Origin of the sequence: Kitasatospora aureofaciens (assembly GCF_019192735.1) — a bacterium.
GTDB lineage: Bacteria > Actinomycetota > Actinomycetes > Streptomycetales > Streptomycetaceae > Kitasatospora > Kitasatospora aureofaciens_A.
On the sequence record NZ_JAHTKP010000011.1, the window covers coordinates 1 to 207788 of the forward strand.

General features: G+C 72.5%; 197 protein-coding genes, 7 tRNA genes, 6 pseudogenes and 1 riboswitch. Of the genes and pseudogenes, 64 read left to right on the forward strand and 146 right to left on the reverse strand.

Translation table 11 applies throughout. The features are described from left to right. Positions 1 to 159: 159 nt before the first annotated feature. Both KV557_RS13740 and rpe read right to left on the reverse strand, forming a co-directional pair. The gene (locus tag KV557_RS13740) at positions 160 to 1119 is read right to left on the reverse strand and encodes a pirin family protein (protein ID WP_218200182.1); all 960 of its coding nucleotides are present in this window, start codon (positions 1117 to 1119) and stop codon (positions 160 to 162) included. Positions 1120 to 1221: 102 nt separating this feature from the next. After that, entirely contained in the window at positions 1222 to 1905 is a 684-nt protein-coding gene (rpe, locus tag KV557_RS13745) for a ribulose-phosphate 3-epimerase (protein WP_218200183.1), read from the reverse strand. A gap of 203 nt (positions 1906 to 2108) precedes the next feature. Between rpe and KV557_RS13750 the strand changes: the two genes are divergently transcribed. Then, on the forward strand, positions 2109 to 2963 hold the full coding sequence (locus KV557_RS13750) for an SCO6745 family protein (RefSeq protein WP_218200184.1): 855 nt from the start codon (positions 2109 to 2111) through the stop codon (positions 2961 to 2963). Here the strand turns inward: KV557_RS13750 and KV557_RS13755 are convergent. Further along, positions 2953 to 3600 carry a C39 family peptidase gene (locus tag KV557_RS13755; protein WP_218200185.1) on the reverse strand — a complete coding sequence of 216 codons (648 nt, stop codon included), beginning with the start codon at positions 3598 to 3600 and terminating at the stop codon, positions 2953 to 2955. The genes KV557_RS13750 and KV557_RS13755 overlap by 11 nt on opposite strands. A 131-nt stretch (positions 3601 to 3731) precedes the next feature. Here KV557_RS13755 and KV557_RS42575 point away from each other — a divergent pair, with 131 nt between their 5' ends. Then, the gene (locus KV557_RS42575) at positions 3732 to 3866 is read left to right on the forward strand and encodes a hypothetical protein (RefSeq protein ID WP_256177378.1); all 135 of its coding nucleotides are present in this window, start codon (positions 3732 to 3734) and stop codon (positions 3864 to 3866) included. Between the two features lie 17 nt (positions 3867 to 3883). Here KV557_RS42575 and KV557_RS13760 read toward each other — a convergent pair whose 3' ends face one another. From KV557_RS13760 to KV557_RS13775, 4 genes are all read right to left on the reverse strand, one after another. Next, a complete protein-coding gene (locus KV557_RS13760) occupies positions 3884 to 5512 on the reverse strand; it encodes an IS200/IS605 family accessory protein TnpB-related protein (RefSeq protein WP_218200186.1) in 1629 nt (542 codons plus the stop codon). 211 nt (positions 5513 to 5723) lie between these two features. Continuing rightward, positions 5724 to 6710 carry an aldo/keto reductase gene (locus tag KV557_RS13765; RefSeq protein WP_218200187.1) on the reverse strand — a complete coding sequence of 329 codons (987 nt, stop codon included), beginning with the start codon at positions 6708 to 6710 and terminating at the stop codon, positions 5724 to 5726. An 80-nt stretch (positions 6711 to 6790) separates the two neighbouring features. Beyond that, positions 6791 to 7540 carry an ABC transporter permease gene (locus tag KV557_RS13770; protein WP_256177379.1) on the reverse strand — a complete coding sequence of 250 codons (750 nt, stop codon included), beginning with the start codon at positions 7538 to 7540 and terminating at the stop codon, positions 6791 to 6793. Positions 7541 to 7608: 68 nt separating this feature from the next. Continuing rightward, positions 7609 to 8619 (reverse strand): ATP-binding cassette domain-containing protein, encoded by a 1011-nt coding sequence (locus KV557_RS13775; protein WP_374106625.1) that lies wholly within the window; start codon positions 8617 to 8619, stop codon positions 7609 to 7611. Positions 8620 to 8725: 106 nt separating this feature from the next. On the opposite strand from KV557_RS13775, the gene KV557_RS13780 reads away from it, so the two are divergent. Continuing rightward, positions 8726 to 9457 (forward strand): TetR/AcrR family transcriptional regulator, encoded by a 732-nt coding sequence (locus KV557_RS13780; RefSeq protein ID WP_218200189.1) that lies wholly within the window; start codon positions 8726 to 8728, stop codon positions 9455 to 9457. Positions 9458 to 9462: 5 nt separating this feature from the next. Here the strand turns inward: KV557_RS13780 and KV557_RS13785 are convergent, their stop codons facing one another. The 5 genes from KV557_RS13785 to KV557_RS13805 form a co-directional block, all read right to left on the reverse strand. Continuing rightward, positions 9463 to 10854, reverse strand: a complete 1392-nt coding sequence (locus KV557_RS13785; protein ID WP_218200190.1) for a pyridoxal-phosphate dependent enzyme — start codon at positions 10852 to 10854, stop codon at positions 9463 to 9465. Between the two features lie 81 nt (positions 10855 to 10935). After that, positions 10936 to 11367 carry an SRPBCC family protein gene (locus tag KV557_RS13790; RefSeq protein WP_218200191.1) on the reverse strand — a complete coding sequence of 144 codons (432 nt, stop codon included), beginning with the start codon at positions 11365 to 11367 and terminating at the stop codon, positions 10936 to 10938. 292 nt (positions 11368 to 11659) lie between these two features. Then, positions 11660 to 12391 (reverse strand): hypothetical protein, encoded by a 732-nt coding sequence (locus KV557_RS13795; protein ID WP_218200192.1) that lies wholly within the window; start codon positions 12389 to 12391, stop codon positions 11660 to 11662. 11 nt (positions 12392 to 12402) lie between these two features. Then, positions 12403 to 12585 carry a hypothetical protein gene (locus KV557_RS13800; protein ID WP_218200193.1) on the reverse strand — a complete coding sequence of 61 codons (183 nt, stop codon included), beginning with the start codon at positions 12583 to 12585 and terminating at the stop codon, positions 12403 to 12405. After that, positions 12582 to 13025 carry an ATP-binding protein gene (locus tag KV557_RS13805; RefSeq protein WP_218200194.1) on the reverse strand — a complete coding sequence of 148 codons (444 nt, stop codon included), beginning with the start codon at positions 13023 to 13025 and terminating at the stop codon, positions 12582 to 12584. The genes KV557_RS13800 and KV557_RS13805 overlap by 4 nt, the downstream gene beginning before the upstream one ends. A gap of 169 nt (positions 13026 to 13194) precedes the next feature. Between KV557_RS13805 and KV557_RS13810 the strand changes: the two genes are divergently transcribed. The 5 genes from KV557_RS13810 (at position 13195) to KV557_RS13830 (ending at position 17817) form a co-directional block, all read left to right on the forward strand. Further along, complete coding sequence (locus KV557_RS13810) at positions 13195 to 14055, forward strand: helix-turn-helix domain-containing protein (protein ID WP_218200195.1); 861 nt, start codon at positions 13195 to 13197, stop codon at positions 14053 to 14055. Continuing rightward, positions 14052 to 14285: a DUF397 domain-containing protein gene (locus tag KV557_RS13815; RefSeq protein ID WP_218200196.1), complete on the forward strand. Its 234-nt coding sequence runs from the start codon at positions 14052 to 14054 to the stop codon at positions 14283 to 14285. The genes KV557_RS13810 and KV557_RS13815 overlap by 4 nt, the downstream gene beginning before the upstream one ends. Positions 14286 to 14463: 178 nt before the next feature. Continuing rightward, complete coding sequence (locus KV557_RS13820; RefSeq protein WP_218200197.1) at positions 14464 to 15960, forward strand: glycosyl hydrolase family 18 protein; 1497 nt, start codon at positions 14464 to 14466, stop codon at positions 15958 to 15960. A gap of 166 nt (positions 15961 to 16126) precedes the next feature. Next, positions 16127 to 17272 (forward strand): serine hydrolase domain-containing protein, encoded by a 1146-nt coding sequence (locus tag KV557_RS13825; RefSeq protein WP_218200198.1) that lies wholly within the window; start codon positions 16127 to 16129, stop codon positions 17270 to 17272. Beyond that, positions 17269 to 17817 (forward strand): hypothetical protein, encoded by a 549-nt coding sequence (locus KV557_RS13830; RefSeq protein ID WP_218200199.1) that lies wholly within the window; start codon positions 17269 to 17271, stop codon positions 17815 to 17817. Before KV557_RS13825 ends, KV557_RS13830 begins: the two co-directional genes overlap by 4 nt. A 59-nt stretch (positions 17818 to 17876) precedes the next feature. Here KV557_RS13830 and KV557_RS13835 read toward each other — a convergent pair whose 3' ends face one another. After that, the gene (locus KV557_RS13835) at positions 17877 to 19262 is read right to left on the reverse strand and encodes an alpha/beta fold hydrolase (RefSeq protein WP_218200200.1); all 1386 of its coding nucleotides are present in this window, start codon (positions 19260 to 19262) and stop codon (positions 17877 to 17879) included. Positions 19263 to 19451: 189 nt separating this feature from the next. Here KV557_RS13835 and KV557_RS44440 point away from each other — a divergent pair, with 189 nt between their 5' ends. Beyond that, positions 19452 to 20441, forward strand: a complete 990-nt coding sequence (locus KV557_RS44440; protein WP_218200201.1) for an ArsR/SmtB family transcription factor — start codon at positions 19452 to 19454, stop codon at positions 20439 to 20441. A 41-nt stretch (positions 20442 to 20482) separates the two neighbouring features. Here the strand turns inward: KV557_RS44440 and KV557_RS13845 are convergent, their stop codons facing one another. Both KV557_RS13845 and KV557_RS13850 read right to left on the reverse strand, forming a co-directional pair. After that, the gene (locus KV557_RS13845; protein ID WP_218200202.1) at positions 20483 to 21292 is read right to left on the reverse strand and encodes an alpha/beta fold hydrolase; all 810 of its coding nucleotides are present in this window, start codon (positions 21290 to 21292) and stop codon (positions 20483 to 20485) included. 206 nt (positions 21293 to 21498) lie between these two features. Next, positions 21499 to 22104 (reverse strand): DUF2867 domain-containing protein, encoded by a 606-nt coding sequence (locus KV557_RS13850; RefSeq protein WP_218200203.1) that lies wholly within the window; start codon positions 22102 to 22104, stop codon positions 21499 to 21501. A 106-nt stretch (positions 22105 to 22210) separates the two neighbouring features. Here KV557_RS13850 and KV557_RS13855 point away from each other — a divergent pair, with 106 nt between their 5' ends. Then, a complete protein-coding gene (locus KV557_RS13855) occupies positions 22211 to 22768 on the forward strand; it encodes a TetR/AcrR family transcriptional regulator (protein WP_218200204.1) in 558 nt (185 codons plus the stop codon). Between the two features lie 21 nt (positions 22769 to 22789). Here the strand turns inward: KV557_RS13855 and KV557_RS13860 are convergent, their stop codons facing one another. Next, the gene (locus tag KV557_RS13860; RefSeq protein ID WP_218200205.1) at positions 22790 to 23485 is read right to left on the reverse strand and encodes a DUF6215 domain-containing protein; all 696 of its coding nucleotides are present in this window, start codon (positions 23483 to 23485) and stop codon (positions 22790 to 22792) included. Between the two features lie 152 nt (positions 23486 to 23637). On the opposite strand from KV557_RS13860, the gene KV557_RS13865 reads away from it, so the two are divergent. The 6 genes from KV557_RS13865 to KV557_RS13890 all read left to right on the forward strand — a co-directional run bounded on the left by KV557_RS13865 (position 23638) and on the right by KV557_RS13890 (position 28221). Next, positions 23638 to 24546, forward strand: a complete 909-nt coding sequence (locus KV557_RS13865; RefSeq protein ID WP_218200206.1) for a hypothetical protein — start codon at positions 23638 to 23640, stop codon at positions 24544 to 24546. A 103-nt stretch (positions 24547 to 24649) separates the two neighbouring features. Continuing rightward, entirely contained in the window at positions 24650 to 25003 is a 354-nt protein-coding gene (locus tag KV557_RS44445) for a hypothetical protein (RefSeq protein WP_218200207.1), read from the forward strand. 197 nt (positions 25004 to 25200) lie between these two features. Continuing rightward, positions 25201 to 26094, forward strand: a complete 894-nt coding sequence (locus tag KV557_RS13875) for an aminoglycoside phosphotransferase family protein (protein WP_218200355.1) — start codon at positions 25201 to 25203, stop codon at positions 26092 to 26094. 446 nt (positions 26095 to 26540) lie between these two features. Then, positions 26541 to 26732, forward strand: a complete 192-nt coding sequence (locus KV557_RS13880) for a hypothetical protein (protein ID WP_218200208.1) — start codon at positions 26541 to 26543, stop codon at positions 26730 to 26732. A 32-nt stretch (positions 26733 to 26764) separates the two neighbouring features. Further along, on the forward strand, positions 26765 to 27454 hold the full coding sequence (locus KV557_RS13885; protein ID WP_218200209.1) for an alpha/beta hydrolase: 690 nt from the start codon (positions 26765 to 26767) through the stop codon (positions 27452 to 27454). 161 nt (positions 27455 to 27615) lie between these two features. Next, entirely contained in the window at positions 27616 to 28221 is a 606-nt protein-coding gene (locus KV557_RS13890) for a hypothetical protein (RefSeq protein ID WP_256177381.1), read from the forward strand. A gap of 58 nt (positions 28222 to 28279) precedes the next feature. On the opposite strand, the gene KV557_RS13895 is transcribed toward KV557_RS13890, so the two are convergent. Further along, positions 28280 to 28624, reverse strand: coding sequence for a cupin domain-containing protein (locus tag KV557_RS13895; RefSeq protein WP_218200210.1), 345 nt, complete (start codon positions 28622 to 28624; stop codon positions 28280 to 28282). Positions 28625 to 28717: 93 nt separating this feature from the next. Here KV557_RS13895 and KV557_RS13900 point away from each other — a divergent pair, with 93 nt between their 5' ends. Both KV557_RS13900 and KV557_RS13905 read left to right on the forward strand, forming a co-directional pair. Then, a complete protein-coding gene (locus KV557_RS13900) occupies positions 28718 to 29071 on the forward strand; it encodes a DUF6204 family protein (RefSeq protein ID WP_218200211.1) in 354 nt (117 codons plus the stop codon). Between the two features lie 70 nt (positions 29072 to 29141). After that, positions 29142 to 29651: a MarR family winged helix-turn-helix transcriptional regulator gene (locus KV557_RS13905; protein WP_218200212.1), complete on the forward strand. Its 510-nt coding sequence runs from the start codon at positions 29142 to 29144 to the stop codon at positions 29649 to 29651. Between the two features lie 57 nt (positions 29652 to 29708). Here KV557_RS13905 and KV557_RS13910 read toward each other — a convergent pair whose 3' ends face one another. Beyond that, positions 29709 to 30689, reverse strand: a complete 981-nt coding sequence (locus KV557_RS13910) for a DUF5937 family protein (RefSeq protein ID WP_218200213.1) — start codon at positions 30687 to 30689, stop codon at positions 29709 to 29711. A 108-nt stretch (positions 30690 to 30797) separates the two neighbouring features. On the opposite strand from KV557_RS13910, the gene KV557_RS13915 reads away from it, so the two are divergent. The 4 genes from KV557_RS13915 (at position 30798) to KV557_RS13930 (ending at position 35750) form a co-directional block, all read left to right on the forward strand. Then, positions 30798 to 32138: an MFS transporter gene (locus KV557_RS13915; RefSeq protein WP_218200214.1), complete on the forward strand. Its 1341-nt coding sequence runs from the start codon at positions 30798 to 30800 to the stop codon at positions 32136 to 32138. Between the two features lie 81 nt (positions 32139 to 32219). Then, positions 32220 to 34466 carry a hypothetical protein gene (locus KV557_RS13920; RefSeq protein ID WP_218200215.1) on the forward strand — a complete coding sequence of 749 codons (2247 nt, stop codon included), beginning with the start codon at positions 32220 to 32222 and terminating at the stop codon, positions 34464 to 34466. 253 nt (positions 34467 to 34719) lie between these two features. After that, the gene (locus KV557_RS13925; protein ID WP_218200216.1) at positions 34720 to 35394 is read left to right on the forward strand and encodes a class I SAM-dependent methyltransferase; all 675 of its coding nucleotides are present in this window, start codon (positions 34720 to 34722) and stop codon (positions 35392 to 35394) included. Between the two features lie 47 nt (positions 35395 to 35441). Further along, the gene (locus KV557_RS13930) at positions 35442 to 35750 is read left to right on the forward strand and encodes a sulfurtransferase TusA family protein (protein WP_218200217.1); all 309 of its coding nucleotides are present in this window, start codon (positions 35442 to 35444) and stop codon (positions 35748 to 35750) included. A 505-nt stretch (positions 35751 to 36255) separates the two neighbouring features. Here the strand turns inward: KV557_RS13930 and KV557_RS13935 are convergent. The 4 genes from KV557_RS13935 to def form a co-directional block, all read right to left on the reverse strand. After that, entirely contained in the window at positions 36256 to 37242 is a 987-nt protein-coding gene (locus KV557_RS13935) for a MerR family transcriptional regulator (protein WP_218200218.1), read from the reverse strand. Between the two features lie 64 nt (positions 37243 to 37306). Next, a complete protein-coding gene (locus tag KV557_RS13940; protein WP_218200219.1) occupies positions 37307 to 38743 on the reverse strand; it encodes an RsmB/NOP family class I SAM-dependent RNA methyltransferase in 1437 nt (478 codons plus the stop codon). Between the two features lie 107 nt (positions 38744 to 38850). Next, positions 38851 to 39789: a methionyl-tRNA formyltransferase gene (fmt, locus tag KV557_RS13945; RefSeq protein ID WP_218200220.1), complete on the reverse strand. Its 939-nt coding sequence runs from the start codon at positions 39787 to 39789 to the stop codon at positions 38851 to 38853. A gap of 37 nt (positions 39790 to 39826) precedes the next feature. Further along, the gene (gene def / locus KV557_RS13950; RefSeq protein ID WP_218200221.1) at positions 39827 to 40372 is read right to left on the reverse strand and encodes a peptide deformylase; all 546 of its coding nucleotides are present in this window, start codon (positions 40370 to 40372) and stop codon (positions 39827 to 39829) included. Between the two features lie 297 nt (positions 40373 to 40669). Here def and KV557_RS42590 point away from each other — a divergent pair, with 297 nt between their 5' ends. Continuing rightward, complete coding sequence (locus tag KV557_RS42590) at positions 40670 to 41284, forward strand: hypothetical protein (protein ID WP_256177383.1); 615 nt, start codon at positions 40670 to 40672, stop codon at positions 41282 to 41284. Between the two features lie 140 nt (positions 41285 to 41424). On the opposite strand, the gene KV557_RS13960 is transcribed toward KV557_RS42590, so the two are convergent. From KV557_RS13960 to pyrR, 14 genes are all read right to left on the reverse strand, one after another. After that, the gene (locus tag KV557_RS13960) at positions 41425 to 43506 is read right to left on the reverse strand and encodes a primosomal protein N' (RefSeq protein ID WP_218200222.1); all 2082 of its coding nucleotides are present in this window, start codon (positions 43504 to 43506) and stop codon (positions 41425 to 41427) included. 108 nt (positions 43507 to 43614) lie between these two features. After that, positions 43615 to 44838 (reverse strand): methionine adenosyltransferase, encoded by a 1224-nt coding sequence (metK, locus tag KV557_RS13965; RefSeq protein ID WP_218200223.1) that lies wholly within the window; start codon positions 44836 to 44838, stop codon positions 43615 to 43617. Between the two features lie 162 nt (positions 44839 to 45000). After that, positions 45001 to 46245, reverse strand: coding sequence for a bifunctional phosphopantothenoylcysteine decarboxylase/phosphopantothenate--cysteine ligase CoaBC (gene coaBC / locus KV557_RS13970; protein WP_218200224.1), 1245 nt, complete (start codon positions 46243 to 46245; stop codon positions 45001 to 45003). Between the two features lie 207 nt (positions 46246 to 46452). Continuing rightward, positions 46453 to 46719 carry a DNA-directed RNA polymerase subunit omega gene (gene rpoZ / locus KV557_RS13975; protein WP_030240625.1) on the reverse strand — a complete coding sequence of 89 codons (267 nt, stop codon included), beginning with the start codon at positions 46717 to 46719 and terminating at the stop codon, positions 46453 to 46455. A 37-nt stretch (positions 46720 to 46756) separates the two neighbouring features. Continuing rightward, the gene (gene gmk / locus KV557_RS13980; RefSeq protein ID WP_218200225.1) at positions 46757 to 47314 is read right to left on the reverse strand and encodes a guanylate kinase; all 558 of its coding nucleotides are present in this window, start codon (positions 47312 to 47314) and stop codon (positions 46757 to 46759) included. Between the two features lie 49 nt (positions 47315 to 47363). Then, entirely contained in the window at positions 47364 to 47690 is a 327-nt protein-coding gene (mihF, locus tag KV557_RS13985; protein ID WP_030056187.1) for an integration host factor, actinobacterial type, read from the reverse strand. 365 nt (positions 47691 to 48055) lie between these two features. Then, the gene (gene pyrF, locus KV557_RS13990) at positions 48056 to 48889 is read right to left on the reverse strand and encodes an orotidine-5'-phosphate decarboxylase (RefSeq protein WP_218200226.1); all 834 of its coding nucleotides are present in this window, start codon (positions 48887 to 48889) and stop codon (positions 48056 to 48058) included. A gap of 96 nt (positions 48890 to 48985) precedes the next feature. After that, positions 48986 to 50089: a quinone-dependent dihydroorotate dehydrogenase gene (locus KV557_RS13995; RefSeq protein ID WP_218200227.1), complete on the reverse strand. Its 1104-nt coding sequence runs from the start codon at positions 50087 to 50089 to the stop codon at positions 48986 to 48988. Positions 50090 to 50189: 100 nt separating this feature from the next. Continuing rightward, positions 50190 to 53498: a carbamoyl-phosphate synthase large subunit gene (gene carB, locus KV557_RS14000; protein ID WP_218200228.1), complete on the reverse strand. Its 3309-nt coding sequence runs from the start codon at positions 53496 to 53498 to the stop codon at positions 50190 to 50192. Then, positions 53491 to 54648, reverse strand: coding sequence for a glutamine-hydrolyzing carbamoyl-phosphate synthase small subunit (gene carA, locus KV557_RS14005; RefSeq protein WP_218200229.1), 1158 nt, complete (start codon positions 54646 to 54648; stop codon positions 53491 to 53493). Before carA ends, carB begins: the two co-directional genes overlap by 8 nt. Beyond that, on the reverse strand, positions 54645 to 55208 hold the full coding sequence (locus KV557_RS14010) for a PH-like domain-containing protein (protein WP_218200230.1): 564 nt from the start codon (positions 55206 to 55208) through the stop codon (positions 54645 to 54647). The genes carA and KV557_RS14010 overlap by 4 nt, the downstream gene beginning before the upstream one ends. Beyond that, complete coding sequence (locus tag KV557_RS14015) at positions 55208 to 56512, reverse strand: dihydroorotase (RefSeq protein WP_218200231.1); 1305 nt, start codon at positions 56510 to 56512, stop codon at positions 55208 to 55210. Before KV557_RS14015 ends, KV557_RS14010 begins: the two co-directional genes overlap by 1 nt. Then, positions 56509 to 57513, reverse strand: a complete 1005-nt coding sequence (locus tag KV557_RS14020) for an aspartate carbamoyltransferase catalytic subunit (RefSeq protein WP_218200232.1) — start codon at positions 57511 to 57513, stop codon at positions 56509 to 56511. Before KV557_RS14020 ends, KV557_RS14015 begins: the two co-directional genes overlap by 4 nt. A 5-nt stretch (positions 57514 to 57518) precedes the next feature. Continuing rightward, positions 57519 to 58142, reverse strand: coding sequence for a bifunctional pyr operon transcriptional regulator/uracil phosphoribosyltransferase PyrR (gene pyrR / locus KV557_RS14025; RefSeq protein WP_218200233.1), 624 nt, complete (start codon positions 58140 to 58142; stop codon positions 57519 to 57521). A 331-nt stretch (positions 58143 to 58473) separates the two neighbouring features. Between pyrR and bldD the strand changes: the two genes are divergently transcribed. Continuing rightward, positions 58474 to 58977 (forward strand): transcriptional regulator BldD, encoded by a 504-nt coding sequence (gene bldD, locus KV557_RS14030; RefSeq protein WP_031072501.1) that lies wholly within the window; start codon positions 58474 to 58476, stop codon positions 58975 to 58977. A gap of 133 nt (positions 58978 to 59110) precedes the next feature. Here the strand turns inward: bldD and KV557_RS14035 are convergent, their stop codons facing one another. The 10 genes from KV557_RS14035 to rpmB form a co-directional block, all read right to left on the reverse strand. Then, positions 59111 to 60040 (reverse strand): hypothetical protein, encoded by a 930-nt coding sequence (locus KV557_RS14035; protein WP_218200234.1) that lies wholly within the window; start codon positions 60038 to 60040, stop codon positions 59111 to 59113. 223 nt (positions 60041 to 60263) lie between these two features. Next, entirely contained in the window at positions 60264 to 61091 is an 828-nt protein-coding gene (locus KV557_RS14040; protein ID WP_218200235.1) for a thioesterase family protein, read from the reverse strand. A gap of 169 nt (positions 61092 to 61260) precedes the next feature. Then, positions 61261 to 61698 (reverse strand): transcription antitermination factor NusB, encoded by a 438-nt coding sequence (nusB, locus tag KV557_RS14045; protein WP_218200236.1) that lies wholly within the window; start codon positions 61696 to 61698, stop codon positions 61261 to 61263. Between the two features lie 4 nt (positions 61699 to 61702). After that, entirely contained in the window at positions 61703 to 62266 is a 564-nt protein-coding gene (efp, locus tag KV557_RS14050) for an elongation factor P (RefSeq protein ID WP_218200237.1), read from the reverse strand. Positions 62267 to 62346: 80 nt separating this feature from the next. Beyond that, entirely contained in the window at positions 62347 to 63453 is a 1107-nt protein-coding gene (locus tag KV557_RS14055; RefSeq protein WP_218200238.1) for a M24 family metallopeptidase, read from the reverse strand. Positions 63454 to 63582: 129 nt separating this feature from the next. Further along, the gene (rpmF, locus tag KV557_RS14060; RefSeq protein ID WP_218200239.1) at positions 63583 to 63756 is read right to left on the reverse strand and encodes a 50S ribosomal protein L32; all 174 of its coding nucleotides are present in this window, start codon (positions 63754 to 63756) and stop codon (positions 63583 to 63585) included. 9 nt (positions 63757 to 63765) lie between these two features. Then, complete coding sequence (gene rpsR / locus KV557_RS14065) at positions 63766 to 64002, reverse strand: 30S ribosomal protein S18 (protein ID WP_218200240.1); 237 nt, start codon at positions 64000 to 64002, stop codon at positions 63766 to 63768. Positions 64003 to 64024: 22 nt separating this feature from the next. Further along, positions 64025 to 65200, reverse strand: coding sequence for a CobW family GTP-binding protein (locus KV557_RS14070; protein WP_218200241.1), 1176 nt, complete (start codon positions 65198 to 65200; stop codon positions 64025 to 64027). Then, positions 65197 to 65502 (reverse strand): 30S ribosomal protein S14, encoded by a 306-nt coding sequence (rpsN, locus tag KV557_RS14075; RefSeq protein ID WP_218200242.1) that lies wholly within the window; start codon positions 65500 to 65502, stop codon positions 65197 to 65199. The genes KV557_RS14070 and rpsN overlap by 4 nt, the downstream gene beginning before the upstream one ends. Then, positions 65502 to 65738 carry a 50S ribosomal protein L28 gene (gene rpmB, locus KV557_RS14080; RefSeq protein WP_218200243.1) on the reverse strand — a complete coding sequence of 79 codons (237 nt, stop codon included), beginning with the start codon at positions 65736 to 65738 and terminating at the stop codon, positions 65502 to 65504. The genes rpsN and rpmB overlap by 1 nt, the downstream gene beginning before the upstream one ends. A gap of 130 nt (positions 65739 to 65868) precedes the next feature. On the opposite strand from rpmB, the gene rpmG reads away from it, so the two are divergent. Both rpmG and KV557_RS14090 read left to right on the forward strand, forming a co-directional pair. Then, positions 65869 to 66033, forward strand: coding sequence for a 50S ribosomal protein L33 (gene rpmG / locus KV557_RS14085; protein WP_218200244.1), 165 nt, complete (start codon positions 65869 to 65871; stop codon positions 66031 to 66033). 48 nt (positions 66034 to 66081) lie between these two features. After that, positions 66082 to 66333 (forward strand): type B 50S ribosomal protein L31, encoded by a 252-nt coding sequence (locus KV557_RS14090; protein ID WP_218200245.1) that lies wholly within the window; start codon positions 66082 to 66084, stop codon positions 66331 to 66333. 65 nt (positions 66334 to 66398) lie between these two features. On the opposite strand, the gene KV557_RS14095 is transcribed toward KV557_RS14090, so the two are convergent. Beyond that, positions 66399 to 66575 carry a cupin domain-containing protein gene (locus KV557_RS14095; RefSeq protein ID WP_308129887.1) on the reverse strand — a complete coding sequence of 59 codons (177 nt, stop codon included), beginning with the start codon at positions 66573 to 66575 and terminating at the stop codon, positions 66399 to 66401. A gap of 17 nt (positions 66576 to 66592) precedes the next feature. Here KV557_RS14095 and KV557_RS14100 point away from each other — a divergent pair. Next, positions 66593 to 67003 (forward strand): annotated as a pseudogene (locus KV557_RS14100) (EamA family transporter); the annotation flags it as partial. Between the two features lie 13 nt (positions 67004 to 67016). On the opposite strand, the gene KV557_RS14105 reads toward KV557_RS14100, so the two are convergent. Beyond that, complete coding sequence (locus KV557_RS14105) at positions 67017 to 68126, reverse strand: HoxN/HupN/NixA family nickel/cobalt transporter (RefSeq protein WP_218200247.1); 1110 nt, start codon at positions 68124 to 68126, stop codon at positions 67017 to 67019. Positions 68127 to 68158: 32 nt separating this feature from the next. Further along, positions 68159 to 68351, reverse strand: a riboswitch (cobalamin riboswitch). An 81-nt stretch (positions 68352 to 68432) separates the two neighbouring features. Here KV557_RS14105 and KV557_RS14110 point away from each other — a divergent pair. After that, the gene (locus KV557_RS14110; protein WP_218200248.1) at positions 68433 to 68816 is read left to right on the forward strand and encodes an ArsR/SmtB family transcription factor; all 384 of its coding nucleotides are present in this window, start codon (positions 68433 to 68435) and stop codon (positions 68814 to 68816) included. A gap of 85 nt (positions 68817 to 68901) precedes the next feature. Beyond that, on the forward strand, positions 68902 to 70596 hold the full coding sequence (locus KV557_RS14115) for a hypothetical protein (protein WP_218200249.1): 1695 nt from the start codon (positions 68902 to 68904) through the stop codon (positions 70594 to 70596). A gap of 4 nt (positions 70597 to 70600) precedes the next feature. Here the strand turns inward: KV557_RS14115 and KV557_RS14120 are convergent, their stop codons facing one another. The 14 genes from KV557_RS14120 to KV557_RS14185 form a co-directional block, all read right to left on the reverse strand. After that, positions 70601 to 72568: a tetratricopeptide repeat protein gene (locus tag KV557_RS14120; RefSeq protein WP_218200250.1), complete on the reverse strand. Its 1968-nt coding sequence runs from the start codon at positions 72566 to 72568 to the stop codon at positions 70601 to 70603. A gap of 110 nt (positions 72569 to 72678) precedes the next feature. Then, positions 72679 to 73488 carry an Fpg/Nei family DNA glycosylase gene (locus KV557_RS14125; RefSeq protein ID WP_218200251.1) on the reverse strand — a complete coding sequence of 270 codons (810 nt, stop codon included), beginning with the start codon at positions 73486 to 73488 and terminating at the stop codon, positions 72679 to 72681. A gap of 93 nt (positions 73489 to 73581) precedes the next feature. Then, positions 73582 to 74475, reverse strand: coding sequence for an AAA family ATPase (locus tag KV557_RS14130; protein ID WP_374106627.1), 894 nt, complete (start codon positions 74473 to 74475; stop codon positions 73582 to 73584). A gap of 85 nt (positions 74476 to 74560) precedes the next feature. Then, positions 74561 to 74989, reverse strand: a complete 429-nt coding sequence (gene aroQ, locus KV557_RS14135; protein ID WP_218200358.1) for a type II 3-dehydroquinate dehydratase — start codon at positions 74987 to 74989, stop codon at positions 74561 to 74563. 8 nt (positions 74990 to 74997) lie between these two features. Continuing rightward, on the reverse strand, positions 74998 to 76104 hold the full coding sequence (aroB, locus tag KV557_RS14140; protein WP_218200253.1) for a 3-dehydroquinate synthase: 1107 nt from the start codon (positions 76102 to 76104) through the stop codon (positions 74998 to 75000). Beyond that, positions 76097 to 76618, reverse strand: a complete 522-nt coding sequence (locus KV557_RS14145; protein WP_218200254.1) for a shikimate kinase — start codon at positions 76616 to 76618, stop codon at positions 76097 to 76099. The genes aroB and KV557_RS14145 overlap by 8 nt, the downstream gene beginning before the upstream one ends. Positions 76619 to 76691: 73 nt before the next feature. Next, positions 76692 to 77876, reverse strand: coding sequence for a chorismate synthase (gene aroC, locus KV557_RS14150; protein ID WP_218200255.1), 1185 nt, complete (start codon positions 77874 to 77876; stop codon positions 76692 to 76694). Positions 77877 to 78035: 159 nt separating this feature from the next. Then, entirely contained in the window at positions 78036 to 78866 is an 831-nt protein-coding gene (locus KV557_RS14155) for a shikimate dehydrogenase (protein WP_218200256.1), read from the reverse strand. A 34-nt stretch (positions 78867 to 78900) separates the two neighbouring features. Continuing rightward, on the reverse strand, positions 78901 to 80718 hold the full coding sequence (mltG, locus tag KV557_RS14160; protein ID WP_218200257.1) for an endolytic transglycosylase MltG: 1818 nt from the start codon (positions 80716 to 80718) through the stop codon (positions 78901 to 78903). Between the two features lie 150 nt (positions 80719 to 80868). Beyond that, a complete protein-coding gene (gene mltG / locus KV557_RS14165) occupies positions 80869 to 82119 on the reverse strand; it encodes an endolytic transglycosylase MltG (protein WP_218200258.1) in 1251 nt (416 codons plus the stop codon). Positions 82120 to 82207: 88 nt separating this feature from the next. Further along, a complete protein-coding gene (gene ruvX, locus KV557_RS14170) occupies positions 82208 to 82678 on the reverse strand; it encodes a Holliday junction resolvase RuvX (protein ID WP_256177385.1) in 471 nt (156 codons plus the stop codon). Between the two features lie 31 nt (positions 82679 to 82709). Continuing rightward, a complete protein-coding gene (gene alaS / locus KV557_RS14175) occupies positions 82710 to 85379 on the reverse strand; it encodes an alanine--tRNA ligase (protein WP_218200260.1) in 2670 nt (889 codons plus the stop codon). Then, positions 85379 to 85819, reverse strand: coding sequence for a DUF6167 family protein (locus tag KV557_RS14180; RefSeq protein WP_218200261.1), 441 nt, complete (start codon positions 85817 to 85819; stop codon positions 85379 to 85381). Before KV557_RS14180 ends, alaS begins: the two co-directional genes overlap by 1 nt. A gap of 4 nt (positions 85820 to 85823) precedes the next feature. After that, positions 85824 to 86303 (reverse strand): DUF948 domain-containing protein, encoded by a 480-nt coding sequence (locus KV557_RS14185; protein WP_218200262.1) that lies wholly within the window; start codon positions 86301 to 86303, stop codon positions 85824 to 85826. Positions 86304 to 86532: 229 nt separating this feature from the next. Here KV557_RS14185 and KV557_RS14190 point away from each other — a divergent pair, with 229 nt between their 5' ends. Both KV557_RS14190 and KV557_RS14195 read left to right on the forward strand, forming a co-directional pair. Then, entirely contained in the window at positions 86533 to 88743 is a 2211-nt protein-coding gene (locus KV557_RS14190) for an ATP-binding protein (RefSeq protein ID WP_256177387.1), read from the forward strand. Between the two features lie 49 nt (positions 88744 to 88792). Beyond that, on the forward strand, positions 88793 to 89119 hold the full coding sequence (locus KV557_RS14195; RefSeq protein ID WP_218200263.1) for a tetratricopeptide repeat protein: 327 nt from the start codon (positions 88793 to 88795) through the stop codon (positions 89117 to 89119). 79 nt (positions 89120 to 89198) lie between these two features. Here KV557_RS14195 and rpsD read toward each other — a convergent pair whose 3' ends face one another. From rpsD to ppk2, 4 genes are all read right to left on the reverse strand, one after another. Continuing rightward, the gene (gene rpsD / locus KV557_RS14200) at positions 89199 to 89813 is read right to left on the reverse strand and encodes a 30S ribosomal protein S4 (protein WP_218200264.1); all 615 of its coding nucleotides are present in this window, start codon (positions 89811 to 89813) and stop codon (positions 89199 to 89201) included. Between the two features lie 379 nt (positions 89814 to 90192). Beyond that, entirely contained in the window at positions 90193 to 91542 is a 1350-nt protein-coding gene (locus KV557_RS14205; RefSeq protein WP_218200265.1) for a replication-associated recombination protein A, read from the reverse strand. 43 nt (positions 91543 to 91585) lie between these two features. After that, the gene (locus KV557_RS14210; RefSeq protein ID WP_218200266.1) at positions 91586 to 92197 is read right to left on the reverse strand and encodes an antibiotic biosynthesis monooxygenase; all 612 of its coding nucleotides are present in this window, start codon (positions 92195 to 92197) and stop codon (positions 91586 to 91588) included. A 74-nt stretch (positions 92198 to 92271) separates the two neighbouring features. Beyond that, positions 92272 to 93090 carry a polyphosphate kinase 2 gene (ppk2, locus tag KV557_RS14215; protein ID WP_308129889.1) on the reverse strand — a complete coding sequence of 273 codons (819 nt, stop codon included), beginning with the start codon at positions 93088 to 93090 and terminating at the stop codon, positions 92272 to 92274. Positions 93091 to 93299: 209 nt separating this feature from the next. Between ppk2 and KV557_RS14220 the strand changes: the two genes are divergently transcribed. After that, on the forward strand, positions 93300 to 94241 hold the full coding sequence (locus KV557_RS14220) for a LysR family transcriptional regulator (protein WP_218200267.1): 942 nt from the start codon (positions 93300 to 93302) through the stop codon (positions 94239 to 94241). On the opposite strand, the gene KV557_RS14225 is transcribed toward KV557_RS14220, so the two are convergent. From KV557_RS14225 to KV557_RS14240, 4 genes are all read right to left on the reverse strand, one after another. Continuing rightward, entirely contained in the window at positions 94238 to 94747 is a 510-nt protein-coding gene (locus KV557_RS14225; protein WP_218200268.1) for a GNAT family N-acetyltransferase, read from the reverse strand. The two genes, KV557_RS14220 and KV557_RS14225, sit on opposite strands and share 4 nt — an antisense overlap. A gap of 96 nt (positions 94748 to 94843) precedes the next feature. Next, entirely contained in the window at positions 94844 to 96634 is a 1791-nt protein-coding gene (gene aspS, locus KV557_RS14230) for an aspartate--tRNA ligase (protein ID WP_218200269.1), read from the reverse strand. After that, the gene (gene hisS / locus KV557_RS14235) at positions 96631 to 97893 is read right to left on the reverse strand and encodes a histidine--tRNA ligase (protein ID WP_218200270.1); all 1263 of its coding nucleotides are present in this window, start codon (positions 97891 to 97893) and stop codon (positions 96631 to 96633) included. Before hisS ends, aspS begins: the two co-directional genes overlap by 4 nt. Positions 97894 to 97904: 11 nt before the next feature. Beyond that, a complete protein-coding gene (locus tag KV557_RS14240) occupies positions 97905 to 98612 on the reverse strand; it encodes an MBL fold metallo-hydrolase (RefSeq protein WP_218200271.1) in 708 nt (235 codons plus the stop codon). A 289-nt stretch (positions 98613 to 98901) separates the two neighbouring features. Here KV557_RS14240 and KV557_RS14245 point away from each other — a divergent pair, with 289 nt between their 5' ends. Both KV557_RS14245 and KV557_RS14250 read left to right on the forward strand, forming a co-directional pair. Further along, positions 98902 to 99747, forward strand: coding sequence for a peptidylprolyl isomerase (locus tag KV557_RS14245; protein WP_218200272.1), 846 nt, complete (start codon positions 98902 to 98904; stop codon positions 99745 to 99747). Between the two features lie 266 nt (positions 99748 to 100013). Next, on the forward strand, positions 100014 to 101243 hold the full coding sequence (locus tag KV557_RS14250; protein ID WP_218200273.1) for a DUF349 domain-containing protein: 1230 nt from the start codon (positions 100014 to 100016) through the stop codon (positions 101241 to 101243). Positions 101244 to 101307: 64 nt separating this feature from the next. Here KV557_RS14250 and KV557_RS14255 read toward each other — a convergent pair whose 3' ends face one another. From KV557_RS14255 to pgsA, 16 genes are all read right to left on the reverse strand, one after another. Further along, the gene (locus KV557_RS14255; RefSeq protein WP_218200274.1) at positions 101308 to 103740 is read right to left on the reverse strand and encodes a RelA/SpoT family protein; all 2433 of its coding nucleotides are present in this window, start codon (positions 103738 to 103740) and stop codon (positions 101308 to 101310) included. 188 nt (positions 103741 to 103928) lie between these two features. Continuing rightward, complete coding sequence (locus KV557_RS14260) at positions 103929 to 104480, reverse strand: adenine phosphoribosyltransferase (protein WP_218200275.1); 552 nt, start codon at positions 104478 to 104480, stop codon at positions 103929 to 103931. A gap of 27 nt (positions 104481 to 104507) precedes the next feature. Further along, positions 104508 to 105608, reverse strand: coding sequence for a protein translocase subunit SecF (gene secF / locus KV557_RS14265; RefSeq protein ID WP_218200276.1), 1101 nt, complete (start codon positions 105606 to 105608; stop codon positions 104508 to 104510). Positions 105609 to 105612: 4 nt separating this feature from the next. Continuing rightward, the gene (secD, locus tag KV557_RS14270; RefSeq protein ID WP_374106626.1) at positions 105613 to 107451 is read right to left on the reverse strand and encodes a protein translocase subunit SecD; all 1839 of its coding nucleotides are present in this window, start codon (positions 107449 to 107451) and stop codon (positions 105613 to 105615) included. Positions 107452 to 107598: 147 nt separating this feature from the next. Next, positions 107599 to 108000 (reverse strand): preprotein translocase subunit YajC, encoded by a 402-nt coding sequence (gene yajC / locus KV557_RS14275; RefSeq protein WP_218200277.1) that lies wholly within the window; start codon positions 107998 to 108000, stop codon positions 107599 to 107601. 246 nt (positions 108001 to 108246) lie between these two features. Beyond that, positions 108247 to 109323: a Holliday junction branch migration DNA helicase RuvB gene (gene ruvB / locus KV557_RS14280; RefSeq protein WP_218200278.1), complete on the reverse strand. Its 1077-nt coding sequence runs from the start codon at positions 109321 to 109323 to the stop codon at positions 108247 to 108249. A 58-nt stretch (positions 109324 to 109381) separates the two neighbouring features. Further along, complete coding sequence (ruvA, locus tag KV557_RS14285; RefSeq protein ID WP_218200279.1) at positions 109382 to 109993, reverse strand: Holliday junction branch migration protein RuvA; 612 nt, start codon at positions 109991 to 109993, stop codon at positions 109382 to 109384. Next, complete coding sequence (gene ruvC, locus KV557_RS14290) at positions 109990 to 110529, reverse strand: crossover junction endodeoxyribonuclease RuvC (protein WP_218200280.1); 540 nt, start codon at positions 110527 to 110529, stop codon at positions 109990 to 109992. Before ruvC ends, ruvA begins: the two co-directional genes overlap by 4 nt. A 139-nt stretch (positions 110530 to 110668) precedes the next feature. Next, entirely contained in the window at positions 110669 to 111427 is a 759-nt protein-coding gene (locus tag KV557_RS14295) for a YebC/PmpR family DNA-binding transcriptional regulator (RefSeq protein ID WP_218200281.1), read from the reverse strand. A 220-nt stretch (positions 111428 to 111647) separates the two neighbouring features. After that, a complete protein-coding gene (gene pdxT / locus KV557_RS14300) occupies positions 111648 to 112262 on the reverse strand; it encodes a pyridoxal 5'-phosphate synthase glutaminase subunit PdxT (protein WP_218200282.1) in 615 nt (204 codons plus the stop codon). A gap of 94 nt (positions 112263 to 112356) precedes the next feature. Then, entirely contained in the window at positions 112357 to 113268 is a 912-nt protein-coding gene (gene pdxS / locus KV557_RS14305) for a pyridoxal 5'-phosphate synthase lyase subunit PdxS (protein WP_218200283.1), read from the reverse strand. A gap of 142 nt (positions 113269 to 113410) precedes the next feature. Then, positions 113411 to 113911 (reverse strand): hypothetical protein, encoded by a 501-nt coding sequence (locus KV557_RS14310; RefSeq protein ID WP_218200362.1) that lies wholly within the window; start codon positions 113909 to 113911, stop codon positions 113411 to 113413. A 104-nt stretch (positions 113912 to 114015) separates the two neighbouring features. After that, positions 114016 to 114381, reverse strand: a complete 366-nt coding sequence (locus KV557_RS14315; RefSeq protein ID WP_218200284.1) for a 5-carboxymethyl-2-hydroxymuconate Delta-isomerase — start codon at positions 114379 to 114381, stop codon at positions 114016 to 114018. Positions 114382 to 114465: 84 nt separating this feature from the next. Then, positions 114466 to 115650: a glycosyltransferase family 4 protein gene (locus KV557_RS14320; RefSeq protein WP_218200285.1), complete on the reverse strand. Its 1185-nt coding sequence runs from the start codon at positions 115648 to 115650 to the stop codon at positions 114466 to 114468. Positions 115651 to 115715: 65 nt separating this feature from the next. Then, positions 115716 to 116747, reverse strand: a complete 1032-nt coding sequence (locus KV557_RS14325) for a phosphatidylinositol mannoside acyltransferase (protein ID WP_308129890.1) — start codon at positions 116745 to 116747, stop codon at positions 115716 to 115718. A gap of 16 nt (positions 116748 to 116763) precedes the next feature. Continuing rightward, positions 116764 to 117411, reverse strand: a complete 648-nt coding sequence (gene pgsA, locus KV557_RS14330; protein ID WP_218200286.1) for a phosphatidylinositol phosphate synthase — start codon at positions 117409 to 117411, stop codon at positions 116764 to 116766. Between the two features lie 256 nt (positions 117412 to 117667). On the opposite strand from pgsA, the gene KV557_RS14335 reads away from it, so the two are divergent. Continuing rightward, on the forward strand, positions 117668 to 119716 hold the full coding sequence (locus KV557_RS14335; RefSeq protein WP_218200287.1) for an elongation factor G-like protein EF-G2: 2049 nt from the start codon (positions 117668 to 117670) through the stop codon (positions 119714 to 119716). A gap of 19 nt (positions 119717 to 119735) precedes the next feature. On the opposite strand, the gene KV557_RS14340 is transcribed toward KV557_RS14335, so the two are convergent. Next, positions 119736 to 120185, reverse strand: a complete 450-nt coding sequence (locus tag KV557_RS14340) for a thiol-disulfide oxidoreductase DCC family protein (protein WP_308129891.1) — start codon at positions 120183 to 120185, stop codon at positions 119736 to 119738. A 181-nt stretch (positions 120186 to 120366) separates the two neighbouring features. On the opposite strand from KV557_RS14340, the gene KV557_RS14345 reads away from it, so the two are divergent. Beyond that, the gene (locus KV557_RS14345; RefSeq protein ID WP_218200289.1) at positions 120367 to 122016 is read left to right on the forward strand and encodes a hypothetical protein; all 1650 of its coding nucleotides are present in this window, start codon (positions 120367 to 120369) and stop codon (positions 122014 to 122016) included. Between the two features lie 66 nt (positions 122017 to 122082). Here KV557_RS14345 and KV557_RS14350 read toward each other — a convergent pair whose 3' ends face one another. From KV557_RS14350 to KV557_RS14365, 4 genes are all read right to left on the reverse strand, one after another. After that, on the reverse strand, positions 122083 to 122643 hold the full coding sequence (locus tag KV557_RS14350) for an HIT family protein (RefSeq protein ID WP_218200290.1): 561 nt from the start codon (positions 122641 to 122643) through the stop codon (positions 122083 to 122085). 81 nt (positions 122644 to 122724) lie between these two features. Further along, positions 122725 to 124704 carry a threonine--tRNA ligase gene (gene thrS / locus KV557_RS14355; protein WP_218200291.1) on the reverse strand — a complete coding sequence of 660 codons (1980 nt, stop codon included), beginning with the start codon at positions 124702 to 124704 and terminating at the stop codon, positions 122725 to 122727. 95 nt (positions 124705 to 124799) lie between these two features. Beyond that, on the reverse strand, positions 124800 to 125951 hold the full coding sequence (locus tag KV557_RS14360) for a hypothetical protein (protein WP_218200292.1): 1152 nt from the start codon (positions 125949 to 125951) through the stop codon (positions 124800 to 124802). A 32-nt stretch (positions 125952 to 125983) separates the two neighbouring features. Further along, complete coding sequence (locus KV557_RS14365; RefSeq protein WP_218200293.1) at positions 125984 to 126538, reverse strand: DUF4365 domain-containing protein; 555 nt, start codon at positions 126536 to 126538, stop codon at positions 125984 to 125986. Between the two features lie 166 nt (positions 126539 to 126704). On the opposite strand from KV557_RS14365, the gene KV557_RS14370 reads away from it, so the two are divergent. Continuing rightward, positions 126705 to 127472, forward strand: coding sequence for an exonuclease domain-containing protein (locus KV557_RS14370; RefSeq protein ID WP_218200294.1), 768 nt, complete (start codon positions 126705 to 126707; stop codon positions 127470 to 127472). A gap of 77 nt (positions 127473 to 127549) precedes the next feature. On the opposite strand, the gene KV557_RS14375 is transcribed toward KV557_RS14370, so the two are convergent. The 3 genes and pseudogenes from KV557_RS14375 to KV557_RS14385 form a co-directional block, all read right to left on the reverse strand. Continuing rightward, positions 127550 to 127621, reverse strand: a tRNA-Val gene (locus KV557_RS14375). A gap of 225 nt (positions 127622 to 127846) precedes the next feature. After that, positions 127847 to 127918: transfer RNA gene (locus KV557_RS14380), tRNA-Val, on the reverse strand. Positions 127919 to 127996: 78 nt separating this feature from the next. Continuing rightward, positions 127997 to 128468: pseudogene (locus KV557_RS14385) on the reverse strand (TIGR02611 family protein). A 195-nt stretch (positions 128469 to 128663) separates the two neighbouring features. Between KV557_RS14385 and KV557_RS14390 the strand changes: the two are divergent. Both KV557_RS14390 and KV557_RS14395 read left to right on the forward strand, forming a co-directional pair. Then, positions 128664 to 129077, forward strand: coding sequence for an SsgA family sporulation/cell division regulator (locus tag KV557_RS14390; protein ID WP_030056266.1), 414 nt, complete (start codon positions 128664 to 128666; stop codon positions 129075 to 129077). 411 nt (positions 129078 to 129488) lie between these two features. Beyond that, positions 129489 to 130058 carry a CGNR zinc finger domain-containing protein gene (locus tag KV557_RS14395; RefSeq protein WP_218200295.1) on the forward strand — a complete coding sequence of 190 codons (570 nt, stop codon included), beginning with the start codon at positions 129489 to 129491 and terminating at the stop codon, positions 130056 to 130058. Positions 130059 to 130074: 16 nt separating this feature from the next. On the opposite strand, the gene KV557_RS14400 is transcribed toward KV557_RS14395, so the two are convergent. Then, positions 130075 to 130530: a hypothetical protein gene (locus KV557_RS14400; RefSeq protein WP_218200296.1), complete on the reverse strand. Its 456-nt coding sequence runs from the start codon at positions 130528 to 130530 to the stop codon at positions 130075 to 130077. Positions 130531 to 130639: 109 nt separating this feature from the next. Between KV557_RS14400 and KV557_RS14405 the strand changes: the two genes are divergently transcribed. Beyond that, complete coding sequence (locus tag KV557_RS14405) at positions 130640 to 131140, forward strand: DsbA family protein (RefSeq protein WP_218200297.1); 501 nt, start codon at positions 130640 to 130642, stop codon at positions 131138 to 131140. A gap of 12 nt (positions 131141 to 131152) precedes the next feature. Here the strand turns inward: KV557_RS14405 and KV557_RS14410 are convergent, their stop codons facing one another. The 3 genes from KV557_RS14410 to KV557_RS14420 are packed head-to-tail and all read right to left on the reverse strand — an operon-like array spanning position 131153 to position 133951. Continuing rightward, positions 131153 to 131995, reverse strand: a complete 843-nt coding sequence (locus KV557_RS14410) for a GNAT family N-acetyltransferase (protein WP_218200298.1) — start codon at positions 131993 to 131995, stop codon at positions 131153 to 131155. Between the two features lie 47 nt (positions 131996 to 132042). Continuing rightward, positions 132043 to 132873 carry an aminotransferase class IV gene (locus KV557_RS14415; RefSeq protein WP_218200299.1) on the reverse strand — a complete coding sequence of 277 codons (831 nt, stop codon included), beginning with the start codon at positions 132871 to 132873 and terminating at the stop codon, positions 132043 to 132045. A gap of 28 nt (positions 132874 to 132901) precedes the next feature. Beyond that, a complete protein-coding gene (locus KV557_RS14420; RefSeq protein WP_218200300.1) occupies positions 132902 to 133951 on the reverse strand; it encodes a chorismate-binding protein in 1050 nt (349 codons plus the stop codon). Between the two features lie 218 nt (positions 133952 to 134169). On the opposite strand from KV557_RS14420, the gene KV557_RS14425 reads away from it, so the two are divergent. The 5 genes from KV557_RS14425 (at position 134170) to KV557_RS14445 (ending at position 134689) form a co-directional block, all read left to right on the forward strand. After that, a tRNA-Gly gene (locus KV557_RS14425) sits at positions 134170 to 134242 on the forward strand. Between the two features lie 40 nt (positions 134243 to 134282). Further along, a tRNA-Cys gene (locus KV557_RS14430) sits at positions 134283 to 134356 on the forward strand. 34 nt (positions 134357 to 134390) lie between these two features. Next, positions 134391 to 134462: transfer RNA gene (locus KV557_RS14435), tRNA-Val, on the forward strand. Between the two features lie 41 nt (positions 134463 to 134503). After that, positions 134504 to 134575, forward strand: a tRNA-Val gene (locus tag KV557_RS14440). A 42-nt stretch (positions 134576 to 134617) separates the two neighbouring features. After that, positions 134618 to 134689, forward strand: a tRNA-Val gene (locus KV557_RS14445). A gap of 326 nt (positions 134690 to 135015) precedes the next feature. Here the strand turns inward: KV557_RS14445 and KV557_RS14450 are convergent. Continuing rightward, a complete protein-coding gene (locus KV557_RS14450) occupies positions 135016 to 135213 on the reverse strand; it encodes a hypothetical protein (RefSeq protein ID WP_218200301.1) in 198 nt (65 codons plus the stop codon). Positions 135214 to 135648: 435 nt separating this feature from the next. Between KV557_RS14450 and KV557_RS14455 the strand changes: the two are divergent. Continuing rightward, a pseudogene (locus KV557_RS14455) lies at positions 135649 to 136899 on the forward strand (protein kinase domain-containing protein); the annotation flags it as partial. 1167 nt (positions 136900 to 138066) lie between these two features. On the opposite strand, the gene KV557_RS14460 reads toward KV557_RS14455, so the two are convergent. Beyond that, positions 138067 to 138873, reverse strand: a complete 807-nt coding sequence (locus KV557_RS14460; RefSeq protein WP_218200302.1) for a TrmH family RNA methyltransferase — start codon at positions 138871 to 138873, stop codon at positions 138067 to 138069. 110 nt (positions 138874 to 138983) lie between these two features. On the opposite strand from KV557_RS14460, the gene KV557_RS14465 reads away from it, so the two are divergent. After that, positions 138984 to 141725, forward strand: a complete 2742-nt coding sequence (locus KV557_RS14465) for a SpoIIE family protein phosphatase (RefSeq protein WP_218200303.1) — start codon at positions 138984 to 138986, stop codon at positions 141723 to 141725. Positions 141726 to 141806: 81 nt separating this feature from the next. Here the strand turns inward: KV557_RS14465 and cobA are convergent, their stop codons facing one another. The 16 genes from cobA to argC all read right to left on the reverse strand — a co-directional run bounded on the left by cobA (position 141807) and on the right by argC (position 161961). Continuing rightward, positions 141807 to 143054, reverse strand: a complete 1248-nt coding sequence (cobA, locus tag KV557_RS14470; protein WP_218200304.1) for a uroporphyrinogen-III C-methyltransferase — start codon at positions 143052 to 143054, stop codon at positions 141807 to 141809. A 105-nt stretch (positions 143055 to 143159) separates the two neighbouring features. Next, the gene (gene cobT / locus KV557_RS14475) at positions 143160 to 146870 is read right to left on the reverse strand and encodes a nicotinate-nucleotide--dimethylbenzimidazole phosphoribosyltransferase (protein WP_218200305.1); all 3711 of its coding nucleotides are present in this window, start codon (positions 146868 to 146870) and stop codon (positions 143160 to 143162) included. A 544-nt stretch (positions 146871 to 147414) separates the two neighbouring features. After that, complete coding sequence (gene cbiE, locus KV557_RS14480; RefSeq protein ID WP_218200306.1) at positions 147415 to 148674, reverse strand: precorrin-6y C5,15-methyltransferase (decarboxylating) subunit CbiE; 1260 nt, start codon at positions 148672 to 148674, stop codon at positions 147415 to 147417. A gap of 188 nt (positions 148675 to 148862) precedes the next feature. Next, complete coding sequence (locus KV557_RS14485) at positions 148863 to 149498, reverse strand: GNAT family N-acetyltransferase (RefSeq protein WP_218200307.1); 636 nt, start codon at positions 149496 to 149498, stop codon at positions 148863 to 148865. Between the two features lie 199 nt (positions 149499 to 149697). After that, positions 149698 to 150525 carry a MetQ/NlpA family ABC transporter substrate-binding protein gene (locus KV557_RS14490; protein ID WP_218200308.1) on the reverse strand — a complete coding sequence of 276 codons (828 nt, stop codon included), beginning with the start codon at positions 150523 to 150525 and terminating at the stop codon, positions 149698 to 149700. A gap of 57 nt (positions 150526 to 150582) precedes the next feature. After that, entirely contained in the window at positions 150583 to 151320 is a 738-nt protein-coding gene (locus KV557_RS14495) for a methionine ABC transporter permease (RefSeq protein WP_218200309.1), read from the reverse strand. Further along, positions 151317 to 152342 carry a methionine ABC transporter ATP-binding protein gene (locus KV557_RS14500; RefSeq protein ID WP_218200310.1) on the reverse strand — a complete coding sequence of 342 codons (1026 nt, stop codon included), beginning with the start codon at positions 152340 to 152342 and terminating at the stop codon, positions 151317 to 151319. Before KV557_RS14500 ends, KV557_RS14495 begins: the two co-directional genes overlap by 4 nt. A gap of 578 nt (positions 152343 to 152920) precedes the next feature. Further along, on the reverse strand, positions 152921 to 153424 hold the full coding sequence (locus tag KV557_RS14505) for a GNAT family N-acetyltransferase (RefSeq protein ID WP_218200311.1): 504 nt from the start codon (positions 153422 to 153424) through the stop codon (positions 152921 to 152923). 420 nt (positions 153425 to 153844) lie between these two features. Continuing rightward, entirely contained in the window at positions 153845 to 154102 is a 258-nt protein-coding gene (locus KV557_RS14510) for a hypothetical protein (RefSeq protein WP_218200312.1), read from the reverse strand. A gap of 108 nt (positions 154103 to 154210) precedes the next feature. Further along, positions 154211 to 155635 carry an argininosuccinate lyase gene (gene argH, locus KV557_RS14515; protein ID WP_218200313.1) on the reverse strand — a complete coding sequence of 475 codons (1425 nt, stop codon included), beginning with the start codon at positions 155633 to 155635 and terminating at the stop codon, positions 154211 to 154213. 51 nt (positions 155636 to 155686) lie between these two features. Then, positions 155687 to 156880, reverse strand: a complete 1194-nt coding sequence (locus KV557_RS14520) for an argininosuccinate synthase (RefSeq protein ID WP_218200314.1) — start codon at positions 156878 to 156880, stop codon at positions 155687 to 155689. 151 nt (positions 156881 to 157031) lie between these two features. Continuing rightward, the gene (locus KV557_RS14525; protein ID WP_218200315.1) at positions 157032 to 157580 is read right to left on the reverse strand and encodes an arginine repressor; all 549 of its coding nucleotides are present in this window, start codon (positions 157578 to 157580) and stop codon (positions 157032 to 157034) included. Positions 157581 to 157603: 23 nt separating this feature from the next. Then, positions 157604 to 158809 (reverse strand): acetylornithine transaminase, encoded by a 1206-nt coding sequence (locus KV557_RS14530; protein WP_218200316.1) that lies wholly within the window; start codon positions 158807 to 158809, stop codon positions 157604 to 157606. Continuing rightward, positions 158806 to 159681, reverse strand: coding sequence for an acetylglutamate kinase (gene argB, locus KV557_RS14535; RefSeq protein WP_218200364.1), 876 nt, complete (start codon positions 159679 to 159681; stop codon positions 158806 to 158808). Before argB ends, KV557_RS14530 begins: the two co-directional genes overlap by 4 nt. A gap of 82 nt (positions 159682 to 159763) precedes the next feature. Beyond that, positions 159764 to 160918: a bifunctional glutamate N-acetyltransferase/amino-acid acetyltransferase ArgJ gene (gene argJ / locus KV557_RS14540; protein WP_218200365.1), complete on the reverse strand. Its 1155-nt coding sequence runs from the start codon at positions 160916 to 160918 to the stop codon at positions 159764 to 159766. Between the two features lie 14 nt (positions 160919 to 160932). Next, positions 160933 to 161961: an N-acetyl-gamma-glutamyl-phosphate reductase gene (gene argC, locus KV557_RS14545; protein ID WP_218200317.1), complete on the reverse strand. Its 1029-nt coding sequence runs from the start codon at positions 161959 to 161961 to the stop codon at positions 160933 to 160935. Between the two features lie 473 nt (positions 161962 to 162434). On the opposite strand from argC, the gene KV557_RS14550 reads away from it, so the two are divergent. After that, positions 162435 to 163853, forward strand: a complete 1419-nt coding sequence (locus KV557_RS14550; RefSeq protein WP_218200318.1) for a hypothetical protein — start codon at positions 162435 to 162437, stop codon at positions 163851 to 163853. Next, positions 163850 to 165139 (forward strand): ABC transporter substrate-binding protein, encoded by a 1290-nt coding sequence (locus KV557_RS14555; protein WP_218200319.1) that lies wholly within the window; start codon positions 163850 to 163852, stop codon positions 165137 to 165139. Before KV557_RS14550 ends, KV557_RS14555 begins: the two co-directional genes overlap by 4 nt. Here KV557_RS14555 and KV557_RS14560 read toward each other — a convergent pair. Continuing rightward, the gene (locus KV557_RS14560) at positions 165130 to 165882 is read right to left on the reverse strand and encodes a TnsA-like heteromeric transposase endonuclease subunit (RefSeq protein ID WP_308129892.1); all 753 of its coding nucleotides are present in this window, start codon (positions 165880 to 165882) and stop codon (positions 165130 to 165132) included. The genes KV557_RS14555 and KV557_RS14560 overlap by 10 nt on opposite strands. 188 nt (positions 165883 to 166070) lie before the next feature. On the opposite strand from KV557_RS14560, the gene KV557_RS14565 reads away from it, so the two are divergent. Then, on the forward strand, positions 166071 to 166493 hold the full coding sequence (locus tag KV557_RS14565; RefSeq protein WP_218200321.1) for a hypothetical protein: 423 nt from the start codon (positions 166071 to 166073) through the stop codon (positions 166491 to 166493). A gap of 117 nt (positions 166494 to 166610) precedes the next feature. On the opposite strand, the gene KV557_RS14570 is transcribed toward KV557_RS14565, so the two are convergent. Then, entirely contained in the window at positions 166611 to 167813 is a 1203-nt protein-coding gene (locus KV557_RS14570; protein WP_218200322.1) for a methyltransferase, read from the reverse strand. A gap of 79 nt (positions 167814 to 167892) precedes the next feature. Here KV557_RS14570 and KV557_RS14575 point away from each other — a divergent pair, with 79 nt between their 5' ends. Both KV557_RS14575 and KV557_RS14580 read left to right on the forward strand, forming a co-directional pair. Beyond that, complete coding sequence (locus KV557_RS14575) at positions 167893 to 168297, forward strand: VOC family protein (protein WP_218200323.1); 405 nt, start codon at positions 167893 to 167895, stop codon at positions 168295 to 168297. 22 nt (positions 168298 to 168319) lie between these two features. Beyond that, positions 168320 to 168694: an RNA-binding S4 domain-containing protein gene (locus KV557_RS14580; protein WP_218200324.1), complete on the forward strand. Its 375-nt coding sequence runs from the start codon at positions 168320 to 168322 to the stop codon at positions 168692 to 168694. A 162-nt stretch (positions 168695 to 168856) separates the two neighbouring features. On the opposite strand, the gene KV557_RS14585 is transcribed toward KV557_RS14580, so the two are convergent. After that, positions 168857 to 169744, reverse strand: coding sequence for an SAM-dependent methyltransferase (locus KV557_RS14585; protein ID WP_218200325.1), 888 nt, complete (start codon positions 169742 to 169744; stop codon positions 168857 to 168859). 222 nt (positions 169745 to 169966) lie between these two features. On the opposite strand from KV557_RS14585, the gene KV557_RS14590 reads away from it, so the two are divergent. After that, a complete protein-coding gene (locus tag KV557_RS14590) occupies positions 169967 to 170863 on the forward strand; it encodes a polysaccharide deacetylase family protein (RefSeq protein ID WP_218200326.1) in 897 nt (298 codons plus the stop codon). 79 nt (positions 170864 to 170942) lie between these two features. Here the strand turns inward: KV557_RS14590 and KV557_RS14595 are convergent, their stop codons facing one another. After that, on the reverse strand, positions 170943 to 171755 hold the full coding sequence (locus KV557_RS14595) for an SDR family NAD(P)-dependent oxidoreductase (protein WP_256177391.1): 813 nt from the start codon (positions 171753 to 171755) through the stop codon (positions 170943 to 170945). 297 nt (positions 171756 to 172052) lie between these two features. On the opposite strand from KV557_RS14595, the gene KV557_RS14600 reads away from it, so the two are divergent. Next, on the forward strand, positions 172053 to 172922 hold the full coding sequence (locus KV557_RS14600) for a 3-hydroxybutyryl-CoA dehydrogenase (RefSeq protein ID WP_218200328.1): 870 nt from the start codon (positions 172053 to 172055) through the stop codon (positions 172920 to 172922). 75 nt (positions 172923 to 172997) lie between these two features. Here the strand turns inward: KV557_RS14600 and KV557_RS14605 are convergent, their stop codons facing one another. The 12 genes from KV557_RS14605 to infC all read right to left on the reverse strand — a co-directional run bounded on the left by KV557_RS14605 (position 172998) and on the right by infC (position 185426). Further along, positions 172998 to 174077, reverse strand: a complete 1080-nt coding sequence (locus KV557_RS14605; protein WP_256177392.1) for a sugar ABC transporter substrate-binding protein — start codon at positions 174075 to 174077, stop codon at positions 172998 to 173000. A gap of 257 nt (positions 174078 to 174334) precedes the next feature. Beyond that, complete coding sequence (locus KV557_RS14610; protein ID WP_218200330.1) at positions 174335 to 175177, reverse strand: chitosanase; 843 nt, start codon at positions 175175 to 175177, stop codon at positions 174335 to 174337. A gap of 118 nt (positions 175178 to 175295) precedes the next feature. After that, positions 175296 to 176261, reverse strand: coding sequence for an ABC transporter permease subunit (locus KV557_RS14615; protein WP_218200331.1), 966 nt, complete (start codon positions 176259 to 176261; stop codon positions 175296 to 175298). Next, positions 176258 to 177181: an ATP-binding cassette domain-containing protein gene (locus KV557_RS14620; protein ID WP_218200332.1), complete on the reverse strand. Its 924-nt coding sequence runs from the start codon at positions 177179 to 177181 to the stop codon at positions 176258 to 176260. Before KV557_RS14620 ends, KV557_RS14615 begins: the two co-directional genes overlap by 4 nt. Beyond that, a complete protein-coding gene (locus KV557_RS14625) occupies positions 177181 to 177618 on the reverse strand; it encodes a GntR family transcriptional regulator (protein WP_218200333.1) in 438 nt (145 codons plus the stop codon). The genes KV557_RS14620 and KV557_RS14625 overlap by 1 nt, the downstream gene beginning before the upstream one ends. Before the next feature lie 107 nt (positions 177619 to 177725). Next, positions 177726 to 180245 (reverse strand): phenylalanine--tRNA ligase subunit beta, encoded by a 2520-nt coding sequence (gene pheT, locus KV557_RS14630; RefSeq protein WP_218200334.1) that lies wholly within the window; start codon positions 180243 to 180245, stop codon positions 177726 to 177728. Further along, positions 180245 to 181366: a phenylalanine--tRNA ligase subunit alpha gene (gene pheS, locus KV557_RS14635; protein WP_218200335.1), complete on the reverse strand. Its 1122-nt coding sequence runs from the start codon at positions 181364 to 181366 to the stop codon at positions 180245 to 180247. Before pheS ends, pheT begins: the two co-directional genes overlap by 1 nt. 254 nt (positions 181367 to 181620) lie before the next feature. Beyond that, a complete protein-coding gene (locus tag KV557_RS14640) occupies positions 181621 to 182724 on the reverse strand; it encodes a sensor histidine kinase (protein WP_218200336.1) in 1104 nt (367 codons plus the stop codon). A gap of 106 nt (positions 182725 to 182830) precedes the next feature. Then, entirely contained in the window at positions 182831 to 183697 is an 867-nt protein-coding gene (locus tag KV557_RS14645; RefSeq protein WP_218200337.1) for a TrmH family RNA methyltransferase, read from the reverse strand. 146 nt (positions 183698 to 183843) lie between these two features. Continuing rightward, positions 183844 to 184239 (reverse strand): 50S ribosomal protein L20, encoded by a 396-nt coding sequence (rplT, locus tag KV557_RS14650; RefSeq protein WP_030055649.1) that lies wholly within the window; start codon positions 184237 to 184239, stop codon positions 183844 to 183846. Between the two features lie 109 nt (positions 184240 to 184348). Continuing rightward, positions 184349 to 184543 carry a 50S ribosomal protein L35 gene (gene rpmI / locus KV557_RS14655; RefSeq protein WP_030055648.1) on the reverse strand — a complete coding sequence of 65 codons (195 nt, stop codon included), beginning with the start codon at positions 184541 to 184543 and terminating at the stop codon, positions 184349 to 184351. A gap of 136 nt (positions 184544 to 184679) precedes the next feature. Beyond that, positions 184680 to 185426 carry a translation initiation factor IF-3 gene (infC, locus tag KV557_RS14660; protein ID WP_218200366.1) on the reverse strand — a complete coding sequence of 249 codons (747 nt, stop codon included), beginning with the start codon at positions 185424 to 185426 and terminating at the stop codon, positions 184680 to 184682. 475 nt (positions 185427 to 185901) lie between these two features. On the opposite strand from infC, the gene KV557_RS14665 reads away from it, so the two are divergent. Continuing rightward, entirely contained in the window at positions 185902 to 186279 is a 378-nt protein-coding gene (locus KV557_RS14665) for a DUF1844 domain-containing protein (RefSeq protein ID WP_218200338.1), read from the forward strand. Positions 186280 to 186325: 46 nt separating this feature from the next. On the opposite strand, the gene KV557_RS14670 is transcribed toward KV557_RS14665, so the two are convergent. Further along, on the reverse strand, positions 186326 to 187069 hold the full coding sequence (locus tag KV557_RS14670; protein WP_218200339.1) for an SseB family protein: 744 nt from the start codon (positions 187067 to 187069) through the stop codon (positions 186326 to 186328). A 91-nt stretch (positions 187070 to 187160) separates the two neighbouring features. Between KV557_RS14670 and KV557_RS14675 the strand changes: the two genes are divergently transcribed. From KV557_RS14675 to KV557_RS14685, 3 genes are all read left to right on the forward strand, one after another. Then, positions 187161 to 188381 carry an alanine racemase gene (locus KV557_RS14675; RefSeq protein WP_256177393.1) on the forward strand — a complete coding sequence of 407 codons (1221 nt, stop codon included), beginning with the start codon at positions 187161 to 187163 and terminating at the stop codon, positions 188379 to 188381. Between the two features lie 59 nt (positions 188382 to 188440). After that, positions 188441 to 188845 carry a hypothetical protein gene (locus KV557_RS14680; protein ID WP_218200340.1) on the forward strand — a complete coding sequence of 135 codons (405 nt, stop codon included), beginning with the start codon at positions 188441 to 188443 and terminating at the stop codon, positions 188843 to 188845. 254 nt (positions 188846 to 189099) lie between these two features. Then, positions 189100 to 190023 (forward strand): lytic polysaccharide monooxygenase auxiliary activity family 9 protein, encoded by a 924-nt coding sequence (locus tag KV557_RS14685; RefSeq protein WP_218200341.1) that lies wholly within the window; start codon positions 189100 to 189102, stop codon positions 190021 to 190023. A gap of 143 nt (positions 190024 to 190166) precedes the next feature. Here the strand turns inward: KV557_RS14685 and KV557_RS42595 are convergent, their stop codons facing one another. The 4 genes and pseudogenes from KV557_RS42595 to KV557_RS14705 form a co-directional block, all read right to left on the reverse strand. Further along, positions 190167 to 191357, reverse strand: a complete 1191-nt coding sequence (locus KV557_RS42595) for a DUF2510 domain-containing protein (protein WP_308129893.1) — start codon at positions 191355 to 191357, stop codon at positions 190167 to 190169. Positions 191358 to 191485: 128 nt separating this feature from the next. Continuing rightward, on the reverse strand, positions 191486 to 192310 hold the full coding sequence (locus KV557_RS14695; protein ID WP_218200342.1) for a 3-oxoacyl-ACP reductase: 825 nt from the start codon (positions 192308 to 192310) through the stop codon (positions 191486 to 191488). A gap of 6 nt (positions 192311 to 192316) precedes the next feature. Continuing rightward, positions 192317 to 192547, reverse strand: a pseudogene (locus KV557_RS14700) (aldehyde dehydrogenase family protein); the annotation flags it as partial. 38 nt (positions 192548 to 192585) lie between these two features. Further along, positions 192586 to 193971, reverse strand: a complete 1386-nt coding sequence (locus KV557_RS14705) for a glutamine synthetase family protein (RefSeq protein WP_218200343.1) — start codon at positions 193969 to 193971, stop codon at positions 192586 to 192588. Between the two features lie 153 nt (positions 193972 to 194124). Between KV557_RS14705 and KV557_RS14710 the strand changes: the two genes are divergently transcribed. Beyond that, positions 194125 to 194853 carry a gamma-glutamyl-gamma-aminobutyrate hydrolase family protein gene (locus KV557_RS14710; RefSeq protein ID WP_218200344.1) on the forward strand — a complete coding sequence of 243 codons (729 nt, stop codon included), beginning with the start codon at positions 194125 to 194127 and terminating at the stop codon, positions 194851 to 194853. An 80-nt stretch (positions 194854 to 194933) separates the two neighbouring features. Here the strand turns inward: KV557_RS14710 and KV557_RS14715 are convergent, their stop codons facing one another. The 7 genes and pseudogenes from KV557_RS14715 to KV557_RS14745 form a co-directional block, all read right to left on the reverse strand. Next, positions 194934 to 195674 carry an SGNH/GDSL hydrolase family protein gene (locus KV557_RS14715; protein WP_308129894.1) on the reverse strand — a complete coding sequence of 247 codons (741 nt, stop codon included), beginning with the start codon at positions 195672 to 195674 and terminating at the stop codon, positions 194934 to 194936. A gap of 35 nt (positions 195675 to 195709) precedes the next feature. Continuing rightward, positions 195710 to 196897: pseudogene (locus KV557_RS14720) on the reverse strand (beta-ketoacyl-[acyl-carrier-protein] synthase family protein); the annotation flags it as partial. Positions 196898 to 196908: 11 nt separating this feature from the next. Further along, positions 196909 to 197151 (reverse strand): acyl carrier protein, encoded by a 243-nt coding sequence (locus KV557_RS14725; RefSeq protein WP_218200346.1) that lies wholly within the window; start codon positions 197149 to 197151, stop codon positions 196909 to 196911. A gap of 31 nt (positions 197152 to 197182) precedes the next feature. After that, positions 197183 to 198604, reverse strand: coding sequence for an MFS transporter (locus tag KV557_RS14730; RefSeq protein WP_218200347.1), 1422 nt, complete (start codon positions 198602 to 198604; stop codon positions 197183 to 197185). 8 nt (positions 198605 to 198612) lie between these two features. After that, positions 198613 to 199518 carry a class I SAM-dependent methyltransferase gene (locus KV557_RS14735; protein ID WP_218200348.1) on the reverse strand — a complete coding sequence of 302 codons (906 nt, stop codon included), beginning with the start codon at positions 199516 to 199518 and terminating at the stop codon, positions 198613 to 198615. 90 nt (positions 199519 to 199608) lie between these two features. Next, positions 199609 to 200556 carry an acyl-ACP desaturase gene (locus KV557_RS14740; protein WP_308129895.1) on the reverse strand — a complete coding sequence of 316 codons (948 nt, stop codon included), beginning with the start codon at positions 200554 to 200556 and terminating at the stop codon, positions 199609 to 199611. Continuing rightward, positions 200553 to 200705 carry a hypothetical protein gene (locus tag KV557_RS14745; protein ID WP_218200349.1) on the reverse strand — a complete coding sequence of 51 codons (153 nt, stop codon included), beginning with the start codon at positions 200703 to 200705 and terminating at the stop codon, positions 200553 to 200555. The genes KV557_RS14740 and KV557_RS14745 overlap by 4 nt, the downstream gene beginning before the upstream one ends. A gap of 99 nt (positions 200706 to 200804) precedes the next feature. On the opposite strand from KV557_RS14745, the gene KV557_RS14750 reads away from it, so the two are divergent. Continuing rightward, positions 200805 to 201872 (forward strand): cation diffusion facilitator family transporter, encoded by a 1068-nt coding sequence (locus tag KV557_RS14750; RefSeq protein ID WP_218200350.1) that lies wholly within the window; start codon positions 200805 to 200807, stop codon positions 201870 to 201872. A gap of 74 nt (positions 201873 to 201946) precedes the next feature. Next, positions 201947 to 202849, forward strand: coding sequence for a 5'-3' exonuclease (locus KV557_RS14755; protein ID WP_218200369.1), 903 nt, complete (start codon positions 201947 to 201949; stop codon positions 202847 to 202849). 61 nt (positions 202850 to 202910) lie between these two features. On the opposite strand, the gene KV557_RS14760 is transcribed toward KV557_RS14755, so the two are convergent. Next, positions 202911 to 204266 carry a tetratricopeptide repeat protein gene (locus KV557_RS14760; RefSeq protein ID WP_218200370.1) on the reverse strand — a complete coding sequence of 452 codons (1356 nt, stop codon included), beginning with the start codon at positions 204264 to 204266 and terminating at the stop codon, positions 202911 to 202913. 125 nt (positions 204267 to 204391) lie between these two features. Between KV557_RS14760 and KV557_RS14765 the strand changes: the two genes are divergently transcribed. From KV557_RS14765 to KV557_RS14775, 3 genes are read left to right on the forward strand one after another with little or no spacing between them, the layout of a single operon-like run. Continuing rightward, positions 204392 to 205438, forward strand: a complete 1047-nt coding sequence (locus KV557_RS14765; protein WP_218200351.1) for an NAD-dependent epimerase/dehydratase family protein — start codon at positions 204392 to 204394, stop codon at positions 205436 to 205438. A gap of 18 nt (positions 205439 to 205456) precedes the next feature. After that, on the forward strand, positions 205457 to 206512 hold the full coding sequence (locus KV557_RS14770; RefSeq protein ID WP_218200352.1) for an NAD-dependent epimerase/dehydratase family protein: 1056 nt from the start codon (positions 205457 to 205459) through the stop codon (positions 206510 to 206512). Further along, complete coding sequence (locus KV557_RS14775; RefSeq protein WP_308129896.1) at positions 206509 to 207648, forward strand: DegT/DnrJ/EryC1/StrS family aminotransferase; 1140 nt, start codon at positions 206509 to 206511, stop codon at positions 207646 to 207648. The genes KV557_RS14770 and KV557_RS14775 overlap by 4 nt, the downstream gene beginning before the upstream one ends. A 23-nt stretch (positions 207649 to 207671) precedes the next feature. Here KV557_RS14775 and KV557_RS42600 read toward each other — a convergent pair. Then, positions 207672 to 207788, reverse strand: a pseudogene (locus KV557_RS42600) (glycosyltransferase family 2 protein); the annotation flags it as partial.

Genomic DNA, 207788 nt, shown 5'->3' on the forward strand with positions numbered 1-207788 from the left:
CGCCCTCAACCTCATCCGCCTCCACTCCTGGTGGAACGGCCACCCCCTCGACCGAGTCAGCCACAGCCACCTCGCCAGACTCCAACTATCCCTAGCTGCATAGCAGTTGGAATTAGCCACCAAGATCCTCATTCGAGCCGACAACCACAAATGGCCAGGTCAGCGCACGCGCCCCCGCGCCTTCAGCGGGGTGGCGGGCAGCTCGGGAGCGGCCAGCCGGGCGCCGTCGTAGCCGTGGACCTCGCCGAAGCGGGCGGTGCCCATCCAGTCGGCGCAGGCCTGCGCGATGTCCCCGCCCGACCGCCCGATGAAGTTCCACCACATGACGATCTTCTCGTCGAACGGTTCGCCGCCCAGGAGGAGGACGGCGGCGTCGGTGCGGGCGAGGAGTGGGAGTTCGGGGCGGCCGCAGCCGAGGTAGAGCATGGAGCCGGGTTCGACGCGGACGCCGTCGACGTCGATGCTGCCGGACATGGAGAGAACGGCGTACTCGAAGTCGGGGACGAGCGGGAGCCTGAGGTCCGCGCCCGCGGTGAGGGCGAGGTCGGCGCCGACGAGAGGGGTGTAAGTGCTGCCCGGCGAGGTGGCGGTGTCGAGCGAGCCGAGGATGACGGTGGCACGCAGCCCGGGGGCGGTAACGACCGGCAGGTCGGGGTGGTGCTCGAAGGCGGGGGCCGTGTGCCGATGGGCGTCGGGAAGGGCGACCCACAGCTGCGCGCCGTGCAGGTAGCGGGCGTGCGGGCGGGGGGATTCCTCGGAGTGGGAGATCGCCCGGCCGGAGGTCATCAGCCCGAGTTCGTACGGGCGGACGGTCTGCAGGCTGCCGAGGCTGTCGCGGTGCAGGACCTCGCCCTGGTGGAGCCAGCTGACGGTCTGCAGGCCCATGTGGGGGTGGGGCGGGACCTGCATGCCGGGTTCGTCGGCGATGTCGTCGGGGCCGTAGTGGTCGACGAAGCACCAGGCCCCGACCATGCGCCGGCCCAGGTTGGGGAGCAGTCGGCGCACCACGGTGCTTTCGCCGAGCGGGACTTGGCGGCCGGTGAGGAGTTCCTGCACCGGGCCGCTGCTGGCCTCGCGACCGCAGGAGGTCGGGGAGGGCTTGAGATCGAGGTTGCTCATGTCGCGGATCCACCACCGTACGGAGAGGGGCCGAGGTCGTCCGTCAATGATCGTCCATCACCCCGGCGGAATCCCGCATCCGCGACAGCTGCGCCCCCGGGCTCAGTGCTCGCAGGCCCACCAGGCGTCCGCCGTGGCCTTGTCCGCCAGCTCCCGCAGGTTGCGGACGGCCTCGGCCGGGTCCGTCGCCCCGTACACCGCCGACCCGGCGACGAAGACGTCCGCGCCGGCCTCGGCGCAGCGCTCGATGGTGCTCGCGGAGACGCCGCCGTCGACCTGGAGCCACAGTTCGAGGCCGTGCTTGGCGATCAGCTCCCGGGTTCGGCGGATCTTCGGCAGCATGATGTCGAGGAACGCCTGGCCGCCGAAGCCGGGCTCGACGGTCATGATCAGCAGCATGTCGAGCTCGGGCAGCAGGTCCTCGTAGGGCTCGATCGGGGTGCCGGGCTTGAGGGCCATGGAGGCGCGGGCGCCCTTGGCGCGGATCTCGCGGGCGAGCCGGACGGGGGCGGCGGCGGCCTCGACGTGGAAGGTGACGGAGCCGGCGCCGGCCTCGACGAACTGGGGGCCCCAGCGGTCGGGGTCCTCGATCATGAGGTGGCAGTCGAGCGGGGTGTCGGTGGCGCGGGCGAGGGACTCGACGATCGGGACGCCCAGGGTGAGGTTGGGCACGAAGTGGTTGTCCATGACGTCGACGTGCAGCCAGTCGGAACCCCGGACGGCCTCGGCCTCCTCGGCGAGCCGGGCGAAGTCCGCGGACAGGATGCTGGGGTTGATCTGCGCCATTACCAATACCTTCACACGAGGGTCGGGGGACCCGGAGCGGGCACCTCGTCCCATCATCTCGCGGGGCGGCACCGGCCGACGCACACCGTGACGTGCGCGTGACCGTCATCACACCCTTCACGGGGTTACCGCGGCCGCCGCCGCGGCCATCAGCACTAGAGCAACCGCTCAGGTCCAATCCCCCCACCGAGGAAGGTCCTCCGATGGCCGATCTCGTCCACCCCGCCCGCTCCCTGTGGTGGCTCTTCGAGCCGGTGCACTCCGTCACCTACTTCTCGCCCGAGGGCAGCGACGCCTTCGAGGCGGCCGGGCTGCACGGCGGATGGCGCGGCTACTTCGCCAGCCGCGCGGCTCCGCTGGGCGCGGTGGACGCGCCGCCGGTGATCGCCGCGTTCTTCAGCTTCTCCCCGACGGTGGTCGAGCGCGCCCTGCCGGAGGTGTGGACGCACGCGAGCCCGGAGCGGACGCTGGCCGCCCGCGTCGAGGGCTCGTCGGCGGCGCTGGCCCGGCTGCTGGAGCACGTCGAGCCGGACCAGGTCGAGCTGGCGGCCACCGCGCTGGAGCAGGCAGCAGCGCGGCTGGACTGCGCCGGCCGGGTACTGGCCGCCGCCAACGCCGCGCTCCCCCGGCCCACCGACCTGTACGGGCGCCTGTGGCAGGCCGCCACCGTGATGCGCGAGCACCGCGGGGACGGCCACGTGGCCGCGCTGGTCGCGGCCGGGCTGGACGGCTGCGAGGCGGTGGTGATCCGCTGCGCCATGGACGTCCGGCGTGAGGTGCTGCAGCCCCGGCGCGGGTGGACGGACGAGGAGTGGGAGGCCGCGGCGGCGCGGCTGGTCGAGCGGGGCTGGCTGACGGCGGAGGGCGCGGTCACCGAGCTCGGACGGATCCGGCACCAGTCGCTGGAGGCCGCCACCGACCTGGCCGCCGCCCGGGTGTGGGAGAACTACCCCCGCAGCGAACTCGACGGCCTGGCGGCGGCGTTGAAGCCGATCTCGGCGCTGTGTCGCAACGAACTGCCGGTCAACATGCTCGGCCTGCCGGGCGTCAAACCGTGACGCGCTCTCCCGTACCGGGCGGCCCGAGGACGATCCCCCGCCCCGCGTAGAAGGGCCCGAACGACCGCCACGGCACGTGCGCGAAGGCCTGCGACCCGCCCGGGAACCCGGACGGGTTGTGGATCACCAGCGCCGTGCTCGTGGCGCCCACCGCCAGCACCAGGTGCCCGCCCCGCCGGACGGGCTCCGGGCCCTCCGGATCCCGGATCGAGGGGTGGACGGACACCATGGCCAGCCGCCCGCCGGCCACCTCCGCCGCCAGCTCCTCCGGCGTCAACTCCCGTGCCTGCGCGGCCAGTCCCCACCGCTGCCGGACGTACGCGGCGAACGGCGTGTGGATCAGCCCGCGCAGGCTGTCGCCGTCCCGGACGTACGCGCCCGCCGCCACACACTCCTCGGCGAGCGCGAGCGCGGTGGGGGCCAGGCCCCACCAGTAGTCCAGCGCCATCCGCAGGCAGGCCACCCCGCACAGCCGCCACGACCACCACGCGTACTCCTCCGGCGTGGCCGCCCCCGACTGCCCCCACCGCGGGTCCTCGGCGGCGTTCAGCTCCCCGTCAATGATCGCCCGCACGAGCTCGGCCGACTCCCACTGCGAGTAGTACGGCACCTCGTGCACCACAGCCTCATCCACCATCCCCGAACGCTCTCACGCCGCCCGTCCGGGTACGCCGCCGACACACTTTTGAGTACGGATACTCAGGCCCCCCACGGACCCCGTTTCTAGGCTGGTCCCGTTGTGATCATCACGGAATCGACGGAGACGAAATGTCCTACAAGAACGTGCTCAAGGGCTTGCTGTGGACCGTCGGCGGCATCGCGGGCAGCGTTCTCGCGCTGTACCTCGTGTTGTTCGTCTGGTCGGTGATCGTCTGGGGAATGGTGGGTCCCGACTCCCCGTGACCGTTCCTGAACAGTGATCAGGAGTGACCGTGAAGATCGACTCTGTCACTGCGCGCATCCCGAACGGTTTTGGATGCGCTGGTCGCCCGCGTTCTCTGGTTCCCTGTCCGGGCGTGCGGCTCTTGGCTGCGGTCCGTGACGGGGCGGCGGGTTTCCTCACGTCCTCGGTTACCTGGTCCGGCCTGGGCGGTCCGATGCCCGTGCACATCGCTCTGGTGTGCGCGGGGCGGTGTCGTCCGTCGCCGGATCGGGTGTCCGAGGGCGCGTCGTCCGATGGCCACCGCTGCCGCCTGGTGGCGGGTGGTGGCGCGGGTCTTCGTGGTGAGGGGCTTCTTCCAGTGCTGGTCCCCCCACAGGCTGGTGTAGGCGGGATCGACGGCGATCACCGACAGTCCGTACTCGGCACACATGGCGAGGAGGCGGGAGCGGAGTCGGCCGGTGGGGATGCCGGAGATCAGCTGCCGCAAGCGCTTCTTGCGGCCGTGCTTCTCGCGGGTCTTGGAGTCGGTGAAGTCCAGATCCTCAACCGCGATGGCCTGTACGCCCGTGCCGGCGGCCCAGTGCAACAGGCGGGTGAGGGCGTGGCGCAGCTGCGCGTCCCGGTGGTTCGCGTAGCCGGTCAGGTCGTAGTTGAAACGGCGGGGTTCGCCGACCGGGTTGCCGTGGGCGTCGAGGTGCCACGCGGCCAGGTGGTCGGCGTTCATGTCCACGCCCACGACCCCACCGGATCGGAGCGTGTCCAGGAGAACGACGGGCAGGTCTTTGCGGGTCCACGACGCGTCGAGGTACCAGCGGCCGCGTTCCACGTCCAGGTGGATGCGGTAGGCCACGGCCCGGTTCGCCGAGATGCGATCTCGCCATTCGTCGCCCCGGTGAGGGAAGCTCACGCGGGCGGCCAGCGTGTACCGGCCGTGCCTGCTGTTGGCCAACTCCGCCAGCGGAGCGGGTAGCTTGACCGACACTTCCCCGTCGGGGGAGACCCGGATCGTCTCGTTGCCGTAGCGCTTGCCGGACTCCCCGGCAGCGGACAGGAACCAGCGCGCCGCCTCCCAGCGATCACGCCACTGCGCCTCGGTCAGCCCGGCGGCGGTGAGGTTGTACCGGGTGTTGGCCAACTTCCTTCCGCCCCGCACCACATGTACCCGTCCGGCTTCCCGGTCGGCCCGTACCCACTCCAGCCGGTCCTCCAACGCCGCCAGTCGACGCGACTTGACGAACCACTCGTGCGCCGAACGGTAGCCGCCCGGGGCCTTCCTGGCGCCCCTCTCGCCGACCGGCAGGGACAGCCGATGCCGGATGATCATGGTCCCGGCTTCCAGGCCCTGAATATGGGCGAACTGCGCCCGGCGGGACAGTCCCCACTGCGCATGCGTCGCCCCGGTCACCGACCCCGCCCACCGGGACGACGATTCGGCCGTCAGCTCCCGCTTCCGCGCCGCCCACGTGTCCATGGAATGCTCCAGACCGTCGGCGCAGCGCGCCTTGAGATCGCGTGAGGCCAGCGAGCCCATGTGCTCGCCGACCATCCGCAGAACCTTCTCGTCCTCCGGCGTGAGGCCCTTCAGCCGGTCCCGTATGCACACACCGTTTGCAGGATCGACCACGAACGGCCGGGCGATCTGCCGCAACGTCTTCTTCTCGGACACGGCAAACCACCTCCCCGACGCCCGATCCGGATCAAGACACGAGCACCCTATACACACCATCAGAACGCCACAAAATCAGTCAAATAGCCACATGTTCGGCACATCCGACAAGCTCACTAAACAGACCTTATGAACACTCGGTGGCACTCAACCGCCAGCAGTTCACCACCCCGCCCCGGCCGAAGCACCGGGGCGGGGTCCCACAGCTCACCTACCAGGCGTAGTCCTCCGGGGCCGGCTGGTGGCCGGGGAAGATCTCGTCCAGGCGGTCCAGCGTCTTCTGGTCGAGCTCGATCTCCACGGCCGCGACCGCCGCGTCGAGGTGGGCCATCGTGCGCGGGCCCACGATGGGCGCGGTGACGGCGGGGCGGCTGAGGAGCCAGGCGAGGGCGAGGTCGGCGGGGTCGGTGCCGAGTTCGTCGGCGAAGTCCTCGTACGCCTGGATGCGGTCGCGGTGCAGCGCGAGGATCTCGCTCGCGTGGGCCTGCGCGCCCCGCACGCGGGTGCCCTCGCGCTCCTTGCGCAGCACGCCGCCGAGCAGGCCGCCCCGCAGCGGGGACCAGGGGATCAGGCCGAGCCCGTAGTGCTGGAGGGCGGGGACGACCTCCAGCTCGATCGTCCGGTCGAGCAGGTTGTAGAGCGACTGCTCGCTGACCAGGCCGAGGAAGTGCCGGGCGCGGGCGGCCTCCTGGGCCTGGGCGATGTGCCAGCCGGCGAAGTTGCTGGAGCCGACATAGATGATCTTGCCCTGGGTGACCAGGACCTCCATCGCCTGCCAGATCTCCTCCCAGGGCGTGTCCCGGTCGATGTGGTGCATCTGGTAGAGGTCGATGTGGTCGGTGTTGAGGCGGCGCAGGCTGGCCTCGACGGCCCGGCGGATGTTGAGCGCGGAGAGCCGGCCCTCGTTGGGCCAGTCGCCCATGGGGGCGTAGGCCTTGGTGGCGAGGACGGTGCGTTCGCGGCGGCCGCCGCCCTGGGCGAACCAGCGGCCGATGATCTCCTCGGTGCGGCCCTTGAGCCTGCCCTCGCTGTCGCGGCCGTAGGAGTTGGCGGTGTCGAAGAAGTTGATGCCCCGGTCGTGGGCGGTGTCCATGATGCGGTGGGCGTCGGACTCCTCGGTGTGGGGGCCGAAGTTCATGGTGCCCAGACAGAGTCGGGAGACGGTGAGGCCGGTGCGGCCGAGATGGGTGAACTTCATGGCGTCCACCTTCGGCCGCACCGGCACCGCTGTCCAGCACATTCGACCAGACGAGGCCGGACGAGCCGGACGAACCGGGCTCACCGCCCGTGCGTGGCGAACTTCCGTACGGCGAGCGGCATGCAGAGCGCCAGCAGCACCGCGCTCCACAGCAGCGAGGCGAGCACCGCGTGTTGCATCGGCCAGGCGTCACCGGGTGCGGACGGGTTGCCGAAGAGTCCGCGACAGGCCTCGACGACGGAGCTGACCGGGTTCCAGTCGGCGACGACCCGCAGCCAGCCGGGCATCCCGCCGGTCGGCACGTACGCGTTGGTCACCATCGCCAACGGGAAGACTGCGACGGAGAGTTGGCCGGCCGCCTCCTCCTTGCCCACCGCCAGCCCGAGGCACGTCCCGACCCAGGTCATCACGAAGCGGAAGAGCAGCAGCAGCCCGAACGCGCCCGCCGCGTCGGCGAGTCCCTCCCGGACGCGCCAGCCGGCGGCGAGTCCGACGAGGGCGAGCAGGGCCAGGACGACGACGCTGACGAGCAGGTCCGCCAGGGTCTGGCCGAGCAGGAGGCCGGTGCGCGACACCGGCATCGAGCGCAGCCGGTCGGTGACTCCACGCCCGACGTCCCGGGCGGCGCCGACCATGGTGGGCATGATGCCGTTGGTGGCGACCATGGCGAACAGGCCGGGCATCAGGAACTCCCGGTAGTCGCCCCCGCCGGGCACCTGCATGGCGCTGCCGAAGACGTACCCGAAGACCACCACCATGACCACCGGCACGCCCAGGGACGCGGCCAACAGGCCCGGCGAGTGACGGTAGTTGAGGAGGATGCGCAGCATCGACGTCACGGTGTCGGAGACGAGCCGACTGGGACCAGCAAGATTCGGAGCGGCGTACACGGCGGCCATCAGGCGACCCTCCTCAGGGTGGTGGCGGTGGATTCCCGGGTGAGCGCGAGGAAGACGTCGTCCAGCGAGGGCGCCCGCACCGCGACGTCCTGCGCGACGACCCCCGCCGCGTCCAACTCCCTTACGAGCGCCGGAAGCAGGACCTCGACACCCGGCGGCGTCACCACCGTGACCAGCCGCTCGGCCACGTCCACCTGCGCGTCCCCGCCGGAGAGCGCGGACAACACGACGGCGGCGGCGCCGAGTTGGCCCACGTCGGCGAGGGTGACGGACACCTCGCTGCCGATCGCCGCCTTGAGCCGGGCCGGCGGGCCGGTGGCGATCGCGGCGCCGTGGTCGACGACGACGATGTCGTCGGCGAGCCGGTCGGCCTCCTCCAGGTACTGGGTGGTGAGCAGCACGGTGGTGCCGTCATTCGCCAACTCCTTGACGGTGTCCCAGATCTCCTGCCGGCTGCGCGGGTCGAGCCCGGTGGTGGGCTCGTCGAGGAAGAGCACCGGCGGGCTGGTGACGAGGCTGGCGATCAGGTCGAGGCGCCGCCGCATGCCGCCGGAGTAGGTGCGGACGAGCCGGCCGCCGGCCTCGGCGAGGCCGAAGCGTTCGAGCAGTTCGTCGGCGCGCGCCCGGGCCCGGCGGCCGCCGAGGTGGTGCAGCCGGCCGAACAGGTGCAGGTTGTCCCGCCCGGTGATGCCCTCGTCGACGGCGGCGTGCTGCCCGGCCAGACCGATGGCGCGCCGGACGGCCTCGGCCTCGCGGGCGACGTCGTACCCGGCGACCCGGGCGGTGCCCCGGTCGGGGGCGACGAGGGTGGCGAGGACGCGGACGGCGGTGGTCTTGCCGGCGCCGTTGGGGCCGAGCAGGCCGCAGACGGTGCCGGCCGGGACGGTGAGGTCGAGGCCGCGCAGGGCCTCGGTGGCGCCGAAGCGTTTCTCCACGCCCGCCATCTCGATGGCGGGCCCGGTGGGCCGGGCAGTTCGGGTGGTTCGGGTGGTTCGGGTGGCGTCGGACATGACTGACTCTGCCCCTCTCTAGGTACAGCGTACGTAGAAGCGCGCGCGAGCACATCGTACTACGTACGCCGTACGTATCTAAGATGGGAGACCGAGGTGATCTTCAGTGCCGTCCAGCAAGCCCCCGAGCAGCCCGAACCCCGGGCAGCCCACGCCCCCCGAGGCGCCCGAACTGATCTGGCTGCGCCCCGAGCGCACCGGCCGCGGCCCCAAACCGGCCCACAGCCGGACCTCCATCGCGGCCGCCGCGGTCCGGATCGCCGACGCCGAAGGCCTGGACGCCGTCTCGATGCGTCGGGTCGCGGCGGCACTCGGCGCGGGCACGATGTCGCTCTACAACTACGTGCCGAAGAAGGAGCACCTGCTCGACCTGATGCTCGACGAGGCCGTCGCCGAGTACGAGTTCACCGCCCCCACCGGCGACTGCCGCGCCGACCTCGTCCGGCTCGGGCACCAGCAGCTCGACCTCTGCCGCCGCCACCCCTGGCTGCCCGCCCTGGTCATCGCCCGCCCGGGCATCGGCCCGAACGCCCTGCGCTACACCGACCACTACCTGGCCGTCACCGCCCCCAGCGGCCTCAGCGGCGGCGCGCGCATGGAGGCCATGGCGCTGTTCAACGGCTTCATCTGCCAGTACGCCCAGTACGAGCAGACGGCGGTGGCGGGCGCCAAGTGGCAGGCGGAGCTGGTGGGTTACCTCACCCAGGCGGCGATGAGCGGGGACTACCCGAACCTCGCCGCCGCCTTCGCCACCCCCGGCCCGCCCGCCGACCCGACCACCGCCTTCGACCGCACCCTGGACCGGGTGATCACGGCGATGCTGACGCCCACCCCGTAAGACGCCTACGCGCCCAGCAGCGCCCGGGGCAGCACCGCGACCGCCCGCCCGTCGACCAGCACCACCACGGCCTCGTGCGCGTCCCCCAGCACCGCCCGCGCCTCCGCCGGCGACTGCCCGACGCCCACCGTCGGCAGCGCCGGCCCGAGCAGCCCGCGCACCGGGTCGCCCGGCTTGGCGCTCCCGTCCGCGAGCGCCGCCGCCAGCACCGCCCGCGACACCGAGCCGACCACCTCCGTCGCAGCCACCCCGTACGGCCGGGCCGGCCGCGGCAGAACGGCCGGCGCGACGCCGCCCGCCACCACATGCAACGTCTCCAACGCCTCGCCGACGGTCACGTCAGCGTCGACCGTCACCAGCGGCGCCGGCGCGTCCAGCAGTTCCCGGAGCGTGGCGCCGTCCTCCAGGCGTCCGTCCTCCAGGAAGCCCCACTGCCGCATCCAGTCGTCGCTGTGCACCCTGGACAGGTACGACCGCCCGGAGTCCGGCAGCAGCACCACGACCAGATCGTCCGGCCCGAGCCTCCGCGCCACCCGGAGCGCCGCCGCCACCGCCGCACCCGAGGACGGTCCGGCCAGCAGGCCCTCCTCCCGGGCGAGGCGACGCGCCGTCAGCAGCGACTCCCGGTCGGGGATCCGCTCGAAGGCGTCGACCACGTCCTGCCGGTAGGCCTGCGGCCAGCGGTCCTCGACGGTGTCGGGGTGCAGGAAGTGCCCGATGCTCTCGGCGAAGTAGGGGCTGCCGTCCCCGCCCCCGTACAGCGAGGACAGCGGATCCGCCCCGATCACGGTCACGGCGCCGCCGGACAGTTGCTTCAGATAGCTCCCCGTGCCGCTGATGGTGCCGCCGGTGCCGATGCCCGCCACGAAGTGGGTCACCCGGCCGCCGGTCTGCTCCCAGATCTCGGGGCCGGTGGTCCGCACGTGGGCGTCGGGGTTGGCGAGGTTGTCGTACTGGTTGGCGAGCCAGGCGCCGGGGATCTCCTCGGCGAACCGCTTGACGACGTTGAACAGATGCGCCGGATCCTCCTGCGGCACGGAGGTCGGGGCGGTCACCACCTCGGCGCCGTACGCCCGCAGGATGTCCGACTTCTCGGCCGCGGAGCGGTCGGACACCCCGGCGATCACCCGGTAGCCGCGCTGCCGGCCCACGATGGCCAGGCCGATGCCGGTGTTGCCGGACGTCGCCTCGACGATCGTCCCGCCGGGGCGCAGCAGCCCGCCCGCCTCCGCGGCGAGCACCATGGAGAGGGCGGCCCGGTCCTTGACGCTGCCGCCGATGTTGAGGAACTCCGCCTTGGCGTAGATCGGCGCGGCGAGCCCGGCCCCCAGACGGGCGAGGCGGAACAGGGGCGTCCCGCCGATCGCGTCGAGTACGGATTCGTGAACTGCGGCCATGGGCGGCCCCCTTCGGTCAGTGTCCGGTCAAGCCTGCCCAGACACCGGGCCCGGTAGCCGCCCGCAGCGCCGTGACGGTTCTTACCTGTTCTCCACCATCTCCTTGAACTGCTCCAGATCCGTCCGCACCGCCGTCTCGACGGCCCGCACCTGGGCAAACCCCTTCGGGCCGCCGAACGCCTCCCGAATCTCGTCCCCGTCGTACTCCAGCCGCGCCTGCAGCTCGCAGTGCTTGCTGTCCAGCTCCCGCACGGCGAACGTGCCCTTCAGCTCCGGACTGCCGCCGCGCGTCTGCCACTCCAGTACCTGCTCACCGCCCCGGTCGGTGAGCTCGGTGTCGAACCCGCGTGGCTCGGCCCCGAGGCTGATGTCGAAGTGCGCTCTGCTGTCACCCTCGGCGAACGCGCTGCGCACGCCGTCCACGAACTGCGGGTACTCGTCGAACCGGTGCAGCTGCGCCCAGACCTGCTCGGCCGGGGCGTCGATCTCGATCTGTTCTTCCAGCCTGCTCATCGGAAGCCTCACTTCCCGTACGGGGCGGCCCGACCCGGCGCGGCCGGGCCATGAAACCCCTTCCAGCCTGCGCCGCTCTGCGCCCACCCGCACCTCCGTACGGGATGCCCGGCGCTTTGCGTGACCGATCCACTACGGTGCGCTGGCGAAGGCCGCTTGTCGTCCGTACAGCGCGAACCGGGGCGCGCAACGGCCCGTACGCGCCCTCTAGGTTGGTCGCACTCCAAGTTGCGCAACGGCACCGCCCGCGCCCGCCCCTTCGGCGGCGCCGTGTGCAGAGAGTGACCGGCGTTCAGAGCAGCGGGCCGAAGAGGCCGCGCTCCCAGTGGCCGAGCCAGGAGGCGGTGACGGAGTTCAACTCCTGGCCCTCCGTGGACTCGTCGTACGGAAGGACGGCCGTCGGGGCGAGCCAGCCCTCGCCCGGGTCGATGCGGATCCGCAGGAGCTTCAGCGGACGGCGCAGGGTGACGAACATCCGGAGGTCGTCGGTGCTCGGGTGGTGGGTCTCGTAACGGTCGTGGACCGTGCGGCAGATGGACTTGATGTCGGTGTCGGAGAGGAGGACGTGGCGGCTGCCGGGACCGAGGTTGACGCAGAGTCTGCGGCGGGCGGTGTCGCGGGCGGCGTACGGCAGGTTCTGGTGGTTGTCGACGTGCAGGCCGGGGCGCAGACCGGTCTCGGGCGTGCGGTGGGTGACCGGCTCGCCGGGCGGGTCGTCGGTCTCGCCGAGGAAGACGGGCGCCGGGTCGCCGAGTTCGCCGACGAGCGCGGCGAGGACGTGGCGGTCGGTGACGGTCTCGGGGAGCTTGAAGAACTCGATCAGGCCGCTGTCCTGCGTGAAGATGCTCGGCGCGAACCGCTCGGGGTAGCTCTCCGGAAGGGGCTGCCACGTGGCATCAGGGAGCACGGCGCAGGATTCGTAGCCGGGCCGGAGGTGGAGGCGGCGGAAGCCGCCGAGCTCGCTACGGGCGCGGAGGGCCTCCGGGTCGCGGAAGGCGATGGCGGCGGGGTGCATGGTGGTCACGTGTCCTCGGTTCAGTCGTCGTCGTCGTTGTGACGGTTGATGCCGGCCACCAGGGCTGCGGAGAGGGTGGTCCACCAGACGACGTCGGCGGTGGCCGACGGCTCGCGCGGCGGGACCAGGTCCGCGGCGAAGAAGGCGAGGGCAAGGCTGGCCGCGAGGATCGCGGCCAGGACGGCGGGCTTGATGGCGCTCAACTCCCGGGTGACGGCTGGCGATTGTCCTCGGCGAGCCGAACGCGCGCCCACACGCGCTTGCCCGCGTCGCGCCGTATGACCACACCGAAGTCGAACGCCAGTTGACGGACGAGCTCGATGCCCCGGCCGCCCTCGTTGAAGCGGCGCGGACGCGGCTCGCGGAGCGGGAGGTCGCTCCGGGGGTCCCAGACTTCGAGGCGGCAGTCGCCGCCGAACTCCTGGAGGTAGAGCCGGACTTCGCCGCAGCCGTGGCAGGCGTGGACGACGGCGTTGGTGACGAGCTCGGAAGCGATGAGGACGAGGTCGTCGACCGGCTCGCCGGCCCAGCCCCAGGCGGTCAGCTGCTCGCGGATCAGGCGGCGGGCGGTACGGACCGAGGTCGAGTGCTCGGTGAGGGTGGTCTCCCAGGTTTGGAGGACCGGGTTACGCAAGGTGGACATGAGTCACCCCACACCTTCTGGCGTGTTCGTGCGGTCACGCTGAGTGTGACTGACATCAATTCGAACCCGCAACCCGAACGCAATGACAAATCCATTGATCTTGAACTGGGTTGAGCCGCCCCCGCATCATTGACGACACTGGACCCACACTCAGAGGGAGGGGCGCCACTTGAGCAAGGACCTGTCAGCGATCCGGCAGATCCGCCTCGGCGATGAGCTGCGCAACTGGCGGCTGTACAACAACAAGACCCTGACCGACGTCACGGAGGGCCTGAAGGGCTGGAACGCCGCCCGCCTCAGCAGAATCGAGCGCGCCCACCAGCAGATCAGCGCCGCCGACCTGAAGACGCTGCTGGACCACTACGGCGTCACGGGCCAGGAGCGCGAGGACTTCGAGAGCCTGCTCAGCGACGGCCCGACCAAACAGTGGTGGCGCGACCTCGACTACGCCGAGGCCATCACGCCGGCCTTCGCGGAATACCTCGCCCTCGAAGCCGATGCTTCGGAAATGCTCAACTACTTCCCCTCTGGCTTCCCTGGCCTGGTTCAGACCGAGGGCTACGCCAAGGAGATGATCGGCGCCGGTGTGGATGCTCCCAACGAGGAACGGATCGAGGCCGGAGCGGAGGTCCGCCTTCTTCGCCAGCGACGTCTGACCAACCAACCGACGCTCGCGTTGGGGGCGTACTTTGGCGAGGTGGCCCTGCTGGTGGCAGGCGATCAGAAGATCCTCGCCGAGCAGATCCGGCATGCAATCAAGGTTGCCCAGTACCCCACCATCTCCCTGCGAATGGTTCCGCTCAGTGCTGGTCGGCCCGGCATCCTGACGTCCGGGATCACGCTGATGCGGTTCCCTGACGACCCCGAAAATGGCTTCGTATTCGTCGAAGCCATCGGCGGTATGCTCCCCAGGAAGACGGGACGCGATCTGAAGCGAGCCGAGCGGACGTTCGCCAGACTTGAGCGAGTCGCGTTGTCGCCGGAAGACACCATCACTGCCCTTGAACGCAAGTTGGAAGAGCTGACGTGAGCGAGAAGCACGACCCCTACGACCACAACCCCGCCGCCGCCGACTGGGTCAAGTCCCCCTTCTCCGGCGAAGGCAACGGTGACTGCGTGATTGTCGCCCGTTTCGACAACGGTGACGTCTGGGTCGGCGACGACAAGAACCCCGACCGCCCCCACCTCGCCTTCGACCAGGCCGAGTGGACCGCCTTCGTCCAGGCCATCGAAGCCCGCGACCCCCGCTTCACCGCCTGACACCCGCAGGGCCCGGCCGCCATGGCCGGGCCCTGACGATCTGTCAACTCCATGTCAACTCCCTCTCCCGAACGTGCACGCACCGCACGGCCCGCCCACTACGCTGCAACCGCACGGTCACGCCCGGAGCCTTCGACCCGGGCGCATTGCGTCATCGCGACCATAGGGAGTGCGCGCCATGAGCGAGCTGGTGTACCCGTCCGACCCCGGTCTCAACGGCCAGGCCGTCGGCGCCGCCGAGCGGACCTACCAGAGGAACGGCTTCGACCCCGCGACGGAGGACTCGAAGCTTTCCTTCACACCGTGCCGGGCCGCCAAGCCCGTGTTCAACACCTACCAGCGCACCACCGACCAAACTGTGTCCGGCTTCCTGGACACGAAGTGGGCCTACGACAGCCGCCTGATGGAGGGCTCCACCGACCCCAACGGCGGCCCGGGCGCGGACCTGACCCGGCTGGACGACGCGAACGGCGCCTTCGACGAGATCATCCTCGGCCCGGTCGGCATCGTCGGCGACCAGGGCGGCCTGGCGGCCGTCACCGCCCAGGCGGCAGCCGACTTCGGCCTCGCCCCCTCCGACCATGGCGCGGTGACCTTCCTCGACCCCTGGAGTGCAGTGGCCGCCTACCTCGGCTACGGGTTCGCCGGCTGGGTCTCCAACGACTACCCGGCGCTGTTCGACCAGCAGAACGCCCAGGGCCTGCTCGGCGCCGCGAGGCGCCTGAAGGAGGGCAACCCGAACCTCGCCGTGGGCCTGCACGTCGGCGGCTGGGAGCTGAGCCAGGCCCTCCGGGCCGTCGCGCAGGACCCGGCCTTGCGAACGCGCTTCACCCAGTCCGCGGTCCAGGTGTTCCGTGCCTTCCCGATGTTCTCCGCGCTGCACCTGGACTGGCGGTGGCCCGCCTCCGGGAGCGACGCCGCGAACTACGCGCAGCTCATCCGCGAGACCCGGTCCGCGCTGACCACCGCCGGCCTGAACGCGACGCTCGCCGTCGCGGTGCCGGCCTCCGTCGCTCAGCTGAAGGCGATGAACCTCCTCCTCTTCCTGGAAGCCGGCGCCGACCGGCTCGACCTCAGGTCCTTCGACTTCTTCGGCAGCCCCTGGGCGTCCGGGCTCGGCCACCACACCTCCCTGTACCGCGACTCCGGCGGCCGCCAGACGGACTGCATCGACGCCGCCGTCACCCACCTCGTCGACCGGATGGGCGTGGACTCCCGCCGCATCCACCTCGGTTACGCCACGACCACCCGCAACGCCCGCCGGGCCCAGCTCGGCCACGTCTCGCCGCTGAAGGGCACCTACGACGCCGGTTCGGGCGAGACCGTCGGGTCGTTCCAGTCCGGGGTGAGCCACTTCGCCGACGTGCTGCGCAACTACCTCGACCTGGAGAACGGCCGGGGCCGCAACGGCTTCGAGCTGTACACGGACACCACCGCCGACGCCGACTACCTCCACAGCACCGCCAGCGGCGTCCTCCTCTCCCTCGACACCCCGCGCTCCGTCCGCTCCAAGGCCGAGTACGCCCGCGCCCGCAACCTCGGCGGCCTGTTCGCCGAGCACGCCGAGGCCGACCCCGGACTGCTCACCAACGCGGCCCGCGAGGGGCTCGGGCACACCGCCACCTCGACGGTCGTCGAGATGAAGCCCCTCTACGTCACCGGCCGTAGCCGGTAGCGGCTCCGGCCCACCACCCGCATGGAGTGGGAAGTCGGCGGGCCCGACTTCCCACTCCACTGCCATCGGTGACGGTCCCCCCGAAATCGTTCGTGCTCGCCGCCCGGCTCCCGTACCGTGGACCGGTCGACGATCTTGAAACCACGCGAAGAGGACAGGCAGCACCATGCAGCAGTACCAGGGTTGGGCCGACGAACGCTTCGGCGCCGTCGCGGACGTGTTCGCCCGCAACTTCGCCGAGTTCCCCGAGCTCGGCGCCGCCGTCACGGTCTACTCGGGCGGCCGCAAGGTCGTCGAGCTGTGGGGCGGCACCGCCGACGACCGCACCGGCCGGGCCTGGTCGCAGGACACCGTCGTCCCGGTCTTCTCGGTCGCCAAGGGCGCGGTGAGCATCAGCGCCCACCTGCTCGCCCAGCAGGGCCGGCTGGACCTCGACGCCCCGATCGCCCGCTACTGGCCCGAGTTCGCGCGCCACGGCAAGCAGGACATCACCACCCGCATGATCCTCGGCCACCGCGCCGGCCTGCCCGCCCTGGACGCCGTGCTCTCCTTCGAGGAGATCGCCGCCTGGGATCCGGTGATCCGCGCGATCGAGGAGCAGCCGCCGCTCTGGGAGCCCGGGACCACCTACGAGTACCACGGCCACGTCCTCGGCTTCGCGGTCGGCGAGGTGATCCGCCGCATCACCGGCCTGACGCCGGGCGTGTTCCTCCGCAAGGAGATCGCCGAGCCGTTCGGCGGCCTGCCGGTGTGGATCGGCCTGCCGGAGGAGGAACTCCCGCGCCTGGCCCGGCTGGTGGAGGCCGAGGGCCGCCGTCCGATGCCCGGCCCGGAGCACCTGCTCACCCGGATCGTGACGATGAACGGCGCGCTGGTCTTCCCCGGCCTGGACGTGCCGCACGGCTGGAACGACCCGGCCCTGCACGCGATCGAGCTGCCGGGCGCGGGCGCCGTCGCCTCCGCCACCGGCCTGGCGGGCCTGTACGCGGCGGCCGTCACCGGCATCGACGGCGGCGATCGCCTGCTGTCCCACGACACGGTGACCGACGCGGTCACCGAAGTCTCGTCCGGCGCAGGCTTCCTGGGCTTCGACATGGGCGCCCGCTGGGGTTCGGGCGTTCTGCTGGACTCCCCCGCCTTCCGCCCGCTGTTCGGCGCGCGCAGCTTCGGCAACGACGGCGCGGGCGGCCAGTTCGCCTTCGGGGACGACGAGTTCGGCGTCGGCTTCGCGTACGTGGCGAACCGGATGATCGGCCACGGCGACGCGCGCGCCAACCGGCTGATCGAGGCGGTGCGCGGGTGCCTGGGGTGACGGCGTTCGTCACCCACCTCGCCGGCCTCGCCGCCACCGGCGGTCTGGGCGGCCTGCGCTACAACGCCTCCTTGCCCGAACTCGCCGCCCGCTACGGCGATCCGTGGGACGGCGGGCGCGTCCACAAGGAGTCGCGCTGGCCGCACGCCTTCGGCTGGGGCGATGCGCAGACGGTGTTCTGCCGCTGCCGTCGGCTCCGCTCGTTCTCCCTTCCGGTCTGGCACGGTGAGCTCGAACTCCCGGTGCCCGACGGCGGTTTGCGAACGATCGACACGCACGTGACGGAGTCCGCCCTCGTCGCGGCCCTCACCGCCGCCCACTGCACCTGGGACACGGTGACGTACGAGAACCTCCCCGGCCAGCGGACCCTGGAGGTCACGCCGGCCAGGGAGGTCCGGGTGGGCCTCGTCCTCACCGACCGCGAGGCGTACGACGAACCGCCGTTGGAGGACTGGCTGTTGCACAAGGTCGTGCTCTGGGGCTACGACCACACCGACTGCCCCGAGCCGGACCGCACCCTCCCCGACGACGGCTGGGGCGCGTAACGCGCGACACCGGACCGTTCCGCCCCCCGCGCGGAACGGTCCGGTGGCTCGAACTCCCGTTAGCTCAGCAGGAAGTCGTAGACCGCCTGCCGCCCGAGGTCGCTGGCCGCCCGGCTCTGCACCGAGTGCGCCGCCCCGGGGACGATCACGACCTGCGGGTCGTGCGCCATCTCCGCCTCCCGGTACAGCCAGTCCAGCGGGGTGGAGAGGTCCCGGTCGCCGCCGAGCAGCAGCACCGGCACGTTGGGCAGCTTGCGGTGCTCCGGCGGGGCCGACGGCACCTCCTCCTGCGGCCAGTTGAGGCAGCTGAGCAGGGTGCCCGTCCCGGTGGCGGTGGCCGGGTCGAACGGCCAGGTCTCCTCGTCCGTCAGGTCCTGCCGCGCGCGGTCCAGCGCCGCCGCCCGGCCATCGACCGGGGAGTCCGAGGTGCCCCACGGGAACTCCCCGTCCGCGCACAGGGTGCTGGCGTGCAGGCCCTGGCTGAGGAACTCGGCGGGGACGGCGTTGCCCTGGTGGGCGCCGTCGATGAAGCTCTGGAGCCGGCCGGGCCGCCCGGCCGCGGCCTCGTGCAGGGCGTCCGGGATCTTGCCGTAGTTCGGGTCGACGAACTCGAAGCTGGTGATCGCGTCGAGGACGGCCGGCCCGTTGTGGTAGCGCCGGACGGTCTCCGCGAGGTCGGCGGCCGGGTCGGTGGTGCACCCGGTGGCCTTGCAGGCGGCGGTGAGCACCCGCGCGGCGGCCCGCAGCGGGACCGGATCGAGCGGGTCGTAACCCTGTTGCGGCACCACGGAGTCGAGCACCAGCCGGGCGACGTGCGCGGGGTGCGCGAGCGCGTACCGCTCGGCGGTGAAGGTGCCGTACGAGACGCCGTCGAGGGTGAGCCGCTTGTCACCGAGGGCGCGGCGCAGCTGGTCGATGTCGGCGACGGTGTCGGCGGTGCTGTAGTACTGCCGGCCGGGGCCGAGGGCCGCCGCGCAGTCGGTGACGGCCTGTGGGGTGGGCGGGGTGAGGTCGGAGGCGCCCATCTGGTCCTGGAGGGCCGGGCACTGGAGGGCGTTGGCGCCGGTGCCGCGCTGGTCGAACATCACCAGGCGGTAGTCCTTGAGGACGGGCGCGAGCTTGCCGGCAATCTTGTTCAGCAGCGGGACGCCCGGCTGGCCGGGGCCGCCGGTGAGGAACAGCAGGTCTCCCTTGGGTGCGTCGGTGTTGCCGCCGACGGCCACCTGGAGGTTGAGCGTGCCCGGGGTGTCGCCGCCGTGGTCGAGCGGGACGGTGAGGGTGCCGCAGGTGTAGCCGGGGCTGCCCGGACAAGGCGCCTGGCCGGTGAGCCCGCCGCTCCGGTCGTCCCCGGCCGGAGCGGCGACGGCGGGGGTGCCCAGCGTCGTCCCGGCGACCACCGCCACGGCGCCCAGCAGGGCGGCGATACGGCCGCGCGTCTTCGTCATGTTCGTCCTTCCCGTGCCTGTCGGCTCGTGTTGACGCGGTCTGCTGACGCGGTCACGGAAAAGCTTGTGCCCCGGGGGCATCGGCGCGCGATGATTCCTGCGACGATTCGAGCAGGTTCGAAGCGTCGGCCACCTGTTTGGGGGGCGGACTTTCTGACTGTCCGACGGTCCGACGGGGGAAGGACGCCAGTGATCACCCTCACCATCGACTCCGTGGGCCTGGCCCGTTCGCGGTTCGTGGTCTCGCCGCTGCACGAGGCGGTCAACACCCTGATGTCGTCCGGCCTGACGTCCCGCACCGGCCCGTACGCGTGGGTGAGCCGGACGCGGCGCGTGCTGCGGCGGGAGCGGCTGGAGCTGCTCGCCGGGCTGGCCCTGGACAAGTCCGGGGGCTACCTCCCGGACTTCCTCTCCCCGCACCCGGCCGGCCCGGCGCCCGAGGTGGCGGAGCAGCTCGCGGCGGTCCGCGCCACGCCGCCCGACCGCGTGCTCGGCGAGCTGGAGACCGTCCGGCGGGGCCGCCCCGAGGTCGGGCTGATGGGGCGTGTGCTACCGGGCGTCGTGGAGCGGACGTTGGAGCGCGGTCCGCGGTACTTCGCGCAGCGGGCCGCGGACGAGCTGAGCCGCTACTGGGAGCTGGCGATCGCGCCGTACTGGCCGGACGCCCGCGCGGTGCTCGACGCCGAGATCGACCAGCGGGGGCGGTTCCAGGCCCGGCACGGCGCCGGCGCGCTGATCAACTCCCTTGCCCCGCAGCTCTCCTGGGCGGAGGGGCGGATCGAGCTGGAGAGCCGGTTCACGGTGGCGCTGCCGGCCCGGATGGTGCTGCTGATGCCGACGCTGGTGACGCGGTCGATCCACGTGATCCTGGACCCGATCGACGGGGTCCACCGGGCGCCGACCCTGATGTACCCGGTCGCGCACCGGGCGGTGGCGGAGCTGGAGCCCAGCCCGGCGCTGGCGCAGCTGCTCGGGCCGACGCGGGCGGATCTGCTCGCCGCGCTGGTGGGCCCGTCGACGACGGCGGCGCTGGCGGGGCGGCACTACCTCAGCGCGGGCACGGTCTCGTACCACCTGGGCGTGCTGCACCGGTCGGGGCTGGTGAGCCGGGTGCGGAGCGGACGGGAGGTGCTGTACCGGCGGACGCCGCGCGGGGAGGAGCTGGTGGCGACGCAGTAAGGGCGGCGCGCGTTCTCACGTGCGCGCCCTCGGGGTTCGGTTCACTCCAACGCGCGCGGGAGGACCACCTGCACCCACTCCTCCGGCTGCGACAGATGCGGAGCGTGACCGGCGCCCATGTACAGGTGCCGTTCCGCCTTCGGCAGGGTGAGGTCGATGATGTCCAGAACCTCGCCGTACATCGGCTGGCTGTCGTCGCTCTGCGTGAGCAGCGCGGGCTCGCTGAAGCGGGCGAGCGCGGTCAGGTCGAGGTCCAGGGCGTCCGGATCCCGCAGCTCGTCCAGGAAGGTCGGCGCGTTGCGCACGAAGGTGTGCCGCACCGGCGCGGGCAGCTGGGCCCACGCCCCCGGCCCGAACGCCACCGTCTCCACGAACAGCTCCGCCGCCGCAGCCGACTCCGCCTGTTCCAGCAGCTCCCGGACGGCGGCGATCCGCCCGGCGAGCGCGGTGCCGACCGACCGCAGCTCCGGGTCGGCGAGCAGCAGCGACATCCCCGGCGGCTCGTGCACGGAGATCCCCCGCAGCAGGTCGGGCCGGGCAGAAGCGAGCCGCAAGGTGATCAGCGCACCGTACGAGTTCCCGCAGACGTAGGCCGGCGCCAGCCCGAGCCCCTCGATCAGCCCCGCCAGGTCGGCCGCGTCCTCGTACACCGAACCCTGGGTGAGCAGGTCCTCGCTGCGGCTGTGGCCGCGCCGGTCGTACGTGACCACGGTCGTGGACTCGGCCAGGCCGGGCATCACCCGCGCCCAGCTGTCCCCGTCGCTCCACGACCCGTGCACCAGGACGACGCCCGGACCTTCGCCACGGGCCTCGTAGTGCAGCGCCACCCCGTTCACCCTGATCTCGGCCATCACGAGCCTCCCGATCTCGGCGGTGCTCCCCCACCAGCCTGACACAAGCGGCCAATCGGGTCAGATCATCGGGTCGGATCAGCTCACGCAGAGTCGTCGGCCGGGGCGCCGCGGCACCCCCGCTTCACCAGACGGCTGACACACCTGCGCAGGAAGTCGACCCCGCCGACTTCCTGCGCAGCCCGCGCCCCTACCTGCTCGCGCCCCTACCTGCTCCCGCTCCGCTCCCCCGAGTTCTCCTCCCACCGGCGCCCGATCGACCGCAGCAGCGCCGGGTACACGCCCACGTACCGGAACGGCTTGATCGCCGCCATGTACGCCGAGCCGAACAGGCCGTTCGGCTTCACCAGGACGGCCATCTGCCCCCGGTAGCCGCCCTTCCCGTCCGGGACCCAGCCGATGTGCATCACCGCGTGGACCGTCCGGTTGGCCAGCTCGGCCGCCCACTCGTCGGGCAACTGGTAGACGGACCGGAACGGGCCCGACTCCGAGTCCGGCCCGCGCGGCGCCTCGCGCAGGTCGTCCGGCAGCCGGTCGCGCAGCGTACCGACCCGGGCGCCGACGCCGCCGTCGGCCTTGTCCCACCCCAGCAGGCTCCCGAGCTTCCAGCGGATCGCGAAGAGCGCGCGGTACACGGGCGAGGGGCTGGCCGTCCCGGGCGTGGCGCCCTCGGTGAACTGGCGGACCAGGTACGGGAGATCGTCGGGCCCGCCGGGTGTCGGCAGGGCCCACACGTCCTCGACGTGGAAGTCCCGGGTGATCCCGTGGATACGCCACGGGCGGGAGGTGTGGGCGGTGCTGGGGAGTCTCATGCGTCGGCCCCTTATCTATACGATGCCGTATAGAAGTCAGGCTAGACCCTTTTATACGCCACCGTATAGACCGGGGCTGCGCGCAGCGGAGAGAGAGACACCCCCCATGGCCAACCCCCGCACCCCACGCGACAAGTGGATCGAGGAGGGCATGCGGGCACTCGCCGCCGGCGGCCCCGACGCCGTCCGGATCGAGCCCCTCGCCCAGGCGCTCGGCGTCAGCAAGGGCGGCTTCTACGGCTACTTCCGCAACCGCGACGCCCTGCTCACCGAAATCCTCGACACCTGGGAGCGCACCGTCACCGAGAACGTGATCGACGAGGTCGAGAGCGGCGGCGGCGACGCGAGGGCCAAGCTCGTCCGCCTCTACGCGATCGCCTCCGCGGGCGACGACCCGATGACCTCCATCGCCTCCGAACTCGCCGTCCGTGACTGGGCCCGGCGCGACGAAGCCGTCGCCGACCGCCTGCGAGGCATCGACAACCGGCGCATGGAGTACATGCGCACGCTGTTCCGCGCCTTCTGCCCCGACGAGGACGACGTCGAGATGCGCTGCCTGATCACCTACTCCCTCCGCATCGGCAACCACTTCATCGCCGCCGACAACGGCCCGCGCAGCCGCGCGGAGGTGATGGCCCTGACCCGGCAGTGGCTGCTGAGGTAGCCCTCCGCTGCGTTGTGGGCCCTACGCCGCCGGCACCCAGCCCGGGAGCGCCGGCAGCACCGCCTCGGCGACCCGGAGCAGTATCGCGTCGTCCGGCGTCGCGTCGTCCTGGCGCCAGACGGCGATCTCGTACGAACCGCCCTCCGCCTTCGCACCCTTCGCGACCACCAGGTGCCGCGCGATACCGCCGGTGCCCGAGCTGGCCGTCGCGCCCTTGAAGACGATCGACGTCGTGCGGTCCAAGTACGTCACGGACGGGTGGCCGAGCAGCGAACCCGGCACCGGCCGCGGGCGCAGGAAGTCGTCGAAGGACTGCACCGAGAGGTCGCGGTTGTCCGAGACCTGGAGGTAGACGGACCCGAGCTGCACCTGCGCCGAGGCCTCGGTCTCCTTCGTCCCGGCCGCGGACGTCACCTGCCCACCCGAGGAGTACGCGTTCACAACGTGCTCGCTCGGCACACCGACCAGCACCGGCAGATCCGGGCGGTTGAGCGCCGCGCACAGTGCCGGATACTCGGGCGCGTCCGTGGCCTTGGGCGGATTGCACACGGCCGGCTTGTTGTTCTGGGCGGCAGTGTCGTCCAGCCCGCCCACGAACAGCACGGCCGCCACGACGGCCAGCGCCAGCACCAGCGCCGCCGCTACCTGGCCCGCCGCGCTCTTGGCGCCGCCCTTGGCGGGCTCCGTCGGCACGTCGTGTCCATGCTCATCCGTCACCGGCGGACCGTACCCCAACTACGAGCCGGCTCGCAGGGATTTTCGAACCCGCCACCCGCCCAGCCGCCGCACCTCGTGCGACATACCGTCAATTCCGGACGTTGACGATCAATTCCGGCATAGTCCTGTCGCATTGACGACAGGAGACCCCAGTGAGCCAGCCACAACCCGCCGCCTACTCCTACCGCGAGGTCACACCGGACGAACAGTTCCTCTCGGCCTGGACGGTGTCCCCGACGACCGGGCTGCCGACCAGCGCCACCGGCCCCTGCCCGCGCTGTGGCCACAGCTGCCTGATGCCCGTCACGACCAAGATCATCGCCGGGGCCGCCACCGCCCCGGCCACCGAAGCGCCGTCGCCACCCCCGGAACCGCTCACCCTGCAGTTCGTCTGCACCTGCGGCGAAGCCCACGACAGCCGGCCCGCCGGCCCCTACCGCCTGCGCCCCGCCCAGGACCGCCGCCGCGCCGAGGCCGCCATCGCCCTGCGCGCGGCCGCCACCACCCAGGGCGCCGACGTACGCGCCGCGGCCGAGAAGTGGCTCACGGGCATCACCGCGCTGTACGGCCTCTTCGGCCTGGCAGGCGTCGTCGCGGGCCGCACCACCATCGCGTCCCTCGGCACGGCCGGCAAGACGACCGTGGCCGCCGCCGCCCTGCTCGGCATCGCCTCCGCCGGAGGCGCCATCCTTACCGGCTACCGCGCCGCCTACGGCTGGCCGGTCGCCCAGCCGGTCGCCGACGACACCGAACTCGCCCGCTGGAAGGCACGCCACGACGCCTACGCCTTCAGCGCCGCCGCCGACCTCCGCCGGGCCGTCGCCCTGGCCGTCGCGGCCCTGGGCGCACTCGTGCTGACGGTCGGCCTGATCTGGTTCCTCCCGGCGAAGTCCTCGGCAGGTTCCCCGCCGAACCTGGTCGACGCCGGCTCTGCGCGGAGCGGGAAGTCGACCACGCCGACTTCTCACTCCGCGCCCTCCGCCCGCTTCGCGAGCTCTCACCTCTCGACGTCGAGATGGAACGTGTCCTCGCTGTCGGTGTCGTTGATCGTCCTGACGTGAACGAACCCGCTGACCTCCCGGAACACCCCGGTGCCGCCGGTGGTCCCCAGGTCGAACTCGGCCGCCGGGCCGGACGGGCCGAAGGGCACCGGCCCCCTGTGAGGTGATCTGCCCGCCGGCCAGCCTCCCCGACGCCGACCCCGCCGCCCTCACCGCGACCATCGACCGATCGCACCCCGGCTACCGGCCGGCGTCCTGGGAGGGCACCGTCCCGGACGACCTCGCCGACACCTTCGTGCTCTGGCGCCGCGCCATGGACGACATGCCGACGGGCAGCACCGACTTCGGCGCGGTGGTCTGGGACTTGGCGCGCGTCCGCGAGTCCCACGCCCCACCCCGGCGGCGCCGAACTCGCCCAACCCGCGCGCTGGTTCGGCTAGAACTTGCCCTGGGCCGCCCCGGGCACGGGACGGGTGCGCCTGCTCATCGTGTGCACGTCCTGTCTCATCGACGATAGGGGTGCCGCCCAGTCTCGTCCGCCCCGACCGCCCACCGCAGCCCGATCCCCGATCCGGACCGCCCCCGATGCCCGGCAGGCCACCTCCCCGCCACCTCCCGGCAACCGGGCGCCCCCGCAGCACGTCCCCATGGGTGATCATGACGGTCGACACCGGACCGGACCGGCCCGGCCCGACGAAGGAGCGCGGACTGCTCATGGACGGCTACGCCATCGACGAATCGCTGGTGCGCTCTTTGCTGCGGGACCAGCACCCGGACCTCGCCACCCTGCCCATCCGCGAGGTGCCCGGTGGCTGGGACAACCAACTCTGGAGGCTCGGCAACGAGTTGGCCGTACGGATGCCGCGCACGCAGCGGGCGCCGTCGCTGCTGAGGAAGGAGCAGCAGTGGCTCCCCCTCCTCGCCCCGCGCCTGCCGCTGCCCGTGCCCTGCCCGATGCGGGTCGGCGAGCCGTCGGAGCGCTTCCCGTTCCCCTGGACGGTCGTGGCGTGGGTCCCGGGCGAGCCGAGCGACCACGCGCCGATCGACCGCTCGACGCACGCGGCCGAGCGGCTGGCCGGCTTCCTCCGGGCGCTGCACCAGCCCGCGCCCGCCGACGCACCGGCCAACGCGCCCCGCGGAGCGCAACTCATCGCCGTCGACGGCGAATTCGAGAAGCTCTTCCGCGCAGTCGTCCCAACCGGCCACGCCACCGCCGAAGTTCGGGCATCCTGGGAGAATTCCGTCGCAGCGCCGACCTGGGACGGCCCGGCGGTGTGGCTGCACGCCGACCTCCACCCCGCCAACGCCGTCGTCGCGGACGGGACCCTCGCCGGGGTGATCGACTTCGGCGACCTGTGCGCCGGCGACCCGGCCACGGACCTCTCCGCCGCTTGGCTGTTGCTGCCCTCGGCCGGGCTCCCGGCTGTCCTCGACGCCTACGATCCCGCCGACCCGGCGATGATCCGGCGGGCACGGGGCTGGGCCCTCCTCCGCAGCCTCGCCCTGATCGACATCGGCCGCGCCGGGGATCGCGGCCTCCCCGGCGGAAAGCCGACCTGGGGCCCCGCCGGCCGGGCGGCCCTCGCCCGGGTACTCGCGTCCACCTGACCGCCCCGCATCCGCTTTCGCCACCCCGCCCGGACACCATCGAACTGCCGCACCCAGTAAGGAGGTTGCCCCACCTTCCCGGGCCACTGCGACAACGATCAGAGTCAGCGCACTCGCACTCGGGCTGCCCGGGTGGATGTACCCGCCGTACAGGTTCGGCACCTGGAGGGCTGTGACTGCGGGATCGGACCGAGTGAGCGTCGCGGCGGATCAGTGTGCACCCGGAGAGTTTGATCGTTCTGCTGTACATGCCCCCCTTCTCCTCCACACCTCCCCCTCCGCCCGCGCACATCGCGTCGCCGAGGCTCCCGTGGCCCTGATCGGCCGGGCCACGGCGGCCGTCCTCATCTCTGACCATCCTGCTCGTCCCGGCCGCTGTCACCGGCGGTCAGCGGGCGCCCGAGGTCGGGGCCGGGTGGTGGGAGGTCTCCGCGACCGCCGCCAACGTGCGGCTCGGCCACTCGGGCGGCGACACCGTCATCGGCCTCGCCGGGTACGGCCACCGCGTCGAGGTCGTGGACACCTGGACGTCGCCGCTCGGCGCCCGCTGGGCCAAGGTCATGGTCGCCCGGACCCGCGTCACCGGCTGGGTCCTGTGGTCGCTCCTCGCGCACCGCGACCCACCTGCGGAACCGTAGAATCCGCAGGCAGGCACGAGGAGAGGATCGGCGTGTTCCGAGCGCAGCGGGTGCGTACCGCGCAGTTGACGCAGTGGCGGGGTGAGGGCGAGGTCCGCGGGGTCGCGTTGATGCTGCCCGGCGGGTTCGTCCGGGGCCGGGGCGGGCCGGTGAAGGTCGCCGAGCTCGGTCTGCGCGACCTCGCCGCCGAACTCACCGAACGTGGGCGGGCCCACGGCATCGCCGTCCACCTGCTGCGCTACCGCTGCAGCGGCTGGAACGGCCCGGACGCCGACACCGCCGTCGACACCCGCTGGGCGCTGGACGAACTCGCCCGCCGCTACGGCCCGGTGCCGGTGGTCCTGGTCGGCAACTCGCTGGGCGGTCGCGCCGCGTTCTGGTGCGCCGGGCATCCGAACGTCACCGGGGTGGCCGGCATCGCGCCCTGGCTGCCCAGCGGGGACGCGGTCGAGCAACTCGCCGGGCGCCGCGTGCTGATCGTCCACGGCACCGGCGACCACAGCGCGGCGGGCGCGACCCAGTCGCTCGAATACGCGCTGCGGGCCCGGGATGTGGTGCCTGACCTCGCCCGCTACGAGGTCCCGGGCGGCAGCCACTACCTCGTGCGGCAGGCCGCCGACATCAGCGCGCTGACCACGTCGTTCACGCTCGCCACCCTCGGCGCGGAGCCGTCTGCGCTCGCCGCCGGCGCGGTGTGCACGCGGCTGCCCGCCCGGGCCTGAGGCACCCCCACCCTGCCCTGCCCTGCCGATCGGCAGGGGGCATCGCCGCTGGTCGGCGAACGATGTGCCGATCGGCATATGGTCCGTGCGGGGCTGCGGCGACCAGGCTTGGGAGCACCGAAACGGCGGCCACCGGGGCCGCCGGACGAAGGGAGCCCACCGTGTTCCGCACCCGCACCGCGATCGCCGCCGCCGTCGCCGCGCTCGCCCTCGCGACGCTCACCGCCGCAGCCCCCGCCCCGACCCCGACCCCCGCTCGCGCGGACAACCACCGCCCCGCGAGCGTCCACGGCACCGGCCGCATCTCGTACGCCTTCGCCCCGGACGACGAGATCCGGTTCACCGTCGACGCCCAGGCGGCCCCGTTCACCCACCCGTTCCCAGGCGTCCCCAAGCTGGAGCACGGCCTGCCCACCGACGCCCGGGGTACGGTCAGCTGGTCCCATCGCGACGCCGCCACCGGCAAGGTCTACCGTGCCGAGGCCGCGGTGGACTGCCTGGTCACCGGCGGCCCGGTCGCCACCCTGACCGCCGTGGTGACCAGCTCGGACGTCGGCACGGTCGGCGAGCGGATCGGCCTGAGCATCTACGACGGCCACGGCAAGGGCAGCCGCCTCGGCTTCTCCTGGGGCATAGGCAACCTCGACGTGGACGCCACCGGCCAACCCCGCCAGGCGGTGACAGGCACCTGCATGGCGCCGGCTCCGTTCGCCCCGGTCGTCGACGGCGGCTACACCGTCCACCACACCGAGCTGCCGACCCACTGACCGACTCAGCGACTCAGCGACTCAACGACTCAACGACTGCACCTCACCGCGCCGGGGCTCACACCTCCGTCAGGGCGATCTCCGGCTCCTCCCCGTCCGCCAACAGGAAGTAGGCCAGGAATGTCGTCCCCTCTTCGCCGGCGTCGAACCGCACGGGCACCCCCTCGGGCTCGTGGAACACCTCCCCGGCCGTCAGCAGCACCTCGTCCCCGCCCTCGACCTGATAGCGCACCGTCCCGTCCAGCACACTCCCGACCACCGGACAGTTGTGCACGTGCCACCCGGCAGCGAACCCGGGCTGCATGGTGATCCGCCGCACCTCCACCCGGGCCGTCGGCTTCACCGGCAGCACCGGCACATCCAGCAGCACCTCACGCGAGAGAGGAGCCTGATCAATCGTCATATCGCGGTTCTCCATGAGCGATCATTCTGCCCGATCGCCGGGGCTCCCGGAATAGTGTGGCCCCCGCACCCCCGACCTGCCTATCGTCGGAGGATGAGCACTCGAACCTTCCGCATCATGGTGCGCGGCGTCTTCGACGGCCTGACCACCGAACAGCGCGCCGAACTCCAAGCCCACGCCCCCGAACACGACGTCCTGCACGCCACCTTCACCCCCGAGGGCCACCTCACGTACGACCTCACCGCCCGGGCCGCGTTCACCTTCCGCTTCCTGGACTCCGGCGAGGCGGAGGAGGACATCCTGGACGCGACCGAACGCGCCGAGCAGTCCGCCCAAGCCTGGCTGACCGAACGCGGCTACGGCTACAAGAACCTCCGCTCCCAGGCCGACGACCTCTCCCAGGCCCCGCTCGGCAAGCGCCAACGCCGCGCCGCCGCCTCCCGCTAGCCCCCTCCCCCTCCGCCACCTCCTTGAGCCCTCAGCGCGAGGCTATACTTGAGTGCTCAAGGAGGTGGCAATGACTGACCCACAGACCGACCCACAGACCAGCCCACAGACCGACGCACAGGCCGACCCACAGACCGACCCGCCCGGCCCCGACCCGCTGGACACCGCCCTACGCCTCGTCCGCGCCCAGGCCACCCTGGTCAAACGCTTCGACGCGGGCCTCAGCGGCCTGCACGGCGTCAGCCTCTCCGACTTCACCATGCTGCTCCGCCTCAGCGAGGCCCCCGGCGGACGCATGCGCCGCGTCGACCTCGCCGAAGCCCTCGGCCTCACCGCCTCCGGCGTCACCCGCGGCCTCGCCCCACTCGAACGCATCGGCCTGGTCACCCGCGAGGCCGCCCCCCGCGACGCCCGCGTCGCCTACGCCGCCCTCACCCCGACCGGCCGCGAACGCCTCTCCGAAATGCTCACCACCGCCCGCCAGATCGCCACCGACGTCTTCACCCCCACCCAGTGGCCCCCCAATGACCTCACCACCCTCGCCACCCTCCTCACCCCCCTCACCGGCCCCCGCCGCTGACCCCCTCTGAACCCGCCACTGGCCGCGACCACCAAAACCACTGCACGGCAGCCGCCGTCAACCTCCCGCCGCACTCAGCAGGACCTCCGCAGCCTCGGTGCGGGCGTACAGGACATGGCGGCCCGCGCGGTGGGCGGAGAGCAGGCCGGCGGCGCGCAGGGCGGTGAGGTGCTGGGAGACTCCGCCCGGGGTCATGCCGGTGCGGCGGGCGAGTTCGGCTGTGGAGGTCGGTTCGTCCAGCTCGGCCAGCAGCAGTGCCCGTCCTCGGCCCAGCACCGCCGCCAAGGCGTGCGAGGGCTCGCGCTCGCGCCGCTCCCACAGGGTGGCGACGCCGCGCGGTGGGTAACGCAGGGTCGGCTGCCAGAGCGGGGTGCTGACCGAGAACACCCTGGGCCACACGAACACCGACGGCACCAGCAGCAGCCCTCGCCCGCCCAGGCTCCGTCCGCCGCGCGCGAAGTGGTGGCCGACGTACAGGGTGTCCGTGTCCCAGGTGACCTGCGGGTCGAGGTCGTTGAGCAGTTCCTGCACGCCGCCGCGCGCCAGCAGGCGGGCGCGGTGCAGCATGTCGCCCTCCAGCAGGGCCCGTATCCGCGGCCAGTACGGTGCGAGGGTCAACTCCCAGAACGCCTCGACGGTGTCGGCGAGTTCGGCAAGGCCCCGGTCCGGGTCCGCGTGCAGCGCCGCGACCCGCGCGGACTGCGGCGCCCGCGGTCCGCTCAGCGCGGCCCGAACCGTCTCGGGCGGGGTGGCGCGCAGGACGTCCAGTTCGACTCGCAGGTCCGGCACGGTCGTGGTGGGCGGCGGCGCCACGAACACCGGGATGGCCCGGGGCGGCGCCGGCACGAGGTCGGCGAGCAGCCCCCAGTCGAGCCCGGCAGCCGCCAGCCGCTCGCGCGCAGCCTCCGCCCACGGCCGGTGCAGTGGATGCTCGGCGGGCCGGGTGAGCACCCGCACTGCTGCCACCGCCTCCCACAACGGGGAGAGCGCGAACCGGGTGAGCGCCAAGTCCTTGGTGGTGAACTCGAACCGGATCATCCGCCGGCCTCCTTCGGTGAAGCGCCAGGCCGCCACCCGGCCGCCGTCGATTTAGCCCACGCTGAATCCGTGGACCGCCCAGCGTGCCATCCGCCAAGGTCTGACGCCATGACCACCAGCACCCCCACCCCCACCGAAACCGGCGCGACCACCGAGACCACCGCCCCCGCCGAAACCCCCACCACCCCGAACACCCCGAACACCCCCACCACCCCCGACTACCGCCTCCTCCTCACCGCCACCGCCGTCAGCCGCACCGGCACCGCCGTCGGCTCCCTCGCCCTGCCGCTGGCCGCCGTCCTCGCCCTGCACAGCCCCGCCTGGCAGATCGGACTGCTCGCCGCCCTGAGCACCGCCGCCTTCCTCCTGCTCGGCCTGCCCGCCGGAGCCTGGGTCGACCGCCTGCCCAAACGCCCCGTCATGATCACCGCCGACCTCACCCGCGCCGCCCTGCTCGCCACCGTCCCCGCCGCGTGGGCCCTCGGCCACCTGACCTTCCCCCACCTGTGCGCGGTAGCCCTGCTCACCGGGACGGCCACCGTCTTCTCCGACATCGCCGCCCAGAGCCATCTGCCCGCCCTCGTCGGCCGCGACCGCCTCACCAGCGCCAACGCCCACCTGGTGACCGTCGACGCCCTCGCCCAGACCGCCGGCCGCAGCGCCGCCGGCTTCCTCGTCAGCCTCCTCACCGCCCCGATCGCGGTCCTCGTCGACGCCACCAGCTACCTCGCCTCCGCCTGCCTCCTGCGCCGCATACACCGCCCCGAACCCGCCCCGACCGCACCCCCGCGCAAGGACGGCCACCGCGACGGCCACCGCAACACCCACCGCCTGGCCTCCGAGATCCGCGAAGGCCTGCGCTTCGTCCTCGGCCACCCGCTGCTGCGCCCCATCGCCCTGGCCGGCGCCCTCACCAACCTGTCGGTCCAGATCTGCCAAACCCTGCTGCCCGTCCTCTTCGCCCGTACCCTCCACCTGCCCGACGCCGTCACCGGCCTGTTCTTCGCCACCGGCGGCGTCGGCGTCTTCACCGGCTCCCTGCTGGCCCGCCCGCTGGCCCGCCGCGTGGGCGCAGGCCGCGTCCTGTGGATGGTGGGCCTGGGCATCGCCCCGCTCGGCGTCCTCGTCGCCCTCGTCGACCGCGGCCCGGCCCTGTGGTGCGCGGCCGGCGCCTGGCTGCTGACCACCGTCAAGATCGGCATCGACAACGTCATCAAGGTGAGCTTCCGCCAGCACGCGACCCCGGACCACCTCCTGGGCCGGATGAACGCCACCATGCGTGTTCTGCTCACCGGTGCCCTCACCCTCGGCGCCGCCCTCGCCGGCACCCTCGCCTCCCTCACCTCGGTGCGCACCGCCCTGTGGGTCGGCGCGGCGGGCCTGATGCTGGTCTGGATCCCGGTCTTCCGCTCCCCCCTGCGCACCGCCCGCCACCTGCCCGGCATCTGACCACCCACCAACCGTCCACCAACCGGCACTTACGGGAAAACCGGAGTGCATCGCCCCCCACAGCTCTGGGATCATGCCCGAATGTCCGAGCGTCTCGAACCCATGGTCATCCGGCACACCCACCGCATCCCCGCCCCCTCCGGTCTCTCCGACCAGGCCGGCCAAGGAGGCGCCACAGCACGGCAGTTCGACGCCGCGCTGATGTCGGTCGGCTTCAAGCTCTCGGCCGGCCTGCTGGAGCACCTGTCCGGGCTGGCCGAAGAGACGGTCGTCGACACCGCCAGGCACACGCTGGACACCGTCCGCGAGATGGCCGGCGACCACGTCGGGCACAACACCTACTTCATCGACTTCCCCCTCAACGTCCCGGACACGTTCGACTTCTGGATGCAGTGCATCGCCGGGGCCCTCGCCGACGACGCCTCCCGCGAGAGCACGCTCGCCCAGCTGCGCACCGGCGTGGTCGATCTGCTGACCCTCCCCTCCTACGGCAACTACCAGCACACGTACGCCGAGATGCTCGCCGCCCACGACGAGCTGATCGCCGCCGCCGGCGACCGCATGACGGTCCTGCACCTGGGCGGTTCCGTGGCCGACGAAGTCACCGCGCTCTACCTGGCCCTGGCCGGCAGCACCACCCCGCTGAACGAAAACACCCTGCGCGACCTCGGCGTCCTCGCCGGACACTGCGTCAACGGCCCGCAGCCCGAGGCGATCCCGGTCCGGGAGAACCGCGCCGTCGTCAACCTCGCCCGCCTCGACGCCGGCGCCGGCCTCCTCCTCGACACCGTCACCGACGTGCTCCGCCTGGCCTGCGCCCTGTCCGACGGCGACGTCACCCTCACCGAGCGGACCCGCTTCCGCTCCCTCTCCCGACCCGTCCGCCGCGCCCTGCTCGCCGGCCTCGACGCGGTGATCGCCGCCAACCCCGCCAAGCTCGCCGACGTCACCGCCCACCGCGAGGCGTTCAAGCGCCTCGGCGAGCGCCTCCACCCGCACGAGTATCCGCGCTGGCCGCACGCCGCCGAGGTCTTCGCCGTCGCCCGGGGCGAGCGAGAGGCCCGCTCCTTCGACAGCCACGTCAACGAACTCCTCCGCGCCGACGACGTCACCGCAGCGGCGCAGTTGCTCACCGCCGCCCCCGCCAAGCTGTTCCGCTCCCTGGACCGCCTGCTGCGCGCCTGCCGCACCCAGGACGAACGCGACGCCGTCACGGCCGCCGCCGAACAGGCCGCGCCGCAGACCGCCGGCCGCGTCCTGCTGTCGGTCCGCGAACACCTCCACAACCGCACCACCGAACACACCCGCACCACCGACCACAACCGCACCACCGAACACACCCGCACCACCAGCCACAACCGCACCACCGACGCACCGACCGGGCGCCGCGTCTTCGCCAACCGCCTCGGCCGCGCCTGGGTCGCCGCCGACACCCGCCCGCCCCTGCCCGCCCCCGAGCGCAAGCGCCTGATCGACGCCCTCGACGCCGAGATACGCCGCCGCCTCCCGCAGCCGGCCCACCTGCTGATCGACCCCGACGTCCTCGACGTCGCCCTCCCCCTCAGCGGCAAGGCCACCGCCACCGGCCTCGGCGTGCTGCCCCGCGGCTCCCTCTCCCCGGTCGACGGCGAACTGCTCCGCTTCTTCGTCTACTGGAAGCAGACCAGCCGCACCACGGACTTCGACCTCTCCGCCCTGCTCCTGGACGACGCGTACGAGACGGTCTGCTGGCTCTCCTACACCGAACTCACGCAGGTCGAGGGCGAACACTCCGGCGACATCACCGACGCCCCCGACGGCGCCTCGGAGTTCATCAACCTGCGCCTGGGCGCCGTGCGCGGCACGTTCATCGTCCCGCAGGTCAACATCTACTCGGGCGAGGGCTTCGAGGAGGTCGAGGAGTCCTTCTTCGGCTTCATGCTGCGCGAAGCCGAGCAGCAGGGCCGCCCCTTCGAGGCGCGCACCGTCCGCCTGAAGTCGGACCTGCGCGGCCCGGGCCGCGTCGCCCTCCCCCTGGCCTTCCTGCGCGGCCCCGACGGCACCTGGCGCGCCAAGTGGCTGCACCTGTACCTCAAGGGCAACCCGAACTCCAACCGCGTCGAGGGCAACCGGGTCTCGGTCGCCACACTCCTGCGCGGCATCGTCGAACGCGACTACCTCACCGTCCGCCACCTCACCGACCTGATGAACGGCACCACCACCCTCTGGGACGGCAAGACCCTCCCGTCCGGCCCCGTCACCTACATCGGCCTGGCCCGCCCGGACGGCCTGCACCCCGACTCCGTCGTCATCACCCCCGAAAACCTGCGCGACCTGATCCCGGCGTGACTGCTATCGTTTCCCCCGGCGAGGCCATGAACGGACTTCCTTCTCATCCCACTTGAACCTAGTCCCTTCGCTTCCCTCGCCAACCGACATCCCGCCGGGGTGCCCCCAGAGGCACCCCGGCGTCGTCATCTCCGGCCACGCCCGCCCCGCACCCCGCCCGCCGCTCACGGACCGCCCCGGCCGACCCTGCCCACAGCCCGACGACCTAGGCTGGGCACGCACGACCGATCCGGACCATCGCGAGGGCACGACCATGACGCACGACCGCGGCGACGCGCCCGACCTCGCCGGCGCCCAGCGCGCGCACTGGCAGCAGACGTACCACGCCCACCCCGGCATGTACGGCGAGCAGCCCTCCGCCCCCGGCCGGCACGCCGCCCGGGTCTTCGCCGCCGCCGGCGCCCGGGACGTCCTGGAGCTGGGCGCGGGCCACGGCCGGGACGCCCTGTTCCTCGCCCGCGAGGGCTTCACCGTGCTGGCCACCGACTTCAGCCCGACCGGCCTGGAGCAACTGCGCGCCGCAGCCGCCGAGCAGGGCCTCACCGACCGCGTCACCACCGCCGTCCACGACGTCCGCGAGCCGCTGCCGCTCCCCGACGCCTCCGTCGACGCGGTGTTCGCGCACATGCTGCTCTGCATGGCGCTGTCCACGGAGGAGATCCACGCCCTGGTCGCGGAGGTGCGACGCGTCCTGCGCCCGGGCGGCAGCTTCGTCTACACCGTCCGCCACACCGGCGACGCCCACTACGGCGCGGGCACCGGCCATGGGGACGACATCTGGGAGAACGGCGGGTTCGCCGTGCACTTCTTCCCCCGCGCCCTCGTCGACGCCCTCGCCGAGGGCTGGCACCTCACCGAGGTACACCCGTTCGACGAGGGCGAACTACCCCGCCGCCTCTGGCGCATCACCCAGCAGACCCCCCGATGACCACGACCCGAGAGACGCCCGCAGAGACGCCCGCAGGAGACACCCCGATGACCACCGTCCAGCCGCCCGCCCCCGACCTGAGCATCGACGGCACCGGCCTGCTCTGCGTGCAGCTCCTGCTGCGCCTGCGCGGCCAGATCGCCGGCTACCCGGCCGGCACGGTGGTGCACATCCAGACCACGGACCCGGCCGCCCCGCTCGACCTGCCCGCCTGGTGCCACCTGACCGGCCACGACTACCTCGGCCCGGTCCCCCACCCGGCCACCGACCGCGACGTGTACGCCATCCGCCTCACCGCCGCCGCGCTCCCGACCCGCCCCGACCGCCCCTGGCACCCGGCCCCCGCCGCCGACTGACCAGCAGCGCGCCCGGAATGCCGCGCCACGGTCCCGATGTGCCACCATGAGGGAACCGAACGGCCAAGCGCCATAGGGAGGTTGACCACCATGGATCCGATCCTCAGCTGCCACTGGCACGACCCGGACGGCGACTGGGCACTGACCGTCAGCCGCAACGGAACGTCCTGGGAGCTGCTCGCCGCCGCGCCGCTCTGGTCCGAGACGCTCCCCTTCGACGGGCCCGACGACGTCCGCCGGCTCGCCCAGACACTGCTGGACCTGCCCGCCGAGCCCGAACCGTACGAGTTCGAGTGGCAGTTGTCCCGCACCGAGGAGGCGCGGACCGCGGACGAGCGCACCCACTTCGCGACCTTCGCGGTCGGGCTCGACCCGACCGACGGCCACCGCCCCTACCTCGCCTACCAGTCCTACTACCACCGGGGTCAGGCGACCGGCCTCGGCCTGGAGGTGATCTGCGAGAACCCCCCGATCGACCACCTCCGTGCCCAGGCCCACGCCTTCCTCACCAGCCTCCCCTGCCCGCAGCAGAGCGCCCCACAGCGCAGCGCCCGACAGCAGAGCACCCGACAGCAGAGCACCCGGCAGCCTGCCCCAACCACTCCGCCTCCGCCGCCCAACTCTCCGGCGCCGCCCACCCGTTGACGACCGCGAGCAACTCCAGGTACCGCTCCCGCCGCGGATCCCCCAACACCGCCAAGCGCTCGACCAGCCGCGCGCGCACGGAGTCCGAACGGTCGCCGCCCACCAGCCCGGCGTACCGGTCGACCACCGCCTCGACCACATCAGCCGCCGCAGCCGACCCCGGATCGATCCCGGCGGCGACCGCCGGCCCGGCCAGCTCGCGCACGACCGCCGCCAGCCCCGGACGCGGCCACCCCACACCGGCCTCGGCGGCCTCCTCCTCCGCGAGCCGCCGCAGCAGCCCGCGAAAGTCGTCGTCCATCGCGAGTTCGGCCAACTCCACCCAGGCGTCGACCTGTTCGGGCTCCGGGTCGTCCGGCAGCTCCGGCGTCATCGACCGCCGCACACCGGCGAACCGGGCATCAAAACCGGGGCCACCGAAGACCCCGTCCAGGAAGTCCCCGATCAGACGGCTGCGTTCGTCGGTGGAAAGGCGGGCCAGCTGGTGCACGAGAGTCAGCTCCTCGGGAGTCGCCCCGCGCCGCGCCACCGCCCGCAGCACCGCCCGCCGCAGCCGCAGCACCCGGATCTGGACGTCGAGCGCGTCGGCGTGCGCCGCCGCGACGGCGGGCAGCGCCGACTCCCGCTCGACCACCTGCCGGATCACGGGCAGGCCGAGCCCGAGGTCGCGCAGGGTCCGTACCAGGTCCAGGCGGGCGACGGCGTCGACGCCGTACCGCCGGTGGCCGGCCGGGTTGCGGTCGGCCGGCGACACGATCCCCAGATCCGAGTAGTACCGCACGGTCTTGACCGTCAGCCCGGTCCGCCGTGCCAGGTCACCGATCGAGTAGAGCGTGTCGCCGTTCATGGCCACCACCCTGGCGCCTCCCCCTACAGGAGATGCAACCCCGACATAAGAGAGAGCCCCTCGACTACGCCGTCCGCCGCAGCAGCGCCAGGTACATCGCGTCCGTCCCGTGCAGGTGCGGCCAGAGCTGCACGTCCGGCCCGTCCCCGAGCGCGGGCACGCCGGGCAGCAGCGGCCGGGCGTCGATCCACTCGACCCGCCCGCCCTCGGCCCGCAGCACGTCGTCGACGACGGCCCGGGTCTCCGCGAGGTGCGGCGAGCAGGTCGCGTACCCGACCACCCCGCCCACCCGGGTGGCGTCGATGGCCGAGCGCAGCAGGTCCCGCTGGAGCGGCCCGAACGCCGCGACGTCCGCCGGACGCCGCCGCCAGCGCGCCTCGGGGCGGCGGCGCAGCGCGCCCAGCCCGGAGCACGGCACGTCCACCAGCACCCGGTCGAAGCCGCCCGCGCGCCAGGCCGGCCGCGTCCCGTCGGCCGCGATCACGGTGTACGGACCGGGGTTGCCCTCCAGCGCCCGCGCCACCAGGCGCGCCCGGTGCGGCTGCTTCTCGCTGGCGACGAGCGCCGCGCCGCGCTCGGCGGCCAGCGCGCCGAGCAGCGCGGCCTTGCCGCCGGGGCCCGCGCAGCCGTCCAGCCAGAGCCGGTCGGGGCCGTCCAGCGGAGCGCTCGCCAGGGCGAGCGCGACTAGCTGGCTGCCCTCGTCCTGCACGCCCGCCCGGTTCTCCCGCACCGCCGTCAGCGTGCCCGGGTCGCCGCCCTCGGCGAGCCGCAGCGCGAACGGGGACCAGCGGCCCGGCTCGGCCTCGGGCAGCGCCTCGGCCAGCTCGCCGACGGTGACCCGCCCGGGCCGGGCGACCAGCGTGACCTCCGGCCGCTCGTTGTCGGCGCGCAGCAGCTCCTCCATCGCGGCGCGCCCGGAGGCGTCCGGCTGCCAGCGGCCGAGCGAGTCCCAGAGCGCGGAGACGACCCAGCGCGGGTGCGAGTGGACGACGGCGAGGTGGTCCTCGGCGTCCTTGTCGTACGGCGGGGCGACCTGCTCGATCCAGGCGTCCAGGTCGTGCGCGCTGATCCGGCGCAGCACGGCGTTGACGAACTTCGCCTTGCCGTCGCCGAGCACCACCCGGGCGAGCTCGACGGTGGCCGAGACGGCCGCATGGGTGGGGATGCGGGTGGTGAGCAGCTGGTGGGCGCCGAGCGAGAGCACGTCGAGCACCGGCGGGTCGACCTTGCCGAGCGGCCGGTCGATGCAGGCGGCGATGATCGCGTCGTAGGTGCCCTGGAGGCGCAGGGTGCCGTAGACGAGCTCGGTGGCGAGGGCGGCGTCGCGTCGGTCCATGCCCTTCTGCTCGGCCTCGCGGAGCAGCGACGGCAGGATCAGGTTGGCGTACGCGTCGCGCTCGTCGACGGCGCGCAGGGCGCGGAACGCAACGATCCGGGCCGGGTCCTTCTTGGGCCGGCGGTGCGGACGGGGGGCGCGCTTGTCACCGGGGGGCGTGCTCACAATGACCTCAAAGTGCTGCGGTGGTTATCAGGTGGTTATCAAACGAACAGTAACGCTAAACGTGAGGTCCAGCTCCCACCGGACCCCACCCCTACCGGCCCTCGGCCCTAGGCCCCGAACCGCTCCCCGGCCTCCAGCCGCGCCCCGCGCGCCCAGTCCGCCGCCCGCATCTCCTTCTTCCCCTGCGGACGCACCTCGCCGAGCTCGATCTCGTGGCTGCCGGTACCGACCCGCACGCTGTTCTTGCCGACCATCGCCACCTCGCCGGGCGCCAGCCCGGCCGCCTCCGGCAGCAGCCTGACCGGCCCGGTCACCTTCAGCCGCTCGCCGCGGAACTCCGTCCACGCGCCCGGCGCCGGGGCGCAGCCGCGCACGACGCGGTCGATCCGCAGCGCGGGGTGGGTCCACTCGATCCGCGCGTCCTCGACGGTGATCTTCGGCGCGAGCGTGACGCCCTCGGCCGGCTGCGGCACGGCGTGCAGCGAGCCGTCCTCGATGCCGTCCATGGTCGCGGCGAGCAGCCGGGCGCCGGAGAGGGACAGCCGGGTGAGCAGTTCGCCGCTGGTGTCGGTCGGCCGGATCTCCTCGGTGATCACGCCGTAGACCGGGCCGGAGTCCAGGCCCTGCTCGATCAGGAAGGTGGACGCCCCGGTGACCTCGTCGCCCGCCAGCACCGCGTGCTGGACCGGCGCGGCGCCGCGCCAGGCGGGCAGCAGCGAGAAGTGCAGGTTGACCCAGCCGTGCTTGGGGATCTCCAGGGTGCCGGGGCGCAGCAGGGCGCCGTAGGCGACCACCGGGCAGCAGTCGGGGGCAAGTTCGGTGAGCCGGGCGACGAACCCCGGGTCGCTCGGCTTCGCCGGCTTGAGGACCTCGATCCCGGCCTCCTCCGCGCGCTGGGCGACGGGGCTGGCGACCAGCTTGCGGCCCCGCCCGGCGGGCGCGTCGGGGCGGGTGACCACCGCGACGACCTCGTGCCGGTCGGAGGCGAGCAGGGCGTCCAGGGCGGGAACGGCGACCTCGGGGGTGCCGGCGAAGACGAGACGCATCAAGTGCCTTTCTACGAACAGAGACTGAAAAGAGAACTCAGCGCGCCGCGCCGAACGTACTGTGCGGCGACACCTTCACGACCGGCGCGGGCGCGCCGCCCCAGTCCGTCTCCCGGATCGCCTTCAGCGCGGCCTTGCGCTGCTCGCGGTCGAGCCGGTCGATGAAGATGATGCCGTCGAGGTGGTCGGTCTCGTGCTGGATGCAGCGGGCGAGCAGCTGGGTGCCCTCCAGCGTGACCGGATCGCCGTACATGTTGAAGCCCTTGGCGACGACGCCGTACGCGCGCGTGGTGTCGTACCGCAGGCCGGGCAGGGAGAGGCAGCCCTCGGGGCCGTCCTGCTCCTCCTCGCTCAGCGACAGGTCCGGGTTGATCAGATGGCCGGTGACGCCGTCCACGTGGTAGGTGAACACTCGCAGGGAGACGCCGAGTTGGGGCGCGGCAAGGCCGGCGCCGGGGGCGTCGAGCATGGTGTCGGCGAGATCCCGGACCAGGGTGCGCAGCTCCTTGTCGAACGTGGTCACCGGCTGGGCGGTGGCTCGCAGGACGGGGTCTCCGAAGAGACGGATCGGCTGGATCGCCACGGGGTACGGGCTCCTGTCCGTCGAAAGGACGTCGAAAACGTCGAAAGTACGGGCTGCGGGCAACGACTCGTTCGCAGTTGGTTCGCCGTAAGTCTATGCAACGCACCGAGCCCACCCACCACGGCCGGAAGCCCGTCCACTGCCGCCCGCATCGCGTTCTGGCATATCCCTACTCCGATCCGCCGCGTTACCCCGGCCCCCGCTTCGGCGTTGGTCAAGTGAGATTGACCGGGGCCGGGGCGCACGGGACACGGCGCTCCGGCCGAGCCGAACCGTACGGAAGGTGGCACGTAGGCCATGGCCGAGCAGATCAACCACGACGCCCGGGCGCGGGCGAGCCTGCACCTGCTGGTGCGGGACATCGAGCGGGTGAGGCGGCAGGTCGACGCGCTGCGGACGCTCACCGCCCAGCTGGGCAACGTCTACCGGCCGCGCCGGCCCAGTACGTCGGCCGGGTTCGTGGTGTACGGGCGGGCGCCCGCGCCGACCGTGCGCCTGGCGCAGGAGCTGCGGGAGAGCGTGGAGACGCTGGTGGCGGCGGCGGTCGAGTTCGACCGGGCGCTCGGCTTCTCCTGGGACTCGGTGGGCTCGGCGCTCGGCGTCACCAAGCAGGCGGTGCACCGCCGTTACGGGATGCGCCGCCCGACCAGCGAACTGCTCGCCGCCAGCGGCGCCGTCCCGGGCCCGAGCCGCCCGGACCGTTCCGAGGACCTGCCCACCCCGGGCGCGTCCGGCGGCCTCGCCGCCACCGTCCCGGCAGCCCGCCAGGGCGGCCTGGACCGCTCCAGTCTGGAGCGCAACGCCCTCGACCGCAGCGCCATGGACAGAACGGCCATGGACCGCGGCACCCCCGACCGGTCCCCCGTCGACCGCACCCCGATCGACCGCACCGGCATCCCCCTGCGCGGCTGACCCCTCCCCGTCAGAAGGGAGGGCCATCCGGGGCGGGGTGGCCCACTCACCCCGCCCCCGCCGCAACCTCACCCTCCAACGAACCTCATCCACGACCGAACCCCACCCGCTACCGGACCCCACCCGCTACCGAGCCCACCTCACCCGATATCCAACGGATCCATCCGCACCCGCACCGCCTCCGGCGTCCGCAGCGCGATCCGCGCGATCTGCGCCGCCTTGAGCGCCGCCGCCAGCGCCGCCCCCTGTCCGGGCGGCACCCGCAGCAGGGCGCGCTCCTGCTCCTCCCCGCGCAGTGCCGGGACGGGCACCGGCCCGAGCACGTCCGCGCCTTCCGGCAGCCGGATCAGCCCCAGCAGGTCGGCCACCGCCGCCGGGCTCCCCGCCACCGACGCCATCCGCGACACCGGCGGGAAGTGCAGCTGCGCCCGCTCGTCCCGCTCCAGCCCGGCGTGCCCGAGCGGGTCCCACCGCACCAGGGCCTGCACCGGCCGTGCGGACGGCTCCGCGACCACGACGACCGTCCCGCCCTCCTCCACGGGCCGGACCAGGGCCGCAGCAGCCAGCCAGAGCCGCAGCGTCTCCTCACCGGCCCGCAGGTCGGGCCGGCTCAGCAGCGCCCACCCGTCCAGCAGCAGCGCGGCCCCGTACTCGGATCCGCCCTCGACGACGGGCTCCGCCCCGGGCGTGGAGATCACCAGCGAGGGCTCGTCCGGCACGGTGGCCAGCACCGCGTCCCGCCCGGAGGTCCGCACGGGAATGCGCGGGAACGCCTTCCCCAGTTCCTCCGCCGTCCGCCGCGCGCCCACCACCTGCGCCCGCAGCCGGAAGGACCCGCACTCGGCGCAGTGCCAGTCGTTCTCCGACTCCCCGCACCACCCACAACACAGCGCAGCATCGGCGGACGGCGCCTCCAGCGGGCCCTCGCACCGCCTGCAGCGGGCCGGCGTCCGGCAGCGCCCGCAGGCCAGCCGGGGGACGTAGCCGCGCCGGGGCACCTGGATGAGCACCGGGTGCCCGGCCGCGAGCGACTCCCGGGCGGCCTCCCAGGCCACCGACGGCAGCCGGGCGGCCTGCGCGGCGGCGTCCCGGTACTGGTCCTGGTCGGTGACCGTCCGCACCCGGGGCGCGACCTGCCGCACGGTCTCCCGGTCCGCGACCAGCGGACGCGCCCACCCGGTGCTGACCAGCTGCGCGCCCTCCACCGTCACCGCGTGGCCGCCGAGCAGCACGGCGGCGCCCTCCTCGGCGGCGCGCAGCAGCGCGACCTCGCGCACGTGCGGATGCGGCGCGCGCGGATCGCTGTGGCTGCTGTCGCCGTCGGACCAGACCACGACCAGCCCGAGGTCCCGCACCGGCGCGAACATGGTGGCGCGCGTGCCGATGGCGGCGTGCACCGAGCCGCGGCTCACCGCGAGCCAGCGCCGGTAGCGCTCCCGCGGGCCGAGGTCGGCCTCCAGTGCGGCGTGCATGCCCTCGCCGAGCAGCTCGGTCAGGGCTTGGTCCACCCGGGCCACCGACCGCCCGTCCGGCAGGACGACCAGCGCGCCGCGCCCGCCGGCCAGCGTCGCGGCGACGGCCCGCGCGATCTCGTACGGCCAGCCGGGGCCGGGCAGCGCCGCCCAGACGGCGCGCGGCGCGCCGCCCCCGGCCAGCGCGGCGAGGAAGTCGGGCCCGGCCGGGTAACGCTGCCAGCCACCGGAAGAAGGCACCGGCGGGCGCGGGCCGGGCGGCGGGGAAGGCTCGGCCTCGGCCTTGGCGTGCCGGGGCGGAACGGCCAGCTGGAGGACGTCCGCGAGGGTGCCGGCATACCGGTCGGCGACGGTCCGGCACAGGCGCAGCAGCTGCGGGCTGAGCACGGGCTCCGGCGAGAGCACCTGGGCGAGCGGGGCGAGCGGGCCGGGGAAGTCGCTCTTCTCCAGCCGGGCGACGATGAAGCCGTCGTGCAGCTCCCCGCCCTCGCGCTGGCCCTTCACCACACGTGCCCCGAAGCGCACCCGCACCCGGACACCGGGCTGGGCCTCCTCGGCCATCGCGGCCGGCACCTCGTAGTCGAAGAACTTGTCGATGGTCAGCACGCCCTTGTCGACCACGACCCGGGCCACCGGCAGCTGCTCCGCCCGCTTCGCGCCGCGCCACGTCCGGGGCTTGGCCCGGCGGACCGTCTCCCGGATGAACGCCAGCTGCTCCGGCTCCGACCCGTTCTCCCCTGTGCTGCTCATCGCTCCCAAGTACTACCAGGTCACACCGACACAGTGCACAAAAGTGGCGCCCACCCCCGCCCGGGGGTAGGCGCCGCTTTCAAGCAAGCTCAAACGAACTCAGCCGGCTCAGTCCTGCACAGCAGCCTTCAGCTGCTCCACCCGGTCGGTCCGCTCCCAGGTGAAGTCCGGCAGCTCACGGCCGAAGTGGCCGTACGCGGCGGTCTGCGAGTAGATCGGCCGCAGCAGGTCCAGGTCGCGGATGATCGCGGCCGGACGCAGGTCGAACACCTCGCTGACGGCCTTCTGGATCGCCAGCACCGGCACCGACTCGGTACCGAAGGTCTCCACGAACAGACCCACCGGCTCGGCCTTGCCGATCGCGTACGCGACCTGCACCTCGGCCCGGCGCGCCAGACCGGCGGCGACGATGTTCTTCGCCACCCAGCGCATCGCGTACGCGGCCGAACGGTCCACCTTGGACGGGTCCTTGCCCGAGAACGCGCCACCACCGTGGCGGGCCATGCCGCCGTACGTGTCGATGATGATCTTGCGGCCGGTCAGACCCGCGTCACCCATCGGGCCACCGATCTCGAAACGACCGGTCGGGTTCACCAGCAGGCGGTAACCGTCGGTGACGAGCTTGATGCCCTGCTCGGCCAGCGCCTTCAGCTCCGGCTCCACGACGAACTCGCGGATGTCCGGGGTGAGCAGCGACTCCAGGTCGATGTCGGAGGCGTGCTGGGTGGAGACGACGACGGTGTCCAGGCGGACGGCCTTGTCGCCGTCGTACTCGATGGTGACCTGGGTCTTGCCGTCGGGGCGCAGGTAGGGGATGGTCCCGTTCTTGCGCACCTCGGTCAGGCGGCGCGACAGACGGTGCGCCAGCGTGATCGGCAGCGGCATCAGCTCGGGCGTCTCGTCGGACGCGTAGCCGAACATCAGGCCCTGGTCGCCGGCACCCTGCTTGTCCAGGTCATCAGCGTCTTCGCTCTGGGTGGAGCCCCCGACCCGGGCCTCGTACGCGCTGTCCACACCCTGCGCAATGTCGGGCGACTGCGCACCGATGGACACCGAAACGCCGCAGGAGGCGCCGTCGAAGCCCTTCTTGGAGCTGTCGTAGCCGATCTCCAGGATCTTGTCCCGGACGAGCTGGGCGATCGGCGCGTACGCCTTGGTGGTCACCTCGCCGGCCACGTGCACCTGGCCGGTGGTGATGAGCGTCTCCACGGCGACCCGGGACGTCGGGTCCTCCCGGAGGAGAGCGTCAAGGATGGTGTCGCTGATCTGGTCAGCGATCTTGTCGGGGTGTCCCTCGGTCACGGACTCCGAGGTGAACAGGCGGCGAGACACAGCGCTCCCTGGGGTTGCAGCGGCTGCTGACTGAAGGCCCCCGGCGAACCGGGGACATCCGGAAAGACTTGATTCCTGGAGTGTAACGGTCGGGTTCCGCCGAACGTCACCCGCTTCCCAAAAAGCGGGACGGTTCTCCAACCGATCCCCGTCGTCTTTCGATCAGCTTCCGACCGTTTCCAGCCGCTTCGCGACCAGATCCCAGACGACGTCCGCGAGCGCCTCCTTGGGGCCCACCGGGACGGCCGTCTCACTGCCGTCGGAGCCCAGCACCACGGCCTCGTTGACGTCCGTGCCGAAGGCCTTGCCGTTGCCCACCTCGTTGACGACGAGCAGGTCACAGCCCTTGCGGGCGAGCTTGGCGCGGCCGTTCGCGAGCACGTCGTCGGTCTCCGCCGCGAAACCCACGACGAGTTGGCCCGAACGGGGGCGGTGGGCCGACAGCTCGGCCAGGACGTCGGGGTTGCGGACCAGCGCGACCGGCGCCGGCTCGACCCCCTCGACCTTCTTGATCTTGCCGCTGGCGTACTCGGCGGGCCGGAAGTCGGCGACGGCGGCGGCCATGACCACGGCGTCCGCGTCCGCAGCGGCGTTCAGCGCAGCCTCCCGCAGCTCCAGTGCGGTCGAGACGTGCACCACGTCCACCCCGGCCGGATCCGGCAGTTCCGCGTTGGCCGAGACCAAGGTCACCCGCGCCCCGCGCGCCGCCGCCGTCACGGCGAGCGCGTAGCCCTGCTTGCCGGAGGAGCGGTTGCCGAGGAAGCGCACCGGGTCCAGCGGCTCCCGGGTGCCGCCGGCCGAGACGACCACGTGCCGGCCCGCCAGGTCGGTCGGTACGGCACCGCCGCGGCGCAGCACGGCCCGGCAGGCGTCGAAGATCGCGGACGGCTCGGGCAGCCGCCCCTTGCCGGTGTCCTTGCCGGTGAGCCGCCCGACGGCCGGCTCCAGCACGATGACGCCCCGGCGGCGCAGCGTGGCGACGTTGTCCCGGGTGGCCGGGTGCTCCCACATCTCGGTGTGCATGGCGGGCACGACCACGACCGGACAGCGGGCGGTGAGCAGGGTGTTGGTGAGCAGGTCGTCGGCGAGGCCGTGGGCGGCCTTGGCGATCAGGTCCGCGGTGGCGGGGGCGACGACGACCAGGTCGGCCTGCTGGCCGATCCGCACGTGCGGCACCTCGTGCACGCGCTCCCAGGTCTCGGTGGCGGCCGGGCGGCCGGAGAGGGCGGCCCAGGTGGCCTCGCCGACGAAGTGCAGCGCGGCGGCGGTGGGCACCACGGTGACCTGGTGGCCGGACTCGGTGAACCGGCGGAGCAGCTCGCACGCCTTGTAGGCGGCGATGCCGCCGCTGACGCCGAGGACAACGCGCGGGGCGTCCGCGCCGGTCCGGTCCGAAGTCGCGCTCATACTCCCGCTCTCCTCCACAACACCACGCTCCCCCACGTCTGGAACGCACGGAACGTCTGGAACGTGCACACCCTACGACCCCTCAGCGATCACCCGCACTGTGCTCCCCCGCACAACCACCCCGGGTACGCCGAAGGGCCCGGCGGAAACGATTCCGCCAGGCCCTTCCGGAGAACACACGAGAACGCGTCAGAACACGCGACTGCCTCAGGCAGCCTCGATCGCCTCGGCGGTCAGCATGCCCGCGTTGATCTCGCGCAGCGCGATCGACAGCGGCTTCTCGTGCACGTGGGTGTCGACCAGCGGGCCGACATACTCCAGCAGACCCTCACCGAGCTGCGAGTAGTACGCGTTGATCTGGCGCGCACGCTTGGCGGCGTAGATCACGAGGCTGTACTTGGAGTCGGTGGCCTCAAGCAGCTCGTCGATCGGCGGGTTGATGATGCCCTCGGGCGCGGTCATGGAAGAGGACACGCGAAAACCTTCCGAAAGGGTGGGAAAGACAGACAGGTCAGCCTACACCGAGCAAGGCTAGCAGTTCGGCCGCTACCTGCTCGACCGAGGTGTTGACAAGAGTCGTGTCGAACTCCGGCTCGGCCGCGAGCTCGACCTTCGCAGCCTCCAGCCGCTTCTCGATCACGTCCTGCAGCTCGGTGCCCCGGCCGGTCAGCCGGCGGACCAGCTCGTCCCAGCTCGGCGGGGCCAGGAAGACGAGCTGCGCCTCGGGCATCGACTCGCGTACCTGCCGGGCACCCTGCAGGTCGATCTCCAGCAGCACGGGCTCGCCGCGCTCCAGCTTCTCCAGCACCGCCGACCGCGGGGTGCCGTAGCGGTTGCCGGCGAAGACGGCCCACTCCAGCAGCTCGCCGTTGGCGATCAGCTTGTCGAACTCGTCGTTGTCGACGAAGTGGTACTGGACCCCGTTCTGCTCGCCGGGCCTCGGGTGGCGGGTCGTCGCCGACACCGAGAGCCAGACCTCGGGGTGCTGCTTCCTCATATGAGCGACGACCGTGCTCTTGCCGACCCCCGAAGGGCCGGAGAGCACGGTCAGCCGCGGACGCTCACTCATGCACCGATTATCCCGGATCGCGGACGATCCCGGGACCACGGGGGCACGGTCAGGCGGCACCGCCGCCGAACTCCCGCTCCAGGGAGGCGATCTGGTTCGTGCCGAGACCGCGGACGCGCCGGCTCTCGCTGATGCCGAGACGCTCCATGATCTGCTTGGCCCGGACCTTGCCGACGCCCGGAAGCGACTCCAGCAGGGCGGAAACCTTCATCTTGCCGATGACATCGTTGTCGGCCTTGCCGGCCTTGATCACCTCGTGCAGGGAGGCGCCGGAGTGCTTGAGCCGGTTCTTGACCTCGGCGCGCTCCCGGCGAGCCTCGGCGGCCTTGGCGAGCGCGGCGGTGCGCTGTTCAGGGGTAAGGGGCGGAAGAGCCACGCCGTTCACCTCAGGGTGTGGAAGGAAGGGATTGAGCTATGACTGGTTTGGTTCTCCAGGACACCTCCGCAAGTGGAACCCCAGGGCCCTGACCTGCGGGAGCTACGAGAATCGCGGCTCTTCGATGACCTATCGCCGGACACTACCCGGATTGCGGCGCCACGTCAGGAAAAGAACACGAAAAGTCCTGGTCAGCCAAGGCCGACCAGGACTTTCCGGGGCAAAATGACCGCGATTGCGAGACTTTGACACCGCCGATGTGACGGCGCTCACGTCAACTGATCCGGTACCGCCAGGTCCTGCGCACACTGCACAGGGTCACCGGACGGCTACCGAGCCACCCGCGCCCGCCAGTTAACCGCGCCCTACTTCACCGCGACGGCGGCCTCACCCACGAAACGCTCGGCGGCCTCCCGCAGCGCCGGCACCGACGGGCCGTGCTTGAGCACGTCCCGGCTGACGCTCGGTACCACGTTGCGCACCGAGGCGCCGAACACCCGCGGCAGGTCGGCCATGGTCGCCCCCTGGGCGCCGATGCCGGGGGCCAGCAGCGGCCCGTTGATCGCCAGGTCCACGCCCGCGTCCGCGAGCGTCGCGCCGACCACCGCACCGAACGAGCCGAGCGGCTCGGCGCCGGCGTTCTCGGCCGCCAGCTGCCGCAGCACCGAGGCCGCGACCGGCTCGCCGTCCGCGCCGACCGCGCGCTGCACCTCGCCGCCCTCCGGGTTGGAGGTCAGCGCCAGCGCGAACACGCCGCCGCCGTGCTCCCGGGCCAGGTCCAGCGCCGGGCGCAGCGAGCCGAAGCCCAGGTACGGGCTGACCGTGAGGGCGTCCGAGAACAGCGGGCTGCCGGGCGCGAGGAAGGCCTCGGCGTAGGCGGCCATGGTGGAGCCGATGTCGCCGCGCTTGGCGTCCATCAGGACCAGCGCCCCGGCCGCGCGGGCCTCCTCGACGGTCTTCTCCAGCACCGCGACGCCCTTGCTGCCGAAGCGCTCGAAGAAGGCGGCCTGCGGCTTGAGCACGGCGACCCGGTCGGCCAGCGCCTCGACCACGGTGCGGCTGAAGGTCTCCAGGCCGGCGATGTCGTCACCGAGCCCCCAGGCGGCGAGCAGGGAGGCGTGCGGGTCGATGCCGACGCAGAGCTGGCCGCGGGTGTCGAGGGCCTGGCGCAGCCGAGCGCCGAACGGGGCGAGGGTCATGTCGTCCTTCCGATGGTCGTGCAGGGGTTCAACGAGGTCGGGGGTTCACAAGGTGCGGCGGTTCACGAGGAGCAGCCGATCACGAGGAGCGGCCGTTCACGAGGCGCGGACGGCGCTGCCGACCGCCGCCGCCAGGTCGCGGAAGCCCGCGCCTCGGACCCGGGCCGACAGGCCCTTGTGGATGCGGCGGCACCAGAACGGGCCCTCGTAGATGAAGGCGCTGTAGCCCTGCACCAGGTCGGCGCCGTGGATGATCCGCTGCCAGGCGTCCTCGGCGGTCTCCACCCCGCCCACCGAGACCAGCGTCAGCCGCCCCTCGGTGCGGGCGCGCAGCCGCTGGAGCACCTCCAGCGCGCGGGCCTTGAGCGGGGCGCCGGACAGGCCGCCCATGCCGATCTCCTCGACCCGCGCGGCGTCGGCCCGCAGGCCCTCGCGGCCGATCGTGGTGTTGGTGGCGATGATGCCGTCCAGGCCCAGTTCCAGGGCGAGGTCGGCGACCGCGTCGATGTCCTCGTCGGCCAGGTCGGGGGCGATCTTCACCAGCAGCGGCACCTGGTGCGCGGTGGTGCGGTCGGCGGCCTCGCGGACGGCGGAGAGCAGCGGGCGCAGGTGGTCGACGGCCTGGAGGTTGCGCAGCCCGGGGGTGTTCGGCGAGCTGACGTTGACCACCAGGTAGTCGGCGTACTTGGCCAGCCGCTCGGTGGACTTGACGTAGTCGGCGACCGCGTCGGCCTCCTCGACCACCTTGGTCTTGCCGATGTTGACGCCGACCACCGGGGTGGAGCTGGTGTGCGGGCGGGCGGCCAGGCGGGCGGCGACCCGGGCCGAGCCCTGGTTGTTGAAGCCCATCCGGTTGATCAGCGCGCGGTCCTCGACCAGGCGGAACAGCCGCGGCGCCGGGTTGCCGGGCTGGGGCTCACCGGTGATGGTGCCGATCTCGACGTAGTCGAAGCCGAGCATCGCCAGGCCGTCGATCCCGACGCCGTTCTTGTCGAAACCGGCCGCGAGCCCGAAGGGGCCGGGCAGGTCGAGACCGAGGGCGTTGGTGCGCAGCGCCCGGTCGCGCGGGGCGAGCACCAGCCGGACGAGGGTGCGCAGGCCGGGCACCGAGGAGGCGAGCCGGATCCAGAAGAAGGCGAGGTGGTGCGCCTTCTCGGGGTCCATCTTCTTGAGGACGAGGTCGAACAGCAGCTTGTACAAAACCCAACTCCCGGATTGTGGCCCGGACTTGAACGGAGGGTCCGGGCATGGGAGTGGGGGGCCACCGATTGGCTTCGGTGCGCCCCCCACTGCGGTGGTGCTACTTGCGGCCGGCGTTGATCAGCTCGGCGTGCTCCTGGAGCGACATCACCCCGACCTCGTCGCGCAGCAGCGCGTCGATGCCCTGGACGGCCGCGCCCATCGCCTGGACGGTGGTCAGGCAGGGCACGGCGCGGGCGACGGCCGCGGTGCGGATCTCGTAGCCGTCGAGGCGCCCGCCGGTGCCGTACGGCGTGTTGATGATGAGGTCGACCTCGCCGTCGTGGATCAGCTGGACGATCGTCTTCTCGCCGTTCGGGCCCTCGCCCTCGCTGTGCTTGCGCACCAGCGTGGACGGGATGCCGCCGCGCTGCAGCACCTCGGCGGTGCCGGCGGTGGCGAGCACCTCGAAGCCCTGGTCGACCAGCGCGCGGGCCGGGAAGACCAGGTTGCGCTTGTCGCGGTTGGCGACCGAGACGAAGACCTTGCCCTTGGTCGGCAGCGCGCCGTAGGCACCGGCCTGGGCCTTGGCGTAGGCCGTGCCGAAGACCTTGTCGATGCCCATGACCTCGCCGGTCGAGCGCATCTCCGGGCCGAGCACGGTGTCCACCCCGCGGCCGTGGACGTCGCGGAAGCGGCTCCACGGCATCACGGCCTCCTTGACGGAGATCGGGCAGTCGGCGGGCAGCGTGCCGCCGTCGCCCTCGGCCGGGAGCAGGCCCTCGGCGCGCAGCTCGGCGATGGTGGCGCCGAGCGAGATCCGGGCGGCGGCCTTGGCCAGCGGCACCGCGGTGGCCTTGGAGGTGAACGGCACGGTCCGGGAGGCGCGCGGGTTGGCCTCCAGGACGTAGAGGATGTCCCCGGCCAGCGCGAACTGGATGTTGATCAGGCCGCGGACGCCGACGCCGCGCGCGATGGCCTCGGTGGAGGTGCGCAGGCGCTTGATGTCGAAGCCGCCGAGGGTGATCGGGGGCAGCGCGCAGGCGGAGTCGCCGGAGTGGATGCCGGCCTCCTCGATGTGCTCCATGACGCCGCCGAGGTAGAGCTCGGTGCCGTCGTAGAGCGCGTCGACGTCGATCTCCACCGCGTCGTCGAGGAAGCGGTCGATGAGCACCGGGTGCTCGGAGATCAGGCCGGCGTGGCGCTCCAGGTAGGACGCGAGCGAGGGCTCGTCGTAGACGATCTCCATGCCGCGGCCGCCGAGCACGTAGGACGGGCGGGCGAGGACCGGGTAGCCGATCTCGTCCGCGATCGCCTTGGCCTCCTCGAAGGAGAAGGCGGTGCCGTGCTTGGGCGCGGGCAGGCCGGCGTCGCGCAGGACGCGGCCGAAGGCGCCGCGCTCCTCGGCGAGGTCGATCGCCTCGGGCTGGGTGCCGACGATCGGCACGCCGTTGTCCTTGAGCGCCTGGGCCAGGCCCAGCGGGGTCTGGCCGCCGAGCTGGACGATGACGCCGGCCAGCGGGCCGGCCTGCTTCTCGGCGTGGACGATCTCCAGGACGTCCTCCAGGGTGAGCGGCTCGAAGTAGAGCCGGTCGGAGGTGTCGTAGTCGGTGGAGACGGTCTCCGGGTTGCAGTTGACCATCACGGTCTCGTACCCGGCCTCGGCCAGCGCGAAGGAGGCGTGCACGCAGGAGTAGTCGAACTCGATGCCCTGGCCGATGCGGTTCGGGCCGGAGCCGAGGATGATCACGGCGGGCTTGGTACGCGGGGCGACCTCGTTCTCCTCGTCGTAGGACGAGTAGAAGTACGGGGTCTTCGCGGCGAACTCGGCGGCGCAGGTGTCGACGGTCTTGAACACCGGGCGGATGCCGAGCGCGTGCCGGACCTCGCGGACCACGTCGGACCGCAGGCCGCGGATCTCGCCGATCTGCTGGTCGGAGAAGCCGTGCCGCTTGGCGTGGCGCAGCAGCTCGGGGGTGAGCTCGGCGGCGTCGGCCAGCTCGCCCGCGATCTCGTCGAGCAGGAAGAGCTGGTCGACGAACCACGGGTCGATCTTGGTGGCCTCGAACACCTCCTCCGGGGTCGCGCCGGCCCGGATCGCCTCCATGACGGTGTTGATCCGTCCGTCGGTCGGCACGACGGCCTTCTCCAGCAGCGCGGACTTGTCACCCACCGGGCCGGTCCAGGCGAACTGGGAGCCCTTCTTCTCCAGCGAGCGCAGCGCCTTCTGCAGCGCCTCGGGGAAGTTGCGGCCGAGGGCCATGGCCTCGCCGACGGACTTCATGGTGGTGGTCAGCGTCGCGTCGGCGCTCGGGAACTTCTCGAACGCGAACCGCGGCACCTTGACCACGACGTAGTCGAGGCTCGGCTCGAAGGAGGCCGGGGTCTCCTCGGTGATGTCGTTGGGGATCTCGTCCAGCGTGTAGCCGACGGCCAGCTTGGCGGCGATCTTGGCGATCGGGAAGCCGGTGGCCTTGGAGGCGAGCGCCGAGGAGCGGGAGACGCGCGGGTTCATCTCGATGACGATGACCCGGCCGTCGTCGGGGTTGACGGCGAACTGGATGTTGCAGCCACCGGTGTCGACGCCGACCTCACGGATGACGGCGATGCCGATGTCACGCAGGATCTGGTACTCGCGGTCGGTGAGCGTCATCGCCGGGGCGACGGTGATCGAGTCACCGGTGTGCACGCCCATCGGGTCGAAGTTCTCGATGGAGCAGACCACCACGACGTTGTCGTGCTTGTCGCGCATCAGCTCCAGCTCGTACTCCTTCCAGCCGAGGATGGACTCCTCCAGGAGCACCTCGGTGGTCGGCGAGAGGGTCAGGCCCTGCCCGGCGATGCGGCGCAGGTCCTCCTCGTTGTGGGCGAAGCCGGAGCCGGCGCCGCCCATGGTGAAGGAGGGGCGGACGACGACCGGGTAGCCGCCGAGCGTGTCGACGCCGGCCAGCACCTCGTCCATGGTGTGGCAGATGACCGAGCGGGCGGACTCGCCGTGGCCGATCTTGGCGTTGACGGCCTCGACGACGCCCTTGAACAGGTCGCGGTCCTCGCCCTTGTTGATCGCCTCGACGTCGGCGCCGATCAGCTCGACGCCGTACTTGTCGAGCGTGCCGGCCTTGTGCAGGGAGATCGCGGCGTTGAGCGCGGTCTGCCCGCCGAGGGTCGGCAGCAGCGCGTCGGGGCGCTCCTTGGCGATGATCTTCTCGACGAACTCGGGGGTGATCGGCTCGACGTAGGTGGCGTCGGCGATCTCCGGGTCGGTCATGATCGTGGCCGGGTTGGAGTTGACCAGGACGACCCGCAGGCCCTCGGCCTTGAGGACGCGGCAGGCCTGCGTGCCCGAGTAGTCGAACTCGGCGGCCTGGCCGATCACGATCGGGCCGGACCCGATCACCAGGACGGACTTGATGTCAGTGCGCTTAGGCACGCTGGCCCTCCATGAGCTTCACGAAGCGGTCGAACAGGTAGGCGGCGTCGTGCGGGCCGGCGGCCGCTTCGGGGTGGTACTGCACGCTGAAGGCGGGTACGTCGAGCGCCTGGAGGCCCTCGACCACGTCGTCGTTGAGGCAGACGTGGGAGACCTCGACCCGCCCGTAAGGGGTGTCGCTCACCTTGTCCAGCGGTGCGTTCACGGCGAAGCCGTGGTTGTGCGCGGTCACCTCGACCTTGCCGGTGGTGCGGTCCTGCACCGGCTGGTTGATGCCGCGGTGGCCGTACTTGAGCTTGTAGGTACCGAAGCCCAGCGCGCGGCCGAGGATCTGGTTGCCGAAGCAGATCCCGAAGAACGGGGTCTTGCGCTCCAGCACGCCCTGCGCGACGGCGACCTGGTGGTCGGCGGTGGCCGGGTCGCCCGGGCCGTTGGAGAAGAAGACGCCGTCCGGGTTGACCTCGTAGACGTCCTCCAGGGTGGCGTTGGCCGGCAGCACGTGCACCTCGATGCCGCGCTCGGCCATCCGCTGCGGGGTCATCGCCTTGATGCCGAGGTCCAGCGCGGCGACGGTGAACCTCTTCTCACCGATCGCGGGCACGATGTACGGCTCGGTGGTGGCCACCTCGGCGCACAGGTCGGCGCCCTTCATCTCGGGCGACTGCTGCACCCGGGCGAGCAGGGCGGCCGGGTCGGCCAGCGCCTCGCCGGAGAAGATCCCGCAGCGCATCGCGCCGCGCTCGCGCAGGTGCCGGGTGAGCGCCCGGGTGTCGATGCCGCTGATGCCGACGACGCCCTGGCGGACGAGCTCCTCGTCCAGCGAGCGCTTGGCCCGCCAGTTGGACGGCACCCGGGCGGGGTCGCGGACGACGTAGCCGGCCACCCAGATCTGCTTCGACTCGTCGTCCTCGTCGTTCCAGCCGGTGTTGCCGATCTGCGGGGCGGTCATCACGACCACCTGGCGGTGGTACGACGGGTCGGTCAGGGTCTCCTGGTAACCGGACATGCCGGTGTTGAAGACCGCCTCGCCGAAGGTCTCGCCGGTGGCGCCGTACGCCTGGCCGCGGAAGGTCCGGCCGTCCTCCAGGACGAGCACGGCAGGAACCCTCTCCCGCCGTTGGCGCTGCGTGGTGGGGGCAGGTGCGGTCATTGCGCGGCCTCTTCCGTCTTCGTCTTCGTACGTGTTGCGAGTTGAGCGACCGCCTCGACCCAGGCGGCGTGCTCGTCGGGGTGGTCGGCCCGGAACCCCGAGTCCAGCTCGGTGCCGTCGTGCGTCCAGGTGACGACGAGCAGCCCGGCCGGGACGACCTTGCCGGCGATCCCGGAGTCCGTACGGGCACCGGTCAGGTGCCCGGCCGGGATCCAGAGGTCGACGTCGCCGGGGCGCCGCACCAGCAGGCCGTCCTCGCCGAGGGTCAGGTCGGCGCGGCTGCGGTTGCCCAGGCCGTGCGCGACGACCCGGTCGAGCCAGTTCCCGGCGGTGGTGGTGCCGTGGTACCGGCCGCTGGTCTCCAGGATGGTCCGGCCTGCGCCGGCCGGCACGGCGGGCAGCGGCGGGATGCCGGACTGGAGGGTGCGCCGCCAGTTCCAGCCCTGGCGCATCAGCCAGTAGACGAGGGCGATCACGATCAGCAGGCCGACGGCCCAGCCGATGTACCCGGGCCAGTTGGTGACCTTGGCCTGCTCCTGCGCGAGCGGGGCGAAGGACATCACTCCTCGCCGCCCTGCTCGGCCAGCTCGCCGGCCAGCACGGTGGCCCGCCCGCGCAGGAAGGTGGCGTGCACCCGTCCGGGCAGGTCGAGGCCCCGGTAGGGGGTGTTGCGGCTGCGGGTGGCGAAACTCTCCGGGTTCACGGCACCACGGTACGCGGGATCGAACAGCACCAGGTTGGCCGGCTCACCGACCGAGACGGGCCGTCCGTGCCCGGCGAGACGGCCGATCCGGGCCGGCCGACGCGACATCCGGTCGGCGACGCCCTCCCAGTTCAGCAGGCCGGTGTCCACCATGGTCTGCTGCACGACCGACAGCGCGGTCTCCAGGCCGACCATGCCCATCGCGGCGGCGGCCCACTCGCAGTCCTTGTCCTCGGCCGGGTGCGGCGCGTGGTCGGTGGCGACGGCGTCGATGGTGCCGTCGGCGAGCGCCTTGCGCAGCGCCTGGACGTCCTCGGCGGTGCGCAGCGGCGGGTTCACCTTGTACACCGGGTCGTAGGAGCGGACCAGCTCGTCGGTGAGCAGCAGGTGGTGCGGGGTGACCTCGGCGGTGACGTCCCAGCCCTTGGCCTTGGCCCAGCGGATGATCTCGACCGAGCCGGCGGTGGAGACGTGGCAGACGTGCAGCCGGGAGCCGACGTGCGCGGCGAGCAGCACGTCGCGGGCGATGATCGCCTCCTCGGCGACGGCCGGCCAACCGCCGAGCCCGAGCTCGCCGGAGACCTGGCCCTCGTTCATCTGGGCGCCCTCGGTGAGCCGCGGCTCCTGGGCGTGCTGGGCGACGACGCCGTCGAAGGCCTTGACGTACTCCAGCGCGCGGCGCATCAGCACCGCGTCGTCGACGCACTTGCCGTCGTCGGAGAAGACCCGGACGTTCGCGGCGGACTCGTGCATGGCGCCCAGCTCGGCGAGCTTCTTGCCCTCCAGGCCGACGGTGACGGCGCCGACCGGCTGCACGTCGCAGTAGCCGGCCTCCTGGCCGAGCCGCCAGACCTGCTCGACCACGCCGGCGGTGTCGGCCACCGGGGTGGTGTTGGCCATCGCGTGCACGGCGGTGAAGCCGCCCATCGCGGCGGCCTGGGTGCCGGTGAGCACGGTCTCGGCGTCCTCGCGGCCGGGCTCGCGCAGGTGGGTGTGCAGGTCGACCAGGCCGGGCAGCACGATCAGGCCGGTGGCGTCGATCTCGATGTCCGCCTCGACCGCCAGGTCGGTGCCGATCGCCTTGATCACACCGTCGGCGAGGTGGAGGTCCTGCGGGGCGCCGCCGGTGATCTGGGCGTTGCGGATCAGGTAGGTGGTCACTGAGCGGTCTCCACGGAATCGGTGCGGGGGGTGTCGGCGGGGCCGTCGGCGAAGACGGCGCCGCCGAGCAGCAGGTACAGGACGGCCATCCGGATCGAGACGCCGTTGGCGACCTGCTCGACCACGGTGCAGCGCGGCGAGTCGGCGACCTCGGCGGTGATCTCCATGCCGCGGACCATCGGGCCGGGGTGCATGACGATGGCGTGCTCGGGCAGCTGGGCCATCCGGGTGCCGTCCAGGCCGTAGCGGCGGCTGTACTCGCGCTCGGTCGGGAAGAACGCGGCGTTCATCCGCTCGCGCTGGACCCGCAGCATCATCACGGCGTCCGACTTGGGGAGCACGCTCTCCAGGTCGTAGCTGATCTCGCAGGGCCAGTTCTCGATGCCGATCGGCAGCAGCGTCGGCGGGGCGACGAAGGTGACCTGGGCACCGAGGGTGGTCAGCAGGTGGACGTTGGAGCGGGCGACCCGGCTGTGCAGGACGTCGCCGACGATCGTCACCCGGCGCCCGTCCAGCCCTTGCCGAAGGGCATTGCCCGACGCTCCGGGGTTGAGGTGGCGCCGCATGGTGAAGGCGTCGAGCAGCGCCTGGGTGGGGTGCTCGTGGGTGCCGTCACCGGCGTTGATGACGCTGCCGTGCAGCCAGTCGGACTGGGCCAGCCGGGCCGGAGCGCCGGAGGCGTGGTGCCGGATGACGACCGCGTCGGCGCCCATGGCCTGCAGGGTCAGCGCGGTGTCCTTGAGGCTCTCGCCCTTGGAGACGGAGGAGCCCTTGGCGGAGAAGTTGATGACGTCGGCGGAGAGCCGCTTCTCGGCGACCTCGAAGGAGGTCTTGGTGCGGGTCGAGTCCTCGAAGAAGAGGTTGACGACGGTCCGGCCGCGCAGCGTGGGCAGCTTCTTCACGGCCCGTCCGGAGAGCTGGGCAAGCTCCTCGGCGGTGTCCAGGATCAGCAGCGCGTCGTCGCGGGTGAGATCGGCGGCGGAGACGAGGTGGCGCTTCACGCGGGTTACTCCGGGAGGTGCGGTTCGGACGGCTGGGGGGCCAGCGCCTGCGAGCTGCGGGCGGTGTAGTCGCGGTCACCGACCAGGACGGCGTCCACGCCGTCGGTGTCGGCGAGGCGGACCTGTACGGCCTCGCGCAGCGAGGTGGGGAGGTTCTTGCCCACGTAGTCGGCGCGGATCGGCAACTCGCGGTGGCCGCGGTCGACCAGGACGGCGAGCTGGACGGCGCGCGGGCGGCCGATGTCGCTGAGCGCGTCCAGCGCGGCGCGGATGGTGCGGCCGGAGAAGAGCACGTCGTCGACGAGGATCACGAGCTTGCCGTCGATGCCGCCGGCCGGGATCTCGGTGTGCTCCAGGGCGCGGGCGGGCTTGAGCCGCAGGTCGTCCCGGTACATCGTGATGTCCAGGGTGCCGAGCGGGATGTCGCGGCCGGTGATCTGGGCCAGCCGGCCGTGCAGGCGGCGGGCGAGGTGCACGCCGCGGGTGTGGATGCCGAGCAGCACGACGTCCTCGGCGCCCTTGGCGCGCTCGACGATCTCGTGCGCTATCCGGGTGACGACCCGGGCGATGTCCGTGCCGTCCAGCACCTGGTGCGGTGCGCGGGGTGACGGATCCTGGTGTGTGGTCATGCCGAAGCGGACCTCCTTCCCCGCCTCACGGGACGGGCCTTAAAGGATGTCTGGGAGAAGCCCCGCCGGACCGGGCGCGGGCTTCAGGTCATCCTATCAGCGCGCCGACCGGCAAACGGACCTCCACCATTCCGCTTCACCGGGTTAACGCCCCGGACGCGTCACCGATGCGGGCCATTCGCACGACTGCCCCATTCGGCTTGACGCAACTACCTTACTCTACGTAACCTCACAGTGAGTTACGAGACGGACGTCGAACCCACCGGTAACGGCGTCGGCATTCGCCCGTGACCCACCACTGAACGCGAAGCAATCTCGTCCGGGGAGATCAATGTCCAGCGACTACGCGAAGCAACTCGGAGGCAAGCTCCGAGCGATCCGCACTCAGCAGGGTCTCTCCCTGCACGGTGTCGAGGAGAAGTCCCAGGGGCGCTGGAAGGCAGTCGTCGTCGGCTCGTACGAGCGCGGCGACCGTGCGGTCACCGTGCAGCGGCTGGCCGAACTGGCGGAGTTCTACGGCGTCCCGGTGCAGGAGCTGCTGCCCGGCGGAACCCCCGGCGGCGCGGCCGAGCCGCCGCCGCGCCTGGTGCTCGACCTGGAGAGACTGACCCAGGTCCCGTCCGAAAAGGCCGGCCCGCTGCAGCGCTACGCGGCGACCATCCAGAGCCAGCGCGGCGACTACAACGGCAAGGTGCTCTCGATCCGCCAGGACGATCTGCGCACGCTCGCCGTCATCTACGACCAGTCGCCGTCGATCCTGACCGAGCAGCTGATCTCCTGGGGTGTCCTGAACCCCGACGCGCGCCGCGCGGTGCGCGAGGAGGAGGCGAGCTGACGCTCGCCGCACCGGCTCCGGCCAGCGGAAACAAGCAGGTACACGCAGAAACGTCACGGCGCGGCACCCCGGACCCCGGGGGTCGCGCCGTGGCGCATCCCTGCCGTCACACGTCCCTGAGTCACCGGACCGGTCAGCAGACCGTCCCCAGACTGTAGCCCGGCTGCGCCGCCACACCGTCCAGCCGCACCGGCCGGGCCGCCGGCGCCCAGTCCGGCCCGCCGCTCGACCAGGCCCACGCGGCCGGCCGGTACTCCCCGCAGGCCGCCGCCGACCCCTGCGAGCCGTGCAGCACCGCCACCCCCGGCAGTTCCAGGGCCAGGCCGGCGCAGAGCACCGCGCAGACCAGCTCCAGGTCCTCGTCGTTGATCCGCACCACGCCGTCCTCCCACTGGAGGATCCGCGCCGCCGCGCTCAGCCGCCCGCCCGGCGCGTCCAGCCGCAGGCGCAGCTCGTACACCCCGGCGCCCGCGCCGACCAGCATCTGGCGGAACACCTCGGTGCCGCGCTGGTGGGCGGCGCGCACCCAGCGGCCGTGCTCCTCGTCCGCCTCGCCCGCGCCGCCGCCCGCGCCCTCGTACAGCCCGCCGTCGAGCAGCAGGTCGGCGTGGCAGAGCGTCAGCCCGTTCTCCCGGGCGCGGACCAGGCGCGGCACGAAGTCGCCGGCCAGTTCCTCGCCCTGGTAGGCGAGCAGCTGGGTCTGCAGCGGCGGGTTGATCAGGTAGCGGTCGCGGGCGGCCGACTCGGCCGGGTCCAGCCCGTGCAGGACGCAGAACTCGGCGAAGTCCTGCGGGTGGAACATCCGCGCCCGCACGGTGTCGAAGCGGCGCTGCGCCTCGGCGAGCAGCTCGGCGGTGTCGGCCAGGTAGCGCTCGTAGTCGGGGGCGTCGGTCACCCGCCAGGCGCGGGCCCGTTCGAAGTCCGCGGCGCTGGTCAGCACCCCGATGACGAAGGCCTGGTCGGCGCCCTCGGCCCGGTGCCGCTGGTGCGGCGCCCGCGCGTTCGGCCGGAAGCCGCCGGCGGTGCAGTCGGAGATGCGGCGAGGACGGCTGTTGCGGCTCATGCGCCCGCCTCGCTCCGCTCGGCGAGGGCATTCGCCCACGCGCACCTACCGATGGCTCGCTCGCTTCGCTCGCTCACGTGTTCGCTCCTGGCGTCGGCGGGCACCGTCGAAACGGGGTGACGGTCAGCGGCGGGCTTGCCGCTGACCGTTGTCCTCCCCAGCCCCGCGCGCCGCACACGTACGGCGTGTCACAGGAATGTAACCAACGGTAATAGGCCGAATTTCACGCCTGCCGCGGCACCCGGGCCAGCTGGCGGGACTGCGCGACCAGGCGGCCGGCCTCGTCCCAGACCTCGGCGTCCTCCTCGAAGTACCCGCCCGCCAGGTTCCGGGTGGCGTGGGTGACCCGCAGCCAGCCGGGCACCGGCCTGGCCCGCAGGTGGACGGTCAGCTCGACGGTAGGCGCCCAGCCGGGCATCCCCAGGTCGAAGGTGACCGGCGGCAGCGCGTCGGCGACCAGCAGGAGCAGCAGCGGGTCGGGCTCGCGGCCGTCGGCGAGCCGGAACCACCCCTGGATCCGTCCGCTGCCGGACGGCTGCCCGAGCGCCCAGCCGACGGTGGCCGGGTCGAGCCGCAGGTCGAAGCGCTCCAGCAGGGCGGCCTGGTCGATCAGCGCCTTGGGGGCGTGCTCGACGCCGATGCACTGGTCCGGCGGCGGCAGCTGCGGCGGCTGCGCGCTGGTGCGCACCTCGCCCTCGGCGGCGGCCAGGTCGCCGTGGCTGGCGACCACGCGCAGCCGCTCGACGCCGTCCTGGCTGAGCGAGGCGGTGCCGGTGGACAGGCCGCGGCCGGTGCGCAGCACCTCGGTGCGGACGGTGGCCGGGCCGGGCGCCGAGGCGGACAGGTAGTAACCGCTGATCGAGATCGGATCCGGGTGGTCGCCGTGCTCCAGCGACAGTGCGTGTCCGGCGACGGCGAGCAGCAGCCCGCCGTTGACGCCGCCGCCGATCTGCCAGCCCTCGCCGAGTTCGCCGTCGTAGCGGCCGGGCTCGTCGGGGTGTCCGGTCAGCGCGATGCCCTGGTCGAACTCGCTGCGGATCGCGGTGGTCATGGGGGTGGCCTGCCCTTCACTGCGGATGTGCGTGGGGGAATACCTGGGGATACCCGCCGCCAAGTTACTGACGAGTAGGGTCCCAACATACGCCACCCGGGTGAAACGCGCGACGGCCGCCGGACCCGATTATCGGGTCCGGCGGCCGTTCACGGGGCTCCGCGTGCCGTTACCGGCGGATGCTCGGCTTCAGCTCCAGGAAGCGGGCGAGCAGACCGTTGACGAAGGCCGGGGAGTCGTCCGTGGAGAACTCCTTGGCGATCTCGACGGCCTCGTCCAGGACGACCGCGTCCGGGACGCCGTCCTCCCAGATCAGCTCGTAGGCGCCGAGCCGCAGGACGTTGCGGTCCACGATCGGCATCCGGTCGAGCGTCCAGCCCACGGCGTACTGCTCGATCAGGTCGTCGATACGCCCGGCGTACTGGACGTACCCCTCGATCAGCTCCATGGTGTACTCGCCGACCTGCGGCGTGCCCTCGTCGGGCTTGGGCTCGCGGGCGCGGGCCACCCAGTCGGCGAGGACCTGCTGCGGGTCGACCCCGCGGTGGTCGGCCTCGAAGAGGATCTGGAAGGCCCGGGTACGGGCCTTGCTGCGTGCGGCCGACACGGACTTACTTCACCCGGCCGAGGTAGCTGCCATCGCGGGTGTCGACCTTGATCTTCTCGCCGGTGACGATGAACAGCGGCACGGCGATCTCGGCGCCGGTCTCCAGCGTGGCCGGCTTGGAGCCACCGGTGGAGCGGTCACCCTGGACGCCCGGCTCGGTGTGGGAGATCACGAGCTCGACGGAGGCCGGGAGCTCGATGTACAGCGGGGAGCCCTCGTACATGGCGACCAGGGCGTCGAAGCCCTCGAGCAGGTACTTGGCGGCGTCGCCGACGACGGACGGCTCGATCGCGACCTGGTCGAAGGTGTCCGTGTCCATGAACACGAAGTTCTCGCCGTCCTTGTACGAGAACTGCATGCCACGCTTGTCGACGTTGGCGGTCTCGACCTTGGTGCCGGCGTTGAAGGTCTTGTCGACGACCTTGCCGGTCAGGACCTCCTTGAGCTTCGTGCGCACGAAGGCCGGGCCCTTGCCGGGCTTGACGTGCTGGAACTCGACGACGGACCAGAGCTTGCCGCCCTCCAGCTTGAGGACCATGCCGTTCTTGAGATCGTTCGTGGAAGCCACGGGCGCACTTACTCCTGGATATAGCTGTCAAGGAACCAAGGGGTTGCGTCCTGCCGCCGACGGCCGTCGCAGGGCCGCGGTCACAGGGCGAGGAGCTCCTTGGTGGTGATGGTGAGCAGCTCGGGCCCGCCCTCTTCGAGGGGGCGCACGACGAGCGTGTCCTCGATCCGGACGCCGCCCTTGCCCGGGATGTGGACCCCCGGGCCGACGGTGACCGGTACGCGGCTGTCCAGTTTACCCATGTCCGCGGGACCGAGGCGCGGCGCCTCCCGGATCTCCAGCCCGATGCCGTGGCCCACCGGGTGCGGGGAGGCCTCGGGGTACCCGGCCGCCTCCAGGATCTGCCGCGCGGCCCGGTCGGGTACGCACTGCTCCACGCCCGGCCCGAGCGCCTCGCGGCCGGCCCGCTGCGCCCGGAACACCAGCCGGTGCAGCTCCACCTGCCAGGGCGCGGGCGCGGCCCCGATCACGAAGGTCCGGGCGCTGGACACCCCGTACCCGCGGTACTGCGCGCCGAGCACCACGGTCAGGAAGTCGCCCTCCTCCACCCGGCGGTCGGTCGGCTGGTGGGCGGGCTGGCCGGAGTGGCTGCCGGTGCCGACCGACACCGGGAAGGCCGCCCGGTCCGCGCCGTGGTCGATCATCCGGCGCTCCAGCTCCATGGCCAGGTGCCGCTCGGTCCGGCCGACCAGGATCGACTCCAGCAGCTCGCCGAGCGCCTGGTCGGCGATCTCCGCGGCGATCCGGAGGTCGGCGATCTCGTGCTCGTCCTTGACCACCCGCAGCCGCTCCACCACCTGCCCCAGCTCCGCCAGCCGGACCCCCTCCGCCATGCTCGCCACCGCCCGGTGCCGGGTCACGGTCAGGTCGTGCTCCTCCACCGCCAGGGCCGACACCCGCAGCCGCGCGGCCGTGGCCGCGGCGGCCAGCGCGGTGTCCGCCCCGGTCGGCACCGGCACTTGGGCGACCTCCGGGGCGATCAGGTGCTCCCCGGTGTCGTCCGGCGGCAGGTCGTCCGGCAGCGCCAGCAGCGCCCGGTCCCGGGTGAGCAGCAGCGTCGCCCCGCAGGGCGCGCAGCCGGTCAGGTACCGCACGTTCGCGGGCCGGGTGATCAGCGCCGCATCGGCCCCGGCCGCACTGCAGTGCTCCCTCAGACGCTCCCGCCGGCCCGCGTACGCATCAGCCATGCGTCGAGCCTACGAACCCCCACCCCGATCCGCCCGCCGAGCACCCCCGACAGGGCACGCTCTGCTCCCGTCACGCCCCCACCCGCGCGCCTGCGCCCCTACGGCGGGCCCCTTCCACACCTCGCCCTTCTACACCTCCCCCGGCTCGATCAGCCCGCGACGGTAGGCCGGGACCAGGTTCTGCGGGACGAGCAGCTCCCGGCCGTTCACCGTGATCGGGACGAGCTTCGGGGCCGTCGCCTTCCACTGGGCGCGGCGGTGCCTGGTGTTGCTGCGGGAGGTCTTGCGCTTGGGGACGGCCATCGGGGTCTCCTATCGGGTCGGGCCGGAGGCGTACGGGAGCAGGGCCATCTCGCGGGCGTTCTTGATCGCCCGGGCCATCGCCCTCTGCTGCTGGACGGTGAGGCGGGTGACGCGGCGGCTGCGGATCTTGCCGCGGTCGGATATGAACTTCCGCAGCAGGTCGGTGTCCTTGTAGTCGATGTACTCGATGCCGGCCGCCAGCAGCGGGTTGGGCCGGGGCTTGGGCGGGTTGAGTCGTTTACGCACGGTAGCGGTTCCTCGGGGGACGTCAGGGGACGGGGTCGAGCAGGTCCTGGAAGGCGTCGGGCAGCGCCTTCCAGCCGGGTTCGCCGGCGGCGAGTTCGGCGTCGGTGAGCAGGCAGGAGTCGAGGAGGTGGGTGATCCCGTCCACGTCCAGCCCCTCGGCCGTGAAGCTGAGCTGCTGCACCCGGTCGCCGTGCGTCGGGTGCCAGTCGAGGGCGGCGGCGGCCCGCCGGGCGGGCGGGTAGAGGTCCCACGCCGCGTCGGGCAGCGAGGTCAGCCACGGCCCGCACTCCTCGACGGCCAGGTTCGCGCCGGCCGCGTCCCACGCGAGCATCAGCTCGGGCCGGTTGGCGAGCCAGAACCGCCCCCGGCTGCGCTGGGCGGCCGGGACGAGCAGTTCCAGCGCCTCGTGCAGCCGCTCCGGGTGCAGCGGCCGGCGCCGTTCCCAGACCATCGTGGTGACGCCGCCCTCGTCGTGTTCCTGCGGGAGCAGCGCGAGCGCCGGGTTGACCCGGTCGCGGGCGGCGGCGACGTCGAAGCCGCCGAGCGCGGCCCGGGTGAGCGCGCCGGTGCCGAGCCGGACGACGCGGGCGGTGGGGTGGAGCTGGCGGAGCATCGCGAGCCCCGGCGTGTGCGCGGTCGCGTGCGGGACTGCGAGGGTGGTGGCGTACTCGATCTGGTGGGCGAGGGCCTCGGCGCGGGTGCGGGAGTCCTGGGCAGCGGTGTGTTCGCCGTGTTCCACGAGGTCGTCGGAGACGGAGAGTTCGCCGGTGAGCCGGTCGGGGTCGACGGCGGTGACGACGCCCGCGAGTTCGACGGCGTCGTCGAGGTGCCAGCCGTCGACCTCTCCCCCGGCGATGACCTCGACGGCGGGGTGCGGGTCGCTGCCGCCCCAGAGTTCGACGACGGCGAGCCCGTGCCGGCCTTCGTCGGCGATCCGCAGCAGGCGCGGCAGCAGGTCCTCGCGCAGGGCGCAGCACGGGCAGTCGTTGGCCAGCGGGACGTCGGCCCGGTCGAACACGCCGCCCGCGTCCCGCAGCTCACGGTGGACGACGCCGAGCGAGGCGTCGCGCAGGTCGTGGCGGAGGACCACGGCGTCGACCGCGGCCGCCGTCAACTCGTTGACCGCGCAGCGGCGTTCGTCGGCGTGCAGCCCGGCGACGACCACCACCGGCAGCCTGGTCCCGTCCACGCCGCTCACCAGCTCGCCTTTCGGACGCCGGGCAGGTGGCCCGCGTGCGCGTGGGCGCGGAGGTTGACCCGGGAGAGGCCGAAGGCGCGCAGGTAGCCGCGCGGGCGGCCGTCGACGGCGTCCCGGTTGCGGACCCGGGTGGCGCTGGCGTCGCGCGGCTGGCGGGCGAGTTCGGCCTGGGCGGCGGCGCGGTCGGCGGGGTCGGTGCCGGGGTGGGCGATGATCCGCTTGAGTTCGGCGCGGCGCTCGGCGTACCGGGCGACGACGGCGCGCCGCTGCTCGTTCTTGGCGATCTTGCTCTGCTTGGCCATCAGACCTTCTCCCCCCGGGCGCGGATGCGGGCGACGGCGGCCTCGACGCCGATCGTGTCGACGGTGCGGATGCCCTTGGCGCTGAGCGTGAGCCGGACGTACCGCCCTTCGCTCGGCAGCCAGTAGCGCTTGCGCTGGATGTTGGGGTCGAAGCGGCGGGGGGTGCGGCGGTGCGAGTGCGAGATCGCGTTGCCGAAGCCCGGCCGGCGGCCGGTGAGCTGGCAGTGTGCGGACATGGGGGCTCCCAAGCGGTCCGGGAATGGGCAGGACGGAGGTCACGTTACACCAGATGAAAATGACTTCCATTTCGGTGTACGGTTTCGGCCCGGCCCCGAACCGCCGCACCATCGACCCCCGGGAGGACCCATGGCCCGCAGTGAACTGCGCCCCGTCATCAAGCTCCGCTCCACCGCCGGCACCGGCTACGCGTACGTGACCCGCAAGAACCGCCGGAACGATCCGGACCGGATGGTGCTGCGCAAGTACGACCCGGTCGCGCGGCAGCACGTCGACTTCCGCGAAGAGCGCTGACCCGAAGAGCGCCGAACCCCCACACGCACGTAGAGCCAAGGAGCCCCCATGAAGCCCGGCATCCACCCCGCCTACCGCCCGGTCGTCTTCCGCGACAAGGTCGGCGGCCTCGCCTTCCTGACCCGCTCGACGGTCACCAGCAACCGCACGATCGAGTGGGAGGACGGCAACACCTACCCGGTGATCGACGTCGAGATCTCCTCGGCGAGCCACCCCTTCTACACCGGCCAGTCCCGTGTGCTCGACACCGCCGGCCGGGTCGAGCGCTTCCGCCAGCGCTACGGCGACCGGCACAGCTGAGCCGCCACGACGAACGGCGCCTCCCCCGCACAACCGGGGAAGGCGCCGTTCGTCACAGGCAGGGATCAGCGCGGGGGCGGGACGGACACCACCATGGTCATCAGCACGGTCCGCTCCCCCGCGTTGCGGTAGGCATGCGCAAACGAGGCGTCGAACGAGACGGTGTTCCCCGCCGGCACCCGGTGGTCACGCTCGCCGTGCACCAGGGTCAGCTCACCCTCCTCGATCCGGAGGATCTCCACCGTCCCCACCGGATGCGCTCACCCGTCGCCTGCCAGCGCTCGCCGTGGTGGTCGCCTCCCAGGCCGCGGCCGCCGCCGTCCTCCTCCTCGCCGTCCTGGCCACCGGCGGCTGGGCCGACGCCTCCCCCGCGCTCTGGTACGCCGTCGCCGCCGGGGTGATCGGCCCGTTCGCGATCCTCGCCTTCTACCGGGCGCTCGCGCTCGGCCCGATGGGCGTGGTGTCCCCGCTGGCCGACGTCGCCGCCAACGGCACGTACGCGATGGCCTCGCACGGCGGCTCGGCGGCGGTGGCCGCCGTGCTCGCCTCGCTCTACCCCGTGGTCACCGCGCTGATGGCGCGCGGGGTGCTGAAGGAGCGGCTGCGCCCGGTCCAGGTGCTCGGCGCCGGGCTCGCCGTCGCGGGGACGCTGCTGCTGGCAGCGTCCTGAGCCGCAAGGCCTGTCACGACCCCTGCGGATCCCAGCGCTTCTCGACCCCGGCCAGCTTCCAGTACGCGATCGCCGCGGCCCAGACCACGACGAACAGCCCGGCGATCGCGTAGCCGACGTTGTCCAGCGAGATGTCCGCGATCCAGCCGGTGACCGGGTCGGTCAGGTCCAGCTTCTCGTGCAGCACCCCGACCAGCTCGATGGTGCCGATGACGAACGCCACCGCGATCGACAGCCCAGTGATCGTCAGGTTGTAGTACACCTTGCGCACCGGGTTGGCGAAGGCCCACTGGTACGCGAAGTTCATGAACGTCCCGTCCAGCGTGTCGAACAGGCTCATCCCCGCCGCGAACAGCAGCGGCAGGCAGACGATCGCGTACCAGGGCAGTCCGGCCGCCGCACCCGAGCCGGCCATCACCATCAGCGTCACCTCGGTCGCGGTGTCGAAGCCGAGGCCGAGCACCATGCCCACCGGGAACATCTGCCCCGGCCGGGTGATCGAGCGGGTCGCCCGGTTCAGCACCCGGGCCATGAAGCCGCGCGAGTTGAGGTGCTCCTCCAGCTCCGCCTCGTCGTACTGCCCGGCCCGCATCGCCCGGAACACCTTGAGGATGCCGAGCAGCGCCGCCAGGTTGAGCGCGCCGATCAGGTAGAGGAACCCGCCGGAGGCCGTCGTGCCGACCACGCCCAGCCACTGGTGGGTGGTCGACTGGTCGTCCATCAGCGTGTTCGCCAGCTGCGCGCCGCCCGCCACCAGGGCGGCCATGATGACCACCATCGACGAGTGGCCGAGCGCGAACCAGAAGCCCACCGAGACCGGCCGCTTGCCGTCCGCCATCAGCTTGCGGGTGGTGTTGTCGATCACCGCGATGTGGTCCGCGTCGAAGGCGTGCCGCATGCCGAGCGTGTACGCGGTGATCCCCAGGCCGACCCCGAAGACCTCGGTGCCGACCGCGTAGTTGTGGGGCGCGACCAGGAAGATGAGCGTCCCGAACGCCACCACGTGCATGGCCAGGATCACCCCCATCAGCCCGGCCGTACGGATGGTGTCCTCGCGTCTCCACCGGAAGGTGGGCAGGACGGAGGGGGCCGCCTCGGGGGCGGCGGTTTCGGGCAGGGTCATCTTCGGATCACGCTCCAGCACCTCGTGGAATGACGTCGTGAGATGCCGTGGCCGGTCTCCTGGCTTACGGGGCTTCCGCACCCGCCTTCCCAGGCGCGCAAAGGCGCCCAGTGGCGTCGTGGGTACGGACGACTCCCCCGATAACAGTGGCGAGGGCCGCTCCGGACTGGGACCCCTGAGGGTCCGTCACCGGTCTTCCCGAGCACCACGGCGGGGAACACGGTAGGGGTCCGGCCCCACCGTTGCAAGGCTGCGCACCTGCGCAGGTGTCCAGGATCACAGCCCGGGGGCTGCAAGAATGTGCGCATGCATCTCGTACCGGCCGACCGCGCGGGCCACCGCACCATCGACGGACACCGGGTCTGCGAGGCCATCGCCGCGATCGGCGACGCCACGCACGTCCGCACCTGGTCCGAGCGGTTCTCCCTGCTCGCCGACCCCGGACGGCTCGCCCTCCTGCTAGCCCTCCACCGGGCCGGCCCACTCGCCGTCACCGACCTCGCCGTTGCCACCGGCATGCGCGACCCCGCCGTCTCCCAGGCCCTGCGGCTGCTCCGCACGGCCGGCGTGGTCACTGGCGACAAGGACGGACGCGTCGTGCGCTACCGGCTCGTCGACGACAGCATGCGCCCCCTCCTCGACGAGTGCGCCGCCGCCGAACACCACGAGCCCACCGCGGCGGCCGGCTGACCGACCCTCGGGCTGACCGACCCTCGGGCTGACCGGCCCTCGCGAAGGGTGCGCCGGGGCGGGGCGGGGTGAGTACGATCATGGGGTGCTGAACCGCCTGCGGCGCCGGCCCCGGTCCTGGCCCGACGAAGAGCGCTGGGAGACCTGGCCTGTCAAGGCGCGGGTCCTCGCGGTCACCCGGACGCTCACCTCGGCCACCCGGGTCCTGGACGTCCTCACCCTGCTGGTGCGCCCGCAGGCCGGCATCAAGTGCTACATCACCGTCAACCCGGGCTCGGAGTTCACCGCGGGGCTCGACACGTACCTGGACGACCAGCAGCCCGGCATCACGGTCCTCCCCTGGGAGGAGGCCGTCCGGTACGAGTTCGACCTCGCGGTCGCCTGCGCCGTCCACGCCTCGATGCACCGGCTGCACGCCCCGCTCGTCGTCCTGCCGCACGGCGCCGGATACAACCGCCTGGTGACCGAGTCCACGGGGGACGAGGTGAGTGCCGCCGGCCTGTCCCGGAACGAACTCACGCACCGGGGGCGGGTGTTCCCCGCGGTCATCGGGCTCTCCCACGAGGAGCAGTTCGGCCGGCTGAGGGCCTGGTGCCCCGAGGCACTGCCGCGCGCACGCGACGTGGGCGACCTCGGCTTCACCCGGATGCTCGCCAGCCTCGGCCGCCGGGACGACTACCGCGCCGCCCTCGGGGCGATCGACGGGCGCCGCCTCGTCGTCGTCAACTCCACCTGGAGCAAGCACTCGTTAGCCGCCCGCAGCCTCGACCTGCCGCACCGGCTGATCGAACAGCTCCCGGCCGACGAGTACACCGTGGCCGTGATCCTGCACCCCAACATCTGGGCCAAGCACGACCCCGAGACGCTGCTCGCCACCGCCCGGCGCTCCGGCCTGCGGCTCATCCCGCCGCACCAGGGCTGGCAGGCCGCCCTGGTCGCCGCCGACGTGCTGATCGGCGACCACGGCTCGGTCTCCTTCTACGGCTCCGCGCTGGACCACCCCACCCTGCTGGTCGCCACCGGCGCCGCCGAACTCGACCCGCACTCCCCCACCTACGCCTTCGGCCAGGCCGCACCCGCACTCGACCCGGACGGCGACCTGCTCGCCCAACTCGAAACGGCCATCGCCAAGTACGACCCGGAACTCCTGCGGCCGATCACCGACCGCTCGCTCGGGCAACGCCACCGGGCCGTCCCCGAGCTGGCCCCCGTCCTGTTCGACTTCCTGTCGAAGAAGATCGAGAACCTGGTCGCACCCGAGCCGCTGCCGCCCTACCCGGCGCCGGTCCCGCTCGCCGTCGAGCCGCCGGCCGCCTACGACGTCGAGGGCGAGTCCGACGGCGCCGAAGTCTCGGTCCGCCGGTTCCCGATCGATCCGGACGGCCACGCCCGAGGCGTCTTCGTGCTCAGCGCCACCGTGCCGACGGTGGAACTCCGGTCCGTCGCCGAGGTCCTGGCCAGGACCGAGATCCACGCCGAACGACCCGCCGAGCACTGGCTCGCCGAGGCAGCCGCCGAACTGCCCGGCCTCCTCGTCGCCGTGGCCGCCCTCGGCCACGACCGCGGCCTGCTCCGGCTCCGCACCGGCGAACTCCTGGAGGCGCACGCCGAACGCCCGTACGGCGGTGTCCAGCCCGGCCTCGACCCGCTCCTGCTCGGCGGCGCCGTCGCGCTCTGGCTGGCCGAGGGCGGCGACCCGGGCAACCTGCCCGAGCACGGCCTGACCATCCGCACCGGCGAGCACCGCACCCGGGTGGCCTTCACGCCGCCGCCCGGCTAGTCCCTCAGTTCGCTTCCTTCAGTTCGCCGAGCCGGACCCGAGCGCGCTCGGCCAACTCGGCGTCGCCGAGCTCCTCCGCCAGGGCCGCGAGCAGCGTGAACGCCTCCGCCTCCTTGGCCCGCTGCCCCAGGTCGCGCGCACGCCGGGCGCTCTCGTCCGCGTGCCGGACGGCCAGGTCGAGATCCCCCAGTGCCCGGTGGGCCCGGGCCCGCACCAGCGGCAGCCGCATGAGCATCGGGTCGTCCTCGGTCTCCTCGGCCAGCGCCGTCGCCTCGTCCAGGACGGTCAGGGCCTCCGCCACCCGGCCGGCCGCCGTCAGGGCCTGGGCGAGGTTGTAGCTCTGGACCACAACCCCGTGCGGGTCGGACCGGTTGTCCTCCAGCGCCAGCCGGAACAGCTCCACCGCCTCGTCCGGACGGCCCTCGGCCAGGCGGACCAGGCCGTTGGTCTCGTACAGCACACCGCTCAGCCGCGGCTCCGCCACGAGCGGCAACTGCTCCGACGCCAACGCCAACTGCTCGGTGGCGCGCGGGAAGTCCTTCAGCTCGTAGTAGGCCCGGGCCAGTTGGTTGCGCATCCGAATCACCGCGCCGGGCCGGCCGTCCCACTGCGCCGACTCGACCCCGAGCCGGTGCGTCTCGACCCAGTCCCCGTAGTGCTTGCCGCTGTGGTAGAGCGCCCAGAGGGATTCGCACAGCCGCCACACCTCGCCGTGCCACCCCTGTTCGGCCGCCGCGCGCACCGTCTCACGCAGGTTGGCCCGCTCGGCCCGGAGCCACTCCAGCGCCTCCGGCTTGGTGGCGAAGCCCGGCCACGCCGCCTCGACGGGCTCCTGGAGCCGGAACCGCTTCCCGAGCACCAACGAGTCCGCCAGCGCGGCCTCGCCGCGGTAGTACGCGACGATGCGCGCCAGTAGCCCGATCCGCTCGGGGAGTTCGCGGGCCCGTCCGCGTGCGTGCAGGCGCACGAGATCGTGAGCGCGGAAACGCTGACCCGGCGCGGTGTCCTCCACCTCGTCCAGCAGGTGGGCGGCGCGCAGTTCGGTCAGCCCGTCCCGCACCCGTTCGACGCCGCTCGCCTCGGCCAGTTCGGCCGACACGAACGGCCCGGGGTTCGTACCGACCAGGTGGTACAGCGCCCGGGCCTCCGGGGACAGCCGGCCGTACACCTGGTCGAGCATCTGGCCGATCGCGCCCTCCTCGTTGCTGAGCGAGGCCAACCTGCGGTCCGCGTCGGAGAGTTCGGCCACGATCTGGTCGACCTCCAGCTCTCCGTGGCCGACCAGCTGGAAGCCCACCGCGTTCAGCGCGAGCGGCAGCCCGTCACAGAGCTCGACCAGCTCGCACAGCTCCCGATCGGTGCCCCGGTCCGGCCCGAGCCAGCGGCGCACCAGTTCCGTGCCCGCCGAGGTGCTCAGCGGGTCCAGCCTCCGCACCTCGGCGCCGTCCAGCACCAGGCCTGGCAGCCGCCGGCGCCCGGCCACGACCACCAGCCCGTCGGACGGCAGCAGCGTGCGGACCTCGCTGGCGTGCTCGACGTTGTCCAGGAACACCAGCACCCGCTTGCCCGTCGTGACCGTCCGGAACCGAGCGGCCCGCTCCGCCAGCATGACCGGCACCTCAGCCTTGAAAGCACGCAGGAAACCCGCCAGGATCTCGCTGAGATCGACCCCGCCGAGATGGCGGAAGGCCGCGAGGTCGGCGTAGAGGTCTCCGTGCGGGAAGTGTGCGCGGTGCCGTGCGACGAACTGGGAGATCAACTCGGTCTTCCCGACACCGCCGAGACCGGTGAAGGCGACGATGGCCGGCTCACCGTCGTCGAGCCGGCCCAGCGCCGCGACCAGGGCGGCGAGCTCGCCCTCCCGGTTGACGAAGGTGCGGCGGGGCCTGCGGATCTGATGGGGCGTGGGCGGCGGCTCGGGGTGGAAGTGCACCGCCCCGATGCTCTGGGCCTGCACCACATGGCCACTCACCGTTCCTGACACGGCGTTGGCCGCCTCCCGCCGCTCCATCCGCCTGCTCCCTCCGGCCGGTCCGCCCCAGCCTACGGGCTGCGCGCCGGGCCGGAGGGCGGATCAGGGCCTCAGGCCGCCTGGCAGGTCGGGCACCAGAACAGGTTCCGCGCGGCGTGCGACTCCGTACGCACGTCCGCGCCGCAGACCAGGCAGGGCATCGCGGCACGGCGGTACACGTAGACCTCGCCACCGTGGTCGTCGACGCGGGGCGGGCGGCCCATCGCCTCGGGGGTGTGTTCGGGGCGGACGGTGTCGATCCGGCCGGCGCCCACGCCCTCGCGCATCAGCAGGACCAGGTCGGCCCAGATCGTGTCCCATTCGCCCCGGGAGAGGTCGCGGCCCGCCCGGTGCGGGTTGATGCCGTGCCGGAACAGCACTTCGGCGCGGTAGACGTTGCCGACGCCGGCGAGCACCTTCTGGTCCATCAGCAGCGCCGCGATCGTCGTCCGGCTGGCCGATATCCGGCGCCAGGCGGCGTCCGGGTCGGCGTCGGCGCGCAGCGGGTCGGGGCCGAGCCGGGCGGCGACGGCGGCCTTCTCCGCGGTGGTGATCAGCGCGCAGGTGTTGGGGCCACGCAGGTCGGCGTGGGCGTCGTCGTTCTCCAGGCGCAGCCGGATCAGGCCGACCGGCTCGGGGGCGGGCCCGGTGCCGAAGGTGAAGCCGCCGTAGAGGCCGAGGTGGATGTGGACCCAGGCGCCCTCCTCGAAGCCGAGGAAGAGGTGCTTGCCGGTGGCCTCCGCCTCGGTGAGCACCTGCCCGTCGATCAGCCTGGCGTCGTCGGCGAACCGGCCCTGCGGGCTGGAGACGCGGACCGGGCGGCCGCCGAAGGCGTTGGCGTTCTCGGCGGCGAGGCGGTGGATGATGTGGCCTTCCGGCACGGACGCGGCTCCCCACAACGAATCATTGAGACCGGTCCATCATCGCAGCCGGCCCCGACAACCCCACGGCCCCCGCGGATCTGAGGGGGCAGGTCAGCGGACCGGCATCCCCATCAGCCGGGCGAGGATCACCCGGTCCAGCTCGGCGGCGGTGGCGGCGACGTCCAGCTGCGAGTTGTCGATGATCGGCAGCCCGGAGTTGTACCAGCCGGCCATCCGGCCGTGGATGCGAGCGACCTCCTCGTCGCTGAGCCGCCGGTTGCCACTGCGCCGGGCGTTGCGGACGAGCACCGAGTCGAGGCTGGGCAGCAGCACGACGGGGAGCATGCCGGGGCCGATGTGCCGCTTCCAGCCGCCGAGGCCGATGGCCGGGCGGTCGGGGAAGACAGCGTCGTCGATGATGCAGGAGATGCCGTTGGCGAGGTAGTTGCGGCAGGCGAAGCCGCAGGTGCGGCGGGCCAGCCGGTACTGGGCCTCGGAGGCGTTGTTCCAGCCGGACTGCGGGTTGGCGAAGCCGGACTGCACCCATTCGCGGACGTCGTCCAGGCTGATGTGCGCGGTCGGGGTGCGCCGCCGCTCGGCCCAGTAGCGGGCGACGGTGGTCTTGCCGGCGCCGGCCGGGCCGATCAGCAGGACGGCGATGGGCCCGGCGGGGGCGTGCCGCTGCGGCGGGTGGGCGGGGAGCTGGACGGGCATGCCGGAGGGCAGCACGAAGTGCCCCGTGGCCCCGGCAGGCATCGGTGCCGAAGGAGCGGCAGGAGCGGCAGGAGCCGAGGGAGCCGCAGCCGAGGGCACAGCAGGAGCAGCGGGCGCGGCCGGAACCGGGGCGGGCGGCACGGGCGGCGGCACCCGCCCGCCGAACGGCGGCGGCCCCGGGGGCGTCGCGGCCGTGGCACTCCCGCCGGACGTGGCACCCCCGCCGGACGGCCGGACCGGCGGAGCGACGGGACGTGGGGGCACCTGTCCACCCCCGGCGTACTGCGTCACGGTCACCTCCCGACATCTTCCAGCGGGGACACTACACGTCGGCCCGGCGGCGGGCACAGTCCGCCACCGGGCCGCTGACCAGGGGTCAGCGCGTGGTGAGCTGCTCGGCCAGGGCGCGCAGGGCGAGTTCGTACGAGCCGAGCCCGAACCCGGCGATGGTGCCGGAGGCGACGGCGGCGATGACCGAGGTGTGCCGGAAGGTCTCGCGGGCGTACGGGTTGGAGATGTGCACCTCGATGAGCGGCGCGGTGCGCTGCGCGGCGGCGTCCCGCATGGCGTACGAGTAGTGCGTGAACGCGCCCGGGTTGATCACCACGGGCACCTTCCCGTCGGCCGCCTCGTGCAGCCATTCCACCATCTGCTGCTCGGAGTTGGTCTCGTGGACCTCGACCTCGAAGCCGAACTCCTTGCCGAGCGCGGTGCAGCGCTCGACCAGCCCGGCGTACGAGGTGGCGCCGTAGACGTCCGGCTCGCGGCTGCCGAGCCGGCCGAGGTTGGGACCGTTGAGCACCATCACCCTGGTCACGCCGAGACCTCCGCGTAGGCGGCGACCAGCAGGGTCGGGTCGGGGCCCTCCAGGACGGAGGTCTTGCCGAGGCCGTCCAGGACGATGAAGCGGATCAGGTCGCCGCGCGACTTCTTGTCGATCTTCATGGCGTCCAGCAACTTCGGCCAGGCGTCCGCCCGGTAGGTCAGCGGCAGGCCGACGGAGGCCAGCACGGTGCGGTGCCGGTCGGCCGTCTCGTCGTCCAACCGCCCTGCGAGGCGGCCGAGTTCGGCGGCGTAGACCATGCCGATGGAGATCGCGGCGCCGTGCCGCCACTTGTAGCGCTCGTTGCGCTCGATGGCGTGGCCGAGGGTGTGGCCGTAGTTGAGGATCTCGCGCTGCCCGGCTTCCTTGAGGTCCCCGGAGACGACGTCGGCCTTGACCTGGATGGCGCGCCGGATCAGCTCGACGGTGTGCGGGCCGGCCGGGGTCTTGGCGCCCTCCGGGTCGGCCTCGATCAGGTCGAGGATGGCCGGGTCGGCGATGAAGCCGCACTTGATGACCTCGGCGAGGCCGGAGACGTAGTCGTGCTTGGGCACGGTCTCCAGGGTGCCGAGGTCGGCCAGCACGCCCACCGGCGGGTGGAAGGCGCCGACCATGTTCTTGCCCTCGGCGATGTTGATGCCGGTCTTGCCGCCGACGGCCGCGTCGACCATACCGAGCAGGGTGGTGGGCATGGAGACCCAGCGGACCCCGCGCAGCCAGGTCGCGGCGACGAAGCCGGCCAGGTCGGTGGTGGCGCCGCCGCCGAGGCCGACGATGACGTCGCTGCGGGTGAAGCCGGTCTGCCCGAGCACCGACCAGCAGTACGCGGCGACCTCGGCGCTCTTCGCGTCCTCGGCGTTGGGCACCTGGAGCGCGATCGCCTCGTAGCCCTCGCCGAGCAGGTCCTCGCGGATGGCGTCGGCGGTGGCGGCGAGCGCCTCAGGGTGGATGATCGCGACCCGCTTCGCCCCTCTTGTCCCCATTTGGGGGGTGCCGATCAGCGGCGCCAGCTCGCCAAGCAGCTGGTGCCCGATCAGCACGTCGTACGGGTCGTGGCCGGCGCTGCCGCCGACGTGAATCCTGACGGTGTCACTCATGGGGGGTCTTCAGCTCCAGTGCTTCCAGTACGGCGTCCGCGACCTGCTCGGGGGTGCGGCCGGCGGTGTCGACGACGGCGGTGGCCACCTCCAGGTAGAGGGGGCGGCGGGCCTCCATCAGCTCGCGCCAGCGGGCCCGCGGGTTGACGGCCAACAGCGGGCGCGGGGCGTCCAGGCCGACCCGCTTGACGGCGTCGCCCAGCGGGACCTCCAGGAAGACGACGGGCAGCTCGCGCAGCAGCGCGCGGGTCGCCTCGGCCATCACCGCGCCGCCGCCGAGCGCGAGCACCCCGTCGTGTCCCGTGGCGGCCTCGCGCACGGCGCGGACCTCCAGCTCGCGGAAGTGCGGCTCGCCCTCGTCGATGAAGATCTCGGGGATGGGCTTGCCGGCCAGCGCCTCGATGTCGGCGTCGGTGTCCCGGAAGCCGACGCCCAGGCGCTCGGCCAGGGCCCGCCCGACAGTGGACTTGCCACTCCCGGGCGGGCCGACCAGCACAATGACCGGTGAGGTCATGCCCACACCTCGCTGCGCTCGGCGTGCGATGACCGCAACGGGCGCCTCCTGATGATGAGCTCGCTTCGCTCGCTCATCGGACGATCAGGTGGTCGAGGTAGCTCTGCACGTTGCGGCGGGTCTCGGAGACGTGGTCGCCGCCGAACTTCTCGTTGACCGCGTCGGCCAGCACCAGCGCGACCATCGCCTCGGCCACGATGCCCGCGGCCGGCACGGCGCAGACGTCCGAGCGCTGGTGGTGGGCCTTGGCCGGCTCGCCGGTGCGCACGTCCAGGGTCTGCAGGGCCTTCGGCACGGTCGCGATCGGCTTCATCGCGGCGCGCACCCGCAGCAGCTCACCGGTGGACAGACCGCCCTCGGTGCCGCCGGAGCGGCCGGAAGTGCGCTTCGCGCCCTCGGGGGTCGGGACGATCTCGTCGTGAGCCTTGGAACCGGGCACCCGGGCCAGCCCGAAGCCGTCACCGATCTCGACGCCCTTGATCGCCTGGATGCCCATCAGCGCCGCGGCGAGCCGGGCGTCCAGCCGGCGGTCCCAGTGCACGTGCGAGCCCAGGCCCACCGGCACACCGTACGCGAGCACCTCGACCACGCCGCCGAGCGTGTCACCGTCCTTGTGGGCCTGGTCGATCTCCGCGACCATCGCCTTCGACGCGTCCGCGTCCAGGCAGCGCACCGGGTCCGCGTCCAGCCGTGCCTCGTCCGAGGGCAGCGGCAGCACGCCGGCCGGCGCCTTCGCCGAGGCCAGCTCGACCACGTGGCTGACGATCTCGATCCCGCAGGTCTCCTTCAGGTACGCACGGGCGACGGCACCCAGCGCGACCCGGGCGGCCGTCTCCCGGGCGCTGGCGCGCTCCAGGATCGGCCGCGCCTCGTCGATCGAGTACTTCTGCATGCCAGCCAGGTCGGCGTGGCCGGGACGGGGCCGGGTGAGCGCCTCGTTGCGGGCCAGGCCCGCCAGCACCTCGGGGTCGACCGGGTCGGCCGACATGACCTGCTCCCACTTCGGCCACTCGGTGTTGCCGACCATGACCGCCACCGGGCTGCCCATCGTCAGCCCGTGCCGGACGCCGCCGAGGAAGGTCACCTCGTCCTGCTCGAACTTCATCCGCGCCCCGCGGCCGTAACCGAGCCGACGGCGCGCCAGCGCGTCGGCCACCACGGCGGTGGTGACCGGTACACCGGCGGGCAGGCCCTCCAGCGTCGCGACGAGTGCGGGGCCGTGCGACTCCCCCGCCGTCAGCCAGCGCAACGTACCCAACGGAGCTCCTTCATCAGCGGACCGGCCCACGGCTCCACCGCGGCCAGCCCGGGCGTGCCTTCTGTCCGAATCCTTTCACGACCAGGCGGCACCCGGGAGCGCGGTCCGCGTGACGGACAGCAACCGGCCATTCGGCGGGACGGACACGACCTGTGAGGCTCAGCGCCCGGCGAGCGCCTTCTCCCCCGCCTCGCGCATGGCGGCCAGCGGCCCCGGCGTCCGCCCGGTGAACGCCTCGCTCTGCAGCACCGCCTGGTGCACGAGCAGGTCCAGCCCACCCAGCACGGTCGCGCCGCGCTCGGCGCAGGCGGCGGCCAGCGCCGTCGGCCAGGGGTGGTACAGCACGTCGAACAGCGCCCCGGGCGCGGCCGGCAGCGCGCCCGCGAACCCGTCCGTGGCCCCGACCGGCGTGGTGGAGACGGTCAGCGGCTGCGCCAGCGCCTCGGCACCGCGCTCCCAGCCGGCGGTCCGCACGACGACGCCCAGCCGCTCGCCGAGCTCGGCCATCTCCCGGGCCCGCTCGGCGCTGCGCACGTAGACCGTCACCTCGCCGGTACAGATCTGGGCGAGCGCCGCCAGCGCCGAGGACGCCGTGGCCCCGGCGCCCAGCACGGCCGCGCCCGGCACCTCGGTGATGCCGCGCTCGCGCAGCGCGTTCACCAGCCCGGGGATGTCGGTGTTGTCCCCGGTGCGCCGCCCGTCGGCGGTGAACACCACCGTGTTCACCGCGTCCACCGAGCGCGCCGTCGCACTCACCTCGTCGAGCAGCGGGATGATCGCCCGCTTCAGCGGCATGGTCAGCGACAGCCCGGCCCACTCGGCCTCGTCCAGCCCCGCGACGAAGCCGGGCAGGCCCGCCTCGTCGACCTCGAACCGGTCGTAGCGCCAGCCGTCCAGCCCGAGCGCCGCGAAGGCGGCCCGGTGCAGGTCCGGCGAGAGCGAGTGGGCGATCGGCGAGCCCAGTACGGCGGCCCGGTGCTTGCTGGTCAACGCTTCTTCTCCGTGAAGTACCGTCCGGCAGGGGCTACTTGGTGGTGCAGTGGACGCCTTCCTGGTCGAGCTTCTGGCCGGCCGCCTCGCAGTACGCCTTGACGTTGGCCCGGTGCTCGGCGCCCGTCTCGGCGAAGAGCGTCTGGGTCGGGGACATCGCGATGAAGTACAGCCACTTGCCGTCCGCCGGGTTCAGCACCGCCTTGATGGCGTCGTCACCGGGGTTGGAGATCGGCGTCGGCGGCAGGCCCGGATTGATGTAGGTGTTGTACTTGTTGGAGCCGTCGTTGATGTCCCTCTTGGTGAGGTCCTTGCGGCCGAGCGAGTACTGCAGCGTGGTGTCCATGCCGAGGGTGTGGTGCGTCTCGGTGTCGTTGGCCAGCCGGTTCTGGATGGTCTTGGCCATCTTCGCGAAGTCCCCCGGGTTGTTGCCCTCGCGCTGCAGGATGCTCGCCTCGATGACCACCTCGTACGCGGTCTTGAGGCCGGCCTTGGGGGCGTCGGCGTCCAGGCTCGCGTACTTGTCGGTGGCGTTCTTGACCATCTGCTTGAGCAGTTCCTCGGGCTTCATGCCGTCCGCGATGTTGTAGCGGGTCGGCCAGAGGAAGCCCTCGATGTTGCCGTTCGCGTACGCGGGCAGGCCGAGGGTGCCGGCCTGCGCCTTGGCGGCGCCCGCCGTGGTGCCCTGCGGCAGCTTCAGCTTCGTGTCGATCATGGCGTAGATCTCGGAGGAGGTCTTGCCCTCCGGGATGACCATCCCGTCGCCGCCGGCCCCGCTGAGGAGCGCGGTCAGCGCGGCGGCGGCCGGCATCTCCTTCTTCAGCGAGTAGAAGCCCGGCTGGACGGTCTTGCACTTGGGCTCGGCGTCACAGGCCTTGCTGAACGCCTCGACGCTCTTGACCACACCGGCGTTCTTCAGTGCGAGGCCGACCTGCGCACCGACCGCGCCCGGCTTCACCTCGACCTGGACCGTGCCGGTGCCGTCGCCGGTGAAGTCCGGCGGCGGGCCGAAGTGGTCCTGGTAGAAGCCGTAGCCCCACCAGCCGGCCCCGCCCATGGCGCCGAGCAGCACCAGCGCGACCAGCAGGCAGGCGCCGCCGTTGCGGCGGCCCGACTTCTTGCCCTTCTCCTTGCGCTTCTTCTGCGCCTCGCGGGAGGAGTCCTCCTCGCCGAGGAAGCCGGCCTGCTCGTGCTCGCCGTCCGCGTCGAGGTACCCGCCGTCCTCGCGGTGGCCGTCCTCATGAAGGCCGTCCGTGTGGCCGTCCCACTCCTCCTCGGCGGGCTCGTGCCCCGCCACCGCCGGGTCGGCGCCGGATTCCAGCGCGGCGGCCTCGGCCTCCCAGTCGATGCCGTCCGGACCGGGCCCGGACACCGGCTCGGCCTGCTGCGGTACGGGCTGCGGCGCCACCTGCTGCATCTGCGGCTGCTGCATCTGCTGCGGGTAGCCCTGCTGGGGCATCTGCTGCTGCGGGTACTGCCCCTGCTGCGCCATCTGCTGCTGGGGATACTGCTGCTGTCCCTGCTGAGGCATCTGCTGCTGCGGATACTGCCCCTGCTGGGGGTACTGCCCCTGCTGCGAGTACTGATCCTGCCCGCCCGGAAAGCCCTGCTGTCCGTACCCCTGCTGCTGGAACTCCTGCTGGGGGAAGCCCTGCTGGGGCATCTGCTGCTGCGGGTACTGCCCCTGCTGAGGCATCTGCTGCTGGGAATACTCCGCCTGCTGCTGCCCCTGCTGGGGGTACTGCTGCGGGTACTGCTGCCACTGGCCGTCCTGCTGGCCGCCGTACGCGGGATCACCGGGGTGCCACGGCTCGGAGCCCTGGGGGCCGTAGCCCCGACCCAGATCGGTCATTGATCCCCTTAACCGACGGAGACGGCCGGCGGATCGGACCGGCCGTCCGGGACGGCGTCCCGGCTGATTCTCGAACCGGCGTGCTAGCGCAGCGCCTGGGAAGAGACGTTACCGTACCGCAGACGCACCCCTGGCAGGGCGGACGAGCCGTCAGCGCTCGCCCTCACCTGCTGGAGCCTCGGCCGGCTTCGACGCCGCGGACGGCGACGCGGCACTCGGAGCCGCGGCCGCGGCGCTCGCCGGAGCCGCCCGATTGGCGTTGAATTCCACCACATTGCGCTGGTGCATCTCCAAGTTGTCGGTGAAGCGGGTGTCCCCCGGCTTCACGGTGACGAAGTACAGCCAGTCGCCCTGCGCCGGGTCCAGCGCGGCCATGATCGCCTGCCGCCCCGGGTTGGAGATCGGCGACGGCGGCAGCCCGGGGTGCAGGTAGGTGTTGTACGGCGAGTCGAGCCTGGTGTCGGTCACCGTGGTGTTCAGCGTGGACCGGCCGAGCGCGTAGTTGATCGTCGAGTCGAGCTGGAGCGGCATCCCCTTGGCCAGCCGGTTGTAGATCACCCTCGCGACCCGGCCCATGTCCTGGGTGTTGTCGGCCTCGCCCTCGACCATGCTGGCCACCGTGACCAGCCCGTAAAGGCTCTGCCCGAGGGTCTGCGCGACGATGTCGGCGTTGTCCCGGCTGAATTCCTTGCCGGCCCGCTCGATCATCTGTTTGAGCAGGTCGGCGGCGGTGGTCCCGTCCGTGACGCTGTACGTGGCGGGGAAGAGGTAGCCCTCGGGGCTGCCCTTGGCGAACTCGGGCAGGCCCAGTTCGGCGGCCCGCTCCTTGGCGGTGCGCTCGGTGGTGCCTTCGGGGAGGTTCAGCTTCTTGTCGATCGCCGTATAGATCTGAGAGCCGCGCCAGCCCTCGGGAATGGTCAGGCCGTTGGCGTTCGCCGGGTCGATCAGGATGGAGAGCGCCGCCGCGGCCGACATCTTCTGCTTCAGCGTGTACGTGCCGGGCTGGATCCTCCCGGCCGCCGCGCTGCCCTTGGCGGCCCGGGTGAAGGCGAGCGAGCTGGCCACCACGCCGTTGCGCACCAGCGCGGACGCGATCTGGGACAGGCCCGCGCCCTCGGGCACCGAGACCTGGACGCTGTCGGTGCCCTGCCCCGCGTAGTCGACGGCGGCCGACGGCTTGCGCTGGCCCTGCACCCAGGTCCAGCCGGCCACCCCGGCCCCGCCGAAGACCGCGACCAGGGCGAAGGCGGTGAGCCCGCACGCCAGTCCGTTACGCCGTTGGTGCGGATCGGGTGCATCGGGGCGCGGGCGGGGCGCGCCCGGCGGACGGCCCTCCGGTTCCAGCACCGGCGCACCGAGGTGGCCGGGTGTGAGCCCCGGGTGGAAGTCCTGGTCGGTCATGGCGCGCGCCCCCTCGGCGGTCCCGAAACGGAGAGGGTCCGTGCGGACGCGTCCGCACGGACCCTCTCGGGACGTTAGAACAGGCCGGTCAGCCCGCCGCCTCGACGCTCTCACCGGGCGGGCGTCCGCTCACCCGTTCGGACTCAAGGGCGGTCTGCAGGATCACCACCGCGGCGGCCTGGTCGACCACCGAGCGGCCCTTCTTCGCCTTGACGCCCGAGGCGCGCAGCCCGTGGGTCGCGGTCACGGTGGACATCCGCTCGTCGACCAGCCGGACCGGCACCGGGTAGAGCCGGTTGGCCAGCCGGGCGGCGTACGCGCGGACCTTCTCCGCCGCCGGGCCCTCCTTGCCGCTGAGCGAGCGCGGCAGCCCGACGATCACCTCCATCGCGTCGTACTCCTCGACGATGGCGGCGATCCTGGCCTGCGACTTCACGCCGGCCGGAACGGTCTCCACGGGCGTGGCGAGCACCCCGTCGGGGTCGCAGGAGGCGACCCCGATCCGGGCGTCACCGACGTCGACGGCGATCCGCCGCCCCCGTCGGAAGGGGGGCCTCAAGGGCCTCTCCTCGAACTCCATCAGAACTCCATCAGGAGGCGCGCTCCGCGACCAGGCCACGCACCGCGGCGACGGCCTCGCCGACCGCGGCCGGGTTGGAGCCGCCGCCCTGGGCGACGTCGTCCTTGCCGCCACCGCCGCCGCCGAGGGTCTTGGCGGCGACCCGGACCAGCTCGCCGGCCTTGATGCCGCGGCTGCGGGCGTCCTCGTTGGTGGCGATCACGGTCAGCGGGCGGTCGTTCGCCACGGTGAAGGCGGCGACCACGGCCGGGCGCGAGCCGAGGCGGCCGCGCACGTCCAGGACCAGCTTGCGCAGCTCGTCCGCGCCGACACCGTCGGCGACCTGGGCGGCCACCACGGAGATGCCGTGCACGTCCTCGGCCGAGTCGGCCAGGCCCGCCGCGGCGGCCAGCACCTTCTCGGCGCGGAAGCGCTCGATCTCCTTCTCGGCGTCCTTGAGCTTGGCGAGCATGCCCGAGATCTTCTCCGGCAGCTCCTCCGGGCGGCCCTTGACCAGCTCGGTGAGCTGGGAGACCACGGTGTGCTCGCGAGCCAGGAACCTGTACGCGTCGACGCCGACCAGCGCCTCGACGCGGCGCACGCCGGAGCCGATCGAGGACTCGCCGAGCAGCTTCACCAGGCCCAGCTGGGCGGTGTTGCCGACGTGGGTGCCGCCGCACAGCTCCTTGGAGAAGTCGCCGATGGTGACGACCCGGACCTCGTCGCCGTACTTCTCGCCGAACATCGCGATGGCGCCGGCCTTGCGGGCCTGGTCCATCGTCATGACCTCGGCGGTGACCTCCAGTTCGCGGGTCAGCACGTCGTTGATCTTCTGCTCGACGTCGACCAGCACGCTGCCGGGCACGGCGGCGGGCGAGCCGAAGTCGAAGCGGAAGCGGCCCGGGGCGTTCTCGGAGCCGGCCTGGGCGGCCGTCGGGCCGAGCGCGTCGCGCAGCGCCTGGTGGGTCAGGTGGGTGGCCGAGTGGGCGCGGGCGATCGCCCGGCGGCGGTCGACGTCGATGGTGGCGTAGGCGGACGCGCCGAGCACCACCTCGCCGAACAGCACACCACCGGAGTGCACGATCACACCCGGGACGGGCTGCTGCACGTCGCGGATCTCCACCACCGCGCCGGACTCCAGCCGGATCCGGCCGTGGTCGGCGAGCTGGCCGCCGCCCTCGGCGTAGAACGGGGTGCGGTCGAGGATGATCTCGACCTCGTCGCCCTCCGAGGCGGCCGGCGACGGAACGCCGTCCACCAGCAGGCCGACCACGGTGGCCTCGCCCTCGGTGAGGGTGTAGCCGGTGAACAGGCTCGCGCCGGACTTGTCGGCGACCTCGCGGTACGCGGCGACGTCCGCGTGGCCCATCTTCTTGGCCTTGGCGTCCGCCTTGGCGCGGTCCCGCTGCTCCTGCATCAGGCGGCGGAAGCCGGCCTCGTCCACCTGGAGGCCCTGCTCCTCGGCCATCTCCAGGGTCAGGTCGATCGGGAAGCCGTAGGTGTCGTGCAGCTTGAACGCCTGGTCGCCGGAGAGGACCACGCCGCCGGCCTGCTTGGTCTCGGTGACCGCGGCGTCGAGCAGGCTGGTGCCGGCCTTCAGGGTCTGCAGGAAGGCCACCTCCTCCGCGACGACGACCGTCTCGATGCGCTTGCGCTCGGCCTCCAGCTCCGGGTACTGCGGGGCCATCGCCTTGATCGCGGTGTCGATGAGCACCTTGGCGACCGGCCCGGTGGCGCCCAGCAGGCGCATGTTGCGGATGGCACGGCGCAGGATGCGGCGCAGCACGTAGCCGCGGCCCTCGTTGCCGGGGGTGACGCCGTCGCCGACGAGCATCAGCGCGGTGCGGATGTGGTCGGTGACCACGCGCAGCGAGACGTCCGACTTGTGGTCGGCGCCGTAGGCGTGGCCGGTGAGCTCGGCGGCGCGGTCGAGGATCATCCGGCTGGTGTCGATCTCGAAGAGGTTGTCGACGCCCTGCAGGATGGCGGCGAGGCGCTCCAGGCCGAGGCCGGTGTCGATGTTCTTGCTCGGCAGGTCGCCGAGGATCTCGAAGCCGTCCTTGCCGTCGCCGTGGCCGCGCTCGTACTGCATGAAGACCAGGTTCCAGATCTCCAGGTAGCGCTCGCCGTTGACGGCCGGGCCGCCCTCCTCGCCGTAGGCGGGGCCACGGTCGTAGTTGATCTCCGAGCACGGGCCGCACGGGCCGGGGACGCCCATCGACCAGAAGTTGTCCTTCATGCCGAGGCGCTGGATCCGCTCGGCGGGCACGCCGATGACGTCACGCCAGATCTGCTCGGCCTCGTCGTCGTCCTTGTAGACGGTGATCCAGAGCTTCTCCTTCTCCAGGCCGTAGCCGCCGTCCGTGACGGAGCTGGTGAGCAGCTCCCACGCGAACTTGATGGCGCCTTCCTTGAAGTAGTCGCCGAAGGAGAAGTTGCCGCACATCTGGAAGAAGGAGCCGTGCCGGGTGGTCTTCCCGACCTCCTCGATGTCCAGGGTGCGCACGCACTTCTGGACGCTGGTGGCGCGCGAGAACTGCGGCTTGACCTCGCCCAGGAAGTAGGGCTTGAACGGCACCATGCCGGCGTTGACCAGCAGCAGGGTGGGGTCGTCGGCGACCAGGGACGCCGACGGAACGACGGTGTGGCCGCGCTCCTCGAAGAAGCGCAGCCAGCGGCGGCGGATCTCAGCCGACTCCATTAGTGGTCCTTCCGGTTCGGGGTGCCGCCCCGCTGCGGCAGGGCGCGGCGGGACGTTGACTCAATGGCTTGTGCGGTGCGGGCACCGTTGGGTACAGCGCGGGAACTGCTGGACGGAGGCAGGGCGGCGGCCGGGCTGCCGGGCGCCGCCGAGATAGCTCGGTACTGCGGCTCGCCCCTGAGCACCCGGGGGCGCCGGGGCTCGACGACGGCGGTGCCGTGCAGTCCGAGGTCGTCGCGCAGCTGCTCCTCGCGCTCGGCCATGCCGGCCTTCACGTCCTGGGCGAACTGCTTGGCCAGGTCGCCCAGGTGCAACGCGCCGCGCGCGGCGGTGCCGGAGAGGCTGTCCGGGGTGAGCCGGTGCACGGCCGCGTTGGCCTTGTTCATGGCCCAGACGGTGGCGCCGGCGCCGACCGCCATCCAGAAGATGCGTCGCACCATGCCGTCAGCCCCTCACCGCGCGCCGGACCCGGGAGAGCAAGCCGTTGCGCGGCGCGGTCGCCGCGCGCACCTCGGCCCGGATCAGCCGGGCCAGCTCCTCGCGCTCGCCTACCTGGCCGGGCACGGCCGGGGCGCCGCTCTGCTGCTTGGCGACGGCCTTGCGGACGCCGTAGCTGAAGGCCGCGACCTTCACCAGCGGTCCGCCCAGGGTGGCCGCGACGGTGGAGGACAGCGCGTTGGCATTGGCGGCGGCGTCCTGGACGTTGGCGGTGATCTCGTCGACCCGCTCCAGCTGCTCGTTGGCGCTGCGCACCGCGGCGCCCGCGTCCGTCAGCAGCGGCACGGCCTGCTCGGTGACGGCGGAGACCAGGACGGTGGCCTCCTTCAGGACCCGCGAGAGCCGGACCAGCACCACGGCGAGCAGGGTGACCAGGACCGCCCAGAACACGGCGACGAGCAATCCGGCCAGCTCTCCCACGGACACCTTTGCGCGCTCCCTCGCCTTGCTGTTCTCCAAACGGAACCCTATCGCGCCCACGCCCGGTTTCCGGACCGGGTTATCGGCGGCGAGCTCCCCCGCGATCCGGTCGGGTGTGCGAACCGCCCGCGTAACCTACCGGCCGGTCACCTCGTTCTGCCAGGCGGGCCGTCGCCCGTACGGCCCGACGCACGTCCGGACCGCGAGGGTCCGGGCCCGGACACGGGAGCAGCGCTTGGCCGGCGACTGGACAGCACAGCCTCGGGAGGCCGCGCTGCGGCGGGAGCCGGAGCCCGGCCGGCTGCCGGCCGAGGTGACCGGCTTCGTCGGGCGGCAGCGGGAGCTGGCCGAACTGGCCGGGCTGCTGGCGGCCGTCCGGCTGGTGACGGTGACCGGGCCGGGCGGGGTCGGCAAGAGCCGGCTGGCGCTGCGCGCGGCGGCCCGGGCGACCGGCGCGTTCCCGGACGGCACCTGGCTGGTCGACGTCTCCCCCGTGCAGGACCCGATACTGCTCGGCCACGCCGTCCTGAAGGCGCTGCGGCTGACCGACGGCACCGCCCGCCCGCCGCTGGACGTGCTGACCGAGCAGCTGGTCGGCCGCCGCCTGCTCATCCTGCTGGACGGCTGCGAACACCTGGTGGACGCCTGCGCGGAGCTGGCCGAGTCGCTGCTGCGCGCCCTGCCCGGCCTGCGGGTCCTGGCCACCAGCCGGGCCGCGCTGCGCACCTCGGGCGAGCACCTGCTCACGCTGGCCCCGCTGCCGGTCGGCCCGGTGCGTCCGGGAGTGCTGCCGGACGCGGTGCGGCTGTTCGCCGACCGGGCTCGCGCGGTGCTGCCGTCCTTCGCGGTGACGGAGGCGAACGCCGAGGCGATCGGCCTGCTCTGCCGCCGGCTGGACGGCATCCCGCTCGCCGTGGAGCTGGCGGCCGGACGGCTGCGCGCGCTGTCGGTGGAGCAGATCACCGCCCGTTTGGACGACCGGTTCCGGCTGCTGACCGGCGGCGCGAGAACGGCCCTGCCCAGACACCAGACGATGCGTACGACGATCGGCTGGAGCCATGAGCTCTGCACTGTGCAGGAACGTTTGCTCTGGGCCCGCCTCTCGGTCTTCGCGGGCAGTTTCGACCTGGAGGCCGCCGAGTACGTCTGCGCCGGCGAGGGCATCGCGGCCGAGGACGTGCTCGACCTGCTCGCCGAACTCGTCGCCAAGTCCGTCGTCCTGCGCGAGGACAGCGCCTTCGGCGTCCGCTTCCGGCTGCTGGACACCCTGCGCGAGTACGGCGGCCACTGGCTGCGCGCGGCCGGCGGCGAGCACCGCCCGCTGCGCCGCCACCGGGACTGGTACCTCGGCGTGGCCACCTGGGGTGAGGTCGAGTGGTTCGGCCCCCGGCAGGCGGAGACCGCCGAGCGCACCGGGCTCGCCCACACCAACCTCCGGGCGGCGCTGGAGTTCTGCCTGGCCGAGCCCGGCGAAGAGCAGCTCGCCCTGCTGCTGGCGGGCACGCTCTGGTTCTACTGGGTCGGCAGCGGCCACCTCGGCGAGGGCCGGCACTGGCTGGACCGCGCGCTCTCCCTGGATCGCGAGCCGACCGAGGCCCGCGCCAAGGCCCTCTGGGTGACCGGGTACATGGCCACCCTCCAGGGCGACCTGGCCGCGGCCCGCCCGGCCCTGGAGGAATGCCGCCGCCAGGCCATGGACACCGGCGACGACCGCGCGCTCGCCTACGCCGTCCACCGGCAGGGCTGCGCGGCCCTGATCGGCGACGAACCGGACCGCGCCGCCGAGCTGTTCGAGGAGGCGCTCTGGCACTACCGGACCATCGGGGAGCTCAACAGCAACGTCCTGATGGCGATGTTCGAGCTGGGCCTCGCGTACATCTTCCAGGGCGACCGGGAGAGCGGCGAGCTCTGGTTCGGCCAGGCCCGCGAGCTGTGCGAGGAGCACGGCGAGCAGTGGGCGTACGCGTACGTGCTGTACGCGATGGCGTTCTCGCACTGGCTGGGGGGTGACGTCCGCCCGGCCCGCACGCTGGCCCGGGAGAGCGTCCGGCGCAACCACGTGTTCCACGACCTGCTGGGCATCGTGCTGGGCATCGACCTGCTGGCGCTGCTGGAGACCGAGCCCGCCGGGCCGGAGGCGCCGGGCAACCTGTGCGAGGCCCGGGTGCTCCAGGGCGCCGCGCACCGCATCTGGCGCACGGTGGGCACGCCGTTCATGGGCTCGCGCTCGTTCTTCGGCCCGCACCAGGAGTGCGCGGAGCGGGCCCGAGCCGGCCTCACCGAGCAGGAGTACGAGGCCTGTTACGCGACCGGCACCCGGCTCGACCTGGACGCCGCGGTGAGCAGGGCGCTCGGCAGCGGCGGCCCCGCGGACGGCCCAGGGCCGACGCCCGGACCATGCTCGATGCCGCCCGCGCCCGCGCCGTCGCCGGTGCGGAATAGCTGAAGCTTGCGGATTGCTTGAGGAGGCAAGCAACTCCCCGGAAGGAGCCACCGTGGCCGTCCACACCGCCGCCGACGAGTACCGCCTCGCGACGTTCCACTTCGAGTCCCAGGCGTACAGCGACGCCGCCCGCCTGCTGGAGGGCGTGCTGGCCGAGGAGCCGGCCAACCTCTCCGTCCGGCTGCTGCTGGCCCGCAGCTACTACCACTCCGCCCAGCTCGGCCGCGCCGAGGCCGAGCTGCGCCGGATCCTGGACGCCGACCCGGCCGAGGACTACGCCCGGCTGATGCTCGGCCGCACCCTGGAGCGCCAGGGCCGCGCCGACGAGGCCCGCCCGCACCTGCGGCTGGCAGCAGCGATGACCGGCGAGAACCTCTGAACAAACGGGACGAGCCCCCGTCGCCTCGAAAGGCGGCGGGGGCTCGCTGAGGTACCGCAGGTGCGGAACCGCTCGCGGGTCAGCGCGAGTAGTACTCGACGACCAGCTGCTCGTCGCAGATCACCGGGACCTCCTTGCGCTGCGGCGCACGGTCCAGGCGGAAGGCCAGGGCCTTCAGGTTGACCTCGAGGTACTTCGGGGTCTGGCCCTCGCCCGCGTAGCCACCCTCACGGGCGACCTGGAACGGGACCTTCTCCTTGCTGCGCTCGCGAACAGTCACGACGTAGCCCGGCTTCATCTGGTACGACGGCTTGTTGACCTTGCCACCGTTGACCTCGATGTGGCCGTGGACGACCATCTGGCGGGCCTGGTAGATGGTGCGGGCAATGCCCGAACGCAGCACCAGCGAGTCCAGACGGGTCTCCAGCTCGGCGACGAGCGCCTCACCGGTCTTGCCCTCGGCCTTCTTCGCGCGGTCGAACGCGCGCGCCATCTGCTTCTCGCTCAGGTCGTACTGGGCGCGAAGACGCTGCTTCTCCAGCAGACGGACCTTGTAGTCCGAGTTCTGCTTGCGGCCACGGCCGTGCTGGCCGGGCGGGTACGGGCGGGCCTCGAAGTACTTGACGGACTTCGGGGTCAGCGGCACGCCGAGCGCACGCGCGATCTTGACCTTGGGACGCTTCTGGTTCGCCATGAACCAAACCTTCCTTGCTTACGAATACGGCTTCACCAGGTGTTGACGGAGGTCGCACGTCGCGACCCGGAGAAAACCCCGCCGCCTGCGCGGTGGGATCAGCCGCTCTCCGGAGCCGGGCACGGAAGTGCTTGTCACACGGACGACCCGGAGGACCGGGCCGGCCGCGACACCGAAAACGGTGCGCGACGCTCCTGGTGCGGGCCCCTCGGAAGGGGCCTACGGCCGATGCCCCGCTGGTGCGGCCGGTCGGTGGGGTCTCCCCCGCCGCCGTCCCGGGACACGGCACTCCGAGCGAGTATACCGGTGGATCCCTCGCTCTTAATTCTCACCCTGTCACTCGCCCGCTCGCCTCCGGGTTCCCGGCGCTCGGGGCGGGTCACTCCCCCCTGAGCCGCCCCCGCGTCCACTCCACGACGTCCGCGTACCGGGCCTCCCCACCGCGTCGCGTCGGCTGGTAGTACTCCTTGCCGTGCACCGCGTCCGGCGCGTACTGCTGGGCGGCGATGCCCTCCGGCAGGTCGTGCGGGTACCGGTAGCCCTGGCCGTGGCCGAGCTTGCCCGCGCCGCCGTAGTGCGCGTCCCGCAGGTGCGGCGGCACCGCGCCCGCCAGACCCTGCCGGACGTCCGCCAGCGCCGCGTCGATCGCCAGGTAGGCCGCGTTGGACTTGGGCGCCAGCGCGAGCGCGATCGCCGCCTGGGAGAGGATGATCCGCGCCTCCGGGAAGCCGATCAGGGCCACCGCCTGGGCCGCCGACACCGCCGTCTGCAGCGCCGTCGGGTCGGCCAGGCCGACGTCCTCGCTGGCCGAGATCATCAGCCGCCGGGCGATGAACCGCGGGTCCTCCCCCGCCTCGATCATCCGGGCCAGGTAGTGCAGGGTGGCGTCCACGTCGCTGCCGCGGATCGACTTGATCAGTGCGCTCGCCACGTCGTAGTGCTGGTCGCCGTCCTTGTCGTAGCGGACCGCCGCCTGGTTGACGGCCGTCTCCGTGGTGGCCAGCGTGATGCTCGCCTCGCCCTTCTCCAGCGCCGCCCCGGCCGCCGCCTCCAGCGTGGTGAGCGCCCGTCGGGCGTCCCCGCCGGCCAGCCGCACCAGGTGGTCCTCGGCCTCCGCGGTCAGCTCCAGCGAGCCCTTCAGGCCGCGCTCGTCGGCCACCGCGCGGCGCAGCAGCGCGCGGATGTCGTCGTCGGTCAGCGACTCCAGGGTGAGCAGCAGCGAGCGCGACAGCAGCGGCGAGATCACCGAGAAGTACGGGTTCTCGGTGGTCGCCGCGATCAGGGTGACCCAGCGGTTCTCGACGGCCGGCAGCAGCGAGTCCTGCTGAGCCTTGGAGAAGCGGTGGATCTCGTCCAGGAAGAGCACCGTCTCCCGGCCGGACATGCCGACCGCCCGCCGGGCGCCGTCGATGACCGCGCGGACCTCCTTGACCCCGGCGGTGATCGCGGACAGCTCGACGAAGCGGCCCTCGACGGCCTGGCTGATGACGTGTGCGAGCGTGGTCTTGCCGGTTCCGGGCGGGCCCCAGAGGATCACCGAGCTGGTCGCCGCCGGGCCGCGCGAGCCCGCCACCAGCCGGCGCAGCGGCGAGCCGGGCTTCAGCAGCTGCCGCTGCCCGGCGACCTCGTCCAGGGTGCGCGGGCGCATCCGGACGGCGAGCGGGGCACGGCCGGGCTCCTTGATCTGGCGTTCCTCGGCGGCGGCGGTGAAGAGGTCCGGTTCGTCCACACCGGAAGCCTATGCGAGGGCGCCGACACTCCTGCCGACGCTCCTAGTGCCGCCGGCGGTCCAGCAGGACGACGTCGAACTCCTCCACCGACCGCACGGTGGCGCCGACCGCGGCGACCGCCTGCGCCCGGGCGTCGGCCTGCGGACCGCGGGAGGCCGCGAAGCTCTCCTGGTCGGCGAAGATCGCGCCCACCGAGGCCTGGCCGCTCGCGCGGTCGACCAGCATCGCGCCGGTGACGAAGCCGTCCATCTTCTCCAGCATCGGCAGCGCGCGATCCCGGAACACCTCGGTCATGGTGTCCACCTTGGCCGGGTCGACCTCGACCCGCACGAGCCGGAACCCCGCGCCCGGCCCGACCTCACCGGGCGGGGCCGTCACCACGGCCTCCCAGACGTCGGTCGTCACCGTTCCCGCGAGCGGCGCCAGCACCTCGGCGCACCGCTGGCCCAGCTCCTGGTTGCTGTCGCGTTCGGCCTGCGCGGACTCCCACCACGAACTCATGACGATCTTGCCCAGCGCCCGGTCGGCGAACAGCCCGTAGCCGCGGTAGCCGGGCTGGGCGGTGAGCAACCCGACGGCCTCGGCGCGGAGCCCGTCGAGGGTCCGGTCGATCCGGTCCGGGTTCCCGGTGGCGTAGACGGTGCGAACGAACATGAGCGCGTCTCCCGACCGTGCACAGGCGCCGCCGAGGGGCCGTTCGAAGGGTGCGGCGCCCGGAGAAGCCCCGTCTACTCCAGTCTGGCAGCGTGGTCCGGCACGTACCTCTGGAGGTCGCGCGGGGGCCGCTGGTAGCCGCGCGGGGCCGGACGGGGCGGCAGGTCGATCTCCGGCGCGGTGATCTCGTGGTACGGCACGGTGGACAGCAGGTGGGCGATCATGTTGATCCGGGCCCGGCGCTTGTCGTCGCTCTCCACCACGTGCCAGGGCGAGTCCGGGGTGTCGGTGTAGACGAACATCTCGTCCTTGGCCCGCGAGTAGTCCTCCCAGTGGGTGATCGACTCGACGTCCATCGGGGAGAGCTTCCAGCGCTTCATCGGGTCCTGCAGCCGGTCCCGGAAGCGCCGCTCCTGCTCGGTGTCGCTCACCGAGAACCAGTACTTGCGCAGCAGGATGCCGGCCTCGATCAGCATCCGCTCGAAGGTCGGGCACTGGTGCAGGAACTGCCAGTACTCCTCGGCCGTGCAGAAGCCCATGACCCGCTCGACCCCGGCCCGGTTGTACCAGCTGCGGTCGAACAGCACGATCTCCCCGGCGGCCGGGAGCTGCTCGACGTACCGCTGGAAGTACCACTGGCTCTTCTGCCGCTCGGTCGGCGTCGGCAGCGCCGCGACCCGGGCGATGCGCGGGTTCAGATACTCCGTCACCCGCTTGATCGCGCCGCCCTTGCCCGCCGCGTCGCGCCCCTCGAAGACCACCACCAGCCGGGCACCCTCGACCCGCACCCACTCCTGGAGCTTCACCAGCTCCTGCTGAAGCCGCAACAGCTCCCGCTCGTACGGCTTCTTCGCCAGCCGCTCCGGCTGCGCGGGTCCCTGCTTCCTGCCCACCCGGGGTCCTCCGTCCGCCTGCTGCTGATGAGCACTCACGGTAGGCGTCGGAGGCCGATCGCGCAGGTCGTGGACGCGGGCAGGCGGCAGCGGCGGCCCCCTGAACCGCCGCTGCCACGCTCCCCCGTGGTCCGGCCCGAAGGCCGAGCGATCAACCTTCACCCAGACCTGCCGGGCGGGTCCAATTTCCGGTTCCATAACCTTGGGGCATGGATGTCGACACCCGGCTGCTGCGCAGCTTCGCCGCGGTCTGCGAAGAAGGGCAGCTGACGGCCGCCGCGGCCCGGCTGTTCGTCTCGCAGCCGACGCTGACCAAGCAGATCCGCCAGCTGGAGACGCTGCTCGGGGGCGAGCTGTTCGAGCGCTCGCGGCGCGGCATGGCGCCCACCCCGGCCGGCCGGGCGCTGGCCGAGCGCGCCGGGCCGATGCTGGCCGGCTGGGACGACGCGCTGCGCGCCACCAGGGCGGCCGCCGCCGAACAGGTGGCGACGCTGCGGGTGGGATTCGAGGGCGGGATCATCAACCTGATGTCCCGGCGGACGGTGGCCGACTTCACCCGGCGGATGCCCGGCTGGCAGGTGGAGCTGCGGCAGAACAACTGGTTCGACCCCACGTCGGGCCTGGCCACCGGCGAGATCGACCTCACGCTCTGGCACGCGCCGCCGTACCTGGCCGCGCAGTACAACGTCGCGGTGCTCGGCGAGGAGCCGCGGGTGGCCGCACTGTCCTCCGGACACCGGCTGGCCGCACAGGCCGAGCTGTCCTTCGAGGACCTGCTGGACGAACCGTTCGTCGCCATCCCGCACGAGGCCGGGCACTGGCGGGACTACTGGCTGGCCGCCCGCGAGCGGGGCGGGCGGCCGGTGCGGATCGGCGCGGTGGCGCACAACACCGACGAGTGGCTGGCCGCGGTGGTGTGCGGCCAGGGCATCGGTTTCGCACCGGAGACGATGAGCCGGCTGGCGCCGCGGGAGGATGTCGCGTACCGGCCTGTGCGGGGCCTGAGCCCGAGCCAGGTCGGGCTCTACTGGCCGAAGGACCGCGAACTCACCCCGGCGATGGCCGCGTTCGTGCGCAGCTGCCGGGCCACGGTGGGCTACGGCGCGACAGCCTGGGAGACGGGCCCGGGAGACGGCCCGGGACTCGCCTAGACCGCCACGAAGGGCTCGGGGTAGCGGCACAGCCCGCGCGGCCCGCCGTCGTACGCGGGCAGCGCGAGAGCCTGGAAGTAGGCGTCCGGCACCTCGAACGGGCCGGACACCTCGTGCCGCCCGGCCGGGGCGAAGCCGAACCGCCCGTAGTACCCCGGGTCACCGAGGACGACGACAAGCTTCTCGCCCGCCTCCTCGGCCGCCGACAGCGCGGCCCGGACGACGAGTTCGCCCACGCCCTTGCGCTGCCACTCCGGCGCCACCGCGACCGGCGCGAGCGCCAGTGCGTTGCCGCCGTCGCCGACCGGCAGCCGGGTCATCAGGGCATGCCCGATCACCAGCCCGGCGTCGTCCACCGCCACCAGCGACAGCCCGGGCAGCCACGCGGGGTCGCGGCGCAGCGCGTCCACCAGGTCCGCCTCGTCCGGGCCGGGGAACGCCGCCATGTGGACCCGTCTGGTCGCCGGGGCGTCGTCCGGACACTCGACTCTGGTACTGACGTTCATTGCGGGGTCAACCCTCCCTGTGTCACACGTCCTTGTGGACCGGCCCCGGACGGTGGGTGGACCGTCCGGGGCCGTTGCAGGTTAGCCGATGGGGCGTCAGCTCTGGGGCTGGGCCTCGGACTTGGCGTCCTCGCGAACCTTGGGCTGGGCGTCCACGCCGGCCTCACGGCGCTGCGCCGGGGTGATCGGGGTCGGGGCACCGGTCAGCGGGTCACCGCCGGTGGACGTCTTCGGGAACGCGATGACGTCCCGGATGGTGTCGTACCCGCCCAGCAGCGTGACGATCCGGTCGAGGCCGAAGGCGACGCCACCGTGCGGCGGCGGGCCGTAGTTGAAGGCGTCGAGCAGGAAGCCGAACTGCGAGGCCGCCTCCTCCTCGGAGAGGCCGATCGCGTCGAACGCCCGCTTCTGCACGTCGCGCTGGTGGATACGGATCGAACCGCCGCCCAGCTCCGAGCCGTTGAGGACCAGGTCGTAGGCGTTGGACAGGGCCGAGCCCGGGTCGGTGTCGAAGCTGTCCAGCGACTCCCGGGTCGGGGCGGTGAACGGGTGGTGCACCGCGTGCCAGCCCTGGAACTCGCCCTTGTCGTCCTCGATCGGCTCGAACATCGGGAAGTCGACGACCCAGAGGAAGGCCCACTGCGACTCGTCGATCAGCTCGCAGCGGCGGCCGATCTCCAGGCGCGCGGCGCCCAGCAGCTCCTGCGAGGGACGCTGCTTGCCGGCCGCGAAGAAGATCGCGTCGCCGTTCTTGGCGCCCGCGGCGGCGGCGAGGCCGGCCAGGTGCTCCTCGGAGAGGTTCTTGGCGACGGGGCCGCGCAGCTCGCCGGTCTCGGCGTCGATGACGACGTAGGCGAGGCCGCGGGCGCCGCGCGCCTTGGCCCAGTCCTGCCAGGCGTCCAGCGCCTTGCGCGGCTGCGAGGCGCCGCCCGGCATGACCACGGCGCCGACGTACGGGGCCTGGAAGACGCGGAACTCGGTGCCCTTGAAGTACTCGGTGAGGTCGGTGAGTTCCTGCCCGAAGCGGACGTCCGGCTTGTCGGAGCCGTAGCGGGCCATGGCGTCCGCGTAGGTCATCCGCGGCAGCGGGTTGGTGAGCTCGTAGCCGTGCACCTCGCGCCAGATGGCACCGACGATCTTCTCGCCGAGGGCCAGGATGTCCTCCTGGTCGACGAACGAGGCCTCGATGTCCAGCTGGGTGAACTCCGGCTGCCGGTCGGCGCGGAAGTCCTCGTCGCGGAAGCAGCGGGCGATCTGGTAGTAGCGCTCCATGCCGGCCACCATCAGCAGCTGCTTGAACAGCTGGGGCGACTGCGGCAGCGCGTACCAGTGGCCGGGCTGCAGGCGGACCGGGACGAGGAAGTCGCGGGCGCCCTCGGGGGTGGAGCGGGTGAGGTACGGCGTCTCGATGTCGAGGAAGTCGTTCTCCTCCATCACCCGGCGGATGATGTTGTTGACCTTGGAGCGCAGCCGCAGGCCCTTGGCCGGGCCCTCGCGGCGCAGGTCCAGGTAGCGGTAGCGCAGCCGGACCTCCTCGTTGACCGTGCCCGGCTCGTACTCGGCGACCGGGAACGGCAGCGGCGCGGCCTCGGAGAGGACCTCGATCTCGCTGACGACGACCTCGACCGCGCCGGTCGGGATGTCCGGGTTCTCGTTGCCCTCGGGGCGCACCCGGACGTCGCCGACGACCTTGACGCAGTACTCGGCGCGCAGGCCGTGCACCGAGTCCAGATCGCGGACCACGATCTGCACGGTGCCGGAGGCGTCGCGCAGATCGATGAAGGCGACGCCGCCGTGGTCGCGGCGGCGGGCGACCCAGCCGGCCAGGGTGACGGTGGTGCCTGCGTGCTCCGGGCGGAGCGTGCCCGCGTCGTGCGTGCGGATCACAGCTGCTTCTCCTTCAGGGTGGTGACGAGTGCGTCGAGGGCGACGGGGTTCTGCTCGCCGGTGGTGAGGTCCTTGAGCTGGACGACGCCCTCGGCGAGGTCCCGGTCCCCGGCGATCAGGGCGAAGCGGGCGCCGGACCGGTCGGCGGACTTCATGGCGTTCTTGATGCTCTTGACGCCGAAGGCGAGGTCGGTGGCGACGCCGGCCCGGCGCAGCTCGACGACCTTGGCGAACAGGACGTTCTTGGCCTCCTCGCCGAGCGCGACGGCGTACACGGAGGTGGCGGCCGGCAGGTCGAGGACGACGCCCTCGGCCTCCAGCGCCAGGTAGGTGCGGTCCACGCCGAGGGCCCAGCCGACGGACGGCAGCGCCGGGCCGCCGATCATCTCGGACAGGCCGTCGTAGCGGCCGCCGCCGCCGATCGCGGACTGGGCGCCGAGGCCGTTGTGCACGAACTCGAAGGTGGTGCGGGTGTAGTAGTCCAGGCCGCGAACCAGCTTCGGGTCGTCGGCGAAGGCCACGCCGTTGGCGGTGAGCAGCTCGCGGACCTTCTCGTCGTAGGCCTTGCAGTCCTCGCACAGGAAGTCGCGCAGCATCGGGGCATCGGTGAGCTGGGCCTGAACCGACTCGCGCTTGTCGTCGAGGACGCGCAGCGGGTTGATCTCGGCGCGGCTGCGGGTGTCCTCGTCCAGATCCAGGCCGGCGAGGAACTCGATCAGGGCGGTGCGGTAGACCGGGCGGCACTGCTTGTCGCCGAGGCTGTTGAGCAGCAGCGTGTAGTTGCTCAGGCCCAGCGAGCGGAACGCGTCGTCGGCCAGGATGATCAGCTCGGCGTCCAGCGCCGGGTCCTCGGCGCCGATCGCCTCGGCGCCGACCTGGGCGAACTGGCGGTAGCGGCCGGCCTGCGGGCGCTCGTAGCGGTAGTACGAACCGGAGTACCAGAGCTTGACCGGCAGGTTGCCCAGCTTGTGCAGGTTGGCCTGGAGGGCGGCGCGCAGCACCGAGGCGGTGCCCTCCGGGCGCAGCGCGAGGTCCTCCTTGCCGCGCTTGGTGAGGGAGAACATCTCCTTGGTCACGATGTCGGTGGACTCGCCGACACCGCGGGAGAACAGCTTCACGTCCTCGAAGACCGGGGTCTCGATGTAGCCGTAACCGGCCCGGCGGGCGGGCGCGGCGAGGCGCTCGCGGATCGCCAGGAAGGTCGCGGAGCTGGGGGGCAGCAGATCGTAGGTGCCCTTGGGGGCGGTGAAGGTGCTCAACTTCTCTTCCGTCACATTCCTCGTCGCGGGAAAGCCGGGGCGCCGGCCGCCCCTGCTGCCTGTCGGAGGTAGGGGTTGGTGGCGCGCTCGCGGCCGATGGTGGTCTGTCCGCCGTGGCCGGAGAGGACCACGGTGGTGTCGTCGAGGGGCAGGCACACCCGGGCCAGCGAGCGCATGATCGCTTCGCTGTCCCCGCCCGGGAGGTCGGTACGCCCGATGGAGCCGGCGAACAGCAGGTCACCCGAGAACAGCACCGGGGGGAGGTCCTCGGCACCGGGCGTCCGGAAGGTCACCGACCCCCCGGTATGGCCCGGGGCGTGGTCCACGGTGAGCCTGAGGCCGGCCAGCTCCAGCACGCTGCCGTCGGTGAGCTCGCGCACGTCGTCGGGCTCGCCGACGGTGAGCTCGCCCATCAGCTGGGTGCCCAGGGAACGGCCGAGCGCCTTCTCCGGGTCGGACATCATGTACCGGTCCTCGGGGTGGATCCAGGCCGGGACGCCGCGGGCGCCGCAGATCGGCATCACCGAGGCGACGTGGTCGATGTGGCCGTGGGTGAGCAGCACGGCGACGGGCTTCAGCCGGTGCTCGCGGACCAGTTCCTCGACGCCGCGGGCGGCCTGGTGGCCGGGGTCGACGATCACGCACTCCTCGCCGGGCCCCGGTGCGACCAGGTAGCAGTTGGTGCCCCAGGCTCCAGCGGGGAATCCGGCGATGAACACGCGCGTCCTTCGTGATGCGGTCGGCTGTGGCGGCTACGGGTGACGACCGGGTGAGATGCAGCTACCAGTGATTCAGGGGAAGCCTACCGGCGGTCCGGGTCCGGTTGCGAACCAGATAGCGGTGCCGGGCGCGGTTCGTCCTGACAGGTTCACCGCGTTCTTATGGGCCGGGTCCCTACACTTGGCCGCCGATGGATGCGATGATCCGCTCCGGAATCCATTCACGTTCCCTCCATGTCCGCCCACGGACAGGAGGGACCCAGCGCACATCATTCAGGAGACACGGCCGGTGGTCAGCAGCGAACAGCGGCGGCGGCAGCTCGCCCGCGACAAGTACGAGCGCCAGATGGAACGCCGGGTCGCGGCCCAGGCCGCCCGCAAGCGCCGCAACACGATCCTCGGCGCCTCGCTCGCCGTGGTCGTGCTGGCCGGCGGCGGTGCCGCGATCGGCACGGGCGTCTTCAGCTCGGACAACAAGAGCAAGAACGACACGGCCGCGGCCCAGCCCGCGCCGACCCAGGCCGTGCCCACCGCGCTCACCACGCCGACCCGCAAGCCGGTCGAGGGCTGCACCGACCCGGCGCCGGGCAAGCCCAACGGCAAGCAGTGGCAGGCCGAGCCGGCCATGACGGTCGACGCCGCCGGCACGTACACCGCGACGCTGGACACCAACTGCGGCAAGGTGACGATCACGCTGGACGCGGCCAAGGCGCCGCACACGGTGAACTCCTTCGCCTTCCTCTCCGGCGAGCAGTACTTCGACCACACCAAGTGCCACCGCCTCACCACCAACGGCATCTTCGTGCTCCAGTGCGGCGACCCGACCGCCGGCGCGACCAGCCCGGGCGGCACCGGCGGCCCCGGCTACAAGTTCGCGGACGAGAACCTGACCGGCGCGGTCTACCCGGCGGGCACCGTCGCGATGGCCAACTCCGGCCCGGGGACCAACGGCAGCCAGTTCTTCCTGGTCTACAAGGACACCCAGCTGGACCCGAAGTACACCCCCTTCGGCAAGATCACCGGCGGCCTGGACGTGCTGCAGAAGATCGCCGCCGCGGGCACCCTGGAGGGCCGCCCGGACGGCCACCCGATGGCCGACGTCACCCTCAACTCGGTGACCACGGCCAAGGGTTGACCCACCCCGGGGCCGCCCGAACCGCGCGCCCGAGCGCGCTCCGGCGCGGCCCCGGCCCGAAATCGCCCGCCCCGGATGCGGACAGCACCGGGCCTGGTCGCCTATGTTGGCGTTGTGTAGGGTGCCCGGACCCGCCTAGCCGTCACCCTCGGCAGCAAGTCACGGCGGACGGGGACGGCGGACTCATCGGTCCGCCGCACATCAACTGTGGACGACGGACGCGCGCGCCGCCCGGCGCGAGCGCGACGTCATGTGGAGGACGCGCTATGAGCAGCGACCCGTGGGGCCGTGTCGACGAGCAGGGCACGGTCTACGTCAGGACGGCCGACGGCGAACGCGTCGTGGGTTCCTGGCAGGCCGGCTCGCCCGAGGAGGCCCTCGCCTACTTCGAGCGCAAGTACCAGGGCATCGAGGTGGAGATCGGCCTGCTGGAGAAGCGGGTGCGCACCACCGACCTGGCCGCCAAGGACGCCCAGGCCGCGCTGGAGCACCTGCGCGCGCAGGTGGCCGAGGGGCACGCGGTCGGCGACCTGGACGCCCTGGCCAAGCGGCTGGACACGCTCGCCGGTGAGATCGAGTCCCGGCGCGAGGAGCGCAAGGCCGCCCGGGCGAAGGCCCAGGACGAGACCCGCACCGCCAAGGAGGCCCTGGTCACCGAGGCCGAGCAGCTCGCCGAGTCCACCCAGTGGCGGGAGGCCGGCGACCGGCTGCGCGCCCTGGTGGACACCTGGAAGGGCCTGCCCCGGCTGGACCGCAAGAGCGACGACGAGCTGTGGCACCGCTTCTCGCACGCCCGCTCGGTCTTCTCCAAGCACCGCAAGGCGCACTTCGCCACCCTGGACGCCGAGCGCGAGCAGGCCCGGCAGGCCAAGGAGGCGCTGGCCGCCGAGGCCGAGGCGCTGTCCTCGTCCACCGAGTGGGGCGACACCGCGGCCCGCTACCGCGACCTGATGGCGCGCTGGAAGGCCGCCGGCCGGGCCCAGCGGGACGTCGAGGACGAGCTGTGGGCGCGGTTCCGCGGCGCGCAGGACGTCTTCTTCCAGGCCCGTTCCGCGGTGTTCAGCGAGCGGGACGCCGAGCAGGTCGCCAACCAGAAGCTCAAGGAGGTGCTGGCCGGCGAGGCCGAGGCGATCCTGCCGATCACCGACCTGAAGGCCGCCAAGGCCGCGCTGCGCGAGATCAACGAGCGCTGGGAGGCGATCGGGCACGTGCCGCGCGACGTCCGTCCGAAGCTGGACGGCCGGCTGAACGCGGTCGAGCGGGCGATCCGCGAGGCCGAGGACTCCGAGTGGAAGCGCTCCAACCCGGAGGCCAAGGCCCGCGCCGCCGGCATGGTCGGCCTGTTCCAGGCCAAGGCCGACAAGATCCAGGCCGACCTGGACAAGGCCCGCGCCGCCGGCAACACGTCCAAGGCCGCCAAGCTGGAGTCCGAGCTGGCCGGCGTGCAGACGCTGCTGGAGCAGGCCCACAAGAGCCAGGAGGAGTTCACCGGCTGAAATCCTGAGCCGCTGAACGGCGAAGGCCCCCGGGGAGTCCCCGGGGGCCTTCCTCATGCCACCGTCACTTGCGCGCCGAGGTGACGCGGTAGACGTCGTACACGCCCTCGACGCCGCGGACGGCCTTGAGCACGTGGCCGAGGTGCTTCGGGTCGCCCATCTCGAAGGTGAAGCGGCTCATCGCGACCCGGTCGCGCGAGGTCTGCACCGCCGCCGACAGGATGTTGACGTGCTGGTCGGAGAGCACCCGGGTGACGTCCGAGAGCAGGCGGGAGCGGTCCAGCGCCTCCACCTGGATGGCCACCAGGAAGACCGAGGACTGGGTGGCGGCCCACTCGACGTCGATCATCCGCTCCGGCTGCTGGCTCAGCGCCTCGACGTTGACGCAGTCGGCGCGGTGCACCGAGACGCCGTTGCCGCGGGTCACGAAGCCCACGATCGGGTCGCCCGGTACCGGGGTGCAGCAGCGGGACAGCTTGACCCAGACGTCCTCGACGCCCTTGACGATCACGCCCGGGTCGCCCTTGGCCCGGCGGCGCGCCGCCCGGCGGGTGTCGTGGGTCGGGGTCGCGGTCTCGGCGAGGTCCTCGGTGGCCCCCTCCTCGCCGCCGAGCGCCTGGACCAGCTTCTGCACGATGTTCTGCGCGGCGACGTGCCCCTCGCCGATCGCGGCGTAGAGCGAGGAGATGTCGGGGTAGCGCATCTCGTGGGCCAGGGTGACGAGCGAGTCGCCGGTCAGGATCCGCTGGATCGGCAGGCCCTGCTTGCGCATCGCCCGGACGATCGCCTCCTTGCCGTGCTCGATCGCCTCCTCGCGGCGCTCCTTGGAGAACCAGGCGCGGATCTTGTTGCGGGCGCGCGGCGACTTGACGAAGCCCAGCCAGTCCCGGGAGGGGCCGGCGTTCTCCGCCTTGGAGGTGAACACCTCGACGGTGTCGCCGTTCTCCAGGGTCGACTCCAGCGGCACCAGCCGCCCGTTCACCCGGGCCCCTATGGTCCGGTAGCCGACCTCGGTGTGCACCGCGAAGGCGAAGTCGACCGGGGTCGCACCGGCCGGCAGGGCTATCACGTCGCCCTTGGGCGTGAAGACGAAGACCTCGTTGCTGGCCAGGTCGAAGCGGAGCGACTCCAGGAACTCGCCCGGGTCGGCGGTCTCCTTCTGCCAGTCCAGCAGCTGCCGCAGCCAGGCCATCTCGTTGACGGCGCCGGCCTTGTCGTCCTTGCGGACCTGGGTCGGGGTGTCGGTGCGGACCTTGGACGCGCCGGCCACCGCGCGCTGCTTGTACTTCCAGTGCGCGGCGATGCCGTACTCGGCGCGCCGGTGCATGTCGAAGGTGCGGATCTGGAGTTCGACGGGCTTGCCGCCGGGACCGATCACCGTGGTGTGCAGCGACTGGTACATGTTGAACTTGGGCATCGCGATGTAGTCCTTGAACCGCCCCGGCACCGGGTTCCACCGCGCGTGGATGGTGCCCAGCGCCGCGTAGCAGTCGCGGACGGTGTCGACCAGGACCCGGATGCCCACCAGGTCGTAGATCTCGGCGAAGTCCCGGCCCCGGACGATCATCTTCTGGTAGACCGAGTAGTAGTGCTTCGGCCGGCCGGTGACGGAGGCGGTGATCCGGGCGCCGCGCAGGTCCCCCTGGACCTGGTCGATGACGGTCGCCAGGTACTCGTCCCGCTTGGGGGCGCGCTCGGCGACCAGCCGGACGATCTCGTCGTACATCTTGGGGTAGAGGATCGCGAAGGCGAGGTCCTCCAGCTCCCACTTGATGGTGTTCATGCCCAGCCGGTGCGCCAGCGGGGCGTAGATCTCCAGCGTCTCGCGGGCCTTCTTCTCCTGCTTCTCCCGCTTGAGGTAGCGCATCGTGCGCATGTTGTGCAGGCGGTCGGCGAGCTTGATCACCAGGACGCGCGGGTCCTTGGCCATCGCGACGACCATCTTGCGGACGGTCTCGGCCTGCGCGGCCTCACCGAACTTGACCCGGTCCAGCTTGGTGACGCCGTCCACCAGCAGGGCCACCGAGTCGCCGAAGTCCTTGCGCAGGGTCTCCAGGCCGTAGTCGGTGTCCTCGACGGTGTCGTGCAGCAGCCCGGCCATCAGGGTCGGGGCGTCCATGCCCAGCTCGGCCAGGATGGTGGCGACGGCCAGCGGGTGGGTGATGTACGGGTCGCCACTCTTGCGCTTCTGCCCGCGGTGCCACTTCTCGGCGACGGCGTAGGCGCGCTCGATGTCGCGCAGCAGGGCCGGATCGGCCTTCGGGTCGTTCGCCCGGATCGAGCGGAACAGCGGCTCCAGGACGGGGTTGAGCACGCTGGAGCGCTGGCCGCCGAGGCGGGCCAGGCGGGCGCGCATACCGCCGGTGGAGGAGCTGCGGCCGGAGGGGGCGAGCGAGCGCGAGGAGGTCGGAGCCGGGCGTGCCGGGGTGGCCCCCGAGGGCGTGGGGCGGTCTTCGGGGGCGGCCGATGCGGCCGTGGGCACAACCTCGTCGGGCAAGGACACTCCTCGGGGCACCGGGCCGGCCCCTCGCACCGACCGCGCAGCCTGGCACAACCGGGAGGGGATGAATCTTCATGGTACCGAGCCGGGCGCCCGGGTGTTCAGCCGCCCGGGTGCTGACACGCCTCGGGACGGCGAAGGGCGGCGGCCGGATGATCCGACCGCCGCCCTCGCACGCACATCCCTCAGACCGTGACCAGCGTCTCCAGCGGAGCGCCGTCCAGGTGCCCGGCCAGCCGCTCACGGCCGTCCAGGAGGCCCAGCTCCATCAGCACCACGACGCCCACCAGCTCGGCGCCGGCCTGCTTCACCAGGTCCAGCGAGGCGCCTATGGTCCCGCCGGTGGCCAGCACGTCGTCCACCACCAGCACCCGCTCACCGGGCGCAAAGGCGTCGCACTGCACCTCCAGCGTCGCCGAGCCGTACTCCAGCTCGTACGAGCGCCGGAACACCTCGCCGGGCAGCTTGCCCTGCTTGCGGATCGGCACGAAGCCGAGCCCGGCCGCGAAGGCCGCCGGAGCCGCCAGCACGAAGCCGCGCGCCTCCAGGCCGACCACCTTCGTCGCCCCGAGCGCCGTCGCCCGGTCCGCCAGCGCCCTGGTGAGGGCGCCGAAGGCCTCGGCGTCGGCGAGCAGCGGCGCGATGTCCTTGAACAGCACACCCGGCTTCGGGTAGTCCGGGACGTCCCGGATCCGGCTCTTCAGCAGCTCGGCCAGTGTGGTGTCGGCGGTGGTCACGGTGATGGTGTCCTTAGCAGTCGGGGCTCAGCGCTTGGTGGACGGACGGCCCTTGGCACGCGTGGTGCCGGCCGACCGGCCGCGCTGACCGACCATACCCGCCGGCAGGTCCTCGTCCGCGATCTCCTCGTCCGCCGGCACCGCGTCCGCGGCCTCGGCCTTGGCCTCGGCAGCCCGGCGCTGGAGGATCCGCTTGCGCAGCGCCTTCATCTCCGGCTGCTCCTCCTTGAGCTGCGCCAGCAGCGGGGTGGCGACGCAGATCGAGGAGTAGGCACCGGCCGCGAGGCCGATGAACAGCGCGAGCGAGATGTCGTTCAGCGTGCCGGCGCCCAGGATGCCGCCACCGATGAACAGCAGCGCGGCGACCGGGAGCAGGGCGACCACGGTGGTGTTGAGCGAACGCACCAGGGTCTGGTTGAGGCCCGCGTTGGCCGCCTCGCTGTAGGTGAGCCTGTTCTGCTTGGCGATCCCCTTGGTGTTCTCCTTCACGGTGTCGAAGACGACGACCGTGTCGTAGAGCGAGTACCCGAGGATCGTGAGGAAGCCGATCACCGTACCGGGGGTGACCTCGAAGCCCACCAGGGCGTACACGCCGATGGTGATCAGGAGGTCGTGGATGAGGGCGACCAGGGCGGCCACCGCCATCCGCCACTCGAAGGCGATCGCCAGGTAGGCCGTCACCAGGATCATGAAGACGATCAGACCGGTGAGCGCCTTCTGGGAGATCTGCTTGCCCCAGCTGGGGCCGATCACCTGGGCCTCGACGGTGTCCAGCGGCACGCTGAGCTTCTGCGAGAGCTGCGAGCGGATCTCGTCCGAGCTCTTCGGCTCGTCGGTGCTGACCTGGATGCGGATCTTGCCGTTGTCCGTCGACTGCACCAGCGGGTGCGAGGAGACGACCTGGTCGGCCGTGTCCTGCGCCTGCGAGACGGTCAGCCCCGGCTTGCTGACGGTGTAGACCGAGCCGCCCTTGAACTCGATGCCCAGGTGCAGGCCCATGGCCAGGCCGATCGCGGCGACCAGGACGATGACGCCGGAGATCGAGTACCAGAGCTTACGGCGCCCGACGAAGTCGAAGCTGACCTCGCCCTGGTAGAGCCGGTGGCCCAGATTGGAGAAGCGTGACACGGTGTCAGGCCTCCTTCACGGCGGCAGAGGAGGGGCTACGGCGACGGGTGCTGCGCAGCGGCGGGCGGGCGCCCAGCCGCTTGGGGTCCAGACCGGACATCGGGTGGCCGTCGGAGAAGAACTTGCGCCGGGCCATCAGTGTGATCAGCGGCTTGGTGAAGAGGAAGATCACCACGACGTCGAGCAGGGTGGTCAGACCCAGCGTGAACGCGAAGCCCTGGACCTTGCCGACCGAGACGATGTAGAGCACGGCGGCACAGAGGAAGGACACGAAGTCCGACACCAGGATGGTGCGCCGCGCGCGCGGCCAGGCCCGCTGGACCGCCGGGCGCAGCGGGGCGCCCTCGCGGACCTCGTCGCGGATGCGCTCGAAGTACACGATGAAGGAGTCGGCGGTGATACCGATCGCGACGATCGCACCGCAGACCGCCGGCAGGTTCAGCGCGAAGCCGATCCCGCCGCCCAGCAGGCTCATGATCGAGTAGGTCAGGGCCGCCGAGACGAGCAGACCGGCGATCGAGATCAGGCCGAGGCCGCGGTAGTAGACCAGCGAGTAGGCGACCACCAGCAGCATGCCGATGGCACCGGCGATCAGGCCGGCCTTGAGCTGGTCGCTGCCGAGCGCCGGGGAGACGGTGGTGATGTCGCTCTGGGAGAACTCCAGCGGCAGGGCGCCGTAGCTCAGCACGTTGGCCAGGTCCTTCGCCTCGGCCTGCGTGAAGCTGCCGGAGATGACGGCGCTGCCGCCGGGGATGGCGCTGCGCACGTACGGGTGCGAGACGACCTCGCCGTCCAGCACGATGGCGAACTGGTTGGTGGGGTCGGGCTGGGTGGCGAGCTTGCCGGTGACGTCGGCGAAGGCGCTGGTGCCCTTGTCGTTGAACTGGAGCTGGACCTGCCAGCCGGAGCCCTGCTGGGTGTCGAGGCTGGGCCCGGCCTTGGAGACGTCCGAGCCCTTCACGGCCACCGGGCCGAGGGCGAGCTTGGAGTAGGCGCCGCCGCGCTCGGGCTTCTGGGAGCAGGCGACGACCGGCTTGTCCTCGGGCTGCTGCCCCTGCTGCCGCGCCTCGGGCTTGGTGCAGTCGAGGGAGGCGAAGGCCGCGGCCAGCTCCGGCGGCACGGTGCCCTGGGTCATCGCGGCGGAGAGGTCGGCCGGGTTCGGGGCCTGGGCGGGGGCGCTCGGGGTGCCCGAGGCGGCCGCGGACGGCGTGCCGGAGGCGGGGGCGCTCGGGGTGGCGCTCGCGCCGGTGGCGGCCGTGGACGGGCTGGCGTCCGCGAGGGCCTCACTGACCGCGCGGCCCTGCTTGGTGGCACTGGCGCTCGCGCTGGGCGTGCCGGTGGCAGCCGCGGACGCGCTCGGCGTGCCCGCAGCGGCGGCCGACGGGGTCGCACCCGGGGTGCCGGAGGCGCCGGCCGACGGCGTGGCGGTGGGCGCCGGGACCTGGAGGCCGCTGGGCGCCACGGCCAGGACCGGGCGGAAGTACAGCTTCGCGGTGGTACCGACCTGGTCCGCCGTGTTCTGCCGGTCCCCGCCCTTGGGGATGTTCACGATGATCGTGTCCGAGCCCTGGGTCTGGACCTCCGCCTCGGAGACACCCATCCCGTTGACACGGCGCTCGATGATCCCGGTGGCGATGTCCATGTTGGACTTGTTGATCGCCTTGGGGTCGGTCGACTTCGCGGTCAGCGTGATGCTGGTGCCACCTGCGAGGTCGATTCCGAGCCGGGGCTTGGTGTTGCCCGTCCCGAACATGAGGGCGACCAGTCCGACGGTGACGACCAGGATGAGGGCCAGCGCCCGCCCTGGGTAGCCGTCGCGCGGGCGCGACTTGGGTGTTGCCACCTTGCTCGTTTCTCCCTGTCCATGCCACCTCCCCGACCGGACCCCCGTCCGGCTCGTGGCGGAACGGGGGCGTGGCGGTCTGGCGGCCCTGAGGTCCTGTGGGCTCGCGGCACTGCGCCGCGGCGGCCGGGCGGGTGCCCGACCGTACTACTTGCTCGCGGGAGCCCCGCCCTCGACATCGCCCTTCTCGGCGCTGTCCTTGGTGAGCGTCAGCGGCTTGTCCTCGGCCGGCGCGGCGTCCTCGGCCTCCGGCTCGGGCAGCTCGTCATCGGCGGGGCGGCCGTTGATGATCGCGTCGTACTCCTGCGGGTCCAGGACGGCCGCGATCGCGCTCTTGGTGAAGTGGGTGACCACGCCGGGCGCGATCTCCAGCTCGATGGTCTCCTCGTTGACCGCCTTCACCTGGGCATACAGGCCGCCGATGGTGCGCACCCCCGCCCCGGGCTCCAGCGAGCTCTGCATCTGCTGCGTCTGCTGCTGGCGCTTCTTCTGCGACCGGAACATGAGCACGATCGCGATGATCGGGAGGAGAAGGATGATGAAGTTCACTGCAGCCAGGGTCCTTTACGGGCCGCCGACCGGCGGCCTGTGTGGTATTGGTCGGCCCGTCAGGTGAGAGGGGCGGTCCGGCGGAGTCTAGGCGACCCCGAAGTGATCGGACAACGCCAAGCATTGCATCCTGCCGCCGAAAGTGGCGACCCTCCGCCTGCACAGTTTCCCCGGACTTCTCCCCTGGCTTCTCCGCGCGGCGCGGCACACGGGCCCGGTGGGAACCGGGGGACGAGCATCACCCGTTCAGCCCTCGTCGGCCGGGAAGAGTTCGGACTGGGCCGGGACGGCGCCCCGGGTGGTCTGGACCGGCGGGGTCATTCCGAGGTGCTGCCAGGCGGCGGCGGTGGCGATCCGGCCGCGCGGGGTCCGGGCGAGCAGGCCCTCGCGTACCAGGAACGGCTCGGCGACCTCCTCGACCGTCTCCGCCTCCTCACCCACCGCGACCGCCAGTGTCGACAAACCGACGGGGCCGCCGCCGAACAGCCGCAGCAGCGCGTCCAGAACCGCGCGGTCCAGCCGGTCCAGACCGCGGGCGTCCACCTCGTAGACGTCCAGCGCCTGGGCGGCGATCTCGGGAGTGACCACGCCGTCGTGCCGGACCTGCGCGTAGTCGCGGACCCGGCGCAGCAGCCGGTTGGCGATGCGCGGCGTGCCGCGCGAGCGCCCGGCGATCTCGGCGGCGCCGGCCGGGTCGATCTCGACGTCCAGCAGCGCGGCCGAGCGGTGCACCACCCGCTGGAGCTCGGCCGGCGCGTAGAACTCCATGTGCCCGGTGAAGCCGAAACGGTCCCGCAGCGGCGGCGGCAGGAGGCCGGCCCGGGTGGTGGCGCCGACCAGGGTGAAGGGCGGCAGCTCCAGCGGGATGGCGGTGGCGCCCGGGCCCTTGCCGACGATCACGTCGACCCGGAAATCCTCCATCGCCATGTACAGCATCTCCTCGGCCGGCCGGGACATCCGGTGGATCTCGTCGAGGAAGAGCACCTCGCCCTCGGTGAGCGAGGAGAGGATCGCCGCGAGGTCGCCCGCGTGCTGGATGGCCGGGCCGGACGTGATCCGGATCGGCGCGCCGAGCTCGGCCGCGATGATCATCGACAGGGTGGTCTTGCCCAGCCCGGGCGGCCCGCTGAGCAGCACGTGGTCCGGCGCGGCGCCGCGCTTGCGGGCCGCCTGGAGCACCAGGGACAGCTGCTCGCGCACCCGCTCCTGACCGATGAACTCACCCAGCAGCTTGGGCCGCAGCGCCGCCTCGACCGCCTGGTCCTCGCCGTCGGCGACGGCCGTGACCAGCCGGTCGGCCGGGTCGGAGTCGTACGGGGTCATCGGTTCAGGCTCCAGGTCGATGATGTGACGGATGGTCGGAGATCGGTGAACCGGCCAGTCAGCGGGCCCGGTTGAGGGTCCGCAGCGCGGCCTTCAGCAGGGCGCCGACATCGGTGACGGCCTGCGCCTCGGCCTCCGGCGTGACGGCGGCCACCGCCTCGTCCGCCTCCCGGGGCGCGTAGCCGAGGCCGACCAGCGCGGAGTGCAGCTGCTCGCTCCACGGCGCCGGCCCGGCGGCGAGCGGCTTCTGCGCGGGGACGCTGCCGCGCGGGGCACCCAGCTTGTCCTTGTACTCCAGCAGCAGCTTGGCCGCCTTGGCCTTGCCGATGCCCGGCACGGCCACCAGAGCCTTCTCGTCGCCGCCCGCCACCGCCATCCGCAGCGCGTCGGGGCTGTGCACCCCGAGGATCGCCTGCGCCAGCTTCGGCCCGACGCCCGGCGCCGCCTGGAGGATCTCGAACACGGCCCGCTCGTCGTCGTCCGCGAAACCGAACAGGGTCAGCGAATCCTCGCGGACCACGAGCGAGGTCGCGAGCCGGGCCGGCTCCCCCAGCCGCAGCCCGGCCAGCGTGTTCGGCGTGCACTGCACGGCCATGCCGACCCCGCCGACCTCGACGACGGCGATCCCGGCGGAGATGCCCGCCACGGGCCCTTGCACGAAGGCGATCACCGGCTGATTCCTTTCAGAGGGGTGGAGCGGGCGGCCCGGACCGCGGCCTCGATGCGGTTGACCGCGCCACCGCGCCAGATGTGGCAGATGGCCAGCGCCAGCGCGTCGGCGGCGTCGGCCGGCTTCGGCGGGGCGTCCAGCCGCAGCAGACGCTGCACCATGGCGGTGACCTGCGCCTTGTCGGCCCGGCCCGAGCCGGTGACGGCGGCCTTGACCTCGCTCGGGGTGTGCAAGGTGACCGGGATGCCGCGCCGGGTGGCGCACAGCATCGCGACGGCGCTGGCCTGGGCAGTGCCCATCACGGTCCGGACGTTGTGCTGGGCGAACACCCGCTCGACGGCCACCAGGTCGGGCCGATGCTCGTCGAGCCAGCCCTCGATGCCCTGCTCGATCTGCAGCAGCCGCTGCCCGATCTCGGCGTCGGCGGGGGTACGCACCACGCCGACCCCGGCCATCCGCAGCGGCCGGCCCGGCGCGCCCTCGACCACGCCGACACCGCACCTGGTCAGCCCCGGGTCCACGCCCAGTACCCGCACGTCACGCCCCGCCTCTCGCCCTCGACCTGCGAAGGCTACCGTCCCGGTCGGACAACCCGACCGACGACACCGGCCCGGCGGTCCTGGGACCACCGGGCCGGGCAGTGAGAACGATCACTCGCCGTCGATCGGGCGAGGATCACTCGGCGTCGAGCTGCGCACCGACCTCGTCGGAGATGTCGAAGTTGGCGAAGACGTTCTGCACGTCGTCGCTGTCCTCCAGCGCGTCGATCAGCTTGAGGATCTTGCGGGCGCCGTCGACGTCCAGCTCGACCTGCATGCTCGGGAGGAAGTTGGCCTCGGCCGAGTCGTAGTCGACGCCGGCGTCCACCAGCGCGGTGCGCACGGCGACCATCTTCGAGGCCTCGGAGACGATCTCGAACGAGTCGCCGAGGTCGTTGATCTCCTCCGGCTCGTGGTCGAGGACGACCTCGAACAGCTTGTCCTCGTCCACGCCGTCCGCCTTGGGGACGATCACGACGCCCTTGCGGGTGAACAGGTAGGACACCGAGCCCGGGTCGGCCATCGAGCCGCCGTTGCGGGTCATCGCGACGCGCACGTCCGAGGCGGCGCGGTTGCGGTTGTCGGTGAGGCACTCGATGAGGACCGCGACACCGTTCGGGCCGTAGCCCTCGTACATGATGGTCTGGTAGTCGGCACCGCCGGCCTCCAGACCGCCACCGCGCTTGACGGCGCGGTTGATGTTGTCGATCGGGACCGAGCTCTTCTTCGCCTTCTGGATGGCGTCGTAGAGGGTCGGGTTGCCGGCCGGGTCGGGTCCGCCGGTCTTCGCCGCCACCTCGATGTTCTTGATCATCTTGGCGAAGAGCTTGCCGCGCTTGGCGTCGATCACGGCCTTCTTGTGCTTGGTGGTAGCCCACTTAGAGTGGCCGGACATCGCCAGCTCCTTTACGTCGCCAAAGGGAAATGAAACACGAGAGATCTTACCGGTGTCGTCACCGGAAAGGCGCACACGGTCAGCGCGCGGCTTCCCTCGCGAGCCAAAGGGCGCGCCGGTGCCGAAAGTGACGAGCGACAACCGAGCGCATCGAGGGCGGAGGGAGGGCGGAGGGAGGATCGTCGGCGCCGGGTCCTGAGCGCCCGGAGGCGAGCGAGGACTACTCTCCCAGGCTTTCCTCGACCATCCGTACGAAGTAGGCGTGCACCCGGTGGTCGCCGGTGAGCTCCGGGTGGAAGGACGTGGCCAGCAGGTTCCCCTGGCGCACCGCCACGATCCGGCTGTCCGGGCCGTCCGCGGCCGGCAGCTCGGCCAGCACCTCGACGCCCGCGCCGACCGCCTCGACCCAGGGGGCGCGGATGAACACGCCGTGCACCGGCGCGTCGTCCAGGCCCGCGAAGGCGATCCCGGACTCGAAGGACTCGTTCTGGCGGCCGAAGGCGTTGCGGCGCACGGTCATGTCGATGCCGCCGACGGTCTCCTGGTCGTCACGGCCGTCCAGGATCTTGTCGGCCAGCATGATCATGCCCGCGCAGGTGCCGTACACCGGCATGCCGGCGGCGACCCGCTCGCGCAGCGGGTCCATCACGCCGAACAGCAGCGCCAGCTTGGACATGGTGGTGGACTCCCCGCCGGGGATCACCAGCGCGTCGACCTCGGCCAGCTCCTCGGCACGGCGCACCGGGCGGGCGAGCGCGTCTGCCTCGGCCAGCGCGACCAGGTGCTCGCGGACGTCACCCTGCAGGGCGAGGACGCCGATGACTGGAGTGCTCACGGTCTTCAACCTCGTTCGATCGTTCTACGGAAGTACGCGGCGCGGCCCGCCGCGCGCCGAGGCGCTGCGGCGGGCCGTCTCGGAGTGCGGGCGACTACCAGCCGCGGTTGGCGTAGCGCTCGGTCTCCGGCAGGGTGTCGCAGTTGATGCCGACCATGGCCTCGCCGAGGTTGCGGGAGGCGTCCGCGATGATCTTCGGGTCGTCGAAGAAGGTGGTGGCCTTCACGATGGCGGCGGCGCGCTTGGCCGGGTCGCCCGACTTGAAGATGCCGGAGCCGACGAAGACGCCCTCGGCGCCCAGCTGGCGCATCAGCGCGGCGTCGGCCGGGGTGGCCACGCCACCGGCGGAGAACAGCACGACCGGCAGCTTGCCGAGCTCGGCGACCTCCTTGACGAGCTCGTACGGGGCGCGCAGCTCCTTGGCGGCGGCGTACAGCTCGTTGTGGTCCAGGGCGCGCAGGTGGCCGATCTCGTTCTTGATCTGGCGCAGGTGGCGGACCGCCTCGACGACGTTGCCGGTGCCGGCCTCGCCCTTCGAGCGGATCATGGCCGCGCCCTCGGCGATGCGGCGCAGGGCCTCGCCCAGGTTGGTGGCGCCGCAGACGAAGGGGGTGGTGAAGGCCCACTTGTCGGAGTGGTTGACCTCGTCGGCCGGGGTCAGCACCTCGGACTCGTCGATGTAGTCGACGCCGAGCGACTGCAGGACCTGGGCCTCGACGAAGTGGCCGATCCGGGACTTGGCCATCACCGGGATGGAGACCGCGGCGATGATCTCCTCGATCATGTTCGGGTCCGACATGCGGGCCACGCCGCCGTCCTTGCGGATGTCGGCCGGGACCCGCTCCAGCGCCATGACGGCGACCGCGCCGGCGTCCTCGGCGATCTTGGCCTGCTCGGCGTTGACCACGTCCATGATCACACCGCCCTTGAGCTGCTCGGCCATACCGCGCTTCACCCGGGCGGTGCCGATCTGCGGCTGGTCTGCGGTGATGGGGCTGGTGGACACGTGAGACCTCACTCGAAGATGAACCAGTGCTATCGCCCTATGGTAGGCGCTTGAATTGACGCACCCATGCGCCATCAAGTCCAGCCCGGCCGACGGGATGCGACAAACAGGCCGTATCCGTGCGTCGGTTTCCGGCCGGATTTCAGGCCGGTGCGCCCTCGGGCGTCAGGGCAGGCGGCGGGGCGTCGTCCATCTCGAAAGCCAGCGGGAACGGTGCCTTTCCGGCCAACCGGAAGTAGCGCACCAGCCGGTGCTCGCGCACCGCCCGGGCCGCCCGCACCGCGTCGTTGTGGAAGCGGCGGGCCATCGGCACCCGGCGCACCGCGGCCGTCAGGTCCTTCACGGCCTCCTCGCCGCCCGGCTCGGCCACCAGCACCGCCACCTGCTCCGGCTCGGCGAACACCGCCCGCAGCGCCAGGCTCAGCTGGCTCTCGGCCACCTCGCGCTGCTCGTCCTCCGCCTGCCGGGCCGCGTGCGCCGCGTCCAGCAGCAGCAGGGAGGCGGCCGGGTCCAGCAGCGAGGAGGTGGCCAGCTCCATCGCCACCGAGGCCCGGCGGACCAGCTGCGCGTCCAGCGCCGCGCGGGCGGCGTCGATCCGGGCGTGCAGCCGGTCCAGCCGGCCGGCCGTCCAACTCAGGTACATGCCGAACAGCACCACGGCCACGCCGGCCCAGATCCAGGTAGTCACGGGCCGCTACGTTACCGGGTGTCACCGGCCGGGAAGATCCGCACCAGGGCCGACGGACCCTAACCCTGGGCGGCCGCGTTGCGGTAGCTGTCCCGGTCGATGTCCGCGATGTTCACCGCGGTGAACAGCCGGGTGCCGGGCGCCGGCGTGATGTGCTCGGCCAGCAGCGCCAGGACGCCCTCGCTGAGCGCGGCCTTCGCCTCCGGCGTGCGGCCCGGGAAGATCTGGAACTCGACGAGCACCTGCGTGTCGGGCCCCGCGCTCTCCCCCACGACGAACTCGTCGCTCGCCCGGAACAGCGTCTTGCACGCCTCCGGCTTCGCGTCGATCGTCTTCACCGCGAGCCGGTTGATCGCCAGACCCAGCGCCCGGCGGTCGAAGGAGCCGGCCAGGCCGGCCGAGTAGTCGACGGAGATCTGCGGCATCGTTGCCCCCATGGTTCGTGGTGCGTTCGCCCGACCCTAACTCCACCGACACCCGGCCCGATCGCCGGACCCCCGGAGCCGGAATCAGTCCCTGGCCAGCCCGAACCGGCCGCGCCGGCCGCTGCGCACGTCCTCCTCGACCACCGCTGCGGCACCCGCCGTCACCGTCTCGTACACCGCGAGGATGTCCGCGCCGACCGTCGACCAGTCGAACCGCCGCACGTGCCGCGAGGCCGCCTTCCGCAGCTCCTCCAGCCGCCCCGGGTCGCCCAGCAGCCGCAGCGCCGTACGCGCAAGCGCGTCCGCGTCCTCCACCGGGAACAGCTCGCCCGCGTCCCCGCCGTCCAACACCTGCTTGAACGCGTCCAGATCGCTGGCCAGCACCGGCGCGCCCGCCGACATCGCCTCGACCAGGATGATCCCGAAGCTCTCGCCGCCGGTGTTCGGCGCCACGTACAGGTCGACGCTGCGCAGCAGCCGGGCCTTGTCCCGGTCGCTCACCATGCCGAGGAACTCGACCTGCTTGCGGACCTCGGGCGGCAGGCCCGCGACGGCCTCCTCCTCGTCGCCCTTGCCGGCCACCAGCAGCCGCACGCCCGGCCGCTCGGCCAGGATCTTCGGCAGCGCCGCCAGCAGCGTCGGCAGGCCCTTGCGCGGCTCGTTGATCCGGCCGATGAAGCCGATCGTGCCCGGCTCGCCCTCCGCCGCGCCGCCCGTCCAGCGCTCGTCCGGCTCGGCGCCCGCGAAGAAGCCGACGTCCACGCCGTTCGGGATCACCACCGCGTCGCCGCCCAGGTGCTCGACCAGCGTCCGCCGGGCGTACTCCGACACCGCGATCCGCGCCCGCATCTTCTCCAGCCCGGGCTGGAGGATCGGCGAGGCCGCGATCATCGCCCGCGAGCGCGGGTTCGAGGTGTGGAACGTCCCCACCATCGGCCCGGAGGCCGACCAGGCTGCCAGCACCGACAGACTCGGCGAGGCCGGCTCGTGCACATGCAGGATGTCGAACCGCCCGTCGTGCAGCCACCGCCGCACCCGCGCCGCCGACAGGATGCCGAAGCTCAGCCGTGCCACCGACCCGTTGTACGGCACCGCCACCGCCCGCCCGGCCGAGACCACGTACGGCGGCAGCGCGTCGTCGTCCTCGGCGGGCGCCAGCACCGACACCTCGTGGCCGAGGCGGATCAGGTGCTCGGCCAGGTCCCGGATGTGGAACTGCACCCCACCGGGGACGTCCCAGTCGTACGGGCAGACGATGCCGATCTTCACGGGTTCCTCATGCTCCTTCGCGTGCTCCGGTACGGCAGGGATCCGGTACGGCAAGGAGTCCGGGTTCAGGACCCGGACGCCTCGGCCGCGGGCTCGCCGGCCGGCTCCGGCGCGGCCGCCCGAACGTCCCGCACGGGCTCGATCCGCTCCGGGACCCGCTCCCCCGCCTTCTCCCCCATCGTCTCCCCGGCCGTCTCCCCAACCGTCTCACGGACCGGGAGGTCGGCCAGCCAGAAGCGCTGCAGCATGTGCCAGTCCTCGGGGTGCTCGGCGATCCCCCGCTCCCACACGTCCGCCATGGCCTGCGTCATCGCCAGCGTCCGCGTCTTCCGGTCGCCCTCCTCCGGCACCGGCACCTCGGGGTGGATCAGCGCCCGCAGCACCGGCCCGTCGTACCAGAGCGTCACCGGCAGCAGCGCCGCCCCGGTCCGCTGACACAGCGCCGCCGGGCCGGCCGGCATCCGGGTCGCCTCACCGAAGAACGTCACCTCGATGCCCGCCTCCGAGAGGTCCCGGTCCCCCACCAGGCAGACCATACGGCCCTCGCGCAGCCGCCGCGCGAGCGTGCCGATCACGTTCGTCCCGCTGCCGGTCAGCGCCAGGACCTCCATGCCCTGGCCCTCCCGGAACGCCACGAACCGGTCGAACAGCCGCTCCGGCTTCAGCCGCTCCGCGACCGTCGTGAACGGATAGCCCTGCTGCGCGACCCAGGTGCCCGCGAGGTCCCAGTTGCCCATGTGCGGCAGCGCTATCACCGCGCCCCGCCCGGCCTCCAGCGCCCCGCGCAGGTGCTCGAAACCCTCCACCTGGACGTCCCGGGCCACCCGGTCCCGACTCCACACCGGCAGCCGGAACGACTCCATCCAGTACCGCAGGTACGAGCGCATCCCGGCCCGGGACAGCGCCCGCAGCGCCGCCTCGTCCAGCCCCGGACGGACCCGGCGCAGGTTCGCCTCCAGCTGGAGCACCCGCTTGCCGCGCTTGCGCCAGGCGTAGTCCGCCAGCCGGTCGAACAGGGCCCGCGCCGCCCGCTCCGGCAGGTGCTTCAGCACCGCCCAGCCCAACGCGTACGCCCAGTACACCAGTCGGTCCGTCACCGCAGGACGCCCCCCATCAGCTCCCGGCCGCCACTCGGTCGGCCTCGAACGCCTCGCGGCGCACGGTCAGCATCCGCTGCAGCACCGTCACCAGGCTGCCCACCGCGACCAGCCACAGCGCCACCGGCAGCAGCCACTCCACGTACGGCACCCCGAACTTGTGCAGGCCCGCGACCCCGGCCGCCACCAGGCTGGCCACCAGCCGCTCGGCCCGCTCCACCAGGCCCGACACGTCGCACGGCAGCCCCTGGCTCTGCGCCCGCGCCTTCGTGTACGACACCACCAGACCGCTCGCCAGACAGACGATCGCCACCGCGCACAGCAGGTTGTTGTCACCCTTGCCCGCGTACCACATCGCCAGCCCGCCGAAGATCGCCGCATCGGCGACCCGGTCCAGCGTGGAGTCCAGGAACGCGCCCCACTTGGTGCTCCGGCCCAGCTGACGGGCCATGTTGCCGTCCACCAGGTCCGAGAAGATGAACAGCGTGATCGTGATGGTGCCCCAGAAGAACTCCCCCCGCGGGAAGAACACCAGCGCACCGACCACCGAGCCGGCGGTACCGATCAGCGTCACGGCGTCCGGGCTCACGCCCAGCCGGATCAGGAACGCGGCGAACGGGGTCAGAACACGTGTGAAGAAGGCACGCGCGTATTTGTTGAGCATGGCCTTCCCGACCGCTCCGATCTCCCTGGTACCCGCCTGGCGCGGTACGCGCGGCAGACGGCCGGGCGGATCAGCCCACCCGGCGCACCCATCGTAGCCACGCCGACGACACGCTCCGCCGCACACACCGCCCGACGACGCGCCAACGACACGCCGCACACACGGACGGTCACCGCCCCCCGTACGACACGCGCCCCGGCGACACCCGACCCTAGACTTTCGAAAGACACCCTCGGCGCGACGGGAGGAGACCCCGATGCCCGACCGCAGCACGGCCCGAGCCGGCCAGGCACCCGCCGTCACCGGCCCCCGAGACCTGCGCAACGTCGTCCTCATCGGCTGCAGCGGTGTGGGCAAGACCACCCTCGCCGAAACCCTCGCCCTCACCGCCGGCGCCACCGGCCGGGCCGGTCGCGTCACCGACGGCACCACCGTCTCCGACCACGAGGACATCGAGCACCAGCAGCAGCGCTCCGTCCAGCTCTCGCTGCTCCCGCTCGAATGGAACGGCGTCAAGATCAACCTGATCGACCCGCCCGGCCACCCCGACTTCACCGCCGACCTGCGCGCCGCCCTGCACGCCGCCGACGCCGCCGTCTTCGTCGTCTCCGCCACCGACCCGGTCACCGCCCCCACCCGCGCCCTCTGGCGCGAGTGCGCCGCCGAGGGCATCCCCCGCGCCATCGCCGTCGCCAAACTCGACCTCGCCCGCACCGGCTTCGACGACATCCTCACCGCCTGCCACGACGCCTTCGGCCTCGGCCCCGACACCCTCCGCCCGCTCTTCCTCCCCGTCCTCCACGACGGCCGGCCCGACGGCAGCGTCGACCTCCTCACCGGACAGACCTACGGCGACGCCGCCCCCCTGCCCGACACCGCCCCCGCCCGCGACAGCCTCGTCGAAGCCATCTCCGGCCAGGACGACACCCTCATGGAGCGCTACCTCGCCGGCGACACCCTCGACACCGCCGCCCTGGAGGAGGGCATGCGCCGCGAAGTCATCGCCTGCGCCCTCCACCCCGCCGTCCCCACCAGCGAGACCGGCCTCGGCGCCGCCGAACTCCTCGACCTCATCACCCACACCTTCCCCGACCCCACCGAACGCACCCGCCCCGGCCCCGCCTGCGACCCCGACGCCCCCCTCGCCGCCCAGGTCGTCCGCGTCACCGGCGACGCCTACGTCGGCCGGATCAGCCTGCTGCGCCTCTACGCCGGCACCCTGCGCCCCGACACCCGCATCCACCTCGCCGGCCCCGCCCACACCGCCGACCAGAACGGCGACGAACGCGTCACCGCCCTCACCAGCCCCTTCGGCAAACTCCAGCGGCCCGTCCCGCACGCCGTCGCCGGCGACCTCGTCTGCGCCGCCAAACTCACCACCGCCCGGGCCGGCGACACCGTCCACGACCCCGGCCACCCCGTCGAACTCGACGGCTGGATCCTCCCCGAACCCCTGCTCCCCATCGCCGTCGAGGCCCACAGCAAGGCCGACGACGACAAGCTCTCCCAGGCCCTCGCCCGCCTCACCGCCGAGGACCCGGCCCTGCGCCTCGAACAGAACCCCGACACCCACCAGCTCGTCCTCTGGTGCACCGGCGAGGCCCACGCCGAGGTCGTCCTCGACCGCCTCCGCACCCGCCACGGCGTCCACGTCGACACCGTCGAACCGAAGGTCGCCCTCCGCGAGACCTTCGGCAGCGCCGCCGCCGGCCACGGTCGGCTCGTCAAGCAGTCCGGCGGCCACGGCCAGTACGCCATCTGCGACCTGGAGGTCGAACCCCTCCCGGCCGGCTCCGGCTTCGAGTTCCAGGAGCACGTCGTCGGCGGCGCCGTCCCCAAGCACTTCATCCCCTCCGTCGAGAAGGGCGTCCGCGCCCAGCTCGCCAAGGGAGTCGCCACCGGCCACCCGCTCGTCGACGTCCGGGTCACCCTCACCGACGGCAAGGCGCACTCCGTCGACTCCTCCGACGCGTCCTTCCAGACCGCCGCCGCCCTCGCCCTGCGCGACGCCGCCGGGCACGCCGTCATCCGGCTCCTCGAACCCGTCGCCGCCGTCAGCATCCTGCTGCCCGACGACTACCTCGGCGCCGTCCTCGGCGACCTCTCCGCCCGCCGCGGCCGCGTCCTCGGCACCGAGACCGGCGGCCCCGGCCTCACCCTGCTGCGCGCCGAGGTGCCCGAGCTCGAACTCACCCGCTACCCCGTCGACCTGCGCTCGCTCACCCACGGCACCGCCGAGTTCAGCCGCGCCTACCTGCGCCACGAACCCATGCCCGCCGCGATCGCCGGCCGCTACACCGACTGACGGCTACCTGCGCCGAGCGCTACACCGACTGGGCCGGCGCCCGGTTCGGCATCGCGCATGCCGGCGTACCCCCCGGCATCCGGTGCCGGTTCTTCGCCACCCAGCGGTACACCACGCCCGCCACCGGCCGCACCGGCGCCAACGCCAGCAGCCCGCCCGCGAACGCCCACGCCCCGCCCGAACGCATCAGCAGCCGCGCCACCGCCTGCGCACCGCCGTACACCCGGCCCGCCGGCGTCACCCACAGCACCTCGCGCTCCGCCCGCTCCCAGCTGACCTCGCCCACCCCGCCGGCCCGCGCGTCCAGCGCCGCCAGATCCGCGAACTGGAACGGCACCGCCTCCCAGCCCCCCGACGCCAGCGTCTGCCGCAGATACCGCTCCGCCCAGCCCACGCACGACGAACAGAACGCGCAGTCCCCGTCGAAAACCAGCACCGGATCCTTCACGTCGGCCCCTTCCTCCGCCACTACGACCATCGTGCACCACCCCGACAGGGGGCGATCCACCGGGTATCGACCCACCCGAACCTGGGCATCATGCCTGTCAGACCTACGCGGCGCGATCGTGACGGTACTTCAGACGATCATCCGCGCGGCACCACGACGGCACGGTAACCTGCCGCTGACAAGGGGAGGAGGGGACGCCACCGTGACCACACTCGACATGACCCCGGGTGCGCAGATACCCCGGACCGACGCCGGCCCGCAGACCGCCGTCACCCAGGCGCTCTCCTCGGCCGCGTACCGCGACGGCAAGATCGAGGACTTCGTCAAGGCGGTCACTGCGGCGACCCACAAGAAACCGCACTTCAAGCTCTTCGAGGCCAACCTCGGCGAGGCGTTCAGCGCCGCCGTCATCGCCCGCACCCTCGGCGCCACCCGCAAGCCGATCGTGCCCTCCTTCGGCACCGACACCCGCCAGATCGTCGAACACTGCCTCGCCGCCCAGGAGTTCCGCGCCAACCGCGACCGCCGGCTCACCACCATCACCATCGTCTTCGGCCTGCTCGCCCTCCCCGGCACCCTGATCTGGCTCGCCGCGTTCTACCTCCGCACCTGGCTCCTCAAGGACAAGTCCCGCCAGAACGAGGTCTACGGCGGCCTCGCCCTCCTCGCCGCCGGCGCCATCGCCGTCCTGCTCGCCCTCCGCCCCCCGGCCGCCGGCCTGCTCGGCACCTACCTGCGCATCACCATGATCGCCCCGGTCGCCGGCTGGTTCCTCGCCAAGCGCATCGTGCTCCGCTCCACCCAGGAACTGCGCGACCGCTGGCAGGCCCTCGTCGAGGGCAACGCCGTCGCCGCCAGCGTCGCCAAGGCCGTCCCCCGCGACGACCTCGACAAGAAGGCCAACGACCTGCGCGACAAACTCGGCCGCCTGGAGGCCGAGCAGGAGACCAACGTCCAGCACTACGCAGGCCCCAAGGGCATCCTCGGCGTCGGAAGGCGCTGGGGCGAATGGCGGCTCGTCGACGTGCTGCGCCCGGCCGAGGGCCACGCCGACTTCCGCGCCTTCCACCCCTGGGACCTGGTCCGCAAGATCTCCGCCCACCTCAAGGCCCTCGCGGTCAGCGAGGTCGCCAACAGCGGGATGACCAACCTCTCGATCAAGCAGTGGGCGGTGCTCGAAGTCGGCGAGAAGGCCGACGAGATCTCCCGCCCCTCGGGCGCCGACATGGACGGCGACCGGATGCGCGAGTTCGCTGTCCAGACCATCGCCGACAAGCAGACGTTCTCCGGCGGCGGCGCCCGGCACTACCTCGCCACCCAGTTCATCACCTTCGACGGCAAGCTGGTCATCACCTTCACGGTCACGGTCACCCTGCTCGCCAACACGCTCACCGTCACCGTCGCCGGCTATGCGCTCGGCCCGGTCAACGGCCTCTTCGGGGACAAGCCCGCCCCCAAGGAGAAGACGATCCAGAAGACCGGCAAGTTCTGGGAGGAGAAGACCGTCCAGCTCCCCCTCATCGACAACGACGAGGTGGTCCGCCAGGCCCTGCGCGCGCCGTTCGTCCGCGCCCCCGGCCTGCTCGCCTGGCTCGGCGGCGGCCTCGGCCTGCCCGAGCCCTTCGGCTTCCGACACGCCTGGGCGAACCCGCCGTGGAGCAGCCGGTTCATGACGGACAACGCGCTCAACGCCTCCGTCCCGGTGCTCAGCGCGGTGCACTCCGCCACGCTGGAGTTCCTGGAGGAGCACGACCTGGACACCGAGCGCTTCTTCAAGAACCGCGCCTCGATCATCAAGTCCGAGGCGCAGGGCACCCGGCCGTACAAGGTCGACCAGTTCGACGCGGGCTGAGCCCGATCATGACGAAGGGGCCCGCCACCGTACGTACGGTGGCGGGCCCCTTCGTCATGCGTCTGCTCAGTCCTGCGGCCAGGACTCCGCCAGCATCTTCCGGGTGTCCGCCAGCAGCTGCGGCAGCACCTTGGTGTGCCCGACCACCGGCATGAAGTTGGTGTCCCCACCCCAGCGCGGCACCACGTGCTGGTGCAGGTGCGCCGCGATCCCGGCGCCGGCCGCCGCGCCCTGGTTCATCCCGATGTTGAACCCGTGCGCACCCGAGGCCGCACGCAGCGCGGTCATCGCCTTCTTGGTGAACACCGCCAGCTCGGCCGTCTCCACCTCGTCCAGGTCCGTGTAGTCGGCCACGTGCCGGTACGGGACCACCATCAAGTGCCCGCCGTTGTACGGGTACAGGTTCAGCACCGCGAACACGGAGCTGCCGCGGGCGACGACCAGCCCGTCCTCGTCACTGAGCGACGGGATCGAGCAGAACGGGCAACCGTCGTCCGGAGCCGGGCCGGTGGGCTTGTTCTCACCCTGGATGTACGCCATCCGATGGGGGGTCCACAGGCGGCGGAAGCCGTCCGGCTCCCCGACGCCCCGCTGCAGTTCCGGCTCAGTCGTCATGCTGATCAGCATATTCGCCCGACGGTGCTTGCAAAGCCGCGCGGGGCAGACTCGTCAAGAGCCTGCCCCGCGCGCGGTGGTCCGTCTACGGCGTCACACCTGGATGCGGTTCTTGACCGCGTCCACGATCTCCGCAATCGCCTCGGCGACCGGGACGCCGTTCTTCTGCTCGCCGTTGCGGTAGCGGAACGACACTGCACCCGCAGTGACATCGTCGTTACCGGCGATGAGCATGTACGGAACCTTCGACTTCTGCGCGTTCCTGATCTTCTTCTGCATGCGGTCGTCCGAGGTGTCCACCTCGACCCGGATCCCGTGCTTCTTCAGCTCGGCCGCGACCTCCAGCAGGTACGGCACGTGCTCGTCGGTGATCGGGATGCCGGTCACGGTGACCGGAGCCAGCCACGGCGGCATGGCGCCGGCGTAGTGCTCCAGCAGCACCGCGAAGAACCGCTCGATGCTGCCGAACAACGCCCGGTGGATCATGACCGGCCGCTGACGCGAGCCGTCCGCCGCCGTGTACTCAAGATCGAAACGTTCGGGGAGGTTGAAGTCCAACTGAATCGTGGACATCTGCCAGGTCCTGCCAATGGCATCCTTCGCCTGGACGGAGATCTTCGGACCGTAGAAGGCCGCGCCACCCGGGTCCGGAACCAGCGGAAGGCCCTGCTTCTCGGCCACCTTGGCGAGGACCGCGGTGGCCTCCTCCCAGGTCTCGTCCGAGCCGACGTACTTCTCCGGATCCTTGGTCGACAGCTCCAGGTAGAAGTCGGTCAGACCGTAGTCGCGGAGCAGGTTCAGCACGAAGGTCAGCGTCGAGTCGAGCTCGTCCGCCATCTGCTCACGGGTGCAGTAGATGTGCGCGTCGTCCTGCGTGAAGCCGCGGGCGCGGGTCAGACCGTGCACCACGCCGGACTTCTCGTAGCGGTACACCGTCCCGAACTCGAAGAGGCGCAGCGGCAGTTCACGGTACGAGCGGCCGCGCGCGTCGAAGATCAGGTTGTGCATCGGGCAGTTCATCGGCTTGAGGTAGTAGTCCACGCCCTCGTCGAGCTGCATGGGCGGGTACATACCGTCCGCGTACCAGTCGAGGTGGCCGCTCTTCTCGAAGAGCTTCCCCTTGGTGGCGTGCGGGGTGTAGACGAACTCGTAGCCCTCTTCCTCGTGCCGCTTGCGCGAGTAGTCCTCCATGGTGCGGCGGATGATGCCGCCCTTGGGGTGGAAGACGGCGAGGCCGGACCCGATCTCCTCGGGGATGGAGAAGAGGTCCAGCTCGTTGCCGAGCTTGCGGTGGTCGCGCTTGGCTGCCTCCTCCAGGAATTCGAGGTGGGCCTTGAGCTCGTCCTTGGTCGGCCACGCGGTGCCGTACAGGCGCTGCAACTGCGGGTTCTTCTCGCTCCCGCGCCAGTAGGCTGCGGCCGAGCGCATGATCTTGAACGCCGGGATGTGCCGGGTGCTGGGCAGGTGCGGGCCGCGGCAGAGGTCGCCCCAGCACTGCTCGCCGGTCTTGGCGTCCAGGTTGTCGTAGATGGTGAGCTCGCCGGCGCCGACCTCGACGTCGGCACCCTCGCCGGCGGTGGCGGCGGAGCCCTTGAGGCCGATCAGCTCCAGCTTGTACGGCTCGGCGGCCAGCTCCTCGCGGGCGGACTCGTCGGTGACCACGCGGCGGGAGAACTTCTGCCCGCGCTTGATGATCTCCTGCATCTTCTTCTCGATGGCCTTGAGGTCATCGGGGTGGAAGGGCTTCTCGACGTCGAAGTCGTAGTAGAAGCCGTCCTTGACCGGCGGGCCGATGCCGAGCTTGGCCTCGGGGTAGAGCTGCTGCACGGCCTGCGCCATGACGTGCGCGGTGGAGTGGCGCAGGATGTCCAGGCCGTCCTTGCTGTCGATCGCGACCGGCTCGACCTCGTCGCCGTCCTGGACGGCGTAGGCGAGGTCCTTGAGCTGGCCGCCGACGCGGGCGGCGATGATCGAGCGGTCGTCGGCGAAGAGCTCGGCGGCCGTGGTGCCCGTGGTCACCACGCGCTCTTCCCGATCGGGTTCGCGGCTGATGATTACCCGGACGTCCGTCACCGGTCTCTCCTGACGTGCTGGATTAGAGGACGCAACACTTCGCTGCGCGTGACGATGGTACCGAGCGCCCCACCCCCACCGTCCACCTCCAGCCCCTACGCCCCTTCTCCCCCTTCCTCCAGGCCCTTCAGCAGCCGCTCGCGGTCGGCGTCCTCCCAGCCGCAGAGTTCCAGGCCGCGCGGCCGGGTGAGCCGGCGGAAGCCGTCGTGGCGGTCGAGCCGGCCGCTGACCCGGACCGGGAGGCCGGCGAGGTGGGCCTCGGCGGCAAGCCGGTAGTCGGGGTCGGGCAGCCGGAGCTTCAGCTCGCGGACCTCGGCGCCGCCGAGCACCCGCAGGCGGACGGTCCCGGGGCCGGACGGGTCGGCGCGCTTGAGCCGGACGACCACGCCGACCACGGTGACGGCGACGGCGGGCTCGATCCGTTCCAGGAGTTCGGCGGCCTCGGCCAGGGCGGGCAGGTCGCCGGGCGAGAAGTCGAGGACGATCCGGCGCTCGCCGAAGCCGCCCGGGGTCCCGGCGGCGGCCGACCAGGCGACGGCGAGCTGCGCGGCGGTGGCGCCGCGCACCAGGTCCTCGACGGACTGGACGAGCTCCCGGCTGACCCCGGCCTGGACGGCGTTCTCGAAGGCCTCGGGCCCGCCGCTGACCCGGCGGTAGTCGACCGCGTCGCGCAGTGCCTCCAGCGCGCGGACGAGGGTGGTGACGGCCGCCCGGCCCTCGGGAGCGGGGGTGTAGGCGGTGAGGCCGGCGCCCTGTTCGACGACCAGGACGCGGTCCAGGAAGTCCCCGGCCCAGGTGTCCAGCCGGGCGCCGAAGTAGGCGGCCGTGGTCCGTCCGGCCTTGGCCCCGGCGGCGAGCATCCCACGCGCCGCGGCCTGGAGCCGTTCGGCGTCCTCCCAGGGCGTGGTGCCGGCCGGCCCGGGCAGTTCGCGGCGCCAGCGCAGCTCGTCGCCGGGGACGGCGAGGGCGAGCAGGATGGAGCGGGCGGACGGGCTGCGCGAGCGGGAGAGCGCGGTGACGGCGTCGGTGAGGAGGTCGACCGCGTCGTCGAAGCCTTCCCCGGCGGGGACGAGCAGGCTGGTGCCGGGGTCGTCGTCCGGGGGTGTCCAGCGGCCGTACCGGGCGGCGGGGCCGCCGCGCCGGACCCAGCCGTGCCGGGCGAGCAGGGTGGCGAGCACCGCCGGGTCGACGGCGGCCGGGTCGGGCAGGGCTTGGGCGTGGTCGCCCGGTCCGTGCGGCAGTGTCATGGGGGCTGGTCCTCCCTGCCGGGGCCGGGCGGTCACGGGCTGCCGCCCGCGCCGACCCGGGCCATGATGTCGCAGAGCGCGCGGTCGTCGAAGACCTTGGTGGTCGGCACCCGGACGTTGGTGCGCCGCTGCCCGGTGACCGGGTGGCCGGCCAGGTTGACCCAGTAGCAGCAGTGCCGCAGTTCGAGCGCGTCCGGCCGGGCCTCCAGCCAGCGGTCGACCCGGCGCGGCAGCAGCATCACGACCAGGATCCGGGGCACCGCGACGCGGGCCCGGGCGAGCTTGCGCAGGTGGTCGTTGTCCAGGGTGAAGCTGAAGAACGGGCCGGTCGGGCCGGGCGCGACCTGTTGGGTCGCCTTGAGCTGGATCTTGATGGTGACCTCGTCGTCGACCTCGTGCGCCCGGGAGCCGTGGCTGACCTGCCAGTCGATGCCGTTGTCCGGGAAGGGCTGGGAGAGCGAGCAGCCGGCTGCGGCGGCGACCGCGTGCAGATAGCCGACCTGCAGCGTCTCCATGCAGGCCGTGACCGCCAGGTTCCCCCGCAGGACGGCCGCCGCCTCCTCGGGCTGCGGCTGTGTCAGCGCCATCGTCCCGTAGCCTCCCCCGGCTCCGGGCCCGTCCGGATTCGAACGGGACATCCCCTGGGCCTGTCGGCCCAAGGCCAGCATCCCCGGCCCGGCCTGCGCCAAACGGTTGAACGGGCGTCAGAACCGGGTATCAACCGGGCGCGGAACGCACGCCTGAGGGGCAGTCATGCAGCAGCACTGGTACACCGGCCCACTTGCCTCCTTCGACACCGAGACCACCGGCGTGGACGTCGAACACGACCGGATCGTCTCGGCCGCCCTGGTCGTCCAACTCGCCCCGGGCGCACCCGTGCAGACCTCGACCTGGCTGGCCGATCCCGGGGTTCCGATCCCGGACGGCGCCCGGGCGGTGCACGGCATCACCGACGAGCACGTGCTCGCGCACGGCCGTCCGGCCCGGGCGGTGGTGGCGGAGATAGCCCGCGCCCTGGCCGAGCAGGCCAGGGCCGGGCGGCCGGTGGTGGTGATGAACGCGCCGTACGATCTGACGCTGCTGGACCGGGAGTTGCGCCGCCACCACAGGCTCACGCTGGCCGGCGGGCTGGGCGCGGCCGGACTGGTGGTGCTGGATCCGCGGGTGCTGGACAAGCACGTCGACCGCTACCGCAAGGGCCGCCGGACGCTCACCGACCTGTGCGCGCACTACGGCGTGGAGCTGACCGGGGCGCACGACGCGGCGGCGGACGCCTCGGCGGCGCTGGCGCTGACGCGGACGATCGGGGCCCGCTACCCGGCGGCGCTGGGCGGACTGACGGCGGCGGAGCTGCACCTGCGGCAGGCGATCTGGCACGCGGCGCAGGCGCGGGGGCTGCAGCACTGGTTCGACCGGTCGGGAACGCCGGAGCGGGTGGACCTGTCCTGGCCCCTGCGGCCGGCCCGGTGCGGCTGCGGCCGGCGGCTGGAGCCGGAGCACGGCTGCGAGGCGGCGGCGTAGCGGTGGCCCGCGGATGCGGCGCCGAACGCGCCGCAGGCCCTGACCGGTTTCCCGATCAGGGCCTGCGTGCTGTCCGGTGGGCGATACTGGGATCGAACCAGTGACCCCTTCGGTGTGAACGAAGTGCTCTCCCGCTGAGCTAATCGCCCGGGCAACGAGAAGAACTGTAGCACCATTTGGGGCCGGTCGTACAACTCGCCCCTTCGGGGGTGGGCCTGGCAGATCCGCAGAACTCGCACTCCGCGCGGAAGATGACTGAGCCTCAGCCGGATTCCCGATGGCGCTCTTCCGGCACTCTTCCGGCGGGAATCCGGAAATACATGTGAGGCCCGGCCGATAATCGGCCGGGCCTCACATATCACAATGCATTCCGGTGGGCGATACTGGGATCGAACCAGTGACCCCTTCGGTGTGAACGAAGTGCTCTCCCGCTGAGCTAATCGCCCGGGTGCAGAGAAAACATTACCGCATCCCGGAGGGTGGTCCGAACACCCGGTCTGCGGAGGCCCCGCTCCCGGACCGGCTCAGCTCTCGTCCCCCTTCCAGGGGACGATCAGGCCGTACCGCGCGAAGTACCAGCCGCCGATGCCGACGAGCGCGGCCGGTCCGAGCGCGGTGAGCGTGAGGTTGCGGCGGCGCACCCGCGGGTCCAGGGCGCGCCGGGCGGCCTCGGCGACCTTGCGGCGGGTCCGGCTTAGGGCCACTTGGGCCCGGGCGAACTCGGTGGCCCAAGCGCCCATGCCCAGGAAGATCACCACCCAGCCGGGTCCCGGCAGCGGCAGCACAATCACGCCGAGCACCACCACCGCGAGGCCGGCCCAGGAAGATCGCCACCTGCCAGGCCAGGTGGAGCGGACGGGAACGACGGATGAACGCGGGAGCCCGCGAGCCGGCCGCGCGGCCGCCGTCGACGCCCGTCTCCTCGACCGTGTCATCCGGCCTGACCGCATCACCCGTTCCCGTGTTCCCGCTCGTCTTGTCGTTTCGCACAGTCATGCCAGGAAACTAACCGAGAAGTGGCCCGGTAATGCCGGACCCGGGCACTCCGGGACGATTACGCAATGCGCCGTAAGGGGTACGACTCGGCCCCGAATCGGGACAGAGGGGTTTACATCGGGCTTGGAGGTGGGATGGTCCGTTCGCCGACGTGCGAATCCCCGAGCGCACACTGAGCGAAAGGCCATGGCGCTTATGAACACCACGGTCAGCTGCGAGCTGCACCTGCGCCTCATCGTGTCCAGCGAGTCCTCACTGCCCGTCCCCGCGGGCCTGCGCTACGACACCGCCGACCCCTACGCCGTGCACGCCACGTTCCACACGGGCGCCGACGAGACCGTGGAGTGGGTGTTCGCCCGAGATCTCCTTGCGGAGGGGCTGCACCGACCCACCGGTACCGGCGACGTCCGGGTGTGGCCGTCGCGCAGCCACGGGCAAGGGGTGGTCTGCATCGCACTGAGCTCTCCGGAAGGAGAAGCCTTGCTGGAGGCCCCGGCCCGGGCGCTTGAGTCGTTCCTCAAGCGGACCGACGCCGCGGTGCCCCCCGGCACCGAACACCGCCACTTCGACCTCGACCGGGAGCTGTCCCACATCCTCGCCGAAAGCTGACCCCCACCGGAGGCGGTCACGCCCCGCTGTCGGCGGGGCCGTAACCCCTGCCGTCACCGCAGCCGTCCTACTCGGGGGCACGGCAGCAGACTCAGCCGCGCACGACGCGGTCTCGGGGCCGGTGAGCGGCCCGCTCCCACCGGGGCGGGCCGGAGCACCGCAGGCGCCCGGCACCGGAGCCGGCCATCCGTACGGGTGGCCGGCCTCGCTGCCGGGCGCCGCTGGTTTTCCGGGGTTCCGGTGATCATTCGCGACGGTTATTCGATTGACCGCCGTCCGCTTTCTGTCACATTGACGACATCCGTACATTTCTTCGAAAGAAGGCGCCGTCCTTCTGTCGCACGGCCCGGTATGGTCTGGGGTAACCGTAGACGCGGGGTACCGAAGTCCCCCTCCGCGAGGAGTCCCCACGTGCTGATCACCCACGACACCGAGTGCGCGCTGAGCATCCTCGTCGAGCTGCTCAACACCGCCCCCGAGGTCTGCGGCACCGAGCTACTGCCCGACGTGGCCGCGCTGGACACCTTCGTGATCCGCCAGGAGATCAGCGAGATCGACTCGCTGACCGCCGACGACCTGCGCAGCGTGCACGAGCTGCGCTCGCGGCTGCGCGAGGTGTTCGGCACCGAGTCCACCGCGGCGGCGGCCGAGCTGGTCAACGGGATCGTCGCGGCGGCCGGGACGACGCCCCGGCTCACCAACCACGACCACCACGACTGGCACATCCACTACTTCGCCCCGCACGCCGCGCTCGGCGATCACCTGGCCGCCGAGCTGGGCATGGCGCTGGCCTTCATCCTCATGGCGGGCGAGCGCGAGCGCCTGCGCCGCTGCGAGGCGCCGGACTGCGCGCGGGTCTTCGTGGACCTCTCACGCAACCGCTCCCGGCGCTACTGCGACAGCCGGACCTGCGGCAACCGGCTGCACGTCGCCGCCTACCGGGCGCGGCAGCGCTCGGCCGAGGCCGTGCCGTCCGTCTGAGTCCGCCCGGCTCCGCTCAGATGCCGCGCTTGCGCAGGATCTCCTCGATGTCGGCGAAGTCGCCGAGGCCGTCGTCCTGCTTCTTCGCCGCCGCCTTCTTCGGCTTCGGCGGCGCGGCCGTCACCGCCGGGCGCTCGGGTGCCGGGCCGGCGGCGGCCGGGCGGGACTCCGGGGCTTCCACAGCGCCGCGGCGGCCCAGCCGGCGGGTGGTGAGCAGCAGGGCCACGGAGATGCCGAGCAGCACGATGCCCGTCCAGACGCGGGGGTCGAAGACGAGCTTGGTGGCCCAGTCGGCGAACTCTCGGCCGATCGTGCGGGCGACGGGGAACAGGCCGGTCAGGTAGAGCCCGGCGGGCAGCAGGGCCACCGCGAACCAGCGGGTCGCGGAGAGGAAGTGCCGCCGGTAGGCGCGCAGGCCGGCGACGGCGACTCCGGCCGCCGTGAGCACGAAGCTGATCGCGGCGGTCAGCACGGCCGTGTCCCGTCGCGTCGGGTCGTCCTGGTCATTGGTGCCTCCTGTCGCTCGGCCCTCGGGCACACCGCCGGGCGGCGCGGGGGTTCACTAGTGGAACACTGGGGGAATGATCGAAGGTTCCCTCCCCCGTCTTGAGTTCTGGTGCGACCTCCAGTGCCCGGACTGCCGTACCGCCCTGGACGACGTACGGGCGCTGCGCACGCAGTACGGCGACGCCCTGCCCGTCGAGCTGCGGCACTTCCCGTTGGAGAAGCACAAGCACGCCTACGCGGCCGCGGAGGCCGCCGAGGAGGCGTTCGCGCAGGGGCTGGGGTGGCCGTTCGTGGAGGCGCTGCTGGCCCGCGTCGAGGAGCTGGACGCGCGGGGGCAGCAGGTGCTGGTGGACGTGGCGCGCGAGGTCGGGGTGGACCCGGAGGAGGTCGACACGGCGCTGATCGACGGCCGGCACATGCTGACCGTGGACGCCGACCAGGCCGAGGGCAAGGCGATCGGGGTGAAGGGCACGCCGACGTACGTGATCGCCGGGAAGCGGCTGGACGGCGGGCAGAGCCAGGACGGCCTGCGGGACCGGATCGTGGCCATCATCGAGGAGGCGAAGGCTTCCTGACGTCATGTCAGGTCACAGCGGCTTGCCGTAGAGGCGGTTGGTGACCTGGTAGCCGAGCGAGGCGTAGAGCCGGATCGCCACCTCGTTGACGGTGAAGACGTTGAGCCCGAGGGTGTGGACCCCGGCGGCCAGGCACTCGCGTTCGGCGAGCAGCATCAGCGTCCGGCCGTGTCCCCGGCCCCGGTGGGCCGGAGACACTTCGACGACCATGACCCAGGCGAGCGGTTCGCCGTCGGGCAGGTCGCGCAGGTGGAGGTCCACCCAGAGCGAGCCGAGCGGCTCGGCGTCCGCCTCTGCGTAGAGGCTGCGCAGGGCGACGCCGGGGCTGTCCGCGCCTTGCGGGAGCAGGCGGAGGTGGTCGAGGTGCGACTTGGCGCGGGCCTGCTCCTCGCTGAGGCCGGAGTCCGTAAGCGAGCGGACGTAGCCCTCGGCGGCGCGGTCGAGCCAGGCCGGAAACTCCTCGGCCCCGATCCGGCGTGCGGTGACGCCGGCGGGCAGGGCGGGGGCCGCGGTCAGGCGCTTGGACAGGTTCCGCATTCGCTCGGTGTAGCCGAGGGCGGCGGCGAGGCCGCGGGCGATCGGCGCCGACTCGGGGATGTTGGCGTCCACCCGGGTGCAGCCCCAGCTGCGCAGCACCTCCTCGGCCGCGAGCGCGCCGAACGTCCCACGGCCCCGGCCGCGGCCCTCCATGACCTCCAACTCGGCGATCTCGCCCCACAGTTGGCTGCCGTGGGGGACGGCCGTCGTGCGCAGCGCGCCGACCGGGCGCCCGTTGGCGCAGATCTGCCAGCATCTGGTGCGGCCCCCGGCGGGGGTGGGTGTCTCGGGGCCCTCGGGGCGCAGCGTGGTGGTCATGTGGTGGTCCCTTCCCCACCCCGGAAGGGTTATCCGCGGGGCCCGGATCACGGGTCGAGGTCGTCGCCGCTGCGCTCGGTGAAGACGGCCATGGCCTTGGCGGTGACCGGGCCGATTCCGGGCAGTTCGCGGCCGTCGACGCGGGTGACGGCCTGGACGTCCCGCAGGGTGGAGGTCAGGAAGATCTCCTCGGCGTCCTGGAGGGCTTCGAGCGTCAGGTCGGTCTCCTCGGCGCCGCACCAGTCGACGACGAGGGCGCGGGTGATGCCGGCCAGGCAGCCGGAGGCGAGGGTGGGGGTGAGCAGGCGGCCGCCGATGACGACGAAGACGTTCGAGCCGGTGCCCTCGCAGAGCAGGCCGGCGGTGTTGGCGAACAGGGCCTCGGAGGCGCCGGCGCGGTGGGCGGCGGCGAGGGCGACGACGTTCTCGGCGTACGAGGTGGTCTTGAGGCCGGCGACGGCGCTGTGCTCGTTGCGGCGCCACGGGACGACGGCGACCGCGGTGGTGTCGGGGCGGCGGTTCACCGCGCCGATGGCGGCGACCAGGGTGGCGCCGGAGTCGCCGCGTTCGGAGCCGAGCGGGGCGTTGCCGCCGGTGTAGGTGATGCGCAGCCGGCCGAGTGGCATCGGGTTGGCGGCGAGGACCTGGGCGCAGGCCTCGCGGACCCGGTCGTGGTCGGGGTCGGGGAGGCCGAGGCCGCGGGCGGAGCGGGTCAGGCGGTCGAGGTGGCGGGTGAGCGCGAAGGCCTCGCCGTCGACGGCCTTCATGGTCTCGAAGACGCCGTCGCCTGTGGTGAGTCCGTGGTCGAGGACCGAGACGGCGGCGTCGGCGGAGTCGACGAGCGTGCCGTTGACCCAGCTCTTGGTGGGGTTCTGCATCGAGCGCTGCTCCTCAAAGAGGGTTTCTTCAGAGGGTTTCGCTGCCCGACGCTATCGCGACCAGGCGGGCGGCCTTCAGCTCGGTTTCGTCCCACTCGCGGTCGGGGTCGGAGCCCCAGGTGATGCCGGCGCCGGTGCCGAAGCGCAGCAGGGGGGCCGCGGGGTCGGTCCGGTCGAGCCAGAAGGTGCGGATGCCGACGGCGAGTTCGCCCTCGCCCCGGTCGGCGTCGACCCACCCGACGGCGCCGCAGTAGGGGCCGCGCGGGGCGGTCTCCAGGGCCTCGATGATCCGCAGGGCGCTGGACTTGGGTGCGCCGGTGACGGAGCCGGGCGGGAAGGTGGCGGCCAGCAGGCCGGGCCAGTCGGCGCCGTCACGCAGGGTGCCCTCGACGGTGGAGACCAGGTGGACCAGGCCAGGGTGCTTCTCGACGGCGCACAGGTCGGGGACGGTGACGCTGCCGGTGGCGCAGACGCGGCCGAGGTCGTTGCGGACCAGGTCGACGATCATCACGTTCTCGGCGTGGTCCTTGTCGAGGAGGTCGTCCTCGGTGCGGCCGGTGCCCTTGATGGGGCCGGAGGAGACGGTGCGGCCGGTGCGGCGCAAGTAGAGCTCGGGTGAGGCGGTGGCGATCTCGACGCCGTGCTCGGGCAGCCGGATCGTGCCCGCGTAGGGGGCGGGGTTGCCGTGGGCGAGGAGGCCGGTGAGGGCGTCGATGTCGCTGCGGGCCGGGTCGGGCAGCGGCGCGGACAGCACGCGGCAGAGGTTGGCCTGGTAGACCTCGCCGGCGGCTATGTGCTCGCGGATGCGGCGGACGCCCGCGGTGTAGGCGTCGCGGTCCAGGGAGCTGTGCCAGCTGCCGGCGTCCGGTCCGCGCCAGCCGGCGCCGGAGGGGGGCGCGGGGGCGGGGCGGACGTCGGCGAAGCGTGCGCAGGTGAGGCGGCCCTCGAAGTCGAAGGCGACGGCCCAGTAGCCGGTGGAGTCGAGGGCGGCCGGGTCCGAGGTGACGTCGCGCAGTCCGGTGGCGAGGCGGCCACCGAAGCGGGCGAGCGGGGTGTGGGGGGCGGTGGGGCCGGACACGGTTCTCCTGCGCGGTCGTGCTGAGCGGCGGTGCCTGAAGTGTAGGTCGGGGGCGCGGGCCCGGGCCGGGGGCGTGCGGCCGGCGCGAGCGTCCTGCGGGTGTGCACCGAGTGCACGCTGCGGGAACGGATTTTTAGCTGGCCCGGGAATCCGCTAGAGTTCAACACGTCGCCAGGGAGCGCAGCCGAAGAAAAGCGGTGAAGATCCCGGGGAGACAGGCGGACGTGGCTCAGTTGGTAGAGCATCACCTTGCCAAGGTGAGGGTCGCGAGTTCGAATCTCGTCGTCCGCTCGATGGAGAACAGTGTAAGATCGTTCTTCGAGTGTTGCCTGGTGGAGTGGCCGAGAGGCGAGGCAACGGCCTGCAAAGCCGTGTACACGGGTTCAAATCCCGTCTCCACCTCCAAGAGGCTCACCCGGTTCCACCGGGAGACCTCCCCGCGCGATTAGCTCAGCGGGAGAGCACTACCTTGACACGGTAGGGGTCACTGGTTCAATCCCAGTATCGCGCACGTCGGATCTTTCGGGGTCTGCTGCAGGACCGCCACACCAGGCGCGATTAGCTCAGCGGGAGAGCACTACCTTGACACGGTAGGGGTCACTGGTTCAATCCCAGTATCGCGCACGTCGGGCCTTTCGGGGTCTGCTGCAGGACCGGCCACACCAGGCGCGATTAGCTCAGCGGGAGAGCACTACCTTGACACGGTAGGGGTCACTGGTTCAATCCCAGTATCGCGCACAGTAACGGCCGGGGCCGCGATCCGTGAGGGTCGCGGCCCCGGCTGTTTGGCGTTGGCCGTGTTCGTTGGCGGTTCGTCGGCGTTGGCCGTGTTCGCGCCGTGGCACATCGTGGAACGTCGCGGGAAGAGAAGAGCCGCGTACGGTCGCCCTCACCGACGTCCGTACGCGGCATCTCCGCCTGCCGGGGTGCTCTGCGCACCGCTCCTCGCCCGTCCGCGTGTCAACGCGGCCGCGGCCTCCCCGGCGGCACTGGTTCCCCGTCCCCAGGGGATCAGTGCCCGTTCAGCGGCCGGCCGTGATGGCCGACCAAGTCTCAGCGCCCGATCAGTGGGTGATCAGATCGGCGACGGCCTGGGCCTGGTTCACCATCTGCTCCCAGCCGCCGAACAGCGCCACCAGCAGCACGGCGCACGGCAGGGCCATGGCCAGCGCCACCGCCGGGTGCCGCGTGGGCTCCGCGGAGCGGGGCTGGGTGAAGGCCGGCCGACGGCGGCGGGAGGTTCCCGTGAGCTGCGGTGCCATGCCCCTACTCCTGATCCGTGCTCGGTGCTTGCCGGTAGCTGAAGTCCGATCGAGTTGGCGCGGTGGACGGCTTACCTCGGGGGACGAGCTCCCCGTCCACCGCTGAGGACAACGCTATGGCGCAGGGGGCTGTTCGGGCGTCATGCCGTCGTACTGTTCCTCGGGCCTCCGGGAGGATGACGGTCAGACTTAGGGACTACTACCGCAGGGGGAGACGGTCTTCGCCCGGCCCCCGGGGGAACCCTGAGAGGCGACCCCGAGAAACGTTTCGGCACCCCGCTGACCTGCAGGTCAGCGCAAGATCAGACAATCGCACGGCGGCTTGAGGTGTTGCGTATCAGCACACCGCAGCAGGCAGTCCGTAAGCTGTGCCGGACAGGAACTGACGATGCCCCAACCGACGGGGCCTCACCCACAGGCTGACGGGGAACGGACATGGCGATGATGCGGCTGAGGCGTGAGGACCCCCGCATCGTCGGGCCGTACCGCCTGCACCGGCGACTGGGCGCCGGCGGCATGGGCGTCGTCTACCTCGGATCCGACCGGCGCGGGCAGCGGGTCGCCCTCAAGCTCATCCGCGCCGAACTCGCCGAGGACCAGGAGTTCCGCACCCGCTTCGCCCGCGAGATCGCCGCCGCCTCCCGCATCCGCGGCGGCTGCACCGCCCGCGTCGTCGGCTCCGACATCGAGGCCGACCGCCCCTGGCTCGCCACCGCCTACGTACCCGGCCCCTCCCTCTACAAGAGGGTCGGCGACGAAGGGCCGCTCAGCTGGCCCGAGGCCGCCCGGATCGGTGCCGCGCTGGCCGACGGGCTCGTCAAGGTGCACGAGGCCGGCGTCGTCCACCGCGACCTCAAACCGTCCAACATCCTGCTCTCGCCCCGGGGCCCCCGGATCATCGACTTCGGCATCGCGTGGTCGCGCGGCGCCAGCACCCTCACCCACGTCGGCACGGCAGTCGGCTCCCCCGGCTTCCTCGCGCCCGAGCAGGTGCGCGGCGTCGCCGTCACACCCGCCACGGACGTGTTCGCCTTCGGCGCCACACTCGCGTACGCGCTCACCGGGGACACCCCGTTCGGGTCGGGGGCCTCGTCCGAGGTCATGCTCTACCGGGTCGTGCACGAGGAGCCCGACCTGTCGGCCGTACCGCCGCAGCTGGCGCCGCTGATCCGGGCGTGCCTGGCCAAGGAGCCCGCCGAACGGCCCGGCGCGGCCGCCCTGCACGAGCGGCTCAGCGAACTCGCGGCGCGCGGCGCGGCAGCGGGGGCCGCCGGCGGGGTGCGCGGCGCGCGGCGCGGTACGGCTCCGGCACCTGCCCCTGCTTCGGGCGCGGACGCGGACGCGTCGGGTGGTGTGCGGCACGGGGTGCCCGCGCCCGGGCGGTCGCCGGACCCGGCTGCGGCGCGGGCCCGGGCAATGGCGTCCAGCCGGCCCGCCGGGCAGGCCCCCGGTGCGGCGCAGCGGCGCCCGCAGGGAGCGGCCGCTCCGCACCCCCGGCCCGAGGCGACGCCGACGGCCCGTCCGGTGCGGGACCGTCAGCAGACCCCGACACCCGGCCACCCCGGCTCCCGCGACCGCAGGCGGCCCCGGGACCGGCAGCACACCCCGGCCCCCGGCGGGCGGCCCACCACCGCGCGGCAGCGGCTGCTGCGGCAGCGGCTCGTCGTCTTCGTCACCGTGACGATCGGGGTGGCGTTGGCCATCGCGGCGGCGCAGGGGTGCGAGAACCGGAGCAACCAGGGCCTGCGGCCGGGCGGCGGGCCGACCGTGAGCGTCTCCCCCACCGGGCAGACGGGGGCCGGTACGTCGGTGGACGGAGCGGCGGCTGCGACGCCGTCCGCCGTATCCTCCGCCACGCCGTCGACTGCACCGTCCGCTACGCCGCTTGCGGCGGCGGCGCGGGGCGGGGCGGCCCCGGGTGACGCTGCGCTGGCTCCGCCGCAGGGGCCGGGGCCCGCCGTGGACTGGCCGAACCGCAGCTACCCCGACGCGGCCGGCGGCCCGGGCATCGCGCTCCGGGACGGGCACTCCGCCGGGGCCGGGCCGCAGGTCGCGCTCAGCGCGGTGCTGCCGGTGCGGTTCAAGGGGGCACCGGCGACGGTGGTCGTCCTGCGGCGGGCGGAGGGCGCGGTGCCCGTCGACCTCGTCCAGCTGTACACGTTCACCGGGGACACCCCGGTCGCCGCCACCTCGCGCTCGTCGACGGCCGACCCGCAGGCCAAAGCCACCTGGCGGCTCGACGGCGGCGCGGTGGTCCGTGAGGAACGCGTCGCCCAGACCGGCGCCGTCACCTCCACCCGCTACATGGTGCGGCCCGACGGCACTCTCGACGAATCCTGGCCCGGCGCAGGCGCCTCCGGCGGCACTGGCCTCACCACCCCGCCCCCAGCCGCTGCCCCCGCCCCGCCGACGGCTGCGGCGGGCTGAGCGCAGGAAGTCGGCCGGGCCGACCTTCGGTGCGGGATGACGCCGAGAGAATCGGCCGCCTGGGGCGCGACGAGCAGAGGAGCCCCTGGTGAGGTGTCGGCGCCCGGGCTTAGGAAGTCGGCTGGGCCGACTTTCAGCGCAGGGCGGGGGCTTGGGGGCTGAGCAGGATCGTTTCTGCTCCGGGTGGGGGCGTGCGTCAGGGCGCGAGGCCTCGGGGGGCTGGACTTATTGGGGCTGTGGAGTTGGGGGCCCGGAGCAAGGGTGCGGGTCGTGGCCTTCCGCTGCGCGCAGTTCCCCGTGCCCCTTGCGGGGCGCGGGGATTGGGATGTTGCGGCGAGGGACGCGGGGGTTGGGTGGTGAGGGAGAGGAGGGCGCAGGGGTTGGGCCAGGGCAGGGAGGGTCTGGGGGGCGCTGCGCGGGGGTGGGTCAGGGAGTGGTGACGGCGTAGAAGGCGACCGCCGCGGCGGCGCCTACGTTGAGAGAGTCGATGCCGTGGGCCATGGGGATGCGGACGGGGTGATCGGCGGCGGCGATGGCGGGGCGGGTGAGGCCGTCGCCTTCGGCGCCGAGCATGAGGGCCGTCTTGGGGAGGTGCTGGGAGGTGAGGGTCGCGAGGTCGACGGCGGAGTCGGCGGGGGTGAGGGCGAGGAGGGTGAATCCGGTGTTGCGGACGGTGTCCAGGGCGGCGGGCCAGGGGTCGAGGCGGGCGTAGGGGACCGCGAAGACGGCGCCCATGGAGACCTTGACGGCGCGCCGGTAGAGCGGGTCGGCGCAGTCGGGCGACAGGAGGACGGCGTCCATGCCGAGGGCGGCGGCGCTGCGGAAGATCGCGCCGAGGTTGGTGTGGTCGACCAGGCCTTCGAGGACGGCGACCCGGCGGGCGCCGGCGAGGACGGTGGCGGCGTCCGGGAGGGGCATGCGTTCCATCGAGGCGAGGGCCCCGCGGTGGACGTGGTAGCCGGTGACGGCTTCGGCCAGCGCGGGTTCGACCACGTGGACGGGCGCGTCCGCCTCGGCGATGACGTCGGCCATCACGTCCAGCCACTTGGGGGTGAGCAGCATCGACCGCATCCGGTAGCCAGCGGCGAGGGCGCGGCGGATGACCTTCTCCCCCTCGGCGATGAACAGGCCTTCGGCGGGTTCGCGCCGGCGGCGCAGTTCGACGTCGGTGAGGCCGGTGTAGTCGCCGAGGCGGGGGTCGGCCGGGTCGGTGATGGTGCTGGGTTCGGACACCCTGCGATCTTGCCAAGCCGGGGCGGGGAAGGCCAAACGGTCCCGCCGGGCCCCAGGGGCTGGGCGGCTTGGCCTTGGCCCCTCGCCAGCCGGGGTGCAAACATGACGGTATGGCCCGTTTTCCGGGCCGATCCTGGGCTCCGTCGGCCTCTGGTGCTACTGGTTCCGCCGGCCCCTCCGGTGGGCGCCCATACGGTCGGCAACAGCAGCCACGCGCCAAGCGGGCGTGGCCGGTCAAGCGCCGGTCGGTGGCCGGACAGGTGTTCGCGCTGCAGATCCTCGTGGTGCTGCTGCTCGTGGTGGCGGCCGCGGTGGCGCTGGTGGTGCAGTCCCGCAACGACGCCGAGCACGAGGCCCGCAACCGGTCGGTGGCGGTCGCGCAGACCTTCGCCAACTCGCCGGGCATCGTCGACGCGCTGCACTCCCCCGACCCGACCGCGATCCTCCAGCCGAAGACGCAGTCCGCGCGGATAACGTCGGGCGTCGACTTCATCGTCGTCCTGAACAAGGACGGCATCCGCTACACCCACCCCAACCCGGCCCGGATCGGCCACAAGTTCGTCGGAACCTACCAGCCCGCCCTGCACGGGCAGGTGGTGACCGAGCAGATCACCGGCACCCTCGGCCCGCTGGTCCAGGCGGTCGTACCGGTGTACGCGCCGGACGGCTCGGTGGCCGGGCTGGTCTCGGCGGGTGTCACGCTCGCGAACGTGAGCGCCGCGAGCGAGCGGCAGCTACCGGTGGTGCTCGGCGCCGCCGCGGGTGCGGTCGGGCTGGCAATGCTCGGGACGGCGCTGATCAGCCGGCGGCTGCGGCGGCAGACGCACGGCCTCGGGCCGACCGAGATGACCCGGATGTACGACCACCACGCGGCCGTGCTGCACGCGGTGCGCGAGGGCGTGCTGATCGTCGGCGGGGACGGGCGGCTGCTGCTCTGCAACGACGAGGCACGGCGGCTGCTCGACCTGCCGCCGGACGCCGAGGGCCGGCTGGTGACCGAGCTGGGCCTGGAGCGCGCCCCCGAGGAACTGCTGACCGCCGACCGGCCGGTCACAGACCAGGTGGTGCTGGCCGGGGAGCGGCTGCTGGCGGTGAACGTCCGGCTCACCGACCGGGACGGCGGCCCGCCCGGTTTCGTCGCCACCCTGCGCGACTCCACCGAGCTGCTGGCGCTGTCCGGCCGGGCCGAGGTGGCGCAGCGGCGGCTGCGGCTGCTGTACGACGCCGGGGTCACGGTGGGCAGTTCGCTGGACCTGACGCGGACGGCGGAGGAGCTGGCGCAGGTCGCGGTGCCGCGGTTCGCGGACTTCGTGACGGTGGACCTGGCCGAGCAGGTGCTGGCGGGCGAGGAGCCGCTGGCGGGCTCGTCGCTGGTGCAGATGCGGCGGGCGGCGGTGGCGGGCGTCCGGAGCGACGCTCCGTTCTACCCGGTGGGCACGGTGCTGAACGTGGTGCCGACGACGCCGTTGGCCGGGGCCCTGGACAGCGGGGAGCCGCGGCTGGAGCCGCGGCTGGCCGAGACGCAGGGGTGGCGGAAGCAGGACCCGGAGCGGTCGGCGCAGATCCTCGCGTACGGGGTGCACTCGCTGGCACGGGTGCCGCTGCGGGCGCGCGGGGTGCTGCTGGGGGTGGCGCGGTTCTGGCGGGCGGACCGCGCGGAGCCGTTCGAGGCGGACGATCTGGCGCTGGCCGAGGAGCTGGTGGCGCACGCGGCGGTGTGCATCGACAACGCGCGCCGGTACACCCGGGAGCACGCGATGGCGGTGACCCTGCAGCACAGCCTGCTGCCGCGCAGCCTGCCCGTGCAGAGCGCACTGGACGTCGCGCACCGGTACCTGCCCGCGCAGGAGGGCGTCGGCGGGGACTGGTTCGACGTGATCCCGCTGCCGGGTGCGCGGGTGGCGCTGGTGGTCGGGGACGTGGTGGGGCACGGGCTGCACGCGGCGGCGACGATGGGGCGGCTGCGCACGGCGATCCACAACTTCTCGACGCTGGACCTGCCCCCGGACGAGCTGCTGGGGCATCTGGACGACCTGGTGATCCGGATCGACCAGGACGAGACGGCCGACGGGGAGGGCGCCGAACTGGCCGGGGCGACCTGTCTGTACGCGATCTACGACCCGGTGTCGCGGCGCTGCACGCTGGCCAGCGCCGGGCACCCGCCGCCGGCCGTGGTGGGCCCGGACGGGCGGGTGGAGTTCCCGGAGCTGCCGACCGGGCCACCGCTGGGGCTGGCGGTGCTGCCGTTCGAGACGGCCGAGCTGGAGGTGGCCGAGGGCAGCCGGCTGGTGCTGTACACGGACGGGCTGGTGGAGGACCGCGAGCGCGACATCGGCGAGGGGCTGGAGCAGCTGCGGGCGGCGCTGACCGGGCCGCCGCGCACGCCGGAGCAGACCTGCGCGGACGTGCTGGGGGCGATGCTGCCCGAGCGTCCGCAGGACGACATCGCGCTGCTGGTGGCGCGGACCCGGGTACTGGCGCCGGACCACGTGGCGGAGTGGGACGTGCCGTCCGACCCGGCCGCGGTGGGCGGGGTCCGGGCGGCGGTGGCGGAGCAGCTGGCGGTGTGGGGGCTGGACGAGGCCGCGTTCGTCACCGAGCTGATCCTGAGCGAGCTGGTGACCAACGCGATCCGGTACGGCTCCGGGCCGATCCGGGTGCGGCTGCTGCGGGACCGGTCGCTGATCTGCGAGGTGTCCGACGGCAGCAGCACCTCGCCGCACCTGCGGTACGCGGCGACGATGGACGAGGGCGGGCGCGGGCTGTTCCTGGTCGCGCAGTTCGCGGACCGGTGGGGAACGCGGTACACGGCCACCGGGAAGGTGATCTGGACGGAGCAGCCGCTGGAGTAGGCGCGGAGTGGCGCGGGCAGGACGTCGGCCGGAGCAGGAAGTCGGCCGGGCCGACTTCCTGCTCCGGGGTACTGCGCGCGTTCAGCGCCGGAAGGCCGCCGCCAGGACGTTGACGACGTCGCCGATGACGATCACGGCCGGCGGCTTGATGCCCTCGGCGTCGACCACGGCGGCGACGGTGCCCAGGGTGGCGTCCACCCGGCGCTGGGCGGCGGTGGTGCCCTCCTGGACGATCGCGACCGGGGTGTCCGCCGGGCGGCCGTGCTCGACGAGCTTCGCCGCGATCGCGCCGATCTTGTCCACGGCCATCAGCAGCACCAGGGTGCCGCTCATCTTCGCGGCGGCCTCCCAGTTGGTGAGCGAGCGATCGTCGTCCGGGCCGACGTGGCCGGAGATCACGGTGAACTCGTGCGTCATGCCGCGGTGGGTGACCGGTACGCCGGCCGCCGCCGGGACGCTGATCGAGCTGGAGATGCCCGGCACCACGGTGACCGGCAGCCCTGCCTCGGCGCAGGCCAGCAGCTCCTCGCCGCCGCGGCCGAAGACGTACGGGTCGCCGCCCTTGAGCCGGACCACGAACTTGCCCGCCTTGGCGTGCTCGATCAGCGTCCGGTTGATCGCCTCCTGGGCCATGAACCGGCCGTAGGGGATCTTGGACGCGTCGATCACCTCGACGTGCTCGGGCAGCTCGGCCAGCAGCTCGCGCGGGGCGAGGCGGTCGGCGACGACGACGTCCGCGTCGGCCAGCAGGCGGCGGCCGCGCACGGTGATCAGGTCCGGGTCGCCGGGGCCGCCGCCGACCAGGGCGACGCCGGCGCCGTGCGCGCGGTACTGGCGGGCGGCCAGCGAACCGTCCCGCAGGCCGTCCACGATGGCGTCGCGCAGGGCGGCGGAGTGCCGCGGGTCGCCGGTGAGGACGGCAACGGTCGCGCCCGCGTCCCGACCGCTGGCCGGGGTCCAGGCGGTCGCGGCGGCGGCGTCGTCGCTGCGGGCGCAGAACACCCGCTCGCGCTCGGCCTCCGCGCTGACCGCGGCGTTGACCGCCGGGTCGTCGGTGGCCACCAGGGCGTACCAGGCGCCCGCCAGGTCGCCGTCCTGGTACGGGCGGGGGTGCCAGGTGAGCTCGCCGGCGTCGGCCATGGCCTGGACGGCCGGGGTGGTGGCCGGGGATATCAGGTGCAGTTCCGCACCGGTGGCGATCAGCGCCGGCAGCCGGCGCTGCGCGACCTGGCCGCCGCCGACGACGACCACGCGGCGGCCGGCGAGCAGCAGCCCGACCGGGTAGGGGGTACGGCCTTCGGTGCTGGGGTGCGGGGTGGGCGCGGTCATCGGCAGTGCTCCTGATCGGGCGTGCGGGTGTGGGGCGGTACGGCGAGACGCCGCTCCGCGGGCCGGCGCGCCCTCGGGCCGGCCCGCGGAGCGGTGACGGGAACGTCAGGCCTTCTCGGTGACCCCGGCGGAGTCGAAGGTGGCTACATCGTGCATCGCGCGGGCCGCACTCTGCACCAGCGGCAGAGCCAGCAGGGCACCGGTGCCCTCGCCGAGCCGCAGGTCCAGGTCGATCAGCGGACGCAGGCCGAGCTTCGCCAGCGCGGCCTGGTGGCCGGGCTCGGCGGAGCGGTGGCCGGCGATGCAGGCGGCCAGCACCTCGGGGGCGATCGCCTTGGCCACCAGCGCGGCCGAACCGGCGATCACGCCGTCCAGCACCACCGGAGTGCGCAGCGAGGCGGCGCCCAGCAGGAAGCCGGCGATGGCCGCGTGCTCCAGGCCGCCGATGGCGGCGAGGACGCCGATCGGGTCGGCCGGGTCGGGCTGGTGCAGGGCCAGCGCGGCGCGGATCACGTCGACCTTGCGGGCGTGCGTCTCGTCGTCGATGCCGGTGCCGCGGCCGGTGACCTCGGCCGGGTCGAGGCCGGTGAAGACCGAGATCAGGGCGGCCGAGGCGGTGGTGTTGGCGATCCCCATGTCGCCGGTGACCAGCGCCTTGTTGCCGGCCGCGACCAGGTCGCGGGCGGTCTCGATGCCGACCTCGATGGCCTTGAGGGCCTCCTCGCGGGTCATCGCCGGGCCCTGGGTCATGTCGTCGGTGCCGGGCTTGACCTTGCGCGGCAGCAGACCGGTGGTGCGGCCCTGCTGGATGGCGTCGGGCAGCTCGGCGGCGACGCCGACGTCGACCACGCAGACCTCGGTGCCGATCTGCTTGGCGAAGGCGTTGACCACCGCTCCCCCGGCCAGGAAGTTGCCGACCATCTGGGCGGTCACTTCCTGCGGCCACGGGGTGACGCCCTGGGCGTGCACGCCGTGGTCACCGGCGAAGATCGCGACGCAGGCGGGCTCCGGGATCGGCGGCGGGCACTTGCGGGACAGGCCGCACAGCTGGGCGGAGATGATCTCCAGCATGCCGAGCGAGCCGGCCGGCTTGGTCATCCGCTTCTGCCGGTCCCAGGCCTCGCCGAGCGCCTTGGCGTCCAGCGGGCGGATGCCGCGCAGAGTCTCGCCGAGCAGGCTCTGCGGCTCCTCGCCGGGCAGCGCGCGGTTGCCGTACTGCTCCTCGTGGACCACCCAGGACAGCGGGCGCTTCTTCGCCCAGCCCTGCTGCTCCAGCTCGGGCTCGTCCGGGAAGGCGTCCACGAAGCCGACGCACAGGTAGGCGACGACCTCCAGGTGCTCGGGCAGGCCGAGCTCGCGGACCAGCTCCTCGTCGTCGAAGAAGCTCACCCAGCCGACGCCCAGGCCCTCGGCGCGGGCGGCCAGCCAGAGGTTCTCGACCGCCAGGGCGGCCGAGTACGGGGCCATCTGGGGCTGGGTGTGCCGGCCCAGGGTGTGCCGGCCGCCGCGGGTGCGGTCGGCGGTCACCACGATGTTGACCGGGGTGTCGAGGATGGCCTCGATCTTGATTTCCTTGAACTGCTTCGCCCGGCCCTTGGGCAGCGAGTCCGCGTACGCCTCGCGCTGGCGCTCGGCCAGGGCGTGCATCCGGCGGCGGGTCTTCGCCGAGCGGATCACCACGAAGTCCCAGGGCTGGGAGTAGCCGACGCTGGGCGCGGTGTGGGCGGCCTCCAGGACGCGGATCAGCACCTCGTGCGGGATCGGGTCCGGGCGGAAACCGTTGCGGATGTCGCGGCGCTCGCGGATCACCTGGTGGACGGCCTCGCGGCCGGCCTCGTCGTAAGCCGGGGCGGCCGGGCCGCGCGGCTCGGCGGGCTCCTCGGCGACGGGCTGCGCCTCGGCGGGCTGCTCGTCCGTGGCCGGCTGCTCCTCCGTGGCCGGCTGCTCGGCGGGCTGCTCCTCGGCGGACGGCTCGGTCGCGGCGGGCTCCCGGGGGGCCTCGACCGGGGCGGCCTCGGCGGCGGCCTGGGGGTCGACGGCCGGCTCGGTGACGGCCTCGGCGGGCTCGGGCGCGGGCTCGGCGGTGACCGGCTGCGGCTCGGCCTCGACGGGCTCGGCGACCTCCGGGGTGGCCTCGGCCTCGGGCACGACGGGCTGCTCAGCGGCGGGCTGCTCGACGGCGGCCTGCTCGACGGCGGCCTGCGGCTGCTCGGCCTCGGGCACGACGGCCTCGGCGGCCTGCTCGACCGGGGCTTCGGCCGGGGTCTCCACCGGGGCCTCGACCTGGGTCTCGACTGCGGCGGCCTCCTGCGGCTGCTCGGCCTCGGCGGCGACGACGGCCTGACCGAACGGCATCTCGCCGGTGCCGGCGGCGGTCTCGGCCACGGCCTGCGGCTCCGTCTGTGGGGCCTCGACGGCCTCCGGCGCAACGGTCTGCTCGACCGGCTCCGCGGCCTCCACGACCTCGGCAGCCGCGGCCTCGACGACCTCCGCGACCTCGGCCACCGGGACCTCCACCGCCTCGGGCTGAGGCTGGGGCTCGGCTGCGGCCCCGGCGGGCGCTATGGGAGCGGGCTGCTGCGGGGCGACCTCCTCGGCCACCGGCGCCTGCTCGGTCGCCCCGACCTTGGGCAGGCCGTGCGGGGTCGGCGCGGCGAGGAAGGCGGAGATCCGGCGGGGCTGCCCGGCGGGCGCGGTGGCCTCGGCCTGCTCGGCCACGGCGGCAGCCTGGGCGGCCTCCTCGACGACGGGTGCCTCGACGACCGGCTGGACCGGCTCGACGGCGACCGGCTCGACGACCGGGTCGACTGCAACGGCCTGCGGCTCGGCCTCGACGACCTCAACGGGGGCGGCGGCCTCGACCACCTCGACGACCTCGATCGCCCCGGCCGTCTCGACGGCCACGACCGGCACACCCTGCTCGACGGGCAGCGGCACCTGCACACCGCCCGGGATCTCCTGGACGGCCTGGGCGTTCTGAGCCTCCGCCACCACGCCCGGCACCTCCGCGACCGGCACCGCGTCCACGGCCGGCGGCACGGGCACGACCGGAACGGCCTGCGGCACGGGCGCCGCCACCGGCACCGGGGCCTCGGCCATCGGCGGCCGGCCGACGACCGGGATGCCGTGCGCGGGCGTGCCCCCGTGCGAGGGACCGCGGTCGGCGAGCGAGCGGACCGGGACCTGGCCGGTCATCAGCGACGGGTCCGGGATCGGCGGACCGGCGTGCAGTGGGCGGCGCGGCGGCTGAGCGGCCGTCACCGGCTCCTGGATCTGCGGCTGCACGGCGAAGGGCTGCTGCGCCTGGACGGCCGGGTCGGCGCCCGGCACCGGCGGCTCCACCGGCGGCCAGGACGGCTCCACCGGCATGCCGTCCTGGAGCGGCGCGACCGGCAGCTGTTCGGCCGGGACGGCCACGGCCGGCTCGCCCCAGGAGCCCTGCGGGCCGGGCATCAGCAGGACGTCGTCCTCGTCGTCGAGCCCGTCCGGCTGGTCGGGCTGGTCAAGAAAGTGGAAAGCCGGGCGCGGAGCACCCGGGTCGACCGCCCAGCCCTCACCGGGCACACCGTAACCGGGGACACCCTGCGGGTGGCCCTGCGCCGGGATGACGCCGGCGGGCGGCACCGCGCCGGGCAGGCCGGTCCCCGGCATCGCCGGGTTCGGGATCACGCCGCCGTCGGTCATGACGCCCTGCACGGGTGCGACACCCTGCACGGGTGCGGCGGCCGCGACGCCCTCCGGGCCGCCGAGCGGGTCGGGCCCTGCGTGCAGGTGCTCCGGCAGTCCCTCGCCCGGGACGTGGCCGCCATCGGTCATTGTCAAAGCTCCTTCCAGGCCGCTGCCGCGCCCTTGGCGACACGATCACCGACCGCAGCGCCCATCCGCAGGGCCGGGCCAGCACCGACCCGCCCCTCAACCACATACGGCCGCCGCGCCGAGGCGCTGCGGCCAAAGTCCTTCCGGCGCGCTGCGGCACCCCGGTCCGCGCGCCTCCCCTGCGGGGCGGCGCGCCATCTGAAACAACGACAACCCGGGGCGACCGGCACCACCGCACCGGACCCTACGGCATTCTCCAGGTCCGGCACGCGGCCCGTCGAATTGCCCACACTCCGAGCCGGCCCTGGGGGCACCTCCCGGCCGCCAGGCTGGGGGAGTTGCGCCGCGTCAAAAGGTGACAAACCGACCGGATCGGGCTGGTCACCGACCACCGCGGCCGCCCAGGACGCCACACTACCGGCCCGGCGTCGTCACCTCTCGAATCAGTGTCCGGATGCGACCTGGATCACCGCCCGGGCCCGCCGCGATCGTCACCGGGACCCCACCGGCGGCACCGGTCGGGCCCAGGACGCGCCCCGGGCCTTCACACGATCTGCTCACCCCAGAGCAGCAGCGCGCCCGGCTCGCCCGCCCCGAGCTCCAGCCCGCCGCCGTCGGCGCCGCGCAGCGGGGTGGCATGCAGCAGCGCGCCGTCCGCCCGGTAGCCGGCCTCGGTGATGGCCCGGCGGATCTCCTCCGCCTCGGCGAAGGTCCGGGGCACCGCCACGAACCGCTCGGGCCTGCGGGCCAGCACCGCGCGCACCACGTCCAGTTCGCCCGACTCGACCACCGCCGCGTCCGGCTCGGGCAGCCCGCCCAGCACCTCGGGGCCGCGGCCGTGCACGGTCTCCACCTCGACGCCGTACCGGCGGGCGTTGACGGCCAGCCGGGCGCAGGCCGAGCGGGACGCCTCGACGGCGACCACGGCGGCGCCGAACCGGGCCGCCTCCACCGCGAGGGCGCCGCTGCCCGCGCCGACCGACCAGACCAGGTCCCCGGGACGTGCACCCAGACGGGCCAGCACCAGGGCGCGCACGTGCGCGGGCAGCGCTACCGATGCGCCCGGCTCGTCCGTGCGCCGGGCGCCCGCGTAGGCGTCGCCGGGGAGCGCCCAGCCGCGTTCCGCGCCGGGGAAGCCCACCGGGCGCCCCGCGAGCCAGCCGGCCGCCTCGTCCGCCGCCCCGGCCGGGGCGGCGCCGCTGTTGCCGCCGATCACCAGCACCACGTTGGGGTCGCGCCAGGTGTGATCGGCGATCCGGTCGGAGGTGAGGACGGTGACGTCCTCGTCGGGGGTGCCGAGGGCCTCGCAGACGACGAAGGTGCGGTGCACCCCGCGCAGCATGAGGGCGAGTTCGCCCGGCCCGGCGCCGGGGGCGGTGAGCACCGCGACCTTGGGATGGGCCCGGCAGATGTTGGCCGCGCGGCGCAGCCGTCCGCCGTGGGCGCTGACCACCTGGGCGTCCTCCCAGGGCATGCCCGCCCGGGCGAAGGCGGCGGCGACGGAGGAGACGGCGGGCAGGACTTCGAGTTCGAGGCCGTACTCGGGACGGCGCAGGGCGCGGACGACGCCGAAGAAGCCCGGGTCGCCCTCGGCGACCACGACGGCGGCGCCGCGGTGCTCGGCGATCGTGCGGGCGGCCTGCTGGATGTTGCCGAGCGCGATCCGCTCGGCGGCGGGCGGCACCGGGAGGGCGCCCAGCTGGTAGGGGGCGCCGGCCACCAGGGTCGCCGCGGCGAGGGCCGCACCGGCGGCCTCGGTCAGCGGCGTGCCGTCCCACCCGATGACCGTGATCCGGTCAGCCATCTGCGGCCGTTCTCCCTCGACTCGGTGCGCGCTCGACAAAAGGTGCGCGCTCGACTCGGTGCGCGCGTCGGTGCGCCGACAAACCGCGCCGGAGTACGGCGCCGGACAGAGGCTACCGGGTGTGATCCCATCGGTGCCGACATCTCGTACACCTGTCCGTGAAGGGTGGGAGACGAATGCGGGCGAAGTCAGTCGCGCAGTACGTAGCGGTGGTCGCCGTGCCGGCCGAGGTGATGCGGCTCCGGGGCCTCCAGGTCCTCGGGGAGGAGGCTCCACAGGATGACGTCACTGCGGCTCTCTTCCACCACCTCGCCGGATTCCCCCCTGACTATCCACGCGCTGCGCAGCACGCCCTCGCTGATGCCGCCGATCTTCTGGGCGACCTGCTGGCCGGAGGTGTTCCCGGCGGCGGTGCGCATCTCCAGCCGCAGGAAGTCGCGGTCCTCGAACAGCCACTGGGCGACCCCGAGGACGGCCTCCGGCGCGTAGCCCTCGCCGCGCGCCCAGGCGGCGGTGACGTAGGCGATCTCGGTGGAGCGCAGCCGCCAGTCGGTGTTGCGCAGCTCGACCAGGCCGACCAGGCGCTGGGTGAGGTGCTCGGTGACGGCGAGGACGATGCCGCGCCCGGCGGCCCGGTGGGCGGGGGCCAGGGCGCGGGCGAGTTCGGCCGCGTACTCCTCGGTGAAGGGGTGCGGGAGGTCCGTCCAGGCCAGCACGAGGTCGTCGGCCATCATCGCGGCCAGGCCGGACGCGTCGTCCTCCGCAAGGGGTCGCAGCAGCAGCCGCTCGGTGCTGATGGCGGTCTCGGGGAAGCTCGCTGCCATGCCGTCTCTCCTCGCCGGGTCGTGAACACAACACCGTACGCCTGCGCCGCGCGCTGGGTATCACGCGGTGCGCCGCCCGCACGACGGTACGTCAGAACGCCGTCGGCCAGGGCGTCACTGGTGCATACTGCCCGACCGGGCCCGCGCCGAGGTGCGGCGGGGGCCCGGTCGGAGGTCAGGGCGCGGATCGGATCGCGGCTCAGAAGGCCGGGACGACCGAGCCCTTGAAGGTGTCGTCGATGTACTTCTTGACCTCGTCGGAGTGCAGCAGCTCGGCGAGCTTCTTGACCCGCGGGTCGTTCTCCTTGCCCTTCTTGACGGCGAGGATGTTGGCGTACGGGTTGCCCTCGGCCTTCTCCAGGACGAGCGCGTCGGTGGCCGGCTTCAGGCCGGAGTCGAGCGCGTAGTTGCCGTTGATGACGGCGGCGTCGAGGTCGGCGACGGAGCGGGGCAGCTGGGCGGCCTCCAGCTCCTTCCACTTGAGGTTCTTCGGGTTGCCGGTGATGTCGGCCGGGGTGGCGGCGGTGCCGGCGCCGTCCTTGAGCGTGATGAGCTTGTTGTCGGCGAGCAGCTTGAGCGCGCGGCCCTCGTTGGTGGCGTCGTTGGGCAGGCCGATGGTGGCGCCGTCCGGCAGGTCGGTGATCGCCTTGACCTTCTTGGAGTAGACGCCCAGCGGCTCCAGGTGCACGGGCTCGACCGAGACGAGGTCGGTGCCGTGCTTCTTGTTGAAGTCCTCCAGGTACGGGACGTGCTGGAAGTAGTTGGCGTCGGCCGAACCGTCCTGCACCGCCGTGTTGGGGGTCACGTAGTCGGTGACCTCCTTGATGTCGAGCTTGAGGCCGGCCTTGTCCGCGAGGTTGTCCTTGACGAACTTGAGGATCTGCCCGTGCGGGGTGGGGCTGGCGACGACGGTCAGCGGCGCGTTCGGGTCCGAGGAGCCCGAGGAGCCGGAGCTGCCGCAGGCGGCGAGCGAGAGGGCGACGCCGGCGGTGGCGAGGACGCTGGTGAACTTCAGGGCGTTGCGCACGAAAAGTGCCTTTCTGCGTGATACGGGGAGCCGCGGCCGGAGTCGGGCGCGGGAGGTCTAGGAGGCGACGACGTCCTCGTCGGGGGTGGCCGGGCCGGCCGGGGTGCGGCCGAGCAGGCGGGTCCGGCCGCCGGTGCGGCCGCGGTTGGCGAGGCTTCGGACGGCGAAGTCGCCGAGCAGCTGGACGGCGGTGACGATGATCACCAGCTCCGCGACGATGACCCACATGAAGGCGGTCTCGAAGCGCTGGTAGCCGTAGTTGACGGCGAGGGTGCCGAGGCCGCCGCCGCCGACGGTGCCGGCCATCGCGGAGTAGCTGACCAGCGTGATGATCGTGGTGGTCACCGAGGCCGCCAGGCCCGGCAGTGCCTCGGGGAGCAGCGTCTTGCGGACGATCGTCCAGGTGCTGCCGCCCATCGACTGGACGGCTTCGACGAGGCCGCGGTCGACCTCGCGGACGGAGGTCTCGACCAGGCGCGCGAAGAACGGGATGGCGCCGATGGTGAGCGGCACGGTCGCCGCCTGCCAGCCGATCGACGTGCCGACCAGCCAGCGGGTGAAGGAGATCAGCGCGATCATCAGGATGATGAACGGCACCGAGCGGGCGATGTTCACCACGAAGCCGATGGCCTTGTTGACGGCCCGGTTGGCCAGCAGGCCGCCCTTGTCGGTCAGCACCAGCAGGACGCCCAGCGGCAGGCCGAGCAGCACGGTGACGGCCGCGGACACGCCGACCATCTGGAAGGTCTCCTGCGTGGCCGGCCACATCAGGGCCTGCATCTGGTCCCAGGTCATGCCAACGCTCCGTCCGCCGCGCCCAGTACGTCCACCTGCAGGCCCTGTTCGCGCAGGTAGCCGATCGGCACCACGTTGTCCTGGTGGGCGCCGGACAGCTCGACCCGCATCCGGCCGACCATCCGGCCGGCGATGGTCTCCACCGCGGCGCCCAGGATGTTGATGTCGATCTGGTAGGTGCGGGCGAGCTGGGAGACGAACGGCTGGGCCGAGGTGTCGCCCTGGAAGGTGATCTCCAGCACGGTCGACCCGGCGTGGCCGGTGCCGAACTCGCTCAGCGGGAACAGCTCGCGGGCCAGCTCCGAACCGGGCTTGGCGAGCAGGTCGGTCAGCTCGCCGGACTCGACCACCCGGCCGCCGCGCATCAGGGCGGCGGAGTCGCAGACGGACTTGATGACGTCCATCTCGTGGGTGATCAGCAGGACGGTCAGGCCGAGCTGCTGGTTGAGGTCGCGCAGCAGCCTGAGGATCGAGCGGGTGGTCTCCGGGTCGAGCGCCGAGGTGGCCTCGTCGGAGAGCAGCACCTTCGGATCGCCGGCCAGCGCGCGGGCGATGCCGACGCGCTGCTTCTGGCCGCCGGAGAGCTGGTTGGGGTAGCTGCGGGCCTTGTCGCCGAGGCCGACCAGGTCGAGCAGCTCGGCGGCCCTGCGGCGGCGCTCGGTGCGGTCCAGGCCGATGATCTCCAGCGGGAGTTCGACGTTCTGCTGCACCGTCCGTGAGGAGAGCAGGTTGAAGTGCTGGAAGACCATGCCGATCCGGCGCCGGGCCTCGCGCAGTTCCTTGCCGGCCCGGTTCTCGCCGCCGGACAGCGCGGTCAGCTCGACCCCGTCCACGGTGACGGTGCCGGAGGTCGGACGCTCCAGCATGTTCACGCAGCGGATGAGGGTGGACTTGCCGGCGCCGCTGGTGCCGACGACTCCGTAGACCTCGCCCGGGCGGACGTGCAGGTCGACGCCGGCGAGGGCGGTCACCTCGCGGCCTCGGGAGCGGTAGACCTTCGTGAGGTCCGTGGTGGTGATCACAGCTGCTTCCGTGGGTCAGGGGCGGGCGGCGCGTCGACCGCCCGACCGGGTTGCGGTCGGCGGCGTCCACGGCGCTTCGCCAGGGGGATCCGGACCTGCCACCCCTTGATCGTGGCCGCTGGACGGCGGGGCCGCGCGACGGCGTGGCCCTTACGAGTCATCGGCTACGGGTCATCGGCACCCGCGGGTGTGCGGGCAGGCGAAAGGAAAAGGAAGGGGTACGGCAGGCTGGGCGCGCTCACACGAACGGGAACGGGCGCCGGGGTCTCGCTTCGGGGCGCGAGGAGGGGGACGGTGGCCCTCAGCAGTGACACATTCGACGGCACATGGCACGCTCACCTGCCGGCAGAGTGCCGGTGGGGGTCCATTTCGTCGTCGCAGTCATGTGAGCCAGTAAATCAGATGGGCCTATTTGTGGCCCAATTATGTGGATGCGATGTCCGCAATGCGGACAGTCAACGCCACTACCTGCGGCGATACGGCTCGGCGCCGCCACCGGGGTGTCCGGATGTTGGCGGCGCCGAGGGGGCATGGGCGGGTGCGAACAGATCTGAACGGGTGCGAACGGGCGAAAGGGCTCAGGCGGTCGCGGCGAGTTGTGACGCGGCGGACTTCTCCAGATGCACGAAGCTCAGCCGGCTGCTGACCTGCTCGACCTCGGTCTGGCGGTAGCCCTGGCGGGCGTACAGGCGTAGGTTGCCGAGGCTGCGGTGGCCGGTGAACAGGCGGTACGCGGTCACCGGGCGGCCGTCCTCGACCAGGCGGCGCTCCAGCGCGTTCAGCAGCCGGCCGCCCAGGCCGTGTCGCTGCATCCGGGGGTGGACCACCAGGCGCCCTATCCGGCCGATGCCGTCGGCGTCGACGTGGCCGCGGACGGTACCGACCACCTCGTCGCCCAGCCGGGCGACCAGGAAGTGCTGCTCGGACAGTTCGGCGCGCAGGCTCTCCAGGCTCTGTGTCAGGGGCTCGATCGCCCAGTCGCCGTACAGCTCCGCCTCGGCCTGGTAACCGAGGTACTGAAGCTTGAGGATCTGCTCCGCGTCCTCGTCGTCCGCCGCCGAGATGATCACGCTCATGCCCATGTGCTGGGGCCTCCCCATCGTCGTGCCCGGCGCGCAAACGTGAGGGTGCCGCACCGGATGCCCTGCCGGAGGTGTCCCGGCCGGGGATCTGCCCTGGCCGGGGGTGGCGCACGAACGTACCAGCCGCACGGCCCGGGAGGGGACCATGCCGCCGGCGACGCGCTCACGCTCAGTATCCGAGTGATCGCGGCACCGTCAAGAGCTACGTTCGCCAGCGCTCTACCCGTGTGTCAGGTTCTCTCAACCTTCGGGGGGTTGGACGTGGCGAGGGTCACGCGAGGGATGGGGGTGAGTGAAGGGGCCCGCGCGGGAGTGGAGCGAGGAAGCGCGCGGGTTGGACGTGGCGAGGGTCACGCGAGGGATGGGGGTGGGTGAAGGGGCCCGCGCGGGGTCTGGCGTGAGGAGATTCACCTCGAACCCTCACAGGTACCGCTCGGTGTGGAGGAGGGCACGCAGGCAGGCGAGGCAGCGGGAGCGGGTGGGGCCGATGGAGCCGCGGGGCATGCCGAGGCGTTCGGAGAGTTCGCGGTAGGTCGGCGGCGGGTCCTCGGCGAGGGCGGCGACCAGCTGGGGGCAGCGGCCGGGCAGGGCGGCCACCGCGTCGCGGACCACGCGGCGGCGGCGCTCGGCGAGGAACACGTCCTCGGCGGAGGGGACGGTCGGAAGGCTGGTGCACACACCGTGCTTGACGGGCCCGGGCGGGGCCGGTTACGCCCGGCCGGTCGCGCGGACGGGAAAGGGGCGCGACGGTCCGACCGCCACGCCCCTCCCCCACTGCTCCCGGAGTCAGTTCCCGACCCACTCCTGCTGGCGCGCCAGGTCGGCCTTCACCTCGGCGAGCTGCACCGCCACCGCGGACGGGGCCGTGCCGCCGCGCCCGTTGCGGGAGGCGATGGCGCCGTGCACGCTGAGCACCGTCCGCACCTCGGGCGTCAGGTGCTCGGAGATCGACGCGAACTGCTCGTCCGTCAGGTCCGACAGCTCGATGCCCTGCGCCTCGCAGACCTTGACGCAGGCGCCGGCCACCTCGTGCGCGACCCGGAACGGCACGCCCTGCTTGACCAGCCACTCGGCGATGTCGGTGGCGAGCGAGAAGCCGGCCGGGGCCAGCTCCTCCAGCCGCTCCCGGTGCACGGTGAGGGTGGCCATCATCCCGGTGAACGCGGGCAGCAGCACCTCCAGTGTGTCGCAGGAGTCGAAGACCGGCTCCTTGTCCTCCTGGAGGTCCCGGTTGTAGGCGAGGGGCAGCGCCTTGAGGGTGGCCAGCAGACCGGTCAGGTTGCCGATCAGCCGGCCGGACTTGCCGCGGGCGAGCTCGGCGATGTCCGGGTTCTTCTTCTGCGGCATGATCGAGGAACCGGTGGAGAAGGCGTCGTGCAGCGTGATGAAGCCGAACTCCTTGGTGTTCCAGATGATCACCTCCTCCGCGATCCGGGAGAGGTTGATGCCGATCATCGCGGTCACGAACGCGAACTCGGCGACGAAGTCGCGCGAGGCCGTGCCGTCGATGGAGTTGCCGACCGAACCGCCCTCGAAGCCGAGGTCGGCCGCGACGGCCTGCGGGTCGAGGCCGAGCGAGGAGCCGGCCAGCGCCCCGGAGCCGTACGGCGAGACGGCCGTGCGGGCGTCCCACTGGCGCAGCCGCTCGGCGTCCCGGCCGAGGGCCTGGACGTGCGCGAGGACGTGGTGGGCGAAGAGGACGGGCTGGGCGTGCTGGAGGTGGGTGCGGCCCGGCATCGCGGTGTCGGGGTGCGCCTCGGCCAGGCCGACCAGCGCGTGCTGGAGGTCCAGGATCAGGCCGCCGATGATCTTCGCGTGGTCCCGCAGGTACATCCGGAAGAGCGTGGCGATCTGGTCGTTGCGGGAGCGCCCCGCCCGCAGCTTGCCGCCGAGTTCGGCGCCGAGCCGCTCCAGCAGGCCGCGCTCCAGCGCGGTGTGGACGTCCTCGTCGGCGACGGTGCCGGTGAAGGTGCCGGCCTCGACGTCGGCGAGCAGCTGGTCGAGTCCGGCCAGCATGGCGGCGAGTTCGTCGTCGGTGAGCAGGCCGGCCTTGTGCAGGACCCGGGCGTGGGCCTTGGAGCCGGCGATGTCGTACGGCGCGAGGCGCCAGTCGAAGTGGACCGAGGCGGAGAGCTTGGCCAGGGCCTCGGACGGGCCGTCGGCGAAGCGCGCGCCCCAGAGTCGGACGTCGGCGTTCTGGTCGGCGGTCATCGCGTGGGCTCCTTACGGGAAACGGGCGTTGGGGGAATCTAGCGGGTGGGCTCAGGCGAGGTCACGCCGGGCGGCGAGCTTCGAGGACATCCCGAAGATCTCGATGAAGCCCTTGGACATCGACTGGTCGAAGGTGTCGCCGGTGTCGTAGGTGGCGAGGTTGAAGTCGTACAGCGACTGGTCGGACCTACGGCCGTTGACGACGGCCCGGCCGCCGTGCAGGACCATCCGGATGTCGCCGGAGACGTACTGGTTGGCCTCGTTCACGAAGCCGTCCAGCGCGCGCTTGAGCGGGGAGAACCAGAGGCCGTCGTAGACGAGTTCGGCCCAGCGCTGCTCCACCTGCCGCTTGTAGCGGGCGAGTTCGCGCTCGACGGTGACGTTCTCCAGGGCCTGGTGGGCGGTGATCAGGGCGATCGCGCCGGGGGCCTCGTAGATCTCCCGGGACTTGATGCCGACCAGCCGGTCCTCGACCATGTCCAGCCGGCCGACGCCCTGGGCGCCCGCCCGCCGGTTCAGCTCCTCGATGGCCTGCAGGACGGTGACCTTGCGGCCGTCGACGGCGACCGGGACGCCGGCGTCGAAGGTGATGACCACCTCGTCGGCCTCGCGCGGGGTGGCCGGGTTCTGGGTGTACTCGTAGACGTCCTCGATCGGGGCGTTCCAGATGTCCTCCAGGAAGCCGGTCTCGACGGCCCGGCCGAAGACGTTCTGGTCGATCGAGTACGGGGACTTCTTGGTGGTGGCGATCGGCAGACCCTTGGCCTCGGCGAAGGCGATGGCCTTGTCCCGGGTCATCGCGTAGTCGCGGACCGGGGCGATGCACTTCAGGCCGGGGGCGAGGGAGTTGATGCCGACCTCGAAGCGGACCTGGTCGTTGCCCTTGCCGGTGCAGCCGTGGGCGACGGTGGTGGCGCCGTGCTTCTTCGCGGCGGCGGCCAGGTGCTTGACGATCACCGGCCGGGAGAGCGCGGAGACCAGCGGGTACTGGCCCTGGTAGAGCGCGTTGGCCTTGAGGGCCGGCAGGCAGTACTCGTCGGCGAACTCCTCGCGGGCGTCCGCGACCTCGGCCTCGACGGCCCCGCAGTCCAGCGCCCGCTGCCGGATGACGTCCAGGTCCTCGCCGCCCTGGCCGACGTCGACGGCGACGGCGATGACCTCGGCGCCGGTCTCCTCGGCGATCCAGCCGATGCAGACGGACGTGTCCAGTCCGCCCGAGTAGGCGAGTATGACGCGCTCGGTCACGGCTTTCTCCTTACAGCTGTGCGTACTGGCCGAAGTAGCCGTACAGGTTTGCGGCGATGGGCATAAGTATGCACGACTCCGTATGAAACACAAAACCCCGGCCGGTGGGAGTCCACCGGCCGGGGTTGTGAGGTGCTCGGGTGCTCGGACGCTACTGCGCCTTGGCCTGGGCGAGTTGCATGAGGTGGTCGGCGAGCGCCTGCCCGCCGGCCGGGTCCCGGCTGATCAGCAGGACGGTGTCGTCGCCGGCGATGGTGCCGATGATCTCGAACACCTCGGCCTGGTCGATCGCCGAGGCGAGGAACTGCGCGGCCCCCGGCGGGGTGCGCAGCACCACCAGGTTGCCGGAGGCGGTGGCGGAGACCATGAGCTCGCCGGCCAGCCGGGCCATCCGCCCCTCGCTGGCCGACTCCCCCATCGGGGCGCGCGGCGTGCGGTCGCCGCCCTCGGCCGGGACCGCGTAGATCAGCGCGCCGTCCCGGTTGCGGATCTTGACCGCGCCCAGTTCGTCCAGGTCCCGCGAGAGGGTGGCCTGGGTGACCACGAGTCCGTCGTCGGCGAGCAGCTTGGCGAGCTGGCTCTGCGAGCGCACGGGCTGGCGGGTGAGCAGGTCCACGATCCGCCGGTGGCGCGCGGTGCGGGTCTGCGGCACCTGCGGCGTCGGGCCGGCGGCGGACTGGCCGGAGTGGGAAGCGGTCATGTGATTATTCTCCCGGACTACGGTCAGCTCGCATCGCCCGGGGCGCTCTCCCGCACCGTCCGGAGGATGCCGGGCAGGGCGGAGAGGAAGGCGTCCGCCTCCTGCTCGGTCAGCACCAGCGGCGGCGCGAGCCGGACCGCGTCCGGGACTGCGGCGTTGACCAGGAAGCCGGCGTCCTGCGCGGCGGCCTGGATCCTGGCCGAAACGGGCTCGGTGAGCACGATGCCGAGCAGCAGGCCGGCGCCGCGCACGTGCGAGACCAGCGGGTCGCCGATCGCCTCCACGCCGTGCCGCAGCCGCTCGCCGATCTTGCGGACGTGCTCCAGCAGGCCCTCGGACTCGATGGTGTCGAGCACCGCGAGCCCGGCCGCGGCGGCCACCGGGTTGCCGCCGAAGGTGGTGCCGTGCTGGCCCGGGGTGAGCAGCTCGGCGGCCTCCCCGAAGGCGAGCACAGCGCCCATCGGCAGGCCGCCGCCGAGTGCCTTGGCGAGGGTGACGACGTCCGGCTCGACGCCCTCGAAGGCCTGGTGGGCGTACCAGTGGCCGGTGCGGCCGATGCCGGTCTGGATCTCGTCCAGGACCAGCAGCGTCCCCGTCGCGCGGGTGATCTCGCGGGCGGCCTTCAGGTAGCCGTCGGGCAGCGGGATGGCGCCGTTCTCGCCCTGGATCGGCTCCAGGAAGACGGCCGCGGTCCCGGTGGTGACGGCCACGCGCAGCGCCTCGATGTCGCCGAACGGGACGTGCGTGACGTCGCCGGGCAGCGGGCGGAACGGGTCCTGCTTGGCGGGCTGGCCGGTGAGCGCGAGGGCGCCCATCGTCCGGCCGTGGAAGCCGCCCTGGAGGGCGACCAGGTGGGTGCGGCCGGTCCGCCGGCTGATCTTGAACGCGGCCTCGTTGGCCTCGGCGCCGGAGTTGCAGAAGAACACCCGGCCGCCCGGCCGGCCGTCCAGCTTCAGCAGCCGCTCGGCGAGGGCGATGGTCGGCTCGGCCATGAAGAGGTTGGAGACGTGGCCGAGGGTGGCGATCTGCCGGCTCACGGCCTCGACGACCGCCGGGTGGGCGGTGCCGAGGGCGTTGACGGCGATGCCGCCGAGCAGGTCGGTGTACTCCTTGCCGTCGGCGTCCCAGAGCTTCACGCCCTCGCCGCGGACCAGCGGGATCCGGGGGGTGCCGTAGTTGTCGGTGAACGTGTGCTGCCAGCGGTTCGTCAGCTGCTCGTTCACGGTCATGCCAGTCCCCCGGTCACGGTCGCTTCGTCGTCCGGCACGACCATCGTGCCGATGCCCTCGTCGGTGAAGATCTCCAGCAGCAGGCTGTGCGGCACCCGGCCGTCCAGGACGCGGGCGGTGCCCACGCCGGAGCGGACGGCGCGCAGGCAGCCCTCCATCTTGGGGAGCATGCCGCTGGCCAGGCCGGGCAGCAGCGCCTCCAGCTCGCTCGCGCCGAGCTGGCTGATCACGTCGTCGGAGTTCGGCCAGTCCTTGTACAAACCCTCGACGTCGGTGAGGACCACCAGCATCTCGGCGCCGAGCGCGACCGCGAGGGCGGAGGCGGCGGTGTCGGCGTTGATGTTGTAGACGTGGCCGTCGGCGCCGCGCGCGATCGAGGAGATCACCGGGATGCGGCCGTCACCGATCAGCGCCTTCACCGCGCCGGCCTCGATGTTGACGATGTCGCCGACCAGGCCGATGTCGACCTGCTCGCCGTCCACGACCGCGTACCGCTTGACGGCGGTCATGGTGTGCGCGTCCTCGCCGGTTATGCCGACCGCGAACGGGCCGTGCTCGTTGAGCAGGCCGACCAACTCGCGCTGGACCTGCCCGGCCAGCACCATCCGGACCACGTCCATGGTCTCGGGGGTTGTGACGCGCAGGCCGTTGGTGAAGCTGGACTCCAGGCCCAGCTTTTCCAGCTGGGCGCTGATCTGCGGGCCGCCGCCGTGCACCACGACGGGGTGCAGTCCGGCGTAGCGGAGGAAGACGACGTCCTGGGCGAAGGCCGCCTTGAGCTCGTCGTCGACCATGGCGTTGCCGCCGAACTTGATCACGACGGTCTTGCCGTGGAAGCGCTCCAGCCAGGGCAGCGCCTCGATCAGCGTCATGGCCTTGGGCAACGCGGTGTTGTTGCGGGCCTGTTCGCCCTTGGGTGCGATCTGCACGGGTATCGGGTTTCCCTCGTCCGGATCAGGTGGAGTAGGCGCTGTTCTCGTGCACGTAGTCGGCGGTGAGGTCGTTGGTCCACAGGGACGCGCCCGCCTCGCCGGCGTTCAGGTGCGCGGTGATGACGACCTCGCGGCCGGTCATGTCGACCAGGTCGCGGTCCTCCCCGACGCTGCCGCCCTTGCAGACCCAGACGCCGTTGATGGCGACGTCCAGCTCGTTCGGGTCGAAGGTGGCCGTGGTGGTACCGATGGCGGCCAGCACCCGGCCCCAGTTGGGGTCCTCGCCGTGGATGGCGCACTTGAGCAGGTTGTTGCGGCTGATCGTCCGGGCGACGTCGACGGCCTCGTCCTCGGTGGCGGCGCCGGTGACGTCGATCCGGATGTCCTTGCTCGCCCCCTCGGCGTCGGCGATCAGCTGGCGGGCGAGGTCGGCGCTGACGGTGCGGACGGCCTCGGCGAACTCGGCCTCGTCCGGGGTGACGCCGGAGGCGGCGGAGGCGAGCAGCAGCACGGTGTCGTTGGTGGACATGCAGCCGTCGGAGTCGATCCGGTCGAAGGTGGTGCGGGTGGCGCCGCGCAGGGCGGCGTCCAGGGCGGCGCTGTCCAGGTCGGCGTCGGTGGTGAGGACGACCAGCATGGTGGCGAGGCTCGGGGCGAGCATGCCCGCGCCCTTGGCCATGCCGCCGACCGTCCAGCCGGCCGGGCTGGTGACCTGAGAAGTCTTGTGCACGGTGTCGGTGGTCTTGATCGCGATCGCGGCGGCCGCACCGCCGGTCGCGCTCAGCTCCTGGGCGGCCAGGGTGACGCCGGGCAGCAGCACGTCCATCGGGAGGCGCTGGCCGATCAGGCCGGTGGAGGCGACGGCCACCTCGCCCGCGTTGAGCTTCAGCTCCTCGGCGACCTTCTCGGCCGTGGCGTGGGTGTCCTGGAAGCCGAGCGGGCCGGTGCAGGCGTTGGCGCCACCGGAGTTGAGGACGACGGCGGAGACCTGGCCGCCCTTGAGGACCTGCTCGGACCAGAGGACGGGCGCGGCCTTGACCCGGTTGGCGGTGAAGACACCGGCGGCGGCGAGCGCGGGGCCGTCGTTGACCACCAGGGCGAGGTCCGGGGTGCCGGAGGCCTTGATGCCGGCGGTGACCCCGGCGGCGCGGAAGCCCTTGGCCGCCGTCACGCCCACGTTCATGCTGCTGCTCAAGGTGCGACTCCGTTCACGGGAAGGCCCATTTCCTCGGGCAGGCCGAGGGCGATGTTCATGCTCTGCACCGCACCGCCCGCGGTGCCCTTGACGAGGTTGTCGATCGCGCTGATCGCGATGATCCGCCCGGCGGTCGGGTCCAGGGCGACCTGGACGAGGGCGGTGTTGGCGCCGTACACGCTGCTGGTCTGCGGCCACTGGCCCTCGGGCAGCAGGTGAACGAACGGCTCGGCCACGAATGCCTCGGCGTACGCGGCGCGCAGGCTCTCGGCCGTCACGCCCGGCCTGGCCTTGGCCGAGCAGGTGGCGAGGATGCCGCGCGGCATCGGCACGAGGGTGGGGGTGAAGGAGACGGTGACCGGCTCGCCGGCGAGCGGGGAGAGGTTCTGCGACATCTCCGGGGTGTGCCGGTGCACGCCACCGACGCCGTACGGGCTGACGCTGCCCATGACCTCGCTGCCGAGCAGGTGGGTCTTGGCGGCCTTGCCCGCGCCGGAGGTGCCGGAGGCGGCGACGACCACGGCCTCGGGCTCGGCGAGCCCGGCCGCGTACGCCGGGAACAGGGCGAGGGAGACGGCCGTCGGGTAGCAGCCGGGCACGGCGATCCGGTTGCTGCCCTTCAACGCGGCCCGGTGGCCGGGGAGTTCGGGCAGGCCGTAGGGCCAGGTGCCGGCGTGCGCGGAGCCGTAGAACTGCTCCCAGTCGGCGGCGGCCTTGAGCCGGAAGTCGGCGCCGCAGTCGACGACCAGGACGTTCTGGCCGAGCGCCTCGGCGACGGCCGCGGACTGGCCGTGCGGCAGCGCCAGGAACACCACGTCGTGGTCGGCCAGCACCTCGGGGGTGGTGGGTTCGAGGACGCGGTCGGCGAGCGGGATCAGGTGCGGCTGCAGGGCGCCGAGCCTGGTGCCCGCGTTCGAGCCGCCGGTCAGCGCCCCGATCTCCACCTCGGGGTGGCCGAGCAGCAGGCGCAGCACCTCGCCGCCCGCGTACCCGCTCGCGCCGGCGACGGCGACTCGAAATGCCATGGCGTTCCTCCTTAGTCGTGGCATGAATATACGCATCACGGAACATCCATGCAAGGAGGATGTGGCGGGACCACCCGGGCAGGTGAGACTGAGTGGCCGAGTTCGCCCGTGAGCGTCAGGGTTGGCCCGCCTGAGCGTCGGAGTTGGCCCACGCCGATGAGCCCGGCCGGCGTCGGTAGAGTCGTGCAGTGACCCGGCATGCCGCTCAGTCGTCTCTGCCGACCCGAGATCAGCTCTGCGATCTGCGGGATTTCCTTCACGGGCGGAGTTACTCCGTTGACTCGGTTGCCCTTCGGCTCCCCGGCGAACCGCCTCATGCGGAGGGCTCGGCGATGGCCGATGTTCGCAGGTCCGCCGGCGAAAAATGACGCTCCGTCACTTTCCGCTTTCCGGTGGCCACCCCGTAGTCGCGCGGCTAGGGTGGGCGACGATCCGTCGGGCTCCTGACGGGCCGAGCGTGGGGCGGGATGCGGATGGCGGCCACTGTCGGCGTGAGGTCACGGTCGCACCGCTTCGGCCGCAGGCCCGCCGCGCCGCCCACCACTCCGGCCCGGCTGCGCCGGGTTGTGGTCGCGCTGGTCCTGTGCACGGCGGCGCTGTGGGGGACGCTGGAAGCGGCGCTCGCCGGCGCGCACACGACGGTGTCCGCCGCCGAAGCCCACGCCGATCCGGCCCTTGTCGACATCGCGCAGCTGTCGTACCTGCTCGCCGACGCGGACCGGGTCGCGGCCGGGAGCTTCGCCTCGGGGACGGTGCGCCTGAGTGGACCGGGGCAGCGCTACCAGGACGATCTGAAGTCGGCTCACCAGGCGTTGGCCCGGGCCGCCGAGCACGACGCGACCGGGCCGGCCGGGAGCGGGCGACTGCAGGCCGTCGAGGGACTGCTCGTCGAGTACACCAGCCTGATCGAACAGGCGCACGCCACCGAGAACCAAGGTGCCCTCGGCGCCGCCTACTTGAGCTACGCCTCAAGCCTGATGCACAAACCCGGTGATGGAGTCCTCGCCCAGGTCCAGCAACTGCGGGCCGCCGATCAGCGGGAACTGAGCCGGCAACAGCAGAGCGGATGGCTTGCCCCGGTCGTGTTGCTCGGCGTGCTCGCCCCTGCGGTGCTCGCCCTGGTCCTGCTGGTCGGTACGCAGCGCTTTCTGAGCCGCCACTTCAACCGGCGGCTCAACCCGTGCCTGCTCACCGCGTCCGTCCTGCTGCTCGCGCTGGCCAGCTGGACGGTGGTGGCGACCCTGCACACCGACCGGGCCTTCGGCACCGCCACCGACGAGGTGCTGCCCCGGCTGACCGCCGCCTGGCAGGCTCGCGCGCTCGCCGCCGATGCGGCAGGCGGCGATGCGCTGGCGGTGGTCCAGACCGTCCCCGGACAGGACCTTTCCGACGACTTCGCCACCTACACCGGCCCGCTGGCAGACCGTCCGGTCACGCCGGGAGTGGTCGCGGCGGCCGAGAACCAGCAGCCCACGTTCCACGGCATCCTCGCCGACCTGTTCGATGCCGACCTCCGCCCCGACTCCTCCCCAGCGAAACGGGACGCCGCCTTGCACACCCTCCAGGACTTCCAGCAGTTCACCGCGGCCGATGCCGAGCTGCGCCGGCAGGCCGCCACGCGCGGCCCCGCCACGGCAGCCGCGGCCGACCCCGCCGTGGTGGCCACGGCTGTTGGCCCCGGCGCCGCCCAACTGGGCGGCGCCGGCGCGGCGTTCGACGCCGACCTGGCCCGTCTCACGGAGCTGGACCGGCAACGGCTGGCCGATGCCGAGTCAGCGGCCCGCTCCGACCTGGGCCTGGGCCGCGCGCTCCCGGTGCTGTGCGCCGCCATCGCGGTGCTCTGCCTGGGCGGCCTCTGGCCACGGATCGACGAGTACCGGGCCGCGCGATGAGCAGGGCAGGCCGCTGGGCCCGGGCCGGTCTCGCCCTGCTGCTGGTCGCCCTCTTCGGCCCCACGGCCTGCAGCAGCGGCGAGTCGGGACCTGTGGTCCATGTGCTCGGCACCTGGACCGGCAGCGAGCGGGACTCGTTCCTGGCCATGGTCGCGCCGTTCGAGCGGCGGACCGGGATCAGGGTGGACTACCAGGGCTCCCGGGACTCCGACACCGTGCTGGCCGACCGGGTCGGCAACGGGACGCCGCCCGATCTCGCCGTCCTCTCCAGTCCCGGAAAGCTGGTGCAGTACGCCCGGGCCGGTCGGTTGGCCCCGCTCGACGGTGCGCTCGACCTGCCGGGCATGGCCGCGCAGTACGGAGCGAGCTGGGTGCGGTTGGGCGCCGTGGACGGCAAGCAGTACGCCGTGTTCGTCAAGGCCTCGGTGAAGAGCCTCATCTGGTACTCCCCCAAGGCCCTTGCCGCACACGGCTGGACGCCGCCCGGCAGCTGGGACCAGTTGAACACCCTGGATCGGCAGATCGCCGGGTCGGGTGTCCCCCCGTGGTGTGTCGGGCTGGAGTCGAGCTCCGCCTCCGGCTGGCCGGGCACCGACTGGCTGGAGGACATCGTCCTCGCCCAGTCCGGGCCGGACGTCTACGACCAGTGGGCCAGCGGCGTGCTCGCCTGGAACTCTCCTGCGATCAAACGGGCCTGGCAGACCTGGGGAGACGTGGTCGCCGCCAAGGGCCTGGTCCGCGGTGACTCCCGCGGCATGCTGCTCACCAACTTCGCCGGCTCGGGCGGCTCGCTGTTCGGCCGGCAGCCGGGCTGCTACTTCGAGCACGCGGCGTCCTTCATCACGGACTACTACCAGCAGGGCGACCCGCAGCTCAAGGCCGGCGAGGACTACGACTTCGCCCGGTTCCCGACCATCGACGAAGGGTTCAAGGGCACCGAGGAGGTGGCGGGCGACCTGCTCGGCATGTTCCACGCCACCCCGGCCGCCCAGCAGCTCGTCGCCTACCTCACGACACCCGAGGCGCAGCAGATCTGGGTGGCCCGCGGCGGTGCGCTGAGCCCCAACCGCCAGGTGCCCACCACCGTCTACCCGGATGCCCTGTCCCGCCGCCTGGGCCAACTGCTGGTCGACGCCCGGGCGGTACGGTTCGACGCCTCCGACCTGATGCCGGACGCGATGCAGAGCGCGTTCTACCGAGCCGTGCTCGCCTACGCCAACGACCCTTCGCAGCTGGACACCCTGCTCGCGGACCTGGACCAGGTCCGGGCCACCGTCTACGCCTGACTTTCGCTCGGTGACTCACAGTCAGGTGGATCATGGTCAACTGAGGTGTGTGTCCCTCTTGAAACAGCAGTCGAACCGTGACCGAACCTCCGAGGACATTCGTGGACCAGCTCCATCAACTCGCTTTGCAACCCGAGTTGGTCGGTCATCCGGCGCCGGCGGGCGGAAAGCGCATCAAGCCCGGTCAGCACCTGGCGCCGCCAGCCCGTCGCCACCGTGTAGCGCCATCCGGCCGCAGCCGCCGCCCGGTCTGCGGCGGCGAACTTGACCGCGTCTTTCTCCTTGATCAGATGGGCGGGCCGGACGTCGATCAGCACAGCCGTCCCAGGCAGAAGCACTAGGAAGTCCGGCGTGTGGTCCTCGGCGCCGTCGGCCGTGGTGAACCGCAGCCTGAACGGCTGGGACAACACCTCTTCGACGCCGCCGGTGAAGTCCAAAGCCAGTAGCAGGCGACGCTCAGCCAGGCTCTCGAAGCCGTGCATCCGGCCCGTGGCCAGCAGAAACTGCAGCCCAGGGCGGTGCCGCTGCCCCGTTCGCCAGGTGAACCCGCGCACTGGCACCGACGCGAGCGCCGGGACGCCGGCCAGACCCTGAACCGGGCAGATCACGTCCGCCCCGGCCGTCTTCCACGTTGCCGTCCACCGCCGGGCCCACCCCGCACCCGTCTCCAGCCGTTCCGCCACGACCGGATCGATGCCGAACGGCGCGACAAGATCATCCAAAGTGCAGCTGTGCGACCACACCGGCCGAGCGACTCCCGCCGTGCCCACCGCCTCCATGCGCCCAGGGCACCCCGCCTGTAGAAGCTCCCGCACGACTTCTCTCGAAACCCTGCAGGTGGGGTGAGCGAACCGCTACCCTGCGGGCCAACTGCCACGCTCAGACAGGCCGGCCCTGACGCTCCCGACCGCTACACCTCGCCGGAACTCGCGTGCCGAAGGCTGAGGTGCTGCCGCGCCTTGCGACCGCCCTGAGCGTCGCCCCGGCCGACCTGTGCACCGTCGACCACGAGCGCCTGGTCCACTTGCGGGTATTCGCAGGCCACAGCCGCGCCGAGGCGGCCAGGGCGCTCGGCATGGCGATGGAGACCTACCGACAGCTGGAGACCACCGGACAGCATGGCCTGGCTGTCCCCAGCCACAATGGCTACCAACCAGGTGGCTACACCTCCTGGGAGGAGCGGGCGCTGGCCGCCTATGGCGTCCCCCTCCTGCGGTCGCGGGCTGCCGTGCAGCACACCCATGAGCACTGGGAGCTTGGGAGGGCTGAGCAGTGTCGCCGCTGGATGGAAGACCCGGAACGGGCCGCGGCACTGGATCACATCCTTCAGCGGCTGCCCCTCACGCAGTGCTGAAGATCCACCGCGCTCGCTTCACTTCTCGGCCGTGGGCCAACTCCGACGCTCAAGCGGGCCAACCCTGACACTCACGGGCCAACTCAGCCCCTCAGTCTCAGCAGGGGTGGGTCCGGCTCAGCGCTTGACGGCGCGCAGCACCACGAACTTGGGGTCCCCGGCGACGAGTTGGCAGTTTCCGAAGAGGCGGCGCAGCTTGACGTGGTAGCCGAGGTGACGGTTGCCGACCACCCAGAGTTCACCGCCCGGCCGCAGCGCGCGGCGGGCGCCGGTGAACATCCGCCAGGCGGTGGCGTCGGTGGTGGCCTGGTGGGAGTGGAACGGCGGGTTGTTCAGCACGAGGTCCACCGAGCCGGGCGCGATCACCTCCGGCGCGAGCGCGTCCGCGGTCAGGAACTCGGCCCTGGCGTCCGGGCCGAGGTTGGTCCGGAAGGTCTCCTCGGCGGAGGCGACCGCCTGGTGCGACTCGTCGACGAACAGCAGCTCGGCGTCCGGGCCGGCGAGCGCGGCGGCCGTCCCCACCACGCCGTTGCCGCAGCCGAGGTCGACCACGCGGGCGCCCGGGGCCGGGGTCGGCAGGTGGCCGAGGAAGAAGCGGGTGCCGATGTCCAGGCGCTCGGCGCAGAAGGTGCCGGCGTGGTTGACGACCGTGCGCCCGGACGCCGGGCCGATGTCGCCCGGCAGCGCGTAGCGGTGCGGCCAGGGGTTGGGGCCGGGGTCGAGCGCCGGGTCGGGGGTGCAGAAGATCAGCCGGGCCTTGCGGACGGCGAGCGAGGTGCGGGTCGGGCCGAGGATCTTCTCGAACAGCTGCAGGGTGGAGGTGTGGATCTCGGTGACCATGCCGGTGCCGATCACCACCGTGCCCGGGTGGACGGCCGGGGCGAGCCGGTGCAGCTGGTCCTCCAGCAGGGCGAGGCTCTTGGGGACGCGGACCAGCAGGACGTCGATGCGCTCCGGCGGGGTGTCACGGGTGGTGAGCAGCCGGGCCGGGTCGGTGGCGGCGCCGGCCCGCACGAGGTTGGCGCGGGTGGCCTCGCGGCCGAGGTGGGAGTCGCCGATCTGGATGGGCTCGTGGGCGGCGAGCGCGGTGGCCAGCGCGCCCCAGCGGTCGCCGAGGACGACGACCCGGCGGCCGGCCAGCTCGGTGGCCGCGCCGTCGGCACTGTCCGTCTCGCCCGCGAGGTGGCGCAGCAGGTACTCGTCGGCGGCGTCCCAGGCGCGCAGCCGCTCGCGCGGGTCCTCGGGGTAACGGGTGAGCCGGAAGGTGCCCCAAGGGGTGGTGAACGGGGTCGCGGCGGCGGGCGTGCTCTCGGGATTCATCGTGTTCTCAGGCTAGCCGACCGTCCGACCGGGAACGGCGGACGGATACTGGAAGAGCCCGACCGAAGGGGTGAGGGCGATGGACTGGAAACTCGAAGTGGTCGTGGTCCCGGTGGCGGACGTGGACCGGGCGAAGCTGTTCTACGAGGAGCGGGCCGGCTTCACGGTCGATCACGACACCCGGCTGCGGGACGGGGTCCGGGTGGTCCAGCTGACGCCGCCGGGCTCGAAATGCTCGATCGTCGTGGGGAGCGGAGTGATCGAGGCGCCGCCCGGGTCGGTGAAGGGCCTCCAGCTGGTGGTGCCGGACATCGACAAGGCGCATGCCGAACTGGCGGCGCGGGGCGTGGAGGTCAGTCCGGTGCAGCACTTCGAGGCGGGGGTCCGGGTGAACGGGCACGGCGAGGCGTGGAACTCGTTCGTGTTCTTCAACGACCCGGACGGGAACGGCTGGGCCGTCCAGGAGGCGCCGGCGGCCGCTTAGCTTGCTTGGGTAGAGTCCGGGGATGGCGGAAGACGAGGGAAGCGTCCGGGTCGACAGCTGGATCTGGTCGGTCCGGCTCACCAAGACGCGGGCGCTGGCGGCGGCGGCCTGCCGGGCCGGGCACGTCCGGGTGAACGGCGAGCGGGCCAAGCCGGCCCAGCCACTGCGGCCCGGGGACGAGGTGCGGGTGCGCGAGGAGGGCCACGAGCGGGTCGTCGTCGTACAGAAGCTGGTCCGCAAGCGGGTCGGCGCGGCGGTGGCGGCCGAATGCCTGGTGGACAACAGCCCGCCGCGACCGCCGCGCGAGTTCGTCCCGGCGGTCGCCGAGCGCGACCGCGGCGCCGGCCGCCCGACCAAGCGCGAGCGCCGGGACCTGCACCAGCTGCGCGGGCGCTAGGAACGCCTACCGGACGGGGTGAGCCGCCGCGGGGCGTCGAGGGCGGTGAGGGGTTGTCAGTGCTGCCGTCTAGTGTGCGGAGCAGTGCGGGCCGGTCCCGGCGCCGGGAGGGAGGCGCCGGGGCCTGCCCGCGAATGGCACAGCGAGTGGCGTGGCGAAGGGCTACTTCTTGAACGCGACGCCCGCGTACGCGGAGACGTCCTGCCAGCCGTCGGGCAGTTCGGTGGTCGCGACGTGCCCGGCGGTCGGCCGCCAGAGCGGGAGCTGGACGAGGCCGGGGCCGGTGAACTCGAAGTCGCCGAAGAAGGGTTCGACGCCGGCGCGCGGGCGCAGCACCAGCGGGGCGCTCGCGCCCTTGTAGATCCGGGCGCCCTCGTCCGCGCTGTGCCGGGAGGCGAAGTCGGGGCTGCCGTGGGAGAGGATCAGGGCGCTGCCGGGGGCGAGCGCGTCGCGCAGGGTGGCGACGATCTGCTGGGCGCCCTCCTCGTCGCGTATGAAGTGCAGGACGGCGACCAGCATCAGCGCGACCGGCTCGGACAGGTCGACGGCGGCGCGCAGGGCCGGGTGGCCGAGGATGGCGGCCGGGTCGCGCAGGTCGGCCTCGATGACCGAGGTGTGCCCGGCGGGGTGGCTCGCGAGCAGGGCGCGGGCGTGGGTGGCGACGATCGGGTCGTTGTCCACGTACACGACGCGGGCGTCCGGGGCGACCCGCCGGGCGACCTCGCTGGTGGAACCCGCGGCGGGGATGCCGGTGCCGATGTCGACGAACTGCCGGATGCCCTGCCCGGCCGCGAACTCGACGGCGCGGCCGAGGAATTCCCGGTTGGTCCGGGCCAGCAGCGGGAGCGCGGGGTAGGCGGCGATGGCGGCCTGGGCGGCCTTGCGGTCGGCCTCGAAGTTGTCCTTGCCGCCCAGGTAGTAGTCGTACATCCGGGCGGTGTGCGGGATCCCGGTGTCGAGCTCGGTCGGCGGCTGCCAGTCGTCCGCCCCGACCCAGTCCCAGTCGGAGTCCGTGCCCCTGGCCGCGGTGGCCGCTGTTTCCTCGTGCATCCTGTTCCGCCCCCAATGCAGACTGCCGGATGATCGCCGCGGTGGGCCGCCGTCCCGTCGCATGCGGTGCGCGGCGATCGTATCCGACGACACCCCGTGGAAACACGGCGAGTTCAGGTTTACGCACCACTCGCACGGCGGTGTGTGTGCACGTCAAAAGTCGGTCTCCCCGCGGCCGCCCCAAATCGCCGCGGCGGGCCGCCGTCTCTATGCTGGCTGCCGATGACTGCCGACCGCCGCACCGTACTGCGCACCGCCGCCAAGCTGGCCGCCCTCACCGCCGCCGGCGGGTTCCTCGCGGCGTGCGAAAGCGGCGCGCCCCGCCGGACCGACCCGGGCGGCCTCGCCGTGCACCCGGGCACCGTCGACCCGCAGCACACCACCGACCCCGCCTGGAACGGCGGCGAGGGCCCCGCCTCCCCCGCACCGTCCGGCCCGGCCGAGCCCCAGCCCACCGCCACCGGGGCCGCCACCACCGCGCCGCCCACCCCGCCGGTGCTGCCGCCGCTCGCGCCGAGCACCCCGGTCGAGGTCGCGTACGGGCCGCGCACCGGCAAGAACGTGGCGCTCACCTTCCACGGCGCCGGCGACCCGAAGATGGCCACCGCGCTGCTGGAGATCGCCGAGCAGCGCGGCGCCAAACTGACCGTCATGGCCGTCGGCAGCTGGCTCGACCAGCAGCCGCAGATGGCCCGGCGGGTCCTGGACGGCGGCCACGAGCTGGGCAACCACACCCAGAACCACCTCAACATCTCCGCGATGACCCCGGACCAGGCGCGCGCCGAGATCGCCCAGTGCGCCGACCGGCTGCAGCGGCTCACCGGCTCGATCGGCCGCTGGTTCCGCCCGTCCGCCGCGCAGTACGCCACCCCGATGGTGCGCGAGCAGGCGAAGGCCGTCGGCTACGAGCACGTGCTCTCCTTCGACGTGGACCCGCACGACTACGCCGACCCGACCGCCGCCGAACTCCAGCGCCGGATCCTGGGCTCGGTCCGCGGCGGCTCGGTGGTCGCCCTGCACATGGGCCACCAATGCACGGTGGACGCCCTCCCCGCCGTCCTGGACGGCCTCGCCAAGGCCGGCCTCACGCCGGTGACCGCCAGTCAGCTCTGCGCCTGATCGGCTCTGCGCTTGATCGGCTCTGCACCCGAGGGCCGTCGGCGATCGGAGGCGTTCGGGGGCGTTCGGCAGCGTTTCGTCACGCCATCGGGTCGTCGGGCTTGTACGGCCGCAGGCGCAGCGTGCGGGCGTCCATCTCGCGGATCTCCTCCGCGCGGGTGACGAGCTCGTCCAGGTCGTCCCGGCCGGCGTGGATGAAGCGTCCGTGCAGGGCGTCGAAGCGGCCCCGGGCGGCGTCCACGGTGACCGCGACCATGTACGGGATGGAGCCCCAGCTCTTCCTGTCCTTGAACATCGGCATCGCGGCGGTCATGTCGGTGGCCACCGCGCCGGGGCTGATGTCGAGCACGACGACGTTGTGCTGAGCGAGCGAGTCCGCCATGTTGTCGGAGAGCTGGAGCAGCGCGCCCTTGGACGTCGCGTACGCGGTGTAGTGACCGTCCGGGCGCAGCGCGAAGCCGGTGTTCAGGTTGATGATCCGGCCGTGCTCGCGGGACACCATGCCGGGCAGGACGCAGCGCAGCAGGTTGTAGGGGCCGCGCAGGTTGGTCTCGACGACCTGCCACCACTGGTTGGCGTCGGTCTCCCAGAGCGGCACCTCGGCGCGGTCCACCCGTCCGGCGTTGTTGACCAGCAGGTCGATCGGGCCGAGGTCGCGCTCGACGAGCCGGACGGCCTCGCGGACCGAGCCGGGGCGGGTGACGTCCGCCGTCACGGCGACGCCCCGGGAGCCGTGCCGCACGCACTCCTTCAGGGTGTCGGTGAGCGTCTCGTGGGTGCGGCCGACCAGGCCGACGGCCATGCCCTCGGCGGCCAGCCCGATGGCGAGCTCCCGGCCGATGCCGCGGCCGGCGCCGGTGATCAGGGCGACCTGTCCTGTGAGCGATCCCATCGGCACTGCGTGCTCCCTTCCCGTCCCCGTCCCCGTCCCCCGTCTGCGGCATTCTGTCGGCCGACGGGCGGTGGCGGCCCCGGGCACACGGGCGGTCCGACTGTCGTCACTCGTTCGGGCGATCCGTGCCCGGGTGGCACTCGTCCGGGGAGGGGGTGACCTACTGGCCGGTACGGAGTAGTAACGTCGTCGGGACGGTGCACCGGTGCACCCATTCCGGCACACCGGCCCGTTGACCAGCGCCTTGCTGGGCCACCTGTCGCTGGGCGACCCCCAGCACCACCGAAGGGCAACTGAGTGAGTGACATCGCGCGCGTCGGAGTGATCGGCTGCGGCCTGATGGGGTCGGGCATCGCGGAGGTCTTCGCCCGGGCCGGGCTGGACGTCCTGGTGTCGGAGGCCAGCGGGGAGGCACTGGAGTTCGGCCGCACCCGGCTGACCAACTCCCTGGACACGGCGGTCAAGCGCGGCAAGCTGACCCCCGAGCAGCGGGACGAGGCGATGGCCCGGCTCTCCTTCACCGTCCAGCTGTCCGACTTCGCCGACCGCGACCTGGTCGTCGAGGCGGTCGCCGAGCGCGAGGACATCAAGGTCCAGATCTTCCAGACCCTGGACCAGGTCGTCGAGCGCCGCGACGCGATCCTCGCCTCCAACACCTCGTCGATCCCGATCGTCAAGCTGGCCGCCGCCACCTCGCGGCCCGAGCAGGTCATCGGCCTGCACTTCTTCAACCCGGCACCGGTGCAGAAGCTGGTCGAGGTCATCCCGACCCTGACCACCTCGGCGGTCACCACCGAGCGGGTCGAGGCGTTCGCCTCCCAGGTGCTCGGCAAGGAGCCGATCCGCGCCCGCGACCGGGCCGGCTTCGTCGTCAACGCGCTGCTCGTGCCCTACCTGCTGTCCGCGGTGCGGATGTTCGAGTCGGGCGTGGCCACCGCCTCCGACATCGACAAGGGCATGGAGGCCGGCTGCGCCCACCCGATGGGCCCGCTGCGGCTGTGCGACCTGATCGGCCTGGACACCATCGTGTCGATCGCCGAGTCGATGTACGACGAGTACAAGGAGCCGCTGTACGCCGCTCCTCCGCTGCTGTCCCGGATGGTCGACGCGGGCCTGCTGGGCCGCAAGTCCGGCCGCGGCTTCTACGACTACACCGCGAGCGCCTGAGCCCCGGCGCAGCAGGGCGCGCCCGTACCGGAGGTCCGGTGCGGGCGCGCCCTTTCACGCGCCTGACGGCTTCAGCTACTTGACCCCGGCCTCCGCGCAGGCCTGCGCGTACTGCTGGGTGCAGATGTCGGACGCTTTGTAGAGCCCGCCGCCGACGACCGTGGCCTCCACCTTCGGCTTGGTCACCACGATCGGGGTGAGCAGCAGCGAGGGGATGTGCAGCCCGCCGCTGTCGGTGACCGAGGTCGCGGTGGTGCTGATGTCCATGCCCTCGGCCAGCTGGACGGCGATGCTGCCCGCCGCGTCCGTCTCGGGCTTGTACGGCTTGTAGATGGTGTACGCCTGCTCGCCCGTCAGCACCCGGCGGATCGCGTCGATGGAGGCGTCCTGGCCACCCACCGGCACGTTCTTGATGCCCGCGGCCTTCAGGGCGTCGATGACCGCGGCGGCCATGCCGTCGTTCGCGGCGTAGACGGCCTGGATGCCGTCCTTCCCGAGGCTCTGGATGGCCTCGTTCATCTTCGCCGTGGCCACCTCCGGCTTCCACTCGCCGGACTGCTCGTAGGCGATCTTCTTGACCTTGCCGTCCAGCGCCTGGTGCGCGCCCGCCTGGAACTGCGCCGCGTTGGGGTCGGACTCGGCGCCGTTGATCATCACGACGTTGGCCGAGGAGGCCTTCGAGCCGAGCGCGTCGAGCAGGGACTGGCCCTGGAGCTGACCGGTCTGCTGGTTGTCGAAGGAGACGTAGGCGGCGACCTTGCCCTGGGCCAGCCGGTCGTAGGCGACGACCTTCACGCCCTTGGCGTTGGCGGCGTCGACCCACGGGGCGGTGAGCTTGGCGTCGACCGGGTCGAGCAGGATGACCTTCACGCCCTTGGCGAGCATGTCGTCGAACTGCTTCTTCTGGACGGTCGCGTCGCCGCCCGCGTTGGCGTAGCTGATCGTGCACTTCGTGCAGAGGCCGGTCACCGTCTGTGTGATCAGCGGCTTGTCGAACGCGTCGTAGCGGGTCGAGGAGGTGCTCTCCGGAAGTAGCAGACCGATGCCCTCGCTGCCTCCGCCGGCCGCCGGCGTCTGGGGCGCCGCGGTCTGGCCGCAGGCCGCGAGGGTGAGTGCGAGCGACGCGGCGGCCGTGCCCGTGGCCGCGAGACGCATGGGTCTGATCATGATCGGTGGTGCCTCCTGTACGGCGCCGCGACGCCGCGGCAGGGGACGGAGTCAAGCGCCACCGGGCGAATGCGTCAATACGGGGAGGAGGCTTCGTTATCCCCCTGCTCGATTCGTTACGGGATGAACAGGACTTTCACATTTTCGAAGATCGAATTCGGGGGAATATTGATAATTCAGAGGACTTATTAATTGCGAAAGAGGGCGCGGTGGACCGGGGGGATCCGCCCCGGCCCACCGGAGTCTCAACCGGCGATCGAATAGCTGTCGCCGTAGACCTTCCAGCGCAGCGGCGGGTTGAGGTCGAAGTTCCCCGCGTCGAGGAAGACCATCTGCTCGGTGTCGACCCGACTGGTGTCGGAGTGGGCCTCCTCCTTCTTCATGACCACCTTGCGGGCCTCCAGGAAGGCCTTGATGTAGGTGGCCTCGTCTCCACCCTGGGCGGGGGTCCTGGCCTTCTTCATGGCCGCGGCGCGAATGCCGCCGAAACTGTCGGAGTTGTTTCCGGGGCCGTGCATGACAATGGCGTCGTAGTAGGCGAACTGGCCGAGCGCACGCAGCCCGTCCGCCTTGGCCTGACCGACGGCGGGGTTGAAGTACACCCGGTCGCGCTCGTCGTTCTGAGCCTGTTGGAAGACCGGATCCTTGGCGGCGGCGGCCCAGTCCTTGACGAACGGGGCACCGAGACCGGCGTGCGAGTCGCTGCCGTTGACCTTCTTCAGCGCGGGCAGGTACTTGGCGAGGACGTTGCCGGGCTTGAGGTCGGTGTAGTGCTTCACCAGGTCCAGCATGTCCCCGGTCCCGGAACAGAAGCCGATGATGCCGGCGGTGTAGCCGCGGCCGTCACCGATGTCCTCGATGTACTTGTACTGGGCTTTCCAGTCCAGCGACGAGTTTTCCGCGCTGGACACCAGCTGCATGGCGATGTCCTTCTTGTGCGGGTCGTCCAGGCCGACGCCCTTGATCCGGACGGAGGCCGCGGCGGCGGGCGCGGCCTGGGCGGCCGAGGTGGCCGCGACCGTGAGGGGCGCGGCCACCAGGGCGGCGGCGAGGGCCGCGAGGAGGGCACGACGGGGCTGAGGACGCATGGGCTGCTCCGGTTCCTCGTAGGTTAGGAAACCTTCCTAACGAGAAGCAAACGCTCTGGAGCCCCAGCCCCGCAAGGGTTCTGACGGATTCACTTCAAGCCGATGTGAACGGCCCAGGTCAGGCGGCCCGGCGCCGCACCCACCAGACCGCCGCCGCGCACAGCGCCACGGCGAGCAGGGTCGTCCAGCCGAACTCGATCCACTGGAACGGCCAGAACCGGTTCGCCGGCTGGTACACCTCGTGCGCGGTGTAACCCCCGTCGCGCACCATCGACTGCCACTGGGCGAACGTGTCACCACGGTTGTAGAAGTCGTCCGCGGAGATCCGGGTCCCGGCCGGATCGGAGAACCAGGTGCTCAGCACCCAGCGGTTGTCCAGCGGCAGGGACGTCATGGAGTGCATCGCGTCCTCCAGCGGGGTCATGTAGTGCGAGCGCACGGCCTGCGCGAGGAACGGCATCGCGACGGAGGCCGCCAGGCCGATGCCCACCGCTATCACCGTGCGGCGCAGCACCGCGCCGGCCAGCGCCGCGACCCCGAAGCCCACCAGCACGCGGCCGACCAGCACCGGCGGCGCCAGGATGAACAGCTGCGGGTTGAACTCCCCGCCCTTGAACGCCAGGGGCTCGCTCCACCAGCGCAGCAGCACGCCGAACAGTGCCGCGACGGCGGCCAGCGCCCCGCCACCCACCAGCAGGCCGCCCGCCGTCCAGCGGGTCCGCCCGGCGCCCTGGGTCCAGGCGAAGCGCACCGTGCCGTGTTCGAACTCCCGGGCCAGCAGCGGGCCGCCGAGGAACGCGCCGAAGGCGCCGCCGAGGACGAAGAGCACGGTTTCGAGCGGCAGCACGCCGTCGCCGTACTGGCGCGTGAACTGCTTGTACTTGGCCGCGCAGACGTCGGTGGCCGGGTCGCAGGAGGCCGCACCCGTCCGCTCCAGGCCGTTGTGCAGGTACCAGCTGTGCACCAGCAGGACGAGGGAGACCGCGCCCATCACCGTGAGCAGGCTGAGCAGCGCGGGCCGGTGGCGCAACCCGGCGGCCCGCAGCACGGCGGAGCGGGGCGGGGCGAGGGTGGTCGAGCTCACGACAGTACCTTCTGGTTCTTGACGACGGCCCCGCGCGGGCCGGGCAGGGCGGAGGCGGTCGGTTCACGCAGGTAGGCGAGCACCAACTCCTCCAGGCCGATGCGCTGCTGGCGCCACTCGCCGGAGACCGGCGCGTCCACGCCGCCGGTGCGGACCAGCAGGTGGGACTGGGCTCCGGCCCGACGGTCGCGGACCACCGGCAGGCGCTCGGCGACCGCCTCCGCCTCGGTGGTCGGGCCGGTGAGCATCCGGTGGCCGCCCAGCAGGTCGTCCACCTCCCCCGCCACCTGGACCCGGCCGCCGGCCAGCACCACCAGGTAGTCGCAGCTCTGCTCCAGCTCGTTGACGGCGTGCGAGGAGAACACCACCGAGAGGCCGTCCTCGGCCACCGCGGTGAGCAGCACGGACATGAAGTCGTGCCGGGCCAGCGGGTCGAGCGCTGCCAAGGGCTCGTCCAGGAGCAGGAGTTCGGGCCGCTTGGCGAGGGCCAGGGCGAGCGAGACCTGGGCCTGCTGGCCGCCCGAGAGCCGGCCGTACTTGCGGTCCAGCGGGATGCCGAGACCCTCCAGGTGGTTGCGCGCCCGGGCATCGTCCCAGCGCCGGTTGAGGTGGCGGCCCATCGCGAGCAGGTCGCGCACGGGCAGGCCCGGGTAGAGCGCGGCGTTCTGGGCGACGAAGCCGATCCGGTCCAAAGCCCGCGGTGAGCCGGGGAGTTGGTCGCCGAGGACGGTCATCGCACCCTCGCTGGGCAGGGTCAGACCGGCGGCCAGGCTGAGCAGCGTGGTCTTGCCGGCGCCGTTCGGGCCGACCAGGGCCACCACGTGCCCGGCCGGGACGGCGAGGTGGCAGTCCCGCAGAGCCCAGGAGCGGCGGTAGCGCTTGCCGATCCCGCCGCAGTCGATCACGGTGTCCGTGGTCATCACGCCACCACCCCGTCGCGTCCCTCACGCAGGTCGCGCAGCGCGTCCTCGAACACCGCGACCATCCCCCCTTCGTCCAGCCCGGCGGCCCTCGCCGAGCGCATCCAGTCCAGCAACCCCCGCCGCAGCGCGGCCCGTTCCCGCAGGGGAACCACCCCCGCGGGCAGCCCCCGCACGAACGTCCCCTGGCCGCGGCGGCCGACGGCCAGCCCGCGGTGCTCCAGCTCCCGGTAGGCCTTCAGCACGGTGTTCGGGTTGATCGCCAGGCTGGCGACCACCTCTCGCACTCGGGGCAGCCGGTCCCCCTCCGCCAACCAGCCCATCCGCAGGGCCTGTTCGACCTGCTGCACGAGTTGCAGGTAGGTCGGGACACCGGAGGCCGGGTCCAGGCGGAACTCGATGGGCGAGGGCTGGCCCTCGGCTTTATCTACTTCCATAGGTAAAGAGATAAAGGATGGGATGACGAATCGTCAAGCCGGATAACGCGAGAGGGCCCCACACCCGCCTCGTGGCAGGTGTGGGGCCCTCTCGGGTGCTACGGGATTCAGGCCCCGCGCAGCACCGCTCCCGTACGGCTGACGGCCTCGGCGACGGCGGCCTCGCGGGCGGCGGTGGCCTCGTCGGCGGTCAGGGTGCGGTCGGCGGCCCGGAAGCGCAGCGCGTAGGCCAGCGACTTCTTGCCCGCGCCGACCTGCTCGCCGGTGAAGACGTCGAACAGCCGGATGGCCTCCAGGAGTTCGCCCGCGCCGGAGCGCAGCGCGGCCTCCACGTCGGCGGCCGGGACGGCGTCGTCGACGATCAGCGCGACGTCCTGGGTGGCCACCGGGAAGCCGGAGACGGCCGGGCCGTTGACCTTCTCGGCGCCGTCGGCGGTGAGCAGGTCGATGTCGATCTCCATCGCCGCGCTCCGGGCCGGCAGCCCGAGCGCCTTGACGACCCGCGGGTGCAGCTCGCCGGCGTGGCCGACGACCCGGTCGGTGCCGGCGACGACCAGCTCGGCGCAGCGGCCCGGGTGCCAGGGCGCCAGCTGCCCCTGGCGGACCGTCAGCTCGATGCCGGCCGCGCGGGCCACCGTGCGGGCCGCCTCGACGGCGTCCGCCCAGGAGGCCTGGGCGCCCTTGCCCCACCAGCCGGACGGCAGCCGCTCGCCCGCGAGGGTGACGGCGACCCGGCGCGGCTGGTCCGGCAGCGCGGCGTCCAGCGCGGCCAGCTCCTCGGCGCTCGGCCGGCGGTCGACGGCCGGACGCGGGGCCACGGTCAGCTCGTCCTTGGGCAGGAAGACGGTGCCGGTCTCGAAGATCGCCAGGTCGGTGTTGCCGCGGCCGACGTTGCGGCGCAGCGCCCCGAGCAGGCCCGGCAGCAGCGTGGTGCGCAGCGCCGGCTCCTCGTCGTTGAGCGGGTTGACCAGCTTGACGGTCCGGCGGCGGCGGTCGTCCGTCTCCAGGCCGAGCGCCTCGAAGGCGGTGTCGCCGAGGAACGGGTAGTTGTTGACCTCGACGTATCCGGCCCCGGCCAGCGCGACGCCGATCCGGCGGTGGGTGCGCTGGGCCTCGGTCAGGCCCTTACCCGGGGGCACGTTGGGCATCCGGGCGGGGACGTTGTCGTAGCCCTCCAGCCGGATGACCTCCTCGGCGAGGTCGTACGGGTCGGTGAGGTCGGGGCGCCAGGTCGGCGGGGTGACCTCCAGGACGTCGGCGCCGGCGACCGAGCAGCCGATCTCCTGCAGGCGCCGGGTGACGGTCTCGCGGCCGTACGCGGTGCCGGCGACCCGGTCGGGCAGGTCGGCGGCGATGGTGATGGTGCGCACCGGGTGCGGGGCGGCGATGTCGGTGACCCCGGCCTCGGCGGTGCCGCCGGCGATCAGGACCAGCAGGTCGACGGCGCGCTGCGCGGCGGCGCGGGCGGCCTCCGGGTCGACGCCGCGCTCGAAGCGCTTGGACGCCTCGGAGGGCAGCTTGTGCCGCTTGGCGGAGCGGGCGATGGCGACCGGGTCGAAGTGCGCGGCCTCGATGATCACCTCGGTGGTGCCCGGGCCGGCGGCCGGGTCGAGGATCTCGGTGGAGGCGCCGCCCATGACGCCGGCCAGGCCGATCGGGCCGCTGTTGTCGCAGATCAGCAGGTCCTCGGCGGCGAGCTTGCGCTGGACGCCGTCGAGGGTGGTGAGGGTCTCGCCCTCCGTCGCCCGGCGGACCGTGATCGGGCCGTCGACGCGCTGCTTGTCGTAGGCGTGCAGCGGCTGGCCGACCTCCAGCATCACGTAGTTGGTGATGTCGACGGTCAGCGAGATCGGCCGGATGCCGGCCTTCTGCAGGCGGCGCTGGAGCCAGATCGGGGACTTGGCGTTCGGGTCGACGCCGACGACGGTACGGGCGACGAAGCGGTCGCAGCCGGCCGGGTCGCTGACCTTGACCAGGTAACCGAAGGAGTTCGCCGGCGGCACGTCGAGCAGCGCCGGGTCGGCCAGCGGCAGCCCGTACGCGGCGGCGGCCTCGCGGGCGACGCCGCGCATGGACAGGCAGTAGCCGCGGTCCGGCGTGACGGCGATGTCGAGCACCTCGTCGACGAGCTGGAGCAGCTCGACGGCGTCGGTGCCGGGCTCGTACTCGGGCGGGAGCACGATGATGCCGTTGCCCCCGAAAGAATCAGGCACAGTGTCGCCCATGCCCAGCTCGCGGGCGGAGCAGATCATGCCGGCCGAGGTCTGGCCGTAGGTCTGGCGGGCCGCGATCGGGAACGGGCCGGGCAGCACGGCGCCCGGGAGCACGACCACGACCTTGTCGCCGACCGCGAAGTTGCGGGCGCCGCAGACGATCTCCTGCGGCTCGCCAGTGCCGTTGGCGTCGCCGACGTTGACGAAGCAGTGCCGGATCGGCTTCTTGAAGCCGGTCAGCTCCTCGATGGAGAGCACCTCGCCGACCACCAGCGGGCCCTTGAGGTCGCCGCCGAGTTGCTCGACGGTCTCGACCTCCAGGCCGGCCCGGACCAGGCGCTCGGCGACGTCACGGCCGGTCTCGCCGGCCGGCAGGTCGACGTACTCGCGCAGCCAGGAAAGCGGGACGCGCATCAGATCTCCATCCCGAACGGGAGGGTGAAGCGCACGTCACCCTCGACCATGTCGCGCATGTCGGCGACATTGTGACGATTCATCAGGATCCGCTCCAGGCCCAGGCCGAAGGCGAACCCGCTGTAGCGGTTCGGGTCGACGCCGCAGGCGACCAGCACGCGCGGGTTGACCACACCGCAGCCGCCGAGCTCGATCCAGCCCTCGGAGGAGCAGGTGCGGCACGGGCGGTCCGGGTTGCCGACGCTCTCGCCGCGGCACACGAAGCACTGCAGGTCGATCTCGGCGCTCGGCTCGGTGAACGGGAAGTAGGAGGGGCGCCAGCGCAGTTCGAGGCCGGTGCCGATCAGCTTCTCGACCAGCACCTCGATGGTGCCCTTGAGGTCGGCGAAGGTGATGCCCTCGTCCACCGCGAGGCCCTCGACCTGGCGGAAGACCGGGGTGTGGGTGGCGTCCAGCTCGTCGGTGCGGTACACGCGGCCCGGGCAGACGACGTAGACGGGGGGCTCGCGGTCGAGCAGGGTGCGGGCCTGGACCGGGGAGGTCTGGGTGCGCAGCACCACGCCGGAGTCGGCGGAGCCGTCCGGGGCCTGGACGAAGAAGGTGTCCTGCATCGAGCGGGCCGGGTGGTCCGGGCCCAGGTTGAGGGCGTCGAAGTTGAGCCACTCGGCCTCGGCCTCGGGGCCCTCGGCGACCTGGTAGCCCATCGCGACGAAGGTGTCCTCGATGCGCTCGGCCAGCGTCGTCAGCGGGTGCCGGGCGCCGCGCGGGGCGCGGTCGTACGGCAGCGTGACGTCCACCGCCTCCTCGACCAGCACGCGGGCGTCGCGCTCCGCCTCCAGCTCGGCCTGCCGCTTGGCGAGGGCCTGGTTGACGGCGCCGCGGGCCTGGCCGATCAGCTTGCCGGCGGCGGCCTTGGCGTGCGGGGGCAGGGCGCCGATCTCGCGGTTGGCGAGGGAGAGCGCGGAGCGGTCGCCGGTGTGGGCGACCTTGGCCTGCTTCAGCTCGTCGAGCGTGCTGGCGGCGGCGAACGCGGCGACGGCCTCGTCCCGCGCCTGCTCCACCACCTCGGGCTTGAGGGCCTCGACCTCGACCGGGTCGTACGACTTGTTGGGTGCCGACATCTCTATCTTCCCGTGCTCCTGCTCGTCCGTGCTCAGGTGGGTGGGCTCGCCTTCGCGTCACGCCCGGCGTGGCCGGGGCACGGGCAGCCCGTTCTCCGTTCACCGGAGGGCTCACGGGGAGACCGGAGGGCTAACGGGGAGAGGTGTCCGCGGCACAGCCGCGCAGGGCGTTGCGCAACGCCAAAGGTCGAGTGTAGTCGCAGCGCGTAGCGCGGCTGCCGCGAAGCCCGTCCGGGGGCGACTCGTCAAGCTGACTAGAGCATGAAGTCGGGGATCCCGGCGGGCAGGATAAATCGGAACCGGGCGCCGCCGCCGGGCGCGCGGTCGACGCGGATCGAGCCGCCGTGGGCCTCCACGATGCCCTTGACGATATAGAGGCCCAGGCCCGTGCCGCCGCGCTTGGAGCCGCGCCAGAAGCGGGTGAAGACGCGCGGCATCGAGTCCTCGGGGATGCCGCTGCCTTCGTCGCTCACGGTGACCGCTGTGCCTTCCACGATGCGGGGCGGGGTGCCGGAGCGCTCCCAGACGGGCGCCTCGACGACCTCCTTGGCCGGTGCCACCTCGATCGTGACAGTTCCCTCGCCGTGCCGCACCGCATTTTCCAGCAGGTTGGCGAGCACCTGGTCGACCTTGTCCGGGTCGGCCCACAGGACGGTCAGCGGCTCGGTGATCCGGATGTCGAAGCGCTCCTCGGGGATGCCGGTGGCGACCTTGCGCTCGACGTGCCGGCGCACCGCGGCGGCCAGGTCGACCACCTGCTTGCGCAGCTCCAGCCGCCCTGCGTCGATCCGGGAGATGTCGAGCAGCTCGGCGATCAGCCGGGTGACCCGGTCGGCGTCGGCGTCGACGGTCTCCAGCATCAGCCGCTTCTGCCCGTCGGTGAACCGCTCCCACTTGGCCAGCAGCGTCGCCGTGAAGCCCTTGACGCTGGTCAGCGGCGAGCGCAGCTCGTGCGCGACGGTGGCGATCAGCTCGGCGTGGCTGCGCTCGGTGCGGCGCCGGGCCTCGGTGCCGCGCAGCGCGATCACCAGGCGCTCCAGCGGCCCCAGCGGCGCGCACCGCACGTACCGGGCGGAGACCAGCACCTCACGGCCGCCGGGCAGCAGCAGGTTGCGCTCCGGCTGGCCGGTCCGGGTGGCCAGGCCGCCGTACGGGTCGGTCAGCTGCCACCAGCGGCGCCCGTCCAGGTCCTCCAGCGGGAGGACGTCCTCCAGCTCCCTGCCGAGCGCGGCCTCCCGGAGCACGCCGGTGATCCGGGCCGCGGCCCGGTTGAAGCAGACCACCCGGCCCAGCGCGTCGGCGACCACCAGGCCGTCCGGCAGGTCGTCCGGGTCGAGCTCTGGCCCGCTGCCGACCATGGGTGTCCTCCCCGATTACCCACCGTGCCGTTCCCCCCACCGAGGCGACCCTAGCGCCTCCATGCCCCCGGCAGTAGGGCCTGACGGGTGGATCGTGCCGCCGCCGTCAGTCGTTCGAGCGACAGCCGCCGGGCGAGCGCTGCGCCCTGGCCGAGGCGTACAGGCAGACGGCCGCCGCCGTGGCCAGGTTGAGGCTCTCGGCGTGCCCGTGGATCGGGACGCGCACGACCTCGTCGGTGAGCGCGCGGGTCTCTTCCGGGAGCCCCCACGCCTCGTTGCCGAACACCCATGCGCCGGGTGCGCCGAGGGTGCCCTCGTCGAGCTCCTGGTCCAGGTCGCGCTCCCCCGCGCCGTCCGCGGCGAGCACCCGGATCCCGGCCGCGCGCAGCTGCCCGACCGCCTCCTCGACCGGTACGCCGACCGCGACCGGCAGGTGGAACAGGCTGCCCACGGAGGCCCGGACGGCCTTCGGGTTGTACAGGTCCACGGAGGCGTCGGTGAGCACCACGGCGTCCGCGCCGGCCGCGTCGGCGGTGCGCAGCACGGTGCCGGCGTTCCCGGGGTCGCGGACGTGGGCGAGGATCGCGACCAGCTTCGGGCGGGCCTTCAGCACCTCGGCGAACGGCGTGTCGATGAAGCGGCAGAGCGCCACGATGCCCTGCGGGGTCACCGTGTCGCAGATCCCGGCGATGACCTCGTCGGTGGCGGTGAGCACCGGCAGCCCCTCGGCGAGCGCGGCATCGACGATGCCGGCGTGCCGCTCGGCGGCCTCCGGGGTCACGTACACCTCGACCACGGCATGCTCGGCCGAGCCCGGCAGCTGGCCGAAGGCGACGGCCTCCCGGACGGCCTGCGGGCCCTCGGCCAGGAAGCGGCGCTCCTTGGTGCGCTGGTTCCGCTTGGCGAGCCGGCGGGCGGCGACGACGCGCGGCGAGCGCAGGGAGGTGAGCAGGGGGGTGTCGGTGCTCGGCATGGTCTCGTTCTCTGTGGCGGGGTGGCTCGCGGGGTGGCTCACGGTGCAGGCTGCGCTTCGAGGCAGGGGCTTCGAGGCAGGAAATGCAGAACCGGACCCGCAGGAGAGCCTGCGGGTCCGGTCAGAGCTCAACTGATCCCGGAAGATCAGGCGGCGTCGGCGGCAGCCTTGGGGGCGTTGACGTCGGCCGGCAGCGCCTTCTGAGCGACCTCGACCAGGGAGGCGAACGCACCCGGGTCGTTGACGGCCAGGTCGGCCAGCATCTTGCGGTCGATCTCGACGCTGGCGGCCTTCAGGCCCTGCACGAAGCGGTTGTAGGTGATGCCGTTGGCACGGGCCGCAGCGTTGATGCGCTGGATCCACAGCTGACGGAAGTCGCCCTTGCGCTTCTTGCGGTCGTTGAAGTTGTAGACCAGCGAGTGGGTGACCTGCTCCTTGGCCTTGCGGTACAGGCGCGAACGCTGGCCACGGTAGCCGCTGGCGCGCTCCAGGATGACCCGGCGCTTCTTGTGGGCGTTGACTGCCCGCTTGACGCGTGCCACTTGATTACTCCTTGGGTTGGACCACGGACTACTTCACGCGGTCCGTCATTCGAATGGGTCGGGAAGGATCAGCTGCCCCGCTCACGGCTCGCGCCGGGCGGGAGGGCGATCACTTGCCGAGAAGCTTCTTGATCTTCTTGGCGTCAGCGGGGGCCAGCTCGACCGTCCCGGCCAGCTTGCGGGTCAGCGTCGAGGGCTTGTGCTCCAGGAGGTGGCGGCGGCCGGCGCGCTCGCGCAGCACCTTGCCAGAGCCACTGATCTTGAAGCGCTTGCTGGCGCCACTGTGCGTCTTCTGCTTCGGCATTTCGCCGTATCTCCTCGTCGGTCCCGTTCACGCCCGCGCGGTCTGCGCGGGCGTGAACTGGATGGATCTGCGTGACCGGGCGGGGCGCCCTGTCACCTTGGGGCCGGTCTCCCGGACTGCCCTGGCCCGTGAAGGCTCAGGCGCCCTGGGAGGCGGCCGGCTGCTCGACCGGAGCGTCGGCCTCGGCGGCCGGCGCCTCGGCCGGGGCGTCCTGCGCCTCGATCTCGGCGTCGTCGGTCACCAGGTCGTCGGTCACCAGGTCGTCGGCCACCGCGTCGTCGTCCGCGGCGGCGTCGGAGCCGGGGGTACGGCCCTGACGCTCGGCCTTGCGGGCGTCCGCGAGGGCGCGGGCCTCGGCCATCGCCTCGGTCTTCTTCTTGTGCGGGCCAAGAACCATGATCATGTTTCGGCCGTCCTGCTTCGGCGAGGACTCGACGAAACCCAGGTCCTGGACGTCGTCGGCGAGCCGCTGCAGCAGACGGAAGCCCAGCTCGGGGCGGGACTGCTCACGACCGCGGAACATGATCGTGATCTTGACCTTGTCGCCCTGCTTGAGGAACCGGACGACGTGACCCTTCTTGGTGTCATAGTCGTGCGGGTCGATCTTCGGCCGGAGCTTCATCTCCTTGATGACCGTGTGCGCCTGGTTCTTGCGCGCCTCACGGGCCTTCATGGCCGACTCGTACTTGAACTTGCCGTAGTCCATGAGCTTGCACACCGGCGGCCGGGCGGTCGCCGCGACCTCGACCAGGTCGAGGTCGTACTCCTGTGCGAGCTCCAGCGCCTTGGCAAGCGGCACGATGCCGACCTGCTCGCCGCTGGGACCGACGAGTCGCACCTCCGGGACGCGAATCCGGTCGTTGATGCGGGGCTCGGTGCTGATGGGGCCTCCTCGGTTGCACCTTCTGCGATGCGGCCGTCGGACGGCGGTCGCACGTAGTGGACTCGACCACTGGGCGGGGCTTCATTCGTGCTGCGCTGCCCGGCACCTGCCGGCACCGCGTGCACCGCGACACGAAAAAAGCCCCGCTCGGTACAAGCGGGGCTCCACACAACCGGGGGCGGCGCCCGGTGAGGGGCGCTGCGGCGACTCGGCGCCGTGGCGCCCGTCGCGGACCGGACCCGTCGACCGCGAGGCCGATCAGGTGGGAGACTTTCATGGTTGCCCTCTCGGGCCTCCTGGGTGGAGCCTCCACTTGCTGGCCAGGCGCCCATGCGGGATCCCGGCCGGTCAGTCTCGAAGCATACAGCGCCGCGGGGTCGAACGCTATTCCGCCCCGGCGCACTGCCTGTTTGTGCGCTACGAGGCCCTTGTACGCTCCACGTGTACCTGCACGGCACGACGGAACGAGCCCCCCTTGAGCAGCGAGCCCACCCAGACCCCCGGCGCGGACGACGACGCGATCGGCTTCGACGACCTGACCCGGGACATCGCCGAGGTCCCGGCCGTCGAGGTGATCACCACCGTCGCGGTGCACCTGATGAGCGCCGCCGCGGTCAAGTGCGGCCTGGCCGAGGGCGGCGAGAAGGACAAGGACCTCGACGAGGCCCGCAAGCTGATCACCGCGCTGGCCGGGCTGGTCACCGCCGGCGCCCCGGAGATCAGCAACTTCCACGCCGCCCCGCTGCGCGACGGCCTGCGCTCGCTGCAGCTGGCCTTCCGCGAGGCCTCGGTCGTGCCGGACGCGCCGGGCGCGGGCCCGGGCGAGAAGTTCACCGGGCCGGTCTACGCCTGACATTCCGCGAGAGGGCACCTACGAAATTTCGTAGGTGCCCTTTGCGCTACCGCCGGTACAGCGGCTCGCCGGGCAGCTGCGCGGTCGCCGGAAGGACCGCCAGGTCCAGGCCCCGGTCGAGCCGGACCCGCAGCACCGGGTCCCCCGCCACGGCCTGCCCGACCCGCTGCGCCGCCGCCTGCACGCCCGGCTGGTCCAGCGCCGGGTCGAACACCACCGCGAGCACCCCGTCCGTGCCCTCGGACGGCTCCAGCAGGCCGGTCACCACCTGCGGCTCGGCCGCCAGCAGCGCCCGGACCGCCTCGCGCACCTCGGGGTCGCGCGCCGGCGGCAGGTAGGGCCGGTTCTCGGCCAGGGCGCGCAGCCTGGCGCCGCTCAGCTGGTACGGCACCGGGCCGGCCGGGTCGATCAACAGGGTGTCGGCCCGCTCCGAGAAGGCGACCATCGCGGCCTGCGGGGCGGCCACCGGCGCCGGGCGCGCATCGGCCCGCCAGCGGGCGAGCGTCTCCAGCGAGGTGAAGGCCGGCAGCGCGCGGCGCCCGTCCGGGGCCTCCAGTACCGGGACCGCCATGTCGCTGGTCTTCTCGTGCTTGTGCCCGTGCTCGTCCACCTCGACCTCGCCGAGGAGGGCGACGATCGGGACCATCAGCCGGGTCGGGGGGAGCGCCGCGAGCAGCTCGGGTTCGGCCGTGCGGTCCTGCGACCAGCGGGCGAGCGCCGCGGTCAGCGCCGGGTCGGCGGTGCCGTCGTCGCCGGAGAAGCCGGGGTTCGGGATGTTCTTGCGGTCCACCCGGCCGACCCTATGCCACCGCGCGCCGGGAGCCTCACAAATGTGCACGCGGGGCCTACCCCTGGGTAGCCGGGTGTGGCAGCCTGCGCGCATGGTGATGCTCGAACCCGCCCTCGCCGCCACCCCGGTCACCGACCGCGCCCGGTACGACCGGGCCACCGCGCACCTGGACGGGCCGGTGGCCGTCGTCGACCTCGCCGCCTTCGACGCCAACGCCGCCGGCCTGGTCCGCCGGGCGGGCGGCAAGCCGGTCCGGGTGGCCAGCAAGTCGGTGCGCTGCCGGGCCCTGCTGGACCGGGCGCTGGCCACGGGCGGCTTCGCCGGGGTGATGAGCTACACCCTCGACGAGTCGCTCTGGCTGGCCCGCACCGGCGTGCGCGACGTCCTGCTCGCCTACCCGTCCGCCGACCGGGCCGGCTTCGCCGAGCTGACCGCCGACCCCGAGCTTGCCTGCGAGGTCACCGTCGTCCTCGACGACCCCGCCCAGCTCGACCTGATCGACAAGGCCCGGGGCGGCGACGCCGAGGTGCGGGTCTGCCTGGAGCTGGACACCGCGCTGCACCTGCTCGGCGGACGCGTCCGGGTGGGCGCCCGCCGCTCCCCGCTGCGCACGCCCGAGGATCTCGGCGCCTTCGCCGAACTCGTCCAGCACCGCCGGGGCTTCCGGGTGGTCGGCCTGATGGCGTACGAGGGGCACGTCGCCGGGGTGGGCGACCGGGTGCCCGGGCGGCCGGTGCGCTCCCAGCTGATCCGGCTGATGCAGGCCAAGTCCCGCACCGAGCTGGCCGAGCGGCGCGCGGCCGTGGTCCGGCGGCTGCGGCAGGTGGCCGAGCTGGAGTTCGTCAACGGCGGCGGCACCGGCAGCGTGGAGACCACCGCCGCGGAGCGGGCGGTCACCGAGGTGGCGGCCGGCTCCGGGCTGTACCAGCCGCAGCTGTTCGACAACTACCGCGCGTTCCGGGGCCGTCCGGCCGCGCTGTTCGGCCAGCCGGTGGTGCGCCGCCCCGGCGTCGGCGTGGTGACGGTGCTCGGCGGCGGCTACCCCGCGTCGGGCGCGGCCGGCCCGGACCGCTCGCCCGTGCCGTACCTGCCGGAAGGGCTGCGCTACGACCCGATGGAGGGCGCCGGCGAGGTGCAGACCCCGCTGCTCGGCGCCGCCGCGGACGACCTGCTGATCGGCGACCGGGTCTGGTTCCGGCACGCCAAGGCGGGCGAACTGTGCGAGCGCTTCGCCGAGTTGCACCTGATCGAGGGCGACCGGATCGTCCGGACCGTCCCGACCTACCGGGGCGAGGGCAGGACGTTTCTCTGACCGACCGGGCCCTGGTGTTCTACGGTGGTTCGGACACTGCGGAGCGACAAAGGAGCGGTATGGAAGCCGAGATCGTGCAGCTGGCAGCGTCGGGGGCGTCCGCGCTGCTCGGACTGATGGTCAACGAGGCCTGGTCGCAGGTCAAGCCGCGTTTCGCCAGGCTGTTCGGCCAGGGGCGGGAGGAGGACGTGGCGGAGGAACTGGAGGAGACCCGGACCGAGCTCGTCGAGGCTCGGGAAGACGGCGAGTCCGCCACCCGGGGCGCGCAGGCCGAATGGGAGCGCAGGCTGCGCCGGGCACTTCGCGACCCGGAGGCCGTCACCCAACTGCGGGCGATCCTGAAGGAGTTCACCCCCGAGACACCCGAGCAGGCACCCGGCTCGGTGCACAACGAGATCAGCGGGAACGCGACGGTGCACGGCAAGGTCGTCCAGGCCCACACGATCCACGACCTGAGCCTCTGATCCGACCCGCGACCTTTCCTGAGCCTTGAGCGGGCCCGATGGAACGCCTGACCCGGGCGTCCCGTCGGGCCTTTGCGCTGTTCCTGGCCATACAGTCCGTCAATAACCGCAGCACACCTGGCTATTGCCAGCTGGTCCAGACCAATCATACGCTCAGCGCAGGGGTCCGCGATCCGGGCCGGCGGCCCCCGAACGGGCAGGCGTGTCCGCTCCCCCACACTCGCCCGGAACGACGGCCAAGGAGTCCCCACCCCATGTCCATCAAGCGAAGTGCCGTGTCCGTCGGCATAGTTGGCGCCGCCGTCCTCGCGGCGGCCGCGACCACCGCGGGCACCGCCAGTGCCCACGGCACGATGACCAGCCCCGTCAGCCGGGTCGCGGCCTGCTACGCCGAGGGCCCGGAGCACCCGGTCTCCCAGGTCTGCAAGGACCTCGTGGCGGCGAGCGGCACCCAGCCGCTCTACGACTGGAACGAGGTCAACATCGCCAACGCCGCCGGCAACCACCAGGCGCTGATCCCGGACGGCAGGCTCTGCTCCGCCAACCGGGACAAGTACCAGGCCCTGGACTGGCCGCGCACCGACTGGCCGGCCACCGCCGTCAGCGCGGGCGCCTTCACCTTCCAGTTCCGCACCACCGCGCCGCACGTCGGCACCCAGACCGTCTACATCACCAAGCAGAGCTACGACCCCACGCAGCCGCTGAAGTGGTCCGACCTCGACCCGACCCCGGTCGCCCAGGTGCAGGTCGACCGCACCGCCACCAACGGGTACTACACCTACCCGGGCACCCTGCCGCAGCGCACCGGCCGCCAGCTGCTCTACATGATCTGGCAGCGCAGCGACAGCCCGGAGGCGTTCTACAGCTGCTCCGACGTCGACTTCGGGCGGCCCTCCGCCACCGGCGGCCAGGCGGTCTCCGCGCTCGCCGCGCAGGCACCGGCCGCGCCCAGCGACGCGCAGATCGCGGCGGACGCCCCGAAGTCCACGGTCGCCCATCACGGACACGGCGGCGACCCCAACTCCCCGGCCGGCGCCGTGGTCCCGACCGCCTCGGCGGCCGTCGGCACCTCGGCCACCGGTCCGCTGCTGCTCGCCGGCGCCGCCGCGATCGGCGTCGGCTGGGCCGGCATGGTGCTCCGGCGCCGTCGCGTCGAGGCTGTTCGACGCGATTCCTGAGGGCCGGATGCGGGGCCGGGCCGGTATACCCCCGTCCGGTCCGGTCCCGGCACTTCCCCGCGTGCTCAACGTGACCGAACGGCGGCGGCCCACCCGGGAGTTCCGGGTGGGCCGCCGCCGTGTCGTGAGGAGCGGGCCGCCGCTCAGGTGCTCGTGGTGGTGCCGCCCGAACCGCTGCTGCCCGAACCACTGCCGCCCGAACCGCCGCCGGGCGCGCCACCGCCGGGGAACGGGAGCGGGGGCAGCTTGCCCTTGTAGTCGCCGATGCCCTTGACGATGGTGTCCATCAGGCCGAGGTCCGGCGCCTTGTCGGCGATGTCGAAGCCGAAGTGCACCGAGACCAGCGCCTTGCCGTCGGCGGACGGGAAGACCACGGTCTGCACGTAGCCGTTGTTGCCCTTCGACGCGTCCACCTTCCAGCGGACCAGGTAGCCGTCCTTGCCGGCCACCGTGACCGCCTCGGACTTCAGCTCCTGGTGCCCGGTGATGTCGCCGTACGACTCCTTGGCCGCCTGGGCGATGTCGGCCTTGGCCGCCGCCCGGACGTCGGTGCCGCCGCCGTCGATCCGGCCGGTGATCACGCCGCCGAGCGTGCAGGTGCTGCTGCCGTCCGCGCAGGTGTACTGGCCGACGGTGAGGGACGCGTAGCCGTCGTTGGTGTAGCCGGAGTCCCAGCCGGCCGGGACGGGGAGGGTGATCCGGTTCACGAGGTCGATCGCGCCGTCGGCGCCGGTGTTGCCCTTGCCCTTCCCCTTGCCGTTCCCGCTGCCACCGTTGCTGCCGCTACCGCCGCTGCTGCCGTCCCCACTGCCGCCGCTACCGCCGTTGCCGCCATTTCCGCCGCCGAGGCCGGGGAAGCCGTTCCACGGGCCGTTCTCGCCCCACGGCGCGGCCTGCTGCTTGGCCACCCGCTGCGGGCGGTCGTTGTGGCCGTCCATCGCCAGGTAGGTGATCCCAGAACCGGCGCCCAGGCCGAGCACCGCCGCCAGGGCGGTCGCGATCACCAGCTTGGACGGCTTGCGCCGGGCCTTGGCCGGCGGCGGCACGGCGGCGCCGTACGCGGTGCCGAAGGGCGGCGGCTCCGGGTAGCGGACCGTCCCGCTCTCCAGCACCTCGCCCTCCAGCACCTTCGGGCCGCCGGCCGCCGGCTCGGGCTCGCCGGCCGCCCCCGGCCCCGGAGCGTCGGCCGCCGGGGGCTCCGGCGTCGGCGCGTCCGAGGGTGCGGGCCGGGTGCTGGCCGTCCAGCCCTTGCCGTCCCACCAGCGCTGCGGTCTCGGGTCGCTGCTGGTGTCCTTCGGGTCCGGGTACCACCCGGCGGGAATCTGCTCGCTCACACCAGAGAATCTAAGGGCAGCCGGATAAACGGGATATCAGCGCGACCCCGAATTCCCGTGCTTTCGCATGAGATTACGGTAAGAAGCACCCGGCGGTTCCGAAGAGCGGAGTGACCGGACCCGGGTGGCTAGAGCGGCGTGACGTACGCCCCGGCGATGCCGCCGTCCACCAGGAACTCGCTCGCCGTGATGAATGAGGAGTCGTCGCTCGCCAGGAAGGCCACCGCGGCGGCGATCTCCTCCGGCCGCGCGAACCGCCCCAGCGGGATGTGCACCAGCCGGCGGGCGGCCCGCTCCGGGTCCTTGGCGAACAGCTCGCGCAGCAGTGGGGTGTCCACCGGCCCCGGCGACAGCGCGTTCACCCGGATTCCCTCCCGGGCGAACTGCACGCCCAGCTCGCGGGACATCGCCAGCACCCCGCCCTTCGAGGCGGTGTACGAGATCTGCGAGGTCGCCGCGCCCATCCGGGCCACGAAGCTCGCCGTGTTGATGATCGACCCGCGCCCGTGCCGCCGCATGTACGGCAGCGCCGCCTTGCAGCACAGGTAGACCGAGGTCAGGTTGACCTCCTGGACCTTGCGCCACGCCTCCAGGCCGGTGGTCAGGATCGAGTCGTCCTCGGGCGGCGAGATGCCCGCGTTGTTGAAGGCCACGTCCACGCTGCCGTACGTCTCGTAGGCCTCGTCGAACAGCGCCTCCACCATGTACGGGTCGGTGACGTCGGTGTGTACGAACAGGCCGCCGGCCTCCTTCGCTGCCGCCCGGCCGGTCTGCTCGTCGACGTCCGCGCACACCACCTTCGCGCCCTCGGCGGCCAGCCTGCGGGCCGCGGCCAGGCCGATGCCGCTGCCCGCGCCGGTGATCACGGCGGTGCGGCCGACCAGCCTGCGGCAGACCGCCGCGTCCTTCTCGGCGCCCTTCGCCGTGTCCTTCTCGGCGGCCTTCTCGGTCATCGGCTGCTACTCCTCGCTGTGGATGAAGACGTTCTTGGTCTCGGTGAAGTGGCGCAGCGCGTCCGGCCCCAGCTCGCGGCCCACCCCGGAGTCGCCGAAGCCCCCGAACGGCGTCCAATAGCGCACCGAGGCATGCGAGTTGACCGACAGGTTGCCCGCCTGGGCGCCCCGGGCCAGGCGCAGCGCCCGGCCGAGGTCCCGGGTCCAGATGGAGCCGGAGAGGCCGTAGCGGGTGGCGCGAAGCCCCAGGCGGGACGGCGGGCTCGGTCATGGCCTCACATCCGCTCGAAGGATCGGTAGCGCTCCCAGTCGGTGACGGCCCCGTCGTACGCGCACTGCTCGACCCGGGCCATGTTCAGGTAGTGCTCCACCACGTCGTCGCCGAAGGCCGTCCGGGCCAGCTCGCTCTGCGCCCACAGGTCGGCGGCCTCCCGCAGCGAGCCCGGCACCCGGGTGTACTCCTCGACGGCGTAGGCGTTGCCCAGGCAGGGCGCGGGCAGTTCCAGCTTCTGCTGGATGCCGTGCAGGCCCGCCGCGATCATCCCGGCCACCGCGAGGTACGGGTTGACGTCCCCGCCGGGCACCCGGTTCTCCATCCGCAGCCCGGGCCCGTGGCCCACCACCCGGTACGCGCAGGTGCGGTTGTCCCGGCCCCAGGCGACCGCCGTCGGCGCGAACGAGCCCTGGCGGTACCGCTTGTACGAGTTGATGTTGGGCGCGTACAGCAGACAGAACTCGCGCAGCGCGACCAGCTGCCCGGCCAGGAAGTGCCGCATCGTGTCGGTCATCCGGCCGTCCCCGTCCGCGAAGGCCGGCGCGCCCACCGCGTCCCGCAGCGACAGGTGGATGTGGCAGCTGTTGCCCTCGCGCTCGTCGTACTTGGCCATGAAGGTCAGCGCGCAGCCCTGCTGGGCGGCGATCTCCTTCGCGCCCGTCTTGTACACGCTGTGCTGGTCGCAGGTGGTGAGGGCGTCCGCGTAGCGGAAGGCGATCTCGTGCTGGCCGAGGTTGCACTCGCCCTTCGCCGACTCGACGACCAGGCCTGCGCCCGCCATCTCGTTGCGGATCCGCGAGAGCAGCGGCTCGACCCTGGCCGTGCCCAGCATCGAGTAGTCGACGTTGTACAGGTTCGCGGGGGTCATGCCGCGGTAGCCGTTCAACCAGGCCTGCTCGTAGGTGTCCCGGAACACCAGGAACTCCAGCTCCGTCCCGATGTCCGCGGCCAGCCCGTGCTCCGCCAGCCGCGCGATCTGCTTGCGCAGCAGCTGTCGCGGCGCCGCGTCGACCGGGTGGCCGCCGTGCCGGGCCAGGTCGGCCGTCACCTGGGCGGTGCCCGGCTGCCAGGGGGTGAGCCGGAGCGTCCCGAGGTCCGGGCGCATCGCGAAGTCGCCGTAGCCCGTCGCCCAGGACGAGAAGGCGTAGCCGTCCACGGTGTTCAGGTCGACGTCCACCGCCAGCAGGTAGTCGCAGGCCTCGGCGCCGTGCTCCACGACCTCGTCGAGGAAGAAGCGGGCGGCGAACCGTTTGCCCTGCAGGCGGCCCTGCATGTCGGTGAAGGCGAGCGCGACGGTGTGCACCTCGCCGGTGTCGACCAGGGTGCGCAGCTCGTCCAGGGTCAGCGGCGCCCGCGGCGGCGTGCCCGCGGCGGCGGTCTCGGACATGGTGAACCCTCTCCTCGATCACTCTTCGAGATCAGGCGGTCACAGCGAACCGTACGGCCTGTGCCTCGCGGGGCGGAAGAGGGCGGGCGGGTGTGGCGCGCCGATATGCGTGATTGACGAGGGATCAGACGGTACGGGAGGAGAATGCGCGCCATGGATCGCAGGCCTTTCATCGGTGTCAGCACCTATCTGGTGGACGCGAGTTGGAGCGATTGGCGGGACCGCCGGGTGGCACTCGTGCCCGAGCGTTACACCGCCTACGTCCAGGACTCCGGCGGCATCGCCGTCCTCCTCCCGCCGGCCGCCCCCGAGCGCGCACCCGACGTCCTCGCCCGGCTCGACGCGCTCGTCATCGCCGGCGGGCCCGACATCGACCCGGCGTACTACGGCGCGGCGCGCCATCCGCTCACGGACGTGGACTCGCCGGAACGGGACGCCTGGGAGAGCGCGCTGCTGCGCGGCGCCCTCGCGGCGGGCATGCCGCTGCTGGGGATCTGCCGGGGCATGCAGGTGCTCAACGTGGTGTGCGGCGGCACGCTCGTGCAGCACCTGCCGGACGTCGTCGCGGTGGACGTGCACGGGGGCTCGCCCGGGAAGTACGGGACGCACCTGGTGCGGCCGGTGCCGGGGACGCTGCTGGGCGGGCTGCTGCCGGAGAGCGAGGTGGAGGTGCCAACCTTCCACCACCAGGCCGTCGACCGGCTCGGGGCGGGCCTGCGGATCTCCGCGCACGCCCCGGACGGGACGGTGGAGGCCGTGGAGGGGCCGGGCTTCACGCTGGGCGTGCAGTGGCACCCGGAGCAGGGGGACGACCTGCGGGTCATGCAGGCCCTCGTACGGGCGGCCACGGCTGCACAGTTGGACGCGGTCGCGATCGGGTAGGAGCAACTTGGCTTAGCGGAAGGCGAGTGCGACGGTTCCCCGCACCCCTGGACGGGGCGCGGGGAACTGCTGTGTCGGCGTCAGTTGGGAGCGGGGACCGGGGCGGGGAGGTGGGCGGCGGCGGTGAGGAGGGCGGGGAGCATGCGGGTGGCGTGGGTGGCGTAGCCGGTCGGGGACGGGTGGACGCCGTCGGGGCCGAGGAGTTCGGCGGCGCGGTCGCGGAATTCGGGGCCCGCCGTGGGGGCGAGGTGGGCGCCGACGCGGTCGGCGGTACGGATGTGGAGGCGGGCGAGGCGGCGGGAGCGGTGCCGGCCGGCCCAGCGGGCCAGGGGCCGGAAGCCGGGGCCGTAGCCGGGGTTGGGGCACGGCACGACCACGAGCTGCCAGCCGGCGTCCCGCAGCGTCTGCGCCAGGTACGCGAAGCGGCGGGCGGCGCGGCCGAGCGGGGCCGGCAGCAGGGCGTCGTTACCGCCGACGATCACCACGGCGACCCCGGGCCGCAGCCGCGCGGCCCGCAGCACCTGCCGTCCCATGGCTCCCGTCGTGGCGCCGATCCGCGCGTGGACGCGGAGGTCGACCGGGCGCCCGGTGCCCTCGGCGAGACCCTTTGCGAGCCGCGCGCCGAGGGTCTGTTCGGGGCGGTGGGCACCGAAGCTCTGGGCCAGGGAGTCGCCGAGCATGAGCAGGGTGAGCGGCCGGTCGTCGGCGGCTTCGGCGGGCCCGTACCGCCCGTCCGCGACCGGGACGGTCCAGTCGGCGGGCGGGCGGCGGAACAGCAGGCGGGCGTAGAGCCGGGCGAGCCCGGCCATGGGGACGCGCATCGGAGTGCTCCGGGGTCAGCGGCGGTGAGGACGACGGCGGCGTTCTGCCCGCCGAAGCCGCTGGAGACGGACAGGGCGGTGGGGACGGTGAGCGGGCGCGGCGCCTTGGTGACGACGTCGAGGCCGATCGTCTCGTCGGGCCGGTCGAGGTTGGCGGTCGGCGGGATCAGCCGGTGCTGCAGGGTGAGGACGGTGACGGCGGCCTCGATCGCGCCGGCCGCGCCCATGGTGTGGCCGATGACGCTCTTGTTGGCGGTGACGGGCGGCGGCCGGTGGAAGACCTGTCGGAGGGCCGCCGCTTCCGCGGGGTCGTTGAGCGGGGTGCCCGTGCCGTGCGCGTTGATGTGCCCGATCTCGTAGGGGGCGAGCCCGGCGTCGGCGAGGGCGGCCCGGACGGCGCGGGCGAGGCCGTCGCCCTCCGGGTGCGGGGCGGTGAAGTGATGGGCGTCGGTGGCGGCGCCGTGGCCAGCGAGGTAGGCGCGGGGGCGGGCGCCGCGGGCGCGCGCGTGGTCGACGCGTTCGAGGACGAGGACGCCGGCGCCCTCGCCCAGGACGAAGCCGTCCCGGTCGGCGTCGAAGGGGCGGGAGGCGCCGGCCGGGTCGTGGCGGCGGCGGGAGAGGGCGCCGAGCCGGTCGAAGGCAGTGGCGGTCATCGGGGTGCGGGGGCTGTCGGTGCCGCCCGCCAGGACGAGGTCACAGGTGCCGGAGCGGATGAGGTCGCAGGCGAGGGCCAGGGCCGTGGTGCCGGAGGCGCACGCGGTGCTGGTGACCAGGCCGGGCCCGCGGGCGCCGAGATCGAGACTGACCTCCCCGGCGGCCATGTTGGGGATGCTGCGCGGGAGCATCAGCGGGGAGACCCGGTCGGCGTGGCCGTCGGCGAGCCGGGCGTACTCGACGGCGTAGGTCTGCACGCTGTTGGCGCTGACGCCGAGGACCACGCCGACCCGGGTGCCGTCCCAGTCGGCGGGGTCAAGGCCGGCGTCGGCGACGGCCTGGCGGGCGGCGACCACGGCCATCTGGCTGAAGCGGTCGAGGCGGCGGGCGAGCCGCCCACCGAGCAGGGTGGGCGGGTCGAAGTCGTCGAGCCGGCACGAGAAGTCGACGTTCAGGCCCTCGAGTTCGGGGTCGGGGCGGGCGGTGGGCCCGGCGCCGAGGAACCGGTCCCAGACCGCCGCCGCGCCGTTCCCGGCGGGGGTGACCAGCCCGAGGCCGGTGACGGCCACCGCGCGGGTGCTCAACTGACGGCTTCCGCGGTCAGGGTGGCGTCCGCGTGGGCGGCGAGTTCACCGAGGGTGCGGTCGGGGGTGATGTCGGCGACGGTGACGCCGATCCGCTCCTCGACGACGAGGGAGAGTTCGACCAGGGCGAGGCTGTCGAGCTCCAGCGAGGCCAGGGTGGCGTCGGGGGTGACCTGCCCGGGCGCGACCTCGAACTCGTCGACGAGGCAGGTACGGATCGTTTCGAAGGTGCTGGACATGCTGAACTTCCTTTCGGTGCTGACTGGTTGATCAGTCGGGTTCGGGGATGAGGACGGGCCGCGGGCGCCGCCCGGGCAGCCGGCGCCAGGCGAGGGCGGCGGCGAGCACCGCGACCGTCGCGCCGACCACGGCCGCGGCGGTGAGGCCGTCGACGAAGGCGTCGGTGAAGGCGGCCGGGTCGCCGGGTGCGGCATCGGTGAGCGCGGTGGCCAGGACGGAGCCGAGCACCGCCACCCCGAGGGTCGAACCGACCTGCCGGGTGGCGTCGTTGAGCGCGGAACCGACACCGGCCAAGCCCGCCGGGACGGCGCTCATCACCACCTCGGTGGCGACCGGGGCGAGCAGTCCGGCGCCGACTCCGGCGAGGCTCTCGAAGACCAGCACCGGGGCGTCCCCGAAGTCGGCGGCCAGCCGGCCGAGCTGGACGAAGCCGGCGGCGATCAGCAGCAGGCCGCCCGCGGACGGCACCCGCGCGCCCAACTGCCGTGCCAGCAGCGGCCCGAGGATCGCGCCGGTGGCGAGGCCGACGGAGAGCGGGACCATCCGCAGCCCGGCCTGCCAGGCGGACAGGCCGCGCACCTGCTGGAGGTAGAGGGTGAGCAGGAACATCGCGCCGAACATGGCGAACGACATCAGCGCGAGCGACAGCGTGGCCGGCCAGACCGGCCCCCCGCCCAGCAGCCGGACCGGCACCATCGGTGCGGTGCACCGGAGTTGGCGCCGTACGAAAGCGGCCAGCAGCGCCGCCGCGACGGCGAACGCGGCCAGCACACCGGCGCTGTTCCAGCCCCGGCCCGGTGCCTCGATGACACCCCAGACGAGGGCGAGCAGCCCGGCGCAGGACAGCAGCGCGCCGGGCCGGTCGAGCGGGCGGGCCTCGGGGTCACGGGACTCGGGCAGGACGACGAGGGCCGCCGCGGCGATCACGGTGATCACCGGGACGTTCAGCCAGAACGCCGCCTGCCAGCCGTACCGTTCGACCAGCAGGCCGCCCGCGACCGGGCCGAACACCGCGCCGACCCCGGCCACCGCCGCCCAGATGCCGATCGCCCGCCGCCGGGCGGCCGGTTCGCGCAGGACGTGCACGACGGTGGACAGGGTGGCGGGCATGAACAGGGCCGCACCGAGCCCCATCCCGCAGCGCGCGGCGACCAGTCGGGCCGCGCCGTCGCCGGTGGCGCCGGCCACCGAGGCCAGCCCGCAGAGCGCGAGCCCGGCGAGGAAGGCCCGCCGCCGGCCGTACCGGTCGCCGAGCGCGCCGGCGGCCAGCACGCAGCCGCCGAGCGCGAGGGCGTAGCCGTCCACGATCCACTGGGTCTCGGCGAGGGTGGGCCCGAGCTCGGCTCGCAGCCTGGGGATGGCGACGTTGAGGACGGTGAAGTCCAGGCCGAGCAGGAACAGCGCGGCGCAGACCACCGCGACCGCCGCCCACGCCCGTCGGTCCGAGGACACCCCCGGCATCAGGCGGGCAGCCGCAGCGGCTCGTCGCGCCGCCGGAAACCGATCCGGTACAGCGTGGCGGCGCCGCGCAGGAACGTCACTTCGCTGCCGCGCAGGTAGCGCCGGTACCGCCGGTAGCCCTCGGCGCCGACCAGGCGCTCGGCCTCCTCGCGGGCGCGCAGCAGGCGGGCCGACCAGGAGGCGAGGGTGCGGGCGTAGTCCTCGGCAGAGGCGGTCAGCGCGACCACCGAGAAGTACGGGTCGCAGGCAGCGGCGATCTCGCTCAGCCGGGGCAGCCTGGCGTTCGGGAAGATGTCGCTGCCGACGAACTCGCCGAGCGGGCCGGAGCCGTCGGCCGCGCCGTCGTAGGCGATGGTCTGCAGCGACATCCGGCCGCCGGGGCGCAGCCAGCGGTGGCAGGCCTCGAAGTAGCGGGCGTAGACGCCGAGCCGCTCGGCGCGGCTCATCCCGGCGGTGGCGAAGTGCTCGAAGGAGCCCATCCCGACGACGGCGTCGTACGGCCGCGCGGGCTCGTGGTCCTCCCAGCTCTCCAGGCGGGCCTCGACGCCGGGCAGGGCGCGGGCGGTAAGGAACTCGTGCTGGGCGCGGGAGATGGTGAGGCCGGTGATCCCGGCCGCCCGGCCACCGCGGCTCGCGTGCTCCAGCATCGCGCCCCAGCCGCAGCCGATGTCCAGCAGTCGCAGGCCGGCGCCGGGGTCGGCGCCGACCAGGTCGAGGTGGTGGTCGAGCTTGGCCCGCTGGGCGCGGGGCAGGGCGAGGGCGTCCGGTTCGCCGCGGGGGATGCCGTCCCACTTGGCGGCGGTGTAGGCGAGCGTCTCGTCGAGCCACAGGGCGTAGAAGTCGTTGCCGAGGTCGTAGTGGTACGCGATGTCCTCGGTGTTGGTGCCGGCGGTGGTGATGGTCATGCGGGTCCTGTTCTGCGGATCGGGCAGGGCTCAGGCGGGTCGGGCGGGGATCGGGCAGGGTCAGGCAGGGCTCAGGCGGGTCGGGCAGGGTCAGGCCGTTTCCGCCCGGCGGGCGCGGGCGGCGAGGGCCTGGGCGCGGCGTTCGATGAAGCGGGCGGCCCGGGCGTCCAGCCGCGCCAGGTGTTCGGCGAGCCGGTCGCGGGCCTGCTCCCCGGCCGGGCCGAGGCCGGTCAGGTCGAAGACCCGGAGCGCGCGCAGCAGCGGGACGAGCACCTCGTCGTGGTGCACCCGCAGGTCGTAGACCCCGGCGACGGCGACCTCGGCGGCCATCCGGCCGAAGCCGGGCATGCCCTGGCCGGGCATGGCGAAGCCGCGAATCGTTTCGTCGAGGGCGACGAGCACCTGGTCGGCGTCCAGCTGGGCGGCGGCGCGCAGGAGCTCCCGATAGAAGACCATGTGCAGGTTCTCGTCCTGGGCGATCCGGGCGAGCAGCCGGTCGCAGACCGGGTCGCCGCTGAGCCGGCCGGTGTTGCGGTGGCTGACCCGGGTGGCCAGCTCCTGGACGGCGGCGTAGGCGACCACGCCGAGGACACCGTCGGGCTCCGGGACGGTACCGGTGCCGAGGTGGGCCATCCGGGCGCGTTCCAGGGCGACCGGGTCGACGGCGCGGGCGGCGTGCAGGTAGCCGCGGAGGGTGGAGGCGTGCCGGTCCTCCTCGGCCGTCCACTGGTGGAGCCAGGCGCCCCACGCGCCGTCCCTGGAGGTCTGCGCGCCGATGGTCCAGTGGTAGCCGGGCAGGTTGTCCTCAGTCAGCAGATTGACGATCAGGGCGGAGCGGACGGCGGGGGCGATCGCGGACTGCTCGGGGCACCAGGGCTCGCCGTCGAGGGGGCCGTCGAAGTCCCGGCCGAGGCTCCACGGGACGTACTGGTGCGGGAACCACTCGCGCGCCGAGGCGAGATGACGGTTCATCAATTCTTCGGCGGTTGCTTCGAGTTCGATGAGCCAGCGGACGGTCCCGGCGGAAGCGATCTTCACGGGCCATGATCGTTGCCGAACCGCGCAGGGCGGCGCAAGCTCGCCTCACCCGGTCGAGTGATGAAGGCATCCGTTCTGACCAGGGCCTGCGCCGAAGGCAGTCCGGCACCGAAGAACGCGGGCATCCGGACGGCAACGACAACGGTCACCAGTACAGCCTTTGGATCTTTGTCCATTCTGCGGTTCACTTCGGTTGCGGGGCGATCGCACTCCGCTCCCTCCCACCCGTGCGTCCAGAGAGGACTTCGATGGCCGGGCACGAGCATTCCCACGATGATCATGCGCATGACCATGGCCCCGAGGCCCACGGCGGCCACGGGCACGGTCACGGCGGGCACGGCCACGGCGGCCATTCGCACAGTGTCGCCGCCGACGCCGACCGCCGCTGGCTGGTCAGTGCGCTCGCGCTGATCGTCGTCTTCATGGCCGGCGAGGTCGTGGTCGGCTTCGCCGCGCAGTCGCTGGCCCTGATCTCCGACGCCGCGCACATGCTCACCGACGCCGCCTCGATCGTCCTGGCGCTGGTCGCGATGCGGCTCGCCGCCCGCCCGGCCCGCGGCGGCTACACGTACGGGCTCAAGCGCGCCGAGATCCTCTCCGCGCAGGCCAACGGCGTCACCCTGCTCGTCCTGTCCGCGTGGCTCGGATACGAGGCGGTCACCCGGCTGGTGCAACCGCCGGAGGTCACCGGCTCGCTGGTGCTGATCACCGCGCTGGTCGGCATCGTCGTCAACCTCGCGGCCACCTGGTGCATGTCGAAGGCCAACCGCAGCTCGCTGAACGTCGAGGGCGCCTTCCAGCACGTGCTCACCGACCTGTACGCGTTCATCGCCACCGCCGTCGCCGGCCTGATCGTGCTGACCACCGGCTTCGTCCGGGCCGACGCGATCGCCTCGCTGATCGTCGTCGCCCTGATGCTCAAGGCCGGCATCGGGCTGGTCCGGGACTCCGGGCGGATCTTCCTGGAGGCCGCCCCGGCCGGGATCGACCCGGACGCGGTGGCCGACCGGCTGGTCACCGAGCCGCTCGTCGAGGAGATCCACGACCTGCACATCTGGGAGATCACCTCCGGCCAGCCGGCCCTGTCCGCACACATCCTGGTCACCCCGGGCGGGGACTGCCACGCCGTACGGCGCGAACTCCAGCGCCGGCTGGCCGGCGAGTACGGGATCACCCACAGCACGCTCCAGGTCGACCATGTCGGCGAGGACGAGGCGGGCGCGCTGCTGCAGATCGCCGGCCCGGGCGAGCCGTCCGCCGAGCACTGTGCCGACGCACACGGCCCGGTCCACCGCGCGGGCCCGCACGAGCACTGACCCGCACGAGAACTGAAACGGGCGATCCGTCAGCGCGGTACGGCATGATCTGAGGCGTGACCGCACCGCGACTGATGCTGCTCGACTCCGCCAGCCTGTACTTCCGGGCCTACTTCGGCGTACCGGACACCCTGCGTTCGCCGCAGGGTGAGCCGGTCAACGCCGTCCGCGGCCTGCTGGACTTCATCGCCCGGCTGGTCCACGACCACCGCCCCGACCAGCTGGTCGCCTGCATGGACGCCGACTGGCGCCCGCAGTGGCGGGTGGACCTCGTGCCCTCGTACAAGACCCACCGGGTCGCCGAGGCCGCCGAGGACGGCGAGGAGGAGGTGCCCGACACGCTGGCCCCGCAGGTCCCGGTGATCGAGCAGGTGCTGGACGCGCTCGGCATCGCCCGGGTCGGCTCCCCCGGCTACGAGGCGGACGACGTGATCGGCACCCTCACCGCCCGCGCAAAGGGCCAGGTGCAGATCGTCACCGGCGACCGCGACCTGTTCCAGCTGGTCGACGACGCCCGCGCGATCACCGTGCTCTACCCCGTCAAGGGCATGGGGAACCTGCAGGTCACGAACGACGCGCTGCTGCTGGAGAAGTACGGCGTGCGCGGCGCGCAGTACGCCGACATGGCCGCCCTGCGCGGGGACCCGAGCGACGGCCTGCCGGGGGTGAAGGGCATCGGCGAGAAGACGGCCGCCCAGCTGATCAACGAGTACGGGGACCTCGCCGCGATCCGCGCCGCCGCCCTCGACGTCGGATCCCGGCTCACCCCGGCCCGCCGCCGCAACATCGTCGAGGGCGCGGCCTACCTGGACGTCGCCCCGAAGGTGGTCCGGGTCGCCGACGACGCCCCGCTGCCGCCCTTCGACCCGGCCCTGCCGCGCGAGCCGCTGGACCCGATGACCCTGGAGGAGCTCTCCGCCCGCTGGGGCCTCGGCACCTCCCTGGAGCGCGTCCTGGAAGCCCTCGCCACGCGCTGAGCCCGCGCACACGAGGGGCCCGCACGTTCGCCACGAACGTGCGGGCCCGATCTGTCCGACGTCACGCGGCGGCGAGTTCGGTTGCCCGCTGGCCGAGTTCGGAAGCACCCGGGATGCCTCGCCTGCTGTAGACGGCCATGGTCGAGCGCATGGTCTTCAGCTCCTTCCTGTTCCGGTCGGACGCCACGCCGTCCATGAGGTCCAGGCACTGGCTCCAGAGGATCACGGCCTCCTCGTGACGGTGCTGGGCCGCCACCGACTTGGCGAGGTTCGCGATGGTCAGGCCGCGAACCCGCTGGTACGTCTCCGGGACGCGGCCCTCCAGTGCCGCGCGGTAGTGGCGTTCGGCGGCCTTGTGGTCCTTCATCTCGGTCAGGGTCTTGCCCGTGTGCGATGCCACGGTGGCTGCCACCGGCCCGGAGGCCGCCGCGTACGAGGGAACGCCGTCGTCGCCGGCCAGCATGGCGTCCTCAGCGGCGAGTAGCGCCACCGCGGCGTTCTTGCCGTGGCCACTCGCTCCGTACGCCCGAGCAGCGGTCACCAGCAGCAGCGCCTCGGTCTTCCGGTCCACCTTCCCCCGGGCCCGCGAGTGTGCGGCCTCGGCCAGCTCCACACAGTGCTCGGACTGCTTCAGATCGAGGGCCTGATGCGTGAGCGCCCGCATCATCCAGGCCCCGTGGCCTGCGGGATCGGACTCGCAGGCAAGCTGGAAGGCAAGGAGGTAGAACCTCTGAGCAGCGCCTTCCCGACCGAGGTCGTGGCATTTCCACCCCACCAGGGTCGCCAGTTCAGCGGCCGCCCCGTATGCACTTCGCCGTACCGCCTCGGACGGAAACGTGGCCTGGAGCATCGGGGTGACGGTGTCAGCCAGGTAGGACGAGACCGTGGAAAGCCCGTGCCCTCCGCCGAACTTTTCGTCGGCGGATCTGAACATCTCGGTGAGCTGCCGGACGGTCGCCACTTCCTCGGCGCCGGCCCTACGACCGCTCTCGCCGCTTCTCAGCATGGCGGCGGCAGCCTCGTGGTCGTACGTGAGCGGGAGCCCGACCGATGCGGCGGCGAAGGCGCGGGCGAGGAAGTCGCGACGGTGGAACATGACGAGCCTCCCGAGATCGGAAGCGGTAGCCAGGAAATCAGGGGCCATGGCCTCCCCGATTGCGTCGCAGCCTAGACCGATCTCGGAGGTCGTCACCTTCCGCTTCGCCAATCTGGTGAGAGCTTCCGCAAGATAGGCCGCTGTACTGCCAGTTGGAGTGCCACCCTTCACCCAGGAGTGCACTGCCGACTTCGACGTGTACAGCGCCTCGCCGGGCTCCGCCGCGACGGCGCGGACCGCCTTGGCCAAAGCCTCGTACGTACACCCAGCTTCTGCGACGACGACGGCCAGCTGCCGATTCGTCTCGTTACGTCCAGTCAACTCACGCCCCAGCGTTGATCTTGAACGGATTGAACGGGATGGGCGGGCCATCACCATACCGCCTCAGCGTGTCCGGCAGTTCACTGACTGCAATGAACCCGAACCTCAGGAGAGGTCGATTTCTCATGGCTGACGTGTTCCCCGACTCGCGCCTGCGCGAACTGACCGGTGCCACTGTGCTGGTCACCGGAGGCGGTGGCCTGGTCGGCAGCCGCATCGTCGCCCAGCTCGCCGCGCACGGCGCCAGGCCGATCGTCCTGGACCGCTTCGACGCCTACCCACACCCGGTGCGAGGCCTGTTCGAGGTGGACCGGCACGGTACGCAGGTCGTCCTCGGTGACGTGCGTGAGCGGGCAACCGTGAAGTGGCTCATCGACCGAGCCGACTACGTGATCCACGCTGCCGCGTACGCCGATGTCGCGGCGTGCACTCGACGACCGGACACGGCGTTCGCCGCCAACGTGCACGGTACCCAGACCATCCTGGACGAACTGCTGGAATCCCGGGTGAAGCGGCTGGTGTTCGTGTCCTCGGCGTCCGTCTACGGTGACGGCGTCGCCGGGAACGATGCACCACGGTTCACTGAGGACCAGCCGCTGACGCCGATCTCGGTGTACGCCAACACGAAGTTGTGGGGCGAACACCAAGTACGTCTGATGCTCGGCGGCAGCCGCACCGAATATTCAATCGTCCGGTACTTCTCGGTGTACGGAGACCCGCAGATCCCCAAGCCCGGCTCGCACTCCTGGATGGTGCCCTGGCTGGCTCTGTCCGCCCACAGCGGCCGTCCGATGCGACTCAACGGCGGCGGCCACCAGGTGCGCGACCTGGTCCACGTCGAGGACATCGCGCGCGCCACCGTCCTCGCGCTCGTCGCCGATCAGGCGGCGAGTCAGACCATCAACATCGGCACCGGCATCCCCACTTCGGTCCGAGCGATCGCCGAACTGGTCGCCGCGCACTACCCCGGCACCGCGTTCATCGAGACACCGATGCCCGACGGCGACCCGCGCGGGGGTTACGCCGACACCCGCAAGGCCACGGATCTGCTCGGCTGGCACCCCGCCATCACGCTCAGCGAGGGCATCGACCGCTACGTGACCTGGCTCAGGGCTACGCCGAACTCCGTTCCGGACTGGTTCACGTCCCAGACCGTTCCGTTGGCTGCCTGATCGAAGGGACATAGTCTGATGCACATCGTGCTGCTCGGCGGGGCCGGATACATCGGCTCCGTCGCCTCTCACCACCTCGCATCGCTCGGCCACGACGTCACTGTCGTGGACGGCCTGATCTACAACCGTGCGGACGACCCGGGCCGGCTCCTGCCGAGCACCGCCGCCTTCGTCAACGGAGACCTGCGCGACCCCGACCTGCTCGCCCGGGTCTTTGACGGCGCGGATGCCGTCGTGCACCTCGGGGGCATCGTGGGTGAACCGGCCTGCCGACTGGACGAGGAACTGGCCGCCGAGCTGAACTTCGCCGCCCCGATGATCGCCGCCGAGGCCGCCGCCGGTGCCGGCGTCGCGCAGTACGTGTTCTTCTCCTCGTGCAGCGTCTACGGCAGCCACGACGGCACCGTGGACGAGGACACCGAGCCGAACCCGCTGGGGATCTACGCCCGGACCAAGGTCCTCGCCGAACGCCGCCTGCCCGATGTCCTCGCCGGGGTCACCGGGTTGACGAATCTGCGGCTGGCGACCGTCCATGGCTGCTCCCCGCGCCAGCGCTTGGACTCCGTGGTCAACTCGATGGCGTCGCGCGCCGTCGCCACCGGGCGCATCCCGCTCAACGGCGGTTCGCAGCGCCGCCCTCTCGTTCACGTCGGCGATGTCGCCCGAGTACTCGGCGATGTCCTGGAGGAGACCATGACGGGGGTGTGGAACGTCGGCAGCGACCAAGAGAACCACACCATCGCCGCCATCGCCGAGACCGTGGCCGCCATCGTGCCCGGGTCGAAGATCCGGCGTGGACCTGAGCGGGATGAAACCGACGCCCGCGACTACCGGGTGAGCTTCGCCCGGCTCGGGCGCCACATTCCGGGGGCCTGCTCGACCACGCTCAGGGAGGGGGCGCAGGAGATCGCCGATCTCCTGGTGGCACATAAGATCACCGACCCGAACGAGGCCGAGTACGACAACCACCGAGGCCTGGCGGACGCCTTCCGCGCCGGCAAGGTGCGGAGTGTACGCACCTTGGCCTGCCAGAGGTACCACGCCGAATACATCACCTCGTGGGGGCAGCCGTGACGACCACTGCCCCGTTCCTCCCGTGGAACCGGCCGTCCCTTGGAAGCGAGGAGGAGGCCGAGGTCATCGACACCCTGCGCTCGGGCTGGCTCACCCACGGCCCGAAGGCAACGCGGTTCGAGGAGGCCGTGAGGACCGACCTCGGGGTCGAGGACGCCTTCGCCGTCTCTTCGTGCACCGCAGCCCTGCATTTGGCGCTGCTGACGGTCGGCATCAAGCCGGGCGACGAGGTGATCACCCCGAGCCTCACCTTCTGCGCCACCCCGAACGCCATCCTCCAGTCCGGCGGCACACCGGTGTTCACCGAGGTCGATCCGATCACCTTCAACATCGATCCGAAGGCGGTCGAACAGGCGATCACCCCCAAGACCCGAGCCATCGTGGTCATGCACTACGGCGGCCACCCCTGCGACCTCCTGGCGTTCCGCAAGATCGCCGACGACCACGGCCTGGTCCTGATCGAGGACGCCGCCCACGCGCTGCAAGCCTGGCGCGACGGCCTGCGAGCGGGCAGCGGCGGCGACCTGGCGGTGTTCTCCTTCTACGCGAACAAGGTCATGACGACCGGTGAAGGCGGGATGATCGTCGGCCGTGCCGAACTCGTCCAGCGGGCCCGGCTGCTGGGACGCCACGGCATCGACACCTCGGTGTGGCAGCGGCACGGCAAGCGCCGCACCGCCGACTACGAGGTCACCGTGCCGGGCTTGAAGTACACGATGCCGGACATCACCGCTGCGGTCGGCATCCAGCAGTTCCAGAAGCTGCCGGAGTTCACCGCGCGCCGATCCCTAATCGCCGCCTCCTACGACCGGTCCCTCGCCGGCCTTCCAGGGCTGCGGCTGCCCACCGTCCTGGACGGGGTACGGCACGGCTGGTTCCTCTACCCCGTCCTGATCGAACCGGTCGGCGGCCGGACCCGGGACACCGTGGCCAACCTGCTCCTCGACGCGTACGGGATCGGCACCAGCGTGCACTTCAAGCCGGTGCACCGCCTCGCCGCGTACCGGTACCTGAAGTGCCACCTTCCCGTCACCGAACAGGTCGCCGCCCGGCAGCTGTCCCTGCCGTGTTACCCGGCGATGACCAGCACGGACGTGCAGCGCGTCATCGACGCCCTCCACGCCATCTGGTCCTGACCGGCACCGTGCCGGGCCGGCTGTCAGATCACCGGCGGTCGGCCCAGCCGCGTCATCCGCCACACCGTGCTCCACCGCATCGGTCGCCGCGGCGGGCATGGGGTGCGGACGCCCTCGAAGAACCCGGACCACCACGCCTT

Excerpts from the sequence above, each read along its gene's own strand:
- argB (WP_218200364.1), bottom strand. The coding sequence starts at position 159,681 with ATGACGCTGATCGAGGCGCTGCCCTGGCTGGAGCGCTTCCACGGCAAG.
- KV557_RS14710 (WP_218200344.1), top strand. The coding sequence starts at position 194,125 with ATGGATCGCAGGCCTTTCATCGGTGTCAGCACCTATCTGGTGGACGCG.
- pgsA (WP_218200286.1), bottom strand. The coding sequence starts at position 117,411 with ATGCTCAACAAATACGCGCGTGCCTTCTTCACACGTGTTCTGACCCCG.
- fmt (WP_218200220.1), bottom strand. The coding sequence starts at position 39,789 with ATGCGTCTCGTCTTCGCCGGCACCCCCGAGGTCGCCGTTCCCGCCCTG.
- rpmG (WP_218200244.1), top strand. The coding sequence starts at position 65,869 with ATGGCCCGCAGTGAACTGCGCCCCGTCATCAAGCTCCGCTCCACCGCC.
- KV557_RS14055 (WP_218200238.1), bottom strand. The coding sequence starts at position 63,453 with ATGGCTGATGCGTACGCGGGCCGGCGGGAGCGTCTGAGGGAGCACTGC.
- pheT (WP_218200334.1), bottom strand. The coding sequence starts at position 180,245 with ATGCGCGTCCCGCTTTCCTGGCTGCGCGAGTACGTCGACCTGCCGGCC.
- KV557_RS14415 (WP_218200299.1), bottom strand. The coding sequence starts at position 132,873 with ATGCAGAACCCCACCAAGAGCTGGGTCAACGGCACGCTCGTCGACTCC.
- carA (WP_218200229.1), bottom strand. The coding sequence starts at position 54,648 with ATGACCGCACCTGCCCCCACCACGCAGCGCCAACGGCGGGAGAGGGTT.
- KV557_RS14645 (WP_218200337.1), bottom strand. The coding sequence starts at position 183,697 with ATGCCGAGCACCGACACCCCCCTGCTCACCTCCCTGCGCTCGCCGCGC.
- KV557_RS14410 (WP_218200298.1), bottom strand. The coding sequence starts at position 131,995 with ATGACCACCACGCTGCGCCCCGAGGGCCCCGAGACACCCACCCCCGCC.
- KV557_RS14310 (WP_218200362.1), bottom strand. The coding sequence starts at position 113,911 with ATGTACCTGAGTTGGACGGCCGGCCGGCTGGACCGGCTGCACGCCCGG.
- KV557_RS13855 (WP_218200204.1), top strand. The coding sequence starts at position 22,211 with ATGGCCAACCCCCGCACCCCACGCGACAAGTGGATCGAGGAGGGCATG.
- KV557_RS14110 (WP_218200248.1), top strand. The coding sequence starts at position 68,433 with ATGCATCTCGTACCGGCCGACCGCGCGGGCCACCGCACCATCGACGGA.
- mltG (WP_218200257.1), bottom strand. The coding sequence starts at position 80,718 with ATGACCGATCTGGGTCGGGGCTACGGCCCCCAGGGCTCCGAGCCGTGG.
- KV557_RS14485 (WP_218200307.1), bottom strand. The coding sequence starts at position 149,498 with ATGGCAGCGAGCTTCCCCGAGACCGCCATCAGCACCGAGCGGCTGCTG.
- KV557_RS13875 (WP_218200355.1), top strand. The coding sequence starts at position 25,201 with ATGGACGGCTACGCCATCGACGAATCGCTGGTGCGCTCTTTGCTGCGG.
- KV557_RS13805 (WP_218200194.1), bottom strand. The coding sequence starts at position 13,025 with ATGTCCACCTTGCGTAACCCGGTCCTCCAAACCTGGGAGACCACCCTC.
- KV557_RS13925 (WP_218200216.1), top strand. The coding sequence starts at position 34,720 with ATGACGCACGACCGCGGCGACGCGCCCGACCTCGCCGGCGCCCAGCGC.
- cbiE (WP_218200306.1), bottom strand. The coding sequence starts at position 148,674 with ATGGCTGACCGGATCACGGTCATCGGGTGGGACGGCACGCCGCTGACC.
- KV557_RS13785 (WP_218200190.1), bottom strand. The coding sequence starts at position 10,854 with ATGGCCGCAGTTCACGAATCCGTACTCGACGCGATCGGCGGGACGCCC.
- coaBC (WP_218200224.1), bottom strand. The coding sequence starts at position 46,245 with ATGAGCGCGACTTCGGACCGGACCGGCGCGGACGCCCCGCGCGTTGTC.
- KV557_RS13755 (WP_218200185.1), bottom strand. The coding sequence starts at position 3,600 with ATGGTGGATGAGGCTGTGGTGCACGAGGTGCCGTACTACTCGCAGTGG.
- KV557_RS14680 (WP_218200340.1), top strand. The coding sequence starts at position 188,441 with ATGGAAGCCGAGATCGTGCAGCTGGCAGCGTCGGGGGCGTCCGCGCTG.
- KV557_RS14390 (WP_030056266.1), top strand. The coding sequence starts at position 128,664 with ATGAACACCACGGTCAGCTGCGAGCTGCACCTGCGCCTCATCGTGTCC.
- KV557_RS14335 (WP_218200287.1), top strand. The coding sequence starts at position 117,668 with ATGCCCGACCGCAGCACGGCCCGAGCCGGCCAGGCACCCGCCGTCACC.
- KV557_RS14640 (WP_218200336.1), bottom strand. The coding sequence starts at position 182,724 with ATGGTCGGCAGCGGGCCAGAGCTCGACCCGGACGACCTGCCGGACGGC.
- rpmB (WP_218200243.1), bottom strand. The coding sequence starts at position 65,738 with ATGTCCGCACACTGCCAGCTCACCGGCCGCCGGCCGGGCTTCGGCAAC.
- KV557_RS13775 (WP_374106625.1), bottom strand. The coding sequence starts at position 8,619 with ATGTCCGACGCCACCCGAACCACCCGAACCACCCGAACTGCCCGGCCC.
- KV557_RS14590 (WP_218200326.1), top strand. The coding sequence starts at position 169,967 with ATGACTGCCGACCGCCGCACCGTACTGCGCACCGCCGCCAAGCTGGCC.
- rpe (WP_218200183.1), bottom strand. The coding sequence starts at position 1,905 with ATGGCGCAGATCAACCCCAGCATCCTGTCCGCGGACTTCGCCCGGCTC.
- KV557_RS42590 (WP_256177383.1), top strand. The coding sequence starts at position 40,670 with ATGGCCGAGCAGATCAACCACGACGCCCGGGCGCGGGCGAGCCTGCAC.
- KV557_RS14365 (WP_218200293.1), bottom strand. The coding sequence starts at position 126,538 with ATGGCGCTGACACAGCCGCAGCCCGAGGAGGCGGCGGCCGTCCTGCGG.
- KV557_RS13915 (WP_218200214.1), top strand. The coding sequence starts at position 30,798 with ATGACCACCAGCACCCCCACCCCCACCGAAACCGGCGCGACCACCGAG.
- KV557_RS14465 (WP_218200303.1), top strand. The coding sequence starts at position 138,984 with ATGGCCCGTTTTCCGGGCCGATCCTGGGCTCCGTCGGCCTCTGGTGCT.
- KV557_RS13845 (WP_218200202.1), bottom strand. The coding sequence starts at position 21,292 with ATGGCCGAGATCAGGGTGAACGGGGTGGCGCTGCACTACGAGGCCCGT.
- argH (WP_218200313.1), bottom strand. The coding sequence starts at position 155,635 with ATGACCGCCGACCAGAACGCCGACGTCCGACTCTGGGGCGCGCGCTTC.
- KV557_RS14525 (WP_218200315.1), bottom strand. The coding sequence starts at position 157,580 with ATGACCGCTTCCCACTCCGGCCAGTCCGCCGCCGGCCCGACGCCGCAG.
- KV557_RS13740 (WP_218200182.1), bottom strand. The coding sequence starts at position 1,119 with ATGAGCAACCTCGATCTCAAGCCCTCCCCGACCTCCTGCGGTCGCGAG.
- KV557_RS14225 (WP_218200268.1), bottom strand. The coding sequence starts at position 94,747 with ATGAACGTCAGTACCAGAGTCGAGTGTCCGGACGACGCCCCGGCGACC.
- KV557_RS14620 (WP_218200332.1), bottom strand. The coding sequence starts at position 177,181 with ATGACCACGGACACCGTGATCGACTGCGGCGGGATCGGCAAGCGCTAC.
- KV557_RS14180 (WP_218200261.1), bottom strand. The coding sequence starts at position 85,819 with ATGGTGCGACGCATCTTCTGGATGGCGGTCGGCGCCGGCGCCACCGTC.
- KV557_RS14350 (WP_218200290.1), bottom strand. The coding sequence starts at position 122,643 with ATGCTGATCAGCATGACGACTGAGCCGGAACTGCAGCGGGGCGTCGGG.
- KV557_RS13765 (WP_218200187.1), bottom strand. The coding sequence starts at position 6,710 with ATGAAGTTCACCCATCTCGGCCGCACCGGCCTCACCGTCTCCCGACTC.
- KV557_RS13835 (WP_218200200.1), bottom strand. The coding sequence starts at position 19,262 with ATGACGAAGACGCGCGGCCGTATCGCCGCCCTGCTGGGCGCCGTGGCG.
- KV557_RS14145 (WP_218200254.1), bottom strand. The coding sequence starts at position 76,618 with ATGACCTCACCGGTCATTGTGCTGGTCGGCCCGCCCGGGAGTGGCAAG.
- KV557_RS14625 (WP_218200333.1), bottom strand. The coding sequence starts at position 177,618 with ATGGAAGTAGATAAAGCCGAGGGCCAGCCCTCGCCCATCGAGTTCCGC.
- KV557_RS14575 (WP_218200323.1), top strand. The coding sequence starts at position 167,893 with ATGGACTGGAAACTCGAAGTGGTCGTGGTCCCGGTGGCGGACGTGGAC.
- gmk (WP_218200225.1), bottom strand. The coding sequence starts at position 47,314 with ATGAGTGAGCGTCCGCGGCTGACCGTGCTCTCCGGCCCTTCGGGGGTC.
- KV557_RS13910 (WP_218200213.1), bottom strand. The coding sequence starts at position 30,689 with ATGATCCGGTTCGAGTTCACCACCAAGGACTTGGCGCTCACCCGGTTC.
- KV557_RS14405 (WP_218200297.1), top strand. The coding sequence starts at position 130,640 with ATGATCGAAGGTTCCCTCCCCCGTCTTGAGTTCTGGTGCGACCTCCAG.
- KV557_RS14705 (WP_218200343.1), bottom strand. The coding sequence starts at position 193,971 with ATGTCCGAGACCGCCGCCGCGGGCACGCCGCCGCGGGCGCCGCTGACC.
- KV557_RS14585 (WP_218200325.1), bottom strand. The coding sequence starts at position 169,744 with ATGCACGAGGAAACAGCGGCCACCGCGGCCAGGGGCACGGACTCCGAC.
- KV557_RS14105 (WP_218200247.1), bottom strand. The coding sequence starts at position 68,126 with ATGACCCTGCCCGAAACCGCCGCCCCCGAGGCGGCCCCCTCCGTCCTG.
- bldD (WP_031072501.1), top strand. The coding sequence starts at position 58,474 with ATGTCCAGCGACTACGCGAAGCAACTCGGAGGCAAGCTCCGAGCGATC.
- KV557_RS14530 (WP_218200316.1), bottom strand. The coding sequence starts at position 158,809 with ATGACCGTGAACGAGCAGCTGACGAACCGCTGGCAGCACACGTTCACC.
- KV557_RS14035 (WP_218200234.1), bottom strand. The coding sequence starts at position 60,040 with ATGAGCCGCAACAGCCGTCCTCGCCGCATCTCCGACTGCACCGCCGGC.
- KV557_RS14755 (WP_218200369.1), top strand. The coding sequence starts at position 201,947 with ATGCTGCTCGACTCCGCCAGCCTGTACTTCCGGGCCTACTTCGGCGTA.
- aroB (WP_218200253.1), bottom strand. The coding sequence starts at position 76,104 with ATGAGTGACACCGTCAGGATTCACGTCGGCGGCAGCGCCGGCCACGAC.
- pyrF (WP_218200226.1), bottom strand. The coding sequence starts at position 48,889 with ATGACCCTCGCCCCGTTCGGCGCTCGGCTGCGCCAGGCCCTCGACACC.
- KV557_RS14495 (WP_218200309.1), bottom strand. The coding sequence starts at position 151,320 with ATGACCTGGGACCAGATGCAGGCCCTGATGTGGCCGGCCACGCAGGAG.
- mltG (WP_218200258.1), bottom strand. The coding sequence starts at position 82,119 with ATGACCGACCAGGACTTCCACCCGGGGCTCACACCCGGCCACCTCGGT.
- KV557_RS14610 (WP_218200330.1), bottom strand. The coding sequence starts at position 175,177 with ATGCGTCCTCAGCCCCGTCGTGCCCTCCTCGCGGCCCTCGCCGCCGCC.
- pyrR (WP_218200233.1), bottom strand. The coding sequence starts at position 58,142 with ATGACCACACACCAGGATCCGTCACCCCGCGCACCGCACCAGGTGCTG.
- KV557_RS14725 (WP_218200346.1), bottom strand. The coding sequence starts at position 197,151 with ATGTCCAGCACCTTCGAAACGATCCGTACCTGCCTCGTCGACGAGTTC.
- KV557_RS14555 (WP_218200319.1), top strand. The coding sequence starts at position 163,850 with ATGAGCAGGGCAGGCCGCTGGGCCCGGGCCGGTCTCGCCCTGCTGCTG.
- KV557_RS13790 (WP_218200191.1), bottom strand. The coding sequence starts at position 11,367 with ATGAGCAGGCTGGAAGAACAGATCGAGATCGACGCCCCGGCCGAGCAG.
- KV557_RS14295 (WP_218200281.1), bottom strand. The coding sequence starts at position 111,427 with ATGTCCGGCCACTCTAAGTGGGCTACCACCAAGCACAAGAAGGCCGTG.
- KV557_RS14685 (WP_218200341.1), top strand. The coding sequence starts at position 189,100 with ATGTCCATCAAGCGAAGTGCCGTGTCCGTCGGCATAGTTGGCGCCGCC.
- KV557_RS13895 (WP_218200210.1), bottom strand. The coding sequence starts at position 28,624 with ATGACGATTGATCAGGCTCCTCTCTCGCGTGAGGTGCTGCTGGATGTG.
- KV557_RS13770 (WP_256177379.1), bottom strand. The coding sequence starts at position 7,540 with ATGCTGCGCATCCTCCTCAACTACCGTCACTCGCCGGGCCTGTTGGCC.
- KV557_RS14715 (WP_308129894.1), bottom strand. The coding sequence starts at position 195,674 with ATGCGCGTCCCCATGGCCGGGCTCGCCCGGCTCTACGCCCGCCTGCTG.
- KV557_RS13825 (WP_218200198.1), top strand. The coding sequence starts at position 16,127 with ATGCAGCAGTACCAGGGTTGGGCCGACGAACGCTTCGGCGCCGTCGCG.
- rpsN (WP_218200242.1), bottom strand. The coding sequence starts at position 65,502 with ATGGCCAAGCAGAGCAAGATCGCCAAGAACGAGCAGCGGCGCGCCGTC.
- KV557_RS14370 (WP_218200294.1), top strand. The coding sequence starts at position 126,705 with ATGCAGCAGCACTGGTACACCGGCCCACTTGCCTCCTTCGACACCGAG.
- cobA (WP_218200304.1), bottom strand. The coding sequence starts at position 143,054 with ATGACCGCGCCCACCCCGCACCCCAGCACCGAAGGCCGTACCCCCTAC.
- KV557_RS14605 (WP_256177392.1), bottom strand. The coding sequence starts at position 174,077 with ATGCGTCTCGCGGCCACGGGCACGGCCGCCGCGTCGCTCGCACTCACC.
- KV557_RS14695 (WP_218200342.1), bottom strand. The coding sequence starts at position 192,310 with ATGACCGAGAAGGCCGCCGAGAAGGACACGGCGAAGGGCGCCGAGAAG.
- KV557_RS14360 (WP_218200292.1), bottom strand. The coding sequence starts at position 125,951 with ATGACACTGCCGCACGGACCGGGCGACCACGCCCAAGCCCTGCCCGAC.
- KV557_RS14770 (WP_218200352.1), top strand. The coding sequence starts at position 205,457 with ATGCACATCGTGCTGCTCGGCGGGGCCGGATACATCGGCTCCGTCGCC.
- KV557_RS14250 (WP_218200273.1), top strand. The coding sequence starts at position 100,014 with ATGAGCAGCGACCCGTGGGGCCGTGTCGACGAGCAGGGCACGGTCTAC.
- KV557_RS13820 (WP_218200197.1), top strand. The coding sequence starts at position 14,464 with ATGAGCGAGCTGGTGTACCCGTCCGACCCCGGTCTCAACGGCCAGGCC.
- KV557_RS14090 (WP_218200245.1), top strand. The coding sequence starts at position 66,082 with ATGAAGCCCGGCATCCACCCCGCCTACCGCCCGGTCGTCTTCCGCGAC.
- KV557_RS14220 (WP_218200267.1), top strand. The coding sequence starts at position 93,300 with ATGGATGTCGACACCCGGCTGCTGCGCAGCTTCGCCGCGGTCTGCGAA.
- KV557_RS14765 (WP_218200351.1), top strand. The coding sequence starts at position 204,392 with ATGGCTGACGTGTTCCCCGACTCGCGCCTGCGCGAACTGACCGGTGCC.
- KV557_RS13900 (WP_218200211.1), top strand. The coding sequence starts at position 28,718 with ATGAGCACTCGAACCTTCCGCATCATGGTGCGCGGCGTCTTCGACGGC.
- KV557_RS14505 (WP_218200311.1), bottom strand. The coding sequence starts at position 153,424 with ATGGGCATGAGCGTGATCATCTCGGCGGCGGACGACGAGGACGCGGAG.
- KV557_RS14450 (WP_218200301.1), bottom strand. The coding sequence starts at position 135,213 with ATGGCACCGCAGCTCACGGGAACCTCCCGCCGCCGTCGGCCGGCCTTC.
- rpmF (WP_218200239.1), bottom strand. The coding sequence starts at position 63,756 with ATGGCCGTCCCCAAGCGCAAGACCTCCCGCAGCAACACCAGGCACCGC.
- KV557_RS14315 (WP_218200284.1), bottom strand. The coding sequence starts at position 114,381 with ATGCCGCAGATCTCCGTCGACTACTCGGCCGGCCTGGCCGGCTCCTTC.
- KV557_RS14010 (WP_218200230.1), bottom strand. The coding sequence starts at position 55,208 with ATGTCCTTCGCCCCGCTCGCGCAGGAGCAGGCCAAGGTCACCAACTGG.
- KV557_RS14750 (WP_218200350.1), top strand. The coding sequence starts at position 200,805 with ATGGCCGGGCACGAGCATTCCCACGATGATCATGCGCATGACCATGGC.
- ruvB (WP_218200278.1), bottom strand. The coding sequence starts at position 109,323 with ATGACCCCGTACGACTCCGACCCGGCCGACCGGCTGGTCACGGCCGTC.
- KV557_RS13960 (WP_218200222.1), bottom strand. The coding sequence starts at position 43,506 with ATGAGCAGCACAGGGGAGAACGGGTCGGAGCCGGAGCAGCTGGCGTTC.
- KV557_RS13750 (WP_218200184.1), top strand. The coding sequence starts at position 2,109 with ATGGCCGATCTCGTCCACCCCGCCCGCTCCCTGTGGTGGCTCTTCGAG.
- KV557_RS13935 (WP_218200218.1), bottom strand. The coding sequence starts at position 37,242 with ATGAACGGCGACACGCTCTACTCGATCGGTGACCTGGCACGGCGGACC.
- KV557_RS13920 (WP_218200215.1), top strand. The coding sequence starts at position 32,220 with ATGTCCGAGCGTCTCGAACCCATGGTCATCCGGCACACCCACCGCATC.
- KV557_RS14580 (WP_218200324.1), top strand. The coding sequence starts at position 168,320 with ATGGCGGAAGACGAGGGAAGCGTCCGGGTCGACAGCTGGATCTGGTCG.
- KV557_RS14735 (WP_218200348.1), bottom strand. The coding sequence starts at position 199,518 with ATGACCATCACCACCGCCGGCACCAACACCGAGGACATCGCGTACCAC.
- pheS (WP_218200335.1), bottom strand. The coding sequence starts at position 181,366 with ATGTCGGCACCCAACAAGTCGTACGACCCGGTCGAGGTCGAGGCCCTC.
- KV557_RS14595 (WP_256177391.1), bottom strand. The coding sequence starts at position 171,755 with ATGGGATCGCTCACAGGACAGGTCGCCCTGATCACCGGCGCCGGCCGC.
- KV557_RS13850 (WP_218200203.1), bottom strand. The coding sequence starts at position 22,104 with ATGAGACTCCCCAGCACCGCCCACACCTCCCGCCCGTGGCGTATCCAC.
- cobT (WP_218200305.1), bottom strand. The coding sequence starts at position 146,870 with ATGACCGATGGCGGCCACGTCCCGGGCGAGGGACTGCCGGAGCACCTG.
- KV557_RS14550 (WP_218200318.1), top strand. The coding sequence starts at position 162,435 with ATGGCGGCCACTGTCGGCGTGAGGTCACGGTCGCACCGCTTCGGCCGC.
- KV557_RS13930 (WP_218200217.1), top strand. The coding sequence starts at position 35,442 with ATGACCACCGTCCAGCCGCCCGCCCCCGACCTGAGCATCGACGGCACC.
- argC (WP_218200317.1), bottom strand. The coding sequence starts at position 161,961 with ATGGCATTTCGAGTCGCCGTCGCCGGCGCGAGCGGGTACGCGGGCGGC.
- KV557_RS14210 (WP_218200266.1), bottom strand. The coding sequence starts at position 92,197 with ATGTTCGTTCGCACCGTCTACGCCACCGGGAACCCGGACCGGATCGAC.
- KV557_RS14675 (WP_256177393.1), top strand. The coding sequence starts at position 187,161 with ATGGTGATGCTCGAACCCGCCCTCGCCGCCACCCCGGTCACCGACCGC.
- rpmI (WP_030055648.1), bottom strand. The coding sequence starts at position 184,543 with ATGCCGAAGCAGAAGACGCACAGTGGCGCCAGCAAGCGCTTCAAGATC.
- KV557_RS13905 (WP_218200212.1), top strand. The coding sequence starts at position 29,142 with ATGACTGACCCACAGACCGACCCACAGACCAGCCCACAGACCGACGCA.
- KV557_RS14570 (WP_218200322.1), bottom strand. The coding sequence starts at position 167,813 with ATGAATCCCGAGAGCACGCCCGCCGCCGCGACCCCGTTCACCACCCCT.
- rpsD (WP_218200264.1), bottom strand. The coding sequence starts at position 89,813 with ATGGCGAACCAGAAGCGTCCCAAGGTCAAGATCGCGCGTGCGCTCGGC.
- KV557_RS14040 (WP_218200235.1), bottom strand. The coding sequence starts at position 61,091 with ATGACCACCGCGATCCGCAGCGAGTTCGACCAGGGCATCGCGCTGACC.
- KV557_RS42575 (WP_256177378.1), top strand. The coding sequence starts at position 3,732 with ATGTCCTACAAGAACGTGCTCAAGGGCTTGCTGTGGACCGTCGGCGGC.
- aroQ (WP_218200358.1), bottom strand. The coding sequence starts at position 74,989 with ATGGTGCTCAACGGTCCCAACCTCGGCCGGCTCGGCAGCCGCGAGCCG.
- alaS (WP_218200260.1), bottom strand. The coding sequence starts at position 85,379 with ATGGAGTCGGCTGAGATCCGCCGCCGCTGGCTGCGCTTCTTCGAGGAG.